We start from the raw sequence: 223609 nt of genomic DNA, 5'->3' as shown, positions 1-223609 counted from the left end.
AAAATCTCAAGTAAATAGTGCGGTGATGATGGCACGAAGGATACACCTGTTCCCATTCCGAACACAGAAGTTAAGCTTCGTAACGCCGAGAGTAGTTAGAGGAACGCCTCTTGCGAGGGTAGGAAATTGCTATATAGATTTAAGGAGCAGATATGCTCCTTTTTTTTAATACCATAATATTTTAATTAGTAAATAATAAATATGCAAAAATATATTTTCATATTCATTAAAAAAATCTTTAAAATATTAAGGATATTGACCTTTTTATTAAGGTAACTTATAATTATATATGTCGTTATTTTTAATTTTATTCGAAATTAATTATAAAAAAGACAAAGTGATGTATAAAAAATTACATCACTTAAGTTTGGAGGAATTTAATTTATGAATTCAGAATCAATGGACAAAGCTTTCTTTGGTCATCCTCGTGGATTATCAACTTTGTTCTTTACTGAAATGTGGGAACGGTTTAGTTACTATGGTATGCGTGCCATTTTACTATTCTATATGTACTATTCCGTATCCGATGGTGGTCTAGGAATTGATAAGACCACAGCTGCTTCTATCATGGCTATATATGGATCGCTTGTATACTTATCTAGTGTTATTGGTGGTTTCATAAGTGATAGAATTTTAGGAAGTCGCCGTACAGTATTTATCGGTGGTGTATTAATAATGCTAGGTCATATTGCATTATCAACACCATATGGTAAGGGAGCTTTGCTCTTATCAATTATCTTGATTGTTTTGGGTACTGGCTTATTAAAACCTAATGTATCAGAAATGGTTGGTAGTTTGTATTCTTCAAATGACCCTCGTAGAGATGCTGGGTTTAATATTTTTGTTTTTGGTATTAACGTTGGTGCCTTGGTTTCACCAATTGTTGTTGGGCAATTAGGATTTAACGTTAACTTCCATTTAGGTTTTTCTTTAGCAGCTATTGGTATGTTCTTTGGTTTATTACAATATTGGTTAGATGGTAGAAAATACTTATCAAAAGATAGTTTATATCCTACAGATCCAATTGAATCTGATGAATTAAAAGGTTTACTTACAAAAACAGTTATTGGTATTGCTGCAATTGCATTAATATTAATAATTATGAATTTATTGAATGCACTAAATATTACTAATATTATCAATTTAATTTCTATTATTGCTGTATTAATTCCAATTTACTATTTTGTGTTAATGCTAAGTAGTAGAAAAATAACTAAGGTAGAACGTTCACGTGTATTGGCATATATACCTTTATTCATTGCCTCAGTTTTATTCTGGTCAATTGAAGAACAAGGTTCAGTTGTTTTAGCTTTATTTGCTGGTGAACAAACAAGATTATCATTGTTTGGATTCCACTTTGCACCTAGTTTATTCCAAAGTATGAATCCATTATTCATTATCATCTACGTACCATTCTTTGCATGGTTATGGGTAAAATTAGGGAGCAAACAACCATCATCACCAATGAAATTCTCAATAGGTTTATTCTTTGCAGGGTTATCATTTATGTGGATGATGTTACCAGGAATGTTATTTGGAACTGATAAGTTAGTTAGCCCATTCTGGTTGATTATTAGTTGGGCTTTAGTAATCATTGGTGAAATGAATATCTCACCAATTGGATTATCAGTAACTACTAAATTGGCACCTAAAGCATTCCAATCACAAATGATGAGTATGTGGTTCTTAGGTGATGCTGCAGCACAAGCTATCAATGCACAAATAGTTAAATTGTATAGTCATGGTACAGAAGTTATGTATTATGGTGTAGTTGGTGCTATTACAATTGCATTTGGTATTATTTTGTTATTCTTTGTACCTAAGATTGAAAAGTTAATGTCAGGTGTTTTATAAAATTAGTTTAGAAGAGTCTAGTAAATATGCTAGACTCTTTTTTACTGGAATAAAAAAATTATTATTTTTTTTGAATATTCTCTTGCTTTTTTATCAAAAAACATGTATGATAATTAAGTCGGATATGTGATGTACATATTCAAGAAATATGGAAGGGTAGCGAAGTCTGGCTAAACGCGGCGGACTGTAAATCCGCTCCTTCGGGTTCGGTGGTTCGAATCCACTCCCTTCCACCANTTATGGAAGGGTAGCGAAGTCTGGCTAAACGCGGCGGACTGTAAATCCGCTCCTTCGGGTTCGGTGGTTCGAATCCACTCCCTTCCATTTTTTATAATAGGGATATAGTTTAAAGGTAGAACTACGGTCTCCAAAACCGTCGGTGTGGGTTCAATTCCTACTATCCCTGCCATATATGGCGAAAGTGGTGAAGGGGTTAACACACCGGATTGTGGCTCCGGCATGCGTGGGTTCGAATCCCATCTTTCGCCCTTTAATTTATTGGGGTATAGCCAAGCGGTAAGGCAAAGGACTTTGACTCCTTCATGCGCTGGTTCGAATCCAGCTACCCCAATTCTAGCGCAGATCATGTTGATGATTTGCGTTTTTTTATTACATTTATTATTACTGTAAAGCAAAGGATGGTTGAGATTATGAAGATTGGTTTCATAGGTGTAGGGAATATGGCAAAGGCCATAATTGAAGGTCTAATGAGTAAGGGTGTAGAAGCAAAGAATATTTTTATTCATAGTGCACATAAATCCAATTATGAAGTATATAGTCAAAAAACTGGAGTATCTGCTTGTGAAAGTAATAGTGAAGTTATTGAAAAATCAGATGTTGTTTTCTTAGCAGTAAAACCAATTGTAGTAGAAAAAGTATTAAAGGAAGTAAAAGATTCAGTTCTAACTCACAACCCAGTCCTAGTATCTGTTGTAACAGGTGTATCTGTAGCTGAGTTAGAGGATACACTAGGAAGTAAAGATGTAAAAATAGTAAGAACAATGCCTAACGTTAATGTAGAGATAGGTGAAGGAATGACAGCTTTACATAAGAATGATAATGTAAGTGATGAAGATTACCAACTTGTAAGAGAATTATTCGAAAAGATAGGTAAAGTTGCGGAAATTGAAGAAAAAGACTTTAGTACATTCGTAGCTTTAGCTGGAAGTTCTCCAGCCTTTGTATACTTCTTTATTGATAGTTTAGCACGTTCAGGTGTTAAATATGGATTAAATAAGCAAAAAGCAACTCAAATAGCTGCACAAGCTGTTTTAGGAAGTGCATTAAAAGTGTTGAAATCAGATAAAACACCATGGGAATTAGTAGATGATGTTTCCTCTCCTGGTGGAACAACAGTAGCTGGATTATTAGCAATGGAAGAAGCTGGGTTTATGACTTCTATTGTTAAAGGAGTAGATGCAACAATTTCAAAAGATAAAGGATAGAGAGGGGGATATAAGATGGTATCACCTGTTTATATACAGATTCATAATCAAATAAAAAAGGATATAGAAGCTAGCAAGTGGAAAATAGGAGAAAAGATTCCATCAGAAAGAGAATTAGCTGAAAATTTTTCTGTTAGTAGAATGACTTTACGTCAAGCTATTCAAACTTTAGTGGACGAAGGAATCCTTGAGAGAAAAATTGGCTCAGGAACTTTTGTAGCAAGAAAAAAAGTTCAGGAAAAAATGTCTGGAATTACGAGTTTTACAGAAATTACAGAAGCTCAAGGAAAAGTACCAACTAGTAAAACCGTCTCTTATTTAATTACTATTCCCTCACTAAGTGAAAGTGAAAAATTGAATTTAGATGATAATCAGAAAGTCTTAAGGATGGAAAGAATTAGATTTGCTGATGATGTGCCTATTTGTTTTGAAGTGGCCACAGTACCATTAGAATTGGTAAAGGATTATGACAAAACTCAGATTACTTCATCTTTATATAGAACTCTAGAAGAAAATGGGTTAATTATTGGTCATGCTCAACAAACGGTATCTGCTATGTTAGCTTCAGAAAGAATAGCGGACTTTTTACAATTAAAGAAAGGTGATGCTATTTTAAGGTTAAGACAAGTTTCTTTCTTACAAGATGGAAGTCCTTTTGAGTATGTACGTACCCAATATGCAGGTGATAGGTACGAATTTTATTTAGAAAAATAGTGTAGCAATAAAATAATGGCTTAGAATCAATGTTGTGAGTAACATGATTTTAAGCCATTTTTAGTATACTAACTTATTTTTTTAAGAATTTTTCTCTGTATATGAGTAACATGTATTTAGGTAGAGCCATCATTCTAATTATTCGTTGAGGTTCTTGAAGAAGACGATAAAACCATTCTAAATGGTGTTTTTGCCAAAAAATTGGTGCACGTTTTGAGTATCCGGCTAGGACATCGAAACTACCACCGACTCCCATCCAAATAGAATCAGAAATATGGCGATACTTGTTAATAAAAAATTCTTGCTTAGGAAATCCTAGTGCTACAAAAATAATATCTGGGTTACTATTCTTTATTGTTTCGACAATATAGCTATCATCTTTAAAATAACCATCATTGATTCCAGCAATATGGATTTCTGGGTAAGTTTCCTTAATTTTTGAAGATAATGTCTGTGCAACTTCAGGTTTAGCTCCTAAAAAGTAAATTTTTTTGTGTTTATAGTTTGCCCAAGAAAGTAAGGAGAGCATGGTATCATAACCTGTAACTCTTTCAGGAAGAGGTTTTTTAAGAATTTTAGCTCCTTTAATAATTCCAATACCATCAGCTACAACATAGTCTGCAGAGTTTATAATATTAGCATATTCTTTATCTTTTCTAGCAGCAAGTACAATCTCAGGATTAGCAGTAACTACAAAACGATTCAAGTGAAGATTAGAGTCAGTTTTTAATTGATCTACAAACTGCTTGTTAGTTATTGACAGAAAATTAATTCCTAAGATATTTACGAGTTTTGATTTATTAAACATAGAATCCTCTTTCAAATAGAATTTAAATTAATTATACAATATTTTTAGACGATATTTACTAAAAGTGATAAAATAAAAGTTAAATTAGTAATTCGTACATTTTGTATGAAAATATAACCCAGTTCATAGTAACTGAGGAGGACATAGAGTTATGAAAAAAATATTACCAGATGATAGTTATACTTTACATACTGATTTGTATCAATTAAATATGATTGAGACATATTGGAGAAAGGGTATTGACCAGAAAAAAGCAATTTTTGAAGTTTTCTTTAGAGATTTGCCTTTTGATAATGGTTATGCTATTTTTGCTGGTTTGGAACGACTTGTTTCCTATATCAATAAGTTGAAATTTACTGAGACAGATTTGGAATACTTACGGGATGAAGTTGGTTACAAAGATGATTTTATTGATTATCTTAGAAATTTCAAATTTACTGCTACAATTCGTTCTGTTGTTGAAGGAGAAGTCGTTTTTAACAAAGAACCATTAATTCAAGTTGAGGGTCCTTTGGTAGATTGTCAGTTAGTTGAGACTGCTATTTTAAATATTGTAAATTATCAAACTTTGATAGCAACTAAAGCTGCTAGAATTCGTTCTGTAGTTGGAAATGATGCTTTAATGGAATTTGGTACTAGACGTGCTCAAGAACTAGATGCAGCCATCTGGGGAACAAGAGCAGCTTATATTGGTGGTTTTGATGCTACAAGTAATGTACGTGCAGGAAAGATTTTTGGTATTCCTGCTAGTGGTACCCATGCTCATGCACTCGTACAAGCATATCGTAATGATTATGAAGCATTTAAAGCATATGCAACTACACATAAAGATTGTGTATTCTTAGTAGATACATATGATACATTGAAGAGTGGTGTTCCAAATGCTATCAGAGTCGCTAAAGAAATGGGCGATAAGATTAATTTCTTAGGTGTAAGAATAGACTCTGGTGACATGGCTTATATATCTAAACGTGTGCGCGAACAATTAGATGAAGCAGGATTTAAAGATGCTAAAATATATGCTTCAAATGACCTAGATGAAAAAACAATCATGAACTTGAAAATGCAAGGTGCTAAGATTAGTGTTTGGGGTGTAGGTACTAAGTTAATAACAGCTTATGACCAACCAGCCTTAGGTGCGGTATATAAGATGGTAGCCATTGAAGATGAAAATGGTGAAATGGAAGATACTATTAAGATTTCAAGTAATGCTAGCAAGGTTTCTACACCTGGTCGTAAGCAAGTATGGAGAATTAATAAGAAGGCTGATGGAAAGTCTGAAGGAGATTACGTTGCTTTATGGTATGAAGATCCACGTAATGAAGAAGAATTATACATGTTCCATCCTCAATATACTTACATTAACAAGAAAGTCAAAGATTTTACTGCAAGACCTTTATTAAAAGATATTTTTGTTGATGGTGAACAAGTATATGACTTGCCATCCTTGAATGAAATTAAACAATATGCCCATGAAAGATTGGATAGTTTGTGGGAAGAATATCGTCGAGAATTGAATCCACAAGAATATCCTGTTGATTTATCTAAAGATTGTTATGATAATAAGATGAAGATAATCCATGATATTCATGAAAAAATTAATAGTGGTAAAATTTAAAAGAGAAGAAGGTTTAATTATGCGCCCTTTACAAGAGAGAATTATCAACGAATTGAAAGTAAAGCCAGAAATTAATGCGGAAGAAGAAATTCGTCGTTCAGTAGATTTTCTAAAAGATTATTTGAAAAAACATCCATTTCTAAAAGCATTAGTGTTGGGAATATCTGGTGGACAAGATTCTACCTTAGCTGGAAAGTTATCTCAAATAGCGATTTCTGAATTGCGTGAAGAAACAGGCGACGATGTTTATCAATTTATTGCTGTACGATTACCTTATGGAGATCAAGCTGATGAACAAGATGCTATGGATGCAATTGAATTTATGCAAGCTGATAAGACTGTTAGAGTAAATATAAAACAAGCAGCTGATGCAATGGTTCAAAGTATCGAAGAAAATGGACTTGAAATTAGTGACTTTAATAAGGGTAATATTAAGGCACGTGAAAGAATGATTGCTCAATATGGAATTGCTGGTGCTGTTTCAGGAGCAGTGGTAGGTACAGATCATGCAGCTGAAGCAATTACAGGTTTCTATACTAAGTATGGTGATGGTGGTGCAGATATTACTCCACTTTGGCGTTTAGATAAACGTCAAGGAAGAGCGATGTTAGAATTATTGAATGCACCTGAACATTTATACAAGAAAGTTCCAACTGCTGATTTGGAAGAAGATAGACCAGCCTTACCTGATGAAGTTGCCTTAGGTGTTACTTATAACGATATTGATGATTATCTAGAAGGTAAAGAAGTAGCTGATAATGTAGCAGAAAAAATTGAAAATTGGTTCTTAAAAACAGAACATAAACGTCATATGCCAATTAATGTATACGATACATTTTGGAAATAGATGTTTTTTAAAAGTTAGGTAAGTTCTAAGACAAGCCTAACTTTTTTATTATGAGAAAGGAAAGTATCGATGGATAAAAAAGTTTTAAAATTAACTAATGCTGAATTAAAGTATAATCCTAAAAAAATAGAAAAAGTAATTGAATTGCTAGAAGAAGGAAATACTATTCCTTTTATAGCTAGATATAGAAAAGAACTAACTGGAAGTTTAGATGAAGTCCAATTAAGAGAAATCCAAGTAACTTATCAAAGAAATGAAAAGATAGAAACACGTAAGAGTGAAGTTCTTAAGAAAATTTCAGAACAGAATAAACTTACAGAAGATATAAGAAATAAAATAAATAATGCAAGTACTCTTCAAGAGGTCGAAGATATTTATTTACCTTATAAGAAGAAAAGAAAAACTAAAGCACAAAAGGCAGTTGCAAATGGATTAGAACCATTAGCTAAGTGGTTATTGAGAGTAAATAGCGATGCGCCAATGGTAGAAGCTAAGAAGTATCTTAATAAAGAAGTACCTGATGAAGAAGTTGCCTTAAATGGTGCTGTTGATATTTTAGCAGAAGCATTTGGTGAAGAAGCACAATTAAGAGATTGGGTGCGAAAGCAAATGTCTAGAAAAGGAGTATTAATTGCTAAGGAAAAAGATAGTAAGAAAGATGAAAATGGTACCTATGAAGATTACTATGATTTCGAACAAGTAGTGTCTAAATTAACATCATATCGAATTCTAGCAATTAACCGCGGTGAAAAAGAAGGAATTTTACGAGTAAAAATAAGTACAGATGACGATTATGCGCTAAGATATTTACATTCTAGAATAATTGGTAGTAAGAAAAGTACAAGTAATGACTATGTAGAAATGGCATATACTGAAGCGTATAAAAAATTTATCAAACCTGCCATTGAAAGAGAGCTTCGAGCAACTTTAACTGAAAAAGCCGAAAATGAGGCTATTAAAGTTTTTGGTGAAAATTTGTATAATTTATTAATGCAAGCCCCTTTGAAAAATAAAATTATTTTAGGAATGGATCCAGCATTTAGAACTGGTTGTAAGTTGGCGATTATTGACGAGACTGGAAAATTTTTAGTTAAAGATGTGATTTATCCACATGAAAAGCATAAAGGCGAGAAACCAAATTCTGAATTAAGAAAAGAAGCTGCTGAAAAATTAGAGACATTGATAAATAGATATAATGTTGACATGATAGCAATTGGGAATGGTACAGCAAGTCGAGAATCAGAAAAATTTGTAGCAGAAGTTTTAAAGAAGATAGATAAAGAAGTATATTACGTAATTGTAAATGAATCAGGAGCTTCTGTATATTCAGCAAGTGAAGTAGCAAGAGATGAATTCCCGGATTTTAACGTAGAAGAACGTTCGGCCGTAAGTATAGCTCGAAGATTGCAAGATCCTTTAGCAGAATTAATAAAGATTAATCCTGAATCAATTGGTGTGGGACAATACCAGCATGATTTACCACAAAAACAATTAGATAGTGAAGTTGAAGCGACTGTTGAAACTGCAGTTAATAAAGTTGGTGTGAATTTGAATACAGCTAGTATCCAATTACTAACCTATATTTCTGGATTGAATAAAACAACAGCTCAAAATATTATTCTTTATCGTGAAGAAAACGGAAAATTTCAAAATCGAAAAGAGTTAAAAAAGGTTCCTAGATTAGGTCCTAAAGCTTATGAGCAGGCGGCAGGCTTTTTAAGGATTATTGATGGGAATGAGTCTCTAGATAATACAGATATACATCCAGAAAGTTACCCGCTAGCAGAAAAATTGATAAAGGATCTAGGCATTACTAAAGAAGATATGGGTACTAACACTATAAACGATAAGTTAGCAAAATTTAATGTTGAAAGATATGCACTAGATAATGAATTAGAAGTAATAACTGTTAAAGATATTGTAAAAAGTTTGATGAAACCAGGGCGCGATGGTCGAGAAAGTATGCCAATGCCTTTATTGAAATCAGATATTTTAAAAATAGAAGATTTAAAAGCAGGGATGCAACTAGAGGGTACGGTAAGAAATGTTGTTGATTTTGGAGCATTTGTTGATATTGGTGTAAAACAAGATGGACTAGTGCATTTATCAAAACTAAGTAAGAAATATGTTTCTAATCCACGAGATGTAGTTGCTGTAGGACAGATAGTTACTGTTTGGGTTGAAGATGTTGATTTAAATAGAAGGAGAATTCAATTAACAATGGTAAATCCAAATGAATAATAGAGAACTATTAGAACTAACTAGAAAAATTTCTAATTCTTATTTTAATAGAGATTTTAAGCATAAAATAAAGTTTAATAGTAAGTTGAGAACAACTGGAGGACGGTATTTTTTAAATAATCATAATATAGACATTAATCCTAAGATGTTAACAGAATGTGATATGGATACTTTGATAGGTGTCATTAAACACGAACTATGCCATTATCATCTCCATATTAATGGTTATGGGCATCAGCATAGGGATAAAGATTTTAAAATATTGTTGAAAAAAGTTGGAGGTTTAAGATATGCTCCAACTTTAAAGACAAGCTATAAAAATATTTATATTTGTCAAAATTGTGGGAAAAAGTATTATCGACAAAGGAAAATAAATACTAGCAAATATGTATGTTCTCATTGTCACGGAAAATTAAAATTAATTGAATAAGCACTTGCTAAATAGGGTTAAACTTGATATAATTATCTCTGTTGTCGCGGGTATGGCGGAATTGGCAGACGCGTCAGACTAAGGATCTGGTGGGCATTATTGCCCGTGATGGTTCGAATCCATTTACCCGCATACAGAGGTGAGCATAGGAGTCTATATTGGCTACTATGCTTTTTTATTTTATAATATATTTTGATGACTAAAAATAAAGTGAGGTTCTTTATGAATAAGGGAATAAAAATGGTATCTATAGCAGGTTACCTACCTGATAATGTTGTGACAAATGATGACTTGAGCAAAATTATGAAAACATCTGATGAGTGGATTCAAAGTCATACAGGTATTAAGCAAAGGTACTATGCTTTTAATGAAAATACGTCAGATTTAGCTACTGAAGTAGGAAAAAAACTTCTAGAAAGAGCAAATCTTAAGCCAGAGGACATAGATTTGTTAATTGTATCAACTATCTCTCCAGATGCAATTACACCATCTACAGCAGCTATTGTAGAGAAGAAGTTAAATTTAAAGTCAGCTTTTGCCTTTGATATTTCTGCAGCTTGTGCTGGGTTTATCTATGCTTTAAGTACAGCCCATAAATTTTTAGTTTCAGGTTTATATCGTCGAGCAATGGTAATTAGTGCTGAAACAAATTCTAAAATGATGGATTTTAAGGATAGAACATCAGCTGTTTTCTTTGGCGATGGTGCTGCTGGAATAATTGTAGAGGCGACTGATGATGAAAAAGAAAACATTTATTTATCTGAGAAATTGGTTACGGTAGGAAATGAGGAAGTTATTCATAGTGGTAGAATTGCTCCTCTTAAGGAAATATCTAGTGATAATTATCCAAGTATGGACGCTTTTTATCAGAATGGAAGAGAAGTTTATAATTTTGTAACAACAGATATAGTTAAGCATATTAAGGAGTTTTTAGAGACAAATAAAGTGAACTCCAAAGATTTATCGTATGTTGTAACTCATCAGGCTAATTTACGATTGATAGAAATTATATCAAAAGAGATTGAAGTTCCTCTAAATAGGGTGGCGACTGATGTTAAGGAATGTGGTAATACTTCTTCTGTTGGAATACCATTAGCCTTGACTAGAAAGTTTGAAGATGAAAATATAACAGGTAAAGTTCTATTAACAGGTTTTGGTGCTGGTTTAGCTTATGGATCTATTCTTTTAGAATTTGGTGAATAATTGATGATAATTGTATGTTATACTATTCATTAATTAAGGATAGAGAAAGAGTGATTAGATGGCAGTATTTTTCCAGAGTATCTCCGGTGTATTAGTAATCTTGGTAATGATTGCTGTGGGATATTTTTTAGAGCAAAAGGGATGGTTTGATGATAAATCAACCAAATTAATTGCTAAAATCGTTACCCAAGTATCATTACCTTGTTATATGTTGGGGACAATTGTTAGTAAATTTTCAGCTAAAGAATTATTACGAATGATACCTGATTTGAGATTCCCGGTAATTTCGATGTTAATTTTGATGGGAATTGCTTTTGCCGTTGTTCATATTTTTAAAATCCAGGATAAACATGCGGGTTTATTTACTTCAATGTTTTTTAACTCTAATACAGTTTTTGTAGGTTTACCGATTAATATGGCCTTATTTGGTAATAAAAGTATCCCCTATGTATTAATTTATTATATGGCTAATACAACATTTTTTTGGACAATTGGTACTTACTTAATCCAAAGAGATGGTGATAAGAAAACAGCTTTTGATTTAAAAAGAACATTAGGTAAAATATTTTCACCTCCATTGTTGGGATTTATAGTTGGGGTTATCTTTGTATTGTTAAAAGTGAAATTACCGACATTTGTTAACTCAGATTTATTATATCTAGGTAATTTGACAATACCATTGTCTATGATTTTTATCGGTATTTCGATTTCTAAAGCAGGACTTAATAGAATCTCTATTGGAAAAGATAATCTTTTGTTGTTATTAGGAAGATTTATTTTAGCTCCTCTAATGATGTACATACTAGTTACACCTACTAATATTCCTTTGTTAATGAAACAAGTATTTATTTTACAAGCAGCGATGCCAGTTATGACGAATGCTCCTGTTGTAGCTAACTTATATGGAGCAGATTCGGAATATGCAGCTGTAATGGTTACAGAAACCACGTTAACATCATTAATTGTTGTTCCAATATTGATGGTAATAACGCAAAATATCTGATAGATAAGAGAGTGATGAATTTTGGTTAAGCTTGTATTGCTTAGACATGGGGAAAGTACGGCTAATGAGGCAAATATTTATACTGGTTGGTCAGATGTTCCATTGACAATTAAAGGTTGTGAACAAGCTAAAGTTGCAGGAAAAAAATTAAAAGAAGAAAAGATTACTTTTACTAAAGCTCATACTTCTTTGTTAGAGAGAGCTATAAAAACGGGAATGATTGTATTAGATGAAATTAATCAGTCATGGATACCACTTGAAAAGACTTGGAGATTAAACGAACGTCATTATGGAGCATTGAGGGGATTAAATAAAGAATTTACAAAGCGTAAATATGGAAAACACCAAGTTGCTTTATGGAGACGATCGTTTGATACCGTTCCTCCTATGTTGGATGAAAGGATAGAAGAACCTAAATATAAGAAATATCCTTCTACAATTATTCCACGTGCAGAAAGTTTAAAGGATGCTTACAATCGAATACTACCATATTGGGTTGATAAGATAGCACCTGAGTTATTACATGGAAATAATCAAATTGTGATTGCTCATGGAAGTACGTTAAGAGCAATGATTAAATATATTGAAAATATTAGCGATGAAGGAATTGATGGCGTAGAAGTTGCTAATGCTGAACCAATTATTTATGAATTAGATAATAAACTTCGAGTAATCTCAAAGAAAATATTAAAATAAAAAATTAACGTGAATATTGAATATAGTTGACTAATTTTTTGTTGTTAGGAAAAAAGCTCTATGAGGAACTAGTAGTTTTCATAGAGCTTTTTATACTTAGAAATACAAAAAGACAACTTCATTAGAATATGAAGTTGCCCTAGTATTAACGATAATTAAAATTCTTCAATTAATGACGAGGAATTTCTTCGAAAATGCTATAGAATTGAGATTTAGCAGAGTAGTCAGCCATATAGACACCATTTAAACCAGCTCTTTGTCCCAAGACGCCAATATCAGCAATTAATTTTTCTTCATTAGTTGGAAAGTGAATTCGTCCAGCTAAAGCTACACTACGAATGTAATTAACCAATCGATTAAGTAATGCTTCAGGATTTTTAGTTTCAGGTAATTTACGATAAACCTGTGCTAAAACATCAATAATATCTAACAATTCAGATTGTTTTTTTTTATAATTATTGAGTATCCCTAATAATTCTTTGATATCAGTTTGTGCTTGATTAATAAGTTTTGTTCTTTCCATAATCATACTATACCTCGTTTGCAGTGAAATAGCAGTTGCTGTAGTTAATCCACAGCCTTTATGTTTGTATGTGATATTATTGCTAAATCACTTTTATTTATCTCTATATTAATGATAAGAGATAGAATTAAAAATATGTAATAAGGTGATTAAAAAGAAATCACCTTAGTTGTTGTCAAATAATTTCTTAAATGACTATTTAAGTTAAACTAAGCTAATGAACCCATTGGATCCCATGGAGCTAAGACTTTAGGTTCTTCAGTAAGAACTTTTTGTAATTCTTCAGGTAAGAATTTCTTGTTTACAACAACTTGATAACAATATTCTTCCATCCAGTTATTACTCATAACGAAGAATCCTTTAGTACCAACTTTATCTCCCCATGAGTTTTCAACTTTCCATTTAGTTGGAGTGCCATTAACTAGATCTACACCAGTTAATACCATAGCGTGAGTCATTAAACTTTCACTATAATCTAGGCGTTCAGCTTTAGACATTGAAAAGTCAACATCGAATAGTTCATCTTTGTGATACAATTCAGTATCCATGATACCTTTCTTACGATCAGATTCTTGACCAACATCACAACCAAACCAAACACTTTCACCAGATTCAAGTTGTTTAATTGCTACTTGACGGAATGTGTTCATATCAACGTTTAAGTGTCTTACTTCACGTTCACCTAGGACATTACCAAGCATTTCGATAGTGTACATATGATTATATGGCTTGTCATCAGTAGGTGCGTTAATAATTGATACATAGTCGTCAAGATTCCAATTTACATATTTTTCAAAGAAAGTTTGAGGAGTTAAATCTTGATCGATATGATAGTTATTATCAGAATCACGATATTCAAAATCAAATTTAACAGGTGGTTCACCCAATGTATAAACTAAGATACGATAAATTTCAGCAAGTTTCTTTTCCTTGAAAGAAGCGATTTCTTCAGAACTAGCGTTACTATTAACTAATTCACGTAAATCAACAGCATCCTTACGTAATTTTAAATTAAGAGTAGAATTTAATTCACTTGATTTTGAAGAGTTATAACTTTCAGGCATTACACTCTTAGGAACTACACCATATTTTCTGATGATTGCAGTAATCATATCCCATTGACCACCATCTTGTTGAGGTGTTGTCATTAACCAAGCTACTTTACGATCAGAAGTTGGAAGAGAAGCTGTTTTAATAACATTTTCATAGAAATAATTGGATTTTTCTAGCTTATCCCAGAAAAATGTATAACTTTGAGATAGTTCAAAGTCCTTAGCTACACCAAAACGATTCTTTAAGTCATGGCGCATAGTATTAAGAGCAGCAAACATCCAGCAACGGCCAGATTGTTTTTGGTTTGCTACATCTCCTGTATCAAGATCAATTGAAAAGACAGGATCCATATTAACTTCAGAGTGGAAATCAGCACTTGTAGCTAAAATTCCATTTTTAGAAACTGCACGTTCTAAAACTCTGGATTTTGGATCATCTTCAATTAATTGATGAAATTTTGATAATTGTTCACTGCTAATTGCTTCAGACACAGTGATCACCCTCCTTAAGATAAGTTAATTTAATTGTAAGACAGTTTAGCTAAAAGATAAATAATAATGTTAGAAAAAAATTAGAAAATTATTTTTTAGCTAATAAATCTGCATACTCAGGATGTTTTTGCATAAATTTATTAGTATATGTGCAAAGAGGTAATAATTTTTTACCTTCTTCTTGGACTCTTGTAATAAATGTAGTGGTAATTTTACCTGCAATTCCTTGACCTCTGTAAGCATCGCTAACCCATGTTCGTTCGACAACGTATGTGTTGCCATCATCGATAGTTGAAAAACCAATTTCTGCGACTAGAGTATCACCATCATGAAGTGATAAAGTGTCATTATTCCATATATAGTTCATAAGAAACCCCTCCCAATGAAAGTATAGCACACGAAAAATTTTAAGATGGAATAAATTTATTAATTAAAATGAAATTTATTGTTAAATACGTTAATTTTAGTAAATTAATGGTATGATAAAATAGAAAGTATATTAGTTAGAGAGGATTAACAAGAATGAAAAGAGGATTTGAAGTAGTAAGTAAATATAAAGACCGTGGAGTAAAACTTCCAGTCAGAATGACAAAGAATGCTGCAGGATATGATTTTTTTGCTGCAGAAGATTTTTTATTACCTAGTATTTGGAAATTTAATTTTTTGAAAATTTTATATACATTGCATAAACAAAAAAATATAACTAAAACAGAATTATTAGAAGGACAAAAATGTTTAAAACCTTTTCTAGTTCCTACTGGAATTAAGGCATATATGAAAGAGGATGAGTTCTTAATGTTAGCTAATCGTTCTAGTAGTCCATTGAAAAGAAGTTTAATTTTACCTAATGGTGTGGGAATAATAGATGCTGATTATTATAATAACCCTAATAATGAGGGTGAAATTTTTGTACAATTAGTTAATTTTGGACTAAAAGATCAATTAATAAAAAAAGGTGATCGAATAGGTCAAGGTATATTCTTACCATATTTAGTAGCTGACAATGATGAAGGTGGAAAGGAAACTAGAACTGGTGGATTTGGATCTTCTGGAAAATAGTTTGGAAGGTGAATGTATTGGCGAAAACTAAGACAAGATATGTTTGTCAAAATTGTGAATATATCTCTCCACGTTATTTAGGACGTTGCCCTAATTGTGGTTCTTGGAATAGCTTGGTAGAGGAAATAGAGAAAAAGGAAAGTACAACTAAAGCACAACCTAGAGTTAGTATCTCTGGTACAACAGTGAAACCTAAATTAATTGATGATGTTTCTACTGTAGAAACTCCAAGATTTAAAACTAATTTAGAAGAATTGAATCGTGTTTTAGGCGGCGGAATTGTTCCCGGATCTTTAGTGTTAATTGGTGGAGATCCAGGTATTGGCAAGTCTACATTATTACTACAAGTTTCTGGACAATTATCTACTCTCGGGAAAAAGGTTCTTTATGTTTCTGGGGAAGAAAGTGCAACTCAAATTAAATTACGTGCGGATCGTTTAGGAGTTCATGGAACTGAGCTATATTTATATCCTGAAACAGATATGGATAGTATTAGAAAAAATATTGAACTTTTAAAGCCTGATTTTGTTGTAATCGATTCGGTGCAGACAATGCAGGAGCCAGAAATGACAGCCGCAGTTGGAAGTGTTTCTCAAATTAGGGAAGTAACTGGAGATTTGATGCAAATTGCGAAAACTAATGGGATAACGGTCTTTGTTGTAGGACATGTTACTAAAGGTGGAGCAATTGCAGGGCCTAAAATTTTAGAACACATGGTAGATACTGTTCTTTATTTTGAGGGAGATCAACATAGAACATTTAGAATTTTACGAGCTGTTAAAAATAGATTTGGTTCAACTAATGAAATTGGAATCTTTGAAATGAAAAATGGAGGATTAAGCGAAGTTGCTAATCCATCAGAGATTTTTCTAGAAGAAAGATTAAAAGGGGCTACGGGATCAGCTGTCGTTGCTTCTCTTGAAGGAACTAGACCCATATTGGTAGAATTACAAGCACTAGTAACACCGACTGCATTTGGAAATGCTAAGCGAACAACAACTGGTTTAGATCACAATCGAGTTGCGTTACTGATGGCAGTACTTGAAAAAAGAGCTGGTTTGTTATTGCAAAATCAGGATGCTTATTTGAAGGCTGCTGGTGGAGTGAAGTTAGATGAGCCAGCAATAGATTTAGCCATTGCTGTTAGTTTAGTTTCTAGTTATCGCGATGCAGAAACAAGACCAACTGACTGTTTTATAGGGGAAGTGGGATTAACTGGTGAAATAAGACGAGTTAATCGTATTGAACAGCGTGTTGTTGAGGCTGCTAAGCTAGGATTTAAGCGAGTATTTTTACCAAAGAACAACTTAGATGGTTGGATGCCTCCAAAAGAGATTGAAGTAGTAGGCGTAAGTACACTAAATCAAGCATTAAAACTAATTTTTAGTTAAAAATTGATAGAAAGGATGTGCTTAAATGCGAAAAAGAATCATAGGATTAATATTAGCTATTTTAGGTGTAGGTGCAGGATATACATTTCTACCAGAGCTATGGAGCTTGATAGGACTTGGAAGTAATCGCTGGTTAACTAATGGGTTGGTTAATGCTATTATTGGTTTGATTATTATGGAAATACTAGCGATTTTCTTAATAGATGCTATTGAGCGAGTAATCATAAAAATAGAGAAAAATTTGATTAGACAAAAGCCGGAAGTAATTATTTCAACGAGCTTGTCAATCACAGTGGGATTAATTGTAGCAGCTTTAATTTCAACGATATTTAATCGATCACATGTATTTTTCATCAATACCATTTTGCCAATTGTATTAATGATTTTATTAGGGTACCTGGGATATGTTGTTGGAAAAGAAGGCTTTGGAAATTTAAAGAGATTATTTAATTTACGACAAAGAAAAGTGGAAGATGATAAAGCTCAGATTTTAGAAAGAAAAGTTGGCGAAAATTTCCACAAATATAAGTTGTTAGATACTAACATTTTGATAGATGGGAGAATTTATGATCTAGCAAAAACTGGTTTCATTGAAGGAACATTAGTAGTTCCTAATTTTGTATTATATGAACTTCAATATATTGCTGACTCAGGAGATAGTATTAAACGAGTTAGAGGACGTAGAGGTTTGGACATTCTAAATAAATTACGTTCAGAAAAAATTGTTCCTGTAAAAATGTATGAGGGAGATTTTGAAGATATAAAAGAAGTTGACAGTAAGCTTATAAAATTAGCAAAGGTTTTAGATGCAGTCATAGTAACAAATGATTACAATCTAAATAAAGTTAGTGAATTTCAAAATGTACAGGTTTTAAATGTAAATGCTTTGGCTAAGTCATTAAAACCACGTGTTATTCCAGGTGAAAAATTAACCGTTACAGTTATAAAAAATGGTACAGAAAGACAACAAGGTGTTGCATACTTGGATGATGGAACAATGATAGTGGTTGAAGATGGACGTTATTATCTCAATAAACCTATTGAGGTAGAAGTAACTAGTGCATTGCAGACGGATGCTGGAAGAATGATTTTTGCAAAGCCAACACATTCTAAAAGAGAATTACGTGAGAAAAACTAAGAATAAATACCATGGAATAGTTTATTTTTTACAGTAATCATTGTAGAATGGTAAGAGTATGAGTTATGATATTATTCCTATAATCATAATGTTATTAATAGATAATTATTAAAGAAAGAAGTGCTTTAAAGTGGCAAAAAACAAGATACGTGTACGTTATGCTCCAAGTCCAACTGGACATTTGCATATTGGTAACGCAAGAACAGCTTTATTTAACTATTTATTTGCAAGACATAATAAAGGAACTTTTGTATTAAGAATCGAAGATACTGATACAAAGCGTAATATTGCAGATGGTGAAAAGAGCCAAATGGATAACTTGGAGTGGCTTGGTATTGATTGGGATGAAGGTCCTGATAAGCCAGGTAAGTACGGACCATATCGTCAATCTGAAAGAAAAGATATTTACAAGCCATTAATTCAAGAATTATTAGATAAAGATTTAGCTTATGAATCATTCATGACAGAGGAAGAATTACAAGCTCAACGTGAAGAACAAAAAGCTAGAGGAGAAGCTCCTCGCTATGTCTATGAATATGAAGGCATGTCTAAAGAAGAAATCAAGAAGGCTCAAGATGAAGCACGTGCTAAGGGATTAAAACCAGTTGTTCGTATTCGTGTGCCACACAACAAGACATACGAATGGGATGATATTGTAAAGGGGAAAATTAGTTTCCTATCTGACACAATTGGTGGAGATTTTGTTATTCAAAAACGTGATGGTATGCCTACATACAACTTTGCTGTTGTAGTAGACGATCATTTAATGGAAATTACTCATGTATTACGTGGGGATGATCATGTTGCTAATACACCAAAGCAATTAGTTGTATATGAAGCATTTGGTTGGAAAGCACCTGAATTTGGTCATATGTCCTTAATTATTAATACTGAAACTGGTAAGAAGTTAAGTAAACGTGATGAAACAGTGCTTCAATTTATAGAACAATATCGTGAACTAGGTTACTTACCTGATGCAATGTTTAACTTTATTACTTTATTAGGTTGGTCTCCTGTTGGCGAATCAGAAATCTTTAATAAACAAGAATTCATCAAGATGTTTGATGCAAAGCGTTTGAGCAAATCTCCAGCAGCATTTGATGGCAAGAAATTGGAATGGATTAATAACCAATATGTAAAAGCTGCTAAAGAAGATGAAATTATGGATTCTTCATTACGTCAATTAATTAAGGCTGGTAAAGTACAAGCCGATCCAGATGCTTATACAATTGAATGGGCTAGAAAGCTAATTAGTCTTTACAAACAACAAATGTCTTATACAGGACAAATCGTAGAAATGGCAGATGTATTCTTTAATGAACCACCTGTTTTAAGTGAAGATGCTAAAAAGGAATTAGCTGATGAATCAGCAGCAATTGTATTAAAAGAATTTGCTGAACGTGTTAAAGATTTACCAATCTTTGATGCTGTTGAAATTCAAAATACAATTCGTTCTATTCAAAAGGATACAAAGATTAAGGGACGTAAACTCTACATGCCTATCCGTATCGCAACAACACGCGAAATGCATGGCCCAGAATTGGCACCATCAATTGAATTATTAGGTCGTGAAAAGGCATTGAAACATCTAAAGCAAACTTTAGAAGAAATGAACTAATCGTGTAGATATAGTATAATTAAAATGAGACAAGGTTGAGGCATATTTTTGTCGCAACCTTTTGTTTTATGTTTTATTATTAAGTTAAGAGTTAAGAAAAACGTTAAATGATAGACTATTACGTTTTAACGGATTAGGAGTGATGAATTAGATGTTGCAATTGTATAATACATTAACTAATCAAAAAGAAAAATTTGAACCATTAAATCCTGGGAAAGTGACAATGTACGTCTGTGGCCCAACAGTGTATAACTATATTCATATTGGTAATGCTAGAAGTGCGGTTGCTTTTGATACAATCAGACGTTATTTAGAATATCGTGGTTTTGAAGTAAACTATGTTTCGAATTTTACAGACGTTGACGACAAAATCATTAAAGCAAGTCAAGAAATGAATCTTTCAGTTAAAGAAATAACTGAGAAATTTATTAACGCGTTTTATGAAGATACAAGTGCTTTGAATGTAAAGAAAGCTACATTGAATCCTCGAGTAATGGATAATATGGATGATATTATCAAATTTATTGAAGTTTTAGTACAAAAGGGATATGCATATGAGTCTGCTGGAGATGTATATTATAAGACTAGAAAATTTAAAGATTATGGTAAACTATCTGGACAATTAATAGATGATTTAGAACAAGGTGCTAGTAGCCGAGTCGATGATATCGACCAAGATAAAAAGCAAGATCCATTAGATTTCGCTCTTTGGAAAAAAGCAAAGCAAGGAGAAATATCTTGGGATTCTCCTTGGGGACAAGGACGTCCAGGGTGGCATATTGAATGTTCAGTAATGTCTACTAAATATTTAGGAGATACAATAGATATTCATGCTGGAGGACAAGATTTAGAATTCCCACACCATGAAAATGAGATTGCACAAAGTGAAGCAAAGACTGGCAAAAAATTTGCTAGATATTGGTTACATAATGGATTTGTAACAATTGGTGAAGAAGATCAAAAAATGAGTAAATCTTTAGGAAATTTTGTAACCGTACATGATTTACTAAAGGAAGTAAACCCTCAAGTTATTAGATTCTTTATGTCAACAACACAATATCGTCGACCTATCCGATATAGTTCTGCTAATTTAAACGAAGCGAAAGTTAATCTAAATAAACTACAAACAGCTTATGAAAACTTAAGTTATCGTTTAAAAGATAGTGTAGAAGGAAACGATAAAGAAGTAGAAGTTAATTTTGCTAATCTTGAAAAAGATTTTGTTAAAGTTATGGATGATGATTTTAATGTACAAAATGGGATTTCTGTTGTTTATGAAATGGCTAAACAACTAAATGTCTATTCAGAAAAAGAAAAGGTATATACTGATACTATTAATAACTTAATTAACACTTATAAGAAAGTCGTAGAAATTTTTGGTATAAGTTTTAGTGAAGAAAAAGAATTGTTAGGTGATACGATTGAACAACTTATCCAAGAAAGAAATGAAGCAAGAAAAAATAAGAACTTCAAACGTAGCGATGAAATAAGAGATCTACTAAAAGAACAAGGAATAATATTAGAAGATACAGCACAAGGTACAAGGTGGAAGAGAAATGATTAAAGAAGATGTAGACTATAATCAAATGAATGGGATTGCCTTAGCATATATGGGCGATGCAATTTATGAAATTTATATTCGAAGACATTTATTAGCTAAAGGTTTAACTAAACCAACAAAGCTACATCACAAGGCTACTCATTATGTATCTGCAAAGGCACAAGCTTTTTTAATTGAAAAAATGCAAGAGCAAAATGTTTTGAATGATGAAGAGTTAGAATTCTTTAAGCGTGGTAGAAATGCCAAAAGTCATACTTCTGCAAAAAATACTTCAGTTGTAACTTACAGAATTTCTACAGGCTTCGAAGCATTATTTGGTTATCTATATCTAAGTGATCAAATCGAAAGATTAGAGGAATTAGCAGATTGGTGTATTAATACAGTAGAGAAAGAAGGGAAATAATGAAAGAAGAGCAAAAAAATTTTATTATTGGACGTCATCCAGCTATGGCGGCTTTAAAAAAGAAAGATAGCAATATTAATAAAGTTTTTGTCCAAGAAGGATTAAAGGCGGATGCTATTCAGGAAATATATACTTTAGCTAAAGCCAGAAAGTTAGTAGTTTCTAGAGTTCCTAAAACTAAACTTGATAATTTAGTCAATGGACAAAATCACCAAGGAGTAGTGATTGCTATAGCATCATATAGTTATGCTACAATTGACGATTTGTTTGAAAAAGCTCGTAGTAAAAATGAAGATCCTTTTTTCTTGATTTTAGATGGAATTGAAGATCCACATAATTTAGGTTCAATTATGAGGACCGCAGATGCAGCAGGAGTTCATGGAATTATCATTCCCAAAAGACGTGCAGTGCAGTTGACTTCAGTTGTGGCAAAAACTTCAACAGGTGCTATTGAACATGTACCTGTTGTGAGAGTTACAAATTTAGTACAAACTGTTAAAGAATTAAAAGAACAGGGAGTATGGATCTTTGGGACTGATATGAAAGGTACTGATTTTAGAAAGTGGAGTGCTAAGGGAGCAACAGCTTTGGTAATAGGAAATGAAGGTAAAGGAATTTCTCCGCTTTTGAAGAAAACTTGCGATGAAATGTTAACTATTCCAATGGTAGGACATGTTCAAAGTTTAAATGCAAGTGTAGCTGCTAGTTTATTAATATATCAAGGATTTACTTCAAGAGGAAATTAATATGAAAAAGAATATCTTGATTGTTGATGCATATAATATGATAGGAAATTGGCCACAATTAGATAAATTAAAGAAAAGTGATAGACTAGAGGATGCTAGGGATTTACTTTTGAAAATATTATCTAATTACCGTAAACAGGCTAATACAGAAATTATTGTAGTATTTGATGCGATGTATGTACCTGGTATGACTAAACAATATGAGCAATATGACTTACAAGTGGTATGGACAGCTGAAGATCAAACAGCAGATACTTATATTGAATCATTGGCTGGAAGATTACAAACGCCATTGACTCAGGTAAGAGTAGCAACAAGTGATCAAGCTGAACAATGGACAATTTTTTCGCAAGGAGCATTGAGACTCCCAGCGTGGGAATTATATCAAGAAATAAAAAGATCCAAAAAAGAAGTTAGACAACAGGCAAAGATATATCAAAATCAAAAAGCCGCAAGACGTTTAACTTGGAATGATGATCAGTTAGAAAAATTAGCTGAGTATCGGGATAAATTAATGGGAAAAGAAAAATAGTGTGATTGACATTTTAGGATATATCATGATAGAGTTTATTTGATTCAGTGTAAAGGAGTAATTTATGGCTAATAAGAAAAAAGTAGCACTTGCTTGTTCTGAATGTGGTTCACGTAATTATACAATTACTGAAAATCCAAATCGTACAGAAAGACTAGAAGTGCAAAAGTTTTGTAAGTATTGTGGTAAGCATACGTTACACAGAGAGACAAAGTAATTGCTGAGGAGTGATTTAATTGAAGTTTCTAAAGAATGTTATTAAAACTATGAAAGATACAACATGGTTGAATGCAAAGGAAACAAGAAGAGATACAACTACTGTTATTATTTCTTCATTGCTATTTATAGGCTTTTTTGCTGTTGTGGACTGGGTTATTCAATCAGCCTTATCATTACTTGTATAGTTGTTTGATATTATATCTAGCAATAAAAGAAAATATTTGCTATAATTACGAAAGAAAGCCCCGGGATTCGTGGAGGCTTTTTTATTTTCAATAAATTTAGAAAGGAATGGAAAAATGGCACATACAGTAGAATCAGTTGAAAAGAAATGGTATGTTTTACATACTTATGCAGGATACGAAAACAAGGTTAAAGAAAATTTAGAATCAAGAGCAACTTCAATGGGGATGGAAGATTACATTTTTAGAGTAGTTGTTCCTGAAGAAGAAAAGCATGAAACTACTAAAACAGGAAAAGAAAAAGTAGAAAAATTAAAAACATTCCCAGGATATGTATTAGTAGAAATGGTAATGACTGATCAATCATGGTATGTTGTTAGAAATACTCCGGGCGTAACTGGATTTGTAGGTTCACATGGATCAGGAAGTAAGCCAGCACCACTATTAGATGAAGAAATTAATCATATTCTACATGAATTAGGAATTAGTTCACGTCATTCTAACTTTGATGCTGAAGTAGGGGATGCAGTTACTATTATTGATGGTGCATTTTCTGGTTTAGTTGGTAAGATTACAGAAATTGATACTGAAAAGATGAAATTAAAAGTTGATATTGATATGTTTGGCCGCGAAACAGCAGCTGAATTGAATTATGATCAAGTAGATAAATTAGTATAATAAATACTTGCATGGATGAAATACAAATGATATAATTCATGAGTATGATTTTTATCATACAAGTGGGAGGCTAAATTTTTTATAGCCATCCGTACCACACACGGAAAGAGGAGGTTTTTACCGTGGCAAAGAACGTAGTAAACGTTGTTAAATTACAAATTCCTGCTGGAAAAGCAACTCCAGCTCCACCAGTTGGTCCTGCATTAGGTCAAGCAGGTATCAACATTATGGGATTCACAAAGGAATTCAATGCTCGTACAGCAGATCAAGCTGGTATGATCATTCCTGTTGTGATTAGTGTATACGAAGATCGTTCATTCGACTTCGTTACAAAGACACCACCTGCTGCTGTATTACTTAAAAAAGCTGCTGGTGTAGAAAAGGGATCTGGCGAACCTAACATGAAGAAAGTTGCTACTGTAACTAAAGATCAAGTTAAGGAAATCGCAGAAACAAAGATGCAAGATCTAAACGCTGCAGACGTTGAAGCTGCAATGCGCATGATTGAAGGTACTGCACGAAGCATGGGCTTTGTTGTAGAAGACTAATTTCTACGGCCACGCTTCTCAGACGGATACTCTATGAAAATAGATGTATCAAGTGGGAGGTTTATCCGATAGACCACATATTGCAAGGAGGAAATTTCACTAATGGCTAAGAAAAAAAGTAAAAAGTATTTAGAAGCTGCTAAGCAAGTTGAAGAAGGCAAGTTATACAATGCTTCTGAAGCATTTGGCTTAGTAAAGAAGATTGATTTTGCAAACTTTGATGCTACTATCGAAGTTGCTTTCAACTTAAACGTTGATACAAAACAAGCTGATCAACAATTACGTGGTGCTATGGTTTTACCAAATGGTACTGGTAAAGATCAAACAGTTGTTGTATTTGCTAAAGGTGCAAAAGCACAAGAAGCTAAGGATGCAGGCGCAGACGTTGTTGGTGACGACGACTTAGTTGCACGTATCCAAGACGGTTGGTTGGACTTTGATGTTGCTATTGCAACACCAGATATGATGGCACAAGTTGGTCGTTTAGGTCGTGTATTGGGACCTAAAGGCTTAATGCCAAACCCTAAGACTGGTACAGTTACAATGGATGTAACAAAGGCTGTTACAGATGCTAAGTCTGGACAAGTTACATACCGTACAGACCGTGACGGTAACGTACATGTTCCATTGGGTAAAGTATCATTTACAGAAGAAGCACTTGAAGGTAACTTCAAAGCTGTTTATGATGTAATTGCTAAGGCTCGTCCTGCATCTGTTAAAGGTGTTTACATCAAGCATGTTTCTGTTGCTTCTACATTTGGACCAAGTGTTACATTAGATACAACAGCACTTTAATTTAAATAATGAGGTGGGAAGATAAATTCTTCTCACTTTTTTATTATTTTTTCTTGACACTTATAATAGGCTATGGTAACCTATTAAAGGTCAAGTTAATAATTCTACCTAAGACTCAGGTGGCTAACGCCTTAAATTTATGCCTGCCGAGGAGTAAACGTATCTCTCTCTGTGTCTTGGTGTGGACATAGAGCTTTTTATTTATAAAAAGCTTTTGACACAATGACTAGGAGGTGAATTAATAATGAGTAAGGAAATTATCGCAAAGAAAGCTGCTATCGTTGAAGAAGTTTTTGAAAAATTCCAAAGTGCTTCTTCTGTTGTAGTTGTTGACTACCGTGGCTTAACTGTTGAAGAAGTTACTGATTTACGTAAGCAACTTCGTGAAGCTGGTGTAGAAATGCGTGTTATCAAGAATACATTCTTGAAGCGTGCAGCTGACAAAGCAGGTTATGAAGGTTTAGATGATACATTCTCTGGCCCTACTGCTGTTGCATTTGGTGGTGAAGACATCACTGCACCTGCTCGTATTATGGCTAAATTTGCAGAGGATCATGAAGCTTTAGAAATTAAAGGTGGTATGATCGAAGGTAAGATTGCTTCTCTTGAAGAAATCAACGCTCTTGCTAAATTACCAAACCGCGACGGATTACTTTCAATGCTATTGTCTGTATTGCAAGCTCCAGTTCGCAACTTTGCTTATGCAGTTAAAGCTGTTGCTGACAGCAAAGACGAAGATGCAGCTTAATTCTAAATTATTAGTTGCATAAATTACAATTAACAAAAAAAGAATTTTATCTATGTATGGAGGAAAATAAAATGGCATTAGATACAGAAAAGATTATTGCTGACTTAAAAGAAGCTAGCATTCTTGAATTAAACGACTTAGTAAAAGCTATCGAAGAAGAATTTGGTGTTTCCGCTGCTGCTCCAGTTGCAGTTGCAGGTGCTGCAGGTGCAGACGGTGCTGCAGAAAAGGATTCATTTGATGTTGAATTAACAGATGCAGGTTCTGCAAAAGTTAAAGTTATCAAGGCAGTTAAGGATATCACAGGTCTTGGCTTGAAAGATGCTAAGGGCTTAGTTGATGGTGCTCCTTCCGTAATTAAAGAAGGCGTTGCTAAGGACGAAGCAGAAGAATTGAAGGCTAAACTTGAAGAAGTTGGCGCAAAGGTAACATTGAAATAATTTATTTTAATTTTACTTTTAGAGATCAGTTTAACGACTGGTCTCTTTTTTCATATATAAGTAATTATCTTATCTGAGAAAGAAGGTGAAATAGGTGAGTACTTTAGATAATATGGCTCATGCAAGTAACGAAAGAAGAAATCAAAATATAATGAAGTTACGTCAAGCATTTAATGATGAGAAGTACAATACGATAAGTCAAGCTGCTAAAGATACGGGATATACATATCAAACTGTAAAAAAATGGGCTATTGATGGAGATATTCCACTCCTTGATGAGAATGGAACTTCAATAGTTAAAATCACTAAGGATAATCAAAGAAAAGTGAATGAGAAACGTAGAATTGAGCATATAAATAAATTAAATGAAATATTTCATAAAAAAGAAGCTATAACTGTTTCTGCGTGTGCTAGTAAATTAGGTTATCCAGAGGAAACAATAATTTCATGGGCGAAACAAGGAGAAATACCATTGTTAATGGCGAATAATGAATTAGTAGTACCATTTAACGAGTACAATCGTCCGTATTGGTTAGATAGTGATGATTTTCTTTAGGATTTAGTAATTTTTAATTTCCTTTACAATCTTGATTAATTACTACGTATTAGTGATAATAGAGAGAGGGATTGGAGGATGTAACATGAAAAAAGTTAAGGATTTTATCAAACAAAAATCCACAATTTTACAATTAATGTTTGTAGCTTCAGTATTAATATTAGTTTTAGTGGAAATTAGTAAAATTATTAGAGATGTTGACTGGAATCAGGTTAGTGATGGCTTGCTTAGTCAGTCAATTTTTTCAATTATTATGATGCTAATTCTAGGAATGTTTTCTGTTACTCCAATGCTGATTTATGATATTTCGATAACTTCTTTTTTATCAGAAAAGTTTAATTGGAAATATATTTTAAAGAGTGGTTGGATAACAAATACTTTCACTAATATTGCAGGTTTTGGGGGGATATTAGGAGCTACATTAAGGGCGAGTTTTTATGGTAAAAAATCTAGTAAAAAACAGGTTTTGTATGCTATATCTAAGATTGCTCTATTTTTATTAGCAGGATTATCAATATATTGCTGGGTATCGTTATTTATAATCTTTGGTTTACATATAGGTGCAGGGTTAACTAAATATTGGATTTGGTTAGTCGGTGGAGGTCTGTATTTTCCATTGTTATTTAGCATTACTAAATTCAAAAACAATGCCTTCTTTGGTGATCTTACGTTAAAAAAAGAACTATTTTTAATAATGGGTTCTTGTTTGGAATGGGCAGGCGCAGGTCTATTTTTCATATATATTGGATTAGTTTTAGGGGTAAAATTCAATATACTTGAAATATTTGCTTTGTATATTATTGCGTCCGTTTTTGGGGTTATATCAATGGTTCCTGGTGGATTAGGTTCATTTGATGTTTTTATCATCCTAGGAATGGAAAGTATAGGCATAGGCAATGCCGATGTAATTGTATGGTTGCTATTTTTCCGTATATTTTACTATATTGTGCCATTTTTTGTAGGTACTGTTTTATTTGTGCATACTCTAGGTAATAAAGTGAATGAGTACTTCGATGGTATTCCAAGTGCATTATTACAAAAAACGGCTCATATATTAATTACAATTTTTATGTATGCATCTGGCATAATAATGTTAATAGAAGCAGCTGTTCCAAGTTTTGCTTTTTCTAACTTTATTCTGGTCAAGTTATATCCGTTAACATTTTTATTCTTACATCAAATGACAGACGTGATATTTGCTTTCTTGCTAATTGCAATGGGTAGAGGTTTTGAATCTAGAGTTAAAAAATCATTTTGGCCAACGATAATAGTTTTAGGAATAGGAATTGTTAATACTTTATGGAGGGTTTATACTCCAGGTTTAGCATGGTTTTTAATCTTTATTATGGCTTGTGTGATCCTCTCAAGAAAAGAACTTTACCGAGAACAATTACGTTATTCATTTGGAAAAATGTTTGTAGATGGTGGAATATTTACAGTAACATTTTTGTTGTATTTGTTAGTTGGATTCTTGAATTTCAGACCAATAGGACATAAAAGTATCCCAGTACCAGAAGTTTTAATTTTTCAAGGACAGCAAATATGGTTGTCAGGTTTTATGGGAATGATTTTAGCTGGCATAATAATGTTAATAATTATAACTAGCTTTACCTCAGATACTGATCCATTTAGAAAGATGAATTTCGATAAAAAGAGAATTAAAAAAATTATAGATAATTATTCTGGCAATGAAGTTAGTCACTTAGCCTTTTTAAGAGATAAAAATATTTATTATTACAGAGTTAATGGTGAAGATATAATGTATTTCATGTATCGCAGGAAAAATGACAAGTTAATTTTTATGGGAGAACCTGTGGGAAATATGGATTATTTAAAAGATGCCATTAAGGAGCTAATGACACAAGCAGATTACTATGGCTATGAATTAGTTTTCTATGAAATAAATTCTAAATTAACCATGTTGTTACATGATTTAGGCTTTGACTTTATAAAGAATGGTGAAGAAGGATATGTAACTTTGAAGGACTTTTCATTGTCAGGTAAGAAAAAACGTGGTGAGAGGGCATTAATCAACAAATTTGAGCGTGAAGGATATACTTTTGAAATGATAGAACCTCCGTTTTCTAAAGAGTTGATTCAAGAGCTAAAACAGGTTTCTGACAGTTGGTTAGATGGTCAGTTAGAGAAGGGCTTTTCATTGGGCTTTTTTGATGAATATTACCTAAATCAAGCTAATATAAGTATTATTAAAGATGCTGATAATAAAATTGTTGCATTTGCTTCAATGATGCCTATGGATGATAAGACTTTATCAATAGACTTGATGAGACATAGTAAGCAAGCTCCTTCTGGAATAATGGATAAAATTTTCATTACCTTATTTGAGTACGGTAAAGAAAATGGCTATGAACGTTTTGATATGGGAATGGCACCATTAGCTAATGTAGGGACTTCTCAGTATAGTTTTATTGAAGAAAGAGCTGCACATTTTATTTATGAGTATGGATATTCATTTTATGGTTTCCAAGGCTTAAGAGATTACAAGGATAAATATGTTAGCTATTGGTTACCTAAGTATACTGCTTATAGAAAGAGAAGTTCAATTGTCTCTACAATGCTAGAAGTAACAAGCGTTGTTAATAGTAAGAGAAGAGAGCAATTTAGAAGAGAGATTTCACTTTCAAGATTCTGGTCATAAGAATCATTAATTTAATATAGTCTAAAAAAATATCCTCGTCAATTTTCAAATCGATTGACGAGGATATTTTTATCTATTTATCGGAGTTATCATCAAAGTTAAATAAGTAATCAGAATCTTCCATTGCTTCAACGTCACCAAGGAGATATCCATTACCAACTTGAGAGAAGAAGTCATGGTTAGATGTAGAAGTTGAAATACCATTCATAACGACTGGATTAACGTTTTGCGCATATCCATCAGCAAATAGTGGATCCATACCTAAGTTCATTAATGCTTTATTAGCATTGTAACGAAGGAAAACTAATACATCATCAGTCCAACCAACTTTGTCATAAAGTAAGTGAGTATATTTTTCTTCATTTTCGTATAACTCATAAAGCAAATCATACATCCAAGAAGTAAATTCTTCTTGTTCATCATCAGATAGTTCATTAAAGCCTAATTGGAATTTATATCCAATGTAAGTGCCATGAACCGATTCATCGCGAAGAATTAGTTTAATAATTTCGGCTACGTTGGCTAATTTATTATGACCTAACCAATATAGTGGAGTATAGAATCCTGAATAAAATAAAAATGTTTCTAAAAATACAGAAGCAACTTTCTTTTGTAAAGGACTACCGTTTTGATAAATTTCATTGATACGATTAGCTTTGTATTGCAAGATTTCATTAGAATTTGTCCAATCAAAGATTTCTTCAATTTCCTTAGGTGTGTTTAATGTAGAAAAAATTGAAGAATAACTTTTAGCATGAACTGATTCCATAAATTCAATGTTATTCATAACAGCTTCTTCGTGTTGTGTACGAACATCTTTCTTCAATGAAGACATACCATCTTGGGATTGAAGTGTATCTAATAAAGTTAAACCACCGAATACTTTACCAACGATGTCTTTGTCATCTTCATTAAATTCACGCCAATCAGATAAGTCATTGGATAAAGGAATACGTGTATCTAACCAGAATTGTTCAGTAAGTTTTTCCCACGTAGCTTTATCAATTTCATCTTCTAAAGCATTCCAATTAATAGCGGTATATGATTTAGTCATTATCTAATTCTTCCTTTCTAAATTGAACAACTTTCGCATTCATTTGCACCAACTTCAGATGCATCATCAGTAAAAGTACGTACATAGTAAATAGATTTAACACCTTTATAGTGTGCATAATTACGAAGAATAGATAAATCTCTAGTTGTCATTTTATCAGTTCTTCCATTCTTCCACTCATATAAACCTGCTGGAATTGTTGAACGCATAAATAATGTTAGACTCATACCTTGATCAACATGTTGTTGAGCGGCTGCATAAGTATCGATAACTTTACGCATATCAGTATCGTATGCTGACTTGTAATATGGTAAAGTTTCATTTGACAAGTAAGGTGCAGGATAGTAAATTTTTCCAATTTTTCTTTCTTGACGTTCTTCAATTCTATTGATGATAGGATGTAGACTAGCTGTTGTGTCATTAATATATGAAATAGAGCCATTAGGTGCTACAGCTAATCTGTTTTGATGATATAAACCGTACTTCATAACATGTTCTTTAAGACTAGTCCAGTCGGATTTTGTAGGTATAAAGATACCATCAAATAATTCTTTAACACGTGCATTTTTTGGTGCAAATTCTTGATTTAAATAAGTATCAAAGTAACTACCGTCAGCATATTTACTATTTTCAAAATTATCAAAAGTAACTTTTCTTTCTTTTGCAATTTTGTTTGAAGCTACTAAAGTCCAATAGTTTAATAACATGAAATATACACTAGTAAATTCAAGAGCTTCAGGTGATCCGTATTCAATTTGATTCTTAGCAAGGTAAGCGTGTAACCCCATAGCACCTAAACCGATAGTATGAGCTAATCGATTTCCGTGTTGGATTGATGGAACAACATCAATATCTGATTTATCAGTAACAAAAGTTAAAGCCCTAGTCATAACTTCAACAGATTTACCGAAGTTAGGTGATGCCATAAGGTTTACAATATTAGTAGAACCTAAGTTACAGCTAATATCTGTCCCCAGAACTTCATATTCTTGACGATTATTAATTACTGAAGCACGTTGAACTTGTAAAATTTCGGAACATAGATTACTCATGACAATCTTTCCAGAAATAGGATTTACTCTGTTAGCAGTATCTATGTTAATAACATAAGGATAACCAGATTCTTGTTGTAGCTTAGATATTTGTTCTTCCAAATCACGAGCTTTGATAACTTTCTTAGGGATATTTGGATTAGCAACCATATTATCATATTCTTTAGTAATATCCACATAAGAAAATGGTTTGTGGTAAACACGTTCAACTCCCCAAGGATCAAAAAGATACATATCTTCATTTTTAGCTACTAATTCGTAGTATTTATCTGGAACGACTAATCCTAATGAAAGGGTCTTTACACGAATTTTTTCATCAGCATTTTCTTTTTTAGCAGATAAAAATGCTTCTATATCAGGATGGAAGACATTTAAATAAACAGCACCAGCACCTTGACGTTGACCAAGTTGGTTTGAATATGTAAAGCTATCTTCAAGTAACTTCATAACAGGAACGACACCAGATGCAGCTCCATGAATTCCTTTAATAGGAGCACCAGCACCACGTAAATTAGAAAGATTAATACCAACACCACCGCCAATACGTGATAATTGTAGGGCAGAATTAATATTTCTTCCGATTGAATTCATGTCATCAGTCATTTGGATTAAGAAACAAGATACCAGTTCTCCACGGCGTTTACGACCGGCATTCAAGAAACTTGGAGTAGCAGGTTGATATCTTTGATGGATTAATTCATCGGCTAATTCTAAAGCTAATTTTTCATCTCCATCACCAAAATAAAGAGCGTTAGTAGCGACTCTATCTATAAAGTTTTCTAAATAGTAGGCATTATCGTCAGTTTTTAAGGCATATTGAGCATAAAATTTATATGCTGCCATAAAAGTTTTAAAATGAAAATCTTCTTTTTTTAGGTAATCATATAATTTTTCGATAAATTCAAATGAATATTTAGAAATAAATTCTTCTTCATAGTAGTTATTTTGAATTAAATAATTAATTCGTTCCTTAATTGAAGAAAATTGTTTAGTATTAGGCTTAACATTTTCATTTAAAAAGGCTTCAAGAGCCTCTTCATCTTTTCCTAATTGGATTTGACCATTTACAGGAATATTTATTTCATTATTTAAATCAAAGTAAGTAACTTTACTAATATCAATGTCCTTTAGACTCAAGTTCCTTCACCGCTTTCTTAAAATTTGAAACATCAGTAGGAGTTCCATTAAATTCAAATGCATAAATTAATGGAACGTGATATTCGTAAGATAGATTTTTTGCTGTAAAGATAAATAATTCAGCAAAGTTACGATTACCAGTTCCAACAATTCCTTTAAGATAATGACTATTATTTTGATACTCTAAAAAGTCATTTATGGGTTCTGTTATTTGTTTATCATAAGTAGGTGTAATTAATACAAAGGGATCATTTACTTCAAAAAAAGGATTGGCAGCATCTATTTCAAAATATTCATAGTTGCTGCCTAATTTTTTGATAAATCTTTTTGTTTGTCCAGTTACCGTGAAGTAAACTATTTTCATTGAGCAATCAACTTCTTCAATAAGTCTGGACGGAAACCATTTACGATAGGGGAATCATTTTCTTCCAACACAGGTACAGCTTGGAAACCCTTGTTCTTTAAATAGTCAATATATTCAGGATTTTCAGAAATGTTGTGTTCTTCAAACTCAACGTTATGTTGTTTTAAAAATTTTTTTGTCATTTTACATTGAATACAATTGTTTTTAGTGAATAAATCTAATTTCATAAAAACTACCTCCGTAACTTCTTCGTGTATTTAGTATACAATATATAGAGAAAAATTCAAGTCTAACTACACCATATATTGTGGATTTTTAATAATAGTGTCCGACATGTTGTGTTAATGGGAATTTTGGTAAAAACAATAATTTGCTAAGGTAGAAAAAAATGCGTATTATTATAGATATAAATTACAGGAGAAAAAGACAATGACTAATTATTATTATTCTTCAAACCCAGATGTAGAACATAAAGAAAAAAAGTGGAATTTCGAATTGCTGGGAAATAACATACATTTTACAACAGATAATGGAGTTTTTTCAAAAAATACGGTTGATTTTGGTACAAGAGTACTATTAGAAACTATTGATACTAATTTAGATTTAGATAATAAAAAAATACTAGATATGGGTTGCGGTTATGGCCCTATTGGATTGTCAATAGCAAAAGCATATCCAAATAGTCAGGTAGATATGGTAGATGTCAATGAACTAGCCCTTGAATTAGCCAAGAAAAATGCAGCAAATAACAATATAAATAACGTTGAAATTTTTAAATCTAGTCAATATGAAGATATTAATGAAACTGATTATGACTTAATAATTACAAATCCACCTATAAGAGCGGGAAAAGATGTTGTTCATGGAATTTTAGCAGGATCAAAGCAACATTTAAATTCCGGTGGCAGTATTGTAGCTGTAATTCAAAAGAAACAGGGTGCACCTTCTGCGATAAAGAAATTAAATGAAGTATTTGAAAATTGTCAAACTTTAAATAAGAAGAAGGGATATTTTATTTTACAAAGCGAAATGATTAAATAGCGAGGTGATTTTCTTGCCATTGACTGATGAACAAAAAGTGAAATTTATGAAAGAGGCTTTATTTGAAGCAAAATTAGCAGCTAAGATCGGAGAAGTGCCAATTGGCTGTGTAATTGTAAAAGATGGAAAAATCATTGGGAGAGGGCATAACTTAAGGGAACATAGTCAGAATGCTACACTACATGCAGAAATGTTAGCCATTGAGGAAGCAAATGAAACAGTTAATAGTTGGAGGTTAGTCGATACTCAACTTTTTGTAACATTAGAACCTTGTCCAATGTGCAGTGGAGCGATTATTAATTCAAGAATTCCTGAAGTATATTATGGTGCATCTGATTCTAAAGCAGGAACTGTAGGAACATTGATGAATTTACTTGAAGATAGCAGATTTAATCATCAATCATTTGTAGAAAAAGGAATTTTAGAAAATGAATGTGCTTCTATTCTGAAAGATTTTTTTAAATCAATTAGGAAAAAAATGAAGAAAAAAAGAAAAAATCGAGTGAAAGACTAGATATTTTTGACTAATTCGTGTATCATAGTACTTGCCGCAAGGCCTTGAGGCAATGTTGTCTTTGTGAAGCGTGTCAGGTCCGGAAGGAAGCAGCACTAAGCAGAGTTCGCATGTGCCTTAAGTTAATATGAAATGTTAACTCTCGGTTTTGTTCTTGGAGCAACCGAGAGATTTTTTTTGATGAATTTTGGAAGGAGGAGTCTCTTTGAGTTATCAGGCTCTTTATCGAGTTTGGCGTCCACAAAGATTTATGGATCTAGTTGGTCAAGAAATGGTGACCAAAACTCTGAAAAATGCAATTATAACTCACCAAACCTCGCATGCTTACTTATTTACTGGCCCTAGAGGAACTGGTAAGACATCTGCAGCAAAGATTTTTGCCAAGGCTATAAATTGTCGCTTTTCAAAAGAAGGTGAGCCTTGTAACGAGTGTGAAACATGTAAGGCCATTACGGAAGGACGTTTAAATGACGTTATTGAAATAGACGCGGCTTCTAATAATGGTGTAGAGGAAATTAGAGATATTAGGGATAAAGTAAAGTATGCGCCCACAGAAGCTGATTATAAAGTATACATTATTGATGAAGTTCATATGTTATCAACTGGTGCATTTAATGCTTTGTTAAAGACCCTTGAAGAACCTCCAGCAAATGTAGTCTTTATCTTGGCTACAACGGAACCGCATAAAATCCCAGCAACTATCATCTCAAGAACGCAGAGATTTGATTTTAAGAGAATAACTGCTGAGTCTATTTTACAAAGAATGATTTATATTTTAGATCAAAAAAATGTAGATTATGATGATAAAGCTTTAAAAGTAATCGCTAAAGCTGCTGAAGGTGGAATGCGTGATGCTTTAAGTTTACTAGATCAAGTAATCTCTTTTGGTGATAATAATGTTACTTTAGATAACGCATTATTAGTAACGGGGAGTGTTACACAAGAAAGTCTATTTAATTATCTGAAATTTGTACTATCTAAAGATACGACTAATGCTTTAAAAAAAATTCAGCAGATTGTAGAACAAGGTAAAGATGCCAATCGCTTAATTGAGGACTTAATTAATTATTGTAGGGATTTACTATTATACCAACAAGCACCAGAAATGGTTTCTGATGGCGAATTAGGTTTATTAGATGATAAATTTAAGGAATTATCTCAACAAATAAATGTTACTCAACTTTACCAAATTATAGATGAATTAAATAAACAACAAGAGAATATGAGATTCAGTTCTCATCAATCTATTTATTTGGAAGTATTAACTGTCAAACTAACGCAATTAAGTACGAACAGTGAAGCTGATAGGGTATCGAATGTTGATTTGAGCCAAATTGAATTATTAAAGCAAAAAATAGAAAACTTACAACGTAAAGTGGATAATTTATCTAGTAATACAGTTCAAACTGAAAAGAATAATGAGCCTAGAAAGCAAGTTAGAAAAAATACAACAAAGGGACAAAAAAATGTTAAAATTAGTTTGTCACAAGTTTATAGTGTATTAAACAATGCTACAAGGCAATCGCTAAATGAATTGAAGCAAGTTTGGCCAGATTTAATGAATATGTTATCTGTTACTCAAAGAGCAATTATGCATGTTAGTGAGCCAGTTGCAGCTAGTGAAAATGGTGTTGTTGTTGGCTTTGAATATGCATTTTTATGCCAAAAAGCTCTTGAAGACCAAGAGTTGATAGATACTCTGGAAAATGGATTAGACAGACTAATTGGAAAGGTTCCAAGCTTAGTATTGATTCCAGTAGAAAATTGGCCTGAAATAAGAAGTAACTATCTTAAACAAAGAAAAAATGGGGCAGTAGTTATTGCTGATGATACAAGTGAACAATCTCAGGATAATGATGATCAATCTGCCTCAACTCAGCCAACTATTATACAAAAAGCTGAGGAACTATTTGGTACAGACATTGTTGAAATAAAAAATGATTAACTGAAAGGATATGATGAATGATGATGCGTGGTATGAACATGCAAAGTATGATGAAGCAAATGCAAAAACTACAAAAAAATATGAAAAAGGATCAAGATGAGCTAAATGCAACTGTTTTTGAAGGTCATGCAGCTGATGATGCTGTAGTAGTAAAATTTACTGGTGATCATAAGATGACAGATATATCTATCAAGGAAGAAGCTATTGATCCAGATGACGTAGATATGTTACAAGATTTAGTACTTATGGCAGTTAATGATGCTATGAGCAAGATTGATAAACAAACACAAGAAACAATGGGTAAATATTCTCGTAATATTCCAGGACTATAATTTTTCTAGAAGGAAGGGGTTATTAGATGCAATATCCAGAACCTATTTCTAAATTAATTGATAGTTATATGAAATTACCAGGAATTGGTAGTAAAACGGCAACTAGATTAGCATTCTATACAATTGATATGCAAGAGGATGATGTAACCGAATTTGCTCAATCTTTGATCTCTGCTAAAAGAGATTTAAGTTATTGCAGTATCTGTGGTAATATTACTGAAAGTGATCCTTGCATGATTTGTGCTGATAAATCGCGAGACAATAGTAAGGTTGTTGTTGTTGAACAACCTAAGGATGTAATGTCATTAGAAAGAATGAATGAGTATCATGGTTTATATCATGTACTTCATGGTGTATTATCTCCAATTGAAGGAAAAGGTCCTGAAGATATAAATATCGCTTCTCTTTTAAGAAGACTGCAGAAAAATGAAGCAATAAAGGAAGTTATCATTGCTACTAATGCAACCCCCGAAGGAGAAGCAACTGCTATGTATATTGCTCGTTTAGTAAAACCAGCTAATATAAAAGTTACTAGATTAGCACATGGATTAGCTGTAGGTAGTGATATTGAATATGCAGATGAGATGACATTATTTAAAGCTATTGAAGGACGACAAGAAATTTAAGGTGGTGAGTATTCTGTTCGGTAGAAATAAAAAGAAATTACGCAAAGAATACGATGAAGAACTGCTTTATTTGATAGATCAGGCTAAAAAAAATTGGGATCATGCTAGGCAAACGGAACAAGCTGTATATGAAGTAGATGAGGAATTAGTGGCTGAAACTCAGCTTGCAAAAGCTAAATATCAATTTTTATATCAAGAAGCTAAGTTGCGAAATGTCAGGGGACATATTCAATCCTCTGTAATAGATCATTAATTAAAGAAAGAGGAATTGTAATTTAAAATAGCAGTTCCTCTTTTTATTTTTTGCAATTAGACATAAAGAAAAAATTAAAGTAGAATTGAATTAATATTATATGCAATGAGGTTTTTTTATTGGAAGGAAAATTTATAACATTTGAAGGTATTGATGGTTCAGGTAAAACAAGTGTATTAAAAGGTGTTATAGAACATCTAAATGATAAGAGAATAGATAATTATATTTGGACTAGAGAACCCGGTGGAAATAGAATATCAGAAGCTATCAGAAAGATCATTTTAAATGTTGAATACACAGAAATGGATGCAAGAACAGAGGCATTACTATATGCAGCAGCCAGACGACAACATTTAGTTGATACAGTACTACCAGCTTTGAATGAAGGAAAGCTAGTTCTATGTGATCGTTTTGTTGATAGTTCTGTAGTATATCAAGGAGTAGCTAGAGATATAGGTGTAGAGCCAGTTATTAAATTAAATGAGTTTGCTACTGAAAATCTTAAACCAGATTTAACTTTATACTATGATGTTGAACCAGAGATAAGTTTGAAGAGAATTAGCAATAATCGTCAAAATCAAGTAGATAGATTAGATAAAGAATCTATGGACTTTTATCATAAGGTAAGACAAGCATATTTATCATTGGCTGAAAGCAATAAAGAAAGAATTAAAGTTATTGATGCAAGTCAAAATTTAGATAAGGTTATAGATGATACATTATCTATTTTAAATAATTTTATGTAATTTCCATAGTTAGAATTAGAGGTATCCAATTAAAATGAAAATGTCTATAACGGAAAGACAACCATTTTTAACGAAACATTTTGCAAAATTGATTAGGGAAAACAAGCTGGTACATGCATATTTACTATCAGGAGCTGAAGGTACTGGAAAAATAGAATTAGCAAAGTGGATTGCTAAGGGGATATTCTGTTTAAATTCACAAAATGGAGTACCTTGTTTAAAGTGTTCTGAATGTAATAGAATTGAGAATAATAATCACCCAGATGTAGTTACTATTATGCCGGACGGATTATCAATAAAAGTTGAGCAAATAAGATATTTGAAGTCGGAGTTTAATAAGAGTGGGGTAGAAAGTGATAGGAAAGTATTTATTATCCAAGATGCTCAGAAAATGTCAATTGGAGCTGCAAATAGTTTATTGAAATTCTTGGAAGAACCATCTGGAAATATAACAGCTTTTTTATTAACATCCGAACCACAAAAATTGTTACCAACTATTATTTCAAGGTGTCAAGAAGTTGAAATGCAACAACTTACTTCTGGACAATTGGAGCAAGAATTAATTTCAGAAGGTATTTCTGAGAAAAATAGTCATATTTTAGCCAATCTTGCTCAAAGTGTAGTTGAGGCTAAAAAAATTAATGATAATGAAAATTTTAATAAGATTTTAGCAACTGTCAATAATTGGTATCGAAAATTGTTAAGAAAAGATTTATTATCATTTGTAATGATTCAATCAAAAATTATCGGACTTATTCAAAATAAAGAAGATCAAAATCTAGTATTACAAGTTATAATATTAACTGTACGTGATACAGTTTTAGAACGTTTTGGATTGACAGAAGAAATAGTCTTTAAAGAAAATATAGATTTTATCCAACAAAATACTGCACAGATAGCAAATAGTAAATTGGTTAATGGCTTAAATTTGGTGGTAGAAAGCAATAGAAAGTTAGCAAGTAATATATCTATGCAAAATATGTTAGAAACTTTAACGTTAAATTTGTTTGATTGCTATTTTAAATAAATAGGAGTGGTACTGTGAATAAACGAGAACTTTATGATAGTTTTGAAGAATTGGAGAAACAAACAAAATTTACATTATCTCAAATTGAACGGATAAAAGCTGAGATGGGTAAAGTAATTGAAAAGAATGCAGAGTTAGAAATTGAAAATCAACATTTAAGAGAACATTTGCATGAAATTGAGCAGAAACAAAAAGGCAACAAGGAAGGAACAGAACTCTCTAAATCTAGAAAGAATTTAGAAAAATTGTATGAGGAAGGATTTCATGTCTGCAATGTGGATAATATGTATGGTTCACGAAGAGTTAATGATGAGCCATGTGTATTTTGCCAGGATGTGATATATGGTGATAGGCATTAATGGTATTACAAGTAATTAGTAGTTTCAAAGGACAAACTTCAAATGGAACTTTATATTTGGTTCCAACTCCTATTGGAAATTTGGGAGATATGACACCTAGAGCGATAGAAGTTTTAGGTGAAGTAGATTTAATAGCAGCAGAAGATACTAGAAATACCCAAAAGCTATTAAATCATTTTAATATCAGTACTAAACAAATTAGTTTTCATGAACATAACACTAAGGAAAGAATACCCAAGTTAGTTGAAAAGTTAAAGACGGGTATAAATATTGCACAAGTTAGCGATGCAGGTATGCCATCTATAAGTGATCCTGGGCATGAATTGGTTGAGACATGTATTAAAGAAGATATACCAGTTGTACCACTACCAGGAGCTAATGCAGGTATAACAGCGTTAATAGCTTCGGGATTAATTCCACAGCCATTTTATTTCTATGGTTTCTTGCCACGAAAAAATAGTGAACAGAAACAAGAATTAACGAATTTAAAAGGACATACTAGCACAATTATTTTCTATGAAGCTCCACATCGATTGAAAAAGACCTTAAAGAATATGTTAGAAGTGTTGGGAAATAGAAAAGTTGTATTATGCCGCGAATTGACTAAAAAATTTGAAGAATTTATTAGGGGGAATTTAGAAGAAGTAATGGAATGGGCAAATACTTCTGAGATTCGTGGAGAATTTGTAATAATACTAGATGGTAATCATAATGAACAAGTAGAAGAGAATAAGGTAACCACTAATTTAAGTATTGAAGAACAAGTAAAAGAGTTGATTGAAGATAGGAATTTAAAACCTAATCAAGCAATTAAAGAAGTAGCTAAAGAAAATGGACTAAAAAAACAGGAAGTATACAATTTATATCATCATTTGGATTAGAGGTAATATAAATGGTAGCCAAGAGATACAATGAGAAACATCGGGTAGTTTTCTACGAAACTGATGTAACTAAGAATATAAATATTGGAATGTTAGTTGATTTGATGATGTTAGCATCGGAAAATCAGAGTGAACAATTAGGTATAGGAACAGATAAAGTAAATGGTCTAGGATATGGATGGGTTATTACTCAACATGTTTTGGAGATTGAACGCCTTCCTAAGATAAATGAGGAAGTTAAAATTTGGACAGAAGCAGATTCTTATAATAAATATTTTTGTTATCGCGAATTTGGAATAGATGATATGGATGATAATCCGTTAGTAAGGATGCATACAATCTTTGTATTAATGGATTTTAAAAATAGAAAAATTTCTCAGATTGTACCAGAACTTATTATACCTTTTGGGGCAACTGAAACTCCTAAGGTGAAACGATATAAAAATGTTAAAAAGATAAAAGAAATAGACAATCATAAAAAATATCAAGTTCGTTTTATGGATATAGATTCAAATCATCACGTTAATAATGTACACTACTTTGACTGGATGTTAGATACGTTAGACTATGATTTTCTCAGCAAACATACGCTAAAGAAGATAAATATTCAGTATAAACAAGAAGTTACATATGGTGATATAGTAACAAGCAATGTCCAAATAATAAATAGTAATGATACAATTACTACTTTACATGCAGTTAAGAATAATGATAAAGTATCATGTTTAGCTGAATGTGAGTGGATATAAAAGAAAAGGCACTGACAATAGGTAGAATGATAATTCTATTTATTGTCAGTGCTTATTTTATGCTTATTACGAGATTGCATCGCTAACAAAATTAGCCAAATCTTTACCTTTCAAGCCGGCACTAATGCCGACTAATAATTTTATTCGAGCTTTTTGACCATTTAATCCTTGGCAGAATATGACACCCATCTCCTTTAACTGAACACCGCCACCTTCGTAAGAATAAACATCTTCAGCGATACCATTAAAACATCTAGAAACTAAAACGACAGGAATATTTTTATCAATGATTTTCTTTAAACTAGGAATTACATGTGGTGGAAGGTTTCCAGCACCAAGAGCTTCTATAACTAAACCATTAGTATTACTTGTATCGCTAGCAATAAAATCAAAAAGTTCATTATCCATACCAGCGTATGCTTTTAATAAATATACATGATTTACAACATTTTGGATAGGTAAGGCAGTATGTCTAAGTAACTCTTCAAAAAATGAAACTTTATGTTTAGATACTAAACCAATTGGTCCAAAAGTTGGAGTTCTAAAAGTTGCAACATTGGTTGTATGAGTTTTTGTAACATATCTAGCAGTATGAATTTCATCATTCATTACTACTAAAACACCTTTACCATGAGCTTCATCACTAGCAGCAGTTTGAATAGCAGTTTGAAAATTATGTAGACCATCAGATCCAATTTCATTTGCGGATCGCATTGCACCAGTAATAACGATAGGAAATTTACTAGGAATGGTTAAATCCAAAAAATAAGCAGTTTCTTCAAGAGTATCTGTACCGTGAGTGATAACAACACCATCAATATTTTCATCAGCAGCACGTAAAATTCTTTTTTCCAGTAGAAGCATTTGTTTAGGTCCAATATGTGGAGAAGGATAATTGAAAATATCTTCAGTAATTAAGTTTAATTTTCCAGCAAAAGGATTAGCAAATTGATTAAGAGGATTAGAAGAATCGGGAGATACAGCACCATTTTGATCTTCAGACATTGCAATTGTTCCACCAGTATGTAGTATTAATATGTTTTTCAAATTAAACCACCTCATAAGAATAAATATATGTAAGCTAATTATAACTACCTAAAAAATGAATGTCGAGAAAGAATTAAGATAACAGATTTTTAATCAATAAGTTAGTGTGATAAAATTATACGAGTAAAACTCAAACGAGGTGAATATAATTATGAAAATATTGGCAATAGATACGTCTAATAGACCTCTAAGTGTGGCAATATTAGAAGATAAAAGATTGTTAGCAGAAACTACTACTAATGTTTTAAGAAATCATAGTACTACACTTATGCCAATTGTAGAAGATTTATTAAAAAAAGCTGCAACAACGATTCAAGAAATAGATAGATTTGTTGTTGCTAAAGGTCCAGGTTCATATACAGGTTTAAGAATAGGAGTTACTACGGCAAAGACTTTTGCGTTTACTTTAAATAAAGAATTGGTGGGGGTTTCTAGTTTAAAAGTATTGGCGGCAAACTATAAAAATACTAATAGGATTATTGTCCCTTTATTTGACGCTAGAAGACAAAATGTTTTTGCTGGGGTATATCGTTGGGAAAATGGAGAATTGGTTAATGTAATGCCTGATAGACATATTTCTTTAGAAAAACTTCAAGAGAAATTAAAAGACAATGAAGTTGTCTTTATTGGTGAAGATGCAATTAAGTTAGAAAAAGAAATTAGTGAATTCTTTGCTAGAGAAGATTATATTTTTGCTGAAGGAAAAGATAATTATCCGTCAGCAATGGTGTTAGGTGTTTTAGGACAGAAAGAAAGCGTAGTAGAAAATATTAACGATTTTATTCCAGATTATTTGAGATTAACACAGGCTGAAAAGCAGTGGCTAGATAAGAATAGTGATGAAAAAATTAAGTACGTTAAAAAATTTAATGACCAATTATAAAACAATGTTTAAACAATATAAGAAAGTTTATTCTTTTGAGGAATGTTTATATCAAAATAAAATTACTTTAAGGCAAGCTATAGTTACAGATATTAATAGTTTTCTACAAATTGAAGAAGACGTTTATAATGGAAAAACGCCATGGAATCATACAGCGTTTTTGCAAGAAATGTTAAACAATAGACGCTCGATTTATATATCTGCAGTAGCTAAAAATGAAGTTATTGCATTTATAGGTGTAGACTTTTATCCACTAAAATGTGAAGCTCACATTACTAATTTTGCAGTTGCTACTCCATATCAAGGACAAGGACTAGCAAAGTTTATGATGAAAAAAATAATGGATTTTTGCAAAGATGAAGGCTATAAAGTAATTTCTTTAGAAGTGAACAATAATAACATTATTGCGAAATCATTGTACGCTAAAATGGGTTTTGAAGAAGGAAAATTCTTGAAAAATTATTATACTGAAACTTTGGAAGATGCAATAGAAATGTACGTTTATTTATAATTTAAAATTTAAGGTGGAGAATAATGGATAAAAAAGATAATATAATTTTAGCTTTTGAATCTAGTTGTGATGAGACAAGTGTAGCAGTAGTAAAAAATGGAAATGAAATCTTGTCAAACATAGTTGCAACTCAAGTGGCTAGTCATCAAAGATTTGGTGGGGTTGTTCCAGAAGTTGCTTCAAGACATCACATTGAACAGATAACATATTGCATACAAGATGCTCTTGATGAAGCTAATGTAGATTACGAGGACTTGGATGCGGTAGCAGTGACTTATGGTCCAGGGTTAGTGGGTGCTTTATTAGTAGGTGTAGCTGCTGCTAAAGCCATTGCATTTGCACATAATTTACCATTAATTCCAGTAAATCATATGGCTGGACATATCTATGCCGCAAGATTTATAGGAGAGATAAAATTTCCAGCTTTAGCTTTATTAGTATCAGGAGGACATACTGAATTAGTATATATGCCTGAGGAAAATAAATTCCAAATAATTGGCGAAACTCGTGACGATGCAGCTGGGGAAGCTTTTGATAAAGTAGGTAGAGTAATGGGAATGAAGTATCCGTCTGGTAAGGAAATCGATGAATTAGCTAAAACTGGGAAAGATACTTTTAATTTTCCAAGAGCGATGGAGAAAGAAGATAACTTTGATTTTAGTTTCAGTGGTTTGAAGAGTGCGTTTATTAACACTGTACATCATGCTAGTCAAATTGGAGAAAAGCTTGATAAAGCAGATTTAGCTACAAGTTTTGAACAAAGCGTAGTTGATGTATTAAGTAGTAAAACCGTCAAAGCATTGGAACATTTTAAGGTAAAACAATTAATTCTTGCTGGAGGCGTAGCTGCTAATCAAGGATTAAGAACAAGATTAGATAAGGAATTAACAGCATTTAAAGATGTAGAATTGTTGAAAGCACCTTTGAAATTATGTGGTGATAATGCAGCGATGATAGGTGCTGCTGGATATGTGGCTTTCAAGCATGGTGTTCGAGCTGACATGACATTGAATGCTGAACCAAGTCTAGAATTTGAATGGATGGTAGAAAAATAAAAAGATGTGAGACTTAGTATGACTAGAGTGAGCATAACTCTGGTATTAAGTCTTACATCTTTTTTATTGTAATTCTTCTAATTCTAAACTTAGTTCAGTCCATTTACTTTCGGCTTCATTTAAATCATTTGTTGCCTTAGATAGCTTTGTGTGTAACGTATCCATTTTTTGTGGATCATTGAAATTATCAGGTAGTGTCATTTCTTGTTCTATATTGGCTTTTAATTCTTCAAGACGTTCCATTTCAGATTCAGCATCATCAACTAAACGTTGTAATTTACGCTGTTGTTTTTGTAATTCTTTACTTTTTTTATAGTTAAGTTGCTTTTGAGAAGTTTTTGAAACTTGTTGATCATCTTGAGATTGTTCAGCCTCTTTAGCTGCTTCAATTGCTTCTAATTCAGCTTTTTTCTCTAAATAATAATCATAGTTACCAAGGTATAAGTTGCTTCCTTCTGGAGTGATTTCAAGAACAGTATCAGCAACTTGATTGATGAAGTAACGGTCATGAGAAACAAATAAGATAGTTCCTTCAAAATCAATTAAAGCACTCTCTAATACTTCTTTACTATCTATATCTAAATGGTTAGTTGGTTCGTCGAGCATTAAGAAATTATCTTCTTGTAGAGCAAGTTTTGTTAATGTTAATCTGGCCTTTTCCCCACCAGAAAGATTATGTACTACTTTTTTAACATCATCACCGACAAATAAGAAACTACCTAATAATGAGCGAACATCTTTTTCTAACATATTAGGATGATCATCCCATATTTCATTTAGGACAGTTTTTTTATCATGTAGGTTTTGTTGTTCCTGATCGTAGTACCCAGTTTGAACATTAGTACCAAAAGTAGCAGATCCATGGATGAAAGGAATATTTCCTAAAATACTCTTTAGTAAGGTAGATTTACCAATTCCATTAGGTCCGACAATAGCCATTGCATGATGTTTACGTAATTCGAAAGTGATAGGATTTGAAATAACTTTTGAATCATAGCCAATAGCAGCATCTGTAACCTTTAAAACTACATTTCCACTTTCTTTGTTAGCATGAAATTTAAAATGAGGACCTTTTTCTTCACCTTCAGGACGTTCTAATCTATCCATTTTCTCTAGTTGTTTTCTTTTACTTTGAGCTCTTTTAGTTGTAGAAGCTCGAACTAAGTTTTTATTAACAAAATCCTCTAATTTTTGAATTTTTACTTGTTGTTTTTCATATTCCTTCCATTGAGTACGCAAGCGAGAAGCTTTTTCTTCAATATAATGAGAATAATTTCCAACATAATGACTAGAATGTTGATGACTTAATTCGTAAACTTCGTTAACAACTTTATCTAAGAAATAACGGTCATGTGAAACGATTAAAAGGGCACCGGTATAACCTTGGATATAATTTTCTAACCAAGTCAAAGTTTCAATGTCAAGGTGGTTGGTAGGTTCGTCAAGAATTAACAAATCACGTTTTTCTAAAAGTAATTTGGCTAAAGCTAAACGTGTTTTTTGTCCACCCGATAAGTCAGAAACCATTTTTCCATAATCATTTTCAAAAAATTGGAAACCATGTAAAACAGCTTTTACTTCATTTTCATAGCCATAACCATTATTTTCTTGGAAGTCATGTTGTAATTGATCATATTGATTTAATAATTGTTGATATTCCTTAGATTCATGTGGAATTGACGGAGAAGCAATCTTTTCTTCAAGTTGATGAATCTTAGCTTCCATCTTTTGCAAAGGTTCAAAGACACTTAACATTTCATCTAATACATTTTTAGTAGATTCTAATCCTGTATGTTGTGCTAAATATCCAATGGTTAAATCTCGTTTAGTAACGATTTTTCCTTCATCTGGAAGTGATTCACCTATTAACATTTTAATTAGTGTAGATTTTCCTGCTCCGTTGCGACCAACAAGTGCGATCTTGGAGTTATCTTTTATATCAAGATTGACATTCTCAAAAAGGATATCTGCTCCAAAATGTCGGGCAACTTGCTGTGCTTGTAAAAGTAGCATAAAATCACCTTTTCTATTAATTTACTGTATTATAACACTAAGACGATTTATAGTGTAACATAGAAATTTCACAAATAAAAACGTTAAAGATGATAATTAAGCCAATATATTGTATAATTGTGGAGCTATGTGTTAAACTTATGTTAAATATTTCACGAAAAGAGGAAAGTCTAATGGCAGAAGTAAAGATTCCGCAGGCTACTGCAAAACGTCTACCGATATATTATCGTTATCTAAGACTATTATCTAATTCTGGAAAGAATAGAGTTTCTTCAACAGAATTAGCTGAAGCCGTAAAAGTAGATTCTGCTACTATTCGACGTGATTTTTCGTATTTTGGTGCTTTAGGTAAACGTGGTTACGGATATGATGTACAAAGTTTACTTGATTTTTTTACTAAGCAATTAAATCAAGATACGCTAACTAATGTTGCTTTGGTTGGGGTTGGTAATTTAGGACATGCTTTATTGAACTTTAATTTCCATCAAAGTAATCATGTAAGAATTAGTGCAGCATTTGATGTAAATGAAGATATTACGGGAACAATTCAAAGTGGAATTCCAGTATATCCAATGTCAGATATGAAAGAACAATTAAAGTTGCAGCAAATTGAAATTGTAATTTTAACTGTTCCAGCTCCTGTAGCACAAAAAGTTACAGATGAGTTAGTAGAAGTTGGTGTAAGAGGAATATTGAATTTTACACCACTTAGAATTACTGTACCAGAAAATATACGTGTGCAAAATGTAGATTTGACGAATGAAATGGAAACTTTAATTTATTTCTTGAATCATTTTGGAAGTACAGAAGAGTAATGTTACATAGAAAACAGAAACGAGTAGCAAAATAAAAATTGCTGAAGATTATGATGTTATCTAATCACATTAATCTTCAGCAATTTTTTGATATTAATAACTTCTAAAGCGATGATAGAAGTATAATAAACAAATTTAGAAATATATGACTAAGAATAGAAGTAATAATTGTTCCAGTCCGATAGTAAATATAGCAAAACAAAAGGCCAATACTAGCATAAATAAGGAAGTGACCATCCATATGAGCTAAACTAAATAGAAGACTGGAAATTAAGGCAGCAGGTAGAAAAGGGATGAATCTTGAAAAATTTCCAAATAAAACTTTTCTAAAAATTAACTCTTCCATTACAGGTGCAACAATTCCGGGTACTAAAATGTAGTATGGGTAATGGTGAACAATTTCTAACAATAGGTTAGTATTAGCTGAATATGATGAAAAATGGAAAAGTTCTGATTCGATACGAGATAATCCAATTTGAATTATGAGGGCACCGACCATACCAAGGATACTCCAGAGTAAAATAGATTTAAGTTTAATGGTTTTATGTTCTAATTTATTTTTAAAAGAGAATCTATGATTGAGATAAACAATAACCAACATGCAGAGTATTCCAATAATAGTTTCAACCAAATAAAAATTATGACTTTGATTATAAAAAATATTGAATATTGCTAACAAAATTTGATAACTAATATAGGTTAGCAATAAAGGAATAGAATTTCTTTGTTCCAAATTAATTATCACCTTTCATTTTTAAATTTAATTGTACCATTAATAGGTCAAATAAAAAAATTAGCACTCTAATGTGTCGAGTGATAAAAAATACTTGCAATTTATATTTAAAGTGGTTATAGTATTAATTGTAGTTAGCACTCAAGAGTTGAGAGTGCTAAATGATACAGATGATTGATATTGGAGGGATTAGACGTGCTTAAACCATTAGGAGATCGCGTTGTTTTAAAAGTTCAAAAGGAAGAAGAACAATCCATTGGTGGAATTGTTATCGCAAGTAATGCAAAAGAAAAGCCTACAACAGGTGAAGTAATTGCTGTTGGTAACGGACGTATCTTAGACAATGGACAAAGGGTTGAACCTGAAGTAAAAGTTGGTCAATCAGTTGTTTTTGATAAGTATGCTGGTTCTGAAGTTAAATATGAAGGTGAAGAATATTTAGTAATCCGTGAAAATGACATTATTGCGGTTGTAGATTAATTTTTAATTAATTTGAGGTGAAGAGATTTATGGCAAAGGAAATTAAGTTTTCAGAAGATGCTCGTTCAAAGATGTTGAAGGGTGTAGATAAATTAGCAAATACAGTAAAATCAACTATTGGTCCTAAAGGTCGTAATGTTGTTTTGGAACAATCTTATGGTTCCCCAACAATTACAAATGATGGTGTAACAATTGCTAAAGCTATTGATTTAGAAGATCATTTCGAAAATATGGGAGCAAAATTGGTGTCTGAAGTTGCTTCTAAGACAAATGATATTGCTGGTGACGGTACAACAACTGCTACTGTTTTAACACAAGCTATTGTAAATGAAGGTATGAAAAATGTAACTGCTGGTGCAAACCCAGTTGGAATTCGTCGTGGTATTGAATTAGCAACTAAGGCTGCAGTTGACGCATTACATGAAATGTCTCATACAGTAGAATCCAAGAGTGATATTGCACAAGTTGCTTCTATTTCATCTGCTAACGAAGAAGTTGGTAAATTAATTGCTGATGCTATGGAAAAAGTTGGTAACGATGGTGTTATTACAATTGAAGAATCCAAAGGTATCGATACTTCTTTAGATGTTGTTGAAGGTATGCAATTTGATAGAGGATATCTATCACAATATATGGTAACAGATAACGATAAGATGGAAGCTAATTTAGATAATCCATATATTTTATTAACAGATAAGAAGATTTCAAACATTCAAGAAGTATTACCATTATTGCAATCAATTGTACAACAAGGTCGTCCATTATTGATTATTGCTGATGATGTAGATGGCGAAGCATTACCTACACTTGTTTTGAACAAGATTCGTGGAACATTTAACGTTGTTGCAGTTAAGGCTCCAGGATTTGGTGATCGTCGTAAGGCAATGTTACAAGATATTGCTACATTGACAGGTGCTACTGTTATCACAGATGACTTAGGCTTACAATTGAAAGATACAACAGTTGAACAATTAGGTTCTGCTGGAAAAGTAACAGTAACTAAGGAAAATACAACAATTGTTGAAGGCGCTGGTGACAAGGACAAGATCGCTGAACGTGTAGAACAAATTAAGAAGCAAATCAGTGAAACAACTTCTGATTTTGATCGTGAAAAATTACAAGAACGTTTGGCTAAATTATCTGGTGGTGTCGCAGTTATTAAAGTTGGTGCTGCAACTGAAACAGAATTGAAAGAACGTAAGTACCGTATTGAAGATGCTTTGAATGCTACACGTGCTGCTGTTGAAGAAGGATTTGTTCCTGGTGGTGGTACAGCATTGGTAAATGTTATTGGTAAAGTTGCTGCTTTGGAAGAAGAAGGCGACGTACAAACAGGTATTAACATTGTAAAACGTGCTTTGGAAGAACCTGTTCGTCAAATTGCAGAAAATGCAGGTTTAGAAGGTTCTGTAATTGTTGAAAAATTAAAGGAACAAAAACCAGGTGTAGGTTTCAATGCTGCTACAAATGAATGGGTTGACATGGTTGAAGCTGGTATTGTGGATCCTACAAAGGTAACTCGTTCAGCACTTCAAAATGCAGCTAGTGTATCTGCTTTATTATTGACAACAGAAGCGGTAGTTGCTGATAAGCCAGAACCAGAAAGTAACAACCAAATGCCTGCAACACCAGGTATGGGCGGTATGATGTAATCTATGTTTAGATTACTAAATTAGAAATAAGTAATAAACACTGAGATTTCAGTCGTGAAATTTCAGTGTTTATTTTTTTATAAATTATATAATATTTTAAATGTATTATATAAAAGTTAAAGATTGTTCAATGATTTTATTATATCCTGCATGTTATACTAACATTAGTGATAGTTAGGGATTAGGGGGATAGTAATGAAAAAATCAAGTAACGAAAAAATTGACATAAATAGGATAACTCCTGATGCAGACTATGGGCTTACGGATAAACAAGTGGAAAAATATAAGAAAAATGGTTGGAGTAATGAGACAGTGAAACCACCTGTACGTACTGCTAAAGAAATAGTTGCAGAAAATATATTTACATACTTTAATTTGATATTTTTAATATTAACTTTACTTTTATGTTTAGTAAATTCATTTAGAAACTTAACCTTTTTACCAATTATTATTGCAAATATTTTTATTGGGATAATTCAAGAATTAAGGGCAAAAAAAGTTGTTGATAAGTTAACGATGCTAAATGTTCCGCAGGCTATGGTAGTAAGAAACGGAGAGGTTAAACAAGTAAATGCAGAAGATTTAGTATTAGATGATATTGTAATCTTTAAAACGGGGAATCAAATTTTAGCTGATAGTGAAATTGTAAGTGGAGAAGTTTTAGTAAATGAATCTTTATTGACAGGGGAGTCTGATGAAATTCCTAAAAAGCCAGGAGATAAATTAATGTCAGGTAGCTTTATTATTGCTGGAAAGTGTAGAGCAAGACTAACAGCGGTTGGCAGAGACTCATATATTTCTAAGTTAACATTAGAAGCTAAGAAAATGAAAAATGTTGAACGTTCTGAAATGATCCAAGATCTTGATATATTAGTAAAATTTGTAGGTGTAGCGTTAGTTCCGATTGGAATTGTTTTATTTATACAAGGAATTTTTATAAATCATGAAAGTTTACATGACAATATAACATCTATGGTAGCAGCTGTTTTAGGTATGATACCAGAGGGACTGTATTTGTTAACAAGTGTAGCATTAGCTGTTAGTTCCATGAGGTTGGCAAAGAAAAAAGTATTGCTTCATGATATGAAAAGCATTGAAACTCTAGCAAGGGTAGATGTTTTATGTGTAGATAAAACAGGAACAATTACTGAAAATAAAATGAAAGTAGAAAAAATAAAAGCAATCGATATAGAAAACAGAGATACCTTTGAAGAGTTATTAGCAAAGTTTGTTTATGCAATGGATGAAAGCAATAATACTATGAAAGCAATAAGGAATTATTGCAAACAGACGAGCAAAGTGATAGCAAGTGAAATCATTCCATTTACATCAAAAAATAAGTATAGTGGGGCTGTTTTTGAAAATGATGCATACATATTAGGTGCTCCTGAATTTGTATTGCGTGAAGATTTTCCATTATATCAAGATGATATTAATGAAGATACTAAAAAAGGATACAGAGTACTAGTATTTGGAAAAGCTTTAGATGGTTTTATGGATAAGAAAGTTACAGGTAAAGTAATTCCTATAGGATATGTATTAATAACAAATCCCATAAGAAAAGAGGCACCTGCAACATTTAACTATTTTAAGGAGCAGGGAGTAGAAGTAAAGGTTATTTCTGGAGATAATCCGCAAACTGTTTCAGAAATATCTAAAAAAGCTAAAATTGAAAATGCAGATCTGTACATTGATGCTACAAAGTTAGAGACAAAAGAGGAACTAGCTGAAGCAGTTAAAAACTATAATATTTTTGGTAGGGTGACACCAACGCAAAAAAGAGAAATTATACGAATTTTGAAAGAACAAGGAAGGACTGTTGCTATGACAGGCGATGGAGTAAATGACGTGCTAGCACTGAAAGATGCAGATTGCAGTATAGCTATGGCGTCTGGTAGTGATGCTGCAGTTTATTTATCGCAAGTAGTGCTATTAGAATCGAATTTTTCATGTATGCCTGACGTAGTTTTAGAAGGAAGACGTGTAGTAAATAACATCCAACGTTCTGCTAGTTTGTTTTTGGTAAAGAATATATTTTCCTTTTTCTTATCAATGTTAGCAGTTATTTTATCATTTACTTATCCTTTAAAGCCTGCACAAGTTTCATTGATAGGGATGTTTACGATTGGAATACCTGCCTTTTTCCTAGCGTTACAACCTAATAAAGAAAAGATAGAAGGGCGATTTTTATCTAATATATTACTAAGGGCCTTTCCAGCAGGGATAACTGATGTGATAGTTGTGGAAATGATGGTACTTTTAGCTTCGATGTTTGAAATAAAATATGCAGACTATTCAACAGCTTCCACTATTTTATTATCTATAGTAGGATTGATAGTTTTGTATAAGACTTGTAAGCCATTCAATGTCCTTAGAGTAACCGTTTATGTGGGATGTATCTTAGGATTGATAGGAAGTTGCGTATTTTTACCATGGTTATTTGGCATTACATTGCCATCGAAAGAATGTATTGTTTTATTAATATTAATTGCAATAACGATTAATACGTTATTAAGTTTTACAACCAAAATTGTTAACTTAGTTCGAAATGGTTTTATTAAAATTAGAAATAAAATAAAAAATATTTTGAATAATTAACAGTTAATTTCTAACAAGAACTATGTGACAAAATTCTAACAAAATTACTTTTTTAAACATTTTGATTAAATAGCTGTTGAAACTTTAAATGAAATATGATTTTATATAATTTGTATCAAAATATTCTTAACATTTAGTTAAGAAAAGAGAAAAATAGATAATTAAATTAAGGGAGCAATTATTATGTGGCGTTACTTAAAAAGATTACTTATTGGGGAGCCGCTTAAGACAACAGAAGAAGGCGGCCAAGCGTTAACAAAATTTAAAGCTCTAGCATTACTTTCATCAGATGCTTTATCATCAGTTGCTTATGGTACAGAACAAATTACAACAGCTTTATTTGTTTTATCTGCAGCAGCTACATGGTATGCAGTTCCAGCAGCAGGGATAGTATTGATTTTACTTTTTGCAATAACTATGTCATATCGACAAATTATCCATGCGTATCCTTCTGGTGGTGGTGCTTATGTTGTTGCTACGCAGAACTGGGGAACAGGTGCTGGATTAGTAGCTGGAGGTTCCTTATTAGTTGACTATATGCTTACGGTAGCTGTATCTGTAACATCTGGTACAGAAGCAATCACTTCTGCGATACCTTCTTTGAGGGCTCATAGTGTAGGTATATCTATTTTAATTGTCCTGTTCATTATGACTTTGAATTTAAGAGGATTGCGTGAATCAGCTTCATTTTTGACGGTTCCAGTATATTTCTTTGTAATTATGATTGTAGCTTTGGTGGGTTGGGGATTGTTTAATATCTTCACAGGTAATATCCACTATGCTGCAGCTGCGCATGTCGGTCAAGCAGTTCCTGGAATGTCAGTGCTTTTATTCTTAAAAGCTTTTTCTGCAGGTTCTTCCTCATTAACAGGGGTTGAAGCTATTAGTAATGCAGTTCCAAACTTTAAGAAACCTAAACGTAAAAATGCTGCTAATACATTAGGAATTATGGCATTGATTTTGGGTATCTTCTTTGCTGGAATTACATTCTTAAGTTATTACTTAGGTATTTTACCTAATTCCAAGCAAACAGTTTTATCACAAATAGGTATTGCCGTATTTGGGCATGGAGTGCTATTTTATCTATTACAATTGGCAACTGCGATGATTTTAGCTGTTGCTGCTAATACAGGTTTTTCAGCATTCCCAATCCTTGCATATAATCTTGCCAAGGATAAATTTATGCCACATATGTTTATGGACAAGGGTGATCGCTTAGGATACTCTAATGGTATTATTGCATTGGCAATTGGCGCGATTACTTTGATTTTAATTTTCCATGGACAAACTAATCTATTGATACCTTTATATGCAGTAGGTGTGTTTGTGCCATTTACTTTATCTCAGTCTGGAATGATCATTCATTGGTTTAGAGAACGAGGTAAACATTGGATTTTAAACTCAATGTTTAATTTGGTAGGTGCTCTAATTTCATTGGCTCTAGTTATTTTCTTGTTCTGGTTACATTTTGCAAATGTATGGCCATATTTGATTATCATGCCAGCATTGATTTTTGGATTCTATAAGATACACGATCACTATGTGAAGATTGCCGCTCAATTAAGATTAAGCAATGATGCTCAATTGCATGATTATGACGGTTCAACTGTTATTGTATTAGTTAGTTCTGTAACTCATGTAACTACTGGTGCTATTAACTATGCTCGTTCAATTGGTGACTATGTAATTGCTATGCATGTTTCGTTTGATACTAACCCTAAAAAAGAACACGAAACTGCTAAGGAATTTAAGGAATCATTTGGTGATGTGAGATTTGTTGATTTACATTCATCTTATCGTTCGGTTCAAACACCTGTTATTAGATTCTGTGATGTTATTGCTAAGAAAGCTGCGGAAAGAAATTATTCAGTTACAGTCTTAGTACCTCAATTTGTACCTAAGAAACCTTGGCAAAATATCTTGCATAACCAAACAGCATTACGTTTAAGAACAGCTTTGAATTCTCGAGAAAATATCATTGTTTCAACTTATAATTATCATTTGAAAAAATAATTAAAATAAGGATTGGCGATGTTAAATTGTCAATCCTATTTTATTTTAGGTATTAATGACTAATTTGATAAGTTATGATAAGATAGCGGTATATAATAAATTGTTAAAACATAGTTCTACATATAGTTAGAACTTAAGAAAGAGGATAATATGTATAGAATTATAGCATCTCTATTTGCAACAATGATTCTATCAGCTATTTTGACTCCGTTTATAAGATTGTTAGCATTTAAAGTAGGAGCTGTTGACAATCCAAATGCTCGTCGTGTAAATAAGGTTCCTATGCCGACAATGGGTGGATTAGCTATTTTTCTAGCATTTAATGTGACTAATTTTCTTTTATTGAGAAAGCAATACCCAATCGAACAATTGTGGGCATTATTGTTAGCAGAATGTATAATTTTAGCTACTGGAATAATAGATGATATTTATGAATTAAAACCTAGACAAAAAATATATGGAATAACTTTAGCAGCTTTAGTAGTATTTTTTATTGCTAAAATTAAAATGACAACTATTACATTGCCATTTTTAGGCACAGTAACTTTAGGGTGGTTAAGTTTACCAATAACACTAATATGGATTTTAGCAATTACTAATGCAGTTAATTTAATTGATGGATTAGATGGATTAGCAACTGGAGTAGCAATTATTGCTTTATCTACCAGTGCAGTTACAGGGTATTTCTTTTTAAATGTAACTAATACTTTCATATCAATAATGATGTTTACGTTAGTAGCAGCATTGATAGGATTTTTGCCATATAATTTTCATCCTGCTAAGATATATTTAGGTGATACGGGATCTTTATTTATAGGTTTCATGATCTCGGTTTTTGCATTATATGGTTTGAAGAATGCGACATTTATTACAATAATAATTCCAGTTATTATTTTAGGAGTACCAATAACTGATACTGTCTATGCAATTTTACGAAGAATTTTAAATAAAAAACCAATTTCACAAGCTGATAAGCATCATTTGCATCATAGACTAATGCAAATGGGATTGAGTCATAGACAAACCGTATTAGTTATTTATGGAATAGCATTGATTTTTTCATCTATTTCATTGCTATATCCTATTTCTAGTTTTTGGGGCTCTGTTTTATTGACAGTGGCTACACTATTGGGATTAGAAATTTTTGTTGAGGTTATTGGATTAGTTGGTGAATCACGACGTCCATTATTGAATTTTATAAAAAAAATAGTTCTTTTGTCTGAAAATAAAATAGAAAAATAAAAAATGACAGAAAATATTTAGCATTTTCTGTCATTTTTGCGTATATAGAAAGTAGAAAATATTGGGAGGGCAAGTATGGATGGATTTTAATGAAATGGTTGGTCGTTTAGTAGTAGTCGATAAATCGGAAGAAAAAATAATGTCATCTGATAATATTGAAATTTATCAAGCAATTAAGGTTTTTAAAAATAAAATAAAATGTAATCGTTGTGGGAAAGTAACAACTAAGGAAAGAGCTAAATTACCTTATGATAATTACTATTGCCCGAAATGTATTGTTTTAGGAAGAGTCAGTACATTGAATAATTTAGTTCATGTTATTGAGGATAATCATTTTAATAAGGTTGATGAAATTTTAACGTGGGACGGGAAATTGTCTAAATTTCAAGAGGTATGCTCTAATGAACTAATTAATATAATTGGAAAAAATACGGAGCATTTATTATGGGCTGTTACGGGGGCTGGAAAAACTGAAATGTTATTTAAACCAATAGCTGAAGCTCTAAGAAAAAAATTTCGTGTAGCGATTGCTTCTCCTAGAGTGGATGTATGTAATGAATTATACCCACGTTTAGATAAAGCTTTCAAAGAGATTGATAAAATTCTTTTGCATGGAAGAAGTGAAGAAGTATATAGATATACTCAACTGGTAGTATGTACAACACACCAATTATTAAAATTTAAAGAAGCTTTTGATGTACTGATAATTGATGAAGTCGATGCTTTTCCATATGTTAATAATAAAGAATTGTTATTTGCAACTAAACAGGCTATTAAGAAAACAGGGACTCTTATTTATCTAACTGCTACGCCTAGTAATGAGTTGGCAAAAAAGATAAAAAGAGGGAATATATCTATAAGTTATTTACCAATGAGATTTCATCAAAATGCTTTACCTACTATAAAAGTAGAATTTACGAATAATTGGTGGGGATTTATTTTACAAGGGAAATTGGATACAAAAATTAAAAAGTATCTAAAAAAATGGGAGCAAAATGGAAAGCAGTTCTTAGTATTTGTACCTCATGTTGCTATGTTAAATAAAGTAAGAGAAGTAATTAAAGCAGTCTTAGCTAGTAAAATAAAAGGTGATACAGTTCATGCAGCTGATGAATATCGAATTGAAAAAGTACAAAAAATGAGAAACAAAGAGTATACGTATTTAATAACAACAACAATTTTAGAAAGAGGAGTTACTTTTCCGGAAATCGATTTACTAGTGTTAGGTGCTGACAATAGTGTATTTTCAACATCTGCTTTAGTTCAAATTGCTGGGAGGGTTGGGCGCAGTGTTAGTAGACCAGATGGTGATGTAATATTTATCTGTGATAGATATACAAGAAAGGTAAAAGATGCACAAAAGCAAATAGAATTTTTAAATAAAAAAGCTAAAAAATTGAGAGAAGGTATCTCATGAATTGCTTATTATGCAACAACACAATTGATTTTAAATTAAATATTAAATGGATTTTATCGTTAGAAAAATATAAGCGAGATAATGTTTGTAAAAGATGTAGAGAAGAATTGGGAAAATGTAAGATAGATAATGCTTGTGAAGGATGTGGGAGAGAACAAAAAAAGTTGTTATTATGTAATGACTGCATTAAGTGGAAAAATAATAACAAAATCTTATTGAATAATAAGTCGATATATACATATGATAATTTAATTATCAAAAAATACTTCGAAAGATATAAGTTTATGGGAGACTATTATTGGAGAAAAATTTTTAACATAGAGTTTAAAAATTTTATAACGAATAACTATCCTTCTAAAGATTGGATATATATTCCTATTCCAGTGGATGAATATACAATGCAACATAGAGGTTTCAATCAAGTAGAAGGATTAATAGGAGATCTACCTTATTCAAGAGTTTTGAAAATGAAGAAATTAAAAAGGGATAAAAAGCAGTCAGAAAAAAGTAGAAGTGAGCGTTTGAAAACACAACAACCATTTGAATACATAGGTGATAAACTACAAGGAAATTATGTCATAATAGACGATGTTTATACAACAGGAAGAACTCTATATTATGCTCAAGAATTACTACTAAAAAATGGAGCTAGTAGAGTATGTTCAGTAACTTTAGCAAGATGAGTTAAAAAATTATTGTAAACTTAAACAAAATTTATAAAGAAATTACATAAAACTTGATAAATTTATTTGATAATTTAAACGCTTTCTATTATAATATAGGTAGAAAGAGTGATAAAAGTTTTTTTATTTACTCTCTATATAAGTCTAATAAGACTTAGTTGTGAAAGGAGAGGTTTACCATGTTAAAAATCAATGTTCGTGGTGAAAATATTGAAGTTACAGGAGCAATCCGTGAATACGTTGAAAAGAGATTAGCAAAATTAGAGAAGTTCTTTGATAATACTGCTGATTCAACGGCTCACGTAAACTTAAAGGTGTACTCAGACAAGACTGCAAAGGTAGAAGTAACAATTCCATTGCCATATCTTGTTTTGAGAGCAGAAGAAACCTCACCTGATATGTATGCAAGTATTGATCTTGTTACAGATAAGCTTGAACGCCAAATTAGAAAATACAAGACTAAAGTAAATCGTAAGTCTCGTGAAAAAGGCTTTAAGAATTTTGAATTTGCACCTGTTGCAGATGAAAAAGAAGAAGTAGAAGATAAGAAGTTTGAAATTGTTCGTACTAAGCGTCTATCTTTGAAACCAATGGACAGCGAAGAAGCTGTATTGCAAATGGACATGTTAGGCCATGATTTCTTCATCTATGAAGATGCAGAAAATGGTGGTATAAATATTGTATATCGTCGTCGCGATGGCCGTTATGGTTTAATTGAAGCTAGTGAAGACTAAGCTTGATTAATAATTAATTGCTCTAAATACTCCATAGATTAGTCTATGGGGTATTTTATTTTGATGAGCAATGCTATAATTTTTCTTAATGATACGATAATTATTTTGTGAGGATGAATATAAATGTCGAAAGTAAGAAATAATTTTGCTTGGGAAATAGTGTTAATTGCATGCAACTTAAGATTAGCAATTATAATTCTTACACCTTTAATAGATAAAATAGGAGAAACATTCAAGCTATCTACAGTTCAATTAGGGATACTTACTACGATACCATTATTATGTTTTGGTTTTATATCGATATTAATTTCTTTGTTAATTAAAAAAATTGGAACTAGAAGAACAATAATAATTGGTTTATTTTTGTTGATGCTAGCCAATTTTTTCAGAATATATACCGAAAGTCTGATTTTTGTAGGTACATTATTTGTTGGTGTAGCAATAACTATTTTAAATGTGACGTTACCGGCTTTGGTTGTAGATTATGCTGAAGAAAAATCAGCATTTTTAAATGGATTATATATAGCTACTAGCAATTTAATTTCTGCTTTAGCAGGAGGTGTGATAGTTCCACTGTCAAATCTAGTAGGTTGGGAAAATGCAATTCAAGTATTTTCATTGCCTGCATTAATTGCTGGAGTTGGAGCAATTTTGTTACCTAAAAAAGAAATTGAATTAGATAATAAAGTAGAAATTCTTGAAAAAGAAAAGGTATGGCAAAGGCATGCTATCTGGTTGTTAGCAATTTTTATGGGATTGCAGTCCTTAGTTTTTTACACGTTGGTAGCATGGTTACCAAGTGTTTTAGTAAATCATGGAATCTCTCCTGTAACAGCGGGATGGATGTTTGCAGCATTTCAAATGATAGGATTCCCATTTTCGTATGTAGTTCCTAAATTAGCAAGTAGATTAAAGAGTGCACGATTGACAATGCTATTATTATTAGTGGGATATATTTTAGGTGTGGGAATGCTAATTGTTGTCAAAGATAATTTATGGTTGTTATTGCTAGCTTGTTTAATAAATGGAATAACAACAGGAACAAGTTTTGCATTATCTTTATATCTAATTACTGTTTTTTCAAGTAGTAAGGAAGAAGTTGGGCAAGTTAGTGGTTTTGTCCAATCTATAGGTTACTTACTGGCAAGTTCTGGCCCGGTTATTTTTGGAATTCTTAAAGACACTTTTAATAATTGGAATACGACTTTATTGTGTTTATTATTAGTAGCAGCATTTACAGCCACAATTGGGTTAATTATGATAAGAATGGGAAGACAACATTTTTTACGATTAAATAAGTAATTTGAAATTAAGGAATTTATTAAGTGTGATTATTTAATTTCAAAGTGATTAATGGTAAAATTAAAGTTAGTTTACAAATTTGGAAATAGTTTAATTTTATTGAGGATTGGAAGGAATTGACATATGGCAAATCTTCTTAAACGTTGGGTGGAAAGTGATAAACGAGAACTTAAACGCCTAGGAAAAATTGCTGATAAGGTAGAATCATATGCTGATGAATTTGGTGCTTTATCAGATGATGAATTAAAAGCAAAAACAGAAGAATTTAAAAAAAGATATCAAGATGGAGAAAGCTTAGATGATTTATTACCTGAAGCTTTTGCTGTCTGCCGAGAAGGTGCAAAAAGGGTACTAGGTTTGTATCCATACCATGTTCAAATAATTGGTGGTATCGTTTTGCACGAAGGTAATATTGCAGAAATGAAAACAGGTGAAGGTAAAACTTTGACTGCTACAATGCCAGTATATTTGAATGCTATTTCTGGTAAAGGTGTTCATGTTGTTACTGTTAACGAATATTTATCTGAACGTGATGCCACAGAAATGGGAGAGTTATACACATGGTTAGGGCTAACTGTTGGTTTGAACTTAGCTGATAAATCACCAGAAGAAAAGCGTAATGCTTATAATTGTGATATTACTTATTCAACTAATAGTGAACTTGGTTTTGATTATTTGCGTGATAACATGGTTGTTTACAAGGAAGATATGGTTCAACGTCCATTGAATTTTGTTATCGTAGACGAAGTTGACTCTATTTTAATTGATGAAGCTAGAACACCATTGATTATTTCTGGTCAAGCAACAGGAACGACAACTCTTTATACTAGAACTGATCGTTTTGCTAAGACTTTGACAGAAGATGAAGATTTCAAGATTGATTTGGAATCAAAGACAGTTTCATTGACAGAAGATGGTATCCGTAAAGGTGAAAAATATTTTGGATTAAAGAACTTATATGACCCAGATAATATGGCACTAAACCATCATTTGGATAATGCTCTACGTGCTAATTACATCATGTTAAGAGATAAAGATTATGTTGTACGTGATGGTGAAGTTCTAATTGTTGATCAATTTACTGGACGTATTATGGATGGACGTCGTTATTCTGACGGATTACACCAAGCTATTGAAGCAAAAGAACATGTTGAAATTGAAGAAGAAACAAAGACAATGGCTAACATTACTTATCAGAACTTCTTCAGAATGTATAATAAACTTTCTGGAATGACAGGTACAGCTAAGACAGAACGTGAAGAATTCCGTGAAATTTATAATATGGAAGTTGTATCTATTCCTACAAACAAACCAATTGCTCGTGTAGACAAGCCTGATTTGTTATATCCTACACTAAAGAGTAAATTTAATGCAGTAGTAAGAGATGTAAAAGCACGTCATGAAAAAGGACAACCTGTTTTAGTAGGTACAGTTGCAGTTGAAACTTCTGAATTATTGTCTAAGATGTTAGACGATGAAGGCATACCACATTCTGTTTTAAATGCTAAAAATCATGCTCGTGAAGCTGAAATTGTAATGAATGCTGGTCAACGTGGTGCGGTAACAATTGCTACTAACATGGCTGGTCGTGGTACTGATATCAAACTTGGACCTGGTGTTCGTGAATTAGGTGGATTAGCTGTTATTGGTACTGAACGTCATGAATCGCGAAGAATTGATAATCAGTTACGTGGACGTTCAGGTCGTCAAGGAGATCCAGGTGTTACTCAGTTCTATCTATCATTAGAAGACGATTTAATGTTGCGTTTTGGATCGGAACGCATTAAGAACTTCTTGGAAAGAATGAAAGTTAGTGATGACGATGCAGTTATTCAATCTAAGATGATAAGTCGTCAAGTAGAATCAGCACAAAAACGTGTTGAAGGTAATAACTATGATACTCGTAAGCAAGTTCTTCAATATGATGATGTTATGAGAGCTCAACGTGAAGTTATTTATGCTCAAAGACAACAAGTAATTATGGAAGAAAAGAGCTTGAAACCAATAATTATGCCTATGATTGAAAGAACTGTAAAGCATACAGTTTTGATGCATACTCAAGGTGATAAGAGTGAATGGAATTTGCAAGGTATTTTAGATTTTGCTGTTTCTGCAATGGTTAATGAAGACACTATTAGTTTAGGTGATTTGGTAAATAAAACACCAGATGAAATTGTTGACTATTTAATGAAACGTGCAGAAGATATCTATGCTGAAAAAGAAAAGCAATTGTATGATGAAAGTCAAATGTTAGAATTTGAAAAAGTTGTAATTCTAAGAGTTGTTGACTCATTGTGGACAGATCATATTGATGAAATGGACCAATTAAGACAATCTATTGGTTTGCGTGGATATGGACAATTAAATCCATTGGTAGAATATCAACAAGATGGTTTCAGAATGTTTGAACAAATGGTAGGTGCAATCGAATATGATGTTACTCGTTTGTTCTTGAAAGCTGAAATTAGACAAGACATAAAGCGATAATAAACAGTAAAGACTGGAAAGAAGTTCTTCTTTCTAGCCTTTATAGTATACAGACTAAATTATTGATAGGAGCGATGATTTTGAACTTAGAATTAAGTGAATATAAGAAAAATATTGCTGAAATGAGTAATAAAGTTAGTGAATTTAGGAGGTCTCTTTGACTTAGATGCTTTAGAAGAAAAGATTGCAGAAAATGAAGCAAGGATGGCAGAGCCAGGATTTTGGGATGATCAAGAAAAAGCACAAGAGGTTATTGCTGAAAATAATGATTTAAAGGCAAAATTTGAGACATTTCATGAACTAGCGGAATCTATTTCAGATTTAGGAGTATCGTTAGAGTTATTACAAGAAATTCCAGATGATGAGGAATTACAAGCAGATTTAGAAGAAAATTATCAACATGCTGAAAAATTGTTACAATCATATCAATTAAATATGTTGTTAAGTGAAAAGTATGATAAGAATAATGCTATTTTAGAAATTCATCCTGGAGCAGGTGGTACCGAATCTCAAGACTGGGGATCAATGCTACTAAGAATGTATACACGCTGGGCTAGTCAACATGATTTTAAAGTTGAAACTGTAGATTATCAACCAGGCGATGATGCTGGTATAAAAAGTGTAACGCTTATGATAGAAGGAAAAAATGCTTATGGTTATCTACGAAGTGAACGAGGAGTTCATAGATTAGTACGTATTTCACCATTTGATTCTGCCGGAAGACGTCATACCTCATTTGCATCTGTTAATGTTATGCCAGAACTTGATGATTCTGTTGAAGTTGAGTTAAGACCTGAAGATATAAAAATGGAAGTCTTTCGTGCTAGTGGAGCAGGTGGACAGCATATTAATAAAACTTCTTCAGCTGTTAGACTTATTCATATACCAACGGGAATAGTTGTTTCAAGCCAGGCACAACGTTCTCAATTTCAAAATAGAGCAACTGCAGAAAATATGTTACGTGCTAAGTTATATCAATTGGAGGTGGAAGAAAAAGAAAAGCAACGTGCTGCTATTCAAGGAGAACAATTAGATATTGGTTGGGGTTCCCAGATTAGATCATATGTCTTCCATCCATACTCAATGGTCAAAGATCATCGCACTGATTATGAAACTGGAAATATTCAAGCAGTTATGGATGGAGATTTAGATCCATTTATCAATGCTTATTTACAATGGAAGCTGCAACAAGCTAATCCACAATAATTGTTGTATAAAAATAAAACTATAGAAGTTAAAGCACCAATAAATCAGTAGTTAGCAAGACTGATTATAGGTGCTTTTTTATTATGTGATATTTTTGTCAATGAATTACAAAATTTGATATACTTAAATTGAACTATGTCTTGAGGAGGGGACGTTAACTTGTTAATTTTAAAACTTATAGGTAGTTACTTATTGACACCTGTTCTATGGTTAGGAATATTGTACGTAATTATTAGTTATAATCAGAGAATTAATAAAGAAAGAAAACAATTTAGAGTTGCGATAAATAAGGATTTTTATGAGGGACGAAATTTCATAAAATATGGTCTGTTCTTTTTTGTGATGGGAAGTTTAATTTCCATGATATTAGGACTAACCTTGCCTACAAATAGTGTATACATATATCAAATTTTAATAGTACTGGCGTTTTTAATAAATGGATTTTCAACAACAAGCATGTTATTAGTTATGACTGCAGCAGGTATATTAGAGTTAGTTGTCCCAAGATTCATTACATTTTTTGGAGATGTATTTCCAGAAATATCAGGGCCTAGTTGGCTATTGTTAATATTTATTTCAATATTAGCCGATTATTATCTAACGAGAAATATGAAGAAGCATCCATTAAGTCCAAGGATAAAAAGTGGAAAACGTGGTAGAAACATTGCTACATATTTAGGAAGAGAAACGGTTGTGTTTCCACTGTTGGCATTAATCCCTAGTGGTACTCTCTCTAGCACTTTGAATTTTTGGCCAGTTTTTAATATTGGTAATCAAAAATTTTCGTTAATTCTATTTCCAATTTTTATAAGTACGAGCGTTAAAGTTATAAAAAGAGCTAAGGAACGAGTAATACAAGATAAATTAAAGAATACTGAATTACTTTTAGGTTTAACTTTTGTTTTAATAGTATTAACTAAATTTATGTCAAAACTATTTTTGATTAGTTTGATAATTTTGACAGTAGTATCGATATTTTTGGAAATTAAACTTAGAAAGAAAGAGAAAAATGCCAATTCTTGGTATGTGGAAACAGATGAAGGAATTAGAATCATTTCAGTTCAGCCAGAGACACCTGCAGCAAAAATGAAGTTGCAGCCGGGAGATGTTATTTTGACATGCAATAATAGAGTAGTAAATTCTGAGGAAGAATTTTATCAAGCATTACAACTAAACTCTGCATATTGCCATGTTAAAGTGAGAACTTATGAGGGAGATTTACGAATTGCGGAAAGTGCCATTTTCATGGATTCTCCTCATGAAATCGGCTTAATTTTATTCCACTAGTTAGAAGGTGAAAATATGGCAAAAGTATTGGTTGTAGATGATGAACAAGCAATAACAACATTGTTGAAATATAATTTAGAAAAGGCAGGCTATGAAGTTAAAACCGTTAATAATGGAAATGATGCATTAGATGAAGGATTAACTGGCAAATACGACTTTATAATCTTAGATCTAATGTTGCCAGGAATTGATGGAATTGAAATTACTAAGAGAATAAGACAAGAAAAGATAACAACATATATTCTTATTCTTACTGCTAAGGACGATGAATATGATAAGATCATTGGACTGGAATTAGGTGCTGATGACTATTTGACTAAACCCTTTTCACCACGTGAAATTGTTGCTAGGTTAAAAGCGGTCAAAAGAAGAGTGGAACATTATTCTGATAATTCAGAGAAGGATTCCAAAAATAAGTATTACTTTGGAAACTATATGGTAAATCTTGATAGTTATGAATTGAGAGATAAAAATAATAATTTAATTAAGTTAACTCCTAAAGAATTCGAATTGCTTGTATATTTTTTAAGAAAAAAAGGTAGGGTTTTAGGACGCGAAGAATTGTTGAACAATGTTTGGGGATTTGACTATATCGGTCAAACAAGAATGGTAGATATGCATGTCAGTCATTTACGGGAAAAAATAGAGGAGAATCCTAAGAAACCTATTTTTTTAAAAACCGTTAGAGGCTTCGGCTATCGCTTTGAGGACGAATAATGAGTAAAATTAGACTTGTTTTATTAAATATTGTTTTGGTTCTAATATCAATGCTAGGTGCAGTATTGATAATGGTTGATTTTAAAAAATCGGTTCTATCAGAGTTTTTGGAAAGAGAATCGTGGATACAAATTATAATTGCTGTTGTAGTACTTGTAGTATTAGATACAGGAATTGATTTGTGGAATAGTAGAAAACAAAGAAAAGAGATAGAGAGATTAAATAAGAAAATTATAGAAGATATCAAATTAACTGATAATGTGATAGATAAGAAGAATCCTTATTATGAGTTATCTCAATCTATAGGTTATGTTCAAGATAAACAAAATAAGCTTTCTAAAAAATATGATAAAAGAAAAAGAGAATATTTGAGTTTATTAGAATATATCGATATTGGAATATTAGTTATTGATTATAAAAATAGATTAACAATGTCTAATGAATTAGGAAAAGATTTTTTTGATTTTGACAATGAATGGAAAAATCAAGATTATCAAAATTATATTTACAATCTCGATGTAAGAAAATTAATTGAGCAAGTTAAGTTAACCAAGGAAGATAAGAAAAAGCAGATTGTATTAAAAATTGATACAGTTCAAAAAATTGTTGAGACAAGTGCTATCTATATTCCAATAGATTCTAAGCGCTACTTAATAATGCTAATGTTACGAGATTTAACAGCTCAAAAAGAAATGGAAAAAAAGCAATTAGATTTTGTGGGAAATCTTAGTCATGAAATAAAAACGCCTATTACTGCAATAACAGGATTTAGTGAGACACTATTAGATGGTGCTCTAGATGATAAAGAAGTTAGTAAACAATTTATTGAAATTATTCATGATGAAAGTACCAAACTCTCGAACTTAGTTGATGATATGATAACTATTTCTAGATTAAACGAGCATGGAAGTTTGAATATTGAGTTGGTGAATATCTTTAAGTTGGTTAAAGATACATTACAATTATTTAGTCATGAAATTGAGAAAAAAGGATTGAATGTTAGGATAGAAATAGATGAAGAATTAAGTTTATATTGTGATAAATTGAAATTAAAGCATATTATCACTAATTTAATTCAAAATGCAATTCGATATAATTTAGAAAATGGAGAAATAAAAATTAAGGTCCAAAATGATAAAAAAAATGAGTGGGTCTTTGTCATCAGTGATACAGGTATTGGTATATCGGATAAAGATAAAGAAAGAATCTTTGAGAGATTTTATCGTGTAGATAAATCACATAGTAAAACAGTTGGTGGAACAGGATTAGGTTTAGCTGTTGTAAAAGAATCAGTTGATGCTTTATCTGGAAGAATAAAAGTTAAAAGTCAAATTAATAAAGGAACAACATTTTATGTGATTTTACCGAGATTTAAGGCAAGGTAGGGATAGCAATATATGAAAAAATTATACAGATCAAATAGAAATCGTATAGTTGGTGGAGTTTGTGGTGGTATTGGTGAATATTTAGGAATAGATGCTAAGTATGTCAGAATAACTTTTGTAGCTTTGACGATTATTACTAGTATTTTTAGACCACTGTCTATGGTCGTACCCGGAATTTATATTATTATGATGTTAGCAATTCCAGTAAAAAAAGTTAATAGAGATGATTTTGACTCAACTTTTGATCCATTCTCATATTTTGAGAAAACAGATGATGTTAAAGAAGAAAAAGGTAGAAAAACATTAACAAATGTTACTGAAAAGGACATTAAAGATGATAGAAAGGATTAAACAATGTATTTAGGTTTTTGGAAGAGAGTTTTGATAAATGGCATATTTTTCATAGCGATTGCTGGTTTATATAGCTCAGGGCTACATGTGGCCAATGTTTGGGTAGCATTCATGGCTGCTTTTGTTTTAGGATTGTTAAATACGTTTGTAAAACCATTTTTAATAATTTTATCTTTACCGATAACTTTGTGGACAATGGGGCTATTTTATTTTGTAATCAATGCTTTATTACTAGAATTGACCTCAGTTGTAATGAAAGGTGCATTTTATTTTACAAGTTTTGGTTCAGCACTAATTGTTGCGATTATCATGAGTATTGTAAACTTAATTGTGACAAATTATTTTATGAATAGATAAAGTAGTGAAACCGGTTTATAAAAATGATAGAATATAGATAGAAGTTATTTACTTCTGAATGGAGGGAAGATAATGAATAGTGTTTCAGTAGCTAACTTGGTAGAAGCTATTAACTTAACTGTTTATTCTGGAGAAGAATATCTAGAAGAAAAAAAGATTACTACAAGTGATATCTATCGTCCTGGTCTAGAACTTACAGGATATTTTGAATATTATCCAGAAGAACGTATCCAGTTATTTGGAATGACAGAAGTCTCATACGCTCATCAATTGACTGAAAAAGATTTACAAGATGTTGCGGAAAAATTATGTGCTTCAAAGACACCTTGTTTAGTAATTGCTAGGGATCTAAAGGTGCCAGCAGAATTAGAAAAATCAGCGAAAGCCAATAATATTCCGATTTTATTATCTAGCTTACCAACAACAAGATTGTCATCAAAAATGACGGATTATCTTGAAGGAAAGTTAGCTGAGCGAAGAGCAATGCATGGAGTACTAGTAGATATCTATGGCTTAGGTGTCCTAATTACTGGAGATTCAGGTGTAGGTAAATCAGAAACTGCACTTGAATTAATAAAACGTGGGCATCGTTTAATAGCTGATGATAGGGTCGAAGTATGGCAACAAGATGAACAAACTGTTGTTGGTGAAGCACCACAAATTTTGCGTCATTTATTAGAAATTAGAGGAATTGGAATCATTGATGTCATGAATTTATTCGGTGCTGGTGCTGTTAGACAAGACACAGATATATCATTGATTGTTCATCTTGAAAATTGGAGTAAAGATAAGCAATTTGATCGTTTAGGTTCAGGAGAACAAAGTCAGCAAATTTTTGATGTATCAGTTCCAAAAATTACTATCCCAGTAAAAATTGGACGAAATTTAGCTATTATTATTGAAGCCGCAGCGATGAATTTCCGTGCAAAAACAATGGGATATGATGCAACTAAAGCATTTGAGAGAAATCTTAACAATTTAATTAAAGAGAATTCAGAAAATTAGAGGTGTAAAGATTAATGAATTTTTTAGGAGTAATTAATCCGGTTGCCTTACAATTAGGTCCATTTCAAATTAGATGGTATGGAATAATTATTGCTAGTGCAGTTATTCTGGCAGTATATTTATCTGTTTTAGAGGGAAGGAAACAAAATATCTTAGATGATGACATCTATGATTTATTGTTGTATTCTCTGCCAGTAGCAATTATCTGTGCCCGAATTTACTATGTAGTTTTTGAATGGTCATATTATTCTCATCATTTAAGTGAGACTTATCGTATTTGGGACGGTGGAATTGCTATTTATGGTGCACTAATAGGTGCAGTTATAGTTATCTTGATCTTTTGTCGTCGCCGCAATATTCCAACTTGGACTTTACTTGATGTGATTGCCCCAACAGTTATATTGGCACAAGGTATAGGGCGTTGGGGAAATTTCATGAATCAAGAAGCTCATGGTGTTGCAACGACTTTAGGTTTTTTAAAATCGTTACATCTACCTAAGTTTATAATTAACCAGATGTATATAGATGGAACATATTATCAACCTACGTTTCTTTATGAGTCTCTATGGGATATTAGTGGATTCGTTGTTTTAATTATTTTGAGAAGACAGAAGAAATTATTAAAAAGCGGAGAAGTTGTTCTGTCTTACATAATTTGGTATTCATTTGGTCGTTTCTTTATTGAAGGAATGAGAACTGATAGCTTAATGTTGGGGAGCTTAAGAGTATCACAATGGTTATCTTTAATTCTGTTTATTAGTGCCATCGCAGCAATCTTTTACAGAAGATATAATGATCCGTTGTTGAAATGGTATACAGAATAATAATTAATTTAAAAAAATTTGCTATTTTATAGTATAATATAGATATATGTTAATGGAAGGGTGATTTTCATGAGTTGGCAAGATACTTACCAAGACTGGAAAGAAAATAAAGAATTAGTTGAAGATTTACGTGCAGATTTAGTACGTATGGAAGGAAATCAAGATGAACTTGAAGATGCATTCTATGCACCATTAGAATTTGGTACAGCTGGTATGCGTGGGGTTTTAGGTGCAGGAATTAATCGTATGAACATTTATACTGTTCGTCAAGCTACTGAAGGTTTAGCTCTTTTCATGGAAACTCTTGATGAAGAAACAAGAAAACGTGGTGTAGCTATTAGTTACGATTCACGTCACCATTCACAAGATTTTGCTTTTGAATCTGCTAGAGTATTAGGACAACATGGTATTCCAACATTTGTTTTTGAAAGTTTACGTCCAACACCTGAATTATCATTCACAGTACGTCACTTACATACTTATGCAGGGATTATGATTACTGCAAGTCACAATCCAAAGCAATACAACGGATATAAGATTTATGGTGAAGATGGGGCACAAATGCCTCCTAAAGAATCAGATTTGATTACTAAATATATTCGTAAAGTAGATGATCTATTTGCAATTAAAGTTGCAGATCAAGAAGAACTAATAGAAGATGGTGTTCTTAAGGTAATTGGTGACGAAGTTGATAAAGCATACTTAGATGAAGTAAAACAAGTTACTATTAACCAAGAACTAGTTGCTGAAGAAGGTAAGACAATGAAACTTATCTTTACACCACTTCATGGTACAGGAGCTATGTTAGGTGAAAAAGCTTTGCGTCAAGCAGGTTTTGAAAACTTTACAATGGTTCCAGAACAAGCTAAGCCAGATCCTGATTTCTCAACAGTTAAGAAGCCAAATCCAGAAGATACAGCAGCCTTTGATTTAGCTATTAAATTAGGTAAAGAAGAAGGTGCAGATTTATTAGTTGCTGTTGACCCTGATGCTGACCGTTTGGGAGCAGCTGTACGTCAACCAGATGGTGAATATCAATTATTAACAGGTAACCAAATTGCAGCAATTATGTTAAACTACATTTTAACTGCTAGAAAGAATGCAGGTACTTTACCAGCTAATGCAGCAGCAGTTAAATCAATTGTATCAAGTGAATTTGCTACAAAGATTGCTGAAAGTTTTAACGTAGATATGATCAATGTTTTAACTGGATTCAAATTTATTGCTGAACAAATTAAGCATTTTGAAGATACAAATGAACATACATTTATGTTTGGATTTGAAGAAAGTTATGGATATTTGGTTCGTCCATTTGTTCGTGATAAAGATGCTGTACAATCACTTGTAATGTTAGCAGAAGTGGCTGCTTTCTATAAGAAACAAGGTAAGAATCTATACGATGGTCTTCAAGAATTATTTGAAAAGCATGGTTACTTTGTTGAAAAGACAACATCATTAACTTTTGATGGGGTTGAAGGTGCTAATAAGATTAAAGACTTAATGGCTAAATTTAGAGCTGAAGCACCAAAACAATTTGGTGATTACAAAGTTGTTGCAATGGAAGATTTTGATAAATCTGAAAAGAGTTATGCTGACGGAAAAGTCGAAGCAATGACTCTACCTAAGTCTAATGTATTGAAATTCTTATTGGAAGACGGTACATGGATTGCTATTCGTCCTTCTGGTACAGAACCAAAGATCAAATTCTACATTGGTACTTTAGGCGATACCTTAGAAGCAGCAACAAAGAAACGTTCAGTCTTTGAAGAAGAAATTAACAATTTTGTAAATGAATAATAAATAGAAATTAGTTTAGAGAAACGTCTTATTACTGATAAAAATTAGTAGTAAGACGTTTTTATTAATTCTAAACTAAGTAGTAGTAGAATTCTTGTTCGGTGTGGTACAATATATATGCAATTTTTATGATTGGGAGGGTTCGATGTGATTGAGCGTCAAGCAGATAGAAATTTTGAATTAGTTTCTAAGTATAGCCCAACTGGAGACCAGCCGGAAGCAATACAAGAATTAACAGAGGGAATTAAAAAAGGTGAAAAAGCTCAAATTTTAATGGGAGCGACAGGTACTGGTAAAACTTTTACAATTTCTAATGTAATAAAGAATGTTAATAAACCAACTTTAGTTTTAGCACATAATAAGACGTTGGCAGGACAATTATATGGAGAATTTAAAGAATTCTTTCCTAATAATGCAGTGGAATATTTTGTTAGTTATTATGACTATTATCAACCAGAAGCTTATGTTCCTTCTAGCGATACTTATATTGAAAAAGATTCAAGTATCAATGATGAAATAGATAAACTTCGTCACTCTGCTACAAGTTCGTTATTAGAAAGAAATGATGTAATTGTTGTGGCTTCTGTTTCATCAATCTTTGGGTTAGGTGATCCTCATGAATATAGAGAACACACAATTTCATTAAGAGTCGGACAAGAAATTGAGCGTAATAAATTATTAAATGATTTAATTGATATTCAATTTGAACGAAATGACATCGACTTTCAACGTGGACGTTTCAGAGTTCGTGGAGATGTTGTTGAAATCTTTCCAGCTTCAAGAGATGAGTCAGCATTACGAGTAGAATTTTTTGGCGATGAAATTGATAGAATTAGAGAAATTGACCCATTGACTGGAGAAACTATCGCTGATAGAGAACACATCGCTATTTTCCCTGCTACTCACTTTATGACAAATGAAGAAAGATTAGGAACAGCGATTGAGGGAATTCAACAAGAATTAGAAGAAAGAACGACTGAATTAAAGAATGAAGGAAAACTTTTAGAGGCTCAAAGACTACAGCAAAGAACCACGTATGATATTGAAATGCTAAAGGAAATGGGATATTGTTCTGGAATTGAAAACTATTCAAGACATATGGATGGTAGAAAACCAGGAGAAGCACCTTATACTTTATTAGATTTCTTCCCAGATGATTTCTTGATTGTAGTAGATGAATCACATGTAACGATGCCCCAAGTTAGAGGTATGTATAATGGGGATAGAGCTAGAAAGCAAATGCTGGTAGATTATGGATTTAGGTTACCTAGTGCTTTAGATAATCGTCCATTAACTAGAGAAGAATTTGAAAAACATGTAAATCAAATAATTTATATGTCAGCGACACCAGGGCCTTATGAACAAGAAAAAACATCACATGTTGTACAACAGATTATTCGACCAACTGGATTATTAGATCCAGAAATTGAAGTTCGTCCTATTATGGGACAAATGGATGACTTAGTTGGAGAAATCAATAAACGGGTTGAACTTAATGAAAGAGTATTTGTTACAACGTTAACTAAAAAAATGGCTGAAGATTTAACTGATTATTTCAAAGAAATGGGAATAAAAGTTAAATACTTACACTCTGATATAAAGACATTAGAAAGAACCGAAATTGTTCGAGACTTAAGAATGGGAAAATTCGATGTATTAGTAGGTATTAATCTTTTGAGAGAAGGAATAGATGTGCCTGAAGTTTCATTGGTAGCAATTTTAGATGCTGATAAAGAAGGATTTTTACGAAATGAACGCTCTTTAATTCAGACGATTGGACGTGCTGCTCGTAATGCAAGTGGTCATGTAATTATGTATGCTGACGATGTAACACCTTCTATGGAAGCAGCCATTAAGGAAACTAAGAGACGTCGTAGTATCCAAGAACAATATAATAAAGATCATAATATTATTCCTAAAACAATTATTAAACCAATTAGAGCAGCTATTTCTATAAGTTCAAAAGTTAATAAATCAGATACAAATATTAGTGATACAGTAGATTTTGCTGATATGAGTAAGAAGGAACAATTAGAAATGATTTCTAATCTAGAAGAACAAATGCGTGAGGCTGCTAAGAAGTTAGATTTTGAAGAAGCTGCAACATTAAGAGATACTGTAATGGAATTGAAAGCACAGATTAGTTAAGGAAGAAGGGTATATAATTTGGCTCAAAATAAAATAAAAATTCGCGGAGCAAGGGCACATAATTTAAAAAATATAGATGTCGATATACCTAAAGATAAGTTGGTAGTAGTTACTGGTTTATCTGGCTCAGGTAAAAGTTCATTAGCATTTGATACTTTATATGCTGAAGGACAACGAAGATATGTAGAGAGTCTCTCAGCATATGCACGTCAATTCTTGGGACAAATGGATAAACCAGATGTTGATTCGATTGATGGATTATCTCCAGCAATTTCAATTGATCAAAAGACAACTTCCAAAAACCCAAGATCGACAGTAGGAACAGTTACTGAAATCAATGATTTTTTACGATTATTATGGGCAAGAGTCGGAACACCTATTTGTCCTAATGATGGTCATGAAATAACAAGTCAATCTCCAGAACAAATGGTAGATAAGATATTAGAATTGCCAGAAAGAACTAAATTACAAATTCTAGCTCCAATTGTACGAGGAAAAAAAGGGCAACATAAGAAAATTATTGAAAAAGTAAAAAAAGATGGATTTGTACGTATTATTGTTGATGGTGAGATTCATGATGTTGAAGAAGAAATAGAGTTAGATAAAAATAAAAAGCATGATATAAGTGTTGTAGTAGATCGAATTGTATTGAAAGATGGTATTCGATCAAGATTGTTTGATTCACTAGAAGCTGCTTTGAGATTAACTAACGGCAATGTTGCAGTTGATGTAATTGGTGATAAAATGCTGCAATTTTCTGAGAACTTCTCATGTCCATATTGTGGTTTTACCATTGGAGAATTAGAACCACGTATATTTTCTTTTAACGCACCATTTGGAGCATGTCCTGATTGTGATGGTATAGGTGTGAAATTAGAAGTAGATAAAGATTTGGTAATACCAGACGATACAAAAACTTTAAATGAAGGTGCACTTGCACCATGGAATCCTATCAGTTCTAAGTACTACCCAACGATGTTGCAACAAGCATGTGAGGCATTTGGTATTGATATGGATACTCCATTTAAAGATTTACCAGACAAAGATAAAAAAATTATATTGTATGGAGCTGGAGATAGAGAATTTCATTTTAAATTTGAAAGTGACTTTGGTGGTTTGAAGGATATTGATACAACATTTGAAGGTGTTATTCCAAATGTTGAAAGACGTTATAGAGAAACAAATAGTGATTTTACAAGAGATGTTATGCGTCAATATATGACTAGTTTAACTTGTCAAACATGTCATGGATATCGTTTAAATGAACAAGCATTATCTGTAAAAATAGCAGGTAAACATATTGGTGAAGTGTCAGATTTTCCTATTAATGAAAGCTTGAATTTCTTTGAAAATCTAACATTTAGTGAACAAAATCAAGAGATTGCCAGACCGATTCTAAAAGAAATTGATGATAGGTTAACATTTTTAAAGAATGTAGGTTTAGATTACTTAACACTTAGTCGTTCGGCACGTACACTATCAGGTGGAGAAGCCCAAAGAATTCGTTTAGCTACACAAATTGGATCAAATTTATCGGGTGTAATGTATGTTTTAGATGAACCATCAATTGGTCTCCATCAAAGAGATAATGATAGATTGATTGCTTCATTGAAAAAAATGCGTGATTTAGGTAATACACTAATTGTTGTAGAACACGATGAAGATACTATGAGAGCAGCAGATTATTTAATTGATATTGGTCCAGGCGCTGGCGAGAATGGTGGACAAGTTATAGCTGCTGGAACTCCAAAGCAGGTCGAAAAAAAGCGTAATTCTTTAACTGGACAATATTTGTCAGGTAAGAAGTATATTGCAATTCCAAGTGAACGACGAAAAGGGAATGGAAAGAAGATAGTAGTTAAGGGTGCTTCGGAGAATAATTTGAAAAATATAGATGTTGGTTTCCCACTAGGTGAATTTATAGCCGTTACCGGTGTATCTGGTTCAGGAAAATCAACATTGGTAAATATGATTTTAAAGCGTGCCTTGGCTCAAAAACTTAATCATAATTCTGAAAAACCAGGGAAATATCAAAAAATTGAAGGTGTTGAAAACATCGAAAAAATTATTGATATAGATCAAACGCCAATTGGACGTACTCCTAGAAGTAATCCGGCTACATATACCGGTGTATTCGATGATATTAGAGGACTATTTGCTCAAACCAATCAGGCTAAACTGAGAGGGTATGGCAAAGGAAGATTTAGCTTTAATATTAAGGGTGGAAGATGTGAGGCATGTAAAGGCGATGGGATTATAAAGATTGAAATGAACTTTTTACCAGATGTTTATGTTCCTTGTGAAGTGTGTCATGGTACACGCTATAATTCTGAAACCTTAGAAGTAGAGTATAAAGATAAAAATATTGCTGATATTTTAAATATGACTGTATCTGAAGCTTTAACATTTTTTGAACCAATTCCTAAAATTAAACGGAAACTACAAACGATTGTAGATGTTGGTTTAGGTTACGTAAAATTAGGACAACCAGCAACAACTTTATCTGGTGGAGAAGCCCAAAGAATGAAATTAGCTTCAGAACTTCATAAAAAGTCTAATGGAAAAACTTTTTATATTTTAGATGAACCTACAACGGGGTTACATTCAGAAGATATTAAGAGATTATTAGAAGTTCTGCAAAGATTAGTTGATAAGGGAAATACTGTTCTTGTAATTGAGCATAATTTAGATGTTATAAAGACTGCAGATTATTTAATTGATCTAGGTCCTGAAGGTGGAGATGGTGGCGGTCAAATAGTAGCTACCGGAACACCAGAAGAAGTTATAAAAGTTAATGATAGCTATACTGGTAAGTATTTAAAAGAAGTGCTAGTACCTGATCATTATGCATAGTTATAATTTGCAATTTTAAATAAAAATGATAGAGTAGAAATTGAAATTAATATTTTTTATATAGGAAGTGTTAAGATGGCTAAGGTAGAAAGTTTTACATTAGATCATACAGCTGTTAAGGCTCCATATGTACGTTTAATTACTGTTGAAACAGGTGCAAAAGGAGATAAGATTTCAAATTTTGACTTAAGATTTGTTCAACCAAATGAAAATGCAATTCCAACAGCTGGATTGCATACAATTGAACATATGTTGGCAGGATATTTGCGTGATCATATGGATGGAGTTATTGATTGCTCACCTTTTGGATGTCGTACAGGTTTCCATTTAATTATGTGGGGTGAACATGATACTACTGAAGTTGCAACAGCTTTAAAGGCATCTTTAAACGATATTATTAATGCTAGTTGGGAAGATGTTCAAGGAACAGATATTAAGAGTTGTGGTAATTATAGAGACCATTCTCTATTTTCTGCTCAAGAATGGTGTAAGAAGATTTTGGCTGATGGCATTTCAACTGATCCATTTGAAAGAAAAGTTATTTAATTTTTTTGTTAGGAGGATGTTTCATGGCTAAGATATTTGTAGTTGGTGGCTCTGGTAGAGTGGCATCAGAACTAATTAAGAATTTAATTAATGATGGTAATCAAGTATTTGCAAGTTCACGTCATCCTGAGAAAATTATTAAGTTAGATAATGTTGTTCCAGTTAAGTTGGATTTGCATAGTGATGTTAGTGCTTGGTCTGAAGTTTTTAAAGGCATGGATGTTATTTACTTTGTAGCTGGATCTAGAGGTAAAGATTTGCTACAAACGGATGCAATGGGAGCTGTCAAAACGATGCAAGCAGCTGAGAACGTTGGTGTTAAAAGATATATAATGTTGAGTTCTTTGTATGCTTTACAGCCTGAAAAATGGTCACAATATGAATCATTGGCAGCGTTGACTGATTATAATATCGCAAAATTCTTTGCAGATAATTATTTAGTCAATGATACCAAATTGGACTATACAGTTGTTCAGCCAGCATCACTAACTGAAGAAACAGGTACTGGAAGAGTATCTTTTAATGAAATAATAAGTAATACTAATCCAATTCCAGATGTTGCTAAAGTATTGGCAGAGGTAATCAAACATAACAATACGATTGGCAAAGTTATTATGATGTGTAGTGGGGATAACCCAATTGAAACAGCATTAAAAGACATTTAGAGTGTCGGATTTGACCCGTATATCTAAAGGCAAGATGACTTTGGATTGCGGGTCATTTCTTGTGAAAAGGAAAGAATTATAATTAAAATACATGTAGGAATATTTTTATTTTTTTAAAGACACGCCCGGATATGATATAATGGTAAAATGATTAAAAAGGATAAGAAAGTTGAGGCGATGTTCATGAGTGCATTGCAATTAGTAATAGTTACCGGAATGAGTGGTGCTGGGAAAACAGTAGCTGTACAGAGTTTTGAAGATTTAGGTTATTTTTGTGTAGATAATATGCCGCCTAAATTATTGCCTAAATTTTATGAATTGGTTAAGGAATCTGGGAAAATAACGAAAATAGCATTAGTAGTAGATTTAAGATCTCGTGCTTTCTATGATGAAATTGTAGAAATGGTGAGAGAATTAGATGAAAATGAATTCAATTCTTCTAGAATATTGTTTTTAGATGCTTCAGATGAAGAACTAGTTGCTAGATATAAAGAAACTAGAAGATCTCATCCGTTGGCTATGGAGGGAAGAATTTTAGACGGAATTCATTTAGAAAGAGAACTATTGGCACCAATTAAGTCAAATGCTCAAATCATCATTGATACCTCTAAATTATCTCCACGTCAACTAAGAGAAGAGATATTTAAGAATTTCGAAGCCAGAGATACCAAAACTTTCCATATTGAAGTTATGTCATTTGGTTTCAAATATGGATTACCTATAGATGCAGATATTGTCATGGATGTACGTTTCTTACCTAATCCTTATTATGTGCCGGAATTGCGAAATAAAACTGGTAAGGATGATGCTGTATATGAATATGTGATGAAATCTGAGAAAACAGAAGAATTTTATCAAAAATTTGTATCTCTTCTAAAATATGTAATTCCAGGTTATATTGCAGAAGGAAAATCTAATGTAACAATTGCAATTGGATGTACAGGAGGACAACATCGCTCAGTAGCATTAGCTGAAAGAATAGGTAATGAACTATCTAAAGAGTATCCGGTTCATATGTCACATCGTGATATGAATAAACGAAAGGAGACGGTGAATCGCTCATGAAACAACAAACAAGAAATACACCTAAAATTGTTGTCATAGGTGGAGGTACTGGCCTTCCTGTTATTTTAAATGGTTTACGTAAGAGAGATGCTGATATTACTGCTGTTGTTACAGTTGCTGATGATGGAGGATCTTCTGGAATCATAAGAGATTATATTAACGTAGTTCCACCTGGAGATATTAGAAATGTGTTAGTTGCTTTATCTGATCTACCAGATGTATATAAAGATATATTTCAGTACAGATTCAATTCCAAAGATCAGTTCTTTTCAGGGCATGCAATTGGAAATCTTATAATAGCTGCACTATCTGAAATGGAAAATAGAGGAATTTTTAATGCAGTGCAAGAGTTATCTGAATTAATGAAAGTAGATGGACATGTCTATCCGGCTGCTAATACTCCGTTAGTATTGAATGCAGAATTTACTGATGGTAGTAAAATCTCTGGTGAAGCAGAAATTTCAGCAGCTGGAAAAACTATAAAAAAAGTATGGGTTACAACAAATGGTGAAGGTAAACCAGAGGCGATGCCAGAAGTAATAGATGCTATTATGAATGCTGATCAGATTGTATTAGGACCAGGAAGTCTATTTACTAGTATCTTGCCTAATTTAATGATTGAAAATGTGGGTCGTGCAGTTTGTGAAACTAAGGCTGAGGTTATATATATTTGTAACATCATGACTCAAAAGGGTGAAACTGAACATTTTTCAGATGCAGATCATGTTAAAGTTTTGAATAGTCATTTGGGCAAAAACTTTATTGACACAGTGTTGGTGAATACTGAAAATGTGCCTAGTGATTATTTAGACAGACAAAAATACGATGAATATTTATATCAAGTAAAACATGATTTTTCAGGTTTACGTGAACAAGGAACAAGAGTTATTTCAGATAATTTCTTATTAATGCGTGATAGAGGAATTTTCCATAATGGAGATCAGGTTGTAGATGAACTGATGAGACTTACTGGAAGACCGAAGTCATGGAATGACGATGAATTTAATTAGAGTATAGAATAGAGGTGAAGGAATGTCATACGCTAGTGATGTAAAAAAAGAACTTACGATGCTTGAGGTTCATTTTGGTAATGCTAAGGCTGAATTAATGGCGTTGATAAGAATGAATGGCTCATTGAGTATTGTTAATAAGCAATTTGTTTTAAGTGTTCAAACAGAAAATCCAGCTATTGCTAGGCGCATCTACCGTTTATTAAAGCAGTTTTACGATATAGAGAGTGAATTGATAGTTCGTCGAAAGATGAAATTGAAGAAGAATAATTTTTATATTGTACGTTTAAAAACTGGAACAAATGAAATTTTAAAGGATTTAGATATATTAGATAATTTTCAGATTAAAGAAACTGTTCCTTTAGAATTTTTGGATGACGATGCCAAGGTAAGATCATATTTACGTGGGGCATTTTTAGCAACTGGTTCTGTTAATAATCCTGAAACAAGTAGATATCATCTAGAAATTTACTCACTATATGAAGATCACAACGATACAATATGTGAAATGATGAATAGATATGGATTAAATGCAAGGAAAACCGAGAGAAGAAGTGGTTATATTACTTATCTAAAAGAAGCTGAGAAAATAGCAGATTTTTTATCTTTGATAGGTGCAACTAATGCCATGTTGAAATTTGAAGATATTAGAATTGTTAGGGATATGAGAAATTCAGTTAATCGTATCGTGAATTGCGAAACTGCTAATCTTAATAAAATCGCAGATGCTTCTAAAAAGCAAATTGATAATATTAAGTTGATTGATGCTAAGGTGGGAATTGATAAGTTACCACAGAAATTACAAGAAGTAGCAATAGCGAGATTGGGACATCCAGAAGAAAGCTTAAAGAATTTGGGTGAACTTATACCTGGAGGACCAATTTCTAAATCTGGTATAAATCATAGGTTGAGAAAATTAAATGAAATTGCCGAAAAAATACGCGCTGGTGAAAGTATTGCGGTACTATAAAAAAAGTTCCTAGATTTTATGGTCTAGGAACTTTTTTATAATGTATTAATTATTTAATTTTCTTCTTATTCTTCATAATACCATCAATTAAACCATAATCTACAGCTTGTTGAGCAGTCATGAAATTGTCACGTTCAGTATCTTTATTGATAGTTTCAATATCTTGACCAGAACCGTCAGCTAAGATTTGATTAATTAACTTACGAGTCTTAAGAATGTGTTCAGCAGCAATTTGAATTTCAGTTGATTGTCCTTGAGCACCACCTAATGGTTGATGAATCATAATTTCAGAATTAGGTAGAGCAAAACGTTTACCTTTGGTACCAGCTGTTGCAAGGACAGAAGCCATAGATGCAGCCATACCCATAACGATAGTTTGAACATCAGCGTTAACGAAATTCATTGTATCGTAGATTGCTAAACCGGCAGAAACAGAACCACCAGGAGAATTAATGTACATATAAATATCTTTTTCAGAATCTTGAGCATCTAAAAATAGAAGTTGGGCGATGATAGCATTAGCCATGTCATCATTGACTTCACCAGATACCATAATAATTCTATCTTTTAATAAACGTGAATAAATATCATAAGCGCGTTCACCTTGTGAAGATTGTTCAATAACTGTAGGCACTAAATTCATAAGAGAAACCTCCTAAATAAAATTTATATTCTTGAATAATTTTAGCATTCAAGCTCTTATATTGCTAGTTTAGTACAAAGGTCAATAATGGTCAAATTTAAAGCCTTAATTAAATGAAAATAATTTTATTGCTTTTAAAGTTTATATGAAGTAAAATCAATAACGTTATTTAATTTGTGCTGTTAGTGTAATGGATATCACACAAGATTCCGGTTCTTGTAATCTCGGTTCGACTCCGAGACGGCATATAATTAATTTTTAAGCTGGTTCAGTGTTGAGCTGGCTTTTTATTTTATTATAAATAATGTTCGGATTTTATTGTTACAAAATAAAATTTAGAAATAAAAATTCCGAATATTTTGATATTATTTATAGAAAAGTTAATTTAATTAAGATTTAAAGAATTTATAAAGAAACGCTAAAATTAGAGAGTTTAAAGGCTTGCAAAATTTAAAGAATATTGATATACTACAAATGTAGTTGAGGTATAAGAACAGTTTAATGGTTAATTAATTGTTGTTGTACTTTTTCTTTTTAACTTAACTGGGTCGCTCGATGACACTGTTGGACGTCAAGAGTCCCGCAAGAAAGAGGACATAAAATGCGCGAGGAAGTAGAGTTGATTGAGTCAATCGTTCCAGATTTAATTGATGTTCTAAGGAAAAGATTCATTATCTTAAGAAATATTGATTGGTCTGAACCAGTTGGCAGAAGAGTATTAGCACAAACCTTGGGCATGAGTGAACGAGTTTTGCGGACTGAAACAGATTATTTGAGGAAGCAAGAATTAATTGCTTCAACAAAGTCTGGTATGATTTTGACTGCTAAAGGTAAAAGAACAATACAAGGCCTTTCCAAGTTGATGGACTCTTTATTAGGGTTACAACAAATGGAGAAAGAATTATCTCGATACCTAGGTATAAGAAACTGTTTAATTGTTTCGGGAGATAGTGATAGACAGCCTTTGATTATTGAGGACATGGGCAAGTTAGTAAATGATATTCTAGGTAAGGAATTGCCTAAGGGTAAAAATGTCATTGCTGCAATGGGTGGTACTACGATGGCCAAAGTTGCTACCTGTTTGACTCCCGAAATTGCAGTAGATAGAGATTTGACTTTCGTGCCTGCCCGTGGTGGTATAGGCGAAAGGTTAGATATTCAGGCGAATAATGTATGTGGCTTAATGGCCGAAAAAACTGGTGGTAATCACAGGACATTGTATGTGCCTGAACAGGTTAGCGAAGATACTTATCGTCCGCTTCTTAATGAACCCGTAGTACAAGAAGTTGTGAATTTAATTAGACAGAGTAATGCTGCTGTTCATAGTATAGGTGAAGCAATTAGTATGGCAGAGAGACGTTCGATGCCTAAAAATGTGTTAGCAATGCTAAAAGAGCGTAAGGCTGTGTCTGAGACTTTTGGTTATTTCTTTGACGATAAGGGGAAAGTTGTTTACAAGATTCCTAGAATTGGATTGCAACTTGAAGATCTCGCAAATATGGATTGTATAATCGCTGTTGCTGGTGGCAGTTCTAAGGCACGAGCAATAGCAGCATACATGAAGAACGCTCCTGAGAAAACATACTTGATTACTGACGAAGGAGCTGCTAAGATGATTTTAAAAGGGTAGTAATTCTATTACCTTTTAAAATAAAATAAAATTTTCATTTCCTAAAGGAGGAAATTTTAGTTATGACAACTAAAGTAGGTATTAATGGTTTTGGCCGTATCGGTCGTTTAGCATTCCGTCGTATTGCTGAAACATCTAAGGACTTGGAAGTTGTTGCTATCAACGACTTAACATCTCCAGCAATGTTAGCACACTTATTGAAATATGATACAGCTCATGGTCAATTTGACGGTGAAGTTTCTGCTACAGACAACGCACTTATCGTAAATGGTAAGGAAATTCCTGTTTATGCTGAAGCTGATGCTAAGAACATTCCTTGGGTTAAGAACGATGGCGTAGACTTAGTTCTTGAATCAACAGGTTTCTACACATCTAAAGAAAAGGCATCTGCTCACCTTGAAGCTGGTGCAAAACGTGTATTAGTTTCTGCTCCTGCAGGTGACATGACAACAATCGTTTACGGTGTAAACGACGATGCAATCACAGCTGATGACAAGATTGTTTCTGCTGCTTCATGTACAACAAACTGCTTGGCACCACTTGCAAAGGCTGTTAACGATGCATTTGGTATCAAAGCTGGTACAATGACAACAATCCATGCTTACACAGCTACACAAAAATTACAAGATGGTCCAGATCGCAAGGGTAACGTTCGTAACGCTCGTGCTGCTGCTCAAAACACAATTCCTCACTCAACTGGTGCTGCAAAAGCTATCGGTTTAGTTGTTCCAGAATTGAACGGTAAGTTAGATGGACATGCACAACGTGTTCCTGTAATTACAGGTTCCTTAACAGAATTAGTTGCAACTCTTGACAAAGAAGTTACAGCTGAAGAAGTTAACGAAGCAGTTAAGAAAGTTACAGAAAACAACCCATCATTCGGTTACAACGCAGATGGCATTGTTTCTTCTGACATTATCGGTACAACATTTGGTTCTGTATTTGACCCAACTCAAACACAAGTTGTAGGTAAGGGTGACGGCCAAGTTGTTAAAGTTGTTGCATGGTACGACAACGAATACGGTTTCACATCTCAAATGATCCGTACATTAGAAAAATTTGCTAGCATGATCTAATTTTAGTTTTTACTAAAATTGATTTGCAATGCAAGTTACTGAGGCGGGAGGAGGTTACTCCTTCCGCCTTTTATTTTAATTCTACTTTGGAGGTTTACTAAAATCATGGCTAAACTTATTGTTTCAGATTTAGACGTAAAAGGTAAAAAAGTTCTTATGCGTGTTGACTTTAATGTTCCTATTAAAAATGGAGTAATTGGTAACGACAACCGTATTGTTGCTGCTTTACCAACAATCAACTACATTATTGAACACGATGGAAAGGCTATTTTATTCTCACACTTAGGACGTATTAAGAAAGAAGAAGATAAGAAAGAATTATCTTTACGTCCAGTTGCAGAACGTCTTGCAGAATTATTAAACAAGCCTGTTACATTTGTTCCTGCTACACGTGGAGCACAACTTGAAGATGCTATCAACAATATGAATGATGGTGACGTTCTTTTAGTTGAAAATACTCGTTTTGAAGATTTAGATGGTAAGAAAGAATCTGGAAATGATCCAGAATTAGGCAAGTACTGGGCATCATTAGGTGATGTATTTGTAAATGATGCATTTGGTACAGCTCACCGTTCACATGCTTCTAACGTTGGTATTTCTGAAGCTATGAAAGCTGAAGGTAAGCAAGCTGCTGCAGGTTACTTACTTGAAAAAGAAATCAAGTTCTTAGGTAACGCTGTTGACAGTCCAAAGCACCCATTTGTTGCTATCTTAGGTGGTGCTAAAGTTTCTGATAAGATTGGTGTTATTAACCACTTATTAGGAAAAGCTGATAAAGTTATCGTTGGTGGTGGTATGACATATACATTCTACGCTGCTAAGGGTATCAAAATCGGTAACTCTTTAGTTGAAAAAGATAAGATCGAATTAGCTAAGGAAATTATGGAAAAAGCTGGCGATAAGCTAGTATTACCTGTAGACAACGTATGTGCAAAAGAATTTAACAACGATGCACCTAGTGAAGTTGTTGAAGGTGATATTCCAGATGGTTACATGGCTCTAGATATTGGACCAAAATCTGTTGAATTATTTGAAGATACTTTGAAAGATGCTAAGACAGTTGTATGGAACGGACCTATGGGTGTATTTGAAATGAGCAACTTTGCAAAAGGTACACTTGAAGTAGGTAAGTTCTTAGGTACTTTAAGCGATGCTACAACAATTGTTGGTGGTGGCGATTCTACAGCTGCTGTACAACAATTAGGTGTTGCTGACAAGTTAACACACATTTCTACCGGTGGTGGTGCTTCCCTTGAATATCTAGAAGGTAAGACATTACCTGGTATCGCTGCAGTTTCTGATAAGTAATTTAAGTTATAGAAACTAGGTTGAGGTTTAATTTCTGAAAGGATGATTTATTGTGCGTACACCAATTATCGCAGGTAACTGGAAAATGAATATGAATCCAGAACAAACTGCAGAATTTGTAAAAGCTGTTAAGGATAATTTACCAGCAGCATCTGAAGTTGAAGCTGTTATTGCAGCTCCTGCTGTTGACTTACCGGCATTACTTGAAAATGCAAAAGGTTCTGATTTAAAAGTTGCAGCTGAAAACTGCTACTTTGAAGATGAAGGTGCTTTTACAGGTGAAACATCACCAAAAGTACTAAAGGAAATGGGAGTAGACTACGTTGTTATCGGTCATTCCGAACGTCGTGATTACTTCCACGAAACTGATGAAGATATTAACAAGAAAGCTCACGCTATCTTCCGTAATGGTTTAACACCAATCATTTGCTGTGGTGAATCTTTGGAAACTCGTGAAGCTGGAAAAGCTGAAGAATGGGTAGCAAATCAAGTTACAGCAGCTTTGAAGGATCTTTCCGCAGAACAAGTTGCAAGCTTAGTTATCGCTTATGAACCAATCTGGGCTATCGGTACAGGTAAGACAGCTACTGCAGATCAAGCAGAAGAAATTTGTGCAGTAGTTCGTAAGACAGTTGCTGATTTATATGATGAAACAGTAGCTGACAAAGTACGTGTACAATACGGTGGTTCTGTAAAACCAGCTAACGTTAAAGAATTAATGGCAAAAGAAAACATTGATGGTGGATTAGTTGGTGGAGCTTCATTAGTTCCTGATTCATACTTACAATTAGTAAACTACAAAAACTAGTTTTTAGGATAAATTATTCATAAGTAATTGAATAATTTAGTAAAAACCCTTAAAATATCTATTAGAGAAGGAATTCTCAGTTAATTTTTATAAACTCAAAGGAGTGTAATTTAATGTCTGCAATTACAGAAATTTATGCACGCGAAGTTTTAGATTCACGTGGTAACCCAACAGTTGAAGCTGAAGTATATACACAAGATGGTGGTTTCGGTCGTGGAATCGTTCCTTCTGGTGCATCTACAGGTGAACATGAAGCTGTTGAATTACGCGATGGTGACAAAGATCGTTACATGGGTAAAGGTGTAACAAAAGCTGTTGCTAACGTTAATGATATCATTGCTAAGGAAATCGTTGGTTACGAAGTTACTGATCAAGTTGCTATCGATAAAGCAATGATTGCTTTAGATGGTACACCAAATAAAGGTAAGTTAGGTGCTAACGCAATCTTAGCAGTTTCTATTGCTGTTGCTCGTGCAGCTGCTGACGAATTACAAGTTCCATTGTACAACTACATTGGTGGTTTCAATGCTCACGTATTGCCAACACCCATGATGAACGTTATCAATGGTGGTGCTCACTCTGATAACAAGGTTGACTTCCAAGAATTTATGATTATGCCTGTTGGTGCTCCAACAGTTAAGGAAGCAATCCGTATGGGTTCAGAAACATTCCATCACTTACAAAAATTATTAGCTGCTGATGGTAAAGTAACATCCGTTGGTGACGAAGGTGGTTTTGCTCCTGACTTTGCAAACAACGAAGAACCATTAGAATACCTTATCAAAGCTATTGAAGCTGCAGGTTACAAGCCAGGTAAGGATATTGCTATTGCTGTTGACGTTGCTTCTTCCGAACTTTGGGACAATGATTCCAAGAAGTACAAGTTACGCTGGTCAACAGGTGAAGAATTCACAACTGAAGAATTCATCAAATATCTTGAAGGCTTAGTTGCTAAGTACCCAATTATTTCTATCGAAGATCCTATCGATGAAAACAACTGGGATGACTGGGTAACAATTACTTCTGAACTTGGTAAGAAAGTTCAATTAGTTGGTGACGACTTCTTCGTTACAAACACAGAATACCTACGTAAAGGTATCAAGATGGGTGCTGCAAACTCTATCTTAATCAAGGTTAACCAAATCGGTACATTAACAGAAACAATGGAAGCTATCGAAATGGCTAAAGAAGCTGGCTACACAGCTATTGTTTCACACCGTTCTGGTGAAACTGAAGATACAACAATTGCTGACTTAGTTGTTGCTACAAATGCAGGTCAAATTAAGACTGGTTCTATGAGCCGTACAGACCGTCTTGCTAAGTACAACCAATTAATGCGTATTGAAGATCAATTAACAGACTTGGTTGCTAAGTACAAGGGTATCAACTCATTCTACAACTTGAGTGAACAAGCTCGTCAAGACATCATTAACAAGTAATTGTTATGACTTAGAAAGAATGTGATTATTAATCACATTCTTTTTTTGTTTGCTAAATTGAATATTAACTTATATAATATAAATGATTTAAAGAGATAAGTAATTATCTCTTTTTGTTTTATATTTTATAGAACGTACGTTTTAAAGGCGGTGATATTAACATGGAGAAAAAAATTTTGCATATTGATATGGATGCATTTTATGCTTCTATTGAAATGAGAGATAACCCAGAGTACTTAAATAAGCCGTTAGTGATTGCTAGAAATCCTAAACATACTGCTGGAAAGGGAGTTGTAGCAACTGCTAATTATGTTGCTAGAAAATATGGAATTCATTCTGCAATGAGTGCTCAAAAAGCATTAGATAAGTGTCCTCATGCAATTTTTAAAACTCCTGATTTTGCTAAATATCGCCGAGTATCCAGTCAAATTCATACAATATTTCATGAGTATACTGATAAAATTGAAAATGTGGCATTAGATGAAGCATATCTTGACATTACAGAAAATAAGTTAGGTATAAAATCAGCAGTAGAAGTTGCCTGTAGAATTCAAAGAGAGATTTATTTAAAAACTAAATTAACTTGTTCTACAGGAGTTTCGTATAATAAATTTCTAGCTAAATTAGCATCTGATTACTCTAAACCATTTGGAATAACAGTTGTGACACCAGATGATGTACAAGATTTTTTATTTAATATGCCAATTAAGAAATTTAGAGGCGTAGGTAAAAAAACATTACCTAAAATGTATGAGGAAGGGATATACTATGGTATCGATTTATACAATAAGAAAGAAATAGACTTAATTAATAAATTTGGTAAAATTGGACATATATTATATCAACGTGTACGTGGTATAGATATGAGACCGGTTGAATGGAAACGAGAACGAAAATCTGTTGGCAAGGAGCGGACATTTGATCAACCTTTAAAAACAGTTGAAGAGGTTGATAGTCAATTAAGATTGATAGCTACAAAACTTGTGGATATAACGACAAGTAGACAAATTAGGGGAAAAACTTTAGTTATTAAAGTTAGAAATAATGATTTTGAAACGGTGACAAAGAGAACTACCCTTCAAGATTATATTCCTAATGATGTAGAAAATATAGTTTTTTATGGAAAACAATTATTTGAAGAAGTACAAGATACGGATATAGATGTTAGATTACTGGGTTTGACTTTGACAAACTTAGATACTGTAAATTTTGAAAATATGAGCTTACCTATTTAAAGTTTAATAATGATAGTGTAGCATATTACTTATAATGTAAGTGAGGTAATAAATATGAAATTACTAATGATTGAAGATAATAAATCAGTGTGTGAAATGATGTCCATGTTTTTTGAAAAAGAAAAATGGGATGTAGAATATGCTTATGATGGTATTTCTGCAGTAGAAAAATTTAAAGAAAAATCTGATGAGTGGGATATGATCACACTTGACTTGAATTTACCTGGAATGGATGGAATGCAAGTTAATGCTGAAATAAGAAAAATTTCAAGTACTGTTCCAATTATAATTTTGACTGCTAGAGATTCTGAAAGTGATCAGATTTTAGGCTTAGAAATGGGAGCAGATGAGTATGTTTCTAAGCCATTCTCACCAATAACATTAATTGCAAGAATTAAAGCTCTTCATCGTCGTGCTCAAATTTCTGCATTAGGAAGCAACAAACAGAACAAGGTAGATGATGATTTTGATGTTAAAACGGATCATTTTAAACTAAATTCTAGTACTAGGGAAGCTTACTTGAATGACAATAGAATTGATGGTTTAACACCAAAAGAATTTGACTTGTTAAGAGTATTAGCGAAAAAACCACGTCAAGTGTTTTCTAGAGAACAATTATTGCAATTGGTATGGGATTATGAATACTATGGTGATGAAAGAACAGTTGATGCACATATTAAAAAGCTAAGACAAAAAATTGAAAAAGTTGGTCCACAAGTTATACAAACTGTGTGGGGTGTTGGATATAAGTTTGATGATACAGAGGCAGAATAATGAAATTTATATATCAACAAATGCTGGCTTTTTTGTCTATTATAATTATTTTGTCTGGAACGTTAGCGATGGTCTTTTTTCATTTAACTAAGGAAATGACGTATGAAAATGCCTGGCAACAGATGCAAGGCTATGCTTATACCTTAAGAAAAGAAGCTCTTAAATTGACGACGGATAAAGCCGGAAAGACAATAATTGTATTGAATGTCTCACAATTAAAAGCTACAGAAAAATTATTATCAGCACAAAACACACATTTTACTATTTATACAAGTAGAACAGACGTGTTATATCCTGATAATTCAGTCATTCGTGAGAATAGAAGTATTAGTAAGGCTGATTGGAAAAAGTTGACAGCAGGTAATGTTGTTAAGAGAAAACAGGACTTTAGACCAAGAAAAAGTAAGAGTGAAGTAGATGGGTCGGATGTTAAAATAACGGATATTTACGCCCCTTGTTTTGATTATCAGGGAAATTTAGTAGCTGTTATTAAAGTAGGTGAAGACTTATCTAATATCACACAGAACCTACAAATTATAAGACGAAATGTAGTTTTGACCGTTGCCTTTGCAATTTTAGTAGGAGTTATTTTAAGTATCATAATTGCTCATTTCTTAACTAAAAAAATAGCTCGATTGAGAAATGCTACGGACCTAGTTGCTGCGGGAAATTTTGATGTGCATTTAGATACTAATGGTGACAGTGAATTGGATAAATTAACATTGGACTTCAATTCAATGGTACAATCATTGCGTGAATCAAATGAAGAAATAAAGCGTCAAGAAGAACGTAGACGCCAATTTTTTGCTGATGCAGCACATGAAATGAGGACACCGTTAACTACTATTAATGGGTTACTTGAAGGCTTGGCATATGATGCTATTCCTGAAGAAAGTAAAGAGAAAAGTATTGAATTAATGCGTAATGAAACTAAACGTTTGATAAGATTAGTAAATGAAAATTTAGACTATGAAAAAATTAGATCAGGACAAATTGAACTTTCCAAAACTGAGTTTGATGTTGTTCAAGTTTTAAATAATATTATTAAGCAATTAAGAAATAAAGCTGAACAAGTAGGAGATAAATTTGAATTGTATACACCTGATAAATTAATGGTTTATGCAGATTATGATAGGTTAGTTCAAATTATTTTTAATATTACACAAAATGCGATACAATTTACAGAAAATGGTGTAATTAGCATCTCTGCTGAAAAAGGAAATGAAGAAACAATTATTCGCATCTCTGATAATGGAATTGGTATGAACGAAGAACAATTAAGAAATATTTGGGAACGATACTATAAAGCTGATCCTTCAAGAAAAAATACCAAGTATGGCGAATCTGGATTAGGATTATCTATTGTTCATCAATTAATGCAATTACACCAAGGAAGCGTTACTGTTGAAAGTAAGGAAGGGAAGGGGACAACCTTTACTTTACGCTTTCCAAATAAAAATAAGTTAAGTAAAATTTAGATTAATTAAGGATACAGTTGAACAAGGAGGTTTGACTGTATTTTCTTGTAGAGGGGTGGAGATTTTTTGAAAAAAGAAATATCTTTATTCGCTGTATTGCTAGGCTCTTTTTGTACTAGCTTTGAAATGAGTTTTATTTGGCCATTAACAAGTGTTTATTTGCACGATAATTTACATATTTCACTAGCACTGGTGGGCTTAGTGTTATTTTTTAATTCTTTGGCTAGTGTAATTGGAAATATATTTGGTGGATTAGGATTTGATAAATTGAATCCATATTATTTATTGTTATTAGGCGGAGGAGTTACAACCTTATCCCTAGTTGTTTTAGTATTTTTCCACCAGGCTTTACCGTTTTCTATTTGTCTATTCTTTTTAGGATTAAGTGCAGGATGGAATGGAACTTTAATAAGTGCATTAGGTGCGATATTGAAGAAATATGACGGTAATTATGTGTTTAATATGATTTATTTTATCCAAAATCTTGGAATTGTTATCGGATCTTCAACTGTAGGGTTCTTGTATGATTGGAATATAAAGTTGCCATTTATAGCTGCTATGCTAATTAGTTTTGGCTTTTTGTTAGTTGTAATGATAGGATTTCGTGCATTGAAGTACGAAAATATACATGGTAGTACTCATAAACATAGTAAAGTTAAGGTTGTTTTACCAAAAATAAACATGTATTTAATCTATAGTTTGTTTGCGATGTTGTTGGTGACTTGGACAATGTATCAACAATGGGGAAGTAATGTTTCAGTATATATTACAAGTTTAGGGATACCATTTCGTTATTATAGTGTTTTATGGACTATCAATGCAGGATTAATATTAGTAATTCAAATTTTTATTGTTAGATTAAGACATTTAATAAAGAATAATTATATTCCAATTTATTTTGGTATATTTACTTTTGCATTATCTTTTGTAGTTTTATTTTTTGCTAAACAATATTATTTATTTGTCGTAGCAATGATATTACTAACATTTGGGGAAGCTTTAGCCTTTCCTCAAGTTCCAGTTATCATTAATCAACTGACACCAAATGAAGTTAAGGGTAAATATCTTGGGTTAGTTAATTCATTTGGTAGTGCTGGAAGAGCAATTGCCCCTTTATTTGGCGGATTGGTTATTGAAGGTTTTGGATATAGAAATCTATTTTTAATTGCTATAATTTTCAATTTAGCAATATTAATAATAGTGTATTTAGTTAGATTGAGAGTCGGAAATAATGTAAAAAGTTATTAATAGATAGTATTAAATTTAATAGAATATATAGAAAGTACAGGATCAATTTACAATAATTTATAGATTGATTCTGTATTTTTTTATGGTGATGTTGAAATATTAAGCATTTAGATTGTATTTGAAATAGTATATAATTAAATTTATAACATTATTAAATTTTTATTTTGAAGGGAATTAAAATGAAATTTGATACGAGTAGATTTATATTTATAGTTAAAGGATTATTAGTTGGAGCGGCAGTAGGAATTGTAGTTAGTTTATTTCGACTATTAATTGAAAAATTTTTAGTATTTATCAAGTTTTTGTTTATGCAAGCCCATAATAATTCAATCTATTTTATAATTTTAGCAATTATAATGTTGGTATCTTTAATAGCTAATTCTAAATTCATTAAGGATGAACCAAATATTAAGGGATCAGGTATTCCTCAAGTCGAAGGACAACTTGCTGGAGAATTGGAAATGAACTGGTGGTCTGTTCTTTGGCGTAAATGGGTTGGTGGAATTTTAAGTATCGGAATAGGCCTATTTTTAGGGCGTGAAGGTCCATCAATTCAATTAGGAGCAGCAGTAGGACAGGGGATAGCTGAAAGAACAAATCATCGCGGTTCTGGTAGAAGAATTTTAATTGCTGGAGGGGCTTCAGCAGGATTATCTGCAGCTTTTAATGCACCAATTGCATCAACATTATTTATTCTTGAAGAAGTTTATCATAATTTTTCTCCATTAGTTTGGACAACTTCTTTAGCAGCGGCAATTGCAGCTAATTTTGTTTCTTTAAATTTTTTTGGTTTAACACCAGTATTACATATGTCTTATAAATTAGCTTTTCCCATTCATTATTATATCCATTTAGTATTATTGGGAATTTTTTTAGGACTCTTAGGATATGTTTATCAATACTTAACCTTAAATATTGATAGATTCTATAAATTATTTAAATTTATCCCTAGTAATTGGTTAGCAATAATTCCCATAATATTATTATTTCCTTTAGGGTACTTTTTACCAGACACTTTAGGTGGAGGTAATAGTTTAATTCTTGAAATAGGTGGTAATATTCCGACGGTATGGCTACTTTTAGGTATCTTCTTATTAAGATTACTATTTTCTACTTTATCTTACGGTAGTGGATTGCCTGGTGGAATTTTCTTGCCTATTTTGACAATTGGAGCTACTCTAGGAGCTTTATATGGAGTTGTTGCAGCTCATTTTGGCTTATTGCCAGATAAATATATTGTTGACTGTATTATTTATGCCATGGCAGGTTATTTTGCTTGTATAGGGAAAGCACCATTTACGGCAATTCTCTTAATTACTGAGATGGTAGGTTCTTTGCATCATTTAATGCCATTAGCAGTCGTATCACTAACAGCATATACAGTTGTTGATTTATTACGTGGACGTCCAATTTACGAAGCGTTGTTAGAAAAATCTCTTAAACGTTATACACCACATCCAGATGAGTTTACAGATCAATTAGAAATTCCTGTATTTGCAGGTTCATATTTACAAGACAAACAAGTTAGAGATATAACATGGCCTAAAGAATGTTTATTAGTGGCAATTCAACGTGGGGAAAAACAAACAATCCCACATGGTGATACACTAATTAGAAGTGGTGATACTCTTGTAATTGAGACTGGAGATGCTCATCGTGCAGAAGTGGCAAGAAAAATTGGACATATTGCTAATGACATTTCCAACTGGAAAAACTAGTAAAGATATGTTAAATTAGAGTATATGTATTACTGTATAAGGAAAAGGAGGTTTTCCTTTTGTATAATGTGTTATTAACATTATTAGTTATTATCTCAATATTAATAATTATCGCTGTGATGATGCAGCCTGCTAAAAATGATAATGCTTCAACTGCTCTTTCAGGCGGTTCAAGTGAGTTATTTAGTAAGCAAAAACCACGTGGATTTGAAGCGTTTATGCAAAAAGTAACAACAATTTTAGGAATTTTATTTTTTGTGATAGGTTTGGCATTGGTTTATTTGTCATCTCACTAATTACTATAAACCTCCTGTTAATTTACAGGGGGTTTTTCTATACAAATTATTTAATAAATGACGAGGAATTAAATGGATAAAGAAAAATTACAAGAAAAGCTATTACAAATTTTTGAAGCTGAACCACAAAAAAAATTCCAAGTTCAAGATTTAGTTAAAGTTCTTGACATGGAAGGAGCAGGTCAATTCAAATTTGTAGTACAAGCTTTAGCAGATTTAGAACATAATAAGCAAATAAAATTATCTGAAGATGATACATTTAGTTTAATAGTAAAAGAAAGTCCTAAGACTTTTGAGGGAGTCTTTCACGCTAATGATAGAGGATTTGGCTTTGTATCAGTAGATGATGAAGAATTGGATGATTTCTTTATTAGTCCTACACAAACTTTAGCTGCATTGAACGGCGACCGCGTTGTAGTCGAAATGATCAGTGAAGGAGATCCTGAAATTAGCAAGCGTCCTGAAGGTAAGGTTATCGAAATTATTGATCATGCTCTAACACAAGTTGTTGGGGAATTTCGTGTTGATCCAGATGAAATCATGCCAGATGGATATATTGGAACAGTACATTTAAAAGATAAAAAATTATCTAATATCAAGTGCTTTATTGAAGAAAAGGGACTACATCCAGTACCTGGGGAAGTTATTTTAGCTGATATTACTTCCTATCCTACACAGACATTACCAAATATAATCAAGGCAGTAGCTGTTAAAGTTATTGGTAATGTTAACGATCCAGGAATGGATATTTTAGAAATTGTATACCAACACAATATTCCAACTGAATTTCCAGAAGAAGTGTTAGAACAAATTTCTAAGATTCCAGACTATGTTACAGAAGAAGAAAAGGTTGGTCGTGTAGACTTAACTGATCAAGATCTTGTTACTATTGATAGTATAGAATCTAAGGACTTGGATGATGCTGTAAATGTTTGGAAACTTCCTAATGGGAATTATCATTTAGGTGTACATATTGCTGATGTTTCACATTATGTAAAACCTAAAACACCTCTAGATAAAGAGGCTTTTGAACGAGGTACTTCTGTTTATTTAACAGACAGAGTTATTCCAATGTTACCTCCTAAATTATCTAATGGTATATGTTCTTTAAATCCACATGTAGAACGTTTAGCAATGACATGTGAAATGGAAATTAATGCTGATGGAGAAGTTGTAAATCATAAAATTTTCCCAAGTGTCATTAAATCAACTGAAAGAATGACATATAAGGCAATCAATAAAATTTTAGAATCTGATGATGAAAAAACTAAAGAACGTTATGCAGATTTAGTACCTATGTTTAAAGACATGGCTGAATTACATAAGATTTTAGTTAAAATGAGAAAACGTCGTGGCGCAATTGATTTTGATGCCCCTGAAGCAAAAATCATTGTAGATGAATTAGGACATCCAATTGATATTGAATTACGTGAACGTGGAACTAGTGAAAGAATGGTTGAGTCATTCATGTTAGCAGCTAATGAAACTGTTGCGGCTCACTATAATAAATTACATGTACCATTTGTATACCGTATTCATGAAACACCAACTCCAGAAAAAATAACAACATTCTTTGAAGCTCTTAATAGCTTAGGAATAGAAGTTACTGGTAGAAGTAATGATGTTAAACCTAAGATGTTACAAAATATCTTGAAGAAGGTAGCAGGTAAGCCAGAAGAAGCAATGGTGTCAACAATGTTGCTTCGTTCTATGCAACAAGCTAAATACTCACCTGATCCATTAGGACATTTTGGTTTAGCAGCCAAAGATTATACGCACTTTACTTCCCCAATTAGACGTTATCCTGACCTGATGGTACATCGTTTGATTAGATACTATAAAGAAAATGGTACATCTGAACAGGTTCAAGAAAAGTATCGTGACAAATTAGACGAAATTACACTTCACAGTTCACAAATGGAAAGACAAGCAATTGACGCTGAACGTGATACTGATGCAATGAAGAAGGCTGAATTTATGGCTGATAGAGTTGGAGAAACATTCCCAGCTGTAGTTAGCTCAGTTACAAAATTTGGAATGTTTATTGCGCTTGAGAATACTGTAGAAGGTTTAATTCATATTAGTGAAATGAAAGATGACTATTACGTATTCCTTGAGAAACAAATGGCATTAGTTGGTCGTCATTCTAAACGAACATTTAAGATTGGACAACCAATTGAAGTTAAGCTAATTAATGTTAATGTCGAACAAAAAGAGATAGACTTTAAATTAGAGGGTGTCAAAGACATTCCTAAGTCTGATTTATTAGAGGGTGTTGAATTACCTGAATTAAAACCACGTGATAATAATAAACGTCGTTTTAAAGATAAGGATAAAAAACGTTCACATGGCAATAAAAAGTACCATGGTAAAGATAAGAAAAACTTTAAAGGTGGACAAAAGCCTTTCTACAAAAATGGTAATAAAAATAGATTTAATCACTCTAATAAGAAAGGTCGACGTTCAAGATAAGTTTATTGATAAGGGTGTGAGATAAGTGGCAAAAAGTAAGCCTAAAGATAATGCTTTAGCACAAAATCGTAAAGCACGCCATGATTATAATATTTTAGAAACTTATGAGGCTGGAATTGCTTTAACTGGGACAGAAATAAAATCTGTACGTGCTAGCCGAATTAATTTAAAAGACGGTTTTGCGCAAGTTAAAAATGGTGAAGTTTGGCTAATGAATGTTCATATTTCTTTATACGATCAAGGAAATATTTTTAATCATGATCCTTTAAGAAATAGAAAGTTATTATTACACAAAAAAGAGATTAAACATTTAAGTGAAGAAACTCAGAAAAAAGGGATTACGATAGTACCTTTGAAAGTATATATCAAAAATGGATTTGCCAAAGTATTGATAGGTATCGCACAGGGTAAACATGTCTATGACAAGCGTGAGACAATAAAACGTCGTGATCAAGAAAGAGAAATAAGAAGAACTTTGAAGAATTATGGATAGAAAAAACTCGTTGAGCATTTGTTCAACGAGTTTTTTTATGAATAATTAACGTTAAGATTATTATTTAGTTCAGTTTGCTTAGAACGTGAAGGATTACGCATTTTAGCCCAATAGTCTAAAATTGAAGCGATGCATAAACATAACGGTTCATATTCTTTATGGGAGATTTCAAATTCTAAATAATTACCGCCGTCTGGAAGAGTTACTTCATGAATTTTCATAATGCAGTCTCTACCCTTAAAAACCTTATAGTTAAAAGTAAAGAGATTACCAAAAATAAACCAATTTAACTTTTTTACGAATAACATATCATGATTAATACCATAATACCTTCTAAGAGAACCAGCATAATGGCCATCTTCCAAAAATATAAATTTTGGGAAAAAACCTAGAGATTTTTGACGAGCTTCAGCTAATAACTTTCCTTGAATATCAAAAAGATTTATTCGACCTTGGTGTCCGCCAAGATGACCCGAAAGAAAGTAGATAATTTTTTTGTCTGAGTCTCTAAAAGTAAGTTGAGTTCCAATTTCAAACATATCTCGGCGTGTATATAACTTACGAATTTGAATCACCCCCAATCATACGCTAATTATAAGATTAATTAGTGTTCTTGATTTTCTCTAAGAACTTCTTCAATAGCCTTACCAACACCGTCAGAGGTATTAGTGTCAGCTATCCTTTTAGCTAACATTTTAACTTCGTTAGAGCCATTTTCCATTGCATAACTCATTCCAGCGACTTTTAACATAGAAACATCATTGTTATTGTCGCCAATTGCCATGACATTATCCATAGGTATATTTAAATAGTCAGCATATGCTTGTAAAGCAATTCCTTTCTGAGCATTAACATGATTAATTTCAATGTTAGATTCAGAAGAAGAGGTTACAACAAGTTCAGAATTTTGACTGATTTCATCACGAATAGGATCTAAGACTTTTTTACCTTCAGAACTAAAGGCAACAATTTTGAAAACTTTAGTGTGCTTTTCATCTATAAGTTCCATATAGTCGTCAGTATAATTGATATTCATAAGTTCTAGACGATTAGAAGCCATGATAACAGCTAACTTATATGGAGTATCAGGACTAACTCGAGTTAAAAGTTCAGCAAAGTTTTCGATTCTTTTAGCTTTGTTATCAGAGTAAATCCCCTTTGAAGTGATTACTTCAGCGTAGAGTCCTTTTTTTCGTAATAAACGAATGATTTTTTTAGCAGTAATTTTAGGTAGAGGAGAAGAACTTAAAACTTTTCCATTTTCATCTAAAACTTCAGCACCGTTAAGTGTAATCATAGGACTATTGAAGTCAGCAGCCTCAATTAAAGGCTTGATTTCATTATATCCACGACCAGAGGAAACAATGAAGTGAACCCCATTTTTTTGTGCTTCTTTAATAGCATCGGCATTTCGTTTAGAAATTACCATTTTGTCATTTAAAAGTGTACCGTCCATATCTGAAGCGATTATTTGTATCATAAAGGAAGCCTCCCTAAAAACTTTATACTACTAGTTTACCATGATATAGTAAAGAAAAGTAAATTTTAGAGACTAAGAATTTAGTGATAGTGATTAATCTTTAAATAAATTTATGATAGAATAGAAAGCGAGGTGTTCATGTTGAAAACGTTTATACACAATGATTGGCAAGAAGTATTAGGTCCAGAATTTGAGAAACCTTATTATACAGAATTGCATAATTTTTTAAAAAATGAATATAAAACGCAGTATATTCACCCAGATATGTACCATATATACGAAGCCTTTGAATGGACGCCATTTTCAAAGGTAAAAGTTGTCATTTTAGGACAAGATCCTTATCATGGCCCTAATCAAGCTCATGGGTTAAGTTTTTCTGTGTTACCAGGTGTGGCTATTCCACCTTCATTACGGAATATCTACAAGGAGTTATACTCCGATTTAGGAATAAAACCTGTTAATCATGGTTATCTTGAAAAATGGGCTAAGCAGGGTGTTTTAATGTTAAATTCAGTTTTAACAGTTAGAAATGGACAGGCATTTTCTCATCAAGGAAAAGGTTGGGAAAAATTGACGGATGAAGCGATTAAAAAGCTCTCAGAAAGACCAATGCCAGTTGTTTTTATATTGTGGGGAGCTGCTGCTAGAAAAAAGTCAGCTTTGATTGATAGAAAGAAGAATATCATTATTGAATCTCCACATCCTAGTCCTCTTTCTGCTAACAGGGGATTTTTTGGATCTCGTCCGTTTTCAAAAACTAACGCTGCTCTAGAAGCATTAGGTGAAACGCCGATAGATTGGCAATTACCAGAGAAAGTAGAATTGACAGAAAAGTAAATTAACCTTAATTTAATTTTAGAGGTGTTTTAAATGGATTTATTTGATAACTTAAAGCAAAAAGTTGCAGGAGCAAACAAAACAATAGTATTCCCAGAAGGACAAGAACCACGTATTTTTCGTGCAGCTATTCGATTGAAGAATGACGGTTTAGTAGTTCCTATTTTGTTAGGAAAAGTTGATGAAATTAAGCAAAATGCGGAAAATGAAGGAGTAGATTTAGGAGATATTGAATTAATTGATCCAAATACTTACCCTGAAGATAAATTTGCTGAAATGGTAGAAGCTTTTGTTGAACGCAGAAAAGGTAAAAATACTAAAGAACAAGCAGAAACAATGTTACGCGATGTAAATTATTTTGGAACAATGTTAGTTTACATGGATAAAGCTGATGGCTTAGTTTCAGGTGCTATTCATTCAACAGGGGATACAGTACGCCCAGCATTACAAATAATTAAAACAAAGCCAGGAGTAAGTAGAACAAGTGGTGCTTTTGTAATGGTTAAAGGTGACGAAAGATATTTATTTGCAGATTGCGCTATCAACATTAATCCAGGTGCACAAGAATTAGCTGAAATTGCTGTGGAAAGTGCAAACACTGCTAAAATTTTTGATATTGATCCACAAGTTGCAATGCTAAGTTTCTCTACAATGGGTTCAGCTAAGTCAGATGAAGTAACAAAAGTTCAAGAAGCAGTAAAATTAGCTAAAGAATTAGCACCTAATGAAAAGATTGATGGAGAACTACAATTTGATGCAGCTTTTGTACCAGTTGTTGCTAAACAAAAGGCACCAGAATCAGAAGTTGCAGGACATGCTAATGTCTTTGTATTCCCAGAGTTACAATCTGGAAATATTGGATATAAAATTGCACAAAGATTAGGAGGATTAGAAGCAATTGGACCTGTTCTTCAAGGTTTAAATAAACCTGTATCAGATTTATCAAGAGGTTCTGTTGAAGAAGATGTCTATAAGGTTGCAATTATTACAGCAGCTCAAGCTTTGATGTAAAACATGGAAATAATAAGTAAAAAAGCAGAAGATACAGAAAAGTTAGCAAGAAAGATAGCTCAATTTTTAAAGCCTCAAGATATTATTTTACTAGATGGAGACTTAGGTGCTGGTAAAACAACTTTCACTAAGGGGCTCGCTTTAGGACTGGGAATTAAGAAAAATGTAAAAAGTCCAACATTTACAATCGTTAGAGAATATCATGAAGGTAGATTACCACTGTATCATATGGATGTTTATCGTTTAGAGGATGCCAGTGCTGATGATATTGGATTAGATGAATATTTTAACGGTGACGGTGTAAGTGTTGTTGAGTGGTCACAATTTATTGATGATGAATTACCTAATGAATATTTGATTATCCATATCATTAAAGATGAACAAAATGATGATCAGAGAAAGATAGTAATTGAGGCTAAAGGGGAACGTTATCAAGAATTGCTAGCGGAGTTATAATATTTGATGCTAATAAAAGCACTGTAGGATCTGATTATGTACAGAAGTCAGATCTTTACAGTGCTTTTGATTTATTTTATTTTAATGAATGGTTGTAACTGATCTTCACCAAAAAGATTAGCTTGGTAAAGTAAAATTTCAGCACAAGCAGTACTATCAAATAAAGCATTATGATGATGCTTTAAATCGATGTTTAAGTTATTACAAATTGTATCAAGCTTGTGATTCTCAAAATCTTTGAAAAATTTCTTACTAGTTCTAAGTGTATCTAATAGTTGATAATGTGGCAGGGTGATATCATAATGTTCTAGTGTTCTTAATAAAACACTGGAATCAAAACTTGCATTATGAGCAACAATTAGATTGTTAGGTGTAAAGAAATTTTGAATATGTGGCCAGAGTTCAGGAAAACTAGGTGCATTTTGTACTTGTTTTTCTGTAATTCCATGGACTTGAATATTTCTCCAAGAAAAATCAGTATCAGGCTTGATTAAAGAATAAAATTGATCGGCAATTTGATTATTTTTAACAACAGTTAGTGCTAAAGAACAGGCACTATATCTTTTAGGATTGGCTGTTTCAAAGTCAATTGCTACGAAATTCAAAAAATCACCTTCTGTTTTATAGATATATCTAGTCTAACAATTTTAGACTTAAAAAGCGAATAATATATTAATAACTAGATTTACAATTATAATCTAGCTATAGTATGTTAGAATTAAAAATGAAACTATTTAATAACGAGGGAATAAAATGACAACAAATGATTTAAGAGAATTGTTTTTGGATTTAAATGTTAAATTTGATGAAGAATTAAAGAAATATACAAATACAAAAACAGGAGGAAAAGCTGACGTATTAGCTTTTCCTGACAGTATTGAAGAAACTGAAAAATTAATTAAAATTGCTAAAAAAAATAATGTACCTTTGACAATTTTAGGAAATGCAAGCAATTTAATTGTTAAAGATGGTGGAATTAGAGGTCTAGTCGTAATTTTGCAACATCTAAATCAGATAACCGTTGATGGAACAAAAGTCACAGCACAAGCAGGAGCTTCTTTGATAGGAACAACCCGTGTAGCAGCTAAGCACAGTCTAACCGGAATGGAGTTTGCGTCAGGAATTCCTGGTAGTATTGGTGGAGCAATATTTATGAACGCTGGAGCTTACGGTGGGGAAATAAAAAACATTGTTGAATCTGTTAAGTTATTAACTCGTAATGGTGAATACAAAACTTATACTGTAGATGAGTTAGACTTTGGTTATCGCCATAGTCGTTTACAAAGTGAAGATGATATTGTAGTTGCTGCAACCTTTAAACTAGAACATGGTGATATAAAGAAAATTAGGGAGAGAATGGAAGAACTTAGCTTTTTAAGAGCTTCAAAACAACCTCTAGAGTATCCATCTTGTGGTAGTGTATTTAAACGTCCAGCAGGGCATTTTACAGGTAAATTAGTACATGACTCAGGATTGCAAGGATATACAGTAGGCGGTGTTCAAGTATCTAAAAAGCATGCTGGATTTATTGTGAATATTGGTAATGGTACTGGTAAAGATTATTTAGATGTTATTCATCATGTCCAAGCAGTTGTGAAGGAAAAATTTGATGTTGAATTAGAAACAGAAGTTAGGATAATTGGTGAAGATTAAAAATAAGAGAGGCTGGAAAAAACTATATTTTCAGATGAATTTTAGAAAATAGTTATATTAAAAACCGCTAGGAATCAACGATTTTAGCAATGTGATTTCTAGCGGCTTTTAAGTATTGAGACTTTTTTCAGCCTCTTATATTTCTAAATTATTTTGTTTTGCATATAAATAAATTGAGTGACGTCCAATAGCCACAGAAGCCCAGACAATTAATTGAATTATTGTCATAAAGATAACGAAGGTTAACATTCTAGCATTCCACATACCTATTAATAAATCAACCACCCATTTAGGACTAGTGAAGAGGTAAGCTGAATGAAGTCTTAAAAATCTGCCAACATAAATTCCAATTGAGGAAAGAATTGTCAAAATAAAGGCCAATGATATTCTGAAAGGAATTGAACGTTTATTCCAACGAATAGCAATAACATTAATAAAGTGATCAAAACTCCATAATCCCATCAATGTACAACCTAGAGCACTTGAAATTAAATTAGTAAATTCTAGCCACATTTTTAATCTTAAAGTCATAAGACCTGTTGTAGGGTCGTACGGATTAAAACGTGCTAAATGGAACAAGTCTGTTAAGACATAAGGTGCATTGGGATAGAATAATAACCAGAAGAAAAATAAAAGCCAAAAAATAACAGGATTTTGTTTTTCGTTAATATGCATCGCTAATTCAACAGGGATATATCCTAAAAATGTATTTAAAAGTAAGAAACTAAAAAAAGTTCCGCGGCTATAATCAGCTATATAAATGTAAATCATAAATAAAACAAAGATTGTTCGAATGAACCATTTTAATTTAGTAGGCATAAAAATTCACCACTTTTCCAATTCTCTTTAACTAACATTCTAACAAATATATTTGTCTATAATGTGAACAAATTATTTACTTTATAAAGATTTTAAAGTTAAAGTCTTCTAAGTAACATTATATTCCAAATGTTGTTAATTGTAATTCGAAAAGTATAGGATTATTTTTAATAAAATAGATTTTTCAATTGGTTAACGTGATATAATATTGAAAGACCAAGGAGGGATATTTATGCCTTTTGATTGGAGCAACTTGATAACTACACAACATTTGATAAACTTATTAGATGTTGCAGTTGTTTGGTATGCTATTTATAAGTTGATGATGCTTCTTCGAGGAACAAAGGCAGTTCAACTCTTTAAAGGAATTGTAGTAATCGTAATTATCAAGTTACTAAGCTGGTATATTGGATTATCAACTGTATCTTGGATAATGGACCAAGTTATTAATTGGGGAATTATTGCAATTATCATTATTTTTCAGCCTGAAATTCGGCGAGGTCTAGAACATTTAGGGCGTGGAACATTTGTCCATAACCGTAAGCAAGGTGCTGAAGAAGAGAAGATGGTAAAAGCTCTCGATCAGGCTATTCAATATATGTCTAAACGAAGAATTGGGGCGTTGATAACAATCCAAATGAATACAGGTTTAGAAGATTATATTGAAACAGGGATAAAATTGGATGCAGATATAACAGGTGCATTACTAATAAATATTTTTATTCCTAATACGCCTCTTCATGATGGAGCTGTTATTATCAAAGATAACAAGATTGCGGTAGCCGCAGCATACTTACCATTATCTGAAAGTAATCTTATTCCTAAAGCTTTAGGAACACGTCATCGAGCAGCTGTGGGAATTAGTGAAGTAACGGATGCTTTGACGATTGTTGTATCTGAAGAAACTGGTGGAGTTACAATTACCAAAAATAGTGAATTATTAAGGGATTTAACTCAAAATGACTACCTTAAGCTTTTAAGAAATGAACTTATTCCTAAGCAAGAAGTTAAGAATGATAATATCTTAACTAAATTTGTAGATGGATTTGCTAAGAGTTTTAAAGGAGGTAGAAAACATTGAAATTATCAAAGTACTTTAATACAAAATTTTTCTACCGAATTGTTGCTCTAATTTTTGCTCTTTTTCTTTTTTTCTATGTTAATGCAGATCAGTTAACATCAGGACAGTCTACAGGACATACATTAACAACAAGTACAAATGAGAAGTCAATTGTTATTGAGATGCCATTAAAAGTTAAGGGAGCAAAAGATACTGAATTTGTGGCAGGATTACCAGATAAGGTAAAGGTTAGAATAATTGGGCCAAGCGCAATTGTCACAGCTATTAACAATACACGTAATTTTGAGGTGTATGCCGATTTAACTGGTAAAGGGTATGGTAAACATACAATAACTTTATCTCAATCTGGGCTGAGCAAAGAAGTGTCAGCTAAGATAGATCCACAAACTGTTAAGGTTAAAATTAGTAAGAAAGCTACAAAAACTTTCCCAGTTCAAGCACGCTATAATTCAAGTAATGTAGCAAGTGGATATGCAACTGGTAGTGTAACTATGAATAATCAAACGGTTCGAGTTACAGGTGCTAAAAATGATGTAAAAAATGTCGAAATTGTTGTGGCAAATGTTAATATCCCAAGTGGAACTAAGAATGATGTAGTACGATCTGTTCTACTACAAGCTTTGGATAAAAAGGGTAAAAGCTTAGATGTAGTTTTTGATCCTGAAACAGTTCGTGTAACGATTCCGGTTTTTGAAGCTAGTTCAAGTAAAAAAGTGAGCTTGAATTTAGTTCAAAGCGATGGAGACAAAAATCGAAGTTACTCGATATCAACAGATACAAAAACAGTTGTGTTACATGGAACAAAACAAGCTTTGAGCAAGGTTTCAACATTAACGGTGCCTGTGTCAGTAGAAGGTGTAACTAGTTCTGTAACAAGAACAATTCAATTACAATCAACAATTAGTGGAATTGCAAGTATTTCTCCAGCTACAATTTCAGTAACTATTACTGCAAGTGGAGATAATAATGAAAGTTCTGTAGATGTATCGCAGACTAATAAAATAGATAATAGTTTGAATAATGATAAAACTGAAGATGATAGCAGTAAAACTAGCTCAAATATAAGTGTAAGTAGCTCGAATAGTGAGAAATCATCTGAAAGTAATAATTAATTTGAATGTGAGGATTTTTTAATATGAAGTATTTTGGAACTGATGGTGTTAGAGGAATTGCAAACGAAACATTGAGCCCAGAATTAGCATTTAAGCTAGGTCGTTGTGGAGGATATGTTTTAACTCAACATGCTTCTAATAAACCAGCACGTGTATTAGTTGCAAGAGATACACGTATTTCTGGACAAATGCTTGAACAAGCTCTTATTGCTGGTCTTTTATCAGTGGGAATTGAAGTATTTTCTTTAGGAGTTATGACAACACCTGGGGTAGCTTATTTAGTAAGATTACAAGATGCTGATGCCGGAATTATGATTTCTGCATCACACAATCCTGTACAAGATAACGGAATAAAATTCTTCGGTAGCGATGGTTATAAATTATCTGATGAAAAAGAAGAAGAAATTGAAGCATTACTAGAAAGCGATGAAGATACTTTACCACGTCCTTCTGCAGAAGGTTTAGGTACTCTAAGTGATTATCGTGAAGGTGCTTTGAAATATACACAATTCTTAGAACAAACAATTCCTGATGATTTAGAAGGAATGCACATTGCTGTTGATGGAGCTAATGGATCTACAAGTGCATTGGTATCACGTTTGTTTGCAGATTTGGGCGCAGATTTTGATACAATGGCAACAAATCCAGATGGACTTAATATCAATAAGGGAGTAGGTTCTACTCATCCAGAAGCATTAGCAAAATTTGTTGTAGAAAAGGGTGCACAAGTTGGTGTAGCTTTTGATGGTGATGGCGATAGATGTATTGCTGTTGACGAAAATGGTGAAATCGTTGATGGCGATAAGATTATGTTTATTTGTGGTAAGTACTTGAGTGAACGTGGACGCTTGAAGAAAGACACAATTGTAACAACTGTTATGAGTAATATTGGTTTGTACAAAGCAATGAAAGAAAATAATCTTAATTCTGTTCAAACTAAAGTTGGCGATAGATACGTTGTAGAAGCAATGAGAAAAGATGGATATAACGTTGGTGGGGAACAATCAGGACACGTTGTATTCTTAGACTTCAATACAACTGGTGACGGAATGTTAACCGCACTTCAATTATTAAATGTAATCAAGCAAACTGGTAAGAAGTTATCAGAATTAGCAGCTGAAGTTAAGACATATCCACAAGAATTAGTAAATATTAAAGTTACTGATAAAAAAGCAGCTTTAGATAATGAAAAGATTAAAGAAGCTATCGCTAAAGTTGAAGAAAAAATGGCTGGCGATGGTCGTGTCTTAGTAAGACCAAGTGGAACAGAAGACTTACTTAGAGTAATGGCTGAAGCTAAAACTCAAGAATTAGTGCATGACTATGTAATGGAAATTGCAGACGTTGTAGAAGCTGAAATGGGTGTAAATGAATAAGAGATAAAAAGTCTCGAAACTTAAAGCGCTAGAAACCACGTTATTGAAAACGTTGATTTCTAGCGCTTTTTACTATTGATGTTTTTTTATAGTTTCACTTGAAAAGTTGCTTTTCTAGCATCCTGTTAGTTTAATATTCAATTGTAGAACCAACGTGGATGGATGGCATTTTTTCAGGAGATAAATAGATAGCATTATTTTGAGGTTCATCAGGTACTTCAGTGAAGTATAGAGTAACATGTCCTAACATAGAAAAGTTACTATCAACTAAATCTCCCTTAAATTTTACAGTATAAACTTGATCATCAATTTTAATTTCATTATTGATGGTTATATCTGCAGATTGGACATTTTCAAATCTCTGAACAACGGATACTTTTTCTAGGTTGTCAGTTACAGAATTTTCACCAAATAAAATGATAATAGGTTCTGTATCACTGATTGCATTTTCACCAATACTTACAACATTTGCTTTAAACAAAATTTACTCAACTCCATTTTAAAGAATAAAGCAATTATAACACAGAAGATGTTAGATTATGAAATAAGAGCAATGGAACATAATTAGGTTTATGTGATATGTTATACTTAACAATGTAAACTATTACAAGGAGGCTTTTTCATGCTTGAAAAAATATATTTTGGAACTTATACCAGAAATAACAGTAAGGGTATTTATCAAGCCAAATTAGATACTGAGAAAAAAGAAATTAGAGATTTAGAATTATTTATTGATGGTATTGTAAGTCCTACATATCTTACAACAACTGATAGTGGAACTTTGTTGACAATTGCTGGAAATGATCAGGGGCAAGGAGGAGTTGCAAGTTATAATCTTACAACGCCTAAACCTGTTTTAGTTGATCAAAAATTAGCTGATGGTGCATCTCCTTGTTATGTAAGCTATGATGGTCAGCGTAAGTTGGTGTATACTGCAAATTATCACAAAGGTTTAGTTGAAGTATATCGCCTAGAAAATGATAATACTTTAACATTAAAAGATTCCGTTACTTATGAAGGAAAAGGTCCGCGTCCAGAACAAGATAAATCACATGCTCATTATGCAGATTTAACACCTGATAATAAATTGATAACTATTGATTTAGGTGACGATAAGGTTCACACATATGATGTATCAGAAGAAGGTAAGATTTCTGAAATAGCAGCTTTTCAAACTCCTGAAGGTTTTGGCCCTAGACACATTGTATTTTCCAATGATGGTAAATTAGCATATTTAGCAGGAGAATTATCAAGTGAAGTAGCCGTATTGGAATATAATAATGGTATTTTGAAACTTATTCAGATAGTATCAACTATACCTGTAGACTGGACAAAGCATAATGGGGTAGCGGCTATACGTATTTCTTCTGATGATAGGTTTGTGTATGTTTCTAATAGGGGGCATAATTCTATCGCAGTATTTGAAGTTGAAGAAGATGGTATTTTGAAACTTATTCAAACTATTTCAACAAATGGAGATTTTCCACGCGATTTTGCGCTTGATAATAGTGAGAGATTTATAGTTGTTGCTCATCAAAATTCAACAATTGCATCTTTGTTTGCAAGAAATGAAACTTCTGGTAAACTGGAACTATTGCAAACAGACATTCCAGTTCCAGAGGGTGTTTGCGTTCATTTTGTAAAATAGGGAGGAATTTGTTTTGATTTTCAAAGATACACGAGTTAATTCATTATCAGAATTAGTCAATGTTATAAAACAAGGTACTCATCGTGTTACTTTAAAAAATCATGAAGCAACTGTTAGTAAAGGATTTATGGCAGAAGCTATCAAGTATGCTCATGAACATGATGTATCAGTTAATATTGTAATTAACATTCCAACTGAAACTTCTTATCAATACTCAGATATTGAAATTAAAGCTTTAGAAGCAGATATTTTTGAAGCACAAGCATTAGGAGCAGATAGTATAGAGTTCTTAGCATTAAATGAAGATGGTAGTTTCGATGTTGAAACTGCAGATCAATTTTTAGCAGCTTGTGGTGGAATGGAAGGAACTATTAATTTAAGTAATATTCAATTCACGAATGATCAGTTAGAAAAAATTGCAGAGTGGGTTGAGAAAAAACAAATCTCACGTGTTTATACTGATAATGATAGTACAGATGAATTAATTAAGTTAAAGGAAGTTCTTCCTAATATAGTTCCTGCTACAATTTCACTCGAAGCAGCAGAAAAGTTAGAATTTAAGCAAATTCAATTATAGTAAAAAATGGCAGTCCATAATTTTTGGATTGCCATTTTTGATTATAGAAAATATTAATTTTAAATAACTATTTATTTCTAAAACTTGCTACGTAAGCATCATGCTTAGCTTGATCAAATTCGTTTTCAGATTTACCAATAACTAGAGTAGCAGTAACATTACCTGCAACGTTAACTGCAGTACGTCCCATATCAACAAGACGGTCAATACCGGCGATCAAGGCTAAGCCAGAGACTGGAACACCAATTGAAGATACAGTTGCTAATAAAACAACGAATGAAGCACCTGGAACACCAGCCATACCTTTAGAAGTAATCATTAAAACTAAAAGCAAAGTAATTTGTTGACTAATTGATAAGTGAACATGATATGCTTGAGCTAAAAAGATAGCAGCAAGTGATTGATAAATTGCTGAACCATCAAGGTTAAATGTATAACCAGTTGGAATAACAAATGAACTAATAGCTTGGTCAACACCAAGTTTTTGTGTCTTTTGCATCAAACGAGGTAGGGTAACTTCTGAACTAGCAGTTGTGAAAGCTAAAATTAGTTCATCTTTAACAACGATTAATTGATCCATGATTCTGAAACCAAAAATACGAGAAGTGATACCTAATACTACTAAAATAAAGAATATCATAGTGATATATGCCATTATGATAAAGAGTGCCAATGGTTTTAATGAAGCTAAACCAAGTTGGGCAACAGTAGCACCAATTAAACCGGCAACACCAAATGGAGCAAAATGCATAATCCAACCAGTTATTTTGAACATAACTTCAGCAACGGCTTGTAAGAAAGTAATTAATATTTTCCCTTTTTCACCGATTGCAGCAATTCCTAAACCAAATAGGGATGAGAAGAAAATAACAGGTAGCATTTGTCCTGTAGCTAATGCGTCAAAAAAGTTAGAAGGAACAATAGACATAAGTATTGAACCTAAACCATTATGAGCAGCAGATTTAGCAGTCTTTACGTAAGTAGAAATATCAACATGAGATAATTGACTTAGATCAAGCATATATCCAAGATGAGAAAAATTAGAAATAACCATCCCAACAATAAATGCAATTGTAGATAAAACTTCAAAATAGATTAATGTCTTTAAGCCAATTTTACCTAATTTTTTAATATCTCCCATATTAGAGATCCCGACAATTAAACTAGAGACAACAATAGGAAGAACAATCATTGAAATCATATTGATGAAAGTTGAACCTAAACCGTTGGCAAAAGCAATAAACTTCTTATTATCAGCAAAAACGACACCGAGAATGACACCGATGACTAAGCCTAAAATGATTTGCCAACCTAAAGAAAGTCGAAAAACTTTATTCTTTTTCATAATCTTATAATCAACTCCTATATTCTATATGCCATATATTAATTTACCACAACTTTAATAAAAAATCATGTTTTTGTTAAGAATTCTATAAGATAAATATAATTTATATCAATTAAGTTCGGAAATAATGGCCAAAACTAGGGTTTTTTAGGATATTGTTACAAAATAAAAAAGATTGTTATAAAAACAATCTTTTAAAGTAATTACAACATATCACCGTTGTAAATAGAATTTTTAACAATTACATAGTCAACTTTTCTAAGAGCTAATAATTCTTTACCACCAGCATAAGAAATAGCAGATTGTAAATCCTCTTGCATTTCACGAAGTGTATCGGCTATTTTTCCTTTATATGGTAGAAGTAATTTTTTACCTTCGACATTTTTATATTCGCCTTTTTGATATTGAGAAGCAGATCCAAAATAAGTTTTGAACTTCTTGCCATCTTTTTCAATAATATCACCAGGAGTTTCATCATGTCCGGCAAAAAGGGAGCCAATCATACACATTGAAGCACCAAAGCGAATTGATTTGGCAATATCACCATTATTTCTAATACCACCGTCAGCAACGATTGGTTTGCTAGCAGCCTTAGCACATGCACGAATAGCAGCTAATTGCCATCCACCAGTTCCAAAGCCAGTTTTTAATTTAGTGATGCAAGCTTTACCTGGTCCAATTCCAACTTTAGTAGCATCAGCTCCAGCATTTTCTAATTCACGAACAGCTTCAGGAGTACCAACATTTCCAGCAATAACGAAAACACCAGGTAATTTATGCTTAATATGCTTAATCATATTAATGACGGTATCTGAATGTCCATGAGCAATATCAATAGTAATATATTCAGGAACTAAATTCTTTTGAGATAATTCATCGATTAAATCATATTCAGCAGGTTTTACTCCAACAGAAATTGAAGCAAAAAGACCTTTGTCGTGCATATTTTTAACAAAATCAACACGTTCATTTTCATAAAAACGGTGCATAATATAGAAATAACCGTTCTTAGCTAACCAAACAGCAAGATTTTCATCAATAATAGTCTGCATATTAGCAGGGACTACAGGTATTTTAAAAGTCATAGGTCCAAATTTAACTTTTGTATTTACTTCAGATCTACTCTTAACAATACATTTATTTGGAACTAATTGGATATCTTCATAATCAAAAACTGGCATAATAAAACCTCGCTCTATTAAATAATTTACGGTATTAATTAAGAAATAACCACAAAACATAAGATATAATAACGTATTTTAAAATATATGTCAAACTAATAGCCTAATATTCGTAATAATGTTCGTGTTTAGCTGGAAACTTTAAATTGATATAGATATAAGTTAAAATTATATTGATTGCGCTATTGTTTAAGATAATTAAATTTTAGAAAGAAGAGGTTTAAATGGCAAAAAAGAAGAAAAAAACTAAAGAAAAAAAGACTAATGAAGAACGAGTATTAGATCAACACAATATAGAATATGAAGAAACATCTTTCAATTGGATAGAGCAAGGAAAAGATGCATTGAAGGAAGCTGCTGAATTAGGAGTAGAACCTGAATCTATTTTAAAGACAATTGTGTTACAGGGTAAGGGAGATCCTAAAGACTTTTTTGTAGTTTGTTTACCAATTGTACATGAAATGGATTTGAAGTTAGTTGCTCAGCAATTAGGTAAAAAACAAGTACACCTAGCTGATAATAAAAACTTGATTAATATAACTGGTTATATTCATGGAGCAAATACGCCAATTGGTATTCATGCTTTTAAAGGTTTTCCAATCTATTTTGATGAAAGAATTAAACCTTTTGAAGTAATTTCAGTATCAGCTGGTAAAGTTGGACGTTCTGTTAGATTAAAACAAGAAGATTTAGTTAAACTGGTTAATGGTAAATATATTGAAGTTGAGAGAAAAGAATAGTGAAAAAAATAGATAGAGCAAAATTATTTATTCAAAATAATATGGAAATTTTCCGGTGTCCTTTTTGTCAAAATAAAATAACCAGTTTACAAGGTAACAGTATTGTATGTATTAATGGACACGTTATCAATCTTAATAAAAAAGGAACATTACATTTATTAACTCATGGTGTGAAAAGTGACTATGATAATAAAGAATTGTGGAATGCGAGACGAACTTTGTTACAAGCCGGTCTATTTTCACCAATTATTGAGCAGATAATAAAAGAATTACCAGCAAAAAAATTAAAGATAATTGATGTAGGTTGTGGAGAGGGCACACCATTAATTAATTTAGCAAAATCAAGAGAGAAGTATAATGATACCCTAATAGGATTTGATATTTCTAAGGATGCGATAAATTTAGCAACACAAAATGAGTTACATCCATTTTTTTGTATTGCAGATTTAGCAAATCTTCCGTTTATGGATAATAGTATTGATGCTATTATTGATATTTTTTCACCTTCATCTTACGGAGAATTTTTAAGAGTTCTGAAAAATGAAGGTAAGTTATACAAAGTAATTCCTAATGCAAATTATTTAATTGAACTACGACATCTTTTATATGGTGATACAGGTTCAAGAAAATCAAGTTATAGTAACGATAAGGTGTTAAATTTATTTTCAAAGCATTTTCCTAACTTTGAAAGCAAGCGTATAAGATACAAATTTAATTTAACACCGGAAAATTTTAAAAATTTATTGTTAATGACGCCACTTAGTTGGGGTGCAAGTAATGAGCAATTAGAGTATGCTAGGCAAAATCCATTAAATGAAATAACTGTAGATGTTACCTTATTAATAGCATAGTTTTAAAATTTAAGTAGATAAATAATTTGTATAAGATAAATTAAAATTAATTTTCTGAAAAGTATTGAAAAAAGTATAAGATGGTGTTACTATAGTCTACAAGAAATCGGTTGTTAGTAATTAACGGAACTGTCGTTAGTTGCTATATAATTGTACTTCATTAACGTAGCTGTTCGCCGTGCCCACACCGAATGGCTACGCTTTTTTTATGGATAAAAATTGTTATGAAAGGATTTACATATGGCTAATCATATTGTTTTATTTGAACCACTAATGCCTGCTAATACAGGAAATATCGCTAGAACTTGTGCAGGTACAAATACAGAATTACATTTAATTGAACCACTAGGATTTTCAACAGATGATAAATATATGAAAAGAGCTGGATTGGATTATTGGGATAAGGTGAAAATTACTTATCATCCTAATTTACCGGCATTTTTAGAAACAATTCCTGAAAATGGTGAATTATATATTGTGTCTAAATTTGCTTCCAAGGCATATACAGAAGCCGATTATACAAATACTGAAAAAGAACACTACTTCTTATTTGGTAAAGAAACAACTGGTTTACCAGAAATGTTTATGCGACAAAATCCAGAAAAATGTATTAGAATTCCTCAAAATGATGAACATATAAGAGCTTTAAATTTATCTAATACAGCAGCAATTGTAGTTTATGAAGCACTTAGACAACAAGGATTCCCTAATTTAGAAACTACTCATACTTATGAAAATGATAAATTAAAATAAGTAAGATAGCTTGGTATTTTAGAAAGGACTATCGTTGTGGCTAGAAGAAAGAAAACAAAAAGAAAGACAAAAAAGAAAATACAAAAACAAACTTCTGAGCGAGTTGTCGGTGGTTGCTTTATTCTATTTGGAATTTTAGGGTTATTAAATCTGGGATACCTGGGTATTTTACTGGCGAATGTCTTTAGGATATTTGTTGGTGATAGTTATAAAGTAGCGGTAGTGTTACTCATAGGATATGGAACATATTTGTTATCAATGGGAGAACAGCCGATAATTCCTAGAAAGAAAATAGGCGGTGTATTATTAGCTTATTTAGGAGTACTACTTTTTTTAGAAGTACTACTATTTCAAAAACTTGATTTACATGCTAATTTTGTTGATATAACTTGGCAATATTTAAGTTCAGATATTATTTCTGGTAGTGTTGGTAGTGCTGTTGGTGGTGGAATTACAGGAGCTTTATTATATAGCGCAACTTCGTTTTTGGTAGCGCAGATAGGCTCTTATATTGTTGCAGTTTTAATTTTTATAGCTGGCTTATGTTTATTGTTCGATATTGCGTATCGACAAGTCTTCGAGTATTTAGGCAAGACTCTATATTGGATAATTTCTGAGACAAAAAAAGTGATAGTTGCTTTTTCACATTCAATTAGTAAAGGAAATGACAAAGTTAAGCAAATTAAAAAAGCACGTCAAGAAAAGGCAATTGAGAAAGCTAAAGAAAATGAAATCACTCATAGCGATGATGAAGAAAGAGATTTACCTACACCAGTAGCAGATATGGAAAAATCTGAAGTAGATAATGATAGTAAAGATAATTTAACTGATTGGAATCAACCGGTTGAAGATAAAAGTGAGGATGAGCAAGAAATTGTAGTAAAGAATCATCCAACTTTAGAAAATTACCAATTACCATCAGTTAATTTATTACAAGATGTGCCACCTACTGACCAAAGTGAAGAAAAAGCGGAGATTCAACGAAATAAGAAGATATTAAAAGAGACTTTTAAGAGTTTTGGTGTAGATGTAGAACTAAAAAACACAATTTTAGGTCCATCGGTTACAAAATATGAGCTGCATCCAGCAATTGGGGTTAAAGTTAGCAAGATCGTTAATTTAGCCGATGACCTGGCCTTGGCATTAGCAGCTAAAGACATTCGTATTGAAGCACCAATTCCTGGTAAATCATTAATTGGTATAGAAGTACCTAATAAAAAAGTGGCAACAATATCATTTAAAGACATTATTTCTTCACAAAAGAAAGATTCTAGTAAGCCTTTGGAAGTGCCGATTGGTCGCGATGTTTCAGGTAGCTTAATCACTGCTGATTTAGCTAAGATGCCACATCTATTAATTGCTGGTTCGACAGGTAGTGGTAAGTCAGTTGCAATTAATGGCATCATTACAAGCCTATTGATGAATTGTCCGCCAGATGAAGTGAAATTAATGTTAGTTGACCCTAAAAAAGTAGAGCTTGGTGTTTATAATGGAATTCCACATTTATTAACACCGGTTGTAACCGATCCGAAAAAAGCATCGCGAGCTTTGCATAAGCTAGTTTTGGAAATGGAAAGACGCTACGAATTATTTGCTAATACGGGACAACGTAATATTTCTGGATATAATGCGATGATTCAAAGACAAAATCATGATAATAATTCTAAAGAACCTTTAATGCCATACATTGTGGCAATTGTTGATGAATTATCAGATCTAATGATGGTAGCTTCTAATGAAGTTGAAGATGCAATTATTAGATTAGCTCAAATGGCCCGTGCGGCTGGGATCCATATGATCTTAGCTACACAAAGACCATCAGTAGATGTTATTACTGGTTTGATCAAGGCAAACGTACCTTCAAGAATGGCATTTGCTGTATCAAGTGGAACTGATTCGCGTACAATCATTGATCAGTCCGGAGCTGAAAAATTACTTGGACGTGGGGATATGTTATTCTTACCAATGGGAATGAATAAACCTGTACGTGTACAAGGTGCGTTTATTTCAGATTCTGATGTTGAGAATGTGGTCAACTTTGTTCGTGAACAACTTCCAGCTGAGTATGATGAGTCGATGGAAGTATCTGATGAAGAATTACAACATGAAGCTGATGGAGAAGCTGAAGATGAGCTATTTAGCGAAGCGGTTGAATTTGTCAGACAAGAACAGAAATGTAGTGTGTCGATGCTTCAAAGACGATTTAGGATTGGATATAATCGCTCAGCTAGAATTGTCGATGAAATGGAAAAACGTGGAATTGTTGGCCCTCAAGAAGGTAGTAAACCACGCAAGGTGTATAGTCAAGATAATTAGTGAGTATTATAAAATGGCATTATTTGGAATTATAAGGCTAATTAATACATTTAGTTAGTTGATGATTTCAAAATGCCATTTTTTAATTGTTTTTAAGTGTATTATACATTATAGTAGATTATGAGTTAAGGAGGCGTTTTTTTGCGTATAGAATTAGTCAAAGGCGTGAATTTAAATATCATTCCTTCTAAACAATTTAAGACAACAAGAATTTTTATATCATTTATTAAAAATATAGAATCAAAAAAAGAATTAGCCGAAAGGGCATTGCTGGCTAATTATCTAGAAATGTGTAGCCAAAACTATCCTACACAAATTGATATTGCACGTAAATTATCTCAAATGTATGGTGCTAGTTTTGGTAGTTCCGTTGATAGACGTGGAAATTATCAACTTATTAATTTTAGTATTGATTATATTGAAGGTAAGTATCTAGTAGGCAATGAAGATTTACTTTCAGAAGTAATTGAATTTTTAAAAGAAATTATTTTCAATCCATTGAAAGTGGGGGAAAATAAAAACTTTGATGAAGAAACTTTTATTAGACAGAAAAACAACACTATTACATATTTGAAATCTATTAAAGAAGATAAGCAAGCTTATGCTGCAGCAAAATTAAGAAAGCTTTACTTTGATAATGAGATTCAACAAGTACCATCATTTGGTGAAAGTGAAGATGTTGAGAAGTTAACAATCTCTGATTTAATGGATGCTTATCAAAAAATGCTAAATACTGATAGAGTAGAAATTATGATTTCTGGAGATGTTAATACTGATGAGGTTGTAAATAAGTTCTCTGTGTTACCATTTAAGGCGCGAAATATTTCACGAGTAAGCATGAGTTATACTCAAGAGATAAAACAAGAGATTGTAACACAAATTGATGAAGAACCTTTATCTCAAAGTAAGTTTGATATGGCATTTAGGTTACCAGTTGTATATCGTGGAGATTTGCATTATGCAGCACTTGTTTTCAATAGTTTATTTGGAGGTTCAGCACTAAGTTTATTATTTACTGTTGTGAGAGAAAAAATGAGTATGGCATATTATGCTAATAGTAACTTTGATCCATTTAGACAATTATTAGTAGTTCAAACTGGAATTTCTTATGCTAACAAAGATAAGGTTCAAGAATTAATTTTAGAGCAACTAGAACGACTAAAAAAAGGTGATTTTGAAGACGAGTTGTTAGAACAAAATAAGAATAATTTGATTAGTAGTTATATTTCCCGTTTAGATAGCCAAACTTCAGCTTTATTAAGGGCGCAATCTGCAGCTTTAACCGGAATCAATGTTACTGTTGAAGAATGGTTGGATAATTTGCAAAGTGTAACCAAAGACGATGTGATGAAAGTTGCAAAAATGGTTAAACTACAGGCTACTTATATGTTAGGAACTAATTAGTGAGGTGGTATAGTGTTAGAAAAGAAGGAATACACACAATTTGGAGAAACCATTTATAGTGAAGAATTGGATAACGGATTAAAAGTTAAGCTTCTACCAAAGAAAAGTTTTCATAAAGTGTATGGTATCATGTCTACTAATTATGGCTCAGCTGATAATGAATTTGTTCCTTATGGAGAAAAGGATATGAAAGTTTATCCAGCAGGAATTGCACATTTTTTAGAGCATAAATTGTTTGAAAAGAGGGATTACGATGCTTTTGAATTATTTGGAAAGTATGGAGCGGATTCCAATGCTTTTACAAGTTTTACAAGAACAAGTTATTTATTTTCAGCTACACAGAATGTAGAAAAATGTGTAGAAATTCTGCTAGATTTTGTTCAGGAACCTTATTTTTCTGAAGAATCTGTGAAAAAAGAACAGGGTATTATTGGTCAAGAAATAAAAATGTATGATGATGATTCAGGCTGGCAGTTATATTTTGGCTTAATAGAGAATTTATATCCTAATACTCCAATTAGCCAAGATATCGCAGGTACAATTGAGTCGATTAGTAAAATAACAGCACAAGATTTATATGATTGTTATAATACATTCTATCAACCTAGTAATATGACTTTGTTTTTAGTGGGAAATTTTGATGAAACAGCGATGATTTCACTAATTAAGAAAAATCAAGCTAAAAAAACTTTCTCTAAGACAGAAAAGATTGTACGAGCTCCATTTTCTAAAGGAGATGAAGATAAGATAATAATTTCTTCAAGAACCAGAAAAATGGATTTACAATTACCTAAAGTTGCAATTGGTATAAAGGGATTAGGTAAACAATTGCGCGGATATGAAGCAATAAGTTATAAATTGAAAGTTCAATTATTACTAGATATTTTGTTTGGTGAAAGTTCTAAAGAATATCTACAATGGTACAACGAAAATATTATTGATGATAGTTTTGGATATGATTTTCAATTTGAACGTGGATTTAATTTTGCGATGATAAGTGGAAGTACAAGTAAACCTGAGGAATTCAAAAAGAGAATTAAGGATTTAATAGTCCGAGCATCTGATTTATTAGAAGATAGGGCAGAAGAATTTGAATTATCTAAAAAAGAATTCTTAGGCAGTATTATTCGTTCAATGAATTCACTAGAAAGTATTGCTAATCGCTATGAAGGTAGATTGTATGATGATGCAACAATTTTTGATATGGTGGAAATTTTAGAAAAGCTAACTTTAGAAGATGTTGTAAAAACTGCTGAAGAATTTCTCAATCAAGATGCTATTAGCATTTATGAATTATTACCAGAGAGTAGGTGAAAATAATGCGATGGGCTTTGATATTAGGTGCTTCAGGGGATATAGGATCAAAAATAGCTAATGATTTAGCTGCCCAAGGTTGGTCATTATATCTTCATTATAATAATTCTTATGAGAAAGTTAAAAGATTATATGATAAGCTAGATAGTGAATATAGTAAGCAAGAATTTTTAATCATGCAAAGTGACATGTCGAAAATTTCTGAAATAGATAAGTTAACTAATTCAGTTTTTAGTTTAGATGCTGTTATTTTTGCTGAAGGAACAACTAAGTACGGATTGTTTAACCAGTTAAAAATGGAAGAATTTGATGAAATGTTAACAATGCAACTTAGATATCCTTTATTCCTATTGCAAAAGCTAGAGGAAAAATTAGCACGTTCTAGTTTAGGAAGAATAGTATTTATAGGTTCTGTTTATGGTGGATATGGTAGTGCCATGGAAGTTGGATATAGTACGATTAAAGGTGCTTTGAGTGCATTCGTAAAAGCCTATAGTAAAGAAGTAGCTTCATTAGGTATTACAGTAAATGTTGTAGCTCCAGGTGCGGTTGATACTAGAATGAACAACATGTTTTCTTCTGATGTGAAAGAACAAGTGGCAGAGGATATTCCGATGGGAAAATTGGCACAACCTGATCAAATAAGTTATTGGGTAACTTGTCTACTAGCAGATAGAGCAGAGTATCTAACAGGACAGACAATATATGTGACGGGTGGTTGGTTACAATAAAAATAGCATTAATATTTTTATTGTAGTATGCTATACTATTATACGAATAACAATAGATTTTAGATTATGGAGAGAGTATCAATGACTGATATTGGAAAAACTTTACAAAATGCTAGAAATGAAAAGCATTATACTTTAGATGATCTTCAACAAATTACCAAAATCCAAAAAAGATATTTGATAGCGATTGAAGAAAATAACTTTGATGCACTTCCGGGAGATTTCTATGTTCGTGCTTTTATTAGACAATATGCTGATACAGTTGGTATAAAAGCAGATAAATTATTATCAGAACTTGATGAACAAGCCGGTAAGAAGAAAGTCGAAGAAACTGAAGAAGAGCCAACAGAGGCTAAAACAAGAACAGAAGCAGTTAGAAGACAACAACAATCAAGTACTCCAAGTCAAGTTAGTCAAAGCTTTGATAAGTTTATGCATTATTTACCAACAATTATTATTGTCGGGGTTGTGGTTATCATTATAGGTTCCATATACTTTGTAGTTGCTGGAAATAAGAAGGAAGCTAACCAAGCTGCTTCAAGCACAAATGTATCTATTTCATCAGATGTATCCTCATCAAAGAAATCTTCTAAGAAAGAATCTTCTTCTGAAGAAGTAAGCAGTAGTTCAAGCAAGAAGGAAAGTAGTTCTAGCAGTGAATCTTCTTCTAAGAGTAGTAAAGGACAAAAGATTACTAATACAGCCGTTAGTGGTTCAAGATTTACTTACTCATTAACAAGTCCTGCTAAGAAGAATAAAATTAAATTTACTTCTAAAGGTGGTTCTGCATGGAGCAGCATTTCCGTTAACGGTACAGCAAATTGGCAAGGTACATTACAAAACGGTGCTTCTCATACAGTAACATTGCCAGAAGGTACTACAAGTTTTAATATTAGTTTAGGTAATTCAAATGTAACTAATATTACAATCAATGGTAAAAAGTTTGATTTCTTAAAAGAAAACAGCACATTAACTGTTCGTCAAATTACAGTTAACGTTGCTAATGAATAACGTTAACTTAGGGAGTGGATATTTCACTCCCTTATATTAAGGAGTGATTAATTTGAACTTACCTAACAAATTGACAATCATTAGAATCTTATTGATTCCAGTTTTCATGTTAGTATTATTATTACCGTTAAACTGGGGTGATGTGATAATTGCAGGAACAACAATTCCTGTAACATCATTATGGGGTGCAATTATATTTGCAGTAGCCTCAATTACTGATTTTGCTGATGGACAGATTGCTCGTCGCAGACATTTGGTATCTAACTTTGGTAAATTTGCTGATCCTTTGGCTGACAAAATGTTAGTTATGACAGCATTTATTATTTTAGTGCAAATGGGAAAGGTTCCAGCATGGATTGCAGCAATCATTGTATGTCGTGAACTTGCAGTAACAGGTTTAAGATTAATTGTAGTTGAAAATGATGGAGAAGTAATAGCGGCTGCAATGCCAGGAAAGATTAAGACTTTTACACAAATGTTTTCAATTTTGTTCTTGTTCTTAAACGATGTATTCTTTGCAGCTGTAAGTATTCCAATAGGTGAAATTTTATTATATATTTGCTTATTCTTTACAGTTTATTCTGGTATTGATTATTTTTATCACAGTAAAGATATTTTCAGTGATTCATTTGGAAAATAATTTTTTAATTATGTGGGAAGAATTGTTCTTCTCACATTTTTTTGAATTACAAAGATTTTTGCGTAATTTATTTTTGAAGAAGAATTTTTGTGAACTTTAGTTCGATTCTCTTGATATTTGCCGTATAAATCAGTATGATTAATAGAGTAAAAGTTCTTCTTTATATTAAGATGAAACGAGGAGGAATTGTAAGTGGCTAATGACAAAAATAAAGTTCAAGGCGATCAACCTGAAGAAAGATTAAAGGCTTTAGATGCAGCTTTAAAAAAGATTGAGAAAAAGTTCGGTAAAGGTTCCATTATGAAAATGGGAGGGAAAGTAGATACAAAGATTTCTACCATTTCTAGTGGTTCAATTGCTATTGATGCAGGATTAGGTGTAGGTGGTTATCCACGAGGACGTATTATTGAAATTTATGGTCCAGAAAGTTCTGGTAAGACGACAGTTGCATTACATGCAGTTGCTGAAGTTCAAAAACGTGGTGGTACAGCAGCATATATCGATGCTGAAAATGCTTTGGATCCTGCATATGCTACTGCATTGGGAGTAAACATTGATGAATTACTACTTTCACAACCAGACACTGGTGAACAAGGCTTAGAAATTGCTGATGCTTTGGTTTCATCTGGTGCAATTGATATAATTGTTGTTGACTCAGTAGCCGCTTTAGTACCTAAAGCTGAAATTGAAGGTGAAATGGGTGATTCTCATGTTGGGTTGCAAGCTCGTTTGATGTCACAGGCTTTGAGAAAACTTTCAGGTACAATCAATAAGACGAAGACGGTAGCTATATTTATTAACCAAATTCGTGAAAAAGTAGGGGTTATGTTTGGAAATCCCGAAACAACTCCTGGTGGTCGTGCTTTGAAGTTCTATTCAACTGTTAGAATGGAAGTGCGTCGTTCCGAAGCAATTAAGGCAAAATCTGAAATTATTGGTAATAGAACTAAGATTAAATTTGTGAAAAATAAGGTTGCTCCACCATTCAAAGTAGCTGAAGTTGATATTATGTATGGTGAAGGTATTTCTAAAACTGGTGAATTACTGGATATGGCTGTTGAAAAGGATATCATTCACAAGAGTGGTTCTTGGTTCTCTTATGGAGATACAAGAATAGGTCAAGGACGTGAAAATGCTAAGGAATATCTTAGTGAACATGAAGACGAGATGAATGAAATTAATATCAAAGTCAGAGAAGCATACGGTATACCGGATGAAAATGGAAATGTACCTGAATCTCAAGATAAGAATACTACTCAATCTGCTATGGATGACAAGGCTGCAGATATAGATGATTCTGAAGAAGTATCTTTAGATGTAAATGATAGTGACGAATAATTAGTTATTTAAACGGCTTGAAAGTTTTGCTTTTAAGTCGTTTATTTTCGAGGGAAAAGAAGTAATTATTGACATAAGCATGTAACAAACATTAAAATATTATTGTGTGTATTAATCAATGACATCAATTAGTATAGACATTTTAAATATAAATAATGGTGTGGAGGTGCAAGTGTGATTATAGCAATTACAATCCTCGCCATCGCCATTGCGACTTTAGTTATCGGTTTTGCGTTGGGGGTAGCTTATCGTAAGCGTAGTTATGAACAAGCTTTAGATGTAGCAACCCAAACAGCAACTGGTATCATTGAAACAGCAAAAAAAGAAGCTGCTGCAAGTAAGAAGGAAGCGATTATTGAAGCTAAAGAAGAAAATCATCGTTATCGTTCTGAAATAGAAAGTGAACTAAAGGAACGCAGATCTGAAATTCAACGTCAGGAAAATCGCTTGTTACAAAGAGAAGAAATTCTCGATAGAAAAGATACTGCTTTAGATAAACGTGAGGACGTTTTAGAGAAAAAAGAAGCACAATTAGATTCTGATCAAAAAGTTGTAACTAAGCAAAAAGAACAAGCATCTTTGTTAGTAAAAGAGCAACAAGATAAACTTGAAGAAATTGCAGCATTGACAAGACCCGAAGCTAAGGAATTAATCTTGAATGAAACTAAGGAAGAATTAATTCATGAGCGTGCGGTAATGATTAAGGAAAGTGAAGAAGAAACTAAAGCTACAGTTGACCGAAAAGCTAAGAGTTTAATCGCTCAAGCCATTCAACGTAGTGCTGCAGATATGGTATCTGAAACAACTGTATCTGTAGTAAATCTTCCAAATGATGAAATGAAGGGTAGAATAATTGGACGTGAAGGTCGAAATATTCGTACTTTAGAAACATTGACTGGAATTGACTTAATAATCGATGATACGCCAGAAGCAGTCGTTTTAAGTGGTTTCGATCCAGTTAGAAGAGAAATTGCTAAAATGGCCTTAGAAAGATTAATTCAGGATGGTCGAATTCATCCAGCAAGAATTGAAGAAATGGTTGATAAGGCTACTAAGGATATGGATGCAAAAATTCGTGAAATAGGTGAAGAAGTTATTTTTGACCTAGGAATTCATTCAATGCACCCAGACTTGATTAAGACTATTGGTAGATTAAATTATCGTACAAGTTATGGTCAAAATGTTTTGAATCATTCAATTGAAGTTGCAAAAATTTCAGGAATACTAGCTGCTGAGTTAGGCGAAGATGTCATATTGGCGAAACGTGCAGGATTATTACACGATATTGGTAAAGCTGTTGATCATGAGATTGAGGGTTCACATGTCGAACTTGGTGTAGAACTCACTAAGAAATATAATGAAAGTGAGACAGTTGTCAATACAATTGCTTCGCATCATGGAGACACAGAGCCTAAATCCGTAATAGCTGTTTTAGTTGCTGCGGCTGATGCAATTTCAGCTGCTAGACCAGGTGCTCGTAGTGAATCATTAGAAAATTATATCCATCGTCTTGAAAAATTGGAAAATATTTCAAACGAATTTAAGGGTGTTCAAAAGAGTTACGCTATTCAAGCTGGTCGAGAAGTTAGAGTTATTGTTCAACCAAATGAGGTTAGCGATTTAGAAGCAACTGTTCTGGCTAGAGATATTCGAATGAAGATTGAAGATGAGTTAGAATATCCAGGTCATATTAAAGTGACAGTTATTAGAGAAACAAGAGCTGTTGAATATGCTAAGTAATTAATGAAGCTGAGGAGAATTTTATCTTCTCGGCTTTTTAAGTATCGTGAAGTAAGTTTTCGTTAATTAATTGAAAGCAATTAATAAAAAAACATGTTAAAATTATACTTGCACGTAAATTTTGGACGTATAAATAAATATATTTTTAGAAAGGACTTTAGAAAGAATGCCTCAGAAAACAAAGCAAACACCAATGATGGAACAATATATGCAGATAAAAAAGCAATATCCGGATGCCTTTTTGTTCTATCGTTTGGGTGACTTTTATGAAATGTTTTATGATGATGCAATTAAAGGATCTCAAATTTTAGAATTGACATTGACACAACGTAATAAAAAAGCAGTTGATCCAATTCCAATGTGTGGTGTACCTCATCATGCTGCACAAAATTATATAGATATTTTAGTAGATAAAGGTTATAAAGTTGCCATTTGTGAACAAGTTGAAGATCCTAAGCAAGCTAAAGGGATGGTAAAGCGTGAGGTCATTCAGCTGGTAACACCGGGGACAATAATTGATGAGTCCGCAGGTGAAGCTAAGGAAAATAATTATTTAACAGCTTTACATTTTGAAAATAATCAATATGGTTTTGCATATGTTGATTTATCAACTGGTGAACTTAAAGTATCTGTGTTAAATACAATTGACACAATATTAAATGAGTTAATCAGTCTTAGAACGAAAGAAATTGTGGTTGACTCAAGTGTAAACGATGAAGTTTTAAATCAAATTAAGAATCTTAAGATTTTAATTTCTGAACAAAATGATACAGAAGATAGTTCAGAAGTAAGTTTTGCTAGTCAAGATGTTGAGAATAGTGTCGAAGTTGAAGTAATTAAACATTTAATTACCTATCTGAAAATTACTCAAAAACGTGCTTTATCACATTTACAGCGAGCAGTACATTATGAGCCATCACAATATTTAAAGATGGATTATCATGCAAAAAGAAATTTAGAATTATTAAGAAATCTTCGTACTCAGAAAAAATCAGGAACGTTATTGTGGTTGCTGGATTCAACTAAAACTGCAATGGGCGGTCGTCTATTAAAGCAATGGATTGACAGACCTTTGATTAATTTAAAAGAAATAGAAGCTAGACAATCAATGGTTGAGAATTTATTAACCCACTATTTTGAAAGAAGTGGACTTCAGGAAGAATTAGTTAATGTCTATGACTTAGAAAGATTAGCGGGAAAAGTTGCATTTGGTAGTGTTAACGGTCGGGATTTAATCCAACTTAGAACATCATTGGAACATATTCCACAAATTAGATATATTATTCAAGAATTAAATAATGATAGTACATTTGATGAAATTTTTGACAAATTGGATCCAATTGAAGATATTGCAGATTTGATTGAACAAGCAATTGAAGACGAACCACCAATTTCTGTGACTGATGGTAATTTGATAAAGCCTGGATATAGCCAAGAGTTAGATGAATACGTAGATGCTATGAAAAATGGCAAAGCATGGTTAGCAGAACTAGAAGCTAAAGAACGTCAAGCAACTGGAATAAATAATTTAAAGATAGGATTCAACAGAGTTTTTGGATACTACATTGAAGTTTCTAAGGGAAATTTGAGTAAATTGCCTGAAGATAGATATCAACGTAAGCAAACATTAACTAATGCTGAAAGATTTATCACTCCTGAATTGAAAGAAAAAGAATCACTAATTTTAGGAGCAGAAAGTAAAGCTAAAGAGCTAGAATACAAGATTTTTACTGGTATTCGTGATCAAATAAAAGATGAGATTCAGCGTATCCAGGAATTAGCAGGTGCTGTAGCTGCATTAGATGTTTTGCAAAGTTTTGCTACTGTAAGTGAGCAGGGACATTTTGTAAAACCAGAATTAACTACTGACAATCATAGTTTAGATATTAAGGATGGTTGGCATCCAGTGGTTGAGAAAGTTATGGGTAAGCAGAGTTATATTCCAAATGACATTAAAATGGATGATGATCTAGATGTACTTTTGATAACAGGGCCTAATATGTCTGGTAAAAGTACGTATATGCGACAATTAGCTTTAACTGTAGTTATCGCACAGATTGGATGTTTTGTACCTGCTAAATCTGCTAAGATGCCAATATTTGACCAAATTTTTACACGTATTGGAGCGGCAGATGATTTAATTTCTGGTGAATCAACATTTATGGTAGAAATGAAAGAAACAAATGTTGCTTTAATGAATGCAACTAGAAATAGTTTGCTATTGTTTGATGAAATTGGTCGAGGAACTGCTACTTATGATGGCATGGCTTTAGCTCAAGCAATAATTGAGTATGTACACAATAATATCCATGCTAAAACCTTATTCTCTACTCACTACCATGAATTAACAATCCTGGATGAAAGTTTGGATAAATTACAAAATGTCCATGTAGGTGCAATAGAAAAAAATGGTGAGTTGATTTTCTTGCATAAAATGCAGGAAGGTCCAGCTGATAAATCATATGGGATTCATGTTGCTAAGCTAGCTGGTATGCCAGATAAACTTTTAAAGCGTGCTGACAGCATTTTAAATAAGTTAGAGAGTGAGAATGATTTTACTGTAGAATCAACAGAAAGTTACACTGAAGAAAAGCATATTGAAGAAAAAAATGAAAATGAAACTTCGGAGATTCAAGAAGAACAGTTGTCGTTGTTCCAACCCGAAGCAGTAAGTTTAGATTCTAATCAAAGTAAAATACTTAAAGAGATTAAGAATGCTAATTTAATGGGAATGACACCAATGGATGTAATGAATATTGTTTTCAAATGGCAAAAAGAACTCAATAAGAAAGGTTAGTGATAGGTTATGGCTAAAATTCACGAACTTTCAGAAATTTTGGCTAATCAAATTGCAGCCGGAGAAGTAGTTGAAAGGCCGGCATCTGTTGTAAAAGAGCTAGTTGAAAATTCTATTGATGCTGGGGCAAAGCAGATTGATATAATTATTGAAGATGCCGGATTAAAATCAATTCAGATTATTGATGATGGAAATGGAATTGAGGCTGAAGATGTTGAAACAGCCTTTAAACGTCATGCAACAAGTAAGATTATCGATAGAAAAGACTTGTTTAAAGTTCATACATTAGGTTTTAGAGGAGAAGCTTTACCAAGCATTGCCTCTGTTTCAGATGTAGTGATGGAAACAGCTGTATCTGGTCAAGCAGGAACTAAAATTCATATCAAGGGTGGAGAAGTACTTGAAAAAACACTAAGCGCAAGTCGTGAAGGTACTACTATTACGGTTTCAGATTTATTTTATAATACACCTGCAAGATTAAAGTATTTAAAATCTGTTCAAACAGAATTGTCGTATATTAGTGATATTGTAAATAGATTAGCTTTGAGTCATACTGACGTAGCACTTTCGTTAACAAATAATGGACGTCAATTATTGCAATCTGCAGGGAATGGAAACTTGCAGCAAACAATAGGTGCAATTTATGGAGTTCAAAATGCTCGTCAAATGGTAAAGTTTGAGGATGCTAATCTAGATTTTAAAATAAGTGGATATACTTCTTTACCTAAATTAACAAGAGCGTCAAGAAATTATATCAGTTTGTTGGTAAATGGACGTTATGTTAAGAACTTTCAACTTACTAAAGCAGTAATTGAAGGGTATGGTTCAAAATTAATGACGGGTCGTTATCCGATAACGGTCTTGTCAATAGGATTAGATCCTACTCTAGTAGATGTTAATGTTCATCCTACAAAGCAAGAAATAAAAATTAGTAAGGAAGATGAATTAGTTACATTTATTAAGAAGACTATTTTTGAAAGAATTGGTCAAGAAAATCTAATTCCTGATGGGTTGCAAAATATTAAAAGTAAAACTAAGGAAAAATTAGACTTTGAGCAATTAAAAGTAGGACTAAATGAAGCCTCTAAACAATATCAAACTAAACAGCATCGAACAGGAATAACACCAGAAGTGACAGCAGCATTAGTTGGAGAAAAACTGACTAAAGATGAGAGTCAAACTCAAACTAATGAAAAAATAAAGGAAGAAACTAAAGTAGAGCTTAGTCCGATAATTATTAAAGATAAACAAGATTTAAAATCTGATAGAGTAAAAGAGTGGGATGAAAAATATCAATCTCGGAATAAAGAAACGGAAGTTACATCTATAGCAGAAGAAAGTGGATCAGTGGATGACGAAAGAAAAGATGCACCGAGATTTCCAATTTTACGCTACATTGGCCAGATGCATGGAACTTTCTTATTTGCTGAAGGCGAAGAGGGATTATATATTGTAGATCAACATGCTGCACAAGAGCGTGTAAAATATGAGTATTATCGTGAAGAGATAGGAAAAGTATCTCCAACTCAACAAAATTTGTTAGTACCAATTGTTTTAACGTACCCAACAACCGATTCATTGATTATTAATGAAAATGTGGATAAATTGAAAGAATTAGGTATATATTTAGAAGATTTTGGACAAAATACTTATATTATTAGACAACATCCTACTTGGTTTAAAGAAGGGCAAGAAGAGTCAATTATTCGTGAAATGATAGACTATTTCTTAAAAGATAGGAAATTAAGTATCGCTAAATTTAGAGAAAAAACCGCAATTATGATGAGTTGTAAAAGATCGATTAAAGCAAACCATCATCTAGATGATAAGCAAGCTAAATCGATTTTAGAACAGTTAAAGACTTGTGAAAATCCTTTTAACTGTCCACATGGTCGTCCAGTATTGGTGAAACTTTCCAATAAAGATCTGGAGCACATGTTTAAACGAATTCAAGACCCTCATCATACCGGAATTTTAGAAGAAGATTAGTAGTGAGGAATTACAGATGTATGAATATTTAAGAGGTGTAATAACCGAAGTAACACCGTACTATATTGTAGTTGATGTAAATGGAGTAGGATATCAAGTTTATGTTGCTAATCCTTTCAAATATGAAGAAGATGAGCATGCAGAACAAAAAGTTTTTGTTTATCAAGCAGTTAGAGATAATGATATAAGCTTATATGGGTTTAAAAATAGTTCAGAGAAACAATTATTTTTAAAACTTTTAGATGTATCTGGAATCGGACCTAAGAGTGCATTGGCAATTCTGGCTAATGATGATAATCGTGGTTTGATTAATGCAATTAACAGCGATGATGATGGATATTTGACGAAGTTTCCAGGTATCGGTAAAAAGACTGCTAAACAAATTATTTTGGATTTGAAAGGTAAGTTATCAGATGTTGATAGCGATATGTTAACCGGACAAGATAACTTAGATTTAGATTTAAATGCTTCTTCACCATATTTGAAAGAAAGTTTGGAAGCATTACGTGCTTTGGGATATACTAAAACAGAAGTTAAAAGAATTAGTAAGAAACTTGAAAAATATGACGGTAAGTCAACAGATGATTATCTACGACAAGGTTTACGTTTATTAATGAGTTAATAATTCTAATAATTTAGAGGAAAGGAGGAGTTTTTTCAATGTATGATGAAGAGAGAATAGTTTCTGGTGATAGTTTTGAAGGTGAAGATTTAAATGAACAATCCTTACGTCCTCAGACTTTCGATCAATATATTGGTCAAAAATTATTGAAAGATGAAATTAGTGTTTATATCCAAGCTGCAAAGCAAAGAGAAGAATCATTAGATCATGTTTTATTATATGGCCCCCCAGGTTTAGGGAAAACAACTTTAGCGACAGTAATTGCTAATGAAATGGGTGTTAAAATAAAAACTACTACTGGTCCGGCGATTGAAAAACCCGGAGATTTAGTAGCTTTACTGAATGAATTAGAACCAGGCGACGTTTTATTTATTGATGAAATTCATCGTTTGCCAAAAAATGTAGAGGAAATCTTGTATTCAGCGATGGAAGATTATTTTATTGATATTATTGTTGGTCAAGGTCCAACTGCACATCCTGTACATTTTCCTCTACCACCATTTACTTTAGTAGGTGCTACTACTAGGGCGGGGCTTTTATCTGCTCCATTAAGAGCTAGATTTGGAATTGTCGGTCATATGGAGTATTATAATGAAGTTGACTTATCACAAATCATTAAAAGATCTGCCCAAATTTTAAGTACAGGAATTGATGATGAGGGTGCTCATGAAATAGCACGTCGTTCTCGTGGGACTCCACGTGTTGCTAATCGTCTTTTAAAGCGAGTCCGAGATTTTGCTGAAGTTAAGCATAAAGACAAGATTGATACGGAAATTGTACAATTTGCGTTAGATTTGTTGCGGGTCGATAAAGTAGGTTTAGATAGAACTGATAGAAAACTACTAAAAGCAATGATTGAATTGTATGATGGAGGTCCAGTGGGTTTAAATACTATTGCTGCTAATATTGGTGAAGAAAGTGATACTATTGCTGATATGATTGAACCATATTTAATGCAAATAGGATTTATTAAACGAACTCCAAGAGGCAGAATAGTAACATTAGCTGCTTATGAGCATTTGGGAATAAAATATAATAAAGAAGGTTAAGAGAGATGTCAGAGAAACATTTAACAACAGAAGATTTTGATTATGATTTACCAGAAAGTTTGATTGCACAAACACCACTTGAAGAAAGAGATCAATCAAGAATGTTGATTCTAGATAGTAAGACTGGTGAATATCAAGATGATTATTTTTATAATGTAATTGATCAATTAAATCCTGGTGACGCATTGGTTATGAACGATTCTCGTGTTATGCCAGCAAGAATATATGGTGTAAAGCCAGAAACAGGTGGTCATGTGGAGGTTCTATTATTAAATAATACACATGGCGATGAATGGGAAACTTTAGTTAAGCCTGCGCGCCGTGCTAAGGTTGGTACAAAGATTTCCTTTGGTGATGGAGCTTTAAAAGCAACAGTTACTAAAGAATTGGAACATGGTGGTCGTTTAATTGAATTTGAATATGATGGAATCTTTATGGAAATCCTAGATAAATTAGGAGAAATGCCATTACCACCTTATATCAAGGAAAAATTAGAAAATCCAGAAATGTATCAAACAGTTTATTCACGTGAAGTAGGATCTGCAGCTGCTCCAACTGCTGGATTACACTTTACTAAAGAATTGCTACACAAAATTGAAGAAAAAGGTGTAAAACTAGTTTACTTGACTTTACACGTAGGACTAGGAACATTCCGTCCAGTTAGTGAAAAAAATATTGAAGATCACAAGATGCATAGTGAATTCTATCGTTTAACTGAAGAAGCAGCCGCAACTTTAAACGAAGTTAGAAAAAACGGTGGACGTATTGTTGCAACAGGTACGACAAGTATTAGAACTCTTGAAACTATTGGTACCAAATATAATGGTGAAATTAAAGCGGATAGCGGTTGGACAGATATCTTTATCAAACCAGGTTATGAATGGAAAGTAGTACAAGCTTTCATTACCAACTTCCATTTACCTAAGTCCACTTTAGTAATGTTAGTTGCTTCATTTACTGGACGAGAAAACATTTTGAATGCTTATAAGCATGCTGTTGAAGAAAAATATCGTTTCTTTAGTTTTGGCGATGCAATGTTTATTAAATAGTATTAGGGGGATTATATGGCAGCAGAACCAGCAATTAAATATCGTTTGATAAAAAAAGAAAAGCATACAGGGGCTAGATTAGGAGAAATTATAACTCCTCATGGAACTTTTCCAACGCCAATGTTTATGCCTGTAGGAACACAAGCTTCAGTAAAATCAATTGCACCGGAAGAATTAGATGCAATGGGTGCTAACATTATTTTATCTAACACATATCATTTATGGTTGAGACCAGGTGAAGATTTGGTTGAAGAAGCTGGTGGCTTACATAAATTTATGAATTGGAACAAAGGTATTTTAACTGATTCAGGTGGTTTCCAAGTATTTTCTTTAGCTGATTTGAGAAACATTAAAGAAGAAGGGGTATATTTCCGCAATCATTTAAATGGGCAAAAACTCTTCTTATCACCAGAAAAAGCTATTAATATTGAAAATGCTTTAGGAGCGGATATCATCATGAGTTTTGATGAATGTCCACCTTTCTTTGAAAGCTACGATTATATAAAGAAATCTGTTGAGCGTACAAGTCGTTGGGCTGAACGTGGTTTGAAAGCTCATAAGTATCCTGACCGCCAAGGATTGTTTGGAATTGTTCAAGGTGGGGGACATAAAGATTTACGTCAACAAAGTGCAAGAGATTTAGTATCATTAGATTTTCCAGGCTATTCAATTGGTGGATTATCAGTTGGTGAATCAAAAGCAGAAATGAATAATGTTCTAGAATTTACAACACCATTATTGCCAGAAAATAAACCACGTTATTTAATGGGTGTTGGTTCACCTGATGCCTTAATTGACGGGGTAATTCGTGGAGTTGATATGTTTGACTGCGTATTACCAACCAGAATTGCTCGTAACGGTACATGTATGACATCACATGGACGTCTAGTTGTGAAAAATGCTAAGTATGCACGTGACTTTACTCCGATAGATGATAATTGTAACTGCTACACATGTCGTAACTTCACTAGAGCTTATGTCCGTCATTTATTAAAAGCAGATGAAACATTTGGATTACGCTTAACAAGCTACCATAACTTGTATTTCTTAATTAATTTAATGAAGCAAGTTAGAGAAGCTATTATGAATGACAATTTATTAGAATTTAGAGAACATTTCTTTGAAGAATATGGATATAATGAAAGTAAGAGAAATTTCTAAATTTACTAGTAAACTGTTAATATTTTTGATACAGTAGATATAGACAATTTTTAGGAGTGAATATAAATGGGTTCAACTTATACAATTTTTATGTTTGTATTGTTGTTTGTGATGATGTATTTCTTTATGATTCGTCCACAACGTAAGCAACAACAACAACATCAAGAAATGATGAATAATTTAAAGAAGGGCGACGAAGTTGTTACAATTGGTCGCTTACATGGTGTGATTGACTCCATCAATACTGAAGATAAAACAGTTACTTTAGATTGTGACGGTGTTTATTTAGTTTTTGATATCAATGCAATTGGTAGAGTTCTTTCACCTGCTACAACTGTTAAGACAGAAGAAAAAGTCGTTGTTGATGAAAATAAGGAAACAACAACTGAAGAAGATAACAGTACTGAAGAAAAAAGCGAAGATGTAGAAAGTACAGAAGAAAAATAATATAAAGTATTTTAAAACTTAACTTGTTGAAAAATTACTTTTCTAACAAGTTAAGTTTTTTTAGTTAAAGAAAGATTTGATCTTGAAATAAGGTTGTTTTTGAAGTAAAGTTTAAATTGTAAGCGTGTACATAAAAGAGAGGAGGAACTGAAATGAAAGATAAAACTAATTATTGTTATAATCGAGCAAGAACTTATCTATATGAGGCACAAAGAGGAATTGAATTTGTAATGTCGGGGGATGAAAATAGGGGAGAGTTAATTTTAAATACTCTAATTAGGGTTGGAAAAGCGGAAGCTAGGAATGAAGTAGGGATTAAAGAATATAATGAGATGTTAGAAAAAATTAATACATATGCAGTTGAAGATCATGATTTAATAGATAAGTTAGTAAGAATTAGAAATTGTTCGCGAAACTATCTAAATCATGCTAGTTTGAAAGATTTTTGAATTAATTGTGGATAGTGTAATTATGTGACGACAACGCTTGCATTTAATGATATAATGTATATATAGAGAAATCTATATATAGATGCAAGGGAGTGAGCGATTATGAATCAAGTCCAACACTACAAAAGAATTTTGACCCCAGTGGATGGTTCTGAAGCAGCAGAAAAGGCATTACAAACTGCAACTGAAATCGCCAAAAGAAATAACGCACATTTAGATATCTTAAATGTTATTGATTTAAAGCAATTTTCTGTAAGTTTTGGTGGAATGGTCGATGCTAATGGTGATGTTGTTTATCAAACATTTGAGGATGTTGATAAGTACTTGAATGAACTATTAGAAAAGACTAAAGAACAAGGCTTAGAAGATGTTGAGGTTCATGCACGTTTTGGCTCACCAAGAACGGTTATTGCTAGAGAATTCCCAGCTGATCATCAAACAGATTTGATAGTTATGGGACCTACAGGATTGAATCCAGTTGAGCGTGTATTAGTAGGAGCAGTTACAGATTATGTAACACGAGCTGCTCAATGTGACGTTATCATTGCTCGATAATTTTTAAATAATGGTAAAGAATATTAGTTTTTGACGAAAAAACTAATATTTTTTTATGCTTTCCTTGACATTATTTGAAATATTCTATTATATATATTATGTTACCTAAAAGTTGAGAAATAACCTATTGGCTTTTTAATCAAATTTTGAAGGGGAATTGATGAAAGTATGAAAACTTTAAAGTTATATGGGGTAGCGTTATTGCGAGTACTAGCTCCCTTTATCGTCTTGATGGCAATAGCAGTTATAATGAATACTGATTCATGGAAATATTTGATAGAGTATTTTTTGGTAAGTAACTTTTTCTTATTCTTCCCATATATATTTTTAAAATATAGAAATGACAAATTGAAAAAAATGAAATATGTAGATGAGATAGACGATAGCGAAGAAAATGAAGATGAAATTAAATATCGTCGTCGCAGTAATCGTAGAGAAGAAAAAGATTGGTTGGAGACTGCTGAGGATAGAGATAATGCTTTTCGTGAAAGCAGTACTCACTACTTGATAGTATTGGTATATGGATTTGTAAAATATACGATATTATTAGTAGGGGCTCCAATTATATTTTTATATTATATGTTATTTAAAAATGATTTTGAATTTTAAAATTACTTGTAGATTCTAATACTTTATTAATGAAACGCTTTCTTGATAAGATGGCGTTTTTTTAATATGACTAACTACTTAAAATGTATTTATCAAAATAGAATATGAAAAAATTATTATTTAGATTGACCTTTTCTCATACTTTTGTTATAATTCTAACATTATTAGAAGTAGGAGGAAAAAGATATGGCGAATTTTTTTAAAAGATTGTTTGCTAAAGAAGACCCTAGTGTTTATCAAAAGAAAGATGCACATTTAATTCAAGTGTTAACCGTAAAGGATTTCTTAGCATTAGGGGTCGGTACGATTGTTTCGACTTCAATCTTTACTCTACCTGGTGTTGTAGCAGCTAATTATGCAGGCCCTGCTGTTGCTATTTCATTCTTGGTTGCTGCGGTTGTTGCTGGCTTGGTAGCATTCGCTTATGCAGAAATGTCCTCTGCCATGCCTTTTGCTGGTTCAGCATTTTCATGGATAAGTGTCGTTTTTGGTGAATTTTTCGGTTGGATTGCTGGTTGGGCATTATTAGCTGAATATTTTATTGCTGTAGCATTCGTTGGTTCTGGATTTAGTGCTAATATTAGAGGTTTGTTGGCACCAATAGGTTTCAACTTACCAGCTTCTTTATCTAATCCTTTTGGAACCAATGGTGGTATTGTTGACTTAATGTCATTAGTTGTAATTCTTTTAGTTGCATTTCTATTATCTAGAGGTGTATCAGAAGCTGCTAGAGTAGAAAATGCTTTAGTTATTTTGAAAGTATTTGCTATTATTCTATTTATTATAGTTGGTGCTACTGCAGTTAAAGCAAGTAATTATGTTCCATTCATTCCAGAACATCGTTTAAATGCTGATGGTACTCATTTTGGTGGTTGGCAAGGAATATATGCAGGTGTTTCATCTATTTTCCTATCTTATATCGGATTTGATTCAATAGCTGCAAATGCTGCTGAAGCTAAGAATCCATCTAAGACTATGCCGAGAGGAATTTTAGGTTCATTGTTAATTGCGGTTGTTTTATTTGTGGCTGTTGCTTTAGTATTAGTAGGAATGTTTAAATACTCTAGTTATGCTGGAAATGCTGAGCCTGTTGGTTGGGCATTACGTAAAGCTGGTCACGGTGTTATTGCTTCAGTAGTACAAGCAATTGCAGTTTTCGGAATGTTTACAGCTTTGATCGGAATGATGATGGCGGGTTCTCGTTTACTTTATTCATTCGGACGCGATGGCTTGCTTTCTAAATGGTTAGGTGTTTTAAATGAAAACAACTTGCCTAATCATGCACTTTTTGTTCTAACAGTTATTGCTGTAATATTAGGTGCTTTCTTCCCATTCCAAGTGTTATCTCAATTAATTTCTGCCGGAACATTAATTGCGTTCATGTTTGTTTCTCTAGGTATTTATGCATTAAGACCTCGTGAAGGTAAAGATTTACCAGTTCCAGGATTTAAGATGCCGCTATATCCAGTTTTACCAGCGTTAGCATTTATTGGTGCTTTAATTGTGTTCTTAGGATTGGATATCGAAGCTAAAGAGTATTCATTATACTGGTTTATTATTGGTGTAGTAGTATACATAGTTTATGGAATGCATCATTCTAATTTACAAAAGAATCTTAAGTAATATATATTGTTAAAGATTGAACTTTATAAAGCATTAAATTTTAGATATAGATATATAATTTATTAGTTTAAATAAATTTTATCTATATCTATTTTTTTGTGCTTTAATTTAAATATAGTTGATTTGACAGCAATTATAGATGTTATTTGTAAAAAGCAACTATTGAAATTTATTTATTGAGAGTAATTTTTTTGAAAAAAACTATAAATTATGTACTTTTTTTCTAATGACACTTGTGAAATAAAGAGTTATAATGAAAGCGAATTTAAGTTAGAATCGTTCTAAAAGGAGGTGGCTGACTTCAATCTAGAAGTCAGGTGTTATGAAAAAAATAAAAGTTTGTATTTTTTCTACTTGTCTAGTTGATTTGCTTTTTCCTAAAGTAGGGATGGCGATGGTAGAAGTTTTAGAACGTTTGGGTTGTGAAACTGTATTACCTGAAAAACAAATTTGTTGTGGACAACCAACATATAATAGTGGCTATTCTAAAGATAGTATGAAAACGTTTAAAAATGAAATTGATGCATTACTAAGTATTGATGCTGATTACATTGTTGGTCCTTCGGGTTCCTGCGTTTTTATGATCAAAGAATATAAGGATATTTTTAAAGATGATCCTGAGTATGGCCCTAAAGCCGCAGAAATAGATAGCAAAATTTATGAATTTACACAATTTATTTACCGAGTTTTAAAAGTCGTAGATTGTGGTGCGGAATTAGATGCTAAAGTAACTGTCCATCGCTCATGCCATATGACGCGTTTAATAGGCGAAAGAACAGCTCCATTTGTATTATTGGATCATGTAAAAGATATCGAAAGAGTTCCTTTAAAGAATGTACAGTTATGTTGTGGATTTGGTGGTACTTTCTCAGCTAAAAGACCAGAACTTTCAGTAGAAATGGTTGATGAAAAAGTTAAGAATATTGTTGATACAGATGCTGAGATCCTAATTGGAACAGAAGAATCTTGCTTGATGAATATTGTAGGTAGAATGAATCGTTTAGGATATAAGATAAAAGCGATGCATATTGCTGAAGTATTAAACCATAATGTTGATATAAATAGAATTAAATATATTAAGGATACAGATCATGTTGTTGTACCAGCTAATGGAGAAGGGGTGTTTTAAATGGGAATTTCAACTAGCGATAAGCCATATTTAGAAAGAATTGAAGATGCAAAAAGCGATCATTTTATGCAAGCTGCTGTCGCTAAGGCCCAAGACGCTCAATTTATTAAACGAACAAAAGCAAGACGTGAAATGGGAAACTGGAATGAATGGCGTGATTTGGCTGAACAAATTAGACAGCATGTTTTAAAATATCTTCCTGATTATTTAGAAGAATTTTCGCAAAATGTTGAAAAACAAGGTGGACATGTATTTTTTGCTCAAACCGAGGAAGAAGCACGTAATTTTATTAAAGAATTAGTAATTGAGAAAAAAGCAAAAAATGTGGTTAAATCCAAGTCGATGGTTACTACTGAAATTGACTTAGACAAGACTTTATTAGATATAGATGGGGTTAATCTTTTAGAAAGTGACCTAGCAGAATTTATTTTGCAAGAAGATAACTGGGATGAACCTACACATATTGTTTTTCCAACTTTACATAAAAACCGTGATCAAGTTCAAGAAGAGTTTAAGAAATTGGGCTATACTGGAGACAATGACCCTCAACATGAAGCTCGTTTTGTTAGAGGATACTTGCGCGACTACTTTATGAAAGCTGATTTTGGAATAACTGGATGTAATTTTGCCGTAGCTGATAAAGGTATCATTAATTTAGATACAAACGAAGGAAATGCTGATTTAACAATGGCTTTACCTAAAACTCAAGTTGTAGTAATGGGGATGGAAAGAATTGTTCCATCTATGAAAGAAGCTGAAGTTTTAGATAACATGCTTGCTCGTTCAGCTGTAGGACAAAAATTAACAACATATTGTACTTTCTCTGGTAAAAAAGTCGAAGGTGAAGTTGATGGACCTGAAGATTTTTGGGTAGTTGTTTTAGATAATGGACGTTCAGATGCATTAGGGACTGAATTTGAACCAATTTTGCAATGTATTCGTTGTGGTGCTTGCATGAATGTTTGTCCAGTATATCGTCATATTGGCGGTAAAGGATATGGATCTATCTATCCTGGACCATTAGGTAAAGTTTTATCGCCTATTTTAGGTGGTTATGAAGAATTTGAAGATTTGCCATATGCTTGTTCGTTGTGTGCTGCATGTACAGAAACTTGTCCAGTTAAAATTCCGCTACATAATTTGATTAGGAAACATCGAATTGTAGAGATGGACAAAAAGCATATGGATCATAGTATGACTAACTTAATTATGAAAGTAATTGGTATGGGAACAGGTTCTCCATTCTTATTCCAATCAGCATTAAAAATGGAGTATGCTGGCTTAGGCATGTTTGGAAAAGCAAAAAATGATCAAGATGTTGATGGAACAATTTATGAAAATGGCAAGATTAAGAAGTTACCAAAAATTGCACCTAAATTGGTTAAAGGATGGTCTGATATCCGTGATATTCCAGTTCCCCCTAAGAGTAAAGATAACTTCAGAAATTGGTATAAGAATCATCAACCAGTTGAGTCAGTAGTAAGTATTAGACAAAAGGGGGAAAAGGGTGATGAGTAAACTATTAGATAAAGCAAATAGCAAAGAAAATAGAGAAGCCTTTTTAAATAGAATTTCTAAAAAAGCTGGACGTCCTCGCCATCAAGTAAAAGAATTTAAGCCTTTAAATGATTTACCTGATAAAGTATTAATAAACAAGAGTAATGATGAGTTACTAGAAATAGCTAAAGAAAACTCAGAATCTGTTAATGCTAAAGTAATTATTAAGAAGAAAGATGAATTAGCTAAATTTTTAAAAGAATATATTGAAAAGATTGAAGCTAAGAAATTAATGTTACCTAGTTTTGGCGATGAAAAATGGGAGAATTTCCATTTAAAAGAATGGTTAAATAATTCTGGAGCTGAAAAGGTTGATTATTGGACAAATGATTTGAGTAGGATGGAAAACGAAAATTTGGCAAATGATGCTGATATTGCAATAGGGTTTGCTGATTATTTAATCGCTAATACAGGAACTATTACTGTTACTGTTAGTCCAGAACAAGGAAGAGGGTTTAACTTCTTACCAACGCACTATTTGGCATTAGTTCCTAAAAGTGGTTTAGTTCCATCTACTAGAGTAGCTGTAGAAAACTATGAAAAACGACTAGGTAGTAAAGAATTAGAAACCTCAGCGATTAACTTTATTTCAGGACCTTCTAATTCTGGTGATATTGAAATGGAATTAGTTGTAGGGGTTCATGGACCGTTAGATTGTACTTACTTAGTAGTAGAGGATATGTAAGATCGTTAGAAGCAGAAGATTTACGAAGTCTTCTGCTTTTTTTATTTGATAAAGCATTGTACAAAATATAGACTTTTAATTAAATTTTATTGATTTGCATAAAAAATTTAAAATGAAATAAATATGTTTATCTGTTATAGTATATAATGTAAACGGTTAAATAATAAGGTAAGGTCGTGTTGGTATGGAAAAAATTCTTTCAATAAATTCTGGAAGCTCAAGTTTAAAATTTAAATTATTTGCAATGCCTGATGAGAAAGTCCTAGCTAAAGGGCTTTTTGACCGTATTGGAATTGATAATTCTCGTGTTACTATTAAATATGATGGTAAAAAATATGATGAGCAAAGAGAATTGAAAGATCATAATCAAGCTGTACATGTTTTGTTGAGCTTATTCAAAGAATTAAAATTAATTAATGATTTTAATGAAATTACAGGGGTTGGACATCGTGTAGTTGCTGGTGGTGAATACTTTGATAAATCTGTAATTGTTGATGAAGATGTTATGAATAAAATTGATGAATTGGCTGAATATGCGCCTTTGCATAATCCTGCAGAATTAGTTGGTATTAGAGTATTTAAGGAATTATTGCCAAATGCAGTGTCTGTAGCAGTATTTGATACTGCATATCATCAAACAATGCCTAAAGCAAATTACATGTATTCTATCCCATATGAATGGTATGAAAAATATCATGTAAGAAAGTATGGGGCACATGGTACAAGTCATCGTTATGTAGCTCATGAAGCTGCTAAATTGTTAAACAAACCATTTGAAGATTTAAAAATTATAACTTGCCATTTGGGAGCAGGTGCATCAATTTGTGCAACAATGAATGGAAAGTCTTTTGATACTTCAATGGGATTCACCCCATTAGCAGGAATTACAATGGCTACACGTGCAGGTGATATTGATGCATCATTAGTTTCTTTCATGATGGAAAAACTACAAATTAATAGTTCTGAAATGATAGATATTTTAAATCATAAAGCTGGTTTAATTGGTATTTCAGGAGTTTCATCAGATATGCGTGATGTTTTAGCAGCAGCAGATGATAATGAGAGAGCTCAGCTAGCAGTTGATATTTTTGTAAAAAATGTTGTTAAATATATCGGTTCATATATAGCTGAAATGGGTGGCGTTGATACGATTGTATTTACTGCTGGTATCGGTGAAAACTCAACACCAATTAGAAAGTTAGTCATGGAACGTTTAGCATATTTAGGAATCACAATTGATGAAGAAGAAAATAGTAAGCATGGTTCAGCAGGAGTGATTTCAGGCGATGATTCCACTATTAAAGTACTAAGAATTCCAACCAATGAAGAATTAATGATTGCAAGAGATGTTCAAAAATTAGAAAAAGAAGTAAAATAAATATAGAGAAAGAACTAAAGATGATATGAGAATATCTTTAGTTCTTTTGTTTTAATTTAATGTATTCGATTTCAAAAAATTGTTATAATAATATTATAGGGAAGATAGCTAATATAATCGAGGTGATTAATAAAATATCTGGTGCAAGTTATATATTGAACATATTAAAATAGACAATGTATTTAAAATTTTGTAACCAAAAAGTAAAATAAAAAGGTTCACTTTTTGATTGAAACATGATATTTTATTTAGGTCAATTAGATTTTAGGAGGACTTTATCATGGGCAATAAACTCGACATACAACATGAGTATGAAGAAGCTGAGAAAAAGGCAAGCGAGTTAAAAGATGTTTGTGAAAAGATAAATAATTCGGCACGAGGCCGACACTTACTCGAGGAATATGAGAAAAAACATAAAGAAGCAGAAGCAGAAAAAGAACAATTAGGCATAATTTTAGATGCAATTCAAGCTGCTGAGGATTAATATCGAAAGTTAGTATCCTTGTATTTGACAGTACTGATGCTGTTGATGCAAGGATTTTTAAATTGAATAATTTTGTAATTATAGTAAATAATCGGTATACTTAGTAAGGTAGAATAGTGAAATACGAGGAGTCTTAAAATGACAGTAGAAAAAGAAATAATCCAAAAAATAGAAGAGTATGATACGATTATTATTCATCGCCACCAACATCCAGATCCAGATGCTTATGGATCACAAGGTGGATTGGCAACAGCTATTATGCAAAGCTTTCCCGCAAAGAAGGTATATCAAGTAGGGAAAAACATTCCTGGATTAAATTGGATTACAGTTGAAAATGAAGATTTACCAGATGCAACTTACAAGAATGCTTTAGTAATTGTTACTGATACAGCTAATACACCAAGAGTGGATGATGATAGATATAATAAAGGTGATTTTTTGATTAAGATTGACCATCATCCTAATGATGACCAATATGGTGACTTAAGCTTAGTTAATACTAATGCTTCAAGTTGCTCAGAAATTATCCATGATTTAATTCTAGCTTCAGAAGGAAAATTAGAATTGACTGCTGAGGTTGCTGAAAAACTATATGCTGGTATTTCCAGTGATACTGGAAGGTTTATGTATGACGCAACAACTGCACATACAATGGAAGTAGTAGCTTCTCTAATGAGAACTGGTATTGATACTAGCAAGATAAATCGTCGTTTAGATAGTATAACTTTACCCGTAGCTCGTTTATCTGCGTATGTATATGAAAATATGAAAATTACTAAGAATAATGCAGCTTACATCATATTAAATCATGATAAGATTGAAGAATTTGATTTGGGCGATGCAGGAACATCTGCGGTAGTACCACTTCTAGGTAAAATTAATACTACAATTTGTTGGACAGTATTTGTACAACAAAAAGATGGTACATATCGTTTACGAATACGCTCAAAGGGCCCTGTGATCAACGAATTAGCTAAAGAATATCAAGGTGGCGGTCATCCATTAGCAAGTGGTGCAAGAATAGATGATGCTAACGAAATTCCAGCTTATATTGAAAAATTAGACGGATTAGCAAAGAAATTTGCTGAAGAACATGACATGACAGACTGGTAATCAATCGAGGTGAAGAAATTTAATGGCAAATTTTAGAGAATTTAATTTTAAAGAGTATATTTATCAAGCATTAGACGAAATTAATTTTAAAGAACCTACTGAAGTTCAAGCTCGTTTAATTCCGACTATTTTAAAGGGCAAGAGCGTGGTAGGACAATCGCAAACTGGTAGTGGGAAAACTCATACGTTCTTATTACCTATCTTTCAAAATCTTAATGCACAAAAAGATGAAGTTCAGGCAGTGATTACAACACCAAGTAGGGAATTAGCATACCAAATTTATGAAGCAGCAAAGCAGCTAGCAAAGTTTTCTCCTGAAAATATTTGGATTCAAAACTATGTTGGTGGAACAGATAAGCAAAGACAAATTGAGAAGCTGAAATCCCATCAACCACAATTAGTAATTGGGACACCAGGACGTATATTGGACTTGGTAAGAGAAAATGCACTTGATATCCATAATGCTCACTATTTAGTAGTCGATGAAGCAGATATGACATTGGATTTAGGATTTTTAAAAGAAACAGATGCAATAGCATCGACGTTACCTAAAGACTTACAAATGCTAGTCTTTTCAGCTACTATTCCAGAAAAATTACGTCCGTTTTTAAGAAAATATATGTACAATCCAGTTATTGAAGTTGTTGCTAACAAACATGTAATTAGTCCAACAATTGATAATTGGTTAGTTTCAACTAAAGGTAGAGACAGAAATAAGCTTATTTATGACTTGCTAACAATGGGTGAACCTTATTTAGCATTAGTATTTGCAAATACTAAAGAACGAGCTGATGAGTTAACAAATTATCTTCGTTCTCAAGGGTTGAAAGTAGCTAAAGTTCATGGTGGTATTCAACCTCGTCAACGTAAGCGAATTATGCGTGAAATTCAAAATCTTGATTATCAATTTGTGGTAGCCACAGATTTAGCGGCTCGTGGAATTGATATTGAAGGTGTTTCACATGTTATCAATGACGACATCCCTGAAGATTTAGAATTCTTTGTGCATCGTGTAGGTAGAACTGGACGTAATGGAATGAAAGGTACAGCAATTACACTTTATGAACCAAGTGAAGAAAAATTAATTGATGAACTTGAAAGTATGGGAGTTCATTTTGTACCGAAAGCAGTTAAAAATGGTGAAATAGTTGATTCATATGATCGTAATCGTCGTGAAAAGCGCCAAACACGTAAAGAATCAATGGATCCTAAATTACGTGGATTTGTGAAGAAAGAAAAGAAAAAACGTAAACCTGGTTATAAAAAGAAAATTAAGCGAGCAATAAAACGTGATGAACAACAAAAGCGTCGAATTGCACGTCGTCAAGCAAGAAAAATGAAGTAAAAAGTATATGTGTATATAGTATGAAAAAATACTTTTCTATTGACATCTAGCGGTTTATCGCATATACTTTGACTTGAATTAGGACATACTGCTAAGTACCTCTATTACAGAGAGAGTTCGGTGCTGGAAGGACTTATAGGTTGGCTTAGACAGTGCTACCTAAATGTTTATAACAAAAGAATATTATTAATGAAGTGGTTAACGATGACATCGTTGCAAGTAAGGTGGTACCGCGTAGTAATTGCGTCCTTACTAGCAACGATGTTTTATTGTTTTTGGGCTTTAAAACAGAAAGGAATTTGAAAATGAAAGAATTATCAAGTGCTCAAATACGTCAAATGTATTTAGACTTTTTCAAGAGTAAGGGACACGATGTAATGAAGAGTGCACCACTTATTCCACACGATGATCCAACTTTATTGTGGATTAACTCCGGTGTTGCTACAATGAAAAAATATTTTGACGGTTCAGTTGTTCCAAAGAACCATCGTATCACTAGTTCACAAAAGTCTATTAGAACTAATGATATTGAAAATGTAGGTCATACAGCTCGTCACCATACTTTATTTGAAATGTTAGGAAACTTTTCTGTTGGTGATTACTTCAAGAAAGAAGCTATTACATGGGCATGGGAATTACTAACAAGTCCTGAATGGTTCGATATGGATAAGGAAAAATTGTACATCACAGTTTATCCTGAAGATAAAGATGCTAAGAAGTATTGGGAAGAAGTAGGGGTAGATCCTAGCCACATTTATGAAGCTGAAGATAACTTCTGGGATATTGGTGAAGGTCCATCTGGTCCGGACTCAGAAATATTCTTTGATCGTGGTCAAGAAATGAATAATTTACCAGAAGATGATCCTGAAAGTTATCCTGGTGGAGAAAATGAACGTTATTTAGAAATCTGGAATATTGTATTTTCTGAATTCAATCATAAGCCAGACGGAACATATGAACCATTGCCACATAAAAACATTGATACGGGTATGGGATTAGAACGTGTAGTATCTGTATTCCAACATGCACGAACAAACTTTGAAACAGACTTATTCTTACCAATTATTGAAAAAACTGCTGAATTAAGTGCAGGTAAGAAGTATGGTGAAAATGCAGAAGCAGATGTTTCCTTTAAAGTTATTGCAGATCATGCACGTGCAGTTACATTCGCTATTGGTGACGGTGCTTTGCCTTCAAATGAAGGTCGAGGATATGTTATTCGTCGTCTTATCAGACGTGCAGTTATGCATGGTCAAAAGCTTGGAATTGATGAAGCATTCCTTTATAAGTTGGTTCCAGTTGTTGGAAAAATTATGGAATCTGCATATCCAGAAGTATTAGAACAAGCTGAATTTATCGAAAAAGTTATTAAGATGGAAGAAGATAGATTCAACGATACTTTGAAAGAAGGTATGCAATTATTAGATAGCTTAATTGCTGAAACTAAAGAAAATGGTGGTAAAGAATTACCAGGAAAACCTGTATTTAAGTTATATGATACATATGGATTCCCATTAGAATTGACAAAAGAATATGCTAATGATGAAGGCCTTGATGTTGATGAAGAAGGTTTCAATGAAGAAATGGAACAACAAAAGGCACGTGCAAGAGCAGCTCGTTCAGATGCTAAGTCTATGGGGGTTCAAAATGGTTTATTAACTGATATTACAACTCCAAGTGAATATGTAGGTTACCATGAATTGAAAGCTAATGGTGTATTAAAAGATATCATCATTGACAATGAATTAGTTGATACAGTTCCAGCTGATTCTAGAGCACAAGTTATCTTTGATAAAACACCATTCTATGCTGAAATGGGTGGACAAGTAGCTGACAAGGGTGTTATCAAGAACCAAGCTGGCGAAGTTGTTGCTGAAGTTGAAGATGTACAACATGCTCCAAATGGACAAAATATGCATACAATCCACGTACTTAAGGAAATGACTAGAGAAAATACATATTCTCTAGAAGTAGATGTTGCTTTCCATAATAAAGTGAAGAAGAATCATACTGCAACTCACTTATTAGACCAAGCATTGAGAGATGTTTTAGGTTCACATACTCATCAAGCAGGATCATTAGTTGAACCAACATATTTACGTTTTGACTTCACAAATCTAGGATCTGTAACTGCAGAAGATTTGAAGAAGATTGAAGATATCGTGAATGCTAAGATTTGGGAAAATATTCAAGTTGAAACAGTTGTTACAGATAAGGAATCAGCTGAAAAAATGGGTGCTATTGCCTTGTTTGGCGATAAGTATGGTGACACAGTTCGTGTTGTTAAAGTTGGCGATTACTCCATGGAATTCTGTGGTGGTACTCATGTCGCTAATACTAACGAAATTGGTTTATTCAAGATTGTTTCTGAATCAGGTGTTGGTGCTGGAGTAAGACGTATTGAAGCTGTTACTTCAGAAGAAGCATTTGAATTCTTAGAAGAAAGAAATCAATTATTACGTCAAAGTGCTGATGAATTGAAGATAGTACAAATTAAAGAAGTTCCACGTAAGATTGAACAATTACAAGAACAAGTCAAATTACTTGAACAACAAAAACAAGCTTTAGAAGATAAGTTTGCAAGTCAACAAGCAGGAGATATCTTTAAGAATGTTAAAGAAATCAACGGCAAGACTTTGATTGCTGGTCAGGTTAACGTTTCAGGTATGAGTCAATTAAGACAGCTTGCAGATCAATGGAAAGAAAAGCAACTTTCAGATGTACTTGTACTTGCTACTGCAACTGCAGATGGTAAGGTTAACTTAATTACAGCTATTAGTGGCGATGCAGTTAAGGAAGGTTATAAAGCCGGAGATTTAATTAAAGCAATCGCACCTAAAGTAGGTGGTGGCGGTGGTGGCCGTCCTGACTTGGCACAAGCTGGTGGTAAGAAACCAGAAGGAATTCAAGAAGCATTGAAAGCTGCTGAAGATTGGTTGAATAAATAAGATTAAAGAGTGATATTGATAGGAATGATAGTTCTTAGCAATATCATTTTTTATTATTGTATTAATTTTAAGTAATATTTTTTCTAATACAATTTTTTTAATTGTTTGTTGTGATCCATTTTAGTACAATAGATATTAGAGTAATGTAGTGTATGGAGGTGTTCTCGATGAGTGCATTAGATAAAACAATGTATTTTGACTTTGGACAGAATGAAAAAAAGGATGTTCATCAGACTTTAGAAACGGTTTATAATTCTTTGGAAGAAAAGGGTTATAATCCTATTAATCAAATAGTTGGTTATTTATTGTCAGGAGACCCTGCATATATTCCTCGTTTGAATGATGCTCGTAATTTAATCAGAAAACATGAACGTGATGAAATCATCGAAGAGTTAGTACGAGCTTACTTAGATAAGGGGGAAAAATAGTGGGCAGATTAATGGGGTTAGATGTAGGATCTAGAACTGTTGGTGTAGCTGTTAGTGATATGCTAGGTTGGACTGCACAAGGTGTAGAAATTGTTCAGATTAATGAAGATGAACAAGAATTTGGGCTAGATAGGATAGCTGAATTAGTTAAAGAAAATGAAGTTGTAGGTTTTGTATTAGGATTGCCTAAGAATATGAATAATACTTCTGGTCCAAGAGTAGAAGCAGCTAAAGCATATGGTGAACTGCTAAAAGAAAAATTCAATTTACCAATAGATTTTATTGATGAGCGTCTAACAACCGTTGAAGCAGAAAGAATGTTAGTTGAACAAGCTGATGCTTCAAGAAAAAAGCGTAAAAAAGTTATTGATAAATTGGCTGCTAGCTTAATTTTACAAAATTATCTAGATGCTAGAGGAAAATTATTAAAAGAACTTAACTAAGGAGTATGACAATGGCAAAACAGAATCAAGATGAAAACTTAATTACATTAGTTGACGAACAAGGAAATGAAACTTTATACCAAGAATTGTTCAATTTCCATTCAGATGACTATGACAAATCATATATTTTATTGATTCCAGCAGGTTCTGAACCTGAAGAACAAGTAGATGTGTTGGCATTCGCATTCAATCCAGATGAAAATGATGATAGCCAGGATTATGAATTGTTTGATATTGAAAGTGATGAAGAATGGGAAATGGTAGAAGGTGTCCTAGATACGTTCTTGAACGATGAAAATATGAGATAATGCTGGTGCAAAGTCGGTTACACAAATGGATAGCTAACAAGCTGATATGTGTACGTCGGCTTTGTTTTTATTTAAAATTAATTTAGAGAGCTGAGTGTAATTTTGGGAAAAAAGAGATTTAAAATAGAAATTGGTGGTAAGGAATATATTATCATCGGTGAGGGTAGTCAGGAAAGAATGAATGCAGTTGTTCAACTTGCTAATGAAAAATTGGAGAAAATTAAGGAACAAATCCCAGATATAAGTGATGAAAAAGCAATGACTTTATTAGCAATTAATGCATTTTCTGAACAATTAGAGCTACAAGAAGAACTAGACAAATATACGGAAAAATAGTACGGTGCAAAGATGATACTATCATTAATAATTATAATTTTGTTGATATGTGCATTTAGATATGGCATAAGAAGGGGCCTTTTGGGATCACTTGTTAGTTTGCTAGGTTACATCATTGTATTTATCCTATCTTTATTTTTAGCATCGCCACTTGGTAATATAATTGCAGGTTTATTCAGTAATATTAATGATGGATCTGGATTATTAGCAACGACCTTTTATAAAATTCTTTCATTTTGGATTATTGGAATTATAGGTGGAGTTATTGTTAGAATTTTAGCAAATGTTTCTAAGAGTTTTACAAAATTACCTGTAATTTCACAATTTAATGCGTTATTGGGTGGAATTTTAACCACTATAATGATGTATGTTGTAATCTTTTTTGGATTAATATTACTATCTAATTGGCCTAGTCAGGAAGTTAAGCAAACTGTAGAAGAATCAAGAGTAGCAGTCTATATTTTAGACAATACTCCTAATGTTATGAATCAAATAGTAAGTATGTAGTTAAAAGAGGTGTATTATGAACAAAAAGGTATTAAAAACTTTAGAATATGATAAAGTTAAGCAAAATTTATATGCTTTTACTACAACTTCAATGGGAAAGAGATTGATTGACAAGTTGGAACCATCATCTGACTATGATGAAATTTCCAATTCACTAGCACAGACTAAAGATGGAGCTGACATTTTACGAATTAAGGGTGGTATACCTGTTCCAAATCTTATTTCCATTAAAAGTTTTTTGAAAAGATTAGATATAGGTGGGACTCTCAATAGTAAAGAATTAGCTGCTATTGGACGAGTTTTGAGAGCTACAAATGAAGTTAATCGCTTTTTTAAAGATTTAGCAGATAATAAAATCAAGTTAGAAGTGTTATTTGATGATGTAGCTAAATTGGAAAGTCTACCAGAAATTAGTAAAAAATTATTAGTTTCAATTGAAAATGATGGACATGTAACTGATGATGCATCTACATTGTTAAAGAGTATTAGACAACAAATTTCAGTAACTGAGGAAACTATACGTGAACGTTTAAATGCATATACTAGAGGAACTAATTCTAAGTATTTGAGTAATGCAGTGGTCACAATTCGTAATGAAAGATATGTTTTACCAGTTAAACAAGAATATCGTAGCAAGTTTGGCGGTATTGTACACGATCAAAGTTCTTCAGGGCAAACATTATTTGTTGAACCTGCAGTGATTGTTGAATTGAATAATCGTTTAAGGCAGCAACAGGTTGCAGAACGTGAAGAGATAAATAGAATCTTGGAAGAATTGTCTAAGGAGTTAGCACCTTATACACATGAACTAAACAATAATGCCAAAATTTTGGGAATGTTGGACTTTATTAATGCTAAAGCTAAGTATGCACATAGTATTAAGGCAACAGAACCAATCTTGTCGAAGGAAAATGATGTTTATTTAAGACAGGTTTGGCATCCATTGCTAGATATGAAAAAAGCTGTAAAAAATGACATTATGATTGGTAAGGACTATCAGGCAATTGTAATAACAGGACCTAATACAGGTGGTAAGACAATCACCTTAAAAACGTTAGGGTTGGTACAGTTGATGGGGCAATCTGGGCTATATATACCTGCTTTTGAAGAAAGTAGAATTGGAATATTTGACGATATATTTGCTGATATTGGTGATGAACAGTCAATAGAACAAAGCTTGAGTACATTTTCTTCACATATGACTAATATTGTAGAAATATTGAAAGGTATAGATGAAAAATCATTAGTGTTATTTGATGAATTAGGTGCAGGAACAGACCCTCAAGAAGGTGCAGCTTTGGCTATCAGTATTTTAGATGCTGTGGGTGCTAAAGGAAGTTATGTAGTTGCGACAACTCACTATCCAGAGCTTAAGGCTTATGGTTTTGAAAGACCTAATACTATTAATGCAAGTATGGAATTTGATGCTAATACATTACAGCCAACATATCGCTTATTAATTGGAATTCCAGGTCGTAGTAATGCTTTTGACATTTCTCAAAGACTGGGACTAGATAAAATGATTGTTATGGCTGCTAGACAACTTACTTCACAAGATAGTCAAGATCTAAATGAGATGATTTCAGATTTAGTTGCTAAAAGACATGATGCCGAAGAAAAAGAGATTATGTATCGAAAATATTTGCGTGAGGCTGAAGAATTGCACCATGATTTAGAAACTAACTTCCATCAATTTGAACGTCAAAAAGAAAATATGTTAGAACAAGCTAAGGAAAGAGCTAATCAAATTGTTGAAGAAACTAAGAAAAAATCTGACGAATTGATTTCTGAACTTAGAAAGATGAAAATGTCAGCTGCTTCTAACATAGAAGAAGGCAGTCTAATAGATGCTCAAGGGCGAGTTAATGCTTTACATCAAGAAACTAATTTGAAGAAGAATAAAGTGTTACGTAAGGCTAAGCAACAACAAGAATTACATCCTAACGATGATGTTATGGTTAATTCATATGGTCAAAGAGGTGTTCTGTTGCGTAAAGCAGGAAACCATGCTTGGGAAGTACAATTGGGTATTTTGAAGATGAAAATCGATGAAAGCGACCTTGAAAAAATTAAGGTTAAAGATACTCAACCTAAACGAGCAGGGGCAGTATTGAAATCATCTAGTTCTAGTCATGTTTCACCAACTTTAGATTTACGTGGTGAACGTTATGAAAATGCGATGGTAAAAGTTGATAGGTACATTGATGCTGCCGTTTTAGCAGGTTATAACTCTGTTACTATTATTCATGGTAAAGGGACAGGTGCGTTGAGAACAGGTATCATTAACTATCTCAAACAAAATAAAGCAGTTAAGAATTTTGAGTTTGCAAGTCCTAATAATGGTGGCAATGGGGCAACTGTGGTATATTTCAAGTAAGGCAAAAAACTTGATTTTTATGTTGTATATGATATTATTTACTTACGAAAAGAAAGTAGAAGGTGATTTGAATGGTTACAGAATTAACAGATCAAACATTTGATGAAAAAACAAATAATGGAGTAACATTTACAGACTTTTGGGCAACATGGTGTGGTCCTTGTCGTATGCAATCTCCTGTTATCGAACAATTAGCTGAAGAAATGGGAGATAAAGTATTCTTCTCTAAAGTAGATGTTGATGCAAATCAAGAAACAGCAGCTAAATTTGGAATTATGAGTATTCCAACAATGCTTATTAAGAAAGATGGACAAGTTGTAGATACAATTGTTGGTTATCACACAAAAGAACAATTACAAAAGAAACTTGAAGCATATATCTAATTAGATAAAAAGAGAACCTAAAGTCGCTAAACTTTAGGTTCTCTTTTTATAGTTCCTCTCTAGATGGATTGAGTAAATCCTTGTCAGGAATAGTATTTAAGTCAACAGGATCACGTTGATCAACTTGAACAGTTATAAAAACGGAATTTCCACGAGATGTTTCAGTATCGATAACAGCTTCTGAAGTAAATCCGCTTTGATTTTGGATAGTTTCTGCGATGAATCCTGCTTCTAAAAGAAATTCACATTTAGAATTAATTTTTTTTCTAATTTCGACTATTGGACCTGAAAGTTCGAAAACTTGACGATTCATCTTAGATTTTACTCTTTTTAAGTACCCCCAATTAGCTTTCTCGAAAAATACAGGTAAATCTTCATCTTTAGCTAGTGGAAAATTTCGAGCTAAACGTTTGCCTGCCCAGTAAAGAATAGTGTTATCTGTTCCAACTAGATCAGGTAGAAGAGCATCCCTTAAGATAGAACTACCAAGAGTGGTCCCTAAATTATTATGCTCCACAGCTGTTGAATAAAATTTGACATCCACTTTCTTCCTAGCTCCTTTAATAATTGATAATTTTATTATACACACTTTTTATTTGAATAGCTTAAATTATACTTAACTTTTTAGTCTTTTTTAGAAAATTAAGTATCTGTCTAAATAAGATAGTTGATTTTTTGTGTGAGTTTTGCATAATAAAAGATAGATAGAACTAGAGATAGATGGTGGTAAAATGGTTAAACATATATTGATAGCAACAAAAAATGCGGGAAAAGCACGGGAGTTCAAGAAATTATTTAGTGAAAAGGGAATAGAAGTAAAAACTTTACTAGATATGGAAAATACACCCGAAATTGATGAAAATGGTAAGACTTTTACGGAGAATGCATTGATTAAAGCCCAAACATTAACGGATTTGTATAAAATTCCAGTTTTAGCTGATGATTCAGGGATTGTAGTTGATTATTTAAATGGAGAACCTGGGATTTATTCTGCAAGATATGCTGGCGATCATGATGATGAAGCAAATAAAAAGAAATTACTACACAATTTAGAAGGTGTACCTTTTGAAAAGAGGACAGCTCATTTTCATTGTTCGTTAGTAATTACTAGTCCAGTAAAAGATCCATTGATTGCTGAAGGAAATGTAGAAGGCTACATTGTTGAAGAAGAAAGAGGTAAGGGTGGTTTTGGTTATGATCCATTATTCTTCTACCCACCTTTGGATAAAACTTTTGGTGAAACAACTGCAGATGAAAAGAATGCTGTTAGTCATCGTGCAAATGCTATTAAAGATTTGCTAACAAAATTTGATGAATGGTGGGAAGAATAATGAAAATTTTAGTAGTTAGTGATAGCCATTCTAAAAAGAATATATTGGCAGACTTAAGAGATAAGTATAGTAATGAGGTTGATTACTTCATTCATTGTGGCGATAGTGAGTTAGACCCTAATTCAAAATGGGTATCAGATTATACAATTGTTGAGGGAAATTGTGATTACTATGACTACCCAGAAAAAGAAGTTGTTGCAACTGAAGAGGGTAATATTTTAGTAACTCATGGTCATCTGTATGGAGTTAACTATGGATTAGACAGACTTGCACTATTAGCTAAACAAGAAAATGCTAAATTTGTTTTTTATGGTCATACACATCGCTTAGCAGTTGAATATGTTGATGGTACGCTCTTTTTGAATCCAGGGAGTGTGTGGTTCCCACGTGGAGAATATCAAAAACTAGGTGGAACTTACGCTATTGTATCTGTAAATGAAAGTAAGATTAAGGTTACTTATTATACTAGAGAAGGATTAGCTCCTGTTTCAGAGTTGCAATTTGAATATCAAAAGTAATTTGTTGAAAAATCATGCTAAAAAAGACTTGATTTTGATTATTTTCAGGAGTAATATTATACGAGTAAGTTAATTGCCCGTTGGTCAAATTGGTTAAGACGTCGCCCTCTCAAGGCGGAGTTACGGGTTCGATCCCCGTACGGGTGATAATATTCGTATGTAAAATGAGAACAACTTGAATAATAGGTTGTTCTCATTTTTTATTGTAAATAATAAAAAATCAGCAATCCAAAAATTGCTGATTTTAAAATATTTAACGATTATTTTTGTTCTGTTGGGTTCTTTTTATTAGATTCTTTTTCAACAGTTTTAGTTTCTTTTCGATTTTTAGGATCAATAGTTGCAAATTTATCAAATAATTGTTCTAAATTGTGTTGTTGATTGACCTTTAATCCCATAATATTCACTTCCTCAAAAAATTGCTAACATCTATTGCCTAGAAAGTTATCAAAATTTTAAGCTACTGTCAAGTTAGAGCTTAAATTACGTTGGTAGGAGTACCTGTCAAATAGCATTTCAAGTTATTAACTGTAATCTCAAGTAATCTTTCTCTAGTTTCCAAAGGAGCCCATGCGATATGTGGAGTGATGTAGCAATTTTTTGCAGTTAAAAGAGGATTATCTTCTGAAATTGGTTCTTTGGAGACTACATCAGTTGCTAAAGCATAAATGCGATCATTATTTAATGCCTCAGCTATATCAGTTTCATTGATTAGCTTTCCTCTAGCTGTGTTTAGAATAATGACGTTCTTTTTCATTTTAGAGATTGTTTCTTTATTAATTAGATTAATTGTGTCAGGTGTTTGAATAACGTGTAAACTAATAACATCTGATTTTTTTAGAAGTTCATCTAAAGAAACTTGCTTAATCCAGGGAACGTTAACCTCTTTAGGACGATGATTATAAAAGATAACATTCATTGAGAAAGCATGACCTAATTCAGCTACTTTTTGTGCGATACGACCGTAACCAATTAATCCTAATGTCTTACCTTTTAATTCATAGAGAGGTTTGTCCCAAAATGTAAAATCAGGAATTTTTGACCATTTTCCTTCATGAATCAGTTGATTATGTAAGCCAACTTGACCAGTTACTTCTAGTAGAAGAGAAAATGTGAATTGAGCAACTGCATCAGTACCGTATGTAGGAACATTGGTTACAATTATATTATGTTGGTGGGCACTCTCAATATCTACGACATCATACCCAGTTCCCATGATACCAATATATTTTAAGTTGGGAACTTGTTTTAAAACTTCACTTCTTAATGGTGTTTTATGCGTAATTACAATTTCAGCATTGTCAATACGTTTAAGAATCTCTTCAGTATCATCTACAGGTGTTTGATCGTAAAAAGTGCAATTGCCTAAGTTGGATAGTTTGCTCCAAGTTAAATCAGCGTTTAGAGAGTAACCGTCTAAAAGTACAATATCCATAATATAATCACCTCAATAAATATTTGCTTTAATTATAAACGTTTTCAAAATGCGATTCAAGATGTGAGTATGACAATTGGTTTTGCTAGATATAAATAGTATAATTAAGACTAGAATATTAGAGAAAGGACGTAACTATGGCGACACAACATATTGAAAACAAATTAAAACTATTACCAGATTTGCCTGGCTGTTACATGATGAAAGATATTAATAGTAGAATTATTTATGTAGGTAAAGCCAAAAATTTAAAAAATCGCGTACGTTCATATTTTAAAAGTAGTCATGAAGGAAAAACAGCTAAATTAGTGTCTGAAATAAGGGATTTTGAAACAATTATCACTTCAACTGATAAGGAAGCATTTTTGTTAGAAATTACTTTAATTCAAAAACATAAGCCTTACTATAACATTAAGCTAAAAAGGGGAACTGGGTATCCGTATATTAAGATAACTCATGAAAAAGACCCACAATTAAAAATTGTCAGTCAAGTTAAAAAGGATGGTGGCTATTATTTTGGCCCTTATCCCAATGTCTATGCTGCAACAGAAACATTACAGTTACTGCAAAAGGTGTATCCTTTAAGACGCTGTAATGGATATCAAAAACGACCATGTTTGTACTATCATATGGGACAATGCTTGGGTGCTTGTTTTAAAGAAGTTCCACAATCCGAGTATGAAAAGCAAATCAAAAAGATAAAGTCGTTTTTAAATGGAAATGTAAGTAAAATAAAAAAAGAACTTGAACAAAAAATGGAAACTGCATCCGAGAATTTAGAGTTTGAAAGGGCAGCTGAAATAAGAGATCAAATTCACTATGTTGAAATGACAGTTGAAAAACAAAAAATCATTAGTAATGATAATACACCGCGTGATTTATTTGCTTTTTACATGAATAAAGGTTGGTTATCTTTACAAATTTTCTCTATTAGACAAGCACGTTTGATGAAACGTGAAAAACGACTATTTCCATGTATAGACACGCCTGAAGCTGAGCTAGAATCTTTTATTTTACAGTTTTATAATCAAAAAAACCGTATTTTACCTAAAGAAATTTTAATTCCTTCAGGGATGGATAAAGAAACATTAAGTGAAATTTTAGGTATTCCAGTTAAAACACCACAACGAGGACAAAAGCGTGATTTACTAGAAATGGCACAGAAAAATGCTAAGTTAGTGTTGGAAGAAAAATTCCGTTTACTTGAATTGGATGAAAGAAAGACAACAGGGGCTATGAATGAAATAACAGACGCGTTAGGATTGCCTAATGGTCATAGAATTGAAGCATTTGATCATTCTCATTTACAAGGAGAAGACTTAGTATCCGCGATGGTTTGTTTCATTGATGGAAGACCAGAAAAAACAGAATATCGAAAATATAAGTTAAAAAATGTTGACCATGCTGATGAAGCTGCTAGTACAAGAGAAGTTATTTATCGTAGATATAGTAGACTTTTGAAAGAAAAAGCCAATTTACCTGATTTAATATTAATGGATGGTGCAAGTATTCAAATTAATGCTGCTGTTGATGTTTTACATAATCAATTAGGTATTGATATTCCTGTAGCAGGAATGGTAAAAAATGATCGTCATAAAACTGCTGATTTAATGACGGAAAATGATGAGAAGATTGGTTTAGATCCTAAAAGTGAAGGCTTTTATCTACTACAAAGAATTCAAGATGAAGTTCATAGATTTGCGATTACTTTCCATCGCCAAGTTCGGTCAAAAAATTCATTAGCTTCACGTTTAGAAAGAATTCAAGGAGTAGGTCCTAAAACGAGAATTAAGTTATTAAGAAATTATGGTTCCCTGAAGAATATTTCTGCAGCTTCAGTAGAGGATTTGGAAAGCTTAGGTATTTCTAAAAAAGTGGCTCAGACAATTAAGTTAAGCTTGAAAAACCAAAGTTAGAAAATGCTTTGACCTAAGAGAAGATAATTGGTATATTTAAGGTTGATTAACTTATTGATGAAATAGAATAATAAATATGCAATATAGTTAGATATATAAGGAAAGGCGATTAAATAAATGTTTGTAGATCAAATAAAAATTGAAGTAAAAGCCGGAAAAGGTGGCGACGGTATGGTTGCTTTCCGCCGTGAAAAGTATGTTCCTAATGGTGGACCTGCTGGTGGTGACGGTGGTAAAGGCGGAAGCATTATTTTAAAAGTAGACCAAGGTTTACGTACATTAATGGATTTTAGATATCACCGTATTTTTAAAGCAAAACCTGGTCAAAACGGCATGATCAAGGGAATGTATGGTCGTGGTGCAGACGATACTTATATTAGTGTTCCTCAAGGTACAACAGTTACAGATGCTGAAACTGGAGAATTGTTAGGTGACTTAGTTGAAGCAGACGATGAATTAGTTGTAGCTAAAGGTGGCCGTGGTGGTCGTGGCAATATTAAGTTTGCTAGTCCTAAAAATCCAGCTCCAGAAATTGCTGAAAATGGTGAACCTGGTGAAGAAAGAAAATTAAAACTAGAACTTAAAGTGTTAGCGGATGTTGGTTTAGTAGGTTTCCCTTCTGTTGGTAAATCTACTTTACTTTCAGTTGTAACAAGTGCTAAGCCAAAAATTGCTGAATATCACTTTACAACTTTGGTTCCTAATTTGGGTATGGTTCGTCTAGATGATGGTAGAGACTATGTTATGGCTGACTTACCTGGGTTAATTGAAGGGGCTTCTCAAGGTGTAGGTTTAGGTATTCAGTTCTTACGTCATGTTGAAAGAACTCGTGTTATTTTGCATTTGATTGATATGTCAGGTGTAGAAGGTAGAGATCCATATGATGATTTTGTCAAAATTAATGAAGAATTGAAGGTATATGATCCAACTTTACTTGATAGACCACAAATCGTAGTAGCAAGTAAGATGGATATGCCAGACAGTGCTAAAAATTTGGCAGAATTCAAAGTTAAGTTAGCTAAGGATAAGACTTTAAAACAAGTGCCAGAAGTTATGGAAATATCTTCCCTAACTCACCAAGGGTTGAAAGAGTTAACACATAGAACAGCTGATGTACTAGAATCTACTCCTAAGTTTGAAACATTGGCAGAAAAAGAACAATCAAGCAAGGTTTACACCTTTAAAGAAGATGAACCAGCATTCAAGATTACACGTGATTCTGATGCAACTTGGGTACTTTCAGGTGAAAAATTGGAACGTCTATTTAAGATGACTAACTTTAACCATGATGAAAGTTTAATGAGATTTGCTCGTCAATTGCGTGGAATGGGTGTAGATGATGCCCTACGCGAACGTGGTGCTAAAGGTGGAGATTTGGTAAGAATCGAAGACTTTACTTTTGAATTTGTAGAATAATAATCATGCTTAAGTAGGGGTAATGGAAAAATGAGAAGATTAAAAAGAAGCCGATACATTACGGGATTTGACGGTATTCGAACGCTGGCAGTTATTGCAGTTATTTTCTATCATTTGTTTCCTTACGCAATGCAAGGCGGCTTGATGGGAGTTTCTATATTCTTCGTTATTTCTGGATATTTAATAACTGATTTGTTGTTACAAGAATGGGAACAAAATCGAAAAATTGATGTCAAAGCTTTTTATATTAGGCGTATGAAAAGGTTGTATCCAGGATTGATAACAATGTTAGTTGGAACGATAGCGTATATAACTTTGTTTCAAAAAGAGTTATTGGCTCATATTCGAATGGTTTTTCTGACAAATTTGACATCAATATATAATTGGTATCAAATTCATACGGGTCAATCATATTTTGATAAATTTGCGATTCAGTCTCCTTTTACACATTTATGGTCGTTATCTATTGAAGGACAATTCTATTTGTTTTGGCCTTTATTGATTATATTAATGTGTAAATACTTACCTAAGAAAAATGTTAGATTCTTTCTGTTAATAGGATTGAGTTTACTATCAGCTTTAGAAATGATGCTTTTATTTAAGGTAGGTAGTGATCCTTCACGTGTTTACTACGGAACAGATACACGTGTATTTTCGATATTAATAGGTGCAGCTTTAGCAATTGTTTGGCCAAGTAGCAAGTTAAGTCAAAAGCTTCCTAATGAGAGTCGACGAATTCTTAACATAACAGGTATTGTGTGTGCTTTATTAGTAATATTATCATTCTTTAAAATGAATGGTGAAAAAGCTTTTGTATATCATGGTGGGATGTACTTATTTTCAATAATCTCTGCAATACTTGTCGCAACAGTAGCACATCCGGGAGCTAATATGAATACCTGGTTTACTAATCCAGTTTTTACATGGATAGGTAAGCGTAGTTATGGAATTTATATTTATCAGTATCCAGTGATGGTTTTCTTTGAGTCAAAAGTTAAGAATATTGCTGCACATCCTTGGTTATACGGACTAATAGAAATAGCAATAATACTTGCTATAAGTGAATTATCTTATCGATATATTGAGATACCTTTGAAAAAATTTGATTACAGTCAAACTCTAATCAAAGTTAAACAAGTCTTTAAACGAGATAAATCACATTTAAATTCCAAAATTGGTGTAGCTGTGGGAGCAATTGTATTTTTGATTGCTGGTGCTGGTTTAGTGCAACAGCCAACTAAGAAACCACAGGATAATGCTTTGGCAAAACAAATTAAAGAAAACAACGCCAAAGTTAAAAAGAGAAATTCTGAGTTAAAGAGTGGTAAAAAGCAATCAACTGAACAAGTTTCCTCATCTTCGAGTTCTGAAGTGAAGAAGTATCAGTTAACTGCCGCTCAAGCTGATAAGGCAAGAAATATGAAGATTACAGCAGTAGGAGATTCTGTATTAGCTGATGGAGCTAGTTCATTACAGGAAATTTTCCCTAATATGTATATCGATGCTAAAGTTGGTAGACAGTCAGCTGAAGCAGCAAAGATAGTACAACAATTAGCACAAACTGGAAAATTGGAACAGACAGTGTTGATAAGTGAAGGAACAAATGGTGCTTTTATGGGACATGAAATTCAAGATATTATGGATGCTGCTGGTAAAGATCGCCAAGTATATTGGATTAATGTTCATGTACCAACAAGACGTTGGCAAGATCAAGTAAATCAAGATTTGGCATCAGCTAGCAAGAAATATAAGAATTTACATATAATTGATTGGTTTAGCTATAGCCAAAATCATGCTGATTGGTTCTATAATGATAATGTTCATCCTAATCCACATGGCTTGGAATATTATGGCAGTTTTGTTGCTAAAAAAATAGTTAAATAAAATCTTACATACTCTATAATTGTTAGATAAAAGCTGACAGTTATAGGGTATTTTTTGCAATAAAAAAACAATCCTTATGAAATGCAAGGATTGTCGAAAAAAATTTTTTAGTTTTTAGCTTTGCTTGGTACAACAAGAAATCCTACTAATAAGATTCCAATAACTGCAACAAATGCAGCTGATAATACGTTGCCTGCTAGGTAAATACCCATAGCAACAGTTGCAAACATACCAACGATTGTAAAAATAATGCCTAAACGTTGAATTAGATTTAATTCTTGGAAATCTTTACGGAAACCAACTTCTAAAAGAAATGCACCGATAAGAGCCATTGTACCGAATAGAATGTGTCCAAATAACATCATAGTATTCACCAACCTTTAATAAATTGTACAAAATAAGTATAACACGAATTATTTATCCTCTACAATATAAAAATATTACTGAGTTTCTTTATTATTTTTTTGCAGTAGATATAAAGGTTTATATGCCAATTCTAATTCAGATTGGGAAATTTTAAATGACATAAGTGGGAGAGTATAATTTTCTTTCTCAACATCTCTAACCCTTAATTTAGCCTTTTTAGGATATTTTTTTAAAATGCTTAATAATTCAGAAAGGGTAACTAGTTCTGGAGAAGGAGAAATAAGGATTGTATTAGCATCTTTTACAGTGACTTTTCCAGAGATAATATTTTTATGATCAAATTCTTGAGTAATAACTAATTTAGGATTTAAGAAATCGGTAGCAGTAATGAAGTCTATTATACGCATATTAATTCCCCTCTAGTTTAACAGTAAAGTATATTATCTATTATAAGATATTTTGAAAAATTTTGAGAAACTTTAAATTGATACTCATTAATGATAGAATTAAGAAGATACTGTCTAATTAGTTAATGATAAGGATGAAAGATAAATGGAATTAGAATTTTTAGGAACAGGTGCTGGATCACCTTCTAAGAGTAGGAATGTATCAGCAGTTGCATTAAAGTTATTGGATGAGATTAAAAAGATTTGGTTGTTTGATGTAGGTGAAGGAACACAACATCAAATTTTAAACACAACAATTCGTCCACGTAAGATTGATAAAATATTTATAACTCATATGCATGGTGATCATATTTTTGGATTACCTGGCTTTTTGAGTAGTCGTTCATTCCAAGGCGGCGAAAAAATGGGACCATTAACAATTTATGGACCTAAAGGAATTTCTGATTTTGTTAATATTAGTTTAAAAGTTAGTCAAACAAAATTATCATATGAATTAAATTTCGTAGAACTTGAAGAAGAAGGTTTACTTTTAGAAAATGATCGATTTAAAGTTTATGCTTATAAATTAGATCATCGTATTGAATGTTGGGGCTACAGAATTGAAGAAAAGGATTATCCAGGTGAATTACAAGTTGAAAAACTTAGAGAAGCTAAAGTTCCATCTGGACCAATCTATGGTCGCCTTAAAGCTGGAGAAGTAGTCACACTTGAAGATGGTAGAACTATAGATGGTAAGGACTTTATAGGTAAAGCTAAGAAAGGCCGAATTGTAACAATTTTAGGTGACACAAGACAGACACCTAACTTGAAATTACTTGCTAAAGATGCAGAGGTGTTAGTTCATGAAAGTACTTTTGGTAAGGGTGAAGGGAAATTAGCACGTAATTATCATCACTCAACTTGTGTTCAAGCTGCTACTTTAGCTAAAGAAGTAGGGGTAAAACAATTATTGTTAACTCATATTTCAGCTCGTTATGTGGGCAAGATGGTGAAAGTTTTAGAAAAAGAAGCTAAGAAAGTATTCCCAAATACTAAGGTTGTTAAAGATTTTGATACCTTTAATATTCCTTTTCCTGAAAGAAAGGACGATGAGCAATGAAAAATTATAAAAGTTTAAAAGACTTAACTAATAAAGTTGTGTTAATAACTGGAGCATCAGGTGGTTTAGGTGAACAAATAGCTTATCAAGTAGCTAAAAAGGGTGCAATAGTTGTAGCTTGTGCACGTCGTAAAGAAAAGTTGGATGTAGTTGTAGAAAATTGTCAAAATTTATCTAAGAGATTAGCATATGCATATCAACTAGATATCTCTAAGCCAGAAGAAGTAGAAAAAGTTGTTAATGAGGTAGAGGAAGAAGTGGGACCTGTCTCAGTTTTAATTAATAATGCTGGCTTTGGATTAATGGAAGACTTCCTTGACTTTGATATGGATAGAGCAGAAGCGATGTTCAGAGTAAATGTTTTAGGATTAATGTATGCTACTAAATATGTAGCTACAAAAATGGCCGAAAGACAAGTAGGTGCAATAATTAATATTGCTTCTATGGCTGGCAAAATGGCTACACCTAAATCTACTGTCTATTCTGCAACTAAATTTGCAGTGCTAGGCTTTTCTAATGCTCTACGTTTGGAATTGAAACCATTGGGAATTTCAGTAATGACGGTAAATCCTGGACCTATCAGGACGGAATTCTTTGATAAAGCAGATAAAACACATAATTACCTAAATTCTCTAGGAAATATAGTTTTAGACCCAGAGGAAGTAGCTTATAAAATTGTTTCAAAGATTGGAACTAGTCGACGTGAAGTGAATTTACCATATTACATGGAAGTTGCTCATCACTTATATGAAGTCTTCCCACATATGGCTGATTATTTAACAGGTGGTATTTTTAACAAGAAATGAGGAAAAACTCTTGATTGATGCTAAAAAAGAATGGCAAGAAATTGAATTATCAGAAAATGAACATCTTGATGAATTAATTGAAGAAACAGGTTTTCCTAAGATAGTTTTACAAATATTAATGGAAAGAGGATACGATTCTCTTGAAGCTATTAACAATTTTTTAGATCCAGATGCTCGTGGATTGTACGATCCTAATTTTATGCATGATATGGAACTAGGTGTAGATAGAATTCAACAAGCAATTATGAATGGTGAAAAAATAGTCATTTATGGAGACTATGATGTTGATGGAATCACAAGTACTGCCCTTATGTACGAAACTCTTGAAGAATTAGGAGCAGAAGTTGAATATTATATACCTGATAGATTTAAAGATGGCTATGGTCCCAATGTGGAAGTCTATAAGCGTTTGATTGATGAGGGTGTTAGTTTAATTGTAACCGTGGATAATGGGGTAGCTGGACATGAAGCCATTGATTATGCAAATCAACATGGAGTAGATGTAGTCGTAACAGATCATCATGAGTTACCTGAAACATTGCCAGATGCATACGCGATTATCCATCCTCGTCATCCTGAAGGCGATTATCCTTTTGGCGAATTATCTGGAGTAGGTGTGGCTTTTAAGGTGGCAGCTGCTTTACTAGAAGAATTGCCACAAGATGTGCTAGATTTAGTTGCTTTAGGAACAGTAGCTGATTTGGTTTCGTTAACTGGCGAAAATAGAATCTTAGTTAAGTATGGTTTGCAATTGTTACAACAAACAATGCGTCCTGGATTACAAAGTTTATATAAAGTAGCTGGAATAGAAGCCCCTACAATTACAGAAGAAACAATTGGTTTTACACTTGCTCCACGTTTAAATGCATTAGGAAGAATGGAAAATGGAAGTTTAGGAGTAGAATTACTAACGACTTTAGATGAGGAAAGAGCTGAAGAGTTAGCAAAAACTACTAACCAATTAAATGTAAAAAGGCAAGAAGAAGTTAATAAAATCGTTGAAGAAGCGGTGGCACAATTAGCTAATAAATCCGAAAATCATTTAGTCAATGTAGTGGCTGGAAATAACTGGCATGAAGGTGTAGTGGGTATCGTGGCAAGTAGGTTGGTCGATATGACTGGCAAACCTTCTTTAGTTCTTAGCATTGATGAAAAAACAGGCATTGCCAAAGGCTCAGGGAGATCCATTGAAGCATTTCAAATGTTTGATGCTTTAGATAGTCATCGAGATATTCTTATGAAATTTGGAGGACATCATATGGCTTGTGGCTTGTCTTTAGATAGGGAGAAGTTGTCAGATTTACAACAAGTTGTTGATGAAGAAGGAAAGAAACAAGGAATTGAACATGCTACAAAACCGGTAGTAAAAGTCATTCCTGTTAATTTAGATGATGTTAATTTGGATTTAGAGGCGCAATTAGAAGCTTTAGCACCATTTGGTACAGATAATCCTCGTCCTGTTTTTGAATTCAAAGATTACGAAGTGAATACAGTTCAGGCGATTGGGCAACAAAAAAATCATCTTAAACTTCAATTGCAATCCAATAACTCTCAAGTGGATGCCCTGGATTTCGGAATTGGTAGCAAAAAAATTTCTGAAATTGAGCGAAATGAAAATTCAGTTCGTTTGATAGGGACTCTGGGAAAAAATGTTTGGCAAAGTAGGGTTAATCTTCAAATTATGATAGAAGATATTTTGTTGGATGACAGTAATACTGGCACAGTTGTTGAGATTCAACGAAAAAATAAACTAACTAAGTCAATGTTTCAACAACAAGCAACATATGTCTTCTTTGATAAAAAACTATACAATCAAGTAATGCCATATCTAGCTGATAATAGTGAAGCTTATTTATATAATTTTAGCGATGATAAGAAATTAAATTGTGATACGTTGATTGTGGTAGATTGCCCAGATAATATAGAAAAATTAAAGTCTCTACTTGCTAAAGTAATTGTTAAGTATTTTATTTTTGTTGGTTATACTAGAGAAAATACTTACTTAAATGGCTTGCCAACTAGAGAACAGTTTGGTAGACTATATAAGTTCTCGCAAACACACACTAATGTAAATATAAGAAGAGATTTACAGAAATTGGCGGACTATTTAAAACTAAAACGCGAACTTTTAGTTTTTATGATTAATGTGTTTTTTGAAGCGAAATTTGTTAAAATAGAAAATGGGTTAATGAGTGGAAACACAAATGTAACTCCGCATAATTTAGAAGATACAAATTCATATCAAGCATATTTACAAAAAATGAAAGCACAAAAATCGCTAATATACAGCAAATCAACAGATTTACAGAAGTGGATATTAAAGTATCTTGATGAAAATAATTAGAGCTGAAAAGGAGAAATTTTAATGGCTTTAGATTTAAGAAACTATATTGCAAGTATTGAAAATTATCCAGAAGAAGGAATTGTATTTAGAGATATTTCTCCATTAATGGCAGATGGTGAAGCTTATCGCCAAGCTACTGACCGCATTGTTCAATTCGCTAAAGATAAGGGCGTTGAAATGATTGTTGGACCAGAAGCACGTGGCTTTATCGTTGGTTGTCCTGTAGCTTATGAATTAGGTGTAGGCTTTGCTCCAGCACGTAAGAAAGGTAAGTTACCTCGTGAAACCGTTAAGGCTGACTACTCATTAGAATATGGTACGGCGTCACTTTACATGCACAAAGATGCAGTTAAACCAGGACAAAAAGTTTTAGTTACAGATGATTTATTAGCAACTGGTGGTACAATTGGTGCAACAATTGACTTAGTTGAACAACTTGGTGGTGTTGTTGTAGGTTGTGCATTCATCATTGAATTAGAAGATCTACATGGCCGTGACAAGATTAAAGGTTACGATACTTTAGCTTTAATGAAATACTAAATCTTAGTATAAAAAACAATAAAAGACCAATACATCAATTCTTCATTTATGAAGATAGATATACTGGTCTTTTTAATTATTTATGAACTTTTCTTTTTACCATTCCAGGAATAAATAGCAACATCAATGAAATAACTGATACCACAAGTCCTTGATAAAGATATGGGGGAGTAAAGGTTAATTTTACTTGATACTTGCCCTTAGAAATAGGGAATCCAATAAATGTTTGTTGGATCTTATAAGTAGGGACTTCTTTTCCATCAATATAAGCTTTCCATCCATCATTATAAGGGATAGTAGTTGCAAACCATTGATTTGACTTAGCAATATTAATAGTTCCATTTAAAGAAGTTGATGAATAATCTTGTATCTTCCAAGAATATTTCTTAATTTGAGTTAACTTTTGCTTTACTAAATTATTATCTAGTTGATATAGAACAAAATTATTCAACCAAAGATTATCCTTTTTAAATTTAGCAGTAATAGAGATTTTTTTACCTTTATCATTATTTGCAACATTCACAAGAGTTGTATGTCTAAAAGTAGAGTAATTATGAAGTACGCGATCATTAATTAGAAACTCGACATTGTCATTATCAAGTGAAGTGCCTAATGTAAGATAATAAGAATTATTGGTTGTCGGAATGAATTCAAAAGTAATACTTGCATCCTTACTTTTATCAATTTTCTTAAAATCTGAGTTGGTTAAAGTTGTTTTTTCTGCTGTATTAGTAAAAATAACTTTATTAAAGTTTATGGCCGTAAAATAAGTTGTTCCAGGCATTGAACTAGATGCAGCGTTGAGCCAATTAGATTGATAAATAACAGGATTGTCAAATAAGCGTTGCATCTTCGAAATAGTAGATCCTGCACTATAACCAATACTTGTAGCATATGGATTTTGATAAATTGAAGTACGAGGATTATTTTTTAGTAGTTGATATGAGCTTAAATCACTACGCTCTGAAGTTTGGATTAAAGGATAACCGTGACTGCTACCTTCAGTAACTTCATTATTATTTTTAGGAGCAATAGCATATTTCATATCAAGTAAACCATCAGTTATCAAACTACCATTAGAATAAGTAACATAGTTATCACCATCCGGTTGACCAATCATACCATAAAAATCTGGGATATTCTTTTCTAGAGCAGAACTGAAATATGCGCCAGCATTGAGATTATGTGTTATACCATCATTTTTAGTTCTAGAATAAATTTGAGCAGTTCTATAAAAGCTAGAATCATGGCGATGTAGCCAAGAACTATCAGCAGTAAGTGCAGTTGTTGGATCTGCAAATTCGCGTTTGGATAAATAGCTAATATTATTCAGAGAAAAAATCATATTGGCAGACATTTCAGATACGGCTACTAGGAAAAGTAACAGAAACTTAATGATGCTTCTGTCATTAGTACTATTAATACTTAAAAGTAGTAAGACTAAAAATGCAAAGGTAGCAGAAAAAATTAAAGTCTCAGTAGTAGCATAGTTGAATTTTTTAACATTAATCCATACATAGGAAATAATACCGACTTCTATGAAGAATAAAAGGAAAATTTTCCATGGCTTAACATTAACAATGAAATTAGTGATACCTTGACTTCCCAAGAAAAGCATCCAAAAACTTACAATAAAGGTAAATCTATATGGATACCAAACCGGAAATTGCATTCCATGCCAAAATAAATCTAGTGGTTCAAAGCACATTGAAACTGTAAAGAAAATACTGATTAAAAATGCACTTATTCTGGATTTGATTGTATTTTGACGATTAAAGAAGTACAAAATAAAGGCAAACAATGCAAGACTACCAATAAAAATATTAGGAAACCCAGATGGCATTTGATCAAAATTAAATGAACCAATCGTTAATTTTGATAACATTTTGAGTGGATTATATTCTAATTTAGCTTGAATCGAGCTTTCTGTGTATTGGCCTTTACTGCTAGTAAGGGTTATCGCAGTAGGAATTAAAATAACAGCAGCAATGCCCCCTGCTAGAATTGATCGACTTGCAAATAACCAAGTTCTAGATAGAAATTCCTTGAATTTGGTAGTATATGTTATCTGGTACCAAATAAAGAATAAAACTAGGAAGATACACACCATATATGCCATGTAATAATTATCTATAAGCATCAATGCAAGTAAAAGAGGATAGGCCTTCATCTTACGTTTTTCCATTAAATCATAGAAACTAGCAATAATTAGAGGAAGTAAAATAGCCGCATCCATCCATAATAAATTAAGTTGGTTAACAACATTCCACGCCATTAAAGCATAACTAATTGAAAATGTGGGGATCATCCAACCTTTTTGCAATTTTCTTTTAGATAAAAGATACGCAAAAGATAGGCCACAAAAACCATATTTCAAGAGAGTAACGACTAAGACTCCAACGGCAATCGATTTACCGGGGAAAAAGATGAATAATAAATTAAATGGACTAAGTAGATAATAAGCCCATTCTCCAATCATTTCACCACCAATAGCTTTTGAGAAAGAGTAGAAGAAACTCCCAGGATGATGAAGTAAGGTTTCTCTGAAAAAAGCAAAGAAGTCTACATATTGCTGTCCTAGGTCAACAGTTAGAATTGTATTAGAACCAAATGGATACATGTGACGAGCAATAAAATAGGCTAACATTATGACAATAGGGCCAAAAAAGCTAAGTAAAAATGGATATTTATTATTTATAAAAGATTTCATTTTAATCCACATGATAAAAAAGAATCCTTTCTGTTAAAGAATATAATATCTATAGAATATCATAGGTAAAGAGTAGGTAAAAGATAGTAAGTAATATCTTAACCTTTTAGAAAATTTTAACGGAATTTATGCCCAAAATTGTGATAGTATGGTAGGATAGAGAATGGATTTAAATATAATTATCATAGTAAGGTTAAACTTTTGGAATTATATTTGTTAGTCGCAATTTTTTCCAAAATAGATAGGAGAAATTAAAGTGAAATTTTTACGCAGTTCACGGAGAAATAGACGGAATAGTAATCAAAATTCATTAATTCCGTTTAGATTAAATTTTCTCTTTGTTATTGTATTTTTATTATTTGCAGCATTGATTGCTCAGTTAGCATATTTACAAATTGTTAATGGACAGAAATTTTCAAGTGAAGCAGCAAATAATGATACTTATACTGAAACCACTAATGTTCAACGTGGGATGATGTATGATTCAACAGGTAAGTTAATTGTTGGTAATAATTCTTCAAGAGCAATTACCTATACAAAACCCCTTGGCGTTACGAATCAAAAAATGAGAGCAATTGCTGATGAATTGGTAAAATTTGTATCTATCAAAACAGATTCATTAACGAGTGGGATGAAGGCTGAATATTATCTAGCTAATGTAAAGAATTATGATGCTGTAAAAAAGCATATTAAAAATGCTGATAGTTTAGATAGTAGTGAGTTGAATCGTCTAATGATCACTTATGTTAGAAAGCATGGTCTAGTTTCTGATATGACTAATAAGGAAAAAGAAGCAGCAATCGTTTATAACAAGATGAGTGGTGCTTATTCTCTATCAAGTGTTTATATTAAGACTAGTGGTGTTAGCGATACTGAAATGGCTGAAGTTGGGGAAAATCTTTCTTCAATGCCTGGAATAAAGATTGGAACAGATTGGACACGTAGTTACCCAGATGGAACATCGATAAAGAATTTAGCTGGGACTGTAACAACTGAAAAACAAGGTTTGCCAGATGATTCTATTAATACTTTCTTAGCTCAAGGATATTCAAGAAATGATAGTGTTGGTTCAAGTTATTTAGAAAAACAATATCAGGATGTCCTAAAGGGTACTAAGAAAACCACCAAAGTATTTACTCAAAACGGTAAAATCACTAAAGAAGTTGAACAATATGGTGGACAAGCCGGTGATGATGTTCAGCTAACAATTAATGCTAAATTCCAACAAGATATGCAAAAAATAATGGATAGCGCAGTTGCTGGATTAGGTGGTTATTCAAATGGTGGTTATGCAGTAGCGATTAATCCACATACTGGTGGCATTTATGGTATGGCCGGTGTTTATCGTGACCCTAACACAGGTAAGACAACTGTTGATCCTGCTGGGGCAATTAATCAATCTATTACTATGGGGTCGGTTGTTAAGCCAGCTATGATTATTGGAGCTTTGAAGTCAGGCGTTATTACACCTGATAATAATGTGTTGACTGATATGCCAATCAAAGTTAAAGATACGCCAGTCAAGGGGTCATGGTTTAATAAGAGTGGTGGAGCTAATGTGGCTTTAACTGCTTCTGATGCTTTGATGGTTTCTTCTAACTCGTACATGATGCAACTTGCTATGAAGGAAGCAGGATTTAAGTATAGTTATGGTGCAACCTTAACTATGCCAACCTCAATTTTTAAGAAATTAAGAAATAACTTTAATGAGTTTGGCTTGGGTGTAAGAACAGGGATTGATTTACCTGGTGAAGTTTCTGGATTGGAAGGTAAGAGTACAGCTAAATATATTGGTAGTGCCCTTGACCTTTCTTATGGGAACTATGATTCTTACACAACAATTCAATTAGCCCAATACGCTTCCATTTTGGCTAATAAAGGTTATAAAATTCAACCACATTTACTACAATCAATCAGAGCAAATGGCAAAGATGGTAAGATGGGTGCTGTAAAATATGAAGTTAAGCCTAATATCACGGGCGTGATAGATGTTCCAGATTCTTATTGGGATATTATTCACAGTGGTATGTATAAAGTAGTACACGGAACTAGTCAATATGCAACTGGTACAGCAATGAAGGATATTAATCCAGCCATTGCAGCTAAAACAGGTACTGCTGAAACTGTTTATAAGAATACTGATACAATCACATTAAGTGCTATTAGTTATGCTCCTTATGATGATCCACAAGTAGTAGTGGTTGTAGCTTTCCCAAATCTTGCTAGTGATAAAAGTAGTGTTAACATGAATACTTTGAAGAGTATTTATGAAGCATACTGGAAAGATGTCCAATCTAGCGATGGATATAAAACATCTAAATAATAGTTAACGTTATTTATTACTTAGACTTTTTGAGTTATGTATGCTACAATGATTTCGAAAAGTTAAACCAAAAGAGGTGAGAAGATTTTTTCTTCTCATCTCTTTTTTAGGTGCTTGAATTTCTATTTGGTAATAGCTATAATTGTCATAATTTATGTTGAGACGGGTGAATTTATGGACTTTTATACATTAACATATCTTCAGGAACAAAATAATGTAGCACAATTTGTCCAATATGGAATTGTTGTAATTATCTTTTTAGTTCTAATTGTAGCGACAATTTTGTATATAAAAGATAAATTTCAAACTAAATATCGTGATTTAAGTATTATCATGGCACTGATATTACTTTTTATGGCAGGAATAAACTTTACTGAATATCAAAATGGCAGAAATACAAGTGTTCAAGCTGCAGAAGCAACAACTTTTTTGAAATCTATTTCTGAGGAATATCATGTTAAAAAAGATCAAGTTGCTATTAACGCACGTGGATTATCAGATGGGATAATTGTGAAAATTAATAAAAAATTTTATAAAGTCAATTTAAGTTCTGATCAAACTAATTATGTACTTGTTCGGACACATCTTATAAATCAGAAAGTTAAGATACATAGATAGAGGTGAAGAACAGGATGGATTACTATTTACCAATTATTATTAAATTTGTATTGGGGCTATTGGTATTTATTCTACAAATAAATCTAACAGGTAAAGGAAATTTAGCACCTTCGACTGCTTTAGATGCTGTTCAAAATTATGTACTTGGTGGAATTATTGGAGGAGTAATATACAATGAAAATATCACTATTTTACAGTTTGTTATGGTTCTGATTGTTTGGACTATAATTGTATTAACTCTAAAGTTCTTTAAAGATCATAATCGCTTTATTCGTAATATCATTGATGGACAACCGGTAACTTTAATTAAAAATGGCAAAATTAGAGTAGAAGAATGTTTAAAACATGGGATATCAGCAAATGATTTAATGTTCAAGTTAAGAAATAAAGGGATTTATGAAGTTGCTAAAGTAAAAAGTGGAATCTTAGAACAAAATGGGCAGCTAACAGTTATTGAATTTAGTGATAAAGATCATGTTCGTTATCCGCTTATAAGTGATGGACAGTTAAATGTTGATGTATTGGAACTTATTAACCAAGATGAAGAATGGTTAATAGGTAAATTGAACAAAATAGGTTATAAAGATTTAAGTGAAATATACATAGCTGAATATGTAAACGGTGACTTGCGTATTGTAAGTTATCCCAAATAAAGATCGTACATTTATCGTATAGAGATAATTGTACGATTTTTTAATTAAACTTCACAAAAAATTCAAAAAACTATCACGAAATATTTATGTATAAATGATATTGACAAAATAGCGTGGGGGTAGAATTAGGGTGTTATATAGGTACCATATAACATTCCGATTAGGAGGGATAAATTATATGTTTTCTAAGAATAATAAAAAAATGATAGCAGAGCGTAGTGCAGAGAGAACTCTCAAATACGGTCTAGTAAAATTAAAGGTGGGGTTAGCATCTGTCTTATTAGCAACAGGTTTGACATTTGCTGGAGGCCAAGCTGCTAGTGCTGATACAGTTACAACAAATACTGAAGCACAAACAACAGAAGTAGCACCAGGCCAAAATGATGCAACAACAGAAGCAACAGAAACAACAAACAAGGCTGATGCAGCAACACAAACAGAAAACCAAGGCCTTACAAAAGAAACAGCAACAGAATCTTTAAAGGATGATAAAGCTACTCAAGATAAGGCACAAGGTGAAGTTACAGAAGCTACAAAGAATGTAGAAGATGCAACTACTGTTCGTAACGATGCAAAAGATGTTGAAGCATCTGCTCAAAAAGACTTAGATGCTTCACTTCAAGCAAAGAAAGATATTCCAGCCGCAACAGACAAAGTTAAAGAAGATAGTGCAGCTTTAGATAACGCAAGAGATGATGTTGATAAAGCACAAGATAACACAGAAGTTGCTAGAGAAGCAGAAAATACTGCAGTCGCAAATGAAAACGCTGCCCAAGAAAAGGTTGATGCACAACAAAAAACTGTTGATGACTTAAAACCAGCTGCTGATCAAGCAACTGCAGCACAAAATACTGCAAAAGCAGCAGATGACATCGTTTCAGATCAAGCTGCAATCCAAAAAGACACAGAAGATGAAGCAAACTTACAACAAGTTGTAAAGGAAGCTCAAACAACTGTAAATAACTTAGTAGAAACAGCTCGCCAAGCTGCTGAAACAGAAACTCAAGCAGTTGATGCTTTGAAGAAAGCAAAAGAAGCAGAAGCAGCTGCTCAAACAAATGTTGGTGCTGCACAAACGGCATTGAAAGATGCTACTGCACAAGCAGATAAAGATAAGGCAGCATTAGAAGAAACTCAAAAAGCTGGCGATGCAGCAAGAGCTACTGTTAAGGGATGGGAAAATAAGATTGCTCAATGGCAACAATTCCTTGTAGACGAAAAGGATACTTCTTCAAGTGAACACTTAAATAACTTGAAGAAAGGTATTGCAGCTATGAAAGTTCGCTTAGGTCAAGCACAAGATGCAGTTGCAGAAGCTCAAAAGGCTATTGATTCTGCATTAGATGTTTATGGTGAAGCCGTGCTAAGCAAACAAAAGCTGAAGAAACTTTAACAAAAGCAAATGCTGCATTAGCAATTGCTAAGATGTCAACAGCTGCAGCACAAACAAAAGAAAAAGCAGCAGCTAAGAGCAATGCTGAAGCACAAGCAGCTCTTGAAGCAGGTAAAGCTGCATTAGAAAAGAGCCAAGCTGAATTAGCAAGTGTACAAGACAAGTTGGCTGCAGATAAGGATAAATTAGCTGCAGATCAAGCTAAGTACAATGACTTGAAAGCACAAAACAATTTTGCTGATGACGAAGATGTTGCAGCAGCACAAGCAGCAGTGGATGAAGCACAAGCAGCATTAGATTCTGCAAATGAAGCTTTAACAAATGCTAAGAATACATTAGCAGATACTGAAAAGAAGAATGCAGACTTTAAGGATGCTTTGGCAAATACACAAGCAATCAAAGATTATGAAGCAGCAAGTGCTACATTAGCTGAATATCAAAAAGAATTAGCTAGTGCACAAGATGCAGTAGCTAAAGCTGAAGCTGCATTTAACGAAGCACAACAAAAAGAAGATGCAGCTAAAGCAGCTTATGAAACAGCTAAAGAAACATACTTAACTGATAAAGCTAAGTTACAAGACTTAGAAGCTTTAGCAGCTAAGGAAGATGAATATGTTGTAGCATTTGAACAAGCTTCTGATAAATTGAACGAAGCACAAGCAGCTCTTGATGAAGCTCAAAAAGCATTACAAGATAAGAATGCAAGTTTGAGTGTAGCAAATGGCGAAGTTAAGTACTGGGAAGGTGTATTGGCTGCATTAGAAACAAAGACACCAAGTAAAGATGCAGAAACACAAACACCAGATACAGACAAGATTGATCAAGGTACACAAACAGACGGAACAGGTACATCAACTGGTGACGAAGTTGACAACAACGAAAAGCCAAGTACAAACGAACTTGATGAAGATGCTAAAGGCAATGAAGAACCAGCTAAGACTGCAGACGAAGACAAAGTTGTTGTAAACGACGTTAAGAAAGTTGCTACAACACCTGAAAAGAAAGTTGAAGTTAAGGCAATTGCTAAGAAAGCTGAAGCTCCAAAGGCTGATGCTAAGGCAGCTACACTTCCACAAATGGGTGAAAAAGACAATAACGAAGCAGCTGTAGTAGGTCTAGGACTTGCAGGCGTTGCTGGAGCATTAGGTTTAGGTGTCTTGAATAAAAAACGTTCATAATTATTAGCTGTTATAGATAGTTATTTAATTTGAAAGTTTGAGTTATATCAGAAAAATGAGTGAAGATAATAGATAAATTTGGGGAAATTTGTCGATTGATCGGATAGAAACTCTGTATAGAGGATGATTGCTATATAAGTATTAGTGATCATTAATTAAATATAGAAAACAATAACTATTTATTTTTACTTCTATCAAGGAATGTTATTGTATAGATACATTTTAGAGATAAATAATTAGTTGCAGTTTTTGGAGCCGGTATGAGCTATAAACTAGGGAGAATTTATAGCAAGTACCGGTTTTTATTATGGCTAGCATTAGGTATTTGAACGTATTTTTGTTACAATTAAAAATAAATGTCTAAAGAAGGTTTTAAGTATGACAACTTTTCAAGAACGTAGAAATAGGTTAAGAAATTTAATGTCACAAATGAGTGTTGATGCATATTTGATAACTAACAGATTTAATATTTATTATCTAAGTGGTTATACAGGTGATGATGGAGTAGTTTTAGTTACTGAACAAAGTGCATATATTATTACTGATAGTCGATTTGAAGAACAAATAAAAACAGAAAATCCTGATATAGATTCAATTATTACACGTGACTATTTGGGTGAAGCGCTTAATGTTGTGGCTAAGGAAAATTGTGTAGCTTTGGCATTTGAAAGTACTTTAGATTATGAATCGTTTGATTATTTAGATGAAAATGCAAGTAGTGATGTAGTAGCTTTAACTAAAGTAATTGAAAAAATGAGAGCAGTTAAGGACGAAGATGAGATTTCGACGATAAGAAAAGCTTGTCAACTCTCAAGAAAAGGTTACGAACATATTTTAACTAAAGTACATGCTGGTGTGACAGAAAAAGAAATGGCTTTAGAACTTGACTATTACCTAAGAAAAAATGGAGCTGCAGAAGCATCGTTTGAAACTATTTTTGCTAGTGGAGATCGAACAGCTTTACCTCACGCTACCTATTCTGATAAAAAAATTGTTGAAGGAGAACTGGTAACCTGTGATTTTGGATATTATTTCGATCACTACACTTCCGATATAACAAGAACTTTTGTAGTTGGTAAGGCAAGCGATGAAATAAGAAAAATATATGATATTGTTAAAGTAGCTAAAGAAAAAACAATTGAGGCAATTAAAGCAGGTATTAGTTCAAAAGAATTAGATGAAATTGGTAGAGGATATATCAAAGAACAAGGATATGGAGAATACTTCACTCATGGTATGGGACATGGAATAGGCTTAGATATACATGAGTTACCTAATATTAGTTATAGTTATCCAGATGTCTTAGAAGCCGGTGAAATAGTAACTATTGAACCTGGTATCTACATTCCAGGATTAGGTGGAGTAAGAATTGAAGATGATATCTTAGTTACAGAAAAAGGATATGAAAATTTAACCGACTTTAAGCAAGATTTGATAGAAATCAGTAATTAAGAATGAAATTATTAAAAATATCTTATGAACTAAAAATAATAACTGACAAATTAAGATGTTCATGATATTATTTAAAAAGAACAACCGTATAATAAATAATTAAGTGTTAGGATGGACATTTTAATGGAAAATAAAAAATTACACATTGCATTGTTATTTGGAGGAAACTCATCTGAACATGACGTTTCAAAACGTTCTGCACACAATATTTATGACGCTCTTGATAAAGATAAGTATGATGTATCTGTCTTTATGTTTACTAAAAAAGGTTTCTTGCTTGGTAATAAAGACTCTATGCGTATCTTTGACGGAGAAAATGAAGATGATGTTGTTGCAGAAGTTATCAAAGATGTTGATTTCTCCAACCCATTGGCAAATATCCAAAATTTAGCCGAAGTTAAAGATGTTGATGTATTTTACCCTGTTATCCACGGTAACATGGGTGAAGACGGTACAGTTCAAGGGTTATTCCGTTTATTAAACAAGCCTTGGATTGGTAGTGGTGTTACTTCTTCTGGTGTTTCATTTGACAAGGATTTGACTAAGAAATTACTTACTTTGAATGGAATCAGAAATACAAAGTATGTTTTAGTAACTCCAGAAAATAAAGCTGACTATCCATACGCTAAAGTAGCTGAAGAATTAGGTGAAACATTATTTGTAAAACCTGCTCGTCAAGGTTCTTCTGTTGGTATTCATAAAGTAAGAAATGAAGAAGAATATAATGCTGCTTTAGAAGATGGTTTTAAGTATGATTACAAGATTTTAGTTGAAGAAGCAATCAAGAATCCACGTGAAGTTGAATGTTCAGTATTAGGTAATCGTGATATTAAGGCATCCAAGTTAGGAGCAATCCGTATTCCTGAATCAGATGATTTTTATGACTACAACAATAAATTCGTTGATGCATCTGGTGTGGTATTTGAGATGCCTATCAAGTTACCAGAAAAATTAACTAAAGAAATCCAACAAATGTCCTTAGATGCATTTAGAGCATTGGATAACCGTGGTTTAGCTCGTATGGACTTCTTAGTTGATGAAAATGATGTTCCATACTTTGGTGAAGTAAATACTTTACCAGGCTTTACAAACATTTCCTTATATCCACAATTATGGGAAGTTTCAGGCATTAGTTATAGCGAATTAATTGATCAATTGATTCAATTAGCTATTGATGAATTTAACGATAACGCTAAGATTCACTATGACTTTACAGAATTAGGAACAGAAAAAGTGGGTAAGAAGATTATCGGCGAATAATCTCATATAATTTTAGAGGCAATCATGGCTAATAAAGCTATGGTTGCTTTTTTTATAGTGAAAAAGAACTTATTTTCGATTTTATACTAAAAAATTAACAAGTTAGCGTATAATAATATAATGAGATTTTTGATGGAAGGTGAGCTTAAAATGAAATGTGCATGGATTTATGGAGCGGATCAGTTAATGATAGATTATCATGATAAGGAGTGGGGACGTCCTTTACATGATGAAAGAGGACTATTCGAACTTTTATGTTTAGAAGGATTACAGGCAGGATTGAGTTGGAAAATAGTATTGAATAAAAGAGAGTTTTTAAGGAAAGCATTTGATAATTTTGAAGTTGAAAAGATTTCACAATATACTTCTGATGATGTTGAAAAATTATTGACTGATCCTAAAATAATAAGAAATAAACGAAAAATAGAAGCAATTATTAATAATGCAAAAATAGTTAATACATTATATGAAAGAAATGAATCATTGGATAGTTTTTTCTGGGGAATAATTGATAATCAGCCAATTATTAATAATTTTAAGAATCCGGAAGAAATACCTACAAAAACCCAATTATCTGAACAAATTTCTAAAACATTAAAGAAGATGGGATTCAAGTTTGTAGGACCAACGATTATCTATTCATTTATGGAGGCTAGTGGAATGGTAAATGATCATTTGGTAGGGTGTTATGGTCGTAATTAAAAGGACGTGAGATTTTACGCTCACGTCCTTTTAATTTAATATATTATTAGTCTTTACGTTGGAATCCTTTACGTTGTTCTTTTGAAAGGGCAGGCTTGTTATCTAAGTCTGTACGAACAACTAAAACATCGCAATCAGCAGTTCTAGTTACGTATTCTGTAACAGAACCAATCAACAAGCGTTCAACAGCATTTAAACCAGTAGCCCCAATCATAATTAAATCAGTTCCTAATTCCTTAGGAAGATCCTTAGCAATGATAACTTTAGGAGCACCGTATTCAACAGAGTAGCTGATGTTTTCTAATCCAGCTTCTTTAGCTTCTTTTACGTAACCATCCATTGTCTTACGTGCTGTTTCAGTTACTTGTTCAACCATAGCTGTATCGAAACTTGAAATGTTTTGGAAAGCACGAGTATCAACAACATGTACAAGTTGAAGTTTTGTTTCCTTACCATTACGCTTAGCTACTTCAACAGCTTTTTTAAATGCTAATTCAGCTTCGTAAGAACCATCGATTGGAACTAAAATATTTTTATATCTTTGTAACATACGAATCACCCTTTCTGTAATACCTTTCATATATATTATACTTGATATAGTTTGAAAATAAAAGTGTAAACAGTTACAAAAATATAATTTTATTCAAAATTATTTTATGTGGTCTACTATTTATTTGTAGTGTTATAGTAAATCAACATAATAAATGAGAGAGAAGCTTCTACAATCGCATCTAAAACTAGGATAATTGAAATAAAAACGATACTTTTAATAATAAAGATAGCAAGTATAGTTAATAACCCTAAAATAATAAGCAAACTTCCCCAGATAGTCATAATAATTTTTAAACTGGGCTCAGAAGTAGGATCAAAAAGTAAGAACTTACGATTGCGATGGGTAAGTAAGTAAAATCCAGTATACAAAACAATAACAGCTAGTAAAGCTTCACAAATTATTAATAGTACATCAGTCATAATTGGCCTCATTTCATTGAATAATAGTCAATAAATAAAAAGAGCTGAGACAGTGTCCCAACTCTTTGTCTCCGATGATGCCGTTAATCATCTCTGTAGTTGAACCCGCGTTTAAGCAGGTGGTCCTTCTTGCAATAACTTCAAGTTCTTACGTGAAATAATATACTTTCCATTAAAGATATGAAAGACCAATATTATAAGTGTTCGGTCAACCATACGAATGAGATAACGCGTACATCTCAGAACCTAAATCAATCATAGCATAATCATATTGAGAAAGCAAATTAACTATTTTGGGCATTCTTAAGGCGATGGTACTGCTTCCCTAAACTTTCTTCGTAGCGTCCATTTTGTTTAGGATGATAGTATTGCTTGGATTTAAGTTTATCTGGTAAGTATTGTTGTTTAACCCAATCATGAGGATAATCATGAGGATATTTATAATCAATACCATGTCCTAATTCTTTAGCTCCTGAATAATGTGCATCCTTTAAATAATCAGGTATATCACCATAATTTCCAGCTCGAATATCAGAGAGGGCAGCATCTATTGCTGAAATACCGGAATTAGATTTTGGAGATAGACATAATTCAATAACAGTATCAGCTAAAGGAATTCTAGCTTCAGGAAACCCAATTTTTTCTGCAGCTTGAATTGCTAGAACAGTTCTAGTAGTAGCAGGGAGATTAGCCAATCCAATATCTTCATAAGCAATTGTTATTAAGCGTCGACTAATTGATGGGAGATCTTCAGCTTCGATTAAGCGTGCTAAGTAGTGAAGAGCAGCATCAACATCGGATCCACGAATAGATTTTTGAAGAGCAGAGATAACATCATAGTGTGCGTCACCATCTTTATCTTGAACCAAAGCTTTTCTTTGCATACATTCTTCAATGATTTCTAAAGTAAGTACAATATTTCCTTCAGAATTCTTTGGAGTAGATTTAGCAGCTAATTCTAAAGCATTTAATGCACTACGTAAATCTCCATGTGTTGCGATTGCTAGTTGGTGCATAGCGTCATCATTAATTTGTAGAGGCAATTCACCTAAGCCATCATCTTTATCAGTAATAGCTCGGTTAATTGCTTGAATAATATCGTCTTCATTTAGAGGATGTACTTCAAATATTTGAGTTCTACTTCTAATAGCAGGATTGATTGAAATATAAGGATTTTCAGTAGTAGCACCAATTAGAATAATATGTCCATCTTCTAAATGAGGTAGTAAAAAGTCTTGTTTAGGTTTAGTTAAGCGATGAATTTCGTCAAGTAATAGAATAACTGTACCACTGAACTTGGCTTCTTCAACCACTTGCTCTAATTTCTTTTTAGAATCAGTTGCTGCATTCATTTTTCTAAAGGCATATTTAGTTGAACCAGCAATGGCACTGGCAATACTGGTTTTACCGGTACCGGGTGGGCCATACAAAATCATAGATGAAAGTAATTTAGCCTCAACCATTCTTCTAATAATTTTTCCAGGGCCGACAAGATGCTGTTGCCCTACAACGTCATCAATATTTTTAGGTCGCATGCGATAGGCTAAAGGTTTCAAAATATCACTTCCTAAATTAATTTATAGATCAAATAGTTTAGATAGGAATCCTTTCTTATCTTCTTTAGGATCATTCTTTTTTTCGGATTTTCTTTCAAAAAGTTCATGGTATTTACTTTCAACATCAATATTTTCAATATGAAGAGCTGATTTAGAAGAACAAATAACAATAGCATTGGCGTCATCATTATGTGAAAAAGAAGCATCAGCTAAATATTCAAATTTAGTATTATTTTCTTTAGAAATTTGAATGATTTTATCAATAATATCAGATGACAATTGCCCGTTAATCTTTATACTAAGTTCTTCTTCAGTACTAGATGAAATTTCTTGTTTAATTGCAGTTAAACAAGCATTTTGATTATTTGAAAATTCCTTAAATGTAATAGCTAAACTGACTCTTTCTCTAAAAGTTCCTAAATACTTACGTTGTTCATCAGGGTGTAATTGAGGAGTCCCATAGAGTCCATTGTTCAAGTGTTCTTGTAAATTATCATTTGTCATAATTATTCTCCTTTCAAAATAGGGGAGTAGTTAAACATTATCATAATTCTAGTAATTATAGATTTATTAAAACGGATATATAAAAACCCACTATGTTCAAATGAACAATAGTGGGATTAAAAGAGTTATCTCTTTGTTGAGCTAAATATTAACGGTTGTAGAATTCAACAACAAGTGCTTCGTCAATATTTGCGTCAAGTTCTTCACGGTCTGGAAGACGTACTAATGTACCTTCCATCTTGTTTTCGTCGAAGTTAACGAATGGTACACGACTAACAACAGCTTCAAGAGCTTCTTTAACGATTTGTAAGTCCTTAGAACGTTCACGTAAAGAAATTACTTGACCTGGTTCTACTTCGTAAGATGGAATGTCAACGCGCTTGCCATCAACAGTAATGTGACCATGGTTTACTAATTGACGAGCTTGACGACGAGTTGATGCTAAACCTAAACGGTAAACAACGTTATCTAAACGACGTTCCAAAAGAATCATGAAGTTATCACCATGCTTACCTTCACGAATCTTACCAGCTCTCTTGAATAAGTTTGAGAATTGACGTTCTGTTAAGCCATAAGTCATACGTAACTTTTGCTTTTCACGTAATTGCAAACCATATTCAGAAAGACTACCACGACGATCTTGACCATGTTGACCTGGAGCGTATGGACGACGAGATAATTCTTTACCTGTACCAGATAAAGAGAAACCTAAACGACGAGATACTTTCCAGGAAGGACCTGTATAACGAGACATTAAAAATTCCTCCAATAAATTAAAATTAAGTTGGAGTAAAATAATCCGTGTGAACTTAGTATTCGTGCAGTTTATTTTAGACTTTCGCTCTTGCAGCCGAAGAGTTACTAGACGAACTAATATATAGCAATAAACTGTTGACGTTCTTACCGCTCACTGCTGCATTATTTTACACAAAATGTATCTTAACATAAACAAATTAAAAGTCAACTAATTTATATGTGTTTTAATAAAGTTTTGGAAAATTCGACTAATTCAACTTCATCTTCAGGGGAGAAGCGGGATAAGGAAGGAGAATCAATATCTAATACACCAATAATTTTATCATCCTTAACTAGAGGAACCACGATTTCAGAGTTACTTGCTGAGTCGCAAGCAATATGGCCAGCAAATTCGTGGACATTATCTACGCGTAAAACTTTTTGTTGTTGAAGTGCAGTACCACAAACACCAGAGCCATTTTTTATATGCATACATGCAACTTTTCCTTGAAAGGGTCCAAGATGTAATTCATCGTTTGTTTCATCATAAAGATAGAAACCAGCCCAGTTAATATCAGATAAAGATTGATATAAAAGTGCTGAAGCATTGGATAAATTTGCAATAAAATTAGTTTCATTTGTAAGTAATGCATCTAATTGTTGTGAGAGAAGTGAGTTTGTCATATAAAAAGTCCTTTCTTTACTTTTTTGTAATTGAAAAAATATATACCTAAAGTTATATTAATGATATAATTATTATTAGATTTTAAACTGAAACTGGGTTATTTTCAATTGAAACGAATAGCCTACAATATTAATTAACTAAAATATAGATATAGACGATAAGATGTTAGGTGGGAATTTATTATGGTTTTATTTTTTGTAGTTATTGTGGCGGTCGCCATTGGAATATATGTTGGAGTCATATATTTTCAAAGATCGTTTAGAAAACAAATAAATGAGTATCAAACTCAGCTTGAAGAATTGAGCAACAATACTCTAGATAGCGAAATAAATAAAATTGAAAAATTACATTTAACGGGTGAGAGTCTACGTGAATTTGAGGAACTCAAGAAAAACCATAAGAAACTTACTAACCGTGAGATGCCAGAAATTTCAGAAATGATTTTGGATTTAAATGATTTGAATGAGCGTTATAAGTTTATGCAAGAACGTTCAGAATTGTTAGAAGTTGGATCCAAATTACAACATGTTAAAGAAGAAACTCGACAACTTGAAGAAGCTGTCAATGAAATGAAAGAAAAATCTGAGGAACATCAAAAAGCCGTTACAGAATTAAAAGATAAGTATCGTGATATTCGTAAGACTTTATTGGCTAAGAACTTTTCATTTGGACCAAGCATTGATAAATTAGAAGAAAATCTTTCTAAGTTAGAAGAAGACTTTGATAAATATGCTAAATTAACTAAAAGTGGAGATTATGTAACTTCTGATAAACCGTTAAATCAATTAAAAGAAGATACAGCAAGCATGGAACGTGATTTAGAAGTTATTCCTGGAATTTATAAGAATTTAAAAAATGTTTTCCCTGATCAATTATCGGAGTTACGCCAAGGTGTAGCTCAGATGCAAGATGAAGGATTTGCATTTGATAAAGACATTTTGGGACAATTAAAAGATTTAGCAGAACAATGTAATTTAAATAATGAAAACTTGAAAGAATTACGTGTTGATAATGCTAAAGTCTTAGATGAAGATATTGCTAATAAAATTGATGCTATCTATGAAACTTTAGAAGAAGAATATAAGGCTAAGATTTTTGTACAAAAGAAAATTTCAACCTTTGGTAAATTCATTGAACATGCTGAAAAGCAAGAAAAAAATTTATTGTTGGATTTAGATAGATTAAAACAAAACTACACACTCAATCATGATGAGATTGAAAGTGCACAAGGCTTAGCGGATAGGTTAAAGGGAATTCGTAGTTGGTATGATCAATTTATTAAAGATGCTGGGACAAAAGCAATCCTATATTCTTCTATTGCTCAGAGAATAGAAATTGATATGCAAGCTCTAACTGATATAGAAAAGAAACAAAAAGAAATCAATGATAGCGTGGCAAGTTTATGGAAAGAAGAGCGCGAAGCACAAAATGCGGTTAAGAATTTTGACTTGGAAATTCATAAAATGAAGCGTGAAATTGAAAAGCTTAACCTTCCAGGATTATCAGATGATTACTTGGATTATTTCTTTAAGGTTAGCGATGAAATTGAAAAATTAGATAAAGATTTAAATCGAGTTCAAATTAATATGGATGAAATTACAAAATCGTTGATAAATACTCAAAGTGATTTAGATATTTTGGGTGAAAAGACTGATGAATTAATTTCTAGTTCAATTTTAACGGAAGAAATTTTACAATATTCAAATCGTTATCGAAACAGATACCCAGATGTAGCAGCTGCTTACAATCAAGCAGTGCAATTATTTGAGAAGGAATATGAATATGTAAAAGCATTGGATACGATCTCTCATGCAGTAGATAAGGTTCAAGAAGGTGCATCCAAAAAGATTATGGAAGAGTACTCAAAGAATCATCCACCAATGTTTTCTAAATAAAAGTATAGTTAGCTAATTAACAGTAACAACTGCTGATTAGCTAATTTTTTGCTGTTAGAGTAATAATAGTTTTATTTCTACTAACTTTTTGTTAGACTAAGTAATGAGATTTTTGATTTGTAAGAAGGGTAGATATGATTTATTTTGATAATAGTGCAACAACACAAGTACTACCAGAAGTATTAAGTACTTATAATGCTGTTAGTGAAAAGATTTGGGGTAACCCATCTTCACTTCATGCGATGGGAGAACAAGCTTTTAATTTGTTAGAACAATCAAGAAAACAAATTGCTGACTTACTCCATTGCAATATTGATGAAATTTATTTTACAAGTGGTGGAACAGAAGGAGATAACTGGGTCGTAAAGGGAACTGCGATTGAAAAAAGACCATATGGACGACATATTATAACTAGCAGTGTTGAACATCCAGCTGTTTTAAATTCACTACATCAATTAGAAAAATTAGGTTATGATGTAACATATCTTCCGGTTGACGAAAATGGAAGAGTTTCTGCAGAAGATTTGAAAACAGCTATCAGAAAGGATACAATTCTTGTTTCAATTATGGCTGTTAATAATGAAGTAGGAGCTATCCAACCGTTGAAAGAAATTGCAGCAGTATTGGAAGATTTTCCTAAAATACATTTCCATGTTGATGCAGTTCAAGGTGTAGGTAAAGGCATTCAAGAATTATTAGAACAAGATAGAGTAGACTTCTTAACATTCTCTGGACATAAATTCCATGCACCTCGTGGCATTGGATTCATGTATAAAAAACGCGGTCGTATGATCGCACCATTAATGTCTGGTGGCGGTCAAGAAAAAGCTTTACGAAGTGGTACAGAGAATCTTCCTGCAATTGCAAGTATGGCTAAAGCTTTAAGATTGACTTTGGAAAATGAAGAAAAGAAAGTAGCACAACAAAAAGCTATTAAAGAAAAAATTTATAATCATATTTCTAAAAGATCTAAAGTAACAGTATTTTCTAAATTAAACGATGAATTTGCTCCACATATTTTATGTTTTGCAATCAGTGGAGTTCGTGGAGAAACTATTGTTCATGCTTTTGAAAATTATGATATCTATATTTCAACAACTAGTGCTTGCTCCTCTAAAAAAGGAATAACATCTGGGACATTGACTGCAATGAAGATTCCGGATAATATTGCTACATCCGCTGTACGTGTAAGTCTAGATGAAAAAAATACTTTAGCAGAAGCTGATAAATTTATTGAAATTTTTGATGTTCTATATGAAAAATTCAAAAAAATTAATTCTTAATTGAAAGGATAAAAAAATGCAATATACAGAAATAATGGTTCGTTACGGCGAACTATCTACTAAAGGTAAAAATAGGAAAAACTTCATTGATCGTTTAGGATTTAATGTGCGTGAAAGTTTGCATAGTTTTGAAAATTTGGTAATCAAGGCACACCGTGATCGTATGCATATCCAATTACATGGAGAAGATTACGAAGCTGTTATGAAACGTTTGAAGCAAGTTTTTGGGATCCAAAATTTCTCACCATCTATTAAAGTTGAACGTGATATAGAGAAAGTCAAGGTTACTGCGGTAGAAATGGTGAAAGAAAAATTTAAAGAAGGAATGACATTTAAAATCAATACTCGTCGTTCTGACCATAACTATCAATACGATACAAATGAGATGAATGATATTCTAGGTAGTCATATTTTACGTGAAGTTCCAGGTATTAAAGTGAAGATGAAAAATCCTGATATGACTTTACGTTGTGAAGTTCGTGCGGATGGTATTTATCTTTCACATGAAAAGATTGACGGTGCTGGTGGTTTGCCTGTTGGAACTGCTGGTAAAGCAATGTTGATGCTTTCTGGCGGAATTGATTCACCAGTAGCTGGATATTTAGCAATGAAGCGTGGAGTAGATATTGAAATGGTTCATTTCTTCAGTCCTCCATATACAAGTGAACAAGCTTTGAATAAAGCTAAAGACTTAACTGCTAAATTGACACCATATGTTGGTAAGATAAGATTTATTCAAGTTCCATTTACTGAAATTCAAGAAACAGTTAAGGAAAAAGTGCCATCAGGATATTTAATGACAATTCAAAGAAGATTCATGTTGCGCTTAACAGAAGCAATTGCTCAAAGAAGAAAGGGATTAGCTATCTTTAATGGTGAAGCTTTAGGACAAGTAGCATCTCAAACACTTGAAAGTATGGCTGCTATTAACGATGTAACTACTATGCCAATTTTACGTCCAGTAGTTTCAATGGATAAAAATGAAATTATTAAAATAGCTCAAGATATTGATACTTTTGATTTGTCAATTATGCCATTTGAAGATTGCTGTACAATTTTTGCACCACCAGCTCCAAAAACTAAGCCACGTATTGATAAGGCACGTTACTATGAAGAACGTTTAGACGTAGATGCTTTAGTTCAACGAGCACTTGATGGTATTGAAATTACAGAAATTAAGATTGGCGATACTTTCTTAAACCAAGAAAAGAAAGTTTTTGCTGAATTACTATAAAAAGTATCTTGACGTATTACCTAGCAAAAGATAGAATATATCCATATAAGCAATGAACAAGAGGATTAAAAGAAGCTTGGATTAGAGAGGAATCGTCTGGTGAAAGATTTTCGATAGCTATTTTAATTGTAGCTTGTGAGCTGTTATCTTGAATAAAGTAGGGATAACCGGATTTCGATTCGTTAACAAGGATTTAAGTGGAGTTAAAAACTCAATTTAGGTGGTACCACGGCATTGTCGTCCTATTAAGTAGGATGGCAATGCCTTTTTCTTTGCTTAAAATTATGTAGAAAGGAATAATTATTATGACAAAAGAAGTAGAAATGTCAACTAAATACGATCCAAGTCAAGTAGAACCTGGCAGATATAAAGAATGGATCGAAAAAGGTTTATTTAAACCTAATGAAGATAAAGAAGCAAAACCATATTCAATCGTTATTCCACCACCAAATGTAACTGGTAAATTACATTTAGGCCATGCATGGGATACAACATTGCAAGATATGATAATTCGTCAAAAGAGAATGCAAGGCTTTGATACTTTATGGTTACCAGGAATGGATCATGCTGGTATTGCAACTCAAGCTAAGGTAGAGGCTAGATTAGCTGAAGATGGAATTTCTCGTTACGATTTAGGACGTGAAAAATTCGTAGAAAAAGTTTGGGAATGGAAAGGCGAATATGCTGACATCATTCATCAACAATGGGCTAAGTTAGGTTTGTCTTTAGATTACGATAGAGAAAGATTTACTTTGGATGATGGATTATCTAAAGCTGTAAGAAAAGTCTTCGTTACTTTGTACAAAAAAGGATTAATCTATCGTGGTGAATATATTATTAACTGGGATCCTAAAGCGCGTACTGCTTTATCAGATATTGAAGTTATTCATAAAGATGATAAAGGTGCATTTTACCATGTTAAATATCCATTTGCTGACGATACCACATTTAATGGCAAGAACTATATTGAAATTGCTACAACTCGTCCTGAAACTATGATGGGTGACGTAGCAGTTGCCGTAAATCCTGATGATGAACGTTATAAGGATATTGTAGGTAAGACTTTAGTTCTACCATTACAAGGTAGACATATTCCAATTATTGCTGACCAATATGTTGATCCTGAATTTGGTACAGGTATGGTTAAGATTACACCAGCTCATGACCCTAATGACTTTGAAGTAGGTAATAGACATAATTTGGAACGCATCAATACAATGAATGAAGATGCTACAATGAATGCTAATGCTGGTAAATATGAAGGTTTAGACAGATTTGAAGCACGTAAGGCAATTGTGGCTGATCTTGAAGAACAAGGCTACATGTTGAAGATTGAACCAATCGTACATAGTGTAGGGCATTCTGAAAGAACAGGGGTACAAGTTGAATCACGTCTTTCAACACAATGGTTTGTAAAGATGAAGCCTTTAGCAGAAGCAGCTTTGAAGAATCAAGAAACTGATGATAGAGTAGACTTTGTGCCACCTCGTTTTGAACATACATTTACACAATGGATGGAAAATGTTCATGATTGGGTTATTTCTCGTCAATTATGGTGGGGACACCAAATCCCAGCATGGTACCACAAAGAAACTGGTGAAATTTATGTAGGTGAAGAAGCACCTGAAGATATCGAAAATTGGGAACAAGATTCAGATGTATTGGATACATGGTTCTCTAGTGCATTATGGCCATTCTCAACAATGGGTTGGCCAGATACTGAAAGCCCTGATTTCAAGCGTTATTTCCCAACTAATACATTGGTTACAGGTTATGATATTATTTTCTTCTGGGTATCAAGAATGATTTTCCAAAGTGTTGAATTTACAAAACGTCGTCCATTTAAGAACGTTCTAATTCATGGTTTAATTCGTGATGAACAGGGACGTAAGATGAGTAAATCACTTGGAAATGGTATTGATCCAATGGATGTAATTGATAAGTATGGGGCAGATGCATTGAGATGGTTCTTATCTAATGGTTCTGCACCTGGTCAAGATGTACGTTTCTCATATACAAAGATGGACGCTGCTTGGAACTTTATCAATAAGATTTGGAATGCAAGTCGTTTTGTTATTATGAACTTAGATAGCGATGTTGAATTAAGTTTACCAGAAGCATCAGAATGGCAATTAGCTGATAAGTGGATTCTAAGTCGTCTTAATGATACGGTTCGCGATGTAACTCGTTTATTCGATAGTTTTGAATTTGGTGAAGCTGGTCGTGCTCTATATAACTTCATTTGGAATGATTTCTGTGACTGGTACATTGAAATGGCTAAGGAAAATCTTACAGGTGAAGATGAAAAACTTAAGAAGAATACACAACGTATCCTACGTTATGTATTAGATCAAATTCTACGCCTAATGCATCCAATTATGCCATTTGTTACAGAAAAGATTTGGTTATCTATGCCACATGATGGTGCATCCTTGGTTGTTGCTGAATACCCTGTTGAACATACTGAATTTGATAATCAAGTAGCAGAAAAAGACATGGATAATTTGATTGAGTTAATTAAAGCAGTACGTAACAGTCGTTCTGAAGTTAATGCTCCAATGTCTTCAGCAATTGATATTTTAATTAAGACAAAAGATGATGATACAAGAAAAGTGTTTGAAAACAATGTTGATTATATCAATCGTTTCTGTCATCCAAAACGTTTAGAAATAGCTGCAGATATTGAGGCACCTAAGTTAGCTATGACATCTGTTATCACAGGAGCAGAAGTTTACTTACCATTAGCTGATTTAATTGATTTAAACGAAGAAATTTCACGTTTACAAAAAGAAGCTAAGAAATTAGAAAGTGAAGTTACACGTGGTGAAAAGAAACTAGGTAATGAAAAATTTGTTGCCAATGCACCAGAAGCCGTTGTTGCTAAGGAAAAAGAAAAATTAGCTAATTATAAGCAACAACTTGCTGCAACTGAAAGTCGAATTGAAGAGTTAAAAGCTGAAATTTAAAACTGAAAGATATATTGTCCGATATATGGATAATATATCTTTTTTTATCTGTTATAATGGATGATGGTTAATACTATTAGAGAGAGGCAGAGAAATGTTCGTAAATAATTATAATGATGCCTTGGCATTTATTCATGGAAGAACTAAGTTTAAAAAGATCCCAACTTTAGATAGAATGAGGGATTTCATGAAGAGATTGGGAAATCCACATGAAAAAGTAAAAGCTATTCATGTAACAGGTACAAACGGTAAAGGATCGACAACAGCGTATTTGAGAGACTTAATAGCAGAACAAGGATATAATGTAGGAACATTTACATCACCATTTATCGAGAAGTTTAATGAGAGAATATCTGTAAATGGGAAAATGATTAGTGATGAAGAAATTGTTCGTTTGGTTAATATAATTGGACCAGTAGTGAAAGAAATGGATTCAGATTGGCGTGATCGTGAAGGTGGACCAACAGAATTCGAAATTGTAACAGCGATGATGTTTGTTTATTTTGCTGAAGGACATGTTGACTATGCTGTAATTGAAGTAGGAATTGGTGGATTATTTGATTCTACTAATGTTATTACTCCGCTTATGTCAGTTATTACGACTGTTGCAATGGATCATGCTCATATTTTAGGCGATACAATTGCTAAAATTGCAACACATAAAGCGGGTATAATCAAGTATAAAAAGCCAATCTTGATTGGTAAACTTCCAGATGAAGCAATAAAAGTAGTTAAACAAGTAGCTAAAGAAAAAGAAGCACCATTATTAATAATGGATAAAGATTTTTCCAGCAAAGTAAAGTTAGAACAAGGTTGGGGAGAAAAGTTTGATTTTTCAGACAGTAGAGGAGAAATAAGTAATATACATATCTCTATGGAAGGATTTCATCAAATAGAAAATGCAACTTTAGCTATTGAAACATTTATTCAATTTGCTGAACTTGAAGGAATTAATTATTCTAATAAAGATATAAAAAATGCAATTCAAAAAACACAATGGCTTGGAAGATTTGAACTTTTAAATAAAGAACCATTAGTGGTGATTGACGGTGCTCATAATACGGCAGCGATGAAAAGAATTTCCCAACTTTTGAGAAAAGAATTTGCGGATAGAGAAGTTTATGTTATTCTAGCTATTTTAGCTGATAAACAACCTAATGAAATGTTAGATGAGTTGTTAAAATTGCCAAATGTACATGTAACTGTAACTCGCTTTGAAGGACCACGAAAAGTAACAAAGTTGGCAGATTTTAAATTACATGATAATGTAAAGTATGTGGAACATTGGCAAGAAGCAATAGGTGAAGTCATATCTAATATGTCACTAGATGATATGTTATTGATAACTGGCTCTCTATATTTTATTTCTGAAGTTAGAAATAACTTTGAAGGATAAACATATAAAAACTCTTCTTTACGTACTTTAATAGTGAGAGGAGAGATTTTTATATGACACTAACTAATAATTATTCAGAAAAATATATAACAGACAAAATTATTCGCTTTGGAGCTGAGACACTAACTAATAAAGAGTTATTGCAATTTATATTAACTACTAAAGTTTCACAAACATCTGCTAAGAATGTGATTAAGGATTTTTTTGATGAGCACCAAAGATTAAATGAACTACAATTTTTTAGTGATGAGGGACTAAAAAATTTGTGTAAGGATGATGAAAAAGTCGCTATAATTAGAGCACTAAGAGAATTTTCAGAACGCTATAAGGAAAAAGAAGGATTAGTTTTGGGGCAAATCTTTTCAAGTTGTATGTTTGGAAATTATATGATAGATAAAATTGGTGATAGTAAGCAGGAATTGTTGGTATGTGTATGCTTAGATACTAAGAATCAAGTATTGAGCGAAAAAGTGATTTTTAAAGGTACATTAAATTCGGCTACGGTACATCCAAGAGAAATTTTTAAACATGCATTAAATTTTAGTTGTGCCAGAATTTTAGTAGCACATAATCATCCAAGCGGGAATGTCGAACCCTCAGAAAATGATATTCAATTAACTAAGAGATTGATTAATGCAGGAAAGATGATTGGAATTGAACTAATTGATCATGTAATTGTAGGTTCTGAAGTGTATTTAAGCTTAGCAGAAGAAAAAATAGTCGAATTTTAAGGTGGGTAACAATATGATTTTAGGAACAGTACATAAATTTAATAGAGAAAAGGGCTTTGGTTTTATAACTCCAGATGATAGCAAAGATGACGTTTTTGTTCATTTTTCAGCAATTCAAACTGAAGGATTTAAAACTTTACAAGAAGGTCAACGTGTAGGTTTTGTAACGATTGAAGGAAAACGAGGACCACAAGCCGCTAATGTAGAACTTATTTCAGATTAACTTTATAAAAAAATTAATAATTTATAAAGTTTATGGATATACTTTAAAGAGTAAAAAAAATCGTGTATCCTATATATTGAACTTAATTTAAACTAAACGATAATTGTTAAATATGATATAATACTCTTATCGTTATATTACCCTGCTCAGGGATTATGGAAGGGAAGAAAAATGGTGTTCGGAATCGGAACGAAAAACATAGGAATTGATTTAGGAACAGCAAATACAATTGTGTATGAAGAAGGTAAGGGTATTGTTTTACGTGAACCTTCTGTCGTAGCTAAAAACACAAAAACAGGAGAGGTCGTTTCCGTTGGTTCAGAAGCCAGAGATATGATTGGTCGTACTCCTGAAAGTATTGTAGCTATTAGACCAATGAAAGATGGTGTTATTGCTGATTACGATACAACAGTATCAATGATGCAATATTACATCCAAAAGGCTTTAGGAAACAAAGCTAACAAGCCTTACGTAATGGTATGTGTTCCTAGTGGTGTAACAGAAGTAGAAAAAAGAGCTGTCATAGATGCAACTCGAGTAGCTGGTGCTAGAGATGCTTATACAATTGAAGAACCTTTTGCTGCTGCAATAGGTGCTGGATTACCTGTTATGGACCCAACTGGTAATATGGTTGTTGATATCGGTGGTGGTACTACTGATGTAGCAACAATTTCTTTAGGTGGGATTGTATCAAGTCGTTCTATTAGAATGGCTGGTGATAAGATTGATGAAGCAATTATTTCTTATGTACGTAAAAACTTCAATCTTTTAATTGGTGAACGTACAGCTGAACAATTAAAAATGGACGTAGCATCTGCATCAGTTGAAGCTGCTAAAGATATTGAAAGTCAAAGTATTCGTGGTCGTGATTTAGTATCAGGATTGCCTCAAACAGTTGAAATTGAAGCTGTTGATGTAGCTAAAGCAATTCAAGAAGTTGTTCAAGAAATTATTGTAGCAATCAAAGAAACGTTAGAAGAAACTTCTCCAGAAATTGCTGCTGATGTTATCGATCACGGAATTGTCCTTACTGGTGGTGGAGCTTTATTGAAACATTTACCTGAAGTTATTTCAGAAGCAACTAAAGTTCCAGTATTTGTGGCATCTGAACCTTTAGATTGTGTTGCTATTGGAACAGGTGAATCATTGAAGAGTATCGAAGTCATGAAAGACAAATAAACTAACTATTGAAGTCGTGTCGATTAGAAGGTAGTAGTGATTTCCTTTTAGTGATACGGCTTATTTTTTGAGTAAATCTTACTTGAAAAATAATAGTTATAGGAGGATCATACAATGCAAAAATCTTTTTTTAACAAAAAACTGGTTATTGTATTAATCGCATTAATTATAAGTTTCTTATTAATTGCATTTTCTATTGCTGTAAGAAATAATAGAAAGGCTCCTACATTTGTACAACAGATAGGAAATGACGCAGCTGGAATTGTTGATAGAGTAGTTAGTTATCCTTTAGATGGGGCTAAAAATGCGACATCTTCATTTTTTAATTTAATGAATACTTATCAAGAAAATCAACAATTAAAAAAGCAAGTAGATAGTTTAGCTGCAAAAGATGCAGAAAATCAAACTTTAAGAAAAGAAAACCAACAGTTAAAAGCACAACTAAAATTATCTAAAAGTTTAACTAATTATGATCAAGTTACTGCATATGTTTTAACTAGAACTCCTTCAACTTGGCAAAATCAAGTAACTATTAATAAAGGTTCACTTGCTGGAATTAAAAAGGGTGATTCTGTTTTATCTAGAAAGGGAATTGTTGGACGAATTACAGAAGTGAATAATTCTAATAGTAAGGTAGAGTTAATTTCTACAAATAATGATTCAGCTAATAGATTCGCTGTACAAGTGACAAGTAAATCTGGTGATGTTATCAATGGTTTGATTACTAATTACGACACTAATAGTGGTGATTTGGTAATGGGACAAGTAACTTCTAAGAAGAAAATTGAAAAAGGTACTAAAGTGGTAACATCTGGTATGGGTGGATCTACACCTAAAGGACTATTAGTTGGGACAGTTGAGAAAGTTTCTGATGATGATTATGGCTTACCATCTAAGATTTATATAAAGCCAGCTGCTGATTTGGATGACTTGAGTTTTGTGACAATTGCAGTAAGAACTGATGATTAGAGGTTAAAGTGATGAGAACAGAAAAAATGAATTACTATTTTCCAATCGGACTGTTTTTAGCAATGTTTTTAGATGGTGGTCTGACACAAGTGTTTGCAAAGCAGATGTTTACTAACACAATGGCCATGGAAAGCAGGTTAGTATTACTTTTTATAGTAATGGCCGTCTGTTATGGAAATGTAGAGCATTTAGTAATGTGGTCTGCGATCGTTGGTTTATTTTATGATATGTTTTATACAGGTATTTTAGGTGTATTTACAATGATACTTCCTTTGATGGTATATGTAACAAAATATATGTTTCAGTTTTTCACACGATCGTTTATTGTGGTATTATTAATATACTTAATAGATATAACAATTGTGACATTTTTGTTCTTTTGGGCTAATTCACTAGTTGATTTTACGAATGCGACAATAACAGATTTAATTGGTAGAACTTTAGGACCAACTTTAATTTATAACTTAGCTTGGTTTGTAGTTTTATTCCTCCCATTAGAACACTTCTTCGAAACAAATTATTAAAGATGAGGGGTGTATCAATGCAAAAGAGTGTTGTATTAAAGGGTTATAAAGATGGTTATGAAATTGAGTTAAAAGCAGATGCTGCTTTTTCACAGATATTAATTGAGTTAACTGAACTGTTTGAGCGATTAAAACATGAAAAAGAAAAGAATGATGAGAAAATTGCATTTAACATCAAAACAGGTGCAAGATTATTAACCATTGACCAAAAACATGAAATTGAAAAGATAGTTGATAACTACCCTAATTTTTTAGTACATAGAATTGTTTCTGATGTTATTAATACTAAAGAAGCATTGCAAATAATGGACAGTAAAAATGTGCATGTTAATGGCGATGTAATTCGTAATGGACAAGTTAAAGATATAACAGGGGATGTCCTATTTTTGGGAAATCTTCATCAAGGTGGAGTCTTGAGAGCAACTGGAAATATTTATGTCATGGGTAGTGTTAGTGGAATTATTCATGCAGGTTTTGATAGCAATGTTCGATCCATTATTTTGGGAGATATTTCTGGAGCTCAACAGCTAAGAATTGGAGATTTAGTTGACATTGTTGATGAGGAAAAAGTTACAGCTGGGACAGATTCATTAGTTTTTGTAAATGATTTACATGTTTTAGAATTTACAAGTATTGACAAGTTAAAATCTCTACGTCCAAAGATATTTAATCAGGTAGGAGGCTTTTAAAATGGGAAAAGCAATAGTTATTACCTCTGGTAAGGGTGGTGTTGGAAAGACTACTACAACTGCTAATTTAGGAACAGCACTTGCTTTACTAGGAAAAAGGGTATGTTTGGTTGATTTAGATATAGGCCTAAGAAATTTAGATGTTATATTAGGATTGGATAACCGCATTATTTATAATATTGTTGATGTTGCTCAAGGAACAGCAAAATTACATCAAGCTTTAATTAAAGATAAGCGATTTGATGATAAGCTCTATTTATTGCCGGCTGCTCAAAACACTGATAAATCTGCTTTAGAGCCAGAAGAAGTTAAAGCAATTGTAGAAGAATTAAAGCCAGATTTCGACTATATTTTATTAGATTGTCCAGCTGGAATTGAACAAGGCTTTATGAATGCTGTTGCTGGAGCAGATGAAGCAATTGTTGTTTCTACACCTGAAATTTCTTCAGTTAGAGATGCTGATAGAGTTGTTGGATTACTTGAACAAAAAGAACTTACAGAACCACCAATGTTAGTTATTAGTCGTATTCGTCGTCATATGATGAATGATGGAGATATGATGGATGTTGATGAAATTACACATCATTTATCAATTAAATTAATTGGAATTGTTTTTGATGATGATGAGGTTATTTCATACTCTAACAAAGGTGAGCCAATTGTATTGAATGAAAAAAATCCAGCTTCACAAGGATATCGTAATATTGCCCGCCGTCTAGAAGGCGAAACAGTGCCTTTAATGACAATTAGAGAAACAGAAAAGGGCGGCTTTATGAAAAAATTCATCAGTTGGTTTAAAAAATAAGTGATAATTTCTTGACAATTTCTAATTAAAATGTTAATTTATTATCATCATAAATAAAGACGATGAACGGAAGAGTAAATGAAGTACGGACGCCGAAAGAGAGTATCTTTATCAGCTGAAAGGGATACCGATCCACTTGATTGAACCACACCCGTGAGTTTATAGGTTGAATATTTTAGTAGACCTATACGTGTTATTGCGTTAAATGTGAGTTATACGTATGTGTAACTTGATGAGGCTATTTTCGTGAGAATTTAGCAAAATCGAGGTGGAACCGTACTTTCATAGTGCCCTCTTAGATCGACTAGATCTAGGAGGGCTTTTTGTTTATGATAATAACTTACTTTTTATTTTACTAGCTAGTTTAATGATTAATTAATTGATTTACATTAGGAGGATAAAGGATGAATTATGTATTAGAAGTGTTACCATCATTATTGGATGGTGCAAAAATGACTTTACAAATCTTTTGTTGGACTCTAATAGGTTCTTTGCCATTAGGGTTGATCGTAGGGTTGGCATTAATTTCACGATTTAGATTATTAAAAGCAATTTTAAGATTTTATGTATGGTTGATGAGAGGGACACCTTTATTACTACAATTGATTTTTGTATTTTATGGTTTACCTTTAGTAGGGTTAACATTAGGACGATTTGATGCAGCATTATTTGCATTTATCCTAAACTATACTGCATATTTTGCTGAAATTTTCCGTGGTGGTTTACAATCAATTGACAAAGGTCAGTATGAAAGTGCTAAAGTTTTGCGCTTAACTTACTGGCAAACAATTAGAAAAATAGTAACACCTCAAGTTGTAAAGATTGTATTACCTTCTATTGGAAATGAAGTTATTAATTTAGTTAAAGATTCCAGTTTAGTTTACGTAATCGGTATTGGAGATTTATTAAGAGCTGGAAATGTTGCAACAAGTCGAGATGTTACACTAGTTCCATTGGTAATGGTAGGTGTTGTTTACCTAGTTATGACAGCAGTTTTAACCTTTATTTTAAGAAAATTAGAACAATACTACAGTTACTGGAAATAAGGAGGTTAGCATATGTTAGAGTTAAAGAATATTAGTAAGAGCTTTGGTGATAAAGTTATTCTAAATAATTTAAATTTAGAAGTTAAAGATGGTGAAATTTTATGCATCGTTGGTCAATCTGGTGGTGGTAAAACAACCCTTTTAAGATGTATTAGTGGACTTGAAAAGATTGATGGCGGTCAAATTTTAATTGATGGTCAAGTATTTGATCCATATACAAATGAAAATAATGATTCTGTTATCGGGGTAGTATTCCAAGAATATAACTTATTCCCACACCTTACAGTTTTACAAAACGTAACTTTAGCACCTACTATGGTTTTAAAAAAGAAAAAAGAAATTGCTGAAAATGAAGCTAAGAATTTATTAAATGGTTTAGCTTTAGAAGGAAAAGAAGGATTATATCCATTCCAATTATCTGGTGGTCAAAAACAACGTGTGGCAATTGCACGAGCTTTAGCGATGAAACCACAAATTTTATGTTATGATGAACCAACTTCTGCTTTGGATCCAGGATTGACAGCTACAGTTAAAGATATCGTTTTGAATTTGAAAAAAGAAGGAATGACACAAATTATAGTAACTCACGATATGGATTTTGCAGAAGAGATTGCGGATAATATTTTGAAAGTGAAACCTTTAGGCTATTAATGAGAGTGGTGATTTCTTTGAAGAAAATTGTAAAAATTATTACTTGCTTGTTAGCATTCTTAATAGTAGGAGCAACTCTAGCAGGTTGTACAAATGTTAGAAAACGTGCTAATGGTCAAGATAATTGGAAGAAGATTGAGAAGAAAAAGAAAGTAGTTATTGGTTTAGATGATAGTTTTGTTCCAATGGGATTTCGTGAAAAAGATGGTTCTTTAGTAGGATTTGACGTAGATTTGGCTAGAGAAGTATTCAAACGTTATGGAATTGATGTAGATTTTCAAACAATAGATTGGTCTATGAAGGAAACCGAACTAAGAAATGGAACTATTGATCTAATTTGGAACGGATATACAGTAAATCCAGAGCGTAAAAAGACTGTAGCTTTCAGTGTTCCATATTTACGTAACCAACAAGTGCTTGTATCTAAAAAGAAAGAAAATGTTTATGATGCTAAGAGCATGAAAGGAAAGGCATTAGGACTACAATCGGGTTCATCCGGTTATGAATCCTATATGTCACAACCTAAATTATTAAAGAATTACGTAAAAGAAGCAGTTCAATATGATACATTCAATAATGCATTTTTAGACTTAAATGCTAATAGAATTCAAGGATTATTAATTGACAGTGTTTATGCAGACTATTATGTTGCACACGAACCTGATCCTAATAGCTATCGTATTAGTGATGTTGGATTTGAATCCGAAAATTTTGCTGTAGGTATGCGTAAAGGTGACAAAACTTTACAAAAGAAGATTAATGTGGCATTAGCTCAAATGGCAAAAGATGGAACCTTGCAAAAAATAAGTAATAAATGGTTTGGTACTACCAAAATGGTACCTTTAAAAGAGATTGAGAATCAAAAAATTGATTAAGGAAATTTATTAAAATGAAGAAGAGAAAGTTAATATATTCTTTGATAGTAGGTTTAGTGATATTGATTTTACTTGGGATAACAGGTGGAAGCTATTATTTAGTTAGTTATGCTTTTAAACCAGACCCAACAGTTAAGTCAGGACCAAAAGGAAAAGTTGATAAGAAATTACTAGCAGATCAAAATTGGTTAAAGAAACAAAATTATCAAAATTGGTATGAAGAATCTGCTACAGATAATTTAAAACTTAGAGCTATTTATTTACCAGCGGAGAATAAAACTAATAAAACCATTATCGTCGCTCATGGATATAAAGGAGAAGCGATGCATATGGCTAGATATATTAGACTATTTCATAATTTAGGTTATAATGTTTTAGCTCCAGATGATAGGGCAAGTGGACAGAGTCAAGGTAAATATATTACATTCGGCTGGCCAGATAGACTGGATTATGTGAAATGGATTAAACAAGTTATTGCTAAGAAAGGGTCTGATTCACAGATTGGACTATTTGGTGTAAGTATGGGTGGCGCTACTGTTATGATGGTAAGTGGAGAACGTCTACCTAAACAAGTAAAAGCAATTGTTGAAGATTGTGGATATTCAAGTATAGAATCGGAATTAAGCGAACAATTAAAACAACAATTTAATCTGCCTAAAGAACCGATGATAACTGCAGCACGAATTATGGGAACAATTCGAGTTGGATATGACTTTGGTAAGGGCAGTTCAACAAAGCAGTTAGAAAAGAATAAGTTACCGATTTTCTTTATTCATGGAGATAGTGATACCTTTGTACCAACGAAAATGGTATATGAAAATTATAAAGCAACTTCAGCCCCTAAAAAGTTATGGGTAACTAAAAATACAGGACATGCAAATTCATATAATAACCATCCTAAAGAGTATCAAAAAAGAGTAAATGAATTTTTTAATAAATATCTAAAATAAAAATGAGACTAGAGAAGTCATAAAAGATTTCTCAGTCTCATTTTTTAATTCATAAAACTTGCAATTGCTGATAGGACAACACTACCAATTGTAAAGATAAGCATTAGCCATACAACAACTAAAGTTATTTTTTGGAAAGTAGAACGCTCTTTCTTTGTTTTTTTAGCCACATTTTTCACCCTTTATCATATTATCATGTTTAACTATAAACTATTATTATGCTAAAAATCAATAGTTGTCACTGATTTTATAAAATTAGATAATCATTGTTGAAATTTATACAAGATGAATTTATAATAATAGAAAAATAGAATTAAAATTTTCTTAATATAATTAAATTTAGGAGAAATATTTTTAAGTTTGAGGAGGAATTATAATGAAAATTATGGTTCAAAAATTTGGTGGAACTTCTGTCCAAGATGATGAATCAAGAAAGTCTGCCATGCGACATATTGAACATGCAGTAAATGAAGGATATAAGGTGGCAATCGTTGTATCTGCAATCGGAAGAAAGGGTGCCCCTTATGCAACTGATTCATTACTTAGCTTGGTAGGTGGTGAAAGAACCAAACTTACTCCTCGTGAATTAGACATGATTGTTTCTGTGGGGGAAGTTATTTCAACAGCAGTTTTTACACAAATGTTAAAAGAAAATGGATTTAACGCCGTAGCTATGACAGGTCCAGATGCTGGTTTTAGAACAAATAATGACTATCAAAATGCTAAAGTTTTAGAAGTGAAGACAGACGCTGTATTAGATGCATTTGCTTCTCATGATGTAGTAGTAGTTTCTGGATTCCAAGGAATGTCAGAAGAAGGGCACGTCACAACTTTAGGTCGTGGTGGATCTGATACATCAGCTGCTTTATTGGCAGTTGCATTAGATGCAGAACGTGTTGATATCTTCACTGATGTTTCTGGTATGATGACAGCTGACCCTCGAATTGTAAAGAATGCACATTTCTTGAAAACTGTTAGTTATGACGAAGTTGCTAATATGGCTCATGAAGGTGCGAAGGTGATCCATCCGCGTGCTGTTGAAGTTGCACATCAAGCACATTTACCAATGAGAATTCGTTCAACTTGGGATAATGTAGATGAGTTGGGAACACTAGTTACTGATAAGAATCTTAGTATTGAACATTATCGTACAGTTACAGGTATTGCGCATCAAACAGGCTTAACACAAATTAATCTTTCAGTTAACAATACAGAAGCTGAAAAGATCTTCAAAGTGTTGGCTGAAAATGAGGTAAGTATTGACTTTATCAATATTTCACCTAATCAAGTTGTTTTCAATACAAGTCGTGAAGATGGATTAAAAGCTAAAAAAATCTTTGAAGAATATAATATACCAGTGAACTTTGTTGAAAATTGTGTTAAAGTATCTATTATTGGTGGCGGTATGGTAGGAACCCCAGGTGTTATTGCTAAAATGGTTACAGCACTTTCGAAAACTGGGGTTGAAATCTTACAAACAGCTGATAGTGATACCACTGTTTGGATTTTAGTGACTGAAGATAACTTCAAACTAGCAGTTAATACCTTACATGAAGCCTTCTTAGAAAATTAAGGATGTGGAAATTGTGTTACGAAGTTGGATAGTTCAGCTGTGCATAGTAGTTTTTCTATGGATAGTATTGACTATGTTTAAAAATAGATTCAAAAATATTTGGCCTCGACGTTTAAAGAAATTAGATGTTTTATGTATATTCTTAATAATTGCGATTCATTTTACTTCTATTGAATTGATAGGAATATCATTATTCCCATATTTGATGTTTGTAATGTCTGTTGTGGGTTTGATAATGATATTTGCTAGTGCATATAGAAGTGGTGATATTGTTTATGGTGTATTTTGGACCAGATTTATTAGAATTTTAGATTTAGTAACACTGTTTACATACTTTATTGTATTAATAATGACAATTTTTAAAGCTATTTTATTGTAGCGATATAGAGCGATTGGAAGAGATTCCAGTCGCTTTTTTTATTGGCAAATAAAATTATAAGAATGAACTTAAGTAAATCTATAACTGAAATATATTTGAAATTTTTTTTAAATCAAAAATTAATAATTATTAAGTGGTTTTTAGGGGAAATTATATGGTTAGAAGTGGGGAATTGTGGTACTATAAATATGGTGTTATGTAAGGTGGTGAAGTAGAATGTTCATGGGAGAGTATAGACATACGATTGACGCCAAAGGAAGATTGATCGTACCCGCCAAATTTCGCGAACAATTAGGGGATTCCTTTGTTGTAACACGTGGAATGGACGGGTGCTTATTTGGATATACTCAAGAAGAATGGAACATTCTAGAAACTAAATTACAAAAATTACCACTTACAAAGAAAGATGCCCGTGCTTTTGTTCGCTTTTTCTATTCAGCTGCAACTGAATGTGAAATTGATAAGCAGGGTAGAATAAATATTCCTAAATCTCTACGTACACATGCCGCCTTACAAAAAAAGTGTGTTGTCGTAGGGGTATCTAATCGTTTTGAAATCTGGAGCGAAGATAGATGGGAAGCTTTTGCTGATGAGGCAGAAGAAAACTTTGATGATATAGCAGAAAATATGATTGATTTTGATCTTTAGAGGAGGATATATGGCTGAATTTAAGCATATTACAGTATTATTAAATGAAGCTGTAGATGGTCTGAATATTAAGCCAGATGGAACTTACGTTGATTGTACCTTGGGTGGTGGCGGTCATAGTGGTTTGATACTAAGTAAGTTATCAGAAAATGGGAAATTATATTCATTTGACCAAGATATAACAGCTATTAATTTTAATAAGGATAAGTTTAAAGAAGAAAATGAACTGGGAAAGATTAACTTTATCAAAAGTAATTTTAGAAATATTTCTGAAGAGTTAAATAAAAGAAATATTTTGGGAGTAGATGGAATTCTCTATGACTTGGGTGTCTCATCGCCGCAGTTCGACAATGCAGATCGTGGTTTTAGTTATAACTATGATGCTCCTCTAGATATGAGAATGGATCAAAGTCAATCATTAACAGCTAGAGATGTGGTAAATGACTGGAGTTATGAACAATTAGTGAGAATTTTCTTCCGTTACGGTGAAGAAAAATTTGCTAAGTCAATTGCTCGTAGAATTGAGAAAGTTAGACAGCAAACACCAATTGAGACAACTGGTCAACTGGTTGATCTTATTAAAGAAGCTATTCCGGCTAAGGCCCGTAGAAAAGGTGGACATCCAGCTAAAAAAACATTCCAGGCAATTAGGATTGCAGTCAATGATGAATTAGGTGCATTGGAAGAATCTTTGGAGCAAGCTTTAGATTTATTAAATCCTGGTGGTCGTATTAGTGTAATTACCTTCCAATCATTGGAGGATCGATTAGTTAAGGTAATGTTTAAGCAGAAGACAAGTCTACCAGAATTACCTCCCGGATTACCAGTAATTCCGGATAGCCAAAAAGTTGAGTACAAATTGATTACAAGAAAGCCGATAGTACCAAGTGAAGACGAGATTACACACAATAATCGTGCTCACTCGGCTAAATTAAGAATAATTGAAAAATTGTAGTGTAGTAGGAAGTGGTCGTTATGGAACAAACAGCTCGTAAACTTAACCAACAACCAAGAATAGTACATAATAACGAGCCTGAGAAAAAATACATAGTTCAATCATCTCCTTACAGAAGTAAGATGATGAAATTGTTTGCTGGATCAATGGTATGGATAGGAGTTATGACTACCATGGTAATTTCAGCAAATGTTAAATTAACAAATGCACAGTTGAATTTACAAGATACAACAAGCAAAATTACAAAAATCCAAGGTTCTAATACTAATATGAAACAGGAAATTAGTGAGTTATCAAGTAAATCTCGTCTAAGCAAAATAGCTAAAGATAGTGGTTTAAAGATGAATACAAAGAATACAAGGAATGTTACTAAATGAACACAAATAATAAACGTCCTATAAAAGAAAGACAACAAAGGATGATGTACAATCGAAAGTATTTTGGGAGGGGAATATTTTTTATTGTTCTTATCGTTTTTATTGTTTTTATCGGACGTTTTTTTCGTGTAGCTGTAGGACATAAAATATATGGTGTGGATCTAAATAAGAGTACACAACAGCTATACGCAAGTAAAACTGAGATAAAAGCGAAACGTGGAACAATATATGATGCAGCTAATCAACCAATTGCTGAGGATACGACTACTTACTCAATATATATAGTTCTCTCTAAAAGTGCAGTTGCTTATGGAAAAAAAGAATATTTACCGGATTCCCAAAAGAAGAAAGCTGCTAAAGTTTTAAGTGATAATTTAAATATTAGTTATAAAAGAGTATTACAAATTTTGAATCCTAAAGATAAGAATACTTATCAAGTTGAATTGGGAAATGTTGGTAAGAATATCTCTCTTGAAACTAAGAAAAAGATAGATTCTTATCATTTAACAGGTATAAAATTTACACCATCACAGTCTAGGTTATATCCTAATGGTGTTTTTGCTTCACATTTGATAGGATTAGCTGAATCGGAGGATAAAAAGTTAGTAGGTATTATGGGACTAGAAAAAGTATTTAATAAACAATTATCTGGTCGCGATGGAATAAATAATACTGCTACAGATAGTTACGGTGTTCAGTTGCCGGGATCTTCTAAAAAGAAACGAAGCGTTCAAAATGGCGATGACATCTATACAACATTGGATCCTAAGATTCAAACTGCCTTAGAAAATTTACTTACACAAAAGCAAAAGAAATTTAAGGCTGCATCAATTAATGCGGTTGTTATGGATTCACATACCGGTAAGATAGTAGCAGCTAGTCAACGTCCGACATTTGATGCTCAAACAAAAGAGGGCTTGACAAATGTTTGGAGAAATACATTGTTAGAAGATGCATACGAACCAGGATCGACTATGAAAGTTTTAACAGTTGCATCTGCAATTAATAGTGGAAATTATGATTCAAATGCAACTTATAGATCTGGATCATATGTGATTGACGGATCCACAGTGTACGATTGGAATCGTTCTGGATGGGGCAATATTACAGTTAAAGAAGGTTTTATGCGTTCATCTAATGCTGTAATGGCTCAACTTGAACAAAAAATGGGTAAGAAAACCTGGATGAGTTACATTAGAAAATTTGGTTTACTTCGTCCAGTAGGTGCAGGTTTAGGTGCAGAATCTAGTGGTAATATCAATTACACATATGCATTTGATCAAGCTAATACGGCTTATGGTCAAGGGATAGATGTTACTGTTATTCAAATGATGCAAGCTTTTTCTGCAATTGCTAATAAGGGTAAGATGGTTAAGCCACGCTTGGTAGATAAAATAGTTGATCCTAATACAGGAAAAACAGTTTATAAATCAAAAACACAAGTGGTTGGTAAACCAATTACTGCAAAAACAAGTAAGAAAGTTTTAGATATGATGGAAGCTGTTGTCTATGACGAAAAAGGTCTTGGACAAGATTATGCAATTGATGGCTATAAGATAGCAGCTAAAACAGGAACTGCCCAAATCGCTAATTCAAACGGAACAGGTTATTTGAGTGGTAGTTCTAATTATATCTTCTCAGTTGTAGGAATGGCGCCTGCCGATAATCCAAGATATATTATGTATTTGACTGTAAAACAACCAAAATCATTTGGAAATAATGATGCTACTAAGAATCTATCAACTATTTTCAACCCAATTATGAAAAAAGTTTTAGATTCAAGTCAAGTAAACAATACTAATCCTGGTACAGTTAAAGTCGAAAATGTTGTTGGAAACTCAGTTGATGATGCTAAAGATAAAATTTCAAAACAAGGCTTGGTACCTGTTGTAGTTGGTAGTGGTGATAAAGTAGAGAAACAATCAGTCGAGGGAGATCAGACTGTTATTTCTGGAGAAAAAGTATTATTATTGACGAATGGAACTAAAACTATGCCAGACATAAATGGATGGTCAAGAAATGATATTGCTAAACTGGCTGATTTAACTGGAATTACAGTTAATTATACTGGATCTGGTTATGCATACTATCAAAGTATAGCGGCTGGAGGAGCACTTAAGAAATCTGATATAGTTGAAGTAAAATTAAAATAGGAGAGAGAAAATGAATTCAATGTTATTGATTATAGCACCGGCTGTATGTGCATTTATTTTGACAGTGATTTTTGTACCAATGTTCATCAGCTACTTTAGAAAAAGAAAAGAAGGACAAATGATTCGTGAAGAAGGTCCAAAATGGCATCAGAAAAAATCTGGTACACCAACAATGGGTGGATTTGTTTTTAACCTAGCAATTCTTGCAGTTGTTTTGGTTTTTGGACTACTGACTAAAAATTTACATGCTAAATTATTAATAATCACCTTTATCTTAGTTTTATATGGCTTTTTAGGTTTCTGGGATGATTCTATTAAACTATGGAAGAAACAGAATGAAGGTTTGAAAGCTTGGCAAAAATTTCTTGGCCAAGTAGTAGGTGCGCTTCTTTTTGTATTTGTTTTTGTGCATGAAAAACTTCCATTATCCTTAGCGTTATTTGGACATGAATTGCATTTAGGATTAGTATTGTATACACTATTTGCTATTTTCTGGTTAGTAGGTTTTTCTAATGCAGTTAACTTAACTGATGGAATTGACGGACTAGTTTCAGGACAAGCAATAATAGCTTTTGCAACCTATGGAATTATAGCTTATTATCAAGGCCAATTTGATGTATTACTATTCTGTGCTACAGTAATTGGTGCATTACTTGGCTTTATTATCTTCAATCATAAACCAGCTAAAATTTTTATGGGTGACATGGGTTCATTAGCGTTAGGTGGTGCGTTAGCTGCTGTTTCTCTAATGACACATCATGAATTAGCTTTATTAGTTATAGGTTTCGTCTTTGTTATGGAAACAGCAAGTGTGATTTTACAAGTTGCCTCATTCAAGTTAACTGGCAAAAGAATTTTTAAAATGAGTCCAATTCATCATCACTTTGAAATGTGTGGCTGGAGTGAATGGAGAATTGATATTACTTTTTGGTGTATAGGAATTATTTGTTCAGCAATCGCATTAGCGTTTATTCTATAAAAATTAAGCATTAAGGAAGTCTTGTATTATGAAAATGATAGAGAAATATCGTGGAAAAAAAGTATTAGTATTAGGATTAGGTAAGAGTGGTGTGAATGCAGCTAAGTTATTGAAAAAGTTAGGTGCAGAAGTTACTGTAAATGATAAAAATACACCATCTGATTTAACTCAAGTAAATGAACTAAAAAATGAAGGAATTGAAGTTATTACCGGTAGTCATCCTTTAGAGTTATTAGAGAATATTGATTTAATGGTTAAAAATCCTGGTATACCATACACTAATGTTTTAGTTAGTGGTGCTAAAGATAAAGGAATAAAGATAATTACTGAACCTGAACTAGCTTTTGAAATTAGTGATGCAAGATTTGTAGGAGTAACAGGTACAAATGGTAAGACAACAACTACAACAATGATTTCTTTGATGCTAAATCAAGGTAAAACTGAAGGTAAGGCTTACGTTGCTGGTAATATAGGTGTTCCAGCTAGTCAAGTAGCACAAGAAGCAACAAGTAAAGATACAATTGTTACAGAATTATCTAGTTTCCAATTATTAGGAATTACAGAATATCATCCTAAAGTTGCTGTATTAACAAACATATATGAAGCACATATTGATTATCATGGTACAAGAGAAAATTATGTTAATGCTAAGATGCGTATCGTTATGAATCAAACAGAAGATGATTACTTTGTGGTAAATTGGGATAACGAAGAATGGCAAGAGTTAAGTCAACGTTCTAAAGCAAAAATTGTTCCATTTTCTCGTCTAGGTAAATCTAAGGACGGCGCCTATGTGGCAGATGGATATCTATTCTATAGAGAAGATAAAATAATGCCAGTTGATGATATTAAAGTACCTGGTACTCATAATGTAGAAAATGCATTAGCTGCTATTGCTGTTGCAAAGATATTTGGTAAATCTAATGAAGATATTAAAGAAGTTTTAACAACATTCTCAGGTGTACGTCATCGTACTCAATATGTAACAACTCTAAATGGTAGAAAATTCTATAATGATTCTAAGGCTACTAATATGGAAGCGACTGAAAAAGCATTAGCTGGTTTCAATAATCCAGTAGTATTATTAGCTGGTGGATTAGATAGAGGATTTACATTTGAAAAATTAGAACCTTCATTGAAGAATAAAGTTCATGCGATGATTGTATTTGGTGAAACAGCTGATCTGATGGCAAAGGCTGGTAAAGAAGCTGGTGTTGAAAAGATTATTAAAACTAAAGATGCAGTTTCTGCAGTCCCTGAAGCTTATAAAGTAAGTAATGAAGGCGATGTTATCTTACTATCTCCAGCTTGTGCTAGTTGGGATCAATGGCCAACATTTGAAGTACGTGGGGATAAATTTATTGAAGCTGTAGAAAAATTGACAAAAGAGTTGGAGGAAAAGTAAATGCGATTATTAATTTCTGGTGGTGGAACAGGAGGCCATATCTATCCAGCACTAGCATTGATAGAAGCTATTAAGCAAAAAGAACCAGATTCAGAAATTTTATATGTTGGAACTCATAAGGGGTTAGAAAGTCGTATTGTTCCTTCAGCAGGAGTTCCATTAAAGACGATTAAAATTCAAGGTTTCAAACGCTCTTTATCTTTGGAAAATTTTAAAACAGTATATCTCTTTTTAAAAAGTGTGCATGACTGCAAGAAAATTATCCGTGATTTCAAACCAGATGTTGTTGTAGGAACAGGTGGCTATGTTTGTGGTGCGGTTGTATATGCTGCAGCTAGGATGAAAATTCCAACTTTTGTTCATGAGCAAAATAGCGTTGCTGGCGTAACGAATAAATTTTTAAGTCGTTTTGTAGATAAGGTAGGAATATGCTTTGAAGATGCTAGAAAAGATTTTCCAGCATCTAAAGTTGTTTTTACTGGTAATCCTAGAGCTCAACAAGTTGCTGGTATGAAAGATACAGGTAGATTAGAGAAAGAATACAAGCTGAGAAAAGATTTACCAACAGTTATGATTTTTGGTGGTTCTCGAGGAGCAGAAGGAATTAATGCTGCTGCTCTAAAGGCTATTCCACAGTTTGCTAAAAAAGAATATCAAGTTTTATTTGTTACTGGTAAAGTTCACTATGATAAAATAATGGCTAAAGATGAAGCTAAAAACTTACCAGATAATGTGAGAATAGAGCCTTATATTGCTGATATGCCAGCAATTTTACCTGAAGTTGCAAGTATTGTTGGTCGTGCTGGTGCAACAAGTTTAGCGGAAATTACGGCTTTAGGAATTCCTACTATTCTAATTCCAAGTCCATATGTAACAAATGATCATCAAACAAAGAATGCGATGAGTTTAGTTAATAAAGATGCAGCATTGATGATTAAAGAGAAAGATTTAACTGCGGATACATTAGTTAAAAATGTCGATGAAATTATGAATGATTCCGATAAAAGATTACAAATGGGTAAAAATGCTAAGGAAGCTGGAATTCCAGATGCAGCTAACCAAGTAATCAAAGTACTAGAAGACATAATGCATAAATAATTATTCAAGATATTAAAGTAAAGGAGGTGATTGCGTGTTTGGTAAACGAAAAGATTCTAAAAATAAAGCCATGAGAGATAATGAAGAACTTACGCCTTGGGAAAGACAGCAATTGTTGCGAGAAGAAAATATAGAGAAAAAACAAAAGAAATCTAAAAAAATCTTGATAAGTAGCAATTTAGTTAAATTTAACGGTCTTAGAAAGAAAAGACTCCAAAAGCGAGTAATAACTCTAGCATCAATTTTTGGAATTAGTGCAGTAATATCTTTATACGCAATCCTTCCAGTTAGTAGAGTGAGTAATATAGAGATAGAAGGTACAGATAGCCAAACAAAAACTGCTATTATAGAGGCCAGTCAAGTGAAAAAGAACGAATCTTTATTCGCGGTTGTACCTACTAAATTTTTGATTAGTCAACGTATAAAAAATGATGTAGCAACTGTTAAAGATGTTAATATCTCTTTGAAAAAAAACGTCGTTAAATTTAAAGTTACTGAATATGATATTGTCGGATATATTCAAAGAAAGAATACTTATTACAAATTAACTTCAAATGGACGTGAATTGAATGTAGGTCAAAAGGCAACCAATGGAAATTACCCATTATTTCTTGATTTCAAAAAGAAAACTTTATTACATGAAGCAGCACAACAGGTAGGGGAGATGCCTAAAAAAGTAAGATTTGGAATTTCTGAAATACATTCTAATCCAACAAAGGTAAACCCTAAACGAGTGAAATTAGTGATGAATGATGGAAATGAAGTGATAGGAAGTATAGATACTTTGGCAGCAAAAATGAGTTATTATCCAAGCATGGCTAAAGCTTTAGGTAAAAAAGGTGTGATTGATCTAGAAGTGGGCGCATATGCTTATCCTTATAATAATAAGTAATAAAGTTGTTTGAAATGTTTAATAAAGTAAAGTACACATCTATTGCTTAATGTGGTAAAATTTATATATTGACTAAATATAAATAAAAATAGACAAAAATTATAGCTTAAAATTTGAGTGTAAGAGGAGGTCAAAATGATGGATAATTCTGAAATATATGTAGGATTGGACATCGGAACGACTTCAATAAAAGTCATCATCGCAGAACATGTGAAAGGACAAGCAAATATCATTGGTTACGGTAATACAAAATCTGCTGGCTTAAATCGTGGTGTAATTGTAGATATTGATCAAGTTGTTGCAACAATAAGAGATGCTGTTAATCAAGCTGAAAAAAAAGCTAACTTGGATATTTCTGAAGTAACAGTTGGAATACCTGCTAATTTGCTACAGATTGAAAAATGTCATGGTATGGTTTCCGTCAGTGATGAAAATGGTAACTCACAAGAAATTACGAAGAATGACGTATATAAAGTAACACAAGCTGCTTTGGTACAAAATCTTCCTCCTGAACGTGATGTTATTGATATTATTCCAGATGAATTTATTGTAGATGGTTTCGATGGAATTAAAGATCCCCGTGGTATGATGGGGGTCCGTATGGAGATGCACGCTGTTATGTATACGGGTCCTAAGACTATTTTACATAATATCAAGAAGTGCATACAAAAAGCAGGCTTGAAAGTTAAAGCAACTGTTGTAGCTCCATTGGCTACTGCTAGATTAGCAATGTCTGATGCAGAACAAGATTTTGGATCTATTTTAATTGATATGGGTGGTGGACAAACAACTGCAGCTGTAATTCACGACCATAAATTAAAGTATACATATGTAGATCAAGAAGGTGGCGACTATGTCACTAGAGATATTTCGGTAGTTCTTAACACTTCCATTGAGAATGCCGAAAGCTTGAAACGTACTTATGGCTTTGCAATGGCTAATCAAGCATCTTCTGAAGATGTATTTCCTGTACAAGTTGTAGGAAAACAAGAACCTGAACAAGTATCAGAAGAATATTTGGCTGAAATTATAGAAGCTCGTATGAGACAGGTATTTGAAAAGATAAATCGTTCCTTAAACGATGTTAATGCTTTTCAATTACCAGGTGGAATAATTTTAACTGGTGGAATGGCTGCTTTACCAGGAATTAGAGAATTAGCAGAAGAAATTTTTGGAGTAAGCGTTAAAATTTATATTCCACAAGAAATGAATTTACGTTTCCCATCATTCTCTCAAGTGATAGGATTAGTAAACTATGTAACTAAAATGAGTGATATTGAACGCTTAGTTAAAGGTAGTTTGGAAGGAAATACAATTGATATAACAGCAGATACTATTCCATATGCTGATAGCATGATTAGTAATAATTTTGATACAACAGCTGTATCTAATGATTATGTGGATGATTATGTAGAAACTGCAGATGTTGAACCTCAAGACTTACAAGAAACACAACCTAAGCATAAGCAAAATAAAAAGAAAAATGGTATATTGTCGAAAGCTAAGAATTTTATGGAATCTTTCTTTGACTAATTAATTGGAGGGTAAAAGAATGGCAATGGAATATTCATTAGATTCAAGTCAAAATACAGGCGCAAATATAAAAGTAATCGGTGTTGGTGGTGCAGGTGGTAACGCTGTTAACCGTATGATTGCTGACGATGTTAAAGGTGTTGAGTTTATTGTAGCTAATACTGATGTTCAAGCTTTACAACATTCAAACGCTGAAACAAAAATTCAATTAGGACCTAAATTAACACGTGGATTAGGTGCAGGTTCCAATCCTGAAATCGGTAGTAAAGCTGCTCAAGAAAGTGAAGAAGCAATTGCTGAAGCTCTTTCCGGTGCAGATATGATTTTTGTTACTGCTGGTATGGGTGGCGGTACAGGTACAGGTGCTGCTCCTATTATTGCAAAAATTGCTAAAGAACAAGGTGCTTTAACAGTTGGTGTTGTTACACGCCCATTCAGTTTTGAAGGACCAAAGCGTGCAAGATTTGCCGCTGAAGGTGTAGCACAAATGAAAGAACACGTTGATACTTTAGTTATCATCGCTAACAACCGCTTATTAGAAATCGTAGATAAGAAGACACCAATGTTACAAGCATTCCAAGAAGCAGATAACGTATTACGTCAAGGTGTACAAGGTATTTCTGATTTAATTACATCACCTGGTTACGTTAACTTGGACTTTGCTGATGTTAAGACTGTTATGCAAAATCAAGGTTCTGCTTTAATGGGTATTGGTACTGCTAATGGAGAAAATAGAACAGCAGAAGCTACAAAGAAAGCTATTTCTTCACCATTGTTGGAAGTATCAATTGACGGTGCAGAACAAGTTTTACTTAACATTACAGGTGGTCCAGACTTAAGTTTATTTGAAGCACAAGATGCATCAGATATTGTTGCTCAAGCTGCTACAAGTGATATTAACATTATTTTCGGTACTTCTATCAATGAAGAACTTGAAGATTCAGTTATCGTAACAGTTATTGCAACTGGTATTGATAAAAAGAAAAAAGAAGCACCAAAGCGTACAAGAATGAGTAATCCACTTAACAATGCAGGCATTAATCATTCAACAACTGGTGTGAATGAAACAACAACTAGAAGTCAAGGAGATCCATTAGGTGATTGGGATTTAAGTCGTGAAATGAATAATCCTCGTCAAGCTACACAAAATGAACGTGGAAATGATTTCCAAAACGTTGAAAAGAAAGATTTCGATGTGTTCCAAGCTGATTCAGATGCAGATGATAGCAACGATGATTCTTTAAATACACCACCATTCTTACGTCGCCGTCGTCGTTAAGATTTCCTTTGAAGGAGTGTTAAGATGTCATTAAGTGAAAAACTAAGTAATTGGTTCAATGGAGTTCCAGAAGGAGAGTATTACGAGGAAGTTACTGATAGCAAACAAGCAGTCAGTACTAATACTGATGTTACTAGAGCTTCTGAACCAGAAAAAGATAATAATAGACAGGTGATGTCTTTGATGAGTTCTAAAAACAATAGTACAACAGTTCAAAGAGAGCAAAAGATCATGGTCTTTGATCCAAGTGTTTTTTCAGATGTTAAGAATATCGGTAAGATGATTTTAAATGGTAGAGCTGTAATTGTTAATTTTAGAAAAATGGATGAAAATCAAATTCATCGTGTAATAGATTTTCTTTCGGGCTTAATTTTTGCTGTTAATGGTGACATGCAAAGAATAGGTGAAAAAATATTCTTGTGCACCCCTAAAAATTTTAAGATCGAAGGAGATTTGTCTAATCTTACAGGTAGATGATATTAGGTATAGGTTAGGAGTAATTAATTGATATTTTTAGTTGATAGAATTTTTAATCTGTATTCGACATTAATCTTAATTTATGTATTAATGTCATGGTTTCCAGGTGCATATCAAACTAAGTTAGGTCAATGGTTGGGAAAGATAGTTGAACCATATTTAAGTTTGTTTAACTTTATTCCACCAATTGCTGGCTTGAGTTTTGCACCAGTAGTAGCGTTAATTGTTCTACAACCTGTTGAATGGGGTGTAGACTTTATACTTGGACTGTTAGGACTTTATTAATCATGGATAGTAACATTTTGCAGCATTTTAGAAAAGATGAAGAACCATTAATTTCACAATTGTCTGATTACATTATGCAGGCAGAAAACGAATATCGACCAATATTAACGCATTTCCTGAATCCAAGGGAACAATATATTGCTCAGTCGTTGATACACAAAAATCAAGATGTAAAAGTTTCTTTTAGTGGTGGTTATGAAAATGCTGAAAGAAAACGAGCAATATTTTACCCAAGTTATTACGAGGTACAGGATGATGATTTTAATTTAGAATTAATTATGATTAAATATCCTGTGAAATTTACATCGTTAACTCATGGACAAATTTTAGGAACTTTGGCTAATAGTGGGTTAGATAGAGAAGTAATTGGTGATATAATAGAACAAAATGATACTTGGCAATTCCTTTGTGAAAAAGAAGTAAGTGACTACTTCAGATTGCAAATTGATAGAGTGGGTAAGATTAAAGTTAGACTTGAAGATGCACCACTCGATGAAATTGTAGTTCCAGAGTTAAATTGGCAAGAAAAAATGGTAACATCTTCTTCTCTAAGAATAGATAGTTTAGTTAGTGTTACGTTCAACATATCAAGGGAAAGTAGCAAGAATTTAATTAAGGCTGAAAAAGTACAGTTAAATTGGATGACTGTTGCTAGACCAGACTATGAAGTTAAGTATGGAGATATATTGTCGATTCGTGGTTATGGTAGACTTAGAATCGATGACCTATTAGGTGTAACTCGTAAGGATAAATTAAGAATTAGAGTTTCTGTATTGGAGAAGAATAACTGATACGTTTTTGGAGGTGTTGGGGATGGCTTTGACCCCTTTAGATATTCATAATAAAGAATTTCATGTAAAATTACGTGGCTATGATCAAGATGAAGTTAATGATTTCTTAGATCAAATTATTAAAGACTATGAAAATACTTTAAAAGAAAATGACAGATTAGCAGATAGTTTGCAACAAAACAAAGAAAAATTGAAGTACTTCAATGATTTAAAGGATTCATTGAATCAATCAATTATTGTGGCTCAAGAAGCTGCTGATAAAGTTAAGGCGAACTCACAAAAAGAAGCTGAAATCATTAATCATGAAGCACAAAAGCAAGGTCAAGATATTATCGACCAAGCTAATGCTAAGGCAAAACACATCATTGATGAAGCTTCTAGAAAAGCTAAGAAGATTGCAATTGAAACTGATGATTTGAGAAAGCAAGCTCGTATCTTCCGTCAAAGACTTCAAGTAATGATGGAATCACAACTTGAAGTAATTAAGGGTAGTGACTGGGATGAAATTCTCAAGCAAGGCGATGTAAGTAGCTTTGAAGAAATTCAAGATGCAATTCGTCATGATGATTCACTTGACAATTTTGGTCAAAATGAAGTACAATCAGACGCAAGTAGTGATGGAGCAGAGGTAATTGTTCCAGGCCAAATTGATGCACCAGCTGATGTTGTTACTCAAGATGTCCCAGAACAACCTCAAGAAGAATCAGTTTCTCAACCAACAAATGAAACTGTTGTTATTTTCCCTGATGATGATCAACCTCAAGGAAAACACTTTGCTCCTGAAGATTAATTTATTTCTGAAAGAACGCGAAAATCATATTATATAGGCAGCGAGTCGATGGTCGGTGAAAGTTCGATATATCCCTGATATGATTTTTATCATCTTTCAAATACTTTCCTGAAATAATAGTAGGGTAAGTCGTTTCATCGCGTTAATGATGACTAAAGAAACTACTAATTGATGATAGTTAAAATTTGGGTGGTACCACGGAAATCTCGTCCCTTGCTGGATGGGATTTTTTTGTTTCCAATTTTTAACTGAGAGAGAAAGGATGGATCTTATGAAAGTCAAAGATACTTTAAATTTGGGTAAGACAAAATTCCCAATGCGTGGTAATTTACCTGTTCGCGAAGTTGAAAGACAAAATGAATGGGAAGAAAATAAAGTTTATGAACAAAGACAAAAATTAAACGAAGGTAAACCAAGTTTTGTGTTACATGATGGACCTCCATATGCTAACGGTAATATTCATATGGGTCACGCAATGAACAAGATTTCTAAGGATTTCATCGTTCGTTCTAAATCAATGATGGGATTCCGAGCACCTTATGTACCAGGTTGGGATACACACGGTTTACCAATTGAACAACAATTGAAAAAAGCTGGTGTTGATCGTAAAGCATTATCTGTAGCTGAATTCAGAGAAATGTGTCGTCAATATGCTTTAGAGCAAGTTGATAAGCAAAGAAAAGACTTTAAGCGTTTAGGTGTTGCTGGTGAATGGGATAACCCATATTTAACATTGAAACCAGAATATGAAGCACAACAAATTCGTGTCTTTGGTAAGATGGCAGAAAAGGGCTTAATTTATAAAGGTAAAAAGCCAGTATTTTGGTCATGGTCATCTGAATCAGCTCTTGCTGAAGCTGAAGTTGAATATCATGATGTAACATCACCATCTGCATTCTACGGTGAACAAGTTGTTGATGGTAAAGGTGTATTAGATGAAAATACATATATGGTTGTTTGGACTACAACACCATGGACTATTCCTGCTTCTGAAGGTATTACAATTGATGCTACATTCGACTACGCAGTTGTACAACATGACGATGATGAACGTAAGTATGTTTTAGCTGCTGATTTAGTAAATGCTGATGCTGAATTATTTGGTTGGAATGATGTTAAGATTGTAAAAACTGTTAAGGGTGCAGAATTAGAAAATGTTTTATGTCAACACCCATTCTATCCAGAAAGAAAACTTGTAACTATGTTAGGTGACTTCGTTACAACTGATGCTGGTACAGGTCTTGTTCATACAGCTCCTGGCTTTGGTGAAGATGACTTTAATATTGGTGTTAAGTATGGTTTGGATGTATATGTTCCTGTTGATGATAAAGGATATATGACAGAAGATACTGGCGAAGATTTTGCAGGTTTATTCTATGAAGACGCAAACGAAGTTTCTTTGAAGAAATTGGAAGAAGCTGGCGTACTTTTGAAGCAAATGGATTACGAACATAGTTACCCATTTGATTGGCGTACAAAGAAACCTATTATCTTCCGCGCTACACCACAATGGTTTGCTTCTGTTGATAAGATTCGTGACCAAATTTTAGGTGCAATTAATGAAGTTCAATTCTTCCCAGATTGGGGTCAAAAACGTCTTTACAACATGATTCGTGATCGTGGTGACTGGGTAATTTCCCGTCAAAGAGTTTGGGGTGTTCCATTGCCAATCTTCTACGGTGAAGACGGTGAAGCTATCATGACTAAGGAAACAATCGAACATGTTGCAAAATTAGTTGAAGAACACGGCTCAAATATTTGGTTCCAACGTGAAGCTAAGGACTTGTTACCTGAAGGCTTTACAAGTGAACATTCTCCAAATGGTAAATTTACTAAAGAAACAGATATCATGGATGTTTGGTTCGATTCTGGTTCCTCACATCAAGGTGTATGTGCTGAACGTGATTACTTGACATATCCAGCTGATCTATACTTGGAAGGTTCTGACCAATACCGTGGTTGGTTCAACTCTAGTTTGATTACATCTGTTGCTTACTCTGGTCATGCACCATACAAGCAAATTCTTTCTCAAGGATTTACACTTGATGGTAAGGGACGTAAGATGAGTAAATCATTGGGTAACACAATTGTTCCTAGTGAAGTTATCGATAAGATGGGTGCTGAAATTATCCGTCTATGGGTATTGAGTGTTGATACATCTGCTGACGTTCGTGTATCTATGGGAAGTTTCCAACAAATCGCTGAAAGTTATCGTAAATTTAGAAACACAGTTCGTTTCTTACTTGCAAACACAACAGATTTCGATCCTGCTAAAAATGCTGTTGCTTTCGATGAAATGGAATCCATTGATAAATATATGACAGTTCTTGTAAACAAATTTACTAAGGAAATTCTAGATGCATATGCAAACTATGAATTTATGGAAATTTACAAGAAGTTAATCAATTTCATTACAACAGATCTTTCTGCATTCTATATGGACGTTGCTAAGGATGTTGTTTATATTGAAGCTCCTGATAGCAAGAAACGTCGTTCAATGCAAACAGTATTGTATGATGTAGTGGTACGTCTAACTAAGTTAATGACTCCAATTTTACCTCATACAACAGAAGAAATTTGGAAGTATTTGAAGGAAGACGAAGAATACGCACAATTATCCGAAATGCCTGAAGTTAAGCATTTCAATAATGAAGAAAAACTTGTTGATTTATGGAACAGATTCATGAATTTACGTTCAGGTGTATTTAAAGCTCTTGAAGAAGCAAGAAATGAAAAATTAATCGGTAAGTCCTTCGAAGCACATGTAGACTTATATGTATCTAATGGTGTACAAGCTGATTTAGATGCATTAAACGCTAATGTTCGCCAAGCATTGATTGTTTCTGCACTAGATGTTCATCCATTATCTGAAGCACCAGAAAATGCTTTGAAGTTCAATGATGAATATGCTGTTGTAGTTGAACATGCTGAAGGTGAAGTTTGTCCTCGTTGCCGCATGATCAAGACAGATATCGGTAGTGATGCTGACTTACCAACACTATGTGCAAGTTGTGCTGAAATTGTTCGTGAAAACTATCCTGAAGCTTTGACAGAAGGTTTAGAATAATTTAATTAATAATTTAAAAGAGATTCAAAGAAAGTTTATCTTTGAATCTCTTTTTTACATACAAAGGTATGAGAAAGCTATAATCCCCATTTACCACCATGAACTTTAGTTACATTAGATGTAACAATAAAGGCTTCTGGATCAATTTCATGAATTTTAGCAATTAAATGACCGTAATCTTGGCGATCTACGATTAATAAAATTTGTTGTTTTTGTGTTTGACTATAACCACCAACTACATCATAAAGAGTCAAACTACTATTATCTTTTAGAAGGGTTTCTTTAATTTCGTCAAGCAAATTGTTACTTAAAATTTGAACTTGGTATTTTAAGTCAAAGCCTGCCTCGGCATAACGCATAACTAAAGCAGTTATAACTTGAGAAAAGGCTGCTAAAAAGAAAGCATTGAGTCCAGCGACAAATATATTCATAAAAATAACAAGTAGGTCGATAAACATTAATGTTAGGGCAGAATCCAGATAAAAGTATTTCTTCAAAATCATTGGTGGAACAGTTGTCCCTCCACTTGAAGCATTAATTCGATAAAGAAGTGAAACTCCAAAGCCCATCAAGCTACCACCGATAATAACAGCTAATAATTCATTATCAGTAACTTGAAAACTAGGAGTTAATTGCATAAATACAGGTAACAATAAACTACCTAAAGTAATATTTTTAACCACTTTTCTTTCTAAAAAAATCCAAGCTAAGCCAATCATAGCTAAATTACAGATTAAAACTGTTAAAGGTCGTTCTACATGCCAAACAGCTTCTACTAAGATGGCAATTCCAGTCGTTCCTCCGGCTGCAATATCGATTGGAGCATAAAAGAAGTTAATACTTAAAGTAATAATTTCTAGAGCAACTAGAAATACTAGCCAACGTCCCCAGCGATATCTACGTATATTTCTTGTCATCTAAACATCCTTTCGTTTGATAGTAGTTCAAACCATGATTTTATTATTATAATTATCATAACAATAAAGTTGATTTCGTGTAAAGAAAGTGGCAATAATAAGTGATATTTTTAGTATAATTTTATAAAAAAATTAAGATTATAGGAAGAAGAATATATATAATAATAGGATAAAAAATATATTTTATATGTTATTATGTATTGAATTTTTGACTTAATTTTTTACCAAGAGATATAATTACATCTCGTAATTCCAATTTATTTAGATAAGAAGCAGGAAGCCAGAGTGAGTTACTTTGTTGAACACCCACAATTTGTCCGGTTATTGAACCGGTTGAATTAGAATCTCCATCATGATTAACAGAAATTTCGATAGCACGGCATGGATCTTTTTGATATTTCAAAGAACAATAGAGGGCAATAGCTAGTGTTTCTTCAGCAACCCATCCCTTTCCTAAGCGTTGAAAATTTATGAAATCGTTATCTGTTGTTTGACTTAAATTTGTTGCTAATTTAATTATTTCTGTAAAATCGGATAAATAATCCATAGTACTGAATTTTGATTTTATAAAATTAAGAGTATCTAATACAAGTTGAGGAGAAATATTAGATGTGAGTAAACGATGGATAAGTACTGCTAAATAAGCAGAAGAAAGACTACTTAGTGGATGACCATGAGTCAAAGCAGAGCTTTCAGCTCCAAGTTGAGCAATTATATTTTCATCTTCATCAATAAGTCCAATTGGAGCTACACGCATAATACCACCACATCCTTTGCTATTATTAATTGGATGTTGTAAGCTTCCTGGTTTTGGTTGCGCTAGTGTCATTAAGCAAGTCCTGCCTGGTTCACGAGAATTAAATAGTTCCTGAAAATCTACCAATTTACTAACAGGCTTATGGGACATACTTTGTTTGTCAGTTTTCCACTGAGTTTCTAACCAGTCTTGATAACAATCCCAAAGATTAGTCAAATAATTATCCGATATTAATAAGGCAGAAGCTGTAAATAGAGACATTTGTGTGTCATCTGAAATTAAAACTGGTTCAGAAAAATTAATAAAAGTGATGCCAATGGGATTATTTTGTTGAATTTCTCGATAGCTAGAAAATTCCACTGGGTAACCCAATGAATCTCCTAAAGCACCACCTAACAAGCAATTAGTAGGTTTATTTGTCATTTTTATCTTCCTCCAATAAATTTTAGATCAATATTAAAGTAAATGATGTTCGACTTTCAAGTCAGTATAGCATAAATTAGTTATAAAATTATGATAACTCTTATAAAATTAAGATATAATAGCTATAAATAGTAGGGAGGTGAATTAAGTTGATAAACAAAAAATTACCTTACATATATTTTAAAACAAAATCATTTCATGTATATTTACGATTATGGAAATTAGATGATGAATGGATAGGTGTATCTTATAGTGTAAGAGCTTATAATTCAGAAGAATTTTATCAAGGCGGAAGTCCTTTAAGTAATTGGTATCATGATGATCTAACAGTATTGTTAAATGAAATAGATGAATTAATGATAATGGATGAATATGTAAATACTTTTGAGCCTTTAGATGATCCTTACTTGGATATAGTATTAAAAAGTAAATCTGGAAAGAAACATCTAAGAATTAACTTTTATTGGGATCCAACAGAGAGTAGAGATCATTTGTCAGTATATTTAAATAGTAAACAAATAGAAAATCTAAATATGTATCTCTCACTAGCAACTGGAAAAATAACAAAAGATAATGAGCAAATTAAAATATTGTATGATCAAGGTATTTTACAAGGAGATTAAGTAGAAATTCTTACAAAATAATTTTCCAATCTTCATTGACATAGTGGGCGAGATAC

212 protein-coding genes, 7 tRNA genes, 1 rRNA gene, 2 other RNA genes and 3 other annotated features are annotated in these 223609 nt (G+C 32.7%); of the genes, 187 read left to right on the top strand and 35 right to left on the bottom strand.

Annotation, left to right across the window (positions count from 1 at the left end):
* Positions 1-18 precede the first annotated feature (18 nt).
* From rrf to FC55_RS02245, 9 genes are all read left to right on the top strand, one after another.
* A 5S ribosomal RNA gene (gene rrf, locus FC55_RS02285) occupies positions 19-135 on the top strand.
* Positions 136-384: 249 nt separating this feature from the next.
* Positions 385-1854 carry a peptide MFS transporter gene (locus FC55_RS02280; protein ID WP_003700706.1) on the top strand — a complete coding sequence of 490 codons (1470 nt, stop codon included), beginning with the start codon at positions 385-387 and terminating at the stop codon, positions 1852-1854.
* A 150-nt stretch (positions 1855-2004) separates the two neighbouring features.
* Positions 2005-2090: transfer RNA gene (locus FC55_RS02275), tRNA-Tyr, on the top strand.
* 5 nt (positions 2091-2095) lie between these two features.
* A tRNA-Tyr gene (locus FC55_RS02270) sits at positions 2096-2178 on the top strand.
* 11 nt (positions 2179-2189) lie between these two features.
* A tRNA-Trp gene (locus FC55_RS02265) sits at positions 2190-2263 on the top strand.
* A 6-nt stretch (positions 2264-2269) separates the two neighbouring features.
* Positions 2270-2342 (top strand) — tRNA-His (locus FC55_RS02260).
* 11 nt (positions 2343-2353) lie between these two features.
* Positions 2354-2425, top strand: a tRNA-Gln gene (locus FC55_RS02255).
* Between the two features lie 79 nt (positions 2426-2504).
* The gene (proC, locus tag FC55_RS02250; RefSeq protein WP_035149955.1) at positions 2505-3299 is read left to right on the top strand and encodes a pyrroline-5-carboxylate reductase; all 795 of its coding nucleotides are present in this window, start codon (positions 2505-2507) and stop codon (positions 3297-3299) included.
* Between the two features lie 15 nt (positions 3300-3314).
* A complete protein-coding gene (locus FC55_RS02245; RefSeq protein ID WP_003700704.1) occupies positions 3315-4013 on the top strand; it encodes a GntR family transcriptional regulator in 699 nt (232 codons plus the stop codon).
* A 73-nt stretch (positions 4014-4086) separates the two neighbouring features.
* On the opposite strand, the gene FC55_RS02240 is transcribed toward FC55_RS02245, so the two are convergent.
* Positions 4087-4821 (bottom strand): WecB/TagA/CpsF family glycosyltransferase, encoded by a 735-nt coding sequence (locus FC55_RS02240; RefSeq protein ID WP_003700703.1) that lies wholly within the window; start codon positions 4819-4821, stop codon positions 4087-4089.
* A gap of 151 nt (positions 4822-4972) precedes the next feature.
* Between FC55_RS02240 and FC55_RS02235 the strand changes: the two genes are divergently transcribed.
* The 8 genes from FC55_RS02235 to FC55_RS02200 all read left to right on the top strand — a co-directional run bounded on the left by FC55_RS02235 (position 4973) and on the right by FC55_RS02200 (position 12859).
* Positions 4973-6439 (top strand): nicotinate phosphoribosyltransferase, encoded by a 1467-nt coding sequence (locus FC55_RS02235; RefSeq protein ID WP_003700702.1) that lies wholly within the window; start codon positions 4973-4975, stop codon positions 6437-6439.
* 19 nt (positions 6440-6458) lie between these two features.
* The gene (gene nadE, locus FC55_RS02230) at positions 6459-7286 is read left to right on the top strand and encodes an ammonia-dependent NAD(+) synthetase (RefSeq protein ID WP_035149939.1); all 828 of its coding nucleotides are present in this window, start codon (positions 6459-6461) and stop codon (positions 7284-7286) included.
* 69 nt (positions 7287-7355) lie between these two features.
* The gene (locus FC55_RS02225; protein ID WP_003700700.1) at positions 7356-9527 is read left to right on the top strand and encodes a Tex family protein; all 2172 of its coding nucleotides are present in this window, start codon (positions 7356-7358) and stop codon (positions 9525-9527) included.
* Positions 9520-9957: a SprT family protein gene (locus FC55_RS02220; protein WP_003700699.1), complete on the top strand. Its 438-nt coding sequence runs from the start codon at positions 9520-9522 to the stop codon at positions 9955-9957. Before FC55_RS02225 ends, FC55_RS02220 begins: the two co-directional genes overlap by 8 nt.
* A gap of 46 nt (positions 9958-10003) precedes the next feature.
* A tRNA-Leu gene (locus FC55_RS02215) sits at positions 10004-10089 on the top strand.
* A gap of 90 nt (positions 10090-10179) precedes the next feature.
* Positions 10180-11160, top strand: a complete 981-nt coding sequence (locus FC55_RS02210; protein WP_035149899.1) for a beta-ketoacyl-ACP synthase III — start codon at positions 10180-10182, stop codon at positions 11158-11160.
* A 58-nt stretch (positions 11161-11218) separates the two neighbouring features.
* On the top strand, positions 11219-12163 hold the full coding sequence (locus FC55_RS02205; RefSeq protein WP_003700695.1) for an AEC family transporter: 945 nt from the start codon (positions 11219-11221) through the stop codon (positions 12161-12163).
* Between the two features lie 21 nt (positions 12164-12184).
* Positions 12185-12859 (top strand): 2,3-bisphosphoglycerate-dependent phosphoglycerate mutase, encoded by a 675-nt coding sequence (locus tag FC55_RS02200; protein ID WP_003700694.1) that lies wholly within the window; start codon positions 12185-12187, stop codon positions 12857-12859.
* Between the two features lie 169 nt (positions 12860-13028).
* Here the strand turns inward: FC55_RS02200 and FC55_RS02195 are convergent, their stop codons facing one another.
* The 3 genes from FC55_RS02195 to FC55_RS02185 all read right to left on the bottom strand — a co-directional run bounded on the left by FC55_RS02195 (position 13029) and on the right by FC55_RS02185 (position 15293).
* The gene (locus FC55_RS02195) at positions 13029-13388 is read right to left on the bottom strand and encodes a bacteriocin immunity protein (RefSeq protein ID WP_003700693.1); all 360 of its coding nucleotides are present in this window, start codon (positions 13386-13388) and stop codon (positions 13029-13031) included.
* A 203-nt stretch (positions 13389-13591) separates the two neighbouring features.
* Entirely contained in the window at positions 13592-14926 is a 1335-nt protein-coding gene (locus FC55_RS02190) for a C1 family peptidase (protein ID WP_003700692.1), read from the bottom strand.
* 88 nt (positions 14927-15014) lie between these two features.
* Positions 15015-15293, bottom strand: a complete 279-nt coding sequence (locus tag FC55_RS02185; protein WP_003702618.1) for a GNAT family N-acetyltransferase — start codon at positions 15291-15293, stop codon at positions 15015-15017.
* A gap of 155 nt (positions 15294-15448) precedes the next feature.
* Between FC55_RS02185 and FC55_RS02180 the strand changes: the two genes are divergently transcribed.
* From FC55_RS02180 to mprF, 17 genes are all read left to right on the top strand, one after another.
* The gene (locus FC55_RS02180) at positions 15449-15985 is read left to right on the top strand and encodes a dCTP deaminase/dUTPase family protein (protein WP_003700690.1); all 537 of its coding nucleotides are present in this window, start codon (positions 15449-15451) and stop codon (positions 15983-15985) included.
* A 17-nt stretch (positions 15986-16002) separates the two neighbouring features.
* Positions 16003-17376, top strand: coding sequence for a DNA repair protein RadA (radA, locus tag FC55_RS02175; RefSeq protein WP_035149896.1), 1374 nt, complete (start codon positions 16003-16005; stop codon positions 17374-17376).
* Between the two features lie 25 nt (positions 17377-17401).
* Complete coding sequence (locus tag FC55_RS02170; protein ID WP_003700688.1) at positions 17402-18514, top strand: PIN/TRAM domain-containing protein; 1113 nt, start codon at positions 17402-17404, stop codon at positions 18512-18514.
* A 130-nt stretch (positions 18515-18644) separates the two neighbouring features.
* Positions 18645-20132, top strand: coding sequence for a glutamate--tRNA ligase (gene gltX, locus FC55_RS02165; protein WP_003700687.1), 1488 nt, complete (start codon positions 18645-18647; stop codon positions 20130-20132).
* 151 nt (positions 20133-20283) lie between these two features.
* Positions 20284-21696, top strand: coding sequence for a cysteine--tRNA ligase (gene cysS, locus FC55_RS02160; RefSeq protein WP_003700686.1), 1413 nt, complete (start codon positions 20284-20286; stop codon positions 21694-21696).
* On the top strand, positions 21689-22096 hold the full coding sequence (locus FC55_RS02155) for a Mini-ribonuclease 3 (RefSeq protein ID WP_003700685.1): 408 nt from the start codon (positions 21689-21691) through the stop codon (positions 22094-22096). The genes cysS and FC55_RS02155 overlap by 8 nt, the downstream gene beginning before the upstream one ends.
* Entirely contained in the window at positions 22096-22842 is a 747-nt protein-coding gene (rlmB, locus tag FC55_RS02150) for a 23S rRNA (guanosine(2251)-2'-O)-methyltransferase RlmB (protein ID WP_003700684.1), read from the top strand. Before FC55_RS02155 ends, rlmB begins: the two co-directional genes overlap by 1 nt.
* Position 22843: 1 nt before the next feature.
* Positions 22844-23374 carry an NYN domain-containing protein gene (locus tag FC55_RS02145; RefSeq protein WP_003700683.1) on the top strand — a complete coding sequence of 177 codons (531 nt, stop codon included), beginning with the start codon at positions 22844-22846 and terminating at the stop codon, positions 23372-23374.
* A 64-nt stretch (positions 23375-23438) separates the two neighbouring features.
* Positions 23439-23591, top strand: a complete 153-nt coding sequence (gene rpmG / locus FC55_RS02140) for a 50S ribosomal protein L33 (RefSeq protein WP_003700682.1) — start codon at positions 23439-23441, stop codon at positions 23589-23591.
* 19 nt (positions 23592-23610) lie between these two features.
* Positions 23611-23778, top strand: coding sequence for a preprotein translocase subunit SecE (gene secE, locus FC55_RS02135; RefSeq protein WP_003700681.1), 168 nt, complete (start codon positions 23611-23613; stop codon positions 23776-23778).
* A 114-nt stretch (positions 23779-23892) separates the two neighbouring features.
* Entirely contained in the window at positions 23893-24453 is a 561-nt protein-coding gene (gene nusG, locus FC55_RS02130; RefSeq protein WP_003702631.1) for a transcription termination/antitermination protein NusG, read from the top strand.
* 122 nt (positions 24454-24575) lie between these two features.
* Positions 24576-25001, top strand: a complete 426-nt coding sequence (gene rplK, locus FC55_RS02125) for a 50S ribosomal protein L11 (protein ID WP_003700679.1) — start codon at positions 24576-24578, stop codon at positions 24999-25001.
* 102 nt (positions 25002-25103) lie between these two features.
* Positions 25104-25796: a 50S ribosomal protein L1 gene (gene rplA, locus FC55_RS02120; RefSeq protein WP_003700678.1), complete on the top strand. Its 693-nt coding sequence runs from the start codon at positions 25104-25106 to the stop codon at positions 25794-25796.
* Between the two features lie 89 nt (positions 25797-25885).
* Positions 25886-26005 (top strand) — a sequence feature (ribosomal protein L10 leader region).
* A 35-nt stretch (positions 26006-26040) separates the two neighbouring features.
* Positions 26041-26544 carry a 50S ribosomal protein L10 gene (gene rplJ, locus FC55_RS02115; RefSeq protein ID WP_003700677.1) on the top strand — a complete coding sequence of 168 codons (504 nt, stop codon included), beginning with the start codon at positions 26041-26043 and terminating at the stop codon, positions 26542-26544.
* Between the two features lie 71 nt (positions 26545-26615).
* On the top strand, positions 26616-26984 hold the full coding sequence (rplL, locus tag FC55_RS02110; RefSeq protein WP_003702605.1) for a 50S ribosomal protein L7/L12: 369 nt from the start codon (positions 26616-26618) through the stop codon (positions 26982-26984).
* Between the two features lie 94 nt (positions 26985-27078).
* Positions 27079-27540 (top strand): hypothetical protein, encoded by a 462-nt coding sequence (locus tag FC55_RS02105; protein WP_003700675.1) that lies wholly within the window; start codon positions 27079-27081, stop codon positions 27538-27540.
* An 85-nt stretch (positions 27541-27625) separates the two neighbouring features.
* Entirely contained in the window at positions 27626-30199 is a 2574-nt protein-coding gene (gene mprF, locus FC55_RS02100; RefSeq protein ID WP_011476230.1) for a bifunctional lysylphosphatidylglycerol flippase/synthetase MprF, read from the top strand.
* A gap of 73 nt (positions 30200-30272) precedes the next feature.
* Here the strand turns inward: mprF and nrdF are convergent, their stop codons facing one another.
* The 4 genes from nrdF to nrdH are packed head-to-tail and all read right to left on the bottom strand — an operon-like array spanning position 30273 to position 34033.
* Positions 30273-31253, bottom strand: coding sequence for a class 1b ribonucleoside-diphosphate reductase subunit beta (nrdF, locus tag FC55_RS02095; RefSeq protein WP_003700673.1), 981 nt, complete (start codon positions 31251-31253; stop codon positions 30273-30275).
* A gap of 17 nt (positions 31254-31270) precedes the next feature.
* Positions 31271-33442, bottom strand: coding sequence for a class 1b ribonucleoside-diphosphate reductase subunit alpha (gene nrdE / locus FC55_RS02090; RefSeq protein WP_003700672.1), 2172 nt, complete (start codon positions 33440-33442; stop codon positions 31271-31273).
* Entirely contained in the window at positions 33423-33806 is a 384-nt protein-coding gene (gene nrdI, locus FC55_RS02085; RefSeq protein ID WP_003700671.1) for a class Ib ribonucleoside-diphosphate reductase assembly flavoprotein NrdI, read from the bottom strand. Before nrdI ends, nrdE begins: the two co-directional genes overlap by 20 nt.
* On the bottom strand, positions 33803-34033 hold the full coding sequence (nrdH, locus tag FC55_RS02080) for a glutaredoxin-like protein NrdH (protein ID WP_003700670.1): 231 nt from the start codon (positions 34031-34033) through the stop codon (positions 33803-33805). The genes nrdI and nrdH overlap by 4 nt, the downstream gene beginning before the upstream one ends.
* A gap of 202 nt (positions 34034-34235) precedes the next feature.
* Here nrdH and FC55_RS02075 point away from each other — a divergent pair, with 202 nt between their 5' ends.
* The 12 genes from FC55_RS02075 (at position 34236) to FC55_RS02025 (ending at position 42279) form a co-directional block, all read left to right on the top strand.
* Positions 34236-34847 (top strand): class I SAM-dependent methyltransferase, encoded by a 612-nt coding sequence (locus FC55_RS02075; RefSeq protein WP_003700669.1) that lies wholly within the window; start codon positions 34236-34238, stop codon positions 34845-34847.
* A 13-nt stretch (positions 34848-34860) separates the two neighbouring features.
* On the top strand, positions 34861-35361 hold the full coding sequence (gene tadA, locus FC55_RS02070; RefSeq protein WP_035149890.1) for a tRNA adenosine(34) deaminase TadA: 501 nt from the start codon (positions 34861-34863) through the stop codon (positions 35359-35361).
* A gap of 41 nt (positions 35362-35402) precedes the next feature.
* Positions 35403-35488, top strand: an RNA gene (gene ffs, locus FC55_RS09735) — signal recognition particle sRNA small type.
* A 78-nt stretch (positions 35489-35566) separates the two neighbouring features.
* The gene (dnaX, locus tag FC55_RS02065) at positions 35567-37306 is read left to right on the top strand and encodes a DNA polymerase III subunit gamma/tau (protein ID WP_035149887.1); all 1740 of its coding nucleotides are present in this window, start codon (positions 35567-35569) and stop codon (positions 37304-37306) included.
* 17 nt (positions 37307-37323) lie between these two features.
* Entirely contained in the window at positions 37324-37638 is a 315-nt protein-coding gene (locus tag FC55_RS02060; protein WP_003700666.1) for a YbaB/EbfC family nucleoid-associated protein, read from the top strand.
* Positions 37639-37664: 26 nt separating this feature from the next.
* A complete protein-coding gene (recR, locus tag FC55_RS02055) occupies positions 37665-38264 on the top strand; it encodes a recombination mediator RecR (protein WP_003700665.1) in 600 nt (199 codons plus the stop codon).
* Between the two features lie 13 nt (positions 38265-38277).
* Entirely contained in the window at positions 38278-38517 is a 240-nt protein-coding gene (locus FC55_RS02050; protein WP_011476227.1) for a YaaL family protein, read from the top strand.
* Between the two features lie 119 nt (positions 38518-38636).
* Positions 38637-39263, top strand: coding sequence for a dTMP kinase (gene tmk / locus FC55_RS02045; protein ID WP_003700663.1), 627 nt, complete (start codon positions 38637-38639; stop codon positions 39261-39263).
* A 34-nt stretch (positions 39264-39297) separates the two neighbouring features.
* Entirely contained in the window at positions 39298-40290 is a 993-nt protein-coding gene (holB, locus tag FC55_RS02040) for a DNA polymerase III subunit delta' (protein WP_003700662.1), read from the top strand.
* A gap of 14 nt (positions 40291-40304) precedes the next feature.
* The gene (locus FC55_RS02035) at positions 40305-40649 is read left to right on the top strand and encodes a DNA replication initiation control protein YabA (RefSeq protein ID WP_003700660.1); all 345 of its coding nucleotides are present in this window, start codon (positions 40305-40307) and stop codon (positions 40647-40649) included.
* Positions 40649-41530 (top strand): 16S rRNA (cytidine(1402)-2'-O)-methyltransferase, encoded by an 882-nt coding sequence (gene rsmI, locus FC55_RS02030; RefSeq protein ID WP_003700659.1) that lies wholly within the window; start codon positions 40649-40651, stop codon positions 41528-41530. Before FC55_RS02035 ends, rsmI begins: the two co-directional genes overlap by 1 nt.
* A gap of 11 nt (positions 41531-41541) precedes the next feature.
* Entirely contained in the window at positions 41542-42279 is a 738-nt protein-coding gene (locus FC55_RS02025; protein WP_003700658.1) for an acyl-[acyl-carrier-protein] thioesterase, read from the top strand.
* Between the two features lie 66 nt (positions 42280-42345).
* Here the strand turns inward: FC55_RS02025 and FC55_RS02020 are convergent, their stop codons facing one another.
* Entirely contained in the window at positions 42346-43326 is a 981-nt protein-coding gene (locus FC55_RS02020; protein WP_035149884.1) for an asparaginase, read from the bottom strand.
* 151 nt (positions 43327-43477) lie between these two features.
* Here FC55_RS02020 and tsaB point away from each other — a divergent pair, with 151 nt between their 5' ends.
* Genes tsaB through tsaD form a run of 3 tightly spaced genes read left to right on the top strand, consistent with a single transcriptional unit; the run spans position 43478 to position 45775 of the window.
* A complete protein-coding gene (tsaB, locus tag FC55_RS02015) occupies positions 43478-44209 on the top strand; it encodes a tRNA (adenosine(37)-N6)-threonylcarbamoyltransferase complex dimerization subunit type 1 TsaB (protein ID WP_003700656.1) in 732 nt (243 codons plus the stop codon).
* Complete coding sequence (rimI, locus tag FC55_RS02010; RefSeq protein ID WP_225355444.1) at positions 44196-44720, top strand: ribosomal protein S18-alanine N-acetyltransferase; 525 nt, start codon at positions 44196-44198, stop codon at positions 44718-44720. The genes tsaB and rimI overlap by 14 nt, the downstream gene beginning before the upstream one ends.
* A gap of 23 nt (positions 44721-44743) precedes the next feature.
* The gene (gene tsaD, locus FC55_RS02005; protein ID WP_003700654.1) at positions 44744-45775 is read left to right on the top strand and encodes a tRNA (adenosine(37)-N6)-threonylcarbamoyltransferase complex transferase subunit TsaD; all 1032 of its coding nucleotides are present in this window, start codon (positions 44744-44746) and stop codon (positions 45773-45775) included.
* Positions 45776-45838: 63 nt separating this feature from the next.
* Here tsaD and FC55_RS02000 read toward each other — a convergent pair whose 3' ends face one another.
* Complete coding sequence (locus FC55_RS02000; protein WP_003700653.1) at positions 45839-47788, bottom strand: ABC-F family ATP-binding cassette domain-containing protein; 1950 nt, start codon at positions 47786-47788, stop codon at positions 45839-45841.
* Between the two features lie 173 nt (positions 47789-47961).
* On the opposite strand from FC55_RS02000, the gene FC55_RS01995 reads away from it, so the two are divergent.
* Complete coding sequence (locus tag FC55_RS01995) at positions 47962-48603, top strand: redox-sensing transcriptional repressor Rex (RefSeq protein ID WP_003710514.1); 642 nt, start codon at positions 47962-47964, stop codon at positions 48601-48603.
* A 103-nt stretch (positions 48604-48706) separates the two neighbouring features.
* On the opposite strand, the gene FC55_RS01990 is transcribed toward FC55_RS01995, so the two are convergent.
* Positions 48707-49336 (bottom strand): CPBP family intramembrane glutamic endopeptidase, encoded by a 630-nt coding sequence (locus FC55_RS01990; RefSeq protein ID WP_034983087.1) that lies wholly within the window; start codon positions 49334-49336, stop codon positions 48707-48709.
* Between the two features lie 195 nt (positions 49337-49531).
* Between FC55_RS01990 and groES the strand changes: the two genes are divergently transcribed.
* The 26 genes from groES to whiA all read left to right on the top strand — a co-directional run bounded on the left by groES (position 49532) and on the right by whiA (position 82130).
* Positions 49532-49816 carry a co-chaperone GroES gene (gene groES / locus FC55_RS01985; RefSeq protein ID WP_035149881.1) on the top strand — a complete coding sequence of 95 codons (285 nt, stop codon included), beginning with the start codon at positions 49532-49534 and terminating at the stop codon, positions 49814-49816.
* Positions 49817-49845: 29 nt separating this feature from the next.
* The gene (gene groL / locus FC55_RS01980; RefSeq protein WP_003700648.1) at positions 49846-51468 is read left to right on the top strand and encodes a chaperonin GroEL; all 1623 of its coding nucleotides are present in this window, start codon (positions 49846-49848) and stop codon (positions 51466-51468) included.
* A 195-nt stretch (positions 51469-51663) separates the two neighbouring features.
* Positions 51664-54066: a cation-translocating P-type ATPase gene (locus FC55_RS01975; protein ID WP_003700647.1), complete on the top strand. Its 2403-nt coding sequence runs from the start codon at positions 51664-51666 to the stop codon at positions 54064-54066.
* 183 nt (positions 54067-54249) lie between these two features.
* Positions 54250-56079, top strand: coding sequence for an APC family permease (locus FC55_RS01970; RefSeq protein WP_003700646.1), 1830 nt, complete (start codon positions 54250-54252; stop codon positions 56077-56079).
* A 150-nt stretch (positions 56080-56229) separates the two neighbouring features.
* The gene (locus FC55_RS01965) at positions 56230-57321 is read left to right on the top strand and encodes a glycosyltransferase family 4 protein (protein WP_003700645.1); all 1092 of its coding nucleotides are present in this window, start codon (positions 56230-56232) and stop codon (positions 57319-57321) included.
* Positions 57322-57400: 79 nt separating this feature from the next.
* The gene (locus tag FC55_RS01960; RefSeq protein WP_034983089.1) at positions 57401-58738 is read left to right on the top strand and encodes a DEAD/DEAH box helicase; all 1338 of its coding nucleotides are present in this window, start codon (positions 57401-57403) and stop codon (positions 58736-58738) included.
* Entirely contained in the window at positions 58735-59421 is a 687-nt protein-coding gene (locus tag FC55_RS01955; RefSeq protein WP_003700642.1) for a ComF family protein, read from the top strand. The genes FC55_RS01960 and FC55_RS01955 overlap by 4 nt, the downstream gene beginning before the upstream one ends.
* Before the next feature lie 179 nt (positions 59422-59600).
* The gene (gene hpf / locus FC55_RS01950; RefSeq protein WP_003700641.1) at positions 59601-60155 is read left to right on the top strand and encodes a ribosome hibernation-promoting factor, HPF/YfiA family; all 555 of its coding nucleotides are present in this window, start codon (positions 59601-59603) and stop codon (positions 60153-60155) included.
* A 123-nt stretch (positions 60156-60278) separates the two neighbouring features.
* A complete protein-coding gene (locus FC55_RS01945) occupies positions 60279-61457 on the top strand; it encodes a CynX/NimT family MFS transporter (RefSeq protein ID WP_003700640.1) in 1179 nt (392 codons plus the stop codon).
* A 123-nt stretch (positions 61458-61580) separates the two neighbouring features.
* The gene (secA, locus tag FC55_RS01940) at positions 61581-63944 is read left to right on the top strand and encodes a preprotein translocase subunit SecA (protein WP_003700639.1); all 2364 of its coding nucleotides are present in this window, start codon (positions 61581-61583) and stop codon (positions 63942-63944) included.
* A gap of 74 nt (positions 63945-64018) precedes the next feature.
* Positions 64019-65150, top strand: a protein-coding gene (gene prfB, locus FC55_RS01935) for a peptide chain release factor 2 (RefSeq protein ID WP_099452466.1) whose coding sequence is annotated in 2 segments (ribosomal slippage) — positions 64019-64102 and positions 64104-65150 — 1131 coding nt in all. Because the reading frame shifts where the segments join, the coding sequence is not laid out codon by codon here.
* Positions 65151-65309: 159 nt separating this feature from the next.
* Positions 65310-66437, top strand: coding sequence for a PDZ domain-containing protein (locus tag FC55_RS01930; protein WP_003700637.1), 1128 nt, complete (start codon positions 65310-65312; stop codon positions 66435-66437).
* 15 nt (positions 66438-66452) lie between these two features.
* The gene (locus FC55_RS01925; RefSeq protein ID WP_003700635.1) at positions 66453-67154 is read left to right on the top strand and encodes a response regulator transcription factor; all 702 of its coding nucleotides are present in this window, start codon (positions 66453-66455) and stop codon (positions 67152-67154) included.
* On the top strand, positions 67154-68539 hold the full coding sequence (locus tag FC55_RS01920; RefSeq protein WP_003700634.1) for a sensor histidine kinase: 1386 nt from the start codon (positions 67154-67156) through the stop codon (positions 68537-68539). The genes FC55_RS01925 and FC55_RS01920 overlap by 1 nt, the downstream gene beginning before the upstream one ends.
* 12 nt (positions 68540-68551) lie before the next feature.
* Positions 68552-68890: a PspC domain-containing protein gene (locus tag FC55_RS01915; RefSeq protein ID WP_003700633.1), complete on the top strand. Its 339-nt coding sequence runs from the start codon at positions 68552-68554 to the stop codon at positions 68888-68890.
* 3 nt (positions 68891-68893) lie between these two features.
* Positions 68894-69247 carry a phage holin family protein gene (locus FC55_RS01910; protein ID WP_003700632.1) on the top strand — a complete coding sequence of 118 codons (354 nt, stop codon included), beginning with the start codon at positions 68894-68896 and terminating at the stop codon, positions 69245-69247.
* Positions 69248-69319: 72 nt separating this feature from the next.
* Positions 69320-70252 carry an HPr(Ser) kinase/phosphatase gene (hprK, locus tag FC55_RS01905; protein ID WP_003700631.1) on the top strand — a complete coding sequence of 311 codons (933 nt, stop codon included), beginning with the start codon at positions 69320-69322 and terminating at the stop codon, positions 70250-70252.
* A 14-nt stretch (positions 70253-70266) separates the two neighbouring features.
* Positions 70267-71076 (top strand): prolipoprotein diacylglyceryl transferase, encoded by an 810-nt coding sequence (gene lgt / locus FC55_RS01900; protein WP_003700630.1) that lies wholly within the window; start codon positions 70267-70269, stop codon positions 71074-71076.
* Between the two features lie 69 nt (positions 71077-71145).
* Positions 71146-72873: a phospho-sugar mutase gene (locus tag FC55_RS01895; protein WP_003700629.1), complete on the top strand. Its 1728-nt coding sequence runs from the start codon at positions 71146-71148 to the stop codon at positions 72871-72873.
* A 147-nt stretch (positions 72874-73020) separates the two neighbouring features.
* Positions 73021-75021, top strand: coding sequence for an excinuclease ABC subunit UvrB (gene uvrB / locus FC55_RS01890; protein ID WP_014568561.1), 2001 nt, complete (start codon positions 73021-73023; stop codon positions 75019-75021).
* Positions 75022-75039: 18 nt separating this feature from the next.
* Complete coding sequence (gene uvrA / locus FC55_RS01885; protein ID WP_003700627.1) at positions 75040-77874, top strand: excinuclease ABC subunit UvrA; 2835 nt, start codon at positions 75040-75042, stop codon at positions 77872-77874.
* A 75-nt stretch (positions 77875-77949) separates the two neighbouring features.
* A complete protein-coding gene (locus tag FC55_RS01880; RefSeq protein ID WP_003700626.1) occupies positions 77950-78420 on the top strand; it encodes an S-ribosylhomocysteine lyase in 471 nt (156 codons plus the stop codon).
* A 23-nt stretch (positions 78421-78443) separates the two neighbouring features.
* Positions 78444-79085, top strand: a complete 642-nt coding sequence (locus FC55_RS01875; protein ID WP_003700625.1) for an NAD(P)H-binding protein — start codon at positions 78444-78446, stop codon at positions 79083-79085.
* Positions 79086-79268: 183 nt separating this feature from the next.
* Positions 79269-80150: an RNase adapter RapZ gene (gene rapZ, locus FC55_RS01870; RefSeq protein WP_014568557.1), complete on the top strand. Its 882-nt coding sequence runs from the start codon at positions 79269-79271 to the stop codon at positions 80148-80150.
* Complete coding sequence (locus FC55_RS01865) at positions 80147-81160, top strand: gluconeogenesis factor YvcK family protein (protein ID WP_003700623.1); 1014 nt, start codon at positions 80147-80149, stop codon at positions 81158-81160. The genes rapZ and FC55_RS01865 overlap by 4 nt, the downstream gene beginning before the upstream one ends.
* A gap of 22 nt (positions 81161-81182) precedes the next feature.
* Positions 81183-82130 carry a DNA-binding protein WhiA gene (gene whiA / locus FC55_RS01860; protein ID WP_003700622.1) on the top strand — a complete coding sequence of 316 codons (948 nt, stop codon included), beginning with the start codon at positions 81183-81185 and terminating at the stop codon, positions 82128-82130.
* A 49-nt stretch (positions 82131-82179) separates the two neighbouring features.
* On the opposite strand, the gene clpP is transcribed toward whiA, so the two are convergent.
* Positions 82180-82773 carry an ATP-dependent Clp endopeptidase proteolytic subunit ClpP gene (gene clpP / locus FC55_RS01855; protein ID WP_003700621.1) on the bottom strand — a complete coding sequence of 198 codons (594 nt, stop codon included), beginning with the start codon at positions 82771-82773 and terminating at the stop codon, positions 82180-82182.
* A gap of 601 nt (positions 82774-83374) precedes the next feature.
* Here clpP and FC55_RS01850 point away from each other — a divergent pair.
* The 13 genes from FC55_RS01850 (at position 83375) to smpB (ending at position 98748) form a co-directional block, all read left to right on the top strand.
* Positions 83375-84403, top strand: a complete 1029-nt coding sequence (locus FC55_RS01850) for a sugar-binding transcriptional regulator (RefSeq protein WP_003700620.1) — start codon at positions 83375-83377, stop codon at positions 84401-84403.
* Positions 84404-84465: 62 nt separating this feature from the next.
* Positions 84466-85479 carry a type I glyceraldehyde-3-phosphate dehydrogenase gene (gene gap / locus FC55_RS01845; RefSeq protein ID WP_003700619.1) on the top strand — a complete coding sequence of 338 codons (1014 nt, stop codon included), beginning with the start codon at positions 84466-84468 and terminating at the stop codon, positions 85477-85479.
* A gap of 105 nt (positions 85480-85584) precedes the next feature.
* Positions 85585-86787, top strand: a complete 1203-nt coding sequence (locus FC55_RS01840) for a phosphoglycerate kinase (RefSeq protein WP_003700618.1) — start codon at positions 85585-85587, stop codon at positions 86785-86787.
* A gap of 52 nt (positions 86788-86839) precedes the next feature.
* A complete protein-coding gene (tpiA, locus tag FC55_RS01835) occupies positions 86840-87595 on the top strand; it encodes a triose-phosphate isomerase (RefSeq protein WP_003700616.1) in 756 nt (251 codons plus the stop codon).
* 113 nt (positions 87596-87708) lie between these two features.
* The gene (eno, locus tag FC55_RS01830; RefSeq protein ID WP_003700615.1) at positions 87709-89034 is read left to right on the top strand and encodes a phosphopyruvate hydratase; all 1326 of its coding nucleotides are present in this window, start codon (positions 87709-87711) and stop codon (positions 89032-89034) included.
* A 161-nt stretch (positions 89035-89195) separates the two neighbouring features.
* Positions 89196-90269, top strand: a complete 1074-nt coding sequence (gene dinB, locus FC55_RS01825; protein ID WP_003700614.1) for a DNA polymerase IV — start codon at positions 89196-89198, stop codon at positions 90267-90269.
* Between the two features lie 54 nt (positions 90270-90323).
* Positions 90324-91043 (top strand): response regulator transcription factor, encoded by a 720-nt coding sequence (locus FC55_RS01820; protein ID WP_003700612.1) that lies wholly within the window; start codon positions 90324-90326, stop codon positions 91041-91043.
* Complete coding sequence (locus FC55_RS01815; RefSeq protein ID WP_003700611.1) at positions 91043-92521, top strand: sensor histidine kinase; 1479 nt, start codon at positions 91043-91045, stop codon at positions 92519-92521. Before FC55_RS01820 ends, FC55_RS01815 begins: the two co-directional genes overlap by 1 nt.
* Before the next feature lie 66 nt (positions 92522-92587).
* Positions 92588-93769 carry an MFS transporter gene (locus FC55_RS01810; protein WP_011476192.1) on the top strand — a complete coding sequence of 394 codons (1182 nt, stop codon included), beginning with the start codon at positions 92588-92590 and terminating at the stop codon, positions 93767-93769.
* A gap of 179 nt (positions 93770-93948) precedes the next feature.
* Positions 93949-95487: a ClC family H(+)/Cl(-) exchange transporter gene (locus FC55_RS01805; RefSeq protein ID WP_003700608.1), complete on the top strand. Its 1539-nt coding sequence runs from the start codon at positions 93949-93951 to the stop codon at positions 95485-95487.
* 59 nt (positions 95488-95546) lie between these two features.
* Positions 95547-95783, top strand: coding sequence for a preprotein translocase subunit SecG (secG, locus tag FC55_RS01800; protein ID WP_003700607.1), 237 nt, complete (start codon positions 95547-95549; stop codon positions 95781-95783).
* 72 nt (positions 95784-95855) lie between these two features.
* Positions 95856-98255, top strand: a complete 2400-nt coding sequence (gene rnr, locus FC55_RS01795) for a ribonuclease R (RefSeq protein ID WP_003700606.1) — start codon at positions 95856-95858, stop codon at positions 98253-98255.
* A 25-nt stretch (positions 98256-98280) separates the two neighbouring features.
* Complete coding sequence (gene smpB, locus FC55_RS01790; protein ID WP_003700605.1) at positions 98281-98748, top strand: SsrA-binding protein SmpB; 468 nt, start codon at positions 98281-98283, stop codon at positions 98746-98748.
* Between the two features lie 35 nt (positions 98749-98783).
* On the opposite strand, the gene FC55_RS01785 is transcribed toward smpB, so the two are convergent.
* The gene (locus tag FC55_RS01785; protein ID WP_003700603.1) at positions 98784-99287 is read right to left on the bottom strand and encodes an LURP-one-related/scramblase family protein; all 504 of its coding nucleotides are present in this window, start codon (positions 99285-99287) and stop codon (positions 98784-98786) included.
* Positions 99288-99352: 65 nt separating this feature from the next.
* Entirely contained in the window at positions 99353-100228 is an 876-nt protein-coding gene (locus FC55_RS01780; protein WP_003700602.1) for a Cof-type HAD-IIB family hydrolase, read from the bottom strand.
* A 138-nt stretch (positions 100229-100366) separates the two neighbouring features.
* Here FC55_RS01780 and FC55_RS01775 point away from each other — a divergent pair, with 138 nt between their 5' ends.
* The 3 genes from FC55_RS01775 to tsaE are packed head-to-tail and all read left to right on the top strand — an operon-like array spanning position 100367 to position 102532.
* Positions 100367-101065 (top strand): uracil-DNA glycosylase, encoded by a 699-nt coding sequence (locus FC55_RS01775; protein ID WP_003700601.1) that lies wholly within the window; start codon positions 100367-100369, stop codon positions 101063-101065.
* A gap of 33 nt (positions 101066-101098) precedes the next feature.
* On the top strand, positions 101099-102076 hold the full coding sequence (gene pta / locus FC55_RS01770; RefSeq protein ID WP_003700600.1) for a phosphate acetyltransferase: 978 nt from the start codon (positions 101099-101101) through the stop codon (positions 102074-102076).
* 3 nt (positions 102077-102079) lie between these two features.
* Complete coding sequence (gene tsaE / locus FC55_RS01765; RefSeq protein WP_003700599.1) at positions 102080-102532, top strand: tRNA (adenosine(37)-N6)-threonylcarbamoyltransferase complex ATPase subunit type 1 TsaE; 453 nt, start codon at positions 102080-102082, stop codon at positions 102530-102532.
* A gap of 71 nt (positions 102533-102603) precedes the next feature.
* On the opposite strand, the gene FC55_RS01760 is transcribed toward tsaE, so the two are convergent.
* Complete coding sequence (locus FC55_RS01760; protein WP_003700597.1) at positions 102604-103137, bottom strand: 3'-5' exonuclease; 534 nt, start codon at positions 103135-103137, stop codon at positions 102604-102606.
* Between the two features lie 148 nt (positions 103138-103285).
* Here FC55_RS01760 and murB point away from each other — a divergent pair, with 148 nt between their 5' ends.
* Positions 103286-104185, top strand: coding sequence for a UDP-N-acetylmuramate dehydrogenase (gene murB / locus FC55_RS01755; RefSeq protein WP_003700595.1), 900 nt, complete (start codon positions 103286-103288; stop codon positions 104183-104185).
* Positions 104186-104320: 135 nt separating this feature from the next.
* Here murB and FC55_RS01750 read toward each other — a convergent pair whose 3' ends face one another.
* Entirely contained in the window at positions 104321-105004 is a 684-nt protein-coding gene (locus FC55_RS01750; protein ID WP_003700593.1) for a DUF1361 domain-containing protein, read from the bottom strand.
* A 232-nt stretch (positions 105005-105236) separates the two neighbouring features.
* Here FC55_RS01750 and cdaA point away from each other — a divergent pair, with 232 nt between their 5' ends.
* The 3 genes from cdaA to glmM are packed head-to-tail and all read left to right on the top strand — an operon-like array spanning position 105237 to position 108573.
* Positions 105237-106085, top strand: coding sequence for a diadenylate cyclase CdaA (cdaA, locus tag FC55_RS01745; protein ID WP_011476186.1), 849 nt, complete (start codon positions 105237-105239; stop codon positions 106083-106085).
* Positions 106082-107197 carry a CdaR family protein gene (locus FC55_RS01740; protein WP_003700590.1) on the top strand — a complete coding sequence of 372 codons (1116 nt, stop codon included), beginning with the start codon at positions 106082-106084 and terminating at the stop codon, positions 107195-107197. The genes cdaA and FC55_RS01740 overlap by 4 nt, the downstream gene beginning before the upstream one ends.
* A 23-nt stretch (positions 107198-107220) precedes the next feature.
* Entirely contained in the window at positions 107221-108573 is a 1353-nt protein-coding gene (gene glmM / locus FC55_RS01735) for a phosphoglucosamine mutase (RefSeq protein ID WP_003700589.1), read from the top strand.
* Between the two features lie 130 nt (positions 108574-108703).
* On the opposite strand, the gene FC55_RS01730 is transcribed toward glmM, so the two are convergent.
* Complete coding sequence (locus FC55_RS01730) at positions 108704-109054, bottom strand: PTS glucitol/sorbitol transporter subunit IIA (RefSeq protein ID WP_003700588.1); 351 nt, start codon at positions 109052-109054, stop codon at positions 108704-108706.
* A gap of 141 nt (positions 109055-109195) precedes the next feature.
* On the opposite strand from FC55_RS01730, the gene FC55_RS01725 reads away from it, so the two are divergent.
* Together FC55_RS01725 and FC55_RS01720 are read left to right on the top strand one after the other, a co-directional pair.
* Positions 109196-110221: a lactonase family protein gene (locus FC55_RS01725; RefSeq protein WP_003700587.1), complete on the top strand. Its 1026-nt coding sequence runs from the start codon at positions 109196-109198 to the stop codon at positions 110219-110221.
* A 13-nt stretch (positions 110222-110234) separates the two neighbouring features.
* Positions 110235-110798 carry a copper homeostasis protein CutC gene (locus tag FC55_RS01720; protein WP_003700586.1) on the top strand — a complete coding sequence of 188 codons (564 nt, stop codon included), beginning with the start codon at positions 110235-110237 and terminating at the stop codon, positions 110796-110798.
* Positions 110799-110865: 67 nt separating this feature from the next.
* Here FC55_RS01720 and FC55_RS01715 read toward each other — a convergent pair whose 3' ends face one another.
* Both FC55_RS01715 and FC55_RS01710 read right to left on the bottom strand, forming a co-directional pair.
* Positions 110866-112143, bottom strand: a complete 1278-nt coding sequence (locus FC55_RS01715) for a cation:dicarboxylate symporter family transporter (RefSeq protein WP_003700585.1) — start codon at positions 112141-112143, stop codon at positions 110866-110868.
* 203 nt (positions 112144-112346) lie between these two features.
* Complete coding sequence (locus tag FC55_RS01710) at positions 112347-113324, bottom strand: GMP reductase (RefSeq protein WP_003700584.1); 978 nt, start codon at positions 113322-113324, stop codon at positions 112347-112349.
* A 224-nt stretch (positions 113325-113548) separates the two neighbouring features.
* On the opposite strand from FC55_RS01710, the gene FC55_RS01705 reads away from it, so the two are divergent.
* From FC55_RS01705 to trxA, 37 genes are all read left to right on the top strand, one after another.
* Positions 113549-114064 (top strand): aminoacyl-tRNA deacylase, encoded by a 516-nt coding sequence (locus FC55_RS01705; RefSeq protein ID WP_003700582.1) that lies wholly within the window; start codon positions 113549-113551, stop codon positions 114062-114064.
* Positions 114064-114915 carry a methyltransferase domain-containing protein gene (locus FC55_RS01700; protein WP_003700580.1) on the top strand — a complete coding sequence of 284 codons (852 nt, stop codon included), beginning with the start codon at positions 114064-114066 and terminating at the stop codon, positions 114913-114915. The genes FC55_RS01705 and FC55_RS01700 overlap by 1 nt, the downstream gene beginning before the upstream one ends.
* A gap of 240 nt (positions 114916-115155) precedes the next feature.
* Entirely contained in the window at positions 115156-115668 is a 513-nt protein-coding gene (gene trmL / locus FC55_RS01695) for a tRNA (uridine(34)/cytosine(34)/5-carboxymethylaminomethyluridine(34)-2'-O)-methyltransferase TrmL (protein ID WP_003700579.1), read from the top strand.
* A gap of 36 nt (positions 115669-115704) precedes the next feature.
* Positions 115705-117984, top strand: coding sequence for a DNA translocase FtsK (locus FC55_RS01690; protein ID WP_003700578.1), 2280 nt, complete (start codon positions 115705-115707; stop codon positions 117982-117984).
* Positions 117985-118125: 141 nt separating this feature from the next.
* Positions 118126-119388 (top strand): EF-P 5-aminopentanol modification-associated protein YfmF, encoded by a 1263-nt coding sequence (gene yfmF / locus FC55_RS01685; RefSeq protein ID WP_003700576.1) that lies wholly within the window; start codon positions 118126-118128, stop codon positions 119386-119388.
* A 12-nt stretch (positions 119389-119400) separates the two neighbouring features.
* A complete protein-coding gene (yfmH, locus tag FC55_RS01680) occupies positions 119401-120702 on the top strand; it encodes an EF-P 5-aminopentanol modification-associated protein YfmH (protein ID WP_003700574.1) in 1302 nt (433 codons plus the stop codon).
* 5 nt (positions 120703-120707) lie between these two features.
* Positions 120708-121433 (top strand): elongation factor P 5-aminopentanone reductase, encoded by a 726-nt coding sequence (gene ymfI / locus FC55_RS01675; RefSeq protein WP_034982350.1) that lies wholly within the window; start codon positions 120708-120710, stop codon positions 121431-121433.
* 81 nt (positions 121434-121514) lie between these two features.
* Entirely contained in the window at positions 121515-122444 is a 930-nt protein-coding gene (locus FC55_RS01670) for a helix-turn-helix domain-containing protein (protein ID WP_003704681.1), read from the top strand.
* A gap of 52 nt (positions 122445-122496) precedes the next feature.
* Positions 122497-123084, top strand: a complete 588-nt coding sequence (gene pgsA, locus FC55_RS01665; RefSeq protein ID WP_003700569.1) for a CDP-diacylglycerol--glycerol-3-phosphate 3-phosphatidyltransferase — start codon at positions 122497-122499, stop codon at positions 123082-123084.
* 192 nt (positions 123085-123276) lie between these two features.
* Positions 123277-124422, top strand: a complete 1146-nt coding sequence (gene recA, locus FC55_RS01660; RefSeq protein WP_003700567.1) for a recombinase RecA — start codon at positions 123277-123279, stop codon at positions 124420-124422.
* A gap of 174 nt (positions 124423-124596) precedes the next feature.
* Positions 124597-126162 carry a ribonuclease Y gene (gene rny, locus FC55_RS01655; protein ID WP_003700566.1) on the top strand — a complete coding sequence of 522 codons (1566 nt, stop codon included), beginning with the start codon at positions 124597-124599 and terminating at the stop codon, positions 126160-126162.
* A 166-nt stretch (positions 126163-126328) separates the two neighbouring features.
* A complete protein-coding gene (mutS, locus tag FC55_RS01650) occupies positions 126329-128959 on the top strand; it encodes a DNA mismatch repair protein MutS (protein ID WP_003700564.1) in 2631 nt (876 codons plus the stop codon).
* Between the two features lie 9 nt (positions 128960-128968).
* The gene (gene mutL / locus FC55_RS01645) at positions 128969-130948 is read left to right on the top strand and encodes a DNA mismatch repair endonuclease MutL (RefSeq protein ID WP_003700561.1); all 1980 of its coding nucleotides are present in this window, start codon (positions 128969-128971) and stop codon (positions 130946-130948) included.
* A 16-nt stretch (positions 130949-130964) separates the two neighbouring features.
* Complete coding sequence (gene ruvA, locus FC55_RS01640) at positions 130965-131570, top strand: Holliday junction branch migration protein RuvA (protein ID WP_003700560.1); 606 nt, start codon at positions 130965-130967, stop codon at positions 131568-131570.
* Positions 131571-131608: 38 nt separating this feature from the next.
* On the top strand, positions 131609-132619 hold the full coding sequence (ruvB, locus tag FC55_RS01635; protein ID WP_003700559.1) for a Holliday junction branch migration DNA helicase RuvB: 1011 nt from the start codon (positions 131609-131611) through the stop codon (positions 132617-132619).
* 5 nt (positions 132620-132624) lie between these two features.
* Positions 132625-133668 (top strand): tRNA preQ1(34) S-adenosylmethionine ribosyltransferase-isomerase QueA, encoded by a 1044-nt coding sequence (gene queA, locus FC55_RS01630; protein ID WP_003700557.1) that lies wholly within the window; start codon positions 132625-132627, stop codon positions 133666-133668.
* 15 nt (positions 133669-133683) lie between these two features.
* On the top strand, positions 133684-134829 hold the full coding sequence (tgt, locus tag FC55_RS01625) for a tRNA guanosine(34) transglycosylase Tgt (protein WP_003700556.1): 1146 nt from the start codon (positions 133684-133686) through the stop codon (positions 134827-134829).
* Positions 134830-134895: 66 nt separating this feature from the next.
* Positions 134896-135276, top strand: a complete 381-nt coding sequence (gene yajC / locus FC55_RS01620) for a preprotein translocase subunit YajC (RefSeq protein WP_003700554.1) — start codon at positions 134896-134898, stop codon at positions 135274-135276.
* A 152-nt stretch (positions 135277-135428) separates the two neighbouring features.
* Entirely contained in the window at positions 135429-135725 is a 297-nt protein-coding gene (locus tag FC55_RS01615) for a hypothetical protein (RefSeq protein WP_003700552.1), read from the top strand.
* 102 nt (positions 135726-135827) lie between these two features.
* Positions 135828-136280 (top strand): universal stress protein, encoded by a 453-nt coding sequence (locus FC55_RS01610; RefSeq protein WP_003700550.1) that lies wholly within the window; start codon positions 135828-135830, stop codon positions 136278-136280.
* Positions 136281-136448: 168 nt separating this feature from the next.
* Positions 136449-136889 carry a hypothetical protein gene (locus FC55_RS01605; protein ID WP_003700549.1) on the top strand — a complete coding sequence of 147 codons (441 nt, stop codon included), beginning with the start codon at positions 136449-136451 and terminating at the stop codon, positions 136887-136889.
* A gap of 186 nt (positions 136890-137075) precedes the next feature.
* On the top strand, positions 137076-138512 hold the full coding sequence (locus FC55_RS01600) for an APC family permease (protein ID WP_003700547.1): 1437 nt from the start codon (positions 137076-137078) through the stop codon (positions 138510-138512).
* Positions 138513-138834: 322 nt separating this feature from the next.
* The gene (locus tag FC55_RS01595; RefSeq protein WP_003700546.1) at positions 138835-139641 is read left to right on the top strand and encodes a (Fe-S)-binding protein; all 807 of its coding nucleotides are present in this window, start codon (positions 138835-138837) and stop codon (positions 139639-139641) included.
* A complete protein-coding gene (locus FC55_RS01590; protein WP_003700544.1) occupies positions 139642-141159 on the top strand; it encodes a LutB/LldF family L-lactate oxidation iron-sulfur protein in 1518 nt (505 codons plus the stop codon).
* Complete coding sequence (locus tag FC55_RS01585; RefSeq protein WP_003700543.1) at positions 141152-141883, top strand: LutC/YkgG family protein; 732 nt, start codon at positions 141152-141154, stop codon at positions 141881-141883. The genes FC55_RS01590 and FC55_RS01585 overlap by 8 nt, the downstream gene beginning before the upstream one ends.
* A gap of 184 nt (positions 141884-142067) precedes the next feature.
* Entirely contained in the window at positions 142068-143261 is a 1194-nt protein-coding gene (locus FC55_RS01580; RefSeq protein WP_003700541.1) for an acetate/propionate family kinase, read from the top strand.
* Between the two features lie 280 nt (positions 143262-143541).
* Positions 143542-143745, top strand: a complete 204-nt coding sequence (locus FC55_RS01575; protein WP_003700540.1) for a hypothetical protein — start codon at positions 143542-143544, stop codon at positions 143743-143745.
* 138 nt (positions 143746-143883) lie between these two features.
* A complete protein-coding gene (locus FC55_RS01570) occupies positions 143884-144858 on the top strand; it encodes a DHH family phosphoesterase (RefSeq protein ID WP_003700539.1) in 975 nt (324 codons plus the stop codon).
* A 22-nt stretch (positions 144859-144880) separates the two neighbouring features.
* On the top strand, positions 144881-146203 hold the full coding sequence (locus tag FC55_RS01565) for a DEAD/DEAH box helicase (protein WP_003700537.1): 1323 nt from the start codon (positions 144881-144883) through the stop codon (positions 146201-146203).
* A gap of 305 nt (positions 146204-146508) precedes the next feature.
* A complete protein-coding gene (gene alaS, locus FC55_RS01560) occupies positions 146509-149151 on the top strand; it encodes an alanine--tRNA ligase (RefSeq protein WP_035149863.1) in 2643 nt (880 codons plus the stop codon).
* Between the two features lie 167 nt (positions 149152-149318).
* The gene (locus tag FC55_RS01555; protein ID WP_003703962.1) at positions 149319-149579 is read left to right on the top strand and encodes an IreB family regulatory phosphoprotein; all 261 of its coding nucleotides are present in this window, start codon (positions 149319-149321) and stop codon (positions 149577-149579) included.
* Positions 149579-150022 carry a Holliday junction resolvase RuvX gene (gene ruvX, locus FC55_RS01550; RefSeq protein ID WP_003700533.1) on the top strand — a complete coding sequence of 148 codons (444 nt, stop codon included), beginning with the start codon at positions 149579-149581 and terminating at the stop codon, positions 150020-150022. Before FC55_RS01555 ends, ruvX begins: the two co-directional genes overlap by 1 nt.
* An 11-nt stretch (positions 150023-150033) precedes the next feature.
* Entirely contained in the window at positions 150034-150330 is a 297-nt protein-coding gene (locus FC55_RS01545) for a DUF1292 domain-containing protein (protein WP_003706616.1), read from the top strand.
* Between the two features lie 102 nt (positions 150331-150432).
* Positions 150433-150666, top strand: a complete 234-nt coding sequence (locus FC55_RS01540) for a cell division protein ZapA (RefSeq protein WP_003700529.1) — start codon at positions 150433-150435, stop codon at positions 150664-150666.
* A gap of 12 nt (positions 150667-150678) precedes the next feature.
* Positions 150679-151173 carry a CvpA family protein gene (locus FC55_RS01535; protein WP_003700528.1) on the top strand — a complete coding sequence of 165 codons (495 nt, stop codon included), beginning with the start codon at positions 150679-150681 and terminating at the stop codon, positions 151171-151173.
* A 16-nt stretch (positions 151174-151189) separates the two neighbouring features.
* On the top strand, positions 151190-153550 hold the full coding sequence (locus tag FC55_RS01530; RefSeq protein WP_003700526.1) for an endonuclease MutS2: 2361 nt from the start codon (positions 151190-151192) through the stop codon (positions 153548-153550).
* Positions 153551-153621: 71 nt separating this feature from the next.
* Positions 153622-153933 (top strand): thioredoxin, encoded by a 312-nt coding sequence (trxA, locus tag FC55_RS01525; RefSeq protein WP_003700525.1) that lies wholly within the window; start codon positions 153622-153624, stop codon positions 153931-153933.
* Positions 153934-153979: 46 nt separating this feature from the next.
* Here the strand turns inward: trxA and FC55_RS01520 are convergent, their stop codons facing one another.
* Entirely contained in the window at positions 153980-154477 is a 498-nt protein-coding gene (locus FC55_RS01520) for a YslB family protein (protein ID WP_003703936.1), read from the bottom strand.
* Between the two features lie 187 nt (positions 154478-154664).
* On the opposite strand from FC55_RS01520, the gene FC55_RS01515 reads away from it, so the two are divergent.
* The 3 genes from FC55_RS01515 to FC55_RS01505 all read left to right on the top strand — a co-directional run bounded on the left by FC55_RS01515 (position 154665) and on the right by FC55_RS01505 (position 155929).
* Positions 154665-155264: an XTP/dITP diphosphatase gene (locus FC55_RS01515; protein WP_003700522.1), complete on the top strand. Its 600-nt coding sequence runs from the start codon at positions 154665-154667 to the stop codon at positions 155262-155264.
* The gene (locus tag FC55_RS01510) at positions 155264-155782 is read left to right on the top strand and encodes a metallophosphoesterase (RefSeq protein WP_003700520.1); all 519 of its coding nucleotides are present in this window, start codon (positions 155264-155266) and stop codon (positions 155780-155782) included. Before FC55_RS01515 ends, FC55_RS01510 begins: the two co-directional genes overlap by 1 nt.
* A 74-nt stretch (positions 155783-155856) precedes the next feature.
* A tRNA-Glu gene (locus tag FC55_RS01505) sits at positions 155857-155929 on the top strand.
* 113 nt (positions 155930-156042) lie between these two features.
* On the opposite strand, the gene FC55_RS10015 is transcribed toward FC55_RS01505, so the two are convergent.
* Entirely contained in the window at positions 156043-156180 is a 138-nt protein-coding gene (locus FC55_RS10015) for an SPJ_0845 family protein (RefSeq protein ID WP_003700519.1), read from the bottom strand.
* A gap of 80 nt (positions 156181-156260) precedes the next feature.
* Positions 156261-157217 carry a D-2-hydroxyacid dehydrogenase gene (locus tag FC55_RS01495; protein WP_003700517.1) on the bottom strand — a complete coding sequence of 319 codons (957 nt, stop codon included), beginning with the start codon at positions 157215-157217 and terminating at the stop codon, positions 156261-156263.
* Positions 157218-157354: 137 nt separating this feature from the next.
* On the opposite strand from FC55_RS01495, the gene uvrC reads away from it, so the two are divergent.
* From uvrC to FC55_RS01480, 3 genes are all read left to right on the top strand, one after another.
* Positions 157355-159133, top strand: a complete 1779-nt coding sequence (gene uvrC, locus FC55_RS01490; protein ID WP_003700516.1) for an excinuclease ABC subunit UvrC — start codon at positions 157355-157357, stop codon at positions 159131-159133.
* Between the two features lie 117 nt (positions 159134-159250).
* Positions 159251-160549, top strand: a complete 1299-nt coding sequence (gene obgE / locus FC55_RS01485) for a GTPase ObgE (RefSeq protein WP_003700515.1) — start codon at positions 159251-159253, stop codon at positions 160547-160549.
* Between the two features lie 30 nt (positions 160550-160579).
* Positions 160580-162433, top strand: a complete 1854-nt coding sequence (locus tag FC55_RS01480) for an acyltransferase family protein (protein ID WP_003700513.1) — start codon at positions 160580-160582, stop codon at positions 162431-162433.
* A gap of 107 nt (positions 162434-162540) precedes the next feature.
* On the opposite strand, the gene FC55_RS01475 is transcribed toward FC55_RS01480, so the two are convergent.
* The gene (locus tag FC55_RS01475; RefSeq protein WP_003700511.1) at positions 162541-162798 is read right to left on the bottom strand and encodes a hypothetical protein; all 258 of its coding nucleotides are present in this window, start codon (positions 162796-162798) and stop codon (positions 162541-162543) included.
* Positions 162799-162873: 75 nt separating this feature from the next.
* The gene (locus FC55_RS01470) at positions 162874-163206 is read right to left on the bottom strand and encodes a hypothetical protein (RefSeq protein ID WP_003700509.1); all 333 of its coding nucleotides are present in this window, start codon (positions 163204-163206) and stop codon (positions 162874-162876) included.
* A 145-nt stretch (positions 163207-163351) separates the two neighbouring features.
* On the opposite strand from FC55_RS01470, the gene rnz reads away from it, so the two are divergent.
* From rnz to FC55_RS01450, 4 genes are read left to right on the top strand one after another with little or no spacing between them, the layout of a single operon-like run.
* A complete protein-coding gene (gene rnz / locus FC55_RS01465) occupies positions 163352-164305 on the top strand; it encodes a ribonuclease Z (RefSeq protein ID WP_003700508.1) in 954 nt (317 codons plus the stop codon).
* Positions 164302-165111 (top strand): SDR family NAD(P)-dependent oxidoreductase, encoded by an 810-nt coding sequence (locus FC55_RS01460; protein ID WP_003700506.1) that lies wholly within the window; start codon positions 164302-164304, stop codon positions 165109-165111. The genes rnz and FC55_RS01460 overlap by 4 nt, the downstream gene beginning before the upstream one ends.
* Before the next feature lie 10 nt (positions 165112-165121).
* Positions 165122-167455: a single-stranded-DNA-specific exonuclease RecJ gene (gene recJ, locus FC55_RS01455; RefSeq protein ID WP_035149858.1), complete on the top strand. Its 2334-nt coding sequence runs from the start codon at positions 165122-165124 to the stop codon at positions 167453-167455.
* A gap of 21 nt (positions 167456-167476) precedes the next feature.
* Positions 167477-167995, top strand: coding sequence for an adenine phosphoribosyltransferase (locus FC55_RS01450; RefSeq protein WP_003700501.1), 519 nt, complete (start codon positions 167477-167479; stop codon positions 167993-167995).
* Positions 167996-168071: 76 nt separating this feature from the next.
* Here FC55_RS01450 and FC55_RS01445 read toward each other — a convergent pair whose 3' ends face one another.
* Positions 168072-170717 (bottom strand): YfhO family protein, encoded by a 2646-nt coding sequence (locus FC55_RS01445; protein WP_003700498.1) that lies wholly within the window; start codon positions 170715-170717, stop codon positions 168072-168074.
* Between the two features lie 244 nt (positions 170718-170961).
* Here FC55_RS01445 and FC55_RS01440 point away from each other — a divergent pair, with 244 nt between their 5' ends.
* From FC55_RS01440 to FC55_RS01410, 8 genes are all read left to right on the top strand, one after another.
* Positions 170962-173028, top strand: coding sequence for a peptidoglycan D,D-transpeptidase FtsI family protein (locus FC55_RS01440; RefSeq protein WP_003700497.1), 2067 nt, complete (start codon positions 170962-170964; stop codon positions 173026-173028).
* 174 nt (positions 173029-173202) lie between these two features.
* Positions 173203-173646: a DUF3290 domain-containing protein gene (locus FC55_RS01435; RefSeq protein WP_011476157.1), complete on the top strand. Its 444-nt coding sequence runs from the start codon at positions 173203-173205 to the stop codon at positions 173644-173646.
* A gap of 14 nt (positions 173647-173660) precedes the next feature.
* Positions 173661-174299: a DUF421 domain-containing protein gene (locus tag FC55_RS01430; protein WP_003700495.1), complete on the top strand. Its 639-nt coding sequence runs from the start codon at positions 173661-173663 to the stop codon at positions 174297-174299.
* 178 nt (positions 174300-174477) lie between these two features.
* On the top strand, positions 174478-175692 hold the full coding sequence (locus FC55_RS10285; RefSeq protein ID WP_003700494.1) for a YSIRK-type signal peptide-containing protein: 1215 nt from the start codon (positions 174478-174480) through the stop codon (positions 175690-175692).
* A 32-nt stretch (positions 175693-175724) separates the two neighbouring features.
* Positions 175725-176870, top strand: coding sequence for a coiled-coil domain-containing protein (locus tag FC55_RS10280; protein ID WP_003700493.1), 1146 nt, complete (start codon positions 175725-175727; stop codon positions 176868-176870).
* Positions 176871-177248: 378 nt separating this feature from the next.
* Positions 177249-178322: a M24 family metallopeptidase gene (locus FC55_RS01420; protein WP_003700492.1), complete on the top strand. Its 1074-nt coding sequence runs from the start codon at positions 177249-177251 to the stop codon at positions 178320-178322.
* 123 nt (positions 178323-178445) lie between these two features.
* Entirely contained in the window at positions 178446-179582 is a 1137-nt protein-coding gene (locus FC55_RS01415) for a D-alanine--D-alanine ligase family protein (protein ID WP_034982595.1), read from the top strand.
* A gap of 150 nt (positions 179583-179732) precedes the next feature.
* Positions 179733-180284 (top strand): DNA-3-methyladenine glycosylase I, encoded by a 552-nt coding sequence (locus tag FC55_RS01410; protein ID WP_034982593.1) that lies wholly within the window; start codon positions 179733-179735, stop codon positions 180282-180284.
* 46 nt (positions 180285-180330) lie between these two features.
* Here the strand turns inward: FC55_RS01410 and FC55_RS01405 are convergent, their stop codons facing one another.
* The 7 genes from FC55_RS01405 to FC55_RS01380 all read right to left on the bottom strand — a co-directional run bounded on the left by FC55_RS01405 (position 180331) and on the right by FC55_RS01380 (position 184735).
* Positions 180331-180834 carry a universal stress protein gene (locus FC55_RS01405; protein WP_003703973.1) on the bottom strand — a complete coding sequence of 168 codons (504 nt, stop codon included), beginning with the start codon at positions 180832-180834 and terminating at the stop codon, positions 180331-180333.
* Between the two features lie 116 nt (positions 180835-180950).
* Positions 180951-181256 carry a hypothetical protein gene (locus FC55_RS01400; protein ID WP_003700488.1) on the bottom strand — a complete coding sequence of 102 codons (306 nt, stop codon included), beginning with the start codon at positions 181254-181256 and terminating at the stop codon, positions 180951-180953.
* Between the two features lie 64 nt (positions 181257-181320).
* A non-coding RNA gene (gene ssrS / locus FC55_RS09730) (6S RNA) lies at positions 181321-181505 on the bottom strand.
* Between the two features lie 35 nt (positions 181506-181540).
* Positions 181541-182812: a replication-associated recombination protein A gene (locus FC55_RS01395; protein WP_035149854.1), complete on the bottom strand. Its 1272-nt coding sequence runs from the start codon at positions 182810-182812 to the stop codon at positions 181541-181543.
* 21 nt (positions 182813-182833) lie between these two features.
* Positions 182834-183316, bottom strand: coding sequence for a YueI family protein (locus FC55_RS01390; protein WP_003700486.1), 483 nt, complete (start codon positions 183314-183316; stop codon positions 182834-182836).
* A gap of 148 nt (positions 183317-183464) precedes the next feature.
* Positions 183465-184070, bottom strand: coding sequence for a 30S ribosomal protein S4 (gene rpsD, locus FC55_RS01385; RefSeq protein WP_003700485.1), 606 nt, complete (start codon positions 184068-184070; stop codon positions 183465-183467).
* A gap of 215 nt (positions 184071-184285) precedes the next feature.
* A complete protein-coding gene (locus tag FC55_RS01380) occupies positions 184286-184735 on the bottom strand; it encodes a GAF domain-containing protein (protein ID WP_044004987.1) in 450 nt (149 codons plus the stop codon).
* A 183-nt stretch (positions 184736-184918) separates the two neighbouring features.
* Between FC55_RS01380 and ezrA the strand changes: the two genes are divergently transcribed.
* From ezrA to FC55_RS01300, 16 genes are all read left to right on the top strand, one after another.
* Positions 184919-186631 (top strand): septation ring formation regulator EzrA, encoded by a 1713-nt coding sequence (ezrA, locus tag FC55_RS01375; protein WP_003700481.1) that lies wholly within the window; start codon positions 184919-184921, stop codon positions 186629-186631.
* Between the two features lie 134 nt (positions 186632-186765).
* Positions 186766-187914, top strand: coding sequence for a cysteine desulfurase family protein (locus FC55_RS01370; protein WP_003700480.1), 1149 nt, complete (start codon positions 186766-186768; stop codon positions 187912-187914).
* A 16-nt stretch (positions 187915-187930) separates the two neighbouring features.
* The gene (gene thiI, locus FC55_RS01365; RefSeq protein ID WP_003700478.1) at positions 187931-189148 is read left to right on the top strand and encodes a tRNA uracil 4-sulfurtransferase ThiI; all 1218 of its coding nucleotides are present in this window, start codon (positions 187931-187933) and stop codon (positions 189146-189148) included.
* A 43-nt stretch (positions 189149-189191) separates the two neighbouring features.
* Positions 189192-189396, top strand: a binding site (T-box leader).
* Between the two features lie 57 nt (positions 189397-189453).
* Positions 189454-192114 carry a valine--tRNA ligase gene (locus tag FC55_RS01360; RefSeq protein WP_003700476.1) on the top strand — a complete coding sequence of 887 codons (2661 nt, stop codon included), beginning with the start codon at positions 189454-189456 and terminating at the stop codon, positions 192112-192114.
* A 94-nt stretch (positions 192115-192208) separates the two neighbouring features.
* On the top strand, positions 192209-193510 hold the full coding sequence (locus FC55_RS01355) for a bifunctional folylpolyglutamate synthase/dihydrofolate synthase (RefSeq protein ID WP_003700475.1): 1302 nt from the start codon (positions 192209-192211) through the stop codon (positions 193508-193510).
* 53 nt (positions 193511-193563) lie between these two features.
* The gene (gene radC, locus FC55_RS01350; protein ID WP_003700474.1) at positions 193564-194241 is read left to right on the top strand and encodes a RadC family protein; all 678 of its coding nucleotides are present in this window, start codon (positions 193564-193566) and stop codon (positions 194239-194241) included.
* 13 nt (positions 194242-194254) lie between these two features.
* Complete coding sequence (locus tag FC55_RS01345) at positions 194255-194464, top strand: cold-shock protein (protein ID WP_003700473.1); 210 nt, start codon at positions 194255-194257, stop codon at positions 194462-194464.
* Between the two features lie 174 nt (positions 194465-194638).
* A complete protein-coding gene (locus tag FC55_RS01340; RefSeq protein WP_034982605.1) occupies positions 194639-195643 on the top strand; it encodes a rod shape-determining protein in 1005 nt (334 codons plus the stop codon).
* 114 nt (positions 195644-195757) lie between these two features.
* A complete protein-coding gene (mreC, locus tag FC55_RS01335; RefSeq protein WP_003700471.1) occupies positions 195758-196612 on the top strand; it encodes a rod shape-determining protein MreC in 855 nt (284 codons plus the stop codon).
* An 11-nt stretch (positions 196613-196623) separates the two neighbouring features.
* Positions 196624-197136, top strand: a complete 513-nt coding sequence (mreD, locus tag FC55_RS01330) for a rod shape-determining protein MreD (RefSeq protein ID WP_003700469.1) — start codon at positions 196624-196626, stop codon at positions 197134-197136.
* A 17-nt stretch (positions 197137-197153) separates the two neighbouring features.
* The gene (locus tag FC55_RS01325) at positions 197154-197825 is read left to right on the top strand and encodes a septum site-determining protein MinC (RefSeq protein ID WP_011476147.1); all 672 of its coding nucleotides are present in this window, start codon (positions 197154-197156) and stop codon (positions 197823-197825) included.
* 1 nt (position 197826) lies between these two features.
* Positions 197827-198630 (top strand): septum site-determining protein MinD, encoded by an 804-nt coding sequence (minD, locus tag FC55_RS01320; RefSeq protein WP_003700467.1) that lies wholly within the window; start codon positions 197827-197829, stop codon positions 198628-198630.
* Between the two features lie 53 nt (positions 198631-198683).
* Positions 198684-198928: a binding site (T-box leader), on the top strand.
* A gap of 106 nt (positions 198929-199034) precedes the next feature.
* The gene (locus FC55_RS01315) at positions 199035-199676 is read left to right on the top strand and encodes an amino acid ABC transporter permease (RefSeq protein ID WP_003700466.1); all 642 of its coding nucleotides are present in this window, start codon (positions 199035-199037) and stop codon (positions 199674-199676) included.
* A gap of 12 nt (positions 199677-199688) precedes the next feature.
* Positions 199689-200327, top strand: coding sequence for an amino acid ABC transporter ATP-binding protein (locus tag FC55_RS01310; RefSeq protein ID WP_003700465.1), 639 nt, complete (start codon positions 199689-199691; stop codon positions 200325-200327).
* Positions 200327-201202 (top strand): amino acid ABC transporter substrate-binding protein, encoded by an 876-nt coding sequence (locus FC55_RS01305; protein ID WP_003700463.1) that lies wholly within the window; start codon positions 200327-200329, stop codon positions 201200-201202. The genes FC55_RS01310 and FC55_RS01305 overlap by 1 nt, the downstream gene beginning before the upstream one ends.
* Before the next feature lie 14 nt (positions 201203-201216).
* A complete protein-coding gene (locus FC55_RS01300; RefSeq protein WP_003700462.1) occupies positions 201217-202152 on the top strand; it encodes an alpha/beta hydrolase in 936 nt (311 codons plus the stop codon).
* A gap of 44 nt (positions 202153-202196) precedes the next feature.
* Here the strand turns inward: FC55_RS01300 and FC55_RS01295 are convergent, their stop codons facing one another.
* Positions 202197-202322: a DUF4044 domain-containing protein gene (locus tag FC55_RS01295; protein ID WP_003706458.1), complete on the bottom strand. Its 126-nt coding sequence runs from the start codon at positions 202320-202322 to the stop codon at positions 202197-202199.
* Positions 202323-202528: 206 nt separating this feature from the next.
* On the opposite strand from FC55_RS01295, the gene dapG reads away from it, so the two are divergent.
* From dapG to ileS, 17 genes are all read left to right on the top strand, one after another.
* Positions 202529-203725: an aspartate kinase gene (gene dapG, locus FC55_RS01290; RefSeq protein WP_003700460.1), complete on the top strand. Its 1197-nt coding sequence runs from the start codon at positions 202529-202531 to the stop codon at positions 203723-203725.
* 4 nt (positions 203726-203729) lie between these two features.
* Positions 203730-204104 (top strand): DUF3397 domain-containing protein, encoded by a 375-nt coding sequence (locus FC55_RS01285; protein ID WP_003700459.1) that lies wholly within the window; start codon positions 203730-203732, stop codon positions 204102-204104.
* 216 nt (positions 204105-204320) lie between these two features.
* Entirely contained in the window at positions 204321-204752 is a 432-nt protein-coding gene (gene mraZ, locus FC55_RS01280; RefSeq protein ID WP_003700457.1) for a division/cell wall cluster transcriptional repressor MraZ, read from the top strand.
* 10 nt (positions 204753-204762) lie between these two features.
* Entirely contained in the window at positions 204763-205707 is a 945-nt protein-coding gene (rsmH, locus tag FC55_RS01275) for a 16S rRNA (cytosine(1402)-N(4))-methyltransferase RsmH (RefSeq protein WP_003707544.1), read from the top strand.
* 20 nt (positions 205708-205727) lie between these two features.
* Positions 205728-206084, top strand: a complete 357-nt coding sequence (ftsL, locus tag FC55_RS01270) for a cell division protein FtsL (RefSeq protein WP_003700455.1) — start codon at positions 205728-205730, stop codon at positions 206082-206084.
* Entirely contained in the window at positions 206081-208237 is a 2157-nt protein-coding gene (locus FC55_RS01265; RefSeq protein ID WP_003700454.1) for a penicillin-binding transpeptidase domain-containing protein, read from the top strand. The genes ftsL and FC55_RS01265 overlap by 4 nt, the downstream gene beginning before the upstream one ends.
* Before the next feature lie 10 nt (positions 208238-208247).
* A complete protein-coding gene (mraY, locus tag FC55_RS01260; protein ID WP_003700453.1) occupies positions 208248-209216 on the top strand; it encodes a phospho-N-acetylmuramoyl-pentapeptide-transferase in 969 nt (322 codons plus the stop codon).
* Positions 209217-209244: 28 nt separating this feature from the next.
* Entirely contained in the window at positions 209245-210621 is a 1377-nt protein-coding gene (gene murD, locus FC55_RS01255; RefSeq protein ID WP_003700452.1) for a UDP-N-acetylmuramoyl-L-alanine--D-glutamate ligase, read from the top strand.
* Complete coding sequence (gene murG / locus FC55_RS01250) at positions 210622-211719, top strand: undecaprenyldiphospho-muramoylpentapeptide beta-N-acetylglucosaminyltransferase (protein ID WP_003700451.1); 1098 nt, start codon at positions 210622-210624, stop codon at positions 211717-211719.
* A 34-nt stretch (positions 211720-211753) separates the two neighbouring features.
* Entirely contained in the window at positions 211754-212611 is an 858-nt protein-coding gene (locus tag FC55_RS01245; protein ID WP_003700450.1) for a cell division protein FtsQ/DivIB, read from the top strand.
* Between the two features lie 138 nt (positions 212612-212749).
* Positions 212750-214144, top strand: coding sequence for a cell division protein FtsA (gene ftsA / locus FC55_RS01240; RefSeq protein WP_034990383.1), 1395 nt, complete (start codon positions 212750-212752; stop codon positions 214142-214144).
* 25 nt (positions 214145-214169) lie between these two features.
* Complete coding sequence (ftsZ, locus tag FC55_RS01235; RefSeq protein WP_003710313.1) at positions 214170-215423, top strand: cell division protein FtsZ; 1254 nt, start codon at positions 214170-214172, stop codon at positions 215421-215423.
* A gap of 24 nt (positions 215424-215447) precedes the next feature.
* Positions 215448-215900 carry a cell division protein SepF gene (locus FC55_RS01230; protein ID WP_003700447.1) on the top strand — a complete coding sequence of 151 codons (453 nt, stop codon included), beginning with the start codon at positions 215448-215450 and terminating at the stop codon, positions 215898-215900.
* A 27-nt stretch (positions 215901-215927) separates the two neighbouring features.
* Positions 215928-216185 (top strand): YggT family protein, encoded by a 258-nt coding sequence (locus FC55_RS01225; protein ID WP_003700446.1) that lies wholly within the window; start codon positions 215928-215930, stop codon positions 216183-216185.
* 2 nt (positions 216186-216187) lie between these two features.
* Positions 216188-216976: a YlmH family RNA-binding protein gene (locus FC55_RS01220; protein ID WP_003700445.1), complete on the top strand. Its 789-nt coding sequence runs from the start codon at positions 216188-216190 to the stop codon at positions 216974-216976.
* A gap of 22 nt (positions 216977-216998) precedes the next feature.
* Positions 216999-217766 (top strand): DivIVA domain-containing protein, encoded by a 768-nt coding sequence (locus FC55_RS01215; RefSeq protein WP_003700444.1) that lies wholly within the window; start codon positions 216999-217001, stop codon positions 217764-217766.
* Between the two features lie 271 nt (positions 217767-218037).
* The gene (gene ileS / locus FC55_RS01210) at positions 218038-220833 is read left to right on the top strand and encodes an isoleucine--tRNA ligase (protein ID WP_011476133.1); all 2796 of its coding nucleotides are present in this window, start codon (positions 218038-218040) and stop codon (positions 220831-220833) included.
* Positions 220834-220910: 77 nt separating this feature from the next.
* Here the strand turns inward: ileS and FC55_RS01205 are convergent, their stop codons facing one another.
* A complete protein-coding gene (locus tag FC55_RS01205; protein WP_003700442.1) occupies positions 220911-221750 on the bottom strand; it encodes a YitT family protein in 840 nt (279 codons plus the stop codon).
* Between the two features lie 193 nt (positions 221751-221943).
* Positions 221944-222930 carry an ADP-ribosylglycohydrolase family protein gene (locus FC55_RS01200; protein WP_003700441.1) on the bottom strand — a complete coding sequence of 329 codons (987 nt, stop codon included), beginning with the start codon at positions 222928-222930 and terminating at the stop codon, positions 221944-221946.
* Between the two features lie 149 nt (positions 222931-223079).
* Between FC55_RS01200 and FC55_RS01195 the strand changes: the two genes are divergently transcribed.
* Positions 223080-223553, top strand: coding sequence for a hypothetical protein (locus tag FC55_RS01195; protein WP_003700440.1), 474 nt, complete (start codon positions 223080-223082; stop codon positions 223551-223553).
* Positions 223554-223609 lie beyond the last annotated feature (56 nt).

The sequence above is a fragment of the Ligilactobacillus salivarius DSM 20555 = ATCC 11741 genome, assembly GCF_001435955.1.
GTDB classification, from domain to species: domain Bacteria; phylum Bacillota; class Bacilli; order Lactobacillales; family Lactobacillaceae; genus Ligilactobacillus; species Ligilactobacillus salivarius.
Note: the sequence above shows the minus strand (reverse complement) of the source record. Positions and strands in the feature narration are given on the sequence as shown.

What these genes read in the sequence shown, in the direction of transcription:
- FC55_RS02280 (WP_003700706.1), top strand. Translation starts at nt 385, where the DNA reads ATGAATTCAGAATCAATGGACAAAGCTTTCTTTGGTCATCCTCGTGGA.
- proC (WP_035149955.1), top strand. Translation starts at nt 2,505, where the DNA reads ATGAAGATTGGTTTCATAGGTGTAGGGAATATGGCAAAGGCCATAATT.
- FC55_RS02245 (WP_003700704.1), top strand. Translation starts at nt 3,315, where the DNA reads ATGGTATCACCTGTTTATATACAGATTCATAATCAAATAAAAAAGGAT.
- FC55_RS02240 (WP_003700703.1), bottom strand. Translation starts at nt 4,821, where the DNA reads ATGTTTAATAAATCAAAACTCGTAAATATCTTAGGAATTAATTTTCTG.
- FC55_RS02235 (WP_003700702.1), top strand. Translation starts at nt 4,973, where the DNA reads ATGAAAAAAATATTACCAGATGATAGTTATACTTTACATACTGATTTG.
- nadE (WP_035149939.1), top strand. Translation starts at nt 6,459, where the DNA reads ATGCGCCCTTTACAAGAGAGAATTATCAACGAATTGAAAGTAAAGCCA.
- FC55_RS02225 (WP_003700700.1), top strand. Translation starts at nt 7,356, where the DNA reads ATGGATAAAAAAGTTTTAAAATTAACTAATGCTGAATTAAAGTATAAT.
- FC55_RS02220 (WP_003700699.1), top strand. Translation starts at nt 9,520, where the DNA reads ATGAATAATAGAGAACTATTAGAACTAACTAGAAAAATTTCTAATTCT.
- FC55_RS02210 (WP_035149899.1), top strand. Translation starts at nt 10,180, where the DNA reads ATGAATAAGGGAATAAAAATGGTATCTATAGCAGGTTACCTACCTGAT.
- FC55_RS02205 (WP_003700695.1), top strand. Translation starts at nt 11,219, where the DNA reads ATGGCAGTATTTTTCCAGAGTATCTCCGGTGTATTAGTAATCTTGGTA.
- FC55_RS02195 (WP_003700693.1), bottom strand. Translation starts at nt 13,388, where the DNA reads ATGATTATGGAAAGAACAAAACTTATTAATCAAGCACAAACTGATATC.
- FC55_RS02185 (WP_003702618.1), bottom strand. Translation starts at nt 15,293, where the DNA reads ATGAACTATATATGGAATAATGACACTTTATCACTTCATGATGGTGAT.
- FC55_RS02180 (WP_003700690.1), top strand. Translation starts at nt 15,449, where the DNA reads ATGAAAAGAGGATTTGAAGTAGTAAGTAAATATAAAGACCGTGGAGTA.
- FC55_RS02170 (WP_003700688.1), top strand. Translation starts at nt 17,402, where the DNA reads ATGCGAAAAAGAATCATAGGATTAATATTAGCTATTTTAGGTGTAGGT.
- cysS (WP_003700686.1), top strand. Translation starts at nt 20,284, where the DNA reads ATGTTGCAATTGTATAATACATTAACTAATCAAAAAGAAAAATTTGAA.
- FC55_RS02155 (WP_003700685.1), top strand. Translation starts at nt 21,689, where the DNA reads ATGATTAAAGAAGATGTAGACTATAATCAAATGAATGGGATTGCCTTA.
- rlmB (WP_003700684.1), top strand. Translation starts at nt 22,096, where the DNA reads ATGAAAGAAGAGCAAAAAAATTTTATTATTGGACGTCATCCAGCTATG.
- FC55_RS02145 (WP_003700683.1), top strand. Translation starts at nt 22,844, where the DNA reads ATGAAAAAGAATATCTTGATTGTTGATGCATATAATATGATAGGAAAT.
- rpmG (WP_003700682.1), top strand. Translation starts at nt 23,439, where the DNA reads ATGGCTAATAAGAAAAAAGTAGCACTTGCTTGTTCTGAATGTGGTTCA.
- nusG (WP_003702631.1), top strand. Translation starts at nt 23,893, where the DNA reads ATGGCACATACAGTAGAATCAGTTGAAAAGAAATGGTATGTTTTACAT.
- rplA (WP_003700678.1), top strand. Translation starts at nt 25,104, where the DNA reads ATGGCTAAGAAAAAAAGTAAAAAGTATTTAGAAGCTGCTAAGCAAGTT.
- rplJ (WP_003700677.1), top strand. Translation starts at nt 26,041, where the DNA reads ATGAGTAAGGAAATTATCGCAAAGAAAGCTGCTATCGTTGAAGAAGTT.
- rplL (WP_003702605.1), top strand. Translation starts at nt 26,616, where the DNA reads ATGGCATTAGATACAGAAAAGATTATTGCTGACTTAAAAGAAGCTAGC.
- mprF (WP_011476230.1), top strand. Translation starts at nt 27,626, where the DNA reads ATGAAAAAAGTTAAGGATTTTATCAAACAAAAATCCACAATTTTACAA.
- nrdF (WP_003700673.1), bottom strand. Translation starts at nt 31,253, where the DNA reads ATGACTAAATCATATACCGCTATTAATTGGAATGCTTTAGAAGATGAA.
- nrdI (WP_003700671.1), bottom strand. Translation starts at nt 33,806, where the DNA reads ATGAAAATAGTTTACTTCACGGTAACTGGACAAACAAAAAGATTTATC.
- nrdH (WP_003700670.1), bottom strand. Translation starts at nt 34,033, where the DNA reads ATGAAATTAGATTTATTCACTAAAAACAATTGTATTCAATGTAAAATG.
- FC55_RS02075 (WP_003700669.1), top strand. Translation starts at nt 34,236, where the DNA reads ATGACTAATTATTATTATTCTTCAAACCCAGATGTAGAACATAAAGAA.
- FC55_RS02060 (WP_003700666.1), top strand. Translation starts at nt 37,324, where the DNA reads ATGATGATGCGTGGTATGAACATGCAAAGTATGATGAAGCAAATGCAA.
- recR (WP_003700665.1), top strand. Translation starts at nt 37,665, where the DNA reads ATGCAATATCCAGAACCTATTTCTAAATTAATTGATAGTTATATGAAA.
- holB (WP_003700662.1), top strand. Translation starts at nt 39,298, where the DNA reads ATGAAAATGTCTATAACGGAAAGACAACCATTTTTAACGAAACATTTT.
- rsmI (WP_003700659.1), top strand. Translation starts at nt 40,649, where the DNA reads ATGGTATTACAAGTAATTAGTAGTTTCAAAGGACAAACTTCAAATGGA.
- FC55_RS02025 (WP_003700658.1), top strand. Translation starts at nt 41,542, where the DNA reads ATGGTAGCCAAGAGATACAATGAGAAACATCGGGTAGTTTTCTACGAA.
- tsaB (WP_003700656.1), top strand. Translation starts at nt 43,478, where the DNA reads ATGAAAATATTGGCAATAGATACGTCTAATAGACCTCTAAGTGTGGCA.
- rimI (WP_225355444.1), top strand. Translation starts at nt 44,196, where the DNA reads ATGACCAATTATAAAACAATGTTTAAACAATATAAGAAAGTTTATTCT.
- tsaD (WP_003700654.1), top strand. Translation starts at nt 44,744, where the DNA reads ATGGATAAAAAAGATAATATAATTTTAGCTTTTGAATCTAGTTGTGAT.
- FC55_RS02000 (WP_003700653.1), bottom strand. Translation starts at nt 47,788, where the DNA reads ATGCTACTTTTACAAGCACAGCAAGTTGCCCGACATTTTGGAGCAGAT.
- FC55_RS01995 (WP_003710514.1), top strand. Translation starts at nt 47,962, where the DNA reads ATGGCAGAAGTAAAGATTCCGCAGGCTACTGCAAAACGTCTACCGATA.
- groL (WP_003700648.1), top strand. Translation starts at nt 49,846, where the DNA reads ATGGCAAAGGAAATTAAGTTTTCAGAAGATGCTCGTTCAAAGATGTTG.
- FC55_RS01975 (WP_003700647.1), top strand. Translation starts at nt 51,664, where the DNA reads ATGAAAAAATCAAGTAACGAAAAAATTGACATAAATAGGATAACTCCT.
- FC55_RS01970 (WP_003700646.1), top strand. Translation starts at nt 54,250, where the DNA reads ATGTGGCGTTACTTAAAAAGATTACTTATTGGGGAGCCGCTTAAGACA.
- FC55_RS01965 (WP_003700645.1), top strand. Translation starts at nt 56,230, where the DNA reads ATGTATAGAATTATAGCATCTCTATTTGCAACAATGATTCTATCAGCT.
- FC55_RS01960 (WP_034983089.1), top strand. Translation starts at nt 57,401, where the DNA reads ATGGATTTTAATGAAATGGTTGGTCGTTTAGTAGTAGTCGATAAATCG.
- FC55_RS01955 (WP_003700642.1), top strand. Translation starts at nt 58,735, where the DNA reads ATGAATTGCTTATTATGCAACAACACAATTGATTTTAAATTAAATATT.
- hpf (WP_003700641.1), top strand. Translation starts at nt 59,601, where the DNA reads ATGTTAAAAATCAATGTTCGTGGTGAAAATATTGAAGTTACAGGAGCA.
- FC55_RS01945 (WP_003700640.1), top strand. Translation starts at nt 60,279, where the DNA reads ATGTCGAAAGTAAGAAATAATTTTGCTTGGGAAATAGTGTTAATTGCA.
- secA (WP_003700639.1), top strand. Translation starts at nt 61,581, where the DNA reads ATGGCAAATCTTCTTAAACGTTGGGTGGAAAGTGATAAACGAGAACTT.
- FC55_RS01925 (WP_003700635.1), top strand. Translation starts at nt 66,453, where the DNA reads ATGGCAAAAGTATTGGTTGTAGATGATGAACAAGCAATAACAACATTG.
- FC55_RS01920 (WP_003700634.1), top strand. Translation starts at nt 67,154, where the DNA reads ATGAGTAAAATTAGACTTGTTTTATTAAATATTGTTTTGGTTCTAATA.
- FC55_RS01915 (WP_003700633.1), top strand. Translation starts at nt 68,552, where the DNA reads ATGAAAAAATTATACAGATCAAATAGAAATCGTATAGTTGGTGGAGTT.
- FC55_RS01910 (WP_003700632.1), top strand. Translation starts at nt 68,894, where the DNA reads ATGTATTTAGGTTTTTGGAAGAGAGTTTTGATAAATGGCATATTTTTC.
- hprK (WP_003700631.1), top strand. Translation starts at nt 69,320, where the DNA reads ATGAATAGTGTTTCAGTAGCTAACTTGGTAGAAGCTATTAACTTAACT.
- lgt (WP_003700630.1), top strand. Translation starts at nt 70,267, where the DNA reads ATGAATTTTTTAGGAGTAATTAATCCGGTTGCCTTACAATTAGGTCCA.
- FC55_RS01895 (WP_003700629.1), top strand. Translation starts at nt 71,146, where the DNA reads ATGAGTTGGCAAGATACTTACCAAGACTGGAAAGAAAATAAAGAATTA.
- FC55_RS01880 (WP_003700626.1), top strand. Translation starts at nt 77,950, where the DNA reads ATGGCTAAGGTAGAAAGTTTTACATTAGATCATACAGCTGTTAAGGCT.
- FC55_RS01875 (WP_003700625.1), top strand. Translation starts at nt 78,444, where the DNA reads ATGGCTAAGATATTTGTAGTTGGTGGCTCTGGTAGAGTGGCATCAGAA.
- rapZ (WP_014568557.1), top strand. Translation starts at nt 79,269, where the DNA reads ATGAGTGCATTGCAATTAGTAATAGTTACCGGAATGAGTGGTGCTGGG.
- FC55_RS01865 (WP_003700623.1), top strand. Translation starts at nt 80,147, where the DNA reads ATGAAACAACAAACAAGAAATACACCTAAAATTGTTGTCATAGGTGGA.
- whiA (WP_003700622.1), top strand. Translation starts at nt 81,183, where the DNA reads ATGTCATACGCTAGTGATGTAAAAAAAGAACTTACGATGCTTGAGGTT.
- clpP (WP_003700621.1), bottom strand. Translation starts at nt 82,773, where the DNA reads ATGAATTTAGTGCCTACAGTTATTGAACAATCTTCACAAGGTGAACGC.
- FC55_RS01850 (WP_003700620.1), top strand. Translation starts at nt 83,375, where the DNA reads ATGCGCGAGGAAGTAGAGTTGATTGAGTCAATCGTTCCAGATTTAATT.
- gap (WP_003700619.1), top strand. Translation starts at nt 84,466, where the DNA reads ATGACAACTAAAGTAGGTATTAATGGTTTTGGCCGTATCGGTCGTTTA.
- FC55_RS01840 (WP_003700618.1), top strand. Translation starts at nt 85,585, where the DNA reads ATGGCTAAACTTATTGTTTCAGATTTAGACGTAAAAGGTAAAAAAGTT.
- eno (WP_003700615.1), top strand. Translation starts at nt 87,709, where the DNA reads ATGTCTGCAATTACAGAAATTTATGCACGCGAAGTTTTAGATTCACGT.
- dinB (WP_003700614.1), top strand. Translation starts at nt 89,196, where the DNA reads ATGGAGAAAAAAATTTTGCATATTGATATGGATGCATTTTATGCTTCT.
- FC55_RS01820 (WP_003700612.1), top strand. Translation starts at nt 90,324, where the DNA reads ATGAAATTACTAATGATTGAAGATAATAAATCAGTGTGTGAAATGATG.
- FC55_RS01815 (WP_003700611.1), top strand. Translation starts at nt 91,043, where the DNA reads ATGAAATTTATATATCAACAAATGCTGGCTTTTTTGTCTATTATAATT.
- FC55_RS01805 (WP_003700608.1), top strand. Translation starts at nt 93,949, where the DNA reads ATGAAATTTGATACGAGTAGATTTATATTTATAGTTAAAGGATTATTA.
- rnr (WP_003700606.1), top strand. Translation starts at nt 95,856, where the DNA reads ATGGATAAAGAAAAATTACAAGAAAAGCTATTACAAATTTTTGAAGCT.
- FC55_RS01785 (WP_003700603.1), bottom strand. Translation starts at nt 99,287, where the DNA reads ATGTTTGAAATTGGAACTCAACTTACTTTTAGAGACTCAGACAAAAAA.
- FC55_RS01780 (WP_003700602.1), bottom strand. Translation starts at nt 100,228, where the DNA reads ATGATACAAATAATCGCTTCAGATATGGACGGTACACTTTTAAATGAC.
- FC55_RS01775 (WP_003700601.1), top strand. Translation starts at nt 100,367, where the DNA reads ATGTTGAAAACGTTTATACACAATGATTGGCAAGAAGTATTAGGTCCA.
- pta (WP_003700600.1), top strand. Translation starts at nt 101,099, where the DNA reads ATGGATTTATTTGATAACTTAAAGCAAAAAGTTGCAGGAGCAAACAAA.
- tsaE (WP_003700599.1), top strand. Translation starts at nt 102,080, where the DNA reads ATGGAAATAATAAGTAAAAAAGCAGAAGATACAGAAAAGTTAGCAAGA.
- murB (WP_003700595.1), top strand. Translation starts at nt 103,286, where the DNA reads ATGACAACAAATGATTTAAGAGAATTGTTTTTGGATTTAAATGTTAAA.
- FC55_RS01750 (WP_003700593.1), bottom strand. Translation starts at nt 105,004, where the DNA reads ATGCCTACTAAATTAAAATGGTTCATTCGAACAATCTTTGTTTTATTT.
- cdaA (WP_011476186.1), top strand. Translation starts at nt 105,237, where the DNA reads ATGCCTTTTGATTGGAGCAACTTGATAACTACACAACATTTGATAAAC.
- glmM (WP_003700589.1), top strand. Translation starts at nt 107,221, where the DNA reads ATGAAGTATTTTGGAACTGATGGTGTTAGAGGAATTGCAAACGAAACA.
- FC55_RS01725 (WP_003700587.1), top strand. Translation starts at nt 109,196, where the DNA reads ATGCTTGAAAAAATATATTTTGGAACTTATACCAGAAATAACAGTAAG.
- FC55_RS01715 (WP_003700585.1), bottom strand. Translation starts at nt 112,143, where the DNA reads ATGAAAAAGAATAAAGTTTTTCGACTTTCTTTAGGTTGGCAAATCATT.
- FC55_RS01710 (WP_003700584.1), bottom strand. Translation starts at nt 113,324, where the DNA reads ATGCCAGTTTTTGATTATGAAGATATCCAATTAGTTCCAAATAAATGT.
- FC55_RS01705 (WP_003700582.1), top strand. Translation starts at nt 113,549, where the DNA reads ATGGCAAAAAAGAAGAAAAAAACTAAAGAAAAAAAGACTAATGAAGAA.
- trmL (WP_003700579.1), top strand. Translation starts at nt 115,156, where the DNA reads ATGGCTAATCATATTGTTTTATTTGAACCACTAATGCCTGCTAATACA.
- ymfI (WP_034982350.1), top strand. Translation starts at nt 120,708, where the DNA reads ATGCGATGGGCTTTGATATTAGGTGCTTCAGGGGATATAGGATCAAAA.
- FC55_RS01670 (WP_003704681.1), top strand. Translation starts at nt 121,515, where the DNA reads ATGACTGATATTGGAAAAACTTTACAAAATGCTAGAAATGAAAAGCAT.
- mutS (WP_003700564.1), top strand. Translation starts at nt 126,329, where the DNA reads ATGCCTCAGAAAACAAAGCAAACACCAATGATGGAACAATATATGCAG.
- mutL (WP_003700561.1), top strand. Translation starts at nt 128,969, where the DNA reads ATGGCTAAAATTCACGAACTTTCAGAAATTTTGGCTAATCAAATTGCA.
- ruvA (WP_003700560.1), top strand. Translation starts at nt 130,965, where the DNA reads ATGTATGAATATTTAAGAGGTGTAATAACCGAAGTAACACCGTACTAT.
- ruvB (WP_003700559.1), top strand. Translation starts at nt 131,609, where the DNA reads ATGTATGATGAAGAGAGAATAGTTTCTGGTGATAGTTTTGAAGGTGAA.
- queA (WP_003700557.1), top strand. Translation starts at nt 132,625, where the DNA reads ATGTCAGAGAAACATTTAACAACAGAAGATTTTGATTATGATTTACCA.
- tgt (WP_003700556.1), top strand. Translation starts at nt 133,684, where the DNA reads ATGGCAGCAGAACCAGCAATTAAATATCGTTTGATAAAAAAAGAAAAG.
- yajC (WP_003700554.1), top strand. Translation starts at nt 134,896, where the DNA reads ATGGGTTCAACTTATACAATTTTTATGTTTGTATTGTTGTTTGTGATG.
- FC55_RS01615 (WP_003700552.1), top strand. Translation starts at nt 135,429, where the DNA reads ATGAAAGATAAAACTAATTATTGTTATAATCGAGCAAGAACTTATCTA.
- FC55_RS01610 (WP_003700550.1), top strand. Translation starts at nt 135,828, where the DNA reads ATGAATCAAGTCCAACACTACAAAAGAATTTTGACCCCAGTGGATGGT.
- FC55_RS01605 (WP_003700549.1), top strand. Translation starts at nt 136,449, where the DNA reads ATGAAAACTTTAAAGTTATATGGGGTAGCGTTATTGCGAGTACTAGCT.
- FC55_RS01600 (WP_003700547.1), top strand. Translation starts at nt 137,076, where the DNA reads ATGGCGAATTTTTTTAAAAGATTGTTTGCTAAAGAAGACCCTAGTGTT.
- FC55_RS01595 (WP_003700546.1), top strand. Translation starts at nt 138,835, where the DNA reads ATGAAAAAAATAAAAGTTTGTATTTTTTCTACTTGTCTAGTTGATTTG.
- FC55_RS01590 (WP_003700544.1), top strand. Translation starts at nt 139,642, where the DNA reads ATGGGAATTTCAACTAGCGATAAGCCATATTTAGAAAGAATTGAAGAT.
- FC55_RS01585 (WP_003700543.1), top strand. Translation starts at nt 141,152, where the DNA reads ATGAGTAAACTATTAGATAAAGCAAATAGCAAAGAAAATAGAGAAGCC.
- FC55_RS01580 (WP_003700541.1), top strand. Translation starts at nt 142,068, where the DNA reads ATGGAAAAAATTCTTTCAATAAATTCTGGAAGCTCAAGTTTAAAATTT.
- FC55_RS01575 (WP_003700540.1), top strand. Translation starts at nt 143,542, where the DNA reads ATGGGCAATAAACTCGACATACAACATGAGTATGAAGAAGCTGAGAAA.
- FC55_RS01570 (WP_003700539.1), top strand. Translation starts at nt 143,884, where the DNA reads ATGACAGTAGAAAAAGAAATAATCCAAAAAATAGAAGAGTATGATACG.
- FC55_RS01565 (WP_003700537.1), top strand. Translation starts at nt 144,881, where the DNA reads ATGGCAAATTTTAGAGAATTTAATTTTAAAGAGTATATTTATCAAGCA.
- alaS (WP_035149863.1), top strand. Translation starts at nt 146,509, where the DNA reads ATGAAAGAATTATCAAGTGCTCAAATACGTCAAATGTATTTAGACTTT.
- FC55_RS01555 (WP_003703962.1), top strand. Translation starts at nt 149,319, where the DNA reads ATGAGTGCATTAGATAAAACAATGTATTTTGACTTTGGACAGAATGAA.
- FC55_RS01545 (WP_003706616.1), top strand. Translation starts at nt 150,034, where the DNA reads ATGGCAAAACAGAATCAAGATGAAAACTTAATTACATTAGTTGACGAA.
- FC55_RS01535 (WP_003700528.1), top strand. Translation starts at nt 150,679, where the DNA reads ATGATACTATCATTAATAATTATAATTTTGTTGATATGTGCATTTAGA.
- FC55_RS01530 (WP_003700526.1), top strand. Translation starts at nt 151,190, where the DNA reads ATGAACAAAAAGGTATTAAAAACTTTAGAATATGATAAAGTTAAGCAA.
- trxA (WP_003700525.1), top strand. Translation starts at nt 153,622, where the DNA reads ATGGTTACAGAATTAACAGATCAAACATTTGATGAAAAAACAAATAAT.
- FC55_RS01515 (WP_003700522.1), top strand. Translation starts at nt 154,665, where the DNA reads ATGGTTAAACATATATTGATAGCAACAAAAAATGCGGGAAAAGCACGG.
- FC55_RS01510 (WP_003700520.1), top strand. Translation starts at nt 155,264, where the DNA reads ATGAAAATTTTAGTAGTTAGTGATAGCCATTCTAAAAAGAATATATTG.
- FC55_RS10015 (WP_003700519.1), bottom strand. Translation starts at nt 156,180, where the DNA reads ATGGGATTAAAGGTCAATCAACAACACAATTTAGAACAATTATTTGAT.
- FC55_RS01495 (WP_003700517.1), bottom strand. Translation starts at nt 157,217, where the DNA reads ATGGATATTGTACTTTTAGACGGTTACTCTCTAAACGCTGATTTAACT.
- uvrC (WP_003700516.1), top strand. Translation starts at nt 157,355, where the DNA reads ATGGCGACACAACATATTGAAAACAAATTAAAACTATTACCAGATTTG.
- obgE (WP_003700515.1), top strand. Translation starts at nt 159,251, where the DNA reads ATGTTTGTAGATCAAATAAAAATTGAAGTAAAAGCCGGAAAAGGTGGC.
- FC55_RS01480 (WP_003700513.1), top strand. Translation starts at nt 160,580, where the DNA reads ATGAGAAGATTAAAAAGAAGCCGATACATTACGGGATTTGACGGTATT.
- FC55_RS01475 (WP_003700511.1), bottom strand. Translation starts at nt 162,798, where the DNA reads ATGATGTTATTTGGACACATTCTATTCGGTACAATGGCTCTTATCGGT.
- FC55_RS01470 (WP_003700509.1), bottom strand. Translation starts at nt 163,206, where the DNA reads ATGCGTATAATAGACTTCATTACTGCTACCGATTTCTTAAATCCTAAA.
- rnz (WP_003700508.1), top strand. Translation starts at nt 163,352, where the DNA reads ATGGAATTAGAATTTTTAGGAACAGGTGCTGGATCACCTTCTAAGAGT.
- FC55_RS01460 (WP_003700506.1), top strand. Translation starts at nt 164,302, where the DNA reads ATGAAAAATTATAAAAGTTTAAAAGACTTAACTAATAAAGTTGTGTTA.
- FC55_RS01450 (WP_003700501.1), top strand. Translation starts at nt 167,477, where the DNA reads ATGGCTTTAGATTTAAGAAACTATATTGCAAGTATTGAAAATTATCCA.
- FC55_RS01445 (WP_003700498.1), bottom strand. Translation starts at nt 170,717, where the DNA reads ATGTGGATTAAAATGAAATCTTTTATAAATAATAAATATCCATTTTTA.
- FC55_RS01435 (WP_011476157.1), top strand. Translation starts at nt 173,203, where the DNA reads ATGGACTTTTATACATTAACATATCTTCAGGAACAAAATAATGTAGCA.
- FC55_RS01430 (WP_003700495.1), top strand. Translation starts at nt 173,661, where the DNA reads ATGGATTACTATTTACCAATTATTATTAAATTTGTATTGGGGCTATTG.
- FC55_RS10285 (WP_003700494.1), top strand. Translation starts at nt 174,478, where the DNA reads ATGTTTTCTAAGAATAATAAAAAAATGATAGCAGAGCGTAGTGCAGAG.
- FC55_RS10280 (WP_003700493.1), top strand. Translation starts at nt 175,725, where the DNA reads ATGTCAACAGCTGCAGCACAAACAAAAGAAAAAGCAGCAGCTAAGAGC.
- FC55_RS01420 (WP_003700492.1), top strand. Translation starts at nt 177,249, where the DNA reads ATGACAACTTTTCAAGAACGTAGAAATAGGTTAAGAAATTTAATGTCA.
- FC55_RS01415 (WP_034982595.1), top strand. Translation starts at nt 178,446, where the DNA reads ATGGAAAATAAAAAATTACACATTGCATTGTTATTTGGAGGAAACTCA.
- FC55_RS01410 (WP_034982593.1), top strand. Translation starts at nt 179,733, where the DNA reads ATGAAATGTGCATGGATTTATGGAGCGGATCAGTTAATGATAGATTAT.
- FC55_RS01405 (WP_003703973.1), bottom strand. Translation starts at nt 180,834, where the DNA reads ATGTTACAAAGATATAAAAATATTTTAGTTCCAATCGATGGTTCTTAC.
- FC55_RS01400 (WP_003700488.1), bottom strand. Translation starts at nt 181,256, where the DNA reads ATGACTGATGTACTATTAATAATTTGTGAAGCTTTACTAGCTGTTATT.
- FC55_RS01390 (WP_003700486.1), bottom strand. Translation starts at nt 183,316, where the DNA reads ATGACAAATGATAATTTACAAGAACACTTGAACAATGGACTCTATGGG.
- rpsD (WP_003700485.1), bottom strand. Translation starts at nt 184,070, where the DNA reads ATGTCTCGTTATACAGGTCCTTCCTGGAAAGTATCTCGTCGTTTAGGT.
- FC55_RS01380 (WP_044004987.1), bottom strand. Translation starts at nt 184,735, where the DNA reads ATGACAAACTCACTTCTCTCACAACAATTAGATGCATTACTTACAAAT.
- ezrA (WP_003700481.1), top strand. Translation starts at nt 184,919, where the DNA reads ATGGTTTTATTTTTTGTAGTTATTGTGGCGGTCGCCATTGGAATATAT.
- FC55_RS01370 (WP_003700480.1), top strand. Translation starts at nt 186,766, where the DNA reads ATGATTTATTTTGATAATAGTGCAACAACACAAGTACTACCAGAAGTA.
- thiI (WP_003700478.1), top strand. Translation starts at nt 187,931, where the DNA reads ATGCAATATACAGAAATAATGGTTCGTTACGGCGAACTATCTACTAAA.
- FC55_RS01360 (WP_003700476.1), top strand. Translation starts at nt 189,454, where the DNA reads ATGACAAAAGAAGTAGAAATGTCAACTAAATACGATCCAAGTCAAGTA.
- FC55_RS01355 (WP_003700475.1), top strand. Translation starts at nt 192,209, where the DNA reads ATGTTCGTAAATAATTATAATGATGCCTTGGCATTTATTCATGGAAGA.
- radC (WP_003700474.1), top strand. Translation starts at nt 193,564, where the DNA reads ATGACACTAACTAATAATTATTCAGAAAAATATATAACAGACAAAATT.
- FC55_RS01345 (WP_003700473.1), top strand. Translation starts at nt 194,255, where the DNA reads ATGATTTTAGGAACAGTACATAAATTTAATAGAGAAAAGGGCTTTGGT.
- mreC (WP_003700471.1), top strand. Translation starts at nt 195,758, where the DNA reads ATGCAAAAATCTTTTTTTAACAAAAAACTGGTTATTGTATTAATCGCA.
- mreD (WP_003700469.1), top strand. Translation starts at nt 196,624, where the DNA reads ATGAGAACAGAAAAAATGAATTACTATTTTCCAATCGGACTGTTTTTA.
- FC55_RS01325 (WP_011476147.1), top strand. Translation starts at nt 197,154, where the DNA reads ATGCAAAAGAGTGTTGTATTAAAGGGTTATAAAGATGGTTATGAAATT.
- minD (WP_003700467.1), top strand. Translation starts at nt 197,827, where the DNA reads ATGGGAAAAGCAATAGTTATTACCTCTGGTAAGGGTGGTGTTGGAAAG.
- FC55_RS01315 (WP_003700466.1), top strand. Translation starts at nt 199,035, where the DNA reads ATGAATTATGTATTAGAAGTGTTACCATCATTATTGGATGGTGCAAAA.
- FC55_RS01310 (WP_003700465.1), top strand. Translation starts at nt 199,689, where the DNA reads ATGTTAGAGTTAAAGAATATTAGTAAGAGCTTTGGTGATAAAGTTATT.
- FC55_RS01305 (WP_003700463.1), top strand. Translation starts at nt 200,327, where the DNA reads ATGAGAGTGGTGATTTCTTTGAAGAAAATTGTAAAAATTATTACTTGC.
- FC55_RS01300 (WP_003700462.1), top strand. Translation starts at nt 201,217, where the DNA reads ATGAAGAAGAGAAAGTTAATATATTCTTTGATAGTAGGTTTAGTGATA.
- dapG (WP_003700460.1), top strand. Translation starts at nt 202,529, where the DNA reads ATGAAAATTATGGTTCAAAAATTTGGTGGAACTTCTGTCCAAGATGAT.
- mraZ (WP_003700457.1), top strand. Translation starts at nt 204,321, where the DNA reads ATGTTCATGGGAGAGTATAGACATACGATTGACGCCAAAGGAAGATTG.
- rsmH (WP_003707544.1), top strand. Translation starts at nt 204,763, where the DNA reads ATGGCTGAATTTAAGCATATTACAGTATTATTAAATGAAGCTGTAGAT.
- ftsL (WP_003700455.1), top strand. Translation starts at nt 205,728, where the DNA reads ATGGAACAAACAGCTCGTAAACTTAACCAACAACCAAGAATAGTACAT.
- FC55_RS01265 (WP_003700454.1), top strand. Translation starts at nt 206,081, where the DNA reads ATGAACACAAATAATAAACGTCCTATAAAAGAAAGACAACAAAGGATG.
- mraY (WP_003700453.1), top strand. Translation starts at nt 208,248, where the DNA reads ATGAATTCAATGTTATTGATTATAGCACCGGCTGTATGTGCATTTATT.
- murD (WP_003700452.1), top strand. Translation starts at nt 209,245, where the DNA reads ATGAAAATGATAGAGAAATATCGTGGAAAAAAAGTATTAGTATTAGGA.
- murG (WP_003700451.1), top strand. Translation starts at nt 210,622, where the DNA reads ATGCGATTATTAATTTCTGGTGGTGGAACAGGAGGCCATATCTATCCA.
- ftsA (WP_034990383.1), top strand. Translation starts at nt 212,750, where the DNA reads ATGGATAATTCTGAAATATATGTAGGATTGGACATCGGAACGACTTCA.
- ftsZ (WP_003710313.1), top strand. Translation starts at nt 214,170, where the DNA reads ATGGAATATTCATTAGATTCAAGTCAAAATACAGGCGCAAATATAAAA.
- FC55_RS01230 (WP_003700447.1), top strand. Translation starts at nt 215,448, where the DNA reads ATGTCATTAAGTGAAAAACTAAGTAATTGGTTCAATGGAGTTCCAGAA.
- FC55_RS01220 (WP_003700445.1), top strand. Translation starts at nt 216,188, where the DNA reads ATGGATAGTAACATTTTGCAGCATTTTAGAAAAGATGAAGAACCATTA.
- FC55_RS01215 (WP_003700444.1), top strand. Translation starts at nt 216,999, where the DNA reads ATGGCTTTGACCCCTTTAGATATTCATAATAAAGAATTTCATGTAAAA.
- ileS (WP_011476133.1), top strand. Translation starts at nt 218,038, where the DNA reads ATGAAAGTCAAAGATACTTTAAATTTGGGTAAGACAAAATTCCCAATG.
- FC55_RS01205 (WP_003700442.1), bottom strand. Translation starts at nt 221,750, where the DNA reads ATGACAAGAAATATACGTAGATATCGCTGGGGACGTTGGCTAGTATTT.
- FC55_RS01200 (WP_003700441.1), bottom strand. Translation starts at nt 222,930, where the DNA reads ATGACAAATAAACCTACTAATTGCTTGTTAGGTGGTGCTTTAGGAGAT.